Origin of the sequence: Brevibacillus composti, assembly GCF_016406105.1 — a bacterium.
GTDB classification, from domain to species: domain Bacteria; phylum Bacillota; class Bacilli; order Brevibacillales; family Brevibacillaceae; genus Brevibacillus; species Brevibacillus composti.
Genome location: NZ_CP066308.1, coordinates 1,337,501 through 1,559,473, shown reverse-complemented (window position 1 = coordinate 1,559,473; position 221,973 = coordinate 1,337,501). Strand labels below are relative to the sequence as shown.

General features: G+C 53.6%; 250 protein-coding genes, 21 tRNA genes, 1 rRNA gene, 4 pseudogenes and 4 riboswitches (2 of these 280 only partly in view). Of the genes and pseudogenes, 64 read left to right on the top strand and 212 right to left on the bottom strand.

Annotation, left to right across the window (positions count from 1 at the left end; translation table 11 throughout):
* Together JD108_RS08185 and dapD are read right to left on the bottom strand one after the other, a co-directional pair.
* On the bottom strand, window positions 1–590 hold the 5' portion of the coding sequence (locus JD108_RS08185; RefSeq protein WP_198829343.1) for an aspartate aminotransferase family protein. Its footprint begins 622 nt before the window's first position; 590 of the gene's 1,212 nt are visible here — the first part of the coding sequence; it begins with the start codon at window positions 588–590; its stop codon lies beyond the left edge, outside the window.
* 13 nt (window positions 591–603) lie between these two features.
* Window positions 604–1,314, bottom strand: coding sequence for a 2,3,4,5-tetrahydropyridine-2,6-dicarboxylate N-acetyltransferase (gene dapD, locus JD108_RS08180; protein ID WP_198829342.1), 711 nt, complete (start codon window positions 1,312–1,314; stop codon window positions 604–606).
* 87 nt (window positions 1,315–1,401) lie between these two features.
* Window positions 1,402–1,587: riboswitch (Lysine riboswitch) on the bottom strand.
* 204 nt (window positions 1,588–1,791) lie between these two features.
* Here dapD and JD108_RS08175 point away from each other — a divergent pair.
* Entirely contained in the window at window positions 1,792–2,325 is a 534-nt protein-coding gene (locus tag JD108_RS08175) for a GNAT family N-acetyltransferase (protein ID WP_198829341.1), read from the top strand.
* Here the strand turns inward: JD108_RS08175 and JD108_RS08170 are convergent.
* From JD108_RS08170 to JD108_RS08155, 4 genes are all read right to left on the bottom strand, one after another.
* A complete protein-coding gene (locus JD108_RS08170; RefSeq protein WP_198830038.1) occupies window positions 2,309–3,148 on the bottom strand; it encodes an EcsC family protein in 840 nt (279 codons plus the stop codon). The two genes, JD108_RS08175 and JD108_RS08170, sit on opposite strands and share 17 nt — an antisense overlap.
* A 20-nt stretch (window positions 3,149–3,168) precedes the next feature.
* Entirely contained in the window at window positions 3,169–3,372 is a 204-nt protein-coding gene (locus JD108_RS08165; RefSeq protein WP_198829340.1) for a hypothetical protein, read from the bottom strand.
* Between the two features lie 70 nt (window positions 3,373–3,442).
* A complete protein-coding gene (locus JD108_RS08160) occupies window positions 3,443–5,482 on the bottom strand; it encodes a hypothetical protein (protein WP_198829339.1) in 2,040 nt (679 codons plus the stop codon).
* 126 nt (window positions 5,483–5,608) lie between these two features.
* On the bottom strand, window positions 5,609–6,034 hold the full coding sequence (locus JD108_RS08155; protein WP_198829338.1) for a DUF1284 domain-containing protein: 426 nt from the start codon (window positions 6,032–6,034) through the stop codon (window positions 5,609–5,611).
* Between the two features lie 216 nt (window positions 6,035–6,250).
* Here JD108_RS08155 and JD108_RS08150 point away from each other — a divergent pair, with 216 nt between their 5' ends.
* On the top strand, window positions 6,251–7,021 hold the full coding sequence (locus JD108_RS08150) for a class I SAM-dependent methyltransferase (RefSeq protein ID WP_198829337.1): 771 nt from the start codon (window positions 6,251–6,253) through the stop codon (window positions 7,019–7,021).
* Window positions 7,022–7,101: 80 nt separating this feature from the next.
* Here JD108_RS08150 and JD108_RS08145 read toward each other — a convergent pair whose 3' ends face one another.
* From JD108_RS08145 to JD108_RS08135, 3 genes are read right to left on the bottom strand one after another with little or no spacing between them, the layout of a single operon-like run.
* The gene (locus JD108_RS08145; protein WP_198829336.1) at window positions 7,102–8,616 is read right to left on the bottom strand and encodes a permuted SH3 domain-containing protein; all 1,515 of its coding nucleotides are present in this window, start codon (window positions 8,614–8,616) and stop codon (window positions 7,102–7,104) included.
* A gap of 21 nt (window positions 8,617–8,637) precedes the next feature.
* Entirely contained in the window at window positions 8,638–10,083 is a 1,446-nt protein-coding gene (locus tag JD108_RS08140; protein ID WP_198829335.1) for an ABC transporter permease, read from the bottom strand.
* Window positions 10,084–10,105: 22 nt separating this feature from the next.
* The gene (locus JD108_RS08135) at window positions 10,106–10,807 is read right to left on the bottom strand and encodes an ABC transporter ATP-binding protein (RefSeq protein ID WP_198829334.1); all 702 of its coding nucleotides are present in this window, start codon (window positions 10,805–10,807) and stop codon (window positions 10,106–10,108) included.
* A gap of 231 nt (window positions 10,808–11,038) precedes the next feature.
* On the opposite strand from JD108_RS08135, the gene JD108_RS08130 reads away from it, so the two are divergent.
* Together JD108_RS08130 and pdxK are read left to right on the top strand one after the other, a co-directional pair.
* Window positions 11,039–11,215, top strand: a complete 177-nt coding sequence (locus tag JD108_RS08130; RefSeq protein ID WP_198829333.1) for a hypothetical protein — start codon at window positions 11,039–11,041, stop codon at window positions 11,213–11,215.
* A 231-nt stretch (window positions 11,216–11,446) separates the two neighbouring features.
* On the top strand, window positions 11,447–12,259 hold the full coding sequence (gene pdxK / locus JD108_RS08125) for a pyridoxine/pyridoxal/pyridoxamine kinase (RefSeq protein ID WP_198829332.1): 813 nt from the start codon (window positions 11,447–11,449) through the stop codon (window positions 12,257–12,259).
* 84 nt (window positions 12,260–12,343) lie between these two features.
* On the opposite strand, the gene rarD is transcribed toward pdxK, so the two are convergent.
* A complete protein-coding gene (gene rarD, locus JD108_RS08120; protein WP_198829331.1) occupies window positions 12,344–13,264 on the bottom strand; it encodes an EamA family transporter RarD in 921 nt (306 codons plus the stop codon).
* 208 nt (window positions 13,265–13,472) lie between these two features.
* Between rarD and JD108_RS08115 the strand changes: the two genes are divergently transcribed.
* A complete protein-coding gene (locus JD108_RS08115; RefSeq protein WP_198829330.1) occupies window positions 13,473–14,384 on the top strand; it encodes an EamA family transporter in 912 nt (303 codons plus the stop codon).
* Window positions 14,385–14,598: 214 nt separating this feature from the next.
* Here the strand turns inward: JD108_RS08115 and JD108_RS08110 are convergent.
* From JD108_RS08110 to JD108_RS08095, 4 genes are all read right to left on the bottom strand, one after another.
* Window positions 14,599–14,672: transfer RNA gene (locus JD108_RS08110), tRNA-Gly, on the bottom strand.
* A 35-nt stretch (window positions 14,673–14,707) separates the two neighbouring features.
* Window positions 14,708–14,784, bottom strand: a tRNA-Pro gene (locus JD108_RS08105).
* Between the two features lie 28 nt (window positions 14,785–14,812).
* Window positions 14,813–14,899 (bottom strand) — tRNA-Leu (locus JD108_RS08100).
* A gap of 11 nt (window positions 14,900–14,910) precedes the next feature.
* A tRNA-Ser gene (locus JD108_RS08095) sits at window positions 14,911–15,003 on the bottom strand.
* A gap of 240 nt (window positions 15,004–15,243) precedes the next feature.
* On the opposite strand from JD108_RS08095, the gene JD108_RS08090 reads away from it, so the two are divergent.
* On the top strand, window positions 15,244–15,447 hold the full coding sequence (locus tag JD108_RS08090; RefSeq protein ID WP_198829329.1) for a hypothetical protein: 204 nt from the start codon (window positions 15,244–15,246) through the stop codon (window positions 15,445–15,447).
* Between the two features lie 69 nt (window positions 15,448–15,516).
* On the opposite strand, the gene thiM is transcribed toward JD108_RS08090, so the two are convergent.
* From thiM to JD108_RS08060, 6 genes are all read right to left on the bottom strand, one after another.
* Window positions 15,517–16,335 (bottom strand): hydroxyethylthiazole kinase, encoded by an 819-nt coding sequence (gene thiM / locus JD108_RS08085; RefSeq protein WP_198829328.1) that lies wholly within the window; start codon window positions 16,333–16,335, stop codon window positions 15,517–15,519.
* Between the two features lie 155 nt (window positions 16,336–16,490).
* Complete coding sequence (locus JD108_RS08080; protein WP_198829327.1) at window positions 16,491–17,150, bottom strand: YitT family protein; 660 nt, start codon at window positions 17,148–17,150, stop codon at window positions 16,491–16,493.
* Window positions 17,151–17,538: 388 nt separating this feature from the next.
* The gene (locus tag JD108_RS08075; protein ID WP_323958419.1) at window positions 17,539–18,546 is read right to left on the bottom strand and encodes an ABC transporter ATP-binding protein; all 1,008 of its coding nucleotides are present in this window, start codon (window positions 18,544–18,546) and stop codon (window positions 17,539–17,541) included.
* 20 nt (window positions 18,547–18,566) lie between these two features.
* Window positions 18,567–19,592 (bottom strand): oligopeptide ABC transporter permease, encoded by a 1,026-nt coding sequence (gene opp3C / locus JD108_RS08070; protein WP_228728418.1) that lies wholly within the window; start codon window positions 19,590–19,592, stop codon window positions 18,567–18,569.
* A gap of 41 nt (window positions 19,593–19,633) precedes the next feature.
* A complete protein-coding gene (locus tag JD108_RS08065) occupies window positions 19,634–20,566 on the bottom strand; it encodes an ABC transporter permease (protein ID WP_198829324.1) in 933 nt (310 codons plus the stop codon).
* Window positions 20,567–20,714: 148 nt separating this feature from the next.
* Window positions 20,715–22,385 (bottom strand): peptide ABC transporter substrate-binding protein, encoded by a 1,671-nt coding sequence (locus tag JD108_RS08060; RefSeq protein WP_198829323.1) that lies wholly within the window; start codon window positions 22,383–22,385, stop codon window positions 20,715–20,717.
* Between the two features lie 197 nt (window positions 22,386–22,582).
* On the opposite strand from JD108_RS08060, the gene JD108_RS08055 reads away from it, so the two are divergent.
* Window positions 22,583–23,002: a DUF3899 domain-containing protein gene (locus JD108_RS08055; RefSeq protein ID WP_198829322.1), complete on the top strand. Its 420-nt coding sequence runs from the start codon at window positions 22,583–22,585 to the stop codon at window positions 23,000–23,002.
* 28 nt (window positions 23,003–23,030) lie between these two features.
* Here JD108_RS08055 and JD108_RS08050 read toward each other — a convergent pair whose 3' ends face one another.
* On the bottom strand, window positions 23,031–23,417 hold the full coding sequence (locus JD108_RS08050) for a DUF6173 family protein (RefSeq protein WP_228728352.1): 387 nt from the start codon (window positions 23,415–23,417) through the stop codon (window positions 23,031–23,033).
* 218 nt (window positions 23,418–23,635) lie between these two features.
* Here JD108_RS08050 and JD108_RS08045 point away from each other — a divergent pair, with 218 nt between their 5' ends.
* The 3 genes and pseudogenes from JD108_RS08045 to JD108_RS08035 form a co-directional block, all read left to right on the top strand.
* Entirely contained in the window at window positions 23,636–23,842 is a 207-nt protein-coding gene (locus JD108_RS08045; RefSeq protein ID WP_198829321.1) for a hypothetical protein, read from the top strand.
* Window positions 23,826–24,173 (top strand): VOC family protein, encoded by a 348-nt coding sequence (locus tag JD108_RS22670; RefSeq protein WP_323958412.1) that lies wholly within the window; start codon window positions 23,826–23,828, stop codon window positions 24,171–24,173. Before JD108_RS08045 ends, JD108_RS22670 begins: the two co-directional genes overlap by 17 nt.
* 48 nt (window positions 24,174–24,221) lie before the next feature.
* Window positions 24,222–24,743: pseudogene (locus JD108_RS08035) on the top strand (LysR family transcriptional regulator); the annotation flags it as partial.
* A 168-nt stretch (window positions 24,744–24,911) separates the two neighbouring features.
* On the opposite strand, the pseudogene JD108_RS08030 reads toward JD108_RS08035, so the two are convergent.
* Window positions 24,912–25,049 (bottom strand): annotated as a pseudogene (locus JD108_RS08030) (thioredoxin family protein); the annotation flags it as partial.
* A 210-nt stretch (window positions 25,050–25,259) separates the two neighbouring features.
* Window positions 25,260–25,372: riboswitch (TPP riboswitch) on the top strand.
* 158 nt (window positions 25,373–25,530) lie between these two features.
* Between JD108_RS08030 and thiC the strand changes: the two are divergent.
* On the top strand, window positions 25,531–27,327 hold the full coding sequence (gene thiC, locus JD108_RS08025) for a phosphomethylpyrimidine synthase ThiC (protein ID WP_323958411.1): 1,797 nt from the start codon (window positions 25,531–25,533) through the stop codon (window positions 27,325–27,327).
* A complete protein-coding gene (locus JD108_RS08020; protein WP_198829320.1) occupies window positions 27,324–27,503 on the top strand; it encodes a hypothetical protein in 180 nt (59 codons plus the stop codon). Before thiC ends, JD108_RS08020 begins: the two co-directional genes overlap by 4 nt.
* Before the next feature lie 432 nt (window positions 27,504–27,935).
* Here JD108_RS08020 and JD108_RS22665 read toward each other — a convergent pair whose 3' ends face one another.
* Window positions 27,936–28,208, bottom strand: a complete 273-nt coding sequence (locus JD108_RS22665; protein ID WP_323958410.1) for a DNA alkylation repair protein — start codon at window positions 28,206–28,208, stop codon at window positions 27,936–27,938.
* A 150-nt stretch (window positions 28,209–28,358) separates the two neighbouring features.
* Here JD108_RS22665 and JD108_RS08010 point away from each other — a divergent pair, with 150 nt between their 5' ends.
* Window positions 28,359–29,252 (top strand): Rossmann-fold NAD(P)-binding domain-containing protein, encoded by an 894-nt coding sequence (locus JD108_RS08010; RefSeq protein ID WP_198829319.1) that lies wholly within the window; start codon window positions 28,359–28,361, stop codon window positions 29,250–29,252.
* Between the two features lie 106 nt (window positions 29,253–29,358).
* On the opposite strand, the gene queE is transcribed toward JD108_RS08010, so the two are convergent.
* The 3 genes from queE to queC are packed head-to-tail and all read right to left on the bottom strand — an operon-like array spanning window position 29,359 to window position 31,254.
* Window positions 29,359–30,087, bottom strand: a complete 729-nt coding sequence (gene queE, locus JD108_RS08005) for a 7-carboxy-7-deazaguanine synthase QueE (RefSeq protein WP_198829318.1) — start codon at window positions 30,085–30,087, stop codon at window positions 29,359–29,361.
* Window positions 30,077–30,523 carry a 6-carboxytetrahydropterin synthase QueD gene (queD, locus tag JD108_RS08000; RefSeq protein ID WP_198829317.1) on the bottom strand — a complete coding sequence of 149 codons (447 nt, stop codon included), beginning with the start codon at window positions 30,521–30,523 and terminating at the stop codon, window positions 30,077–30,079. Before queD ends, queE begins: the two co-directional genes overlap by 11 nt.
* Entirely contained in the window at window positions 30,520–31,254 is a 735-nt protein-coding gene (gene queC, locus JD108_RS07995) for a 7-cyano-7-deazaguanine synthase QueC (protein ID WP_198829316.1), read from the bottom strand. Before queC ends, queD begins: the two co-directional genes overlap by 4 nt.
* Before the next feature lie 108 nt (window positions 31,255–31,362).
* Window positions 31,363–31,407: riboswitch (PreQ1 riboswitch) on the bottom strand.
* A 199-nt stretch (window positions 31,408–31,606) separates the two neighbouring features.
* On the opposite strand from queC, the gene JD108_RS07990 reads away from it, so the two are divergent.
* The gene (locus JD108_RS07990; protein WP_198829315.1) at window positions 31,607–31,942 is read left to right on the top strand and encodes a hypothetical protein; all 336 of its coding nucleotides are present in this window, start codon (window positions 31,607–31,609) and stop codon (window positions 31,940–31,942) included.
* A gap of 106 nt (window positions 31,943–32,048) precedes the next feature.
* The gene (locus tag JD108_RS07985; protein ID WP_198829314.1) at window positions 32,049–32,567 is read left to right on the top strand and encodes a DUF3231 family protein; all 519 of its coding nucleotides are present in this window, start codon (window positions 32,049–32,051) and stop codon (window positions 32,565–32,567) included.
* Window positions 32,568–32,700: 133 nt separating this feature from the next.
* On the opposite strand, the gene JD108_RS22805 is transcribed toward JD108_RS07985, so the two are convergent.
* From JD108_RS22805 to JD108_RS07945, 8 genes and pseudogenes are all read right to left on the bottom strand, one after another.
* Window positions 32,701–32,865 carry an S-layer homology domain-containing protein gene (locus JD108_RS22805; protein ID WP_407649426.1) on the bottom strand — a complete coding sequence of 55 codons (165 nt, stop codon included), beginning with the start codon at window positions 32,863–32,865 and terminating at the stop codon, window positions 32,701–32,703.
* A 150-nt stretch (window positions 32,866–33,015) separates the two neighbouring features.
* Window positions 33,016–34,125, bottom strand: a complete 1,110-nt coding sequence (locus JD108_RS07975; RefSeq protein WP_198829313.1) for a tartrate dehydrogenase — start codon at window positions 34,123–34,125, stop codon at window positions 33,016–33,018.
* Between the two features lie 20 nt (window positions 34,126–34,145).
* Window positions 34,146–34,802 (bottom strand): ABC transporter permease, encoded by a 657-nt coding sequence (locus tag JD108_RS07970; RefSeq protein WP_198829312.1) that lies wholly within the window; start codon window positions 34,800–34,802, stop codon window positions 34,146–34,148.
* Entirely contained in the window at window positions 34,799–35,710 is a 912-nt protein-coding gene (locus JD108_RS07965; protein ID WP_198829311.1) for an osmoprotectant ABC transporter substrate-binding protein, read from the bottom strand. The genes JD108_RS07970 and JD108_RS07965 overlap by 4 nt, the downstream gene beginning before the upstream one ends.
* A 17-nt stretch (window positions 35,711–35,727) precedes the next feature.
* Complete coding sequence (locus tag JD108_RS07960) at window positions 35,728–36,366, bottom strand: ABC transporter permease (RefSeq protein ID WP_198829310.1); 639 nt, start codon at window positions 36,364–36,366, stop codon at window positions 35,728–35,730.
* 86 nt (window positions 36,367–36,452) lie between these two features.
* Window positions 36,453–37,178: pseudogene (locus JD108_RS07955) on the bottom strand (ABC transporter ATP-binding protein); the annotation flags it as partial.
* Window positions 37,179–37,194: 16 nt separating this feature from the next.
* Window positions 37,195–38,643 carry an NAD-dependent succinate-semialdehyde dehydrogenase gene (locus JD108_RS07950; protein ID WP_323958409.1) on the bottom strand — a complete coding sequence of 483 codons (1,449 nt, stop codon included), beginning with the start codon at window positions 38,641–38,643 and terminating at the stop codon, window positions 37,195–37,197.
* A 13-nt stretch (window positions 38,644–38,656) separates the two neighbouring features.
* Window positions 38,657–39,739, bottom strand: coding sequence for an aromatic ring-hydroxylating oxygenase subunit alpha (locus JD108_RS07945; protein WP_198829309.1), 1,083 nt, complete (start codon window positions 39,737–39,739; stop codon window positions 38,657–38,659).
* Window positions 39,740–39,981: 242 nt separating this feature from the next.
* On the opposite strand from JD108_RS07945, the gene JD108_RS07940 reads away from it, so the two are divergent.
* Complete coding sequence (locus tag JD108_RS07940) at window positions 39,982–41,355, top strand: sigma-54 interaction domain-containing protein (protein WP_198829308.1); 1,374 nt, start codon at window positions 39,982–39,984, stop codon at window positions 41,353–41,355.
* 10 nt (window positions 41,356–41,365) lie between these two features.
* On the opposite strand, the gene JD108_RS07935 is transcribed toward JD108_RS07940, so the two are convergent.
* Window positions 41,366–43,216: an ABC transporter substrate-binding protein gene (locus JD108_RS07935; RefSeq protein ID WP_198829307.1), complete on the bottom strand. Its 1,851-nt coding sequence runs from the start codon at window positions 43,214–43,216 to the stop codon at window positions 41,366–41,368.
* Window positions 43,217–43,353: 137 nt separating this feature from the next.
* Here JD108_RS07935 and JD108_RS07930 point away from each other — a divergent pair, with 137 nt between their 5' ends.
* Entirely contained in the window at window positions 43,354–43,839 is a 486-nt protein-coding gene (locus JD108_RS07930) for an MFS transporter (RefSeq protein ID WP_198829306.1), read from the top strand.
* A gap of 11 nt (window positions 43,840–43,850) precedes the next feature.
* Here JD108_RS07930 and JD108_RS07925 read toward each other — a convergent pair whose 3' ends face one another.
* Genes JD108_RS07925 through JD108_RS07910 form a run of 4 tightly spaced genes read right to left on the bottom strand, consistent with a single transcriptional unit; the run spans window position 43,851 to window position 49,550 of the window.
* Entirely contained in the window at window positions 43,851–44,813 is a 963-nt protein-coding gene (locus tag JD108_RS07925) for a hypothetical protein (RefSeq protein ID WP_198829305.1), read from the bottom strand.
* Complete coding sequence (locus JD108_RS07920) at window positions 44,813–45,535, bottom strand: AAA family ATPase (protein ID WP_198829304.1); 723 nt, start codon at window positions 45,533–45,535, stop codon at window positions 44,813–44,815. Before JD108_RS07920 ends, JD108_RS07925 begins: the two co-directional genes overlap by 1 nt.
* Before the next feature lie 28 nt (window positions 45,536–45,563).
* Window positions 45,564–47,114 (bottom strand): DUF2357 domain-containing protein, encoded by a 1,551-nt coding sequence (locus tag JD108_RS07915; RefSeq protein WP_198829303.1) that lies wholly within the window; start codon window positions 47,112–47,114, stop codon window positions 45,564–45,566.
* A gap of 57 nt (window positions 47,115–47,171) precedes the next feature.
* Window positions 47,172–49,550, bottom strand: coding sequence for an McrB family protein (locus JD108_RS07910; protein WP_198829302.1), 2,379 nt, complete (start codon window positions 49,548–49,550; stop codon window positions 47,172–47,174).
* Window positions 49,551–50,207: 657 nt separating this feature from the next.
* Here JD108_RS07910 and JD108_RS22565 point away from each other — a divergent pair.
* Window positions 50,208–50,333, top strand: a complete 126-nt coding sequence (locus tag JD108_RS22565; protein WP_267459322.1) for a hypothetical protein — start codon at window positions 50,208–50,210, stop codon at window positions 50,331–50,333.
* A 24-nt stretch (window positions 50,334–50,357) separates the two neighbouring features.
* On the opposite strand, the gene nadR is transcribed toward JD108_RS22565, so the two are convergent.
* The 6 genes from nadR to JD108_RS07880 form a co-directional block, all read right to left on the bottom strand.
* A complete protein-coding gene (gene nadR / locus JD108_RS07905; RefSeq protein WP_198829301.1) occupies window positions 50,358–51,404 on the bottom strand; it encodes a multifunctional transcriptional regulator/nicotinamide-nucleotide adenylyltransferase/ribosylnicotinamide kinase NadR in 1,047 nt (348 codons plus the stop codon).
* Window positions 51,401–52,090 carry a nicotinamide riboside transporter PnuC gene (gene pnuC / locus JD108_RS07900; RefSeq protein WP_198829300.1) on the bottom strand — a complete coding sequence of 230 codons (690 nt, stop codon included), beginning with the start codon at window positions 52,088–52,090 and terminating at the stop codon, window positions 51,401–51,403. The genes nadR and pnuC overlap by 4 nt, the downstream gene beginning before the upstream one ends.
* Window positions 52,091–52,178: 88 nt before the next feature.
* Window positions 52,179–53,081: an NUDIX hydrolase gene (locus JD108_RS07895; RefSeq protein ID WP_198829299.1), complete on the bottom strand. Its 903-nt coding sequence runs from the start codon at window positions 53,079–53,081 to the stop codon at window positions 52,179–52,181.
* A 184-nt stretch (window positions 53,082–53,265) separates the two neighbouring features.
* Window positions 53,266–54,969, bottom strand: a complete 1,704-nt coding sequence (locus tag JD108_RS07890) for an acyl-CoA dehydrogenase family protein (protein ID WP_198829298.1) — start codon at window positions 54,967–54,969, stop codon at window positions 53,266–53,268.
* On the bottom strand, window positions 54,970–56,475 hold the full coding sequence (locus JD108_RS07885; protein WP_198829297.1) for a class I adenylate-forming enzyme family protein: 1,506 nt from the start codon (window positions 56,473–56,475) through the stop codon (window positions 54,970–54,972).
* Window positions 56,472–56,855, bottom strand: a complete 384-nt coding sequence (locus tag JD108_RS07880) for a MerR family transcriptional regulator (RefSeq protein WP_228728350.1) — start codon at window positions 56,853–56,855, stop codon at window positions 56,472–56,474. Before JD108_RS07880 ends, JD108_RS07885 begins: the two co-directional genes overlap by 4 nt.
* Window positions 56,856–56,989: 134 nt before the next feature.
* Between JD108_RS07880 and JD108_RS07875 the strand changes: the two are divergent.
* A pseudogene (locus tag JD108_RS07875) lies at window positions 56,990–57,229 on the top strand (manganese catalase family protein); the annotation flags it as partial.
* A 23-nt stretch (window positions 57,230–57,252) separates the two neighbouring features.
* Here the strand turns inward: JD108_RS07875 and JD108_RS07870 are convergent.
* Genes JD108_RS07870 through JD108_RS07855 form a run of 4 tightly spaced genes read right to left on the bottom strand, consistent with a single transcriptional unit; the run spans window position 57,253 to window position 60,558 of the window.
* Complete coding sequence (locus JD108_RS07870; RefSeq protein WP_198829294.1) at window positions 57,253–57,537, bottom strand: hypothetical protein; 285 nt, start codon at window positions 57,535–57,537, stop codon at window positions 57,253–57,255.
* Between the two features lie 2 nt (window positions 57,538–57,539).
* The gene (locus JD108_RS07865; RefSeq protein ID WP_198829293.1) at window positions 57,540–58,790 is read right to left on the bottom strand and encodes a FecCD family ABC transporter permease; all 1,251 of its coding nucleotides are present in this window, start codon (window positions 58,788–58,790) and stop codon (window positions 57,540–57,542) included.
* Between the two features lie 36 nt (window positions 58,791–58,826).
* Entirely contained in the window at window positions 58,827–59,762 is a 936-nt protein-coding gene (locus JD108_RS07860) for an iron-hydroxamate ABC transporter substrate-binding protein (RefSeq protein ID WP_198829292.1), read from the bottom strand.
* Window positions 59,713–60,558: an ABC transporter ATP-binding protein gene (locus tag JD108_RS07855; protein ID WP_198829291.1), complete on the bottom strand. Its 846-nt coding sequence runs from the start codon at window positions 60,556–60,558 to the stop codon at window positions 59,713–59,715. The genes JD108_RS07860 and JD108_RS07855 overlap by 50 nt, the downstream gene beginning before the upstream one ends.
* A 187-nt stretch (window positions 60,559–60,745) precedes the next feature.
* On the opposite strand from JD108_RS07855, the gene JD108_RS07850 reads away from it, so the two are divergent.
* On the top strand, window positions 60,746–61,807 hold the full coding sequence (locus JD108_RS07850) for an NAD(P)/FAD-dependent oxidoreductase (RefSeq protein ID WP_198829290.1): 1,062 nt from the start codon (window positions 60,746–60,748) through the stop codon (window positions 61,805–61,807).
* 66 nt (window positions 61,808–61,873) lie between these two features.
* Here JD108_RS07850 and JD108_RS07845 read toward each other — a convergent pair whose 3' ends face one another.
* The 15 genes from JD108_RS07845 to JD108_RS07775 all read right to left on the bottom strand — a co-directional run bounded on the left by JD108_RS07845 (window position 61,874) and on the right by JD108_RS07775 (window position 72,626).
* Complete coding sequence (locus tag JD108_RS07845; protein ID WP_198829289.1) at window positions 61,874–62,872, bottom strand: WG repeat-containing protein; 999 nt, start codon at window positions 62,870–62,872, stop codon at window positions 61,874–61,876.
* Window positions 62,866–63,282 (bottom strand): Ig-like domain-containing protein, encoded by a 417-nt coding sequence (locus JD108_RS07840; RefSeq protein WP_198829288.1) that lies wholly within the window; start codon window positions 63,280–63,282, stop codon window positions 62,866–62,868. The genes JD108_RS07845 and JD108_RS07840 overlap by 7 nt, the downstream gene beginning before the upstream one ends.
* A gap of 83 nt (window positions 63,283–63,365) precedes the next feature.
* Entirely contained in the window at window positions 63,366–64,052 is a 687-nt protein-coding gene (locus tag JD108_RS07835) for a hypothetical protein (RefSeq protein ID WP_198829287.1), read from the bottom strand.
* A 30-nt stretch (window positions 64,053–64,082) separates the two neighbouring features.
* Window positions 64,083–65,087, bottom strand: coding sequence for a hypothetical protein (locus JD108_RS07830; RefSeq protein WP_198829286.1), 1,005 nt, complete (start codon window positions 65,085–65,087; stop codon window positions 64,083–64,085).
* A gap of 107 nt (window positions 65,088–65,194) precedes the next feature.
* Window positions 65,195–65,785 (bottom strand): TcaA NTF2-like domain-containing protein, encoded by a 591-nt coding sequence (locus JD108_RS07825; RefSeq protein WP_198829285.1) that lies wholly within the window; start codon window positions 65,783–65,785, stop codon window positions 65,195–65,197.
* 22 nt (window positions 65,786–65,807) lie between these two features.
* The gene (locus tag JD108_RS07820; protein WP_323958418.1) at window positions 65,808–66,467 is read right to left on the bottom strand and encodes a VgrG-related protein; all 660 of its coding nucleotides are present in this window, start codon (window positions 66,465–66,467) and stop codon (window positions 65,808–65,810) included.
* Window positions 66,468–66,489: 22 nt separating this feature from the next.
* Window positions 66,490–67,110 carry a vWA domain-containing protein gene (locus JD108_RS07815; protein ID WP_198829283.1) on the bottom strand — a complete coding sequence of 207 codons (621 nt, stop codon included), beginning with the start codon at window positions 67,108–67,110 and terminating at the stop codon, window positions 66,490–66,492.
* A 69-nt stretch (window positions 67,111–67,179) separates the two neighbouring features.
* Window positions 67,180–67,812 carry a pilus assembly protein TadG-related protein gene (locus JD108_RS07810; protein ID WP_198829282.1) on the bottom strand — a complete coding sequence of 211 codons (633 nt, stop codon included), beginning with the start codon at window positions 67,810–67,812 and terminating at the stop codon, window positions 67,180–67,182.
* On the bottom strand, window positions 67,813–68,214 hold the full coding sequence (locus JD108_RS07805; RefSeq protein WP_198829281.1) for a TadE family protein: 402 nt from the start codon (window positions 68,212–68,214) through the stop codon (window positions 67,813–67,815). It abuts the gene before it with no gap.
* Window positions 68,215–68,342: 128 nt separating this feature from the next.
* Window positions 68,343–68,948: an ATPase, T2SS/T4P/T4SS family gene (locus JD108_RS07800; RefSeq protein WP_456062005.1), complete on the bottom strand. Its 606-nt coding sequence runs from the start codon at window positions 68,946–68,948 to the stop codon at window positions 68,343–68,345.
* Window positions 68,949–68,960: 12 nt separating this feature from the next.
* Window positions 68,961–70,121, bottom strand: a complete 1,161-nt coding sequence (locus JD108_RS07795) for a CpaE/TadZ family protein (protein WP_198829280.1) — start codon at window positions 70,119–70,121, stop codon at window positions 68,961–68,963.
* Window positions 70,118–70,870, bottom strand: coding sequence for an SAF domain-containing protein (locus JD108_RS07790; RefSeq protein WP_198829279.1), 753 nt, complete (start codon window positions 70,868–70,870; stop codon window positions 70,118–70,120). The genes JD108_RS07795 and JD108_RS07790 overlap by 4 nt, the downstream gene beginning before the upstream one ends.
* 75 nt (window positions 70,871–70,945) lie before the next feature.
* Window positions 70,946–71,404, bottom strand: a complete 459-nt coding sequence (locus JD108_RS07785) for a prepilin peptidase (RefSeq protein WP_228728349.1) — start codon at window positions 71,402–71,404, stop codon at window positions 70,946–70,948.
* Window positions 71,405–71,505: 101 nt separating this feature from the next.
* Entirely contained in the window at window positions 71,506–72,309 is an 804-nt protein-coding gene (locus JD108_RS07780) for a hypothetical protein (protein ID WP_198829278.1), read from the bottom strand.
* Window positions 72,276–72,626, bottom strand: coding sequence for a hypothetical protein (locus JD108_RS07775; RefSeq protein WP_198829277.1), 351 nt, complete (start codon window positions 72,624–72,626; stop codon window positions 72,276–72,278). Before JD108_RS07775 ends, JD108_RS07780 begins: the two co-directional genes overlap by 34 nt.
* 169 nt (window positions 72,627–72,795) lie before the next feature.
* Between JD108_RS07775 and JD108_RS07770 the strand changes: the two genes are divergently transcribed.
* On the top strand, window positions 72,796–73,641 hold the full coding sequence (locus JD108_RS07770; protein ID WP_198829276.1) for a hypothetical protein: 846 nt from the start codon (window positions 72,796–72,798) through the stop codon (window positions 73,639–73,641).
* A gap of 90 nt (window positions 73,642–73,731) precedes the next feature.
* Here the strand turns inward: JD108_RS07770 and JD108_RS07765 are convergent, their stop codons facing one another.
* The 3 genes from JD108_RS07765 to JD108_RS07755 all read right to left on the bottom strand — a co-directional run bounded on the left by JD108_RS07765 (window position 73,732) and on the right by JD108_RS07755 (window position 76,193).
* Window positions 73,732–74,472: an amino acid ABC transporter ATP-binding protein gene (locus JD108_RS07765; RefSeq protein WP_323958408.1), complete on the bottom strand. Its 741-nt coding sequence runs from the start codon at window positions 74,470–74,472 to the stop codon at window positions 73,732–73,734.
* Between the two features lie 20 nt (window positions 74,473–74,492).
* Window positions 74,493–75,233: an amino acid ABC transporter permease gene (locus JD108_RS07760; RefSeq protein ID WP_198829275.1), complete on the bottom strand. Its 741-nt coding sequence runs from the start codon at window positions 75,231–75,233 to the stop codon at window positions 74,493–74,495.
* A 126-nt stretch (window positions 75,234–75,359) separates the two neighbouring features.
* Entirely contained in the window at window positions 75,360–76,193 is an 834-nt protein-coding gene (locus tag JD108_RS07755; protein WP_198829274.1) for a transporter substrate-binding domain-containing protein, read from the bottom strand.
* Between the two features lie 120 nt (window positions 76,194–76,313).
* Window positions 76,314–76,500: riboswitch (Lysine riboswitch) on the bottom strand.
* A 130-nt stretch (window positions 76,501–76,630) separates the two neighbouring features.
* Between JD108_RS07755 and JD108_RS07750 the strand changes: the two genes are divergently transcribed.
* Together JD108_RS07750 and JD108_RS07745 are read left to right on the top strand one after the other, a co-directional pair.
* Complete coding sequence (locus tag JD108_RS07750) at window positions 76,631–76,834, top strand: hypothetical protein (RefSeq protein ID WP_198829273.1); 204 nt, start codon at window positions 76,631–76,633, stop codon at window positions 76,832–76,834.
* A complete protein-coding gene (locus tag JD108_RS07745; RefSeq protein ID WP_198829272.1) occupies window positions 76,834–77,127 on the top strand; it encodes a hypothetical protein in 294 nt (97 codons plus the stop codon). The genes JD108_RS07750 and JD108_RS07745 overlap by 1 nt, the downstream gene beginning before the upstream one ends.
* Window positions 77,128–77,230: 103 nt before the next feature.
* Here JD108_RS07745 and JD108_RS07740 read toward each other — a convergent pair whose 3' ends face one another.
* Window positions 77,231–78,196, bottom strand: a complete 966-nt coding sequence (locus tag JD108_RS07740) for a helix-turn-helix transcriptional regulator (protein ID WP_228728348.1) — start codon at window positions 78,194–78,196, stop codon at window positions 77,231–77,233.
* A 100-nt stretch (window positions 78,197–78,296) separates the two neighbouring features.
* Here JD108_RS07740 and JD108_RS07735 point away from each other — a divergent pair, with 100 nt between their 5' ends.
* Window positions 78,297–79,277, top strand: coding sequence for a quinone oxidoreductase family protein (locus JD108_RS07735; RefSeq protein WP_198829271.1), 981 nt, complete (start codon window positions 78,297–78,299; stop codon window positions 79,275–79,277).
* A gap of 92 nt (window positions 79,278–79,369) precedes the next feature.
* On the opposite strand, the gene gltS is transcribed toward JD108_RS07735, so the two are convergent.
* Window positions 79,370–80,557 (bottom strand): sodium/glutamate symporter, encoded by a 1,188-nt coding sequence (gene gltS, locus JD108_RS07730; protein ID WP_198829270.1) that lies wholly within the window; start codon window positions 80,555–80,557, stop codon window positions 79,370–79,372.
* The gene (hutG, locus tag JD108_RS07725) at window positions 80,541–81,527 is read right to left on the bottom strand and encodes a formimidoylglutamase (protein ID WP_198829269.1); all 987 of its coding nucleotides are present in this window, start codon (window positions 81,525–81,527) and stop codon (window positions 80,541–80,543) included. The genes gltS and hutG overlap by 17 nt, the downstream gene beginning before the upstream one ends.
* 120 nt (window positions 81,528–81,647) lie before the next feature.
* On the opposite strand from hutG, the gene JD108_RS07720 reads away from it, so the two are divergent.
* The 4 genes from JD108_RS07720 (at window position 81,648) to JD108_RS07705 (ending at window position 85,326) form a co-directional block, all read left to right on the top strand.
* Window positions 81,648–82,559, top strand: coding sequence for a LysR family transcriptional regulator (locus JD108_RS07720; RefSeq protein ID WP_198829268.1), 912 nt, complete (start codon window positions 81,648–81,650; stop codon window positions 82,557–82,559).
* Between the two features lie 77 nt (window positions 82,560–82,636).
* Entirely contained in the window at window positions 82,637–82,996 is a 360-nt protein-coding gene (locus tag JD108_RS07715) for a DUF2935 domain-containing protein (protein ID WP_198829267.1), read from the top strand.
* A 621-nt stretch (window positions 82,997–83,617) separates the two neighbouring features.
* A complete protein-coding gene (locus JD108_RS07710) occupies window positions 83,618–84,067 on the top strand; it encodes a MarR family winged helix-turn-helix transcriptional regulator (RefSeq protein ID WP_198829266.1) in 450 nt (149 codons plus the stop codon).
* Between the two features lie 65 nt (window positions 84,068–84,132).
* On the top strand, window positions 84,133–85,326 hold the full coding sequence (locus JD108_RS07705; protein ID WP_407649425.1) for an MFS transporter: 1,194 nt from the start codon (window positions 84,133–84,135) through the stop codon (window positions 85,324–85,326).
* 78 nt (window positions 85,327–85,404) lie between these two features.
* Here JD108_RS07705 and JD108_RS07700 read toward each other — a convergent pair whose 3' ends face one another.
* From JD108_RS07700 to JD108_RS07690, 3 genes are all read right to left on the bottom strand, one after another.
* Window positions 85,405–86,070 (bottom strand): hypothetical protein, encoded by a 666-nt coding sequence (locus JD108_RS07700; RefSeq protein ID WP_198829264.1) that lies wholly within the window; start codon window positions 86,068–86,070, stop codon window positions 85,405–85,407.
* 79 nt (window positions 86,071–86,149) lie between these two features.
* Complete coding sequence (locus JD108_RS07695) at window positions 86,150–87,271, bottom strand: hypothetical protein (RefSeq protein WP_198829263.1); 1,122 nt, start codon at window positions 87,269–87,271, stop codon at window positions 86,150–86,152.
* Entirely contained in the window at window positions 87,255–87,803 is a 549-nt protein-coding gene (locus tag JD108_RS07690) for an RNA polymerase sigma factor (protein WP_198829262.1), read from the bottom strand. The genes JD108_RS07695 and JD108_RS07690 overlap by 17 nt, the downstream gene beginning before the upstream one ends.
* Before the next feature lie 248 nt (window positions 87,804–88,051).
* Between JD108_RS07690 and JD108_RS07685 the strand changes: the two genes are divergently transcribed.
* The 3 genes from JD108_RS07685 (at window position 88,052) to JD108_RS07675 (ending at window position 90,542) form a co-directional block, all read left to right on the top strand.
* Window positions 88,052–88,411, top strand: coding sequence for a hypothetical protein (locus JD108_RS07685; RefSeq protein WP_198829261.1), 360 nt, complete (start codon window positions 88,052–88,054; stop codon window positions 88,409–88,411).
* Between the two features lie 895 nt (window positions 88,412–89,306).
* Complete coding sequence (locus tag JD108_RS07680) at window positions 89,307–90,098, top strand: DUF2935 domain-containing protein (RefSeq protein WP_198829260.1); 792 nt, start codon at window positions 89,307–89,309, stop codon at window positions 90,096–90,098.
* 120 nt (window positions 90,099–90,218) lie between these two features.
* Window positions 90,219–90,542: a YnfA family protein gene (locus JD108_RS07675; RefSeq protein WP_198829259.1), complete on the top strand. Its 324-nt coding sequence runs from the start codon at window positions 90,219–90,221 to the stop codon at window positions 90,540–90,542.
* Window positions 90,543–91,524: 982 nt separating this feature from the next.
* On the opposite strand, the gene JD108_RS07670 is transcribed toward JD108_RS07675, so the two are convergent.
* From JD108_RS07670 to JD108_RS07655, 4 genes are all read right to left on the bottom strand, one after another.
* Window positions 91,525–91,950 carry an SMI1/KNR4 family protein gene (locus tag JD108_RS07670; protein WP_198830029.1) on the bottom strand — a complete coding sequence of 142 codons (426 nt, stop codon included), beginning with the start codon at window positions 91,948–91,950 and terminating at the stop codon, window positions 91,525–91,527.
* 567 nt (window positions 91,951–92,517) lie between these two features.
* Window positions 92,518–92,769 (bottom strand): hypothetical protein, encoded by a 252-nt coding sequence (locus JD108_RS07665; RefSeq protein ID WP_198829258.1) that lies wholly within the window; start codon window positions 92,767–92,769, stop codon window positions 92,518–92,520.
* Between the two features lie 2 nt (window positions 92,770–92,771).
* Window positions 92,772–95,087 carry a hypothetical protein gene (locus JD108_RS22295; RefSeq protein WP_228728347.1) on the bottom strand — a complete coding sequence of 772 codons (2,316 nt, stop codon included), beginning with the start codon at window positions 95,085–95,087 and terminating at the stop codon, window positions 92,772–92,774.
* A 687-nt stretch (window positions 95,088–95,774) separates the two neighbouring features.
* On the bottom strand, window positions 95,775–95,999 hold the full coding sequence (locus JD108_RS07655) for a helix-turn-helix domain-containing protein (protein WP_198829257.1): 225 nt from the start codon (window positions 95,997–95,999) through the stop codon (window positions 95,775–95,777).
* 266 nt (window positions 96,000–96,265) lie between these two features.
* On the opposite strand from JD108_RS07655, the gene JD108_RS07650 reads away from it, so the two are divergent.
* The 4 genes from JD108_RS07650 to JD108_RS07635 all read left to right on the top strand — a co-directional run bounded on the left by JD108_RS07650 (window position 96,266) and on the right by JD108_RS07635 (window position 99,782).
* Window positions 96,266–97,693 carry an FtsK/SpoIIIE domain-containing protein gene (locus JD108_RS07650; RefSeq protein WP_198829256.1) on the top strand — a complete coding sequence of 476 codons (1,428 nt, stop codon included), beginning with the start codon at window positions 96,266–96,268 and terminating at the stop codon, window positions 97,691–97,693.
* The gene (locus tag JD108_RS07645) at window positions 97,680–98,270 is read left to right on the top strand and encodes a replication-relaxation family protein (protein ID WP_198829255.1); all 591 of its coding nucleotides are present in this window, start codon (window positions 97,680–97,682) and stop codon (window positions 98,268–98,270) included. The genes JD108_RS07650 and JD108_RS07645 overlap by 14 nt, the downstream gene beginning before the upstream one ends.
* A 72-nt stretch (window positions 98,271–98,342) precedes the next feature.
* Complete coding sequence (locus tag JD108_RS07640; RefSeq protein ID WP_198829254.1) at window positions 98,343–98,516, top strand: hypothetical protein; 174 nt, start codon at window positions 98,343–98,345, stop codon at window positions 98,514–98,516.
* A gap of 228 nt (window positions 98,517–98,744) precedes the next feature.
* Window positions 98,745–99,782: a tyrosine-type recombinase/integrase gene (locus JD108_RS07635; RefSeq protein WP_198829253.1), complete on the top strand. Its 1,038-nt coding sequence runs from the start codon at window positions 98,745–98,747 to the stop codon at window positions 99,780–99,782.
* Between the two features lie 45 nt (window positions 99,783–99,827).
* On the opposite strand, the gene JD108_RS22660 is transcribed toward JD108_RS07635, so the two are convergent.
* From JD108_RS22660 to JD108_RS07475, 33 genes are all read right to left on the bottom strand, one after another.
* Window positions 99,828–100,106: a hypothetical protein gene (locus tag JD108_RS22660; protein WP_323958407.1), complete on the bottom strand. Its 279-nt coding sequence runs from the start codon at window positions 100,104–100,106 to the stop codon at window positions 99,828–99,830.
* Window positions 100,107–100,289: 183 nt separating this feature from the next.
* Window positions 100,290–100,574, bottom strand: coding sequence for a hypothetical protein (locus tag JD108_RS07625; protein WP_198829252.1), 285 nt, complete (start codon window positions 100,572–100,574; stop codon window positions 100,290–100,292).
* 3 nt (window positions 100,575–100,577) lie between these two features.
* Window positions 100,578–101,291 carry a glycoside hydrolase family 73 protein gene (locus JD108_RS07620; protein ID WP_198829251.1) on the bottom strand — a complete coding sequence of 238 codons (714 nt, stop codon included), beginning with the start codon at window positions 101,289–101,291 and terminating at the stop codon, window positions 100,578–100,580.
* Complete coding sequence (locus JD108_RS07615) at window positions 101,278–101,637, bottom strand: hypothetical protein (RefSeq protein ID WP_198829250.1); 360 nt, start codon at window positions 101,635–101,637, stop codon at window positions 101,278–101,280. Before JD108_RS07615 ends, JD108_RS07620 begins: the two co-directional genes overlap by 14 nt.
* Before the next feature lies 1 nt (window position 101,638).
* Window positions 101,639–101,848 carry a hypothetical protein gene (locus JD108_RS07610; RefSeq protein WP_228728346.1) on the bottom strand — a complete coding sequence of 70 codons (210 nt, stop codon included), beginning with the start codon at window positions 101,846–101,848 and terminating at the stop codon, window positions 101,639–101,641.
* A 169-nt stretch (window positions 101,849–102,017) separates the two neighbouring features.
* The gene (locus JD108_RS07605) at window positions 102,018–102,155 is read right to left on the bottom strand and encodes an XkdX family protein (RefSeq protein ID WP_198829248.1); all 138 of its coding nucleotides are present in this window, start codon (window positions 102,153–102,155) and stop codon (window positions 102,018–102,020) included.
* 24 nt (window positions 102,156–102,179) lie between these two features.
* A complete protein-coding gene (locus JD108_RS07600) occupies window positions 102,180–102,341 on the bottom strand; it encodes a hypothetical protein (RefSeq protein ID WP_198829247.1) in 162 nt (53 codons plus the stop codon).
* Entirely contained in the window at window positions 102,341–104,464 is a 2,124-nt protein-coding gene (locus tag JD108_RS07595; RefSeq protein ID WP_198829246.1) for a DNRLRE domain-containing protein, read from the bottom strand. Before JD108_RS07595 ends, JD108_RS07600 begins: the two co-directional genes overlap by 1 nt.
* 55 nt (window positions 104,465–104,519) lie before the next feature.
* The gene (locus JD108_RS22800; protein WP_407649406.1) at window positions 104,520–104,786 is read right to left on the bottom strand and encodes a ubiquitination-like system serine protease family protein; all 267 of its coding nucleotides are present in this window, start codon (window positions 104,784–104,786) and stop codon (window positions 104,520–104,522) included.
* 4 nt (window positions 104,787–104,790) lie between these two features.
* Window positions 104,791–105,462 (bottom strand): phage tail-collar fiber domain-containing protein, encoded by a 672-nt coding sequence (locus JD108_RS07590; protein WP_198829245.1) that lies wholly within the window; start codon window positions 105,460–105,462, stop codon window positions 104,791–104,793.
* Window positions 105,463–105,479: 17 nt separating this feature from the next.
* Window positions 105,480–106,043, bottom strand: a complete 564-nt coding sequence (locus tag JD108_RS07585) for a phage tail protein I (RefSeq protein WP_198829244.1) — start codon at window positions 106,041–106,043, stop codon at window positions 105,480–105,482.
* Window positions 106,036–107,145: a baseplate assembly protein gene (locus tag JD108_RS07580; RefSeq protein ID WP_198829243.1), complete on the bottom strand. Its 1,110-nt coding sequence runs from the start codon at window positions 107,143–107,145 to the stop codon at window positions 106,036–106,038. The genes JD108_RS07585 and JD108_RS07580 overlap by 8 nt, the downstream gene beginning before the upstream one ends.
* On the bottom strand, window positions 107,132–107,449 hold the full coding sequence (locus tag JD108_RS07575) for a GPW/gp25 family protein (protein ID WP_198829242.1): 318 nt from the start codon (window positions 107,447–107,449) through the stop codon (window positions 107,132–107,134). The genes JD108_RS07580 and JD108_RS07575 overlap by 14 nt, the downstream gene beginning before the upstream one ends.
* Before the next feature lie 5 nt (window positions 107,450–107,454).
* On the bottom strand, window positions 107,455–107,862 hold the full coding sequence (locus JD108_RS07570) for a phage tail protein (RefSeq protein ID WP_198829241.1): 408 nt from the start codon (window positions 107,860–107,862) through the stop codon (window positions 107,455–107,457).
* Between the two features lie 5 nt (window positions 107,863–107,867).
* Entirely contained in the window at window positions 107,868–108,401 is a 534-nt protein-coding gene (locus JD108_RS07565; protein WP_198829240.1) for a phage baseplate assembly protein V, read from the bottom strand.
* Window positions 108,401–109,411, bottom strand: coding sequence for a phage late control D family protein (locus tag JD108_RS07560; RefSeq protein WP_198829239.1), 1,011 nt, complete (start codon window positions 109,409–109,411; stop codon window positions 108,401–108,403). The genes JD108_RS07565 and JD108_RS07560 overlap by 1 nt, the downstream gene beginning before the upstream one ends.
* Window positions 109,408–109,623: a tail protein X gene (locus JD108_RS07555; RefSeq protein WP_198829238.1), complete on the bottom strand. Its 216-nt coding sequence runs from the start codon at window positions 109,621–109,623 to the stop codon at window positions 109,408–109,410. Before JD108_RS07555 ends, JD108_RS07560 begins: the two co-directional genes overlap by 4 nt.
* Entirely contained in the window at window positions 109,620–111,782 is a 2,163-nt protein-coding gene (locus JD108_RS07550) for a phage tail tape measure protein (protein ID WP_198829237.1), read from the bottom strand. Before JD108_RS07550 ends, JD108_RS07555 begins: the two co-directional genes overlap by 4 nt.
* A gap of 148 nt (window positions 111,783–111,930) precedes the next feature.
* Window positions 111,931–112,233, bottom strand: coding sequence for a phage tail assembly protein (locus tag JD108_RS07545; protein WP_198829236.1), 303 nt, complete (start codon window positions 112,231–112,233; stop codon window positions 111,931–111,933).
* Window positions 112,234–112,245: 12 nt separating this feature from the next.
* Window positions 112,246–112,767, bottom strand: a complete 522-nt coding sequence (locus tag JD108_RS07540; protein WP_198829235.1) for a phage major tail tube protein — start codon at window positions 112,765–112,767, stop codon at window positions 112,246–112,248.
* Window positions 112,768–112,782: 15 nt separating this feature from the next.
* Entirely contained in the window at window positions 112,783–114,243 is a 1,461-nt protein-coding gene (locus tag JD108_RS07535) for a phage tail sheath family protein (RefSeq protein WP_198829234.1), read from the bottom strand.
* Window positions 114,243–114,530, bottom strand: a complete 288-nt coding sequence (locus JD108_RS07530) for a hypothetical protein (protein WP_198829233.1) — start codon at window positions 114,528–114,530, stop codon at window positions 114,243–114,245. Before JD108_RS07530 ends, JD108_RS07535 begins: the two co-directional genes overlap by 1 nt.
* Window positions 114,517–114,996, bottom strand: a complete 480-nt coding sequence (locus JD108_RS07525; RefSeq protein WP_198829232.1) for a hypothetical protein — start codon at window positions 114,994–114,996, stop codon at window positions 114,517–114,519. Before JD108_RS07525 ends, JD108_RS07530 begins: the two co-directional genes overlap by 14 nt.
* The gene (locus JD108_RS07520; protein ID WP_198829231.1) at window positions 114,993–115,580 is read right to left on the bottom strand and encodes a phage tail protein; all 588 of its coding nucleotides are present in this window, start codon (window positions 115,578–115,580) and stop codon (window positions 114,993–114,995) included. The genes JD108_RS07525 and JD108_RS07520 overlap by 4 nt, the downstream gene beginning before the upstream one ends.
* Window positions 115,577–115,909 (bottom strand): hypothetical protein, encoded by a 333-nt coding sequence (locus JD108_RS07515; protein ID WP_198829230.1) that lies wholly within the window; start codon window positions 115,907–115,909, stop codon window positions 115,577–115,579. Before JD108_RS07515 ends, JD108_RS07520 begins: the two co-directional genes overlap by 4 nt.
* Window positions 115,910–115,911: 2 nt before the next feature.
* Window positions 115,912–116,187 carry a hypothetical protein gene (locus JD108_RS07510; RefSeq protein ID WP_198829229.1) on the bottom strand — a complete coding sequence of 92 codons (276 nt, stop codon included), beginning with the start codon at window positions 116,185–116,187 and terminating at the stop codon, window positions 115,912–115,914.
* Window positions 116,188–116,205: 18 nt separating this feature from the next.
* Window positions 116,206–117,261 (bottom strand): major capsid protein, encoded by a 1,056-nt coding sequence (locus JD108_RS07505; RefSeq protein WP_198829228.1) that lies wholly within the window; start codon window positions 117,259–117,261, stop codon window positions 116,206–116,208.
* 14 nt (window positions 117,262–117,275) lie between these two features.
* Window positions 117,276–117,650 carry a head decoration protein gene (locus JD108_RS07500; RefSeq protein WP_198829227.1) on the bottom strand — a complete coding sequence of 125 codons (375 nt, stop codon included), beginning with the start codon at window positions 117,648–117,650 and terminating at the stop codon, window positions 117,276–117,278.
* Window positions 117,651–117,652: 2 nt separating this feature from the next.
* Window positions 117,653–118,765, bottom strand: coding sequence for a head maturation protease, ClpP-related (locus JD108_RS07495; RefSeq protein ID WP_198829226.1), 1,113 nt, complete (start codon window positions 118,763–118,765; stop codon window positions 117,653–117,655).
* Window positions 118,758–120,344 carry a phage portal protein gene (locus tag JD108_RS07490; RefSeq protein WP_198829225.1) on the bottom strand — a complete coding sequence of 529 codons (1,587 nt, stop codon included), beginning with the start codon at window positions 120,342–120,344 and terminating at the stop codon, window positions 118,758–118,760. Before JD108_RS07490 ends, JD108_RS07495 begins: the two co-directional genes overlap by 8 nt.
* An 18-nt stretch (window positions 120,345–120,362) precedes the next feature.
* A complete protein-coding gene (locus JD108_RS07485) occupies window positions 120,363–120,599 on the bottom strand; it encodes a DUF6148 family protein (RefSeq protein ID WP_228728345.1) in 237 nt (78 codons plus the stop codon).
* A gap of 49 nt (window positions 120,600–120,648) precedes the next feature.
* On the bottom strand, window positions 120,649–122,493 hold the full coding sequence (locus tag JD108_RS07480) for a phage terminase large subunit family protein (RefSeq protein ID WP_198829223.1): 1,845 nt from the start codon (window positions 122,491–122,493) through the stop codon (window positions 120,649–120,651).
* Complete coding sequence (locus JD108_RS07475) at window positions 122,474–122,971, bottom strand: hypothetical protein (RefSeq protein ID WP_198829222.1); 498 nt, start codon at window positions 122,969–122,971, stop codon at window positions 122,474–122,476. The genes JD108_RS07480 and JD108_RS07475 overlap by 20 nt, the downstream gene beginning before the upstream one ends.
* 363 nt (window positions 122,972–123,334) lie before the next feature.
* Between JD108_RS07475 and JD108_RS07470 the strand changes: the two genes are divergently transcribed.
* The gene (locus JD108_RS07470) at window positions 123,335–123,562 is read left to right on the top strand and encodes a hypothetical protein (protein WP_198829221.1); all 228 of its coding nucleotides are present in this window, start codon (window positions 123,335–123,337) and stop codon (window positions 123,560–123,562) included.
* A 255-nt stretch (window positions 123,563–123,817) separates the two neighbouring features.
* On the opposite strand, the gene JD108_RS07465 is transcribed toward JD108_RS07470, so the two are convergent.
* From JD108_RS07465 to JD108_RS07380, 18 genes are all read right to left on the bottom strand, one after another.
* Window positions 123,818–124,357, bottom strand: coding sequence for an HTH domain-containing protein (locus JD108_RS07465; RefSeq protein ID WP_198829220.1), 540 nt, complete (start codon window positions 124,355–124,357; stop codon window positions 123,818–123,820).
* 34 nt (window positions 124,358–124,391) lie between these two features.
* Entirely contained in the window at window positions 124,392–125,090 is a 699-nt protein-coding gene (locus tag JD108_RS07460) for a hypothetical protein (RefSeq protein ID WP_198829219.1), read from the bottom strand.
* Between the two features lie 25 nt (window positions 125,091–125,115).
* Entirely contained in the window at window positions 125,116–125,358 is a 243-nt protein-coding gene (locus JD108_RS07455; RefSeq protein ID WP_198829218.1) for a hypothetical protein, read from the bottom strand.
* Between the two features lie 83 nt (window positions 125,359–125,441).
* On the bottom strand, window positions 125,442–126,047 hold the full coding sequence (locus JD108_RS07450; protein WP_198829217.1) for a hypothetical protein: 606 nt from the start codon (window positions 126,045–126,047) through the stop codon (window positions 125,442–125,444).
* Window positions 126,048–126,053: 6 nt separating this feature from the next.
* On the bottom strand, window positions 126,054–126,569 hold the full coding sequence (locus JD108_RS07445; protein WP_198829216.1) for a sigma-70 family RNA polymerase sigma factor: 516 nt from the start codon (window positions 126,567–126,569) through the stop codon (window positions 126,054–126,056).
* Entirely contained in the window at window positions 126,566–126,787 is a 222-nt protein-coding gene (locus tag JD108_RS07440) for a hypothetical protein (RefSeq protein WP_198829215.1), read from the bottom strand. The genes JD108_RS07445 and JD108_RS07440 overlap by 4 nt, the downstream gene beginning before the upstream one ends.
* 3 nt (window positions 126,788–126,790) lie before the next feature.
* Window positions 126,791–127,189: a RusA family crossover junction endodeoxyribonuclease gene (locus JD108_RS07435; protein WP_198829214.1), complete on the bottom strand. Its 399-nt coding sequence runs from the start codon at window positions 127,187–127,189 to the stop codon at window positions 126,791–126,793.
* Window positions 127,179–127,451 carry a hypothetical protein gene (locus JD108_RS07430; protein WP_198829213.1) on the bottom strand — a complete coding sequence of 91 codons (273 nt, stop codon included), beginning with the start codon at window positions 127,449–127,451 and terminating at the stop codon, window positions 127,179–127,181. The genes JD108_RS07435 and JD108_RS07430 overlap by 11 nt, the downstream gene beginning before the upstream one ends.
* Before the next feature lie 280 nt (window positions 127,452–127,731).
* Window positions 127,732–130,035: an AAA family ATPase gene (locus JD108_RS07425; RefSeq protein WP_228728344.1), complete on the bottom strand. Its 2,304-nt coding sequence runs from the start codon at window positions 130,033–130,035 to the stop codon at window positions 127,732–127,734.
* Window positions 130,036–130,116: 81 nt separating this feature from the next.
* The gene (locus JD108_RS07420; protein ID WP_198829212.1) at window positions 130,117–130,311 is read right to left on the bottom strand and encodes a hypothetical protein; all 195 of its coding nucleotides are present in this window, start codon (window positions 130,309–130,311) and stop codon (window positions 130,117–130,119) included.
* A gap of 172 nt (window positions 130,312–130,483) precedes the next feature.
* Window positions 130,484–132,067 (bottom strand): DEAD/DEAH box helicase, encoded by a 1,584-nt coding sequence (locus JD108_RS07415; protein WP_198828728.1) that lies wholly within the window; start codon window positions 132,065–132,067, stop codon window positions 130,484–130,486.
* A gap of 9 nt (window positions 132,068–132,076) precedes the next feature.
* A complete protein-coding gene (locus JD108_RS07410) occupies window positions 132,077–132,628 on the bottom strand; it encodes a hypothetical protein (protein ID WP_198828727.1) in 552 nt (183 codons plus the stop codon).
* Window positions 132,629–132,646: 18 nt separating this feature from the next.
* Complete coding sequence (locus JD108_RS07405) at window positions 132,647–133,723, bottom strand: ATP-binding protein (RefSeq protein WP_198829211.1); 1,077 nt, start codon at window positions 133,721–133,723, stop codon at window positions 132,647–132,649.
* Window positions 133,724–133,725: 2 nt separating this feature from the next.
* Complete coding sequence (locus JD108_RS07400; RefSeq protein WP_198829210.1) at window positions 133,726–135,060, bottom strand: AAA family ATPase; 1,335 nt, start codon at window positions 135,058–135,060, stop codon at window positions 133,726–133,728.
* A gap of 2 nt (window positions 135,061–135,062) precedes the next feature.
* Window positions 135,063–135,314: a hypothetical protein gene (locus JD108_RS07395; protein WP_198829209.1), complete on the bottom strand. Its 252-nt coding sequence runs from the start codon at window positions 135,312–135,314 to the stop codon at window positions 135,063–135,065.
* A gap of 16 nt (window positions 135,315–135,330) precedes the next feature.
* The gene (locus tag JD108_RS07390; protein ID WP_198828723.1) at window positions 135,331–135,687 is read right to left on the bottom strand and encodes a replication terminator protein; all 357 of its coding nucleotides are present in this window, start codon (window positions 135,685–135,687) and stop codon (window positions 135,331–135,333) included.
* A 348-nt stretch (window positions 135,688–136,035) separates the two neighbouring features.
* Entirely contained in the window at window positions 136,036–136,308 is a 273-nt protein-coding gene (locus tag JD108_RS07385) for a hypothetical protein (protein WP_198828722.1), read from the bottom strand.
* Complete coding sequence (locus JD108_RS07380; RefSeq protein ID WP_198830238.1) at window positions 136,305–136,472, bottom strand: hypothetical protein; 168 nt, start codon at window positions 136,470–136,472, stop codon at window positions 136,305–136,307. The genes JD108_RS07385 and JD108_RS07380 overlap by 4 nt, the downstream gene beginning before the upstream one ends.
* Before the next feature lie 94 nt (window positions 136,473–136,566).
* Here JD108_RS07380 and JD108_RS07375 point away from each other — a divergent pair, with 94 nt between their 5' ends.
* Window positions 136,567–136,842 carry a hypothetical protein gene (locus JD108_RS07375; RefSeq protein ID WP_198828721.1) on the top strand — a complete coding sequence of 92 codons (276 nt, stop codon included), beginning with the start codon at window positions 136,567–136,569 and terminating at the stop codon, window positions 136,840–136,842.
* On the opposite strand, the gene JD108_RS07370 is transcribed toward JD108_RS07375, so the two are convergent.
* The 5 genes from JD108_RS07370 to JD108_RS07350 form a co-directional block, all read right to left on the bottom strand.
* Window positions 136,832–137,170 carry a hypothetical protein gene (locus JD108_RS07370; RefSeq protein ID WP_198828720.1) on the bottom strand — a complete coding sequence of 113 codons (339 nt, stop codon included), beginning with the start codon at window positions 137,168–137,170 and terminating at the stop codon, window positions 136,832–136,834. The genes JD108_RS07375 and JD108_RS07370 overlap by 11 nt on opposite strands.
* Before the next feature lie 6 nt (window positions 137,171–137,176).
* Window positions 137,177–137,392: a hypothetical protein gene (locus tag JD108_RS07365; RefSeq protein ID WP_198829208.1), complete on the bottom strand. Its 216-nt coding sequence runs from the start codon at window positions 137,390–137,392 to the stop codon at window positions 137,177–137,179.
* Between the two features lie 73 nt (window positions 137,393–137,465).
* Window positions 137,466–138,227: a phage antirepressor KilAC domain-containing protein gene (locus JD108_RS07360; RefSeq protein WP_198829207.1), complete on the bottom strand. Its 762-nt coding sequence runs from the start codon at window positions 138,225–138,227 to the stop codon at window positions 137,466–137,468.
* 6 nt (window positions 138,228–138,233) lie between these two features.
* Window positions 138,234–138,437 (bottom strand): helix-turn-helix domain-containing protein, encoded by a 204-nt coding sequence (locus JD108_RS07355; RefSeq protein WP_198829206.1) that lies wholly within the window; start codon window positions 138,435–138,437, stop codon window positions 138,234–138,236.
* Between the two features lie 196 nt (window positions 138,438–138,633).
* Window positions 138,634–138,861 carry a helix-turn-helix transcriptional regulator gene (locus JD108_RS07350; RefSeq protein WP_198830026.1) on the bottom strand — a complete coding sequence of 76 codons (228 nt, stop codon included), beginning with the start codon at window positions 138,859–138,861 and terminating at the stop codon, window positions 138,634–138,636.
* Between the two features lie 133 nt (window positions 138,862–138,994).
* Between JD108_RS07350 and JD108_RS07345 the strand changes: the two genes are divergently transcribed.
* From JD108_RS07345 to JD108_RS07335, 3 genes are read left to right on the top strand one after another with little or no spacing between them, the layout of a single operon-like run.
* On the top strand, window positions 138,995–139,396 hold the full coding sequence (locus tag JD108_RS07345; protein WP_198829205.1) for a helix-turn-helix domain-containing protein: 402 nt from the start codon (window positions 138,995–138,997) through the stop codon (window positions 139,394–139,396).
* Window positions 139,359–140,531, top strand: a complete 1,173-nt coding sequence (locus JD108_RS07340) for an ImmA/IrrE family metallo-endopeptidase (RefSeq protein WP_228728343.1) — start codon at window positions 139,359–139,361, stop codon at window positions 140,529–140,531. The genes JD108_RS07345 and JD108_RS07340 overlap by 38 nt, the downstream gene beginning before the upstream one ends.
* Window positions 140,532–140,584: 53 nt before the next feature.
* Entirely contained in the window at window positions 140,585–141,718 is a 1,134-nt protein-coding gene (locus tag JD108_RS07335; RefSeq protein ID WP_198829204.1) for a site-specific integrase, read from the top strand.
* 125 nt (window positions 141,719–141,843) lie between these two features.
* Here the strand turns inward: JD108_RS07335 and JD108_RS07330 are convergent.
* The 3 genes from JD108_RS07330 to JD108_RS07320 all read right to left on the bottom strand — a co-directional run bounded on the left by JD108_RS07330 (window position 141,844) and on the right by JD108_RS07320 (window position 142,784).
* A tRNA-Val gene (locus JD108_RS07330) sits at window positions 141,844–141,919 on the bottom strand.
* A gap of 40 nt (window positions 141,920–141,959) precedes the next feature.
* Window positions 141,960–142,036 (bottom strand) — tRNA-Ile (locus JD108_RS07325).
* A gap of 181 nt (window positions 142,037–142,217) precedes the next feature.
* Window positions 142,218–142,784, bottom strand: a complete 567-nt coding sequence (locus JD108_RS07320) for a phosphatidylglycerophosphatase A family protein (protein ID WP_198829203.1) — start codon at window positions 142,782–142,784, stop codon at window positions 142,218–142,220.
* A gap of 236 nt (window positions 142,785–143,020) precedes the next feature.
* Here JD108_RS07320 and JD108_RS07315 point away from each other — a divergent pair, with 236 nt between their 5' ends.
* A complete protein-coding gene (locus tag JD108_RS07315) occupies window positions 143,021–143,725 on the top strand; it encodes an alpha/beta hydrolase (protein ID WP_198829202.1) in 705 nt (234 codons plus the stop codon).
* Between the two features lie 2 nt (window positions 143,726–143,727).
* Here JD108_RS07315 and JD108_RS07310 read toward each other — a convergent pair whose 3' ends face one another.
* Complete coding sequence (locus tag JD108_RS07310) at window positions 143,728–143,886, bottom strand: hypothetical protein (protein ID WP_003386616.1); 159 nt, start codon at window positions 143,884–143,886, stop codon at window positions 143,728–143,730.
* Window positions 143,887–144,047: 161 nt separating this feature from the next.
* On the opposite strand from JD108_RS07310, the gene JD108_RS07305 reads away from it, so the two are divergent.
* The 3 genes from JD108_RS07305 to JD108_RS07295 all read left to right on the top strand — a co-directional run bounded on the left by JD108_RS07305 (window position 144,048) and on the right by JD108_RS07295 (window position 145,570).
* Complete coding sequence (locus tag JD108_RS07305) at window positions 144,048–144,557, top strand: 2'-5' RNA ligase family protein (protein ID WP_198829201.1); 510 nt, start codon at window positions 144,048–144,050, stop codon at window positions 144,555–144,557.
* 90 nt (window positions 144,558–144,647) lie between these two features.
* The gene (locus tag JD108_RS07300) at window positions 144,648–145,154 is read left to right on the top strand and encodes a GNAT family N-acetyltransferase (protein WP_198829200.1); all 507 of its coding nucleotides are present in this window, start codon (window positions 144,648–144,650) and stop codon (window positions 145,152–145,154) included.
* A gap of 212 nt (window positions 145,155–145,366) precedes the next feature.
* Window positions 145,367–145,570 carry a hypothetical protein gene (locus JD108_RS07295; RefSeq protein WP_198829199.1) on the top strand — a complete coding sequence of 68 codons (204 nt, stop codon included), beginning with the start codon at window positions 145,367–145,369 and terminating at the stop codon, window positions 145,568–145,570.
* A gap of 91 nt (window positions 145,571–145,661) precedes the next feature.
* Here the strand turns inward: JD108_RS07295 and JD108_RS07290 are convergent, their stop codons facing one another.
* A complete protein-coding gene (locus tag JD108_RS07290; protein WP_198829198.1) occupies window positions 145,662–146,522 on the bottom strand; it encodes a PHP domain-containing protein in 861 nt (286 codons plus the stop codon).
* A gap of 105 nt (window positions 146,523–146,627) precedes the next feature.
* Here JD108_RS07290 and JD108_RS07285 point away from each other — a divergent pair, with 105 nt between their 5' ends.
* A complete protein-coding gene (locus tag JD108_RS07285; RefSeq protein ID WP_198829197.1) occupies window positions 146,628–147,008 on the top strand; it encodes a hypothetical protein in 381 nt (126 codons plus the stop codon).
* Here the strand turns inward: JD108_RS07285 and JD108_RS07280 are convergent.
* Together JD108_RS07280 and JD108_RS07275 are read right to left on the bottom strand one after the other, a co-directional pair.
* Entirely contained in the window at window positions 146,957–147,886 is a 930-nt protein-coding gene (locus JD108_RS07280; RefSeq protein ID WP_198829196.1) for an MBL fold metallo-hydrolase, read from the bottom strand. The genes JD108_RS07285 and JD108_RS07280 overlap by 52 nt on opposite strands.
* A 31-nt stretch (window positions 147,887–147,917) precedes the next feature.
* Window positions 147,918–148,553 carry a YitT family protein gene (locus JD108_RS07275; RefSeq protein ID WP_198829195.1) on the bottom strand — a complete coding sequence of 212 codons (636 nt, stop codon included), beginning with the start codon at window positions 148,551–148,553 and terminating at the stop codon, window positions 147,918–147,920.
* 263 nt (window positions 148,554–148,816) lie between these two features.
* Between JD108_RS07275 and JD108_RS07270 the strand changes: the two genes are divergently transcribed.
* Window positions 148,817–150,181: a hemolysin family protein gene (locus JD108_RS07270; RefSeq protein WP_198829194.1), complete on the top strand. Its 1,365-nt coding sequence runs from the start codon at window positions 148,817–148,819 to the stop codon at window positions 150,179–150,181.
* Between the two features lie 130 nt (window positions 150,182–150,311).
* Window positions 150,312–152,783, top strand: a complete 2,472-nt coding sequence (locus tag JD108_RS07265) for an ATP-dependent helicase (protein WP_198829193.1) — start codon at window positions 150,312–150,314, stop codon at window positions 152,781–152,783.
* A 146-nt stretch (window positions 152,784–152,929) separates the two neighbouring features.
* On the opposite strand, the gene fabI is transcribed toward JD108_RS07265, so the two are convergent.
* From fabI to JD108_RS07250, 3 genes are all read right to left on the bottom strand, one after another.
* Window positions 152,930–153,703: an enoyl-ACP reductase FabI gene (gene fabI / locus JD108_RS07260; RefSeq protein WP_198829192.1), complete on the bottom strand. Its 774-nt coding sequence runs from the start codon at window positions 153,701–153,703 to the stop codon at window positions 152,930–152,932.
* 112 nt (window positions 153,704–153,815) lie between these two features.
* Entirely contained in the window at window positions 153,816–153,986 is a 171-nt protein-coding gene (locus JD108_RS07255; RefSeq protein WP_198829191.1) for a hypothetical protein, read from the bottom strand.
* 80 nt (window positions 153,987–154,066) lie between these two features.
* A complete protein-coding gene (locus JD108_RS07250) occupies window positions 154,067–154,801 on the bottom strand; it encodes a ZIP family metal transporter (protein ID WP_198829190.1) in 735 nt (244 codons plus the stop codon).
* A gap of 211 nt (window positions 154,802–155,012) precedes the next feature.
* On the opposite strand from JD108_RS07250, the gene JD108_RS07245 reads away from it, so the two are divergent.
* Window positions 155,013–155,630 carry a MerR family transcriptional regulator gene (locus JD108_RS07245; RefSeq protein ID WP_198829189.1) on the top strand — a complete coding sequence of 206 codons (618 nt, stop codon included), beginning with the start codon at window positions 155,013–155,015 and terminating at the stop codon, window positions 155,628–155,630.
* 102 nt (window positions 155,631–155,732) lie between these two features.
* Here JD108_RS07245 and JD108_RS07240 read toward each other — a convergent pair whose 3' ends face one another.
* A complete protein-coding gene (locus JD108_RS07240; protein ID WP_198829188.1) occupies window positions 155,733–156,401 on the bottom strand; it encodes a TerC family protein in 669 nt (222 codons plus the stop codon).
* Window positions 156,402–156,531: 130 nt separating this feature from the next.
* Here JD108_RS07240 and JD108_RS07235 point away from each other — a divergent pair, with 130 nt between their 5' ends.
* The 5 genes from JD108_RS07235 (at window position 156,532) to JD108_RS07215 (ending at window position 160,297) form a co-directional block, all read left to right on the top strand.
* Complete coding sequence (locus tag JD108_RS07235) at window positions 156,532–157,053, top strand: ADP-heptose synthase (RefSeq protein ID WP_198829187.1); 522 nt, start codon at window positions 156,532–156,534, stop codon at window positions 157,051–157,053.
* A gap of 163 nt (window positions 157,054–157,216) precedes the next feature.
* Window positions 157,217–158,641, top strand: a complete 1,425-nt coding sequence (gene pdxR / locus JD108_RS07230; protein ID WP_198829186.1) for a MocR-like pyridoxine biosynthesis transcription factor PdxR — start codon at window positions 157,217–157,219, stop codon at window positions 158,639–158,641.
* A complete protein-coding gene (locus JD108_RS07225; protein WP_198829185.1) occupies window positions 158,638–159,378 on the top strand; it encodes an AzlC family ABC transporter permease in 741 nt (246 codons plus the stop codon). Before pdxR ends, JD108_RS07225 begins: the two co-directional genes overlap by 4 nt.
* Window positions 159,375–159,695, top strand: coding sequence for an AzlD domain-containing protein (locus tag JD108_RS07220; RefSeq protein WP_198829184.1), 321 nt, complete (start codon window positions 159,375–159,377; stop codon window positions 159,693–159,695). Before JD108_RS07225 ends, JD108_RS07220 begins: the two co-directional genes overlap by 4 nt.
* A gap of 125 nt (window positions 159,696–159,820) precedes the next feature.
* A complete protein-coding gene (locus JD108_RS07215; protein ID WP_198829183.1) occupies window positions 159,821–160,297 on the top strand; it encodes a chemotaxis protein CheW in 477 nt (158 codons plus the stop codon).
* 137 nt (window positions 160,298–160,434) lie between these two features.
* Here JD108_RS07215 and JD108_RS07210 read toward each other — a convergent pair whose 3' ends face one another.
* The 11 genes from JD108_RS07210 to JD108_RS07160 form a co-directional block, all read right to left on the bottom strand.
* Window positions 160,435–161,103, bottom strand: coding sequence for a hypothetical protein (locus tag JD108_RS07210; RefSeq protein WP_198829182.1), 669 nt, complete (start codon window positions 161,101–161,103; stop codon window positions 160,435–160,437).
* A gap of 89 nt (window positions 161,104–161,192) precedes the next feature.
* Window positions 161,193–161,771, bottom strand: a complete 579-nt coding sequence (gene thpR, locus JD108_RS07205) for an RNA 2',3'-cyclic phosphodiesterase (protein ID WP_198830024.1) — start codon at window positions 161,769–161,771, stop codon at window positions 161,193–161,195.
* Window positions 161,772–161,841: 70 nt separating this feature from the next.
* A complete protein-coding gene (locus JD108_RS07200; protein WP_198829181.1) occupies window positions 161,842–162,327 on the bottom strand; it encodes a hypothetical protein in 486 nt (161 codons plus the stop codon).
* Between the two features lie 116 nt (window positions 162,328–162,443).
* The gene (locus tag JD108_RS07195; protein WP_198829180.1) at window positions 162,444–163,514 is read right to left on the bottom strand and encodes a hypothetical protein; all 1,071 of its coding nucleotides are present in this window, start codon (window positions 163,512–163,514) and stop codon (window positions 162,444–162,446) included.
* Window positions 163,504–164,349 (bottom strand): 5'/3'-nucleotidase SurE, encoded by an 846-nt coding sequence (surE, locus tag JD108_RS07190; RefSeq protein WP_198829179.1) that lies wholly within the window; start codon window positions 164,347–164,349, stop codon window positions 163,504–163,506. The genes JD108_RS07195 and surE overlap by 11 nt, the downstream gene beginning before the upstream one ends.
* 206 nt (window positions 164,350–164,555) lie before the next feature.
* On the bottom strand, window positions 164,556–164,984 hold the full coding sequence (locus JD108_RS07185; protein ID WP_228728342.1) for a DUF533 domain-containing protein: 429 nt from the start codon (window positions 164,982–164,984) through the stop codon (window positions 164,556–164,558).
* A 251-nt stretch (window positions 164,985–165,235) separates the two neighbouring features.
* Window positions 165,236–166,033 carry an ABC transporter ATP-binding protein gene (locus tag JD108_RS07180; RefSeq protein WP_198829178.1) on the bottom strand — a complete coding sequence of 266 codons (798 nt, stop codon included), beginning with the start codon at window positions 166,031–166,033 and terminating at the stop codon, window positions 165,236–165,238.
* A complete protein-coding gene (locus JD108_RS07175; protein ID WP_198829177.1) occupies window positions 166,026–166,958 on the bottom strand; it encodes an ABC transporter permease in 933 nt (310 codons plus the stop codon). The genes JD108_RS07180 and JD108_RS07175 overlap by 8 nt, the downstream gene beginning before the upstream one ends.
* Window positions 166,959–166,979: 21 nt before the next feature.
* Window positions 166,980–168,032, bottom strand: coding sequence for an ABC transporter substrate-binding protein (locus tag JD108_RS07170; RefSeq protein WP_407649405.1), 1,053 nt, complete (start codon window positions 168,030–168,032; stop codon window positions 166,980–166,982).
* 168 nt (window positions 168,033–168,200) lie between these two features.
* Entirely contained in the window at window positions 168,201–169,220 is a 1,020-nt protein-coding gene (locus JD108_RS07165; protein WP_198829176.1) for an ABC transporter substrate-binding protein, read from the bottom strand.
* Between the two features lie 89 nt (window positions 169,221–169,309).
* Window positions 169,310–170,638, bottom strand: a complete 1,329-nt coding sequence (locus JD108_RS07160) for a hemolysin family protein (RefSeq protein ID WP_198829175.1) — start codon at window positions 170,636–170,638, stop codon at window positions 169,310–169,312.
* A gap of 187 nt (window positions 170,639–170,825) precedes the next feature.
* On the opposite strand from JD108_RS07160, the gene JD108_RS07155 reads away from it, so the two are divergent.
* Genes JD108_RS07155 through JD108_RS07145 form a run of 3 tightly spaced genes read left to right on the top strand, consistent with a single transcriptional unit; the run spans window position 170,826 to window position 174,541 of the window.
* Window positions 170,826–172,526, top strand: a complete 1,701-nt coding sequence (locus tag JD108_RS07155; RefSeq protein ID WP_198829174.1) for a DNA repair helicase XPB — start codon at window positions 170,826–170,828, stop codon at window positions 172,524–172,526.
* Between the two features lie 52 nt (window positions 172,527–172,578).
* On the top strand, window positions 172,579–173,142 hold the full coding sequence (locus JD108_RS07150; protein ID WP_198829173.1) for an RNA polymerase sigma factor: 564 nt from the start codon (window positions 172,579–172,581) through the stop codon (window positions 173,140–173,142).
* Window positions 173,129–174,541 (top strand): hypothetical protein, encoded by a 1,413-nt coding sequence (locus JD108_RS07145; protein WP_198829172.1) that lies wholly within the window; start codon window positions 173,129–173,131, stop codon window positions 174,539–174,541. The genes JD108_RS07150 and JD108_RS07145 overlap by 14 nt, the downstream gene beginning before the upstream one ends.
* A 76-nt stretch (window positions 174,542–174,617) precedes the next feature.
* Here JD108_RS07145 and JD108_RS07140 read toward each other — a convergent pair whose 3' ends face one another.
* Both JD108_RS07140 and JD108_RS07135 read right to left on the bottom strand, forming a co-directional pair.
* Complete coding sequence (locus JD108_RS07140; RefSeq protein ID WP_198830021.1) at window positions 174,618–175,601, bottom strand: ABC transporter permease; 984 nt, start codon at window positions 175,599–175,601, stop codon at window positions 174,618–174,620.
* A 2-nt stretch (window positions 175,602–175,603) separates the two neighbouring features.
* On the bottom strand, window positions 175,604–176,539 hold the full coding sequence (locus JD108_RS07135) for an ABC transporter ATP-binding protein (RefSeq protein ID WP_228728341.1): 936 nt from the start codon (window positions 176,537–176,539) through the stop codon (window positions 175,604–175,606).
* A 130-nt stretch (window positions 176,540–176,669) separates the two neighbouring features.
* On the opposite strand from JD108_RS07135, the gene JD108_RS07130 reads away from it, so the two are divergent.
* Window positions 176,670–177,464: an SGNH/GDSL hydrolase family protein gene (locus JD108_RS07130; RefSeq protein WP_198829170.1), complete on the top strand. Its 795-nt coding sequence runs from the start codon at window positions 176,670–176,672 to the stop codon at window positions 177,462–177,464.
* Between the two features lie 41 nt (window positions 177,465–177,505).
* Here the strand turns inward: JD108_RS07130 and JD108_RS07125 are convergent, their stop codons facing one another.
* The 8 genes from JD108_RS07125 to JD108_RS07090 all read right to left on the bottom strand — a co-directional run bounded on the left by JD108_RS07125 (window position 177,506) and on the right by JD108_RS07090 (window position 185,361).
* Window positions 177,506–178,735 (bottom strand): MDR family MFS transporter, encoded by a 1,230-nt coding sequence (locus JD108_RS07125; protein WP_198829169.1) that lies wholly within the window; start codon window positions 178,733–178,735, stop codon window positions 177,506–177,508.
* A gap of 267 nt (window positions 178,736–179,002) precedes the next feature.
* Window positions 179,003–179,857 carry a YtnP family quorum-quenching lactonase gene (locus JD108_RS07120; protein ID WP_198829168.1) on the bottom strand — a complete coding sequence of 285 codons (855 nt, stop codon included), beginning with the start codon at window positions 179,855–179,857 and terminating at the stop codon, window positions 179,003–179,005.
* 174 nt (window positions 179,858–180,031) lie between these two features.
* On the bottom strand, window positions 180,032–180,328 hold the full coding sequence (locus JD108_RS07115; RefSeq protein WP_198830020.1) for a hypothetical protein: 297 nt from the start codon (window positions 180,326–180,328) through the stop codon (window positions 180,032–180,034).
* 134 nt (window positions 180,329–180,462) lie between these two features.
* Window positions 180,463–182,466 (bottom strand): oxidoreductase, encoded by a 2,004-nt coding sequence (locus JD108_RS07110; protein WP_198829167.1) that lies wholly within the window; start codon window positions 182,464–182,466, stop codon window positions 180,463–180,465.
* 114 nt (window positions 182,467–182,580) lie between these two features.
* Complete coding sequence (locus JD108_RS07105) at window positions 182,581–183,042, bottom strand: hypothetical protein (protein WP_198829166.1); 462 nt, start codon at window positions 183,040–183,042, stop codon at window positions 182,581–182,583.
* 83 nt (window positions 183,043–183,125) lie between these two features.
* Entirely contained in the window at window positions 183,126–183,440 is a 315-nt protein-coding gene (locus JD108_RS07100) for a hypothetical protein (RefSeq protein WP_198829165.1), read from the bottom strand.
* A gap of 152 nt (window positions 183,441–183,592) precedes the next feature.
* Window positions 183,593–185,002: an LCP family protein gene (locus tag JD108_RS07095; RefSeq protein ID WP_198829164.1), complete on the bottom strand. Its 1,410-nt coding sequence runs from the start codon at window positions 185,000–185,002 to the stop codon at window positions 183,593–183,595.
* 221 nt (window positions 185,003–185,223) lie between these two features.
* On the bottom strand, window positions 185,224–185,361 hold the full coding sequence (locus JD108_RS07090; protein ID WP_198829163.1) for a hypothetical protein: 138 nt from the start codon (window positions 185,359–185,361) through the stop codon (window positions 185,224–185,226).
* A 151-nt stretch (window positions 185,362–185,512) separates the two neighbouring features.
* On the opposite strand from JD108_RS07090, the gene JD108_RS07085 reads away from it, so the two are divergent.
* A complete protein-coding gene (locus tag JD108_RS07085) occupies window positions 185,513–186,736 on the top strand; it encodes an MFS transporter (RefSeq protein ID WP_198829162.1) in 1,224 nt (407 codons plus the stop codon).
* Between the two features lie 155 nt (window positions 186,737–186,891).
* Here the strand turns inward: JD108_RS07085 and JD108_RS07080 are convergent, their stop codons facing one another.
* The 6 genes from JD108_RS07080 to JD108_RS07055 form a co-directional block, all read right to left on the bottom strand.
* Complete coding sequence (locus tag JD108_RS07080) at window positions 186,892–188,952, bottom strand: YecA family protein (RefSeq protein ID WP_198829161.1); 2,061 nt, start codon at window positions 188,950–188,952, stop codon at window positions 186,892–186,894.
* An 82-nt stretch (window positions 188,953–189,034) separates the two neighbouring features.
* Complete coding sequence (locus JD108_RS07075) at window positions 189,035–189,307, bottom strand: hypothetical protein (protein WP_198829160.1); 273 nt, start codon at window positions 189,305–189,307, stop codon at window positions 189,035–189,037.
* Window positions 189,304–190,392: a hypothetical protein gene (locus JD108_RS07070; protein WP_198829159.1), complete on the bottom strand. Its 1,089-nt coding sequence runs from the start codon at window positions 190,390–190,392 to the stop codon at window positions 189,304–189,306. The genes JD108_RS07075 and JD108_RS07070 overlap by 4 nt, the downstream gene beginning before the upstream one ends.
* Window positions 190,393–190,513: 121 nt before the next feature.
* Window positions 190,514–191,461, bottom strand: a complete 948-nt coding sequence (locus JD108_RS07065; protein ID WP_198829158.1) for a 3'-5' exoribonuclease YhaM family protein — start codon at window positions 191,459–191,461, stop codon at window positions 190,514–190,516.
* Window positions 191,462–191,476: 15 nt separating this feature from the next.
* Complete coding sequence (locus JD108_RS07060) at window positions 191,477–192,001, bottom strand: YkvA family protein (RefSeq protein WP_228728340.1); 525 nt, start codon at window positions 191,999–192,001, stop codon at window positions 191,477–191,479.
* On the bottom strand, window positions 191,998–192,621 hold the full coding sequence (locus JD108_RS07055) for a DedA family protein (protein ID WP_198829157.1): 624 nt from the start codon (window positions 192,619–192,621) through the stop codon (window positions 191,998–192,000). The genes JD108_RS07060 and JD108_RS07055 overlap by 4 nt, the downstream gene beginning before the upstream one ends.
* 208 nt (window positions 192,622–192,829) lie before the next feature.
* Between JD108_RS07055 and JD108_RS07050 the strand changes: the two genes are divergently transcribed.
* Complete coding sequence (locus JD108_RS07050) at window positions 192,830–193,348, top strand: DUF2062 domain-containing protein (RefSeq protein WP_198829156.1); 519 nt, start codon at window positions 192,830–192,832, stop codon at window positions 193,346–193,348.
* A gap of 66 nt (window positions 193,349–193,414) precedes the next feature.
* On the opposite strand, the gene JD108_RS07045 is transcribed toward JD108_RS07050, so the two are convergent.
* Together JD108_RS07045 and nadE are read right to left on the bottom strand one after the other, a co-directional pair.
* Entirely contained in the window at window positions 193,415–193,639 is a 225-nt protein-coding gene (locus tag JD108_RS07045; protein WP_198829155.1) for a hypothetical protein, read from the bottom strand.
* A gap of 73 nt (window positions 193,640–193,712) precedes the next feature.
* The gene (gene nadE, locus JD108_RS07040) at window positions 193,713–194,465 is read right to left on the bottom strand and encodes an NAD(+) synthase (protein ID WP_198829154.1); all 753 of its coding nucleotides are present in this window, start codon (window positions 194,463–194,465) and stop codon (window positions 193,713–193,715) included.
* 127 nt (window positions 194,466–194,592) lie between these two features.
* Between nadE and map the strand changes: the two genes are divergently transcribed.
* The gene (gene map / locus JD108_RS07035) at window positions 194,593–195,339 is read left to right on the top strand and encodes a type I methionyl aminopeptidase (protein ID WP_198829153.1); all 747 of its coding nucleotides are present in this window, start codon (window positions 194,593–194,595) and stop codon (window positions 195,337–195,339) included.
* Between the two features lie 59 nt (window positions 195,340–195,398).
* Here map and JD108_RS07030 read toward each other — a convergent pair whose 3' ends face one another.
* Window positions 195,399–195,569, bottom strand: a complete 171-nt coding sequence (locus JD108_RS07030) for a hypothetical protein (protein ID WP_198829152.1) — start codon at window positions 195,567–195,569, stop codon at window positions 195,399–195,401.
* Between the two features lie 69 nt (window positions 195,570–195,638).
* Window positions 195,639–195,986 (bottom strand): PspC domain-containing protein, encoded by a 348-nt coding sequence (locus JD108_RS07025; RefSeq protein ID WP_198829151.1) that lies wholly within the window; start codon window positions 195,984–195,986, stop codon window positions 195,639–195,641.
* Window positions 195,987–196,110: 124 nt separating this feature from the next.
* Here JD108_RS07025 and JD108_RS07020 point away from each other — a divergent pair, with 124 nt between their 5' ends.
* The gene (locus JD108_RS07020) at window positions 196,111–196,419 is read left to right on the top strand and encodes a hypothetical protein (protein ID WP_228728339.1); all 309 of its coding nucleotides are present in this window, start codon (window positions 196,111–196,113) and stop codon (window positions 196,417–196,419) included.
* Here the strand turns inward: JD108_RS07020 and JD108_RS07015 are convergent.
* From JD108_RS07015 to JD108_RS06985, 7 genes are all read right to left on the bottom strand, one after another.
* Window positions 196,412–196,843: a DUF2935 domain-containing protein gene (locus tag JD108_RS07015; RefSeq protein WP_198829150.1), complete on the bottom strand. Its 432-nt coding sequence runs from the start codon at window positions 196,841–196,843 to the stop codon at window positions 196,412–196,414. The genes JD108_RS07020 and JD108_RS07015 overlap by 8 nt on opposite strands.
* 138 nt (window positions 196,844–196,981) lie before the next feature.
* Window positions 196,982–197,611: a flavin reductase family protein gene (locus JD108_RS07010; protein WP_198829149.1), complete on the bottom strand. Its 630-nt coding sequence runs from the start codon at window positions 197,609–197,611 to the stop codon at window positions 196,982–196,984.
* Between the two features lie 19 nt (window positions 197,612–197,630).
* Window positions 197,631–198,794 (bottom strand): homogentisate 1,2-dioxygenase, encoded by a 1,164-nt coding sequence (locus JD108_RS07005; RefSeq protein WP_198829148.1) that lies wholly within the window; start codon window positions 198,792–198,794, stop codon window positions 197,631–197,633.
* A 12-nt stretch (window positions 198,795–198,806) separates the two neighbouring features.
* A complete protein-coding gene (locus tag JD108_RS07000) occupies window positions 198,807–199,736 on the bottom strand; it encodes a fumarylacetoacetate hydrolase family protein (protein WP_198829147.1) in 930 nt (309 codons plus the stop codon).
* A 275-nt stretch (window positions 199,737–200,011) separates the two neighbouring features.
* Complete coding sequence (locus tag JD108_RS06995) at window positions 200,012–200,938, bottom strand: RluA family pseudouridine synthase (protein WP_198829146.1); 927 nt, start codon at window positions 200,936–200,938, stop codon at window positions 200,012–200,014.
* 170 nt (window positions 200,939–201,108) lie between these two features.
* Window positions 201,109–201,630: a thiol peroxidase gene (gene tpx / locus JD108_RS06990; protein ID WP_198829145.1), complete on the bottom strand. Its 522-nt coding sequence runs from the start codon at window positions 201,628–201,630 to the stop codon at window positions 201,109–201,111.
* Between the two features lie 101 nt (window positions 201,631–201,731).
* A complete protein-coding gene (locus tag JD108_RS06985; RefSeq protein ID WP_198829144.1) occupies window positions 201,732–202,262 on the bottom strand; it encodes a hypothetical protein in 531 nt (176 codons plus the stop codon).
* 261 nt (window positions 202,263–202,523) lie between these two features.
* Here JD108_RS06985 and pyc point away from each other — a divergent pair, with 261 nt between their 5' ends.
* On the top strand, window positions 202,524–205,970 hold the full coding sequence (pyc, locus tag JD108_RS06980; RefSeq protein ID WP_198829143.1) for a pyruvate carboxylase: 3,447 nt from the start codon (window positions 202,524–202,526) through the stop codon (window positions 205,968–205,970).
* A 42-nt stretch (window positions 205,971–206,012) separates the two neighbouring features.
* Window positions 206,013–207,257: a flagellar cap protein FliD N-terminal domain-containing protein gene (locus tag JD108_RS06975; protein ID WP_198829142.1), complete on the top strand. Its 1,245-nt coding sequence runs from the start codon at window positions 206,013–206,015 to the stop codon at window positions 207,255–207,257.
* Window positions 207,258–207,447: 190 nt separating this feature from the next.
* Here the strand turns inward: JD108_RS06975 and ytfJ are convergent, their stop codons facing one another.
* The 14 genes from ytfJ to JD108_RS06905 all read right to left on the bottom strand — a co-directional run bounded on the left by ytfJ (window position 207,448) and on the right by JD108_RS06905 (window position 217,213).
* On the bottom strand, window positions 207,448–207,906 hold the full coding sequence (gene ytfJ, locus JD108_RS06970; protein WP_198829141.1) for a GerW family sporulation protein: 459 nt from the start codon (window positions 207,904–207,906) through the stop codon (window positions 207,448–207,450).
* 100 nt (window positions 207,907–208,006) lie between these two features.
* Entirely contained in the window at window positions 208,007–208,672 is a 666-nt protein-coding gene (locus tag JD108_RS06965) for a DUF2953 domain-containing protein (RefSeq protein WP_228728338.1), read from the bottom strand.
* Between the two features lie 72 nt (window positions 208,673–208,744).
* Entirely contained in the window at window positions 208,745–209,710 is a 966-nt protein-coding gene (locus tag JD108_RS06960; protein ID WP_228728337.1) for an S-layer homology domain-containing protein, read from the bottom strand.
* Window positions 209,711–209,841: 131 nt separating this feature from the next.
* The gene (locus JD108_RS06955; protein ID WP_198829138.1) at window positions 209,842–210,501 is read right to left on the bottom strand and encodes a L,D-transpeptidase family protein; all 660 of its coding nucleotides are present in this window, start codon (window positions 210,499–210,501) and stop codon (window positions 209,842–209,844) included.
* A 48-nt stretch (window positions 210,502–210,549) separates the two neighbouring features.
* Window positions 210,550–211,161, bottom strand: a complete 612-nt coding sequence (gene sleB / locus JD108_RS06950; RefSeq protein ID WP_198830017.1) for a spore cortex-lytic enzyme — start codon at window positions 211,159–211,161, stop codon at window positions 210,550–210,552.
* Window positions 211,162–211,281: 120 nt separating this feature from the next.
* A complete protein-coding gene (gene spoVAE, locus JD108_RS06945) occupies window positions 211,282–211,632 on the bottom strand; it encodes a stage V sporulation protein AE (RefSeq protein ID WP_198829137.1) in 351 nt (116 codons plus the stop codon).
* A gap of 1 nt (window position 211,633) precedes the next feature.
* Window positions 211,634–212,653 (bottom strand): stage V sporulation protein AD, encoded by a 1,020-nt coding sequence (spoVAD, locus tag JD108_RS06940; RefSeq protein WP_198829136.1) that lies wholly within the window; start codon window positions 212,651–212,653, stop codon window positions 211,634–211,636.
* A gap of 3 nt (window positions 212,654–212,656) precedes the next feature.
* The gene (gene spoVAC / locus JD108_RS06935; RefSeq protein WP_198829135.1) at window positions 212,657–213,130 is read right to left on the bottom strand and encodes a stage V sporulation protein AC; all 474 of its coding nucleotides are present in this window, start codon (window positions 213,128–213,130) and stop codon (window positions 212,657–212,659) included.
* 16 nt (window positions 213,131–213,146) lie between these two features.
* Complete coding sequence (locus JD108_RS06930; protein WP_198829134.1) at window positions 213,147–214,007, bottom strand: DUF421 domain-containing protein; 861 nt, start codon at window positions 214,005–214,007, stop codon at window positions 213,147–213,149.
* A 64-nt stretch (window positions 214,008–214,071) separates the two neighbouring features.
* Window positions 214,072–214,278, bottom strand: a complete 207-nt coding sequence (locus JD108_RS06925; RefSeq protein WP_198829133.1) for a DUF1657 domain-containing protein — start codon at window positions 214,276–214,278, stop codon at window positions 214,072–214,074.
* A gap of 147 nt (window positions 214,279–214,425) precedes the next feature.
* The gene (locus tag JD108_RS06920; RefSeq protein ID WP_198829132.1) at window positions 214,426–214,626 is read right to left on the bottom strand and encodes an alpha/beta-type small acid-soluble spore protein; all 201 of its coding nucleotides are present in this window, start codon (window positions 214,624–214,626) and stop codon (window positions 214,426–214,428) included.
* A gap of 97 nt (window positions 214,627–214,723) precedes the next feature.
* Window positions 214,724–215,860 carry an MGDG synthase family glycosyltransferase gene (locus JD108_RS06915; protein WP_228728335.1) on the bottom strand — a complete coding sequence of 379 codons (1,137 nt, stop codon included), beginning with the start codon at window positions 215,858–215,860 and terminating at the stop codon, window positions 214,724–214,726.
* On the bottom strand, window positions 215,857–216,444 hold the full coding sequence (locus JD108_RS06910; protein ID WP_198830015.1) for a YkoP family protein: 588 nt from the start codon (window positions 216,442–216,444) through the stop codon (window positions 215,857–215,859). The genes JD108_RS06915 and JD108_RS06910 overlap by 4 nt, the downstream gene beginning before the upstream one ends.
* Before the next feature lie 112 nt (window positions 216,445–216,556).
* Complete coding sequence (locus JD108_RS06905) at window positions 216,557–217,213, bottom strand: TerC family protein (RefSeq protein ID WP_198829131.1); 657 nt, start codon at window positions 217,211–217,213, stop codon at window positions 216,557–216,559.
* A 215-nt stretch (window positions 217,214–217,428) separates the two neighbouring features.
* Here JD108_RS06905 and JD108_RS06900 point away from each other — a divergent pair, with 215 nt between their 5' ends.
* Window positions 217,429–218,565, top strand: a complete 1,137-nt coding sequence (locus JD108_RS06900) for a sensor histidine kinase (protein WP_198829130.1) — start codon at window positions 217,429–217,431, stop codon at window positions 218,563–218,565.
* Between the two features lie 474 nt (window positions 218,566–219,039).
* Here JD108_RS06900 and JD108_RS06895 read toward each other — a convergent pair.
* The 16 genes from JD108_RS06895 to JD108_RS06820 form a co-directional block, all read right to left on the bottom strand.
* Window positions 219,040–219,113 (bottom strand) — tRNA-Gly (locus tag JD108_RS06895).
* 10 nt (window positions 219,114–219,123) lie between these two features.
* Window positions 219,124–219,211: transfer RNA gene (locus JD108_RS06890), tRNA-Leu, on the bottom strand.
* 7 nt (window positions 219,212–219,218) lie between these two features.
* Window positions 219,219–219,295, bottom strand: a tRNA-Pro gene (locus tag JD108_RS06885).
* Between the two features lie 59 nt (window positions 219,296–219,354).
* Window positions 219,355–219,431, bottom strand: a tRNA-Arg gene (locus tag JD108_RS06880).
* A 160-nt stretch (window positions 219,432–219,591) separates the two neighbouring features.
* Window positions 219,592–219,667 (bottom strand) — tRNA-Gly (locus JD108_RS06875).
* A 70-nt stretch (window positions 219,668–219,737) separates the two neighbouring features.
* Window positions 219,738–219,824, bottom strand: a tRNA-Leu gene (locus tag JD108_RS06870).
* 19 nt (window positions 219,825–219,843) lie between these two features.
* Window positions 219,844–219,919, bottom strand: a tRNA-Lys gene (locus JD108_RS06865).
* 7 nt (window positions 219,920–219,926) lie between these two features.
* A tRNA-Tyr gene (locus tag JD108_RS06860) sits at window positions 219,927–220,011 on the bottom strand.
* A gap of 10 nt (window positions 220,012–220,021) precedes the next feature.
* A tRNA-Thr gene (locus JD108_RS06855) sits at window positions 220,022–220,097 on the bottom strand.
* Window positions 220,098–220,115: 18 nt separating this feature from the next.
* Window positions 220,116–220,192 (bottom strand) — tRNA-Asp (locus JD108_RS06850).
* A 32-nt stretch (window positions 220,193–220,224) separates the two neighbouring features.
* Window positions 220,225–220,301: transfer RNA gene (locus tag JD108_RS06845), tRNA-Met, on the bottom strand.
* 218 nt (window positions 220,302–220,519) lie between these two features.
* Window positions 220,520–220,595: transfer RNA gene (locus tag JD108_RS06840), tRNA-Val, on the bottom strand.
* A gap of 73 nt (window positions 220,596–220,668) precedes the next feature.
* Window positions 220,669–220,745: transfer RNA gene (locus tag JD108_RS06835), tRNA-Glu, on the bottom strand.
* Between the two features lie 8 nt (window positions 220,746–220,753).
* A tRNA-Thr gene (locus tag JD108_RS06830) sits at window positions 220,754–220,829 on the bottom strand.
* Between the two features lie 8 nt (window positions 220,830–220,837).
* A tRNA-Asn gene (locus JD108_RS06825) sits at window positions 220,838–220,913 on the bottom strand.
* 81 nt (window positions 220,914–220,994) lie between these two features.
* Window positions 220,995–221,973, bottom strand: a 23S ribosomal RNA gene (locus tag JD108_RS06820) (it continues 2,078 nt past the right edge of the window).

The following is a 221,973-nucleotide window of genomic DNA, read 5'->3' as shown; positions in this document are numbered from 1 at the left end:
GGCACGACACCGCCCGAGCCAAGTACCGGCTCCAGCAGAACCGCGGCAGGTCTCTGCTCTTCGCAGACTTTCCGCAGCTCTTCCAGATCGCCCGCATCCAGCTCGTACACGGGAAAAGCCGGCTGCGGAAAGTCCTGATAGACATGAGGCTGCCGGGTTAGGCGCAAAGCTCCCAGCGTGCGTCCGTGAAAGCTGTTCTTGAGAACGACGATACCGGCTCGTCCAGCGCCTTCGGCTGCCGTCCACTTATGAATCAGCTTGATCGCCGCCTCTGTCGCTTCCGCTCCGGAATTGGTGAAAAATACCTTTCCCGGAATCGTCTGCTCGATCAGCCGCTGCGCCAACCGGATGGCCGGAGGGTTCAGAAAGACGTTGGAGATGTGCAAAAAGCTCTCTCCCTGCTCCCGGAGCGCCCGGAGAATACTCGGGTGTGAGTGGCCGAGAGCGTTGACGGCCAGCCCCGTAAACAGGTCCAGATACCTTTTTCCATGGGTATCGTACAAGTAATTGCCTTCTCCCTTCGCGATTGCGATCGGGAGCCGTTTATAGGTGGAGACGATATATTGTTCATCCAGCAAACGCCAGTCCATGCCCATCTCTCCCTTAGAGTTGTCGCAACTCCTGCTTGATCTCCGTCTTGGAGCGTGTCTTCTCGTCGATTTGCTTGATTACGCGGGCAGGCGTCCCGGCGACGACCACATTTGGCGGCACATCCTCGATGACGACGGCGCCCGCGGCCACCACAGAGCCTTTTCCGACGCGGATGCCCTCCAGCACGACGGCGTTGGCGCCGACGACGACATCGTCTTCGATCACAACAGGCAAGGCGGATGGCGGTTCAATTACGCCGGCGATAACTGCGCCGGCACCGATGTGGCAATTCTTCCCGATGGTTCCGCGGCCGCCTACGACCGCGTTCATGTCGATCATGGTGCCTTCGCCGATCACAGCTCCGATATTGATCGTCGCGCCCATCATGATCACGGCGTTGTTTCCGATGCTGACGTGCTCGCGAATGATGGCGCCCGGCTCGATCCGCGCCTGAATCTGCTTGGTGTCGAGCAGCGGAATGGCCGAATTCCGGCGGTCGCTCTCCACGACGTAATCGGCGATTTTGTCGGCATGCTGCTCCAGCACCGGCTGAATTTCCTTCCACTCTCCGAAGACGACCCCCGCGCCGCCGCTGATAAAAGCCTTGGCGTTCGGCCCGAAGTCAAGATGGTCCACGTCCCCTTTGAGGTAGACCTTTACCGGGGTCTTCTTTTCGCTTTTCTGGATAAACGAAATAATTTCTTGGGCATTCATCTGGTTCATAGCAGTTCTCCTCCAAGTTGAAAAATGAATGAAAAAAAGCAATGAGCGCTGACGCTATACTCATTGCTTTTTGATACCTGACAAGCAATCGTAAATAGCGCTCCATGAGAGACGAAAGCTCCCATGACAGGATGATCATTGTTCATGAGCCACCCCAATCCTGACGCCAAGGGAAAAACGCCAGAACTTCGGCGCCTTGGCCTTTCCTCCTTTTCCGTTTCCCCGACGTTGGCAAAAAGGAGTACTGATCCGCAGCGCGCCTCTATTTAGAAGGCAATATGCAGTTTGTTCGTTTTTTCTGTTTGTACTGTATCAGATTCCATCGCCCGTGACAACACCGGAATCTCCTTTGCCTGCACTTTTTTGCGCATCCTCTATTTGACAGCCTCCCCCTTTTCACCGCAAACGAATCATGCTACACTATCCATCCATTTGGAATACATCCATCCGATTGATGGAAACTGGAGGGATCCTGTGATGAATGAGCCGTTGTTTTCCCTACGTCCGCTGCGGGTGAGCGATGCGCCTCAACTGCTCGCCCTGCGGCTTGAGAACCAGGCGTTTTTGCAGCCGTATGAGCCGATCCGGTCCGCTTCCTTCTTCACGCTCCAGGAGCAGGTCCGGCAGCTGGAGGAGGCGGAACAACACGTGGAAGCCGGCACCGGCTACGCCTTTGGAATCTTTGCGGAGTCTGGCCAAAAGCTGATCGGCCGGGTAAACCTGGCCAATGTGGTTCGCGGCGCCTGGCAAAACTGCACGCTGGGGTATTTTCTCGACCGGCGTTGGAATGGCAAAGGCATCATGACCCGTGCTGTCGGAGAGGTCGTCCGCTTCGCTTTTTCCGAGGCGGGTCTTCACCGCATCCAGGCTGCCGTCATGCCGCATAACGCCGCTTCGATCAAAGTTCTCCAGCATAACCGCTTCCGGCAGGAAGGTCTGTCCCTGCGTTATCTGCAAATCAACGGGAAATGGGAGGATCATCTGATTTTCGCGCTCACTGCGGATGAGTAGGCGAGGCAGGCGGCGGATGCGTCTCGTCACGGAGGCGCTGCAGGATTCTGCGCTTTTGATAGAGCATCATGCCCGCCTCCGCCACATCGCGGATCGACGATCGATTCAGGTAGGCGCCAAAGATCATCCCGGCGATGGGCACCAGCTGGAACAGCTTTTTCCAGCCGAAGTTCTCAGTATACGTAATCACCACTTCGCGCCAGCCCTGCAGCTGCGAGAGGACAGCCCGCTGTGCCGCAGGCTCGTCAAATTGCGACAGTTCCTCCAGAATCGCCCGTTTCCCGACGATGTCGGAGGAAGCGAACTGCAGACATTTGACGATAAACAGTCTCTCCCGCTTTTCATCCGGGCGAAACCCGTAGCAGAGAGCCATCTCCTGCAGGACCTTGAGCGATGTCCCGAGCAAGAGCGGGATGTCGATCGCGAGGGTAAACAGCCCGCCAAATCCGGTGGTCGCGCCCTGCACGGCTGCAAAGTTGCTCCGGGAATCGCGCAATTCGGCGGCCACTTGATTCATTTGCATGACCGAATAGGGGCTGACGGCACTCGCCCCCTCCGCGCCGCTTTGCACTTCCGGAAACGCTTTGCGGAAGCGCGAAGCCACATCCTCCTCGCGCACCAGGTACTTGCCGCCCGACTCCAGAAAGGCAGTCAGCTCATCGACGGCGGTGCCCAATTTTTCCTTCACGATGCCGGGGGTGAGCCGATCCAGAAAAACGAAGGGAAGCCTCCCCAGCTTTTCCCAAAACCACAAATCTTTCTGATCCGACTCCCATTTCTCGATCTCCGTCAGCATCCGGGAGAGCGTCTCTCGATCTTCCATGCCCATTTAAGGTTCCACCCCTACTCGCTCGAGTTTCTTTTTTTCTGTTTGAGGAGACAGTGGGTTCGCAAGCGCTCTTTCGCATAGGCCTCCAAGGCGGAAAGGGAGTCGAAACCCGAAAAGTCCTCCACTTCCAATACGATGCCCAGTTTGAGATGTTTCACTTTTCCATCTTCCAACCGGTACCCGAGCCTGGCGAGCAGGCTCCACTCCTGTTCTGTCACGGTGATTCCCTCCTACTTGCCTGAAGCATTCCTCTTCTCGTCAGAAAAAAAGTTCTTGCCGAAGCAAGAACTAGGGAAGGACGATGTTCACGGTGAACGTCTGCACATTATCTTTAGTTTGGATCACTTTTCGCTTGCCTTTGCGGTAGTTTTCCAAGGCGCAGGACTGATAGCTCAGTTTGTTTGTCACCTTGACCGTGTAGGTGCCCGGCTTCGATCCGGCCTGTTCGATAATGGAGCGCAGCGCTATCGCTTCCTCGCCCTCATCCCGGCCGCCATCCTCGCCTCGCCGCGTCGGGGCAATCATGCCGATGGTTTCTGTTCCGTTGTAGAGTACCTCGACTCTGTTCTCGGAGGCGATCAATCCGCCGTTGTATTCCACGCGCTCCCCTACACGCGTCGTATCCGTCTCCCAGACCAGATCCGGGAAAGTGATGGTGCGCAGGTCGGACTTGCTGTTTTTCACCAGCTTCCGCCGCTGGAAGCCTTTCATGACGGCATGGGTAGCGGAGAGCTCGAGGGTCTCATACGCCTCCCAATCCCGCTCTGATTGGATGGTGACCGTCATGCCATTCGTCAGCGTCTTCCCCCTCCCCTTCAGCGTCATCTGTGCCGATGGCGGGACGACGCCCGATTCCAGACGGTCACAAGACGTATCCGACGGGATCGGACGCGAATCCTCGATAATCTGCACCGTGGCGCACCAGGATTCTCCCGGCGAATTTTTGCTGTAGTACATCACCTGATGTCGGCCCCGGCCGTATTTGGACAGCTCGAGGGCGGTATGATCCCAGTTCAGCTTGGCCGCATCCGCCACGACGTTATTCACGACCCAGACTCCTGGCCCCTCCTCGCTATCTTCGTCCTGCTGCTTGAGATAATCGGCGGCTGTGGCCAGCCAGATTTCGTGAATCGGGTGCTGGTACACCTTGATCGTGCTGGCAGTCGGGGACAAATTCACCCGCTCCACCTGCAGGGAAGACTTGTCATTGTTGCGCATCAGGATGTCCATATCCACGTTGCCGTCGGTTCGCGCGCATGCATGGACACTCCCGGGGACCTGGATCTGCACAGAAGTGGAGGCGGAATGGTCGGCAGCCTCGGGCGTATATTGGACGGCGAGCGTCACGCCCGCCAGATGTTCAGGGATCGCGACTTCGAACTGTCTGGACTCGGTCAGCGTTTGACCCGTCCCGTTCACCCACCAGCGCCCCGGCACCTCGGCGAACAGCTTTACCGTGCTCGGCGCTTTTTCCGCCGTAATCTTTTGGCCCGGGGAGAGCTTTTGACCCGATGCATCCTCACCCTGGTACAAATCGACGAACCCGATATGCAGCGTCGCGTGCCACTGCCAGAGATTCACGTCCTCCGGCGTAAACACCAGCTCGTATACGCCTTGGACCAGCCCGCCCGTTTGGAAGGTCTGATTTTTCCCGGTCAAAAGTTCGCGGCCGTTTTCCTTAAACGAGAGTTTCCACGTGCCCGGCACCGAAGCATAGTAGCTGCGGGAGCCAGACTTGCCGTAGATGTGGTCCGTAGCACCTGCGGCCAGCTGGACCTTATCAGCCGGGTTGCCGATAAAAATCAGGGGATACACTTCGCTCTCTACGCGGAAGCTCACATTGACGCTGCTCGATCTGCCGCTGCCATCTCTCACCACAAAGGTCAGGAGATGATTCCCGGGCGACAGCTGGCTGTCCGGTATCGTAAAGCGCGGTACCTGCCATCGAAGCTGCTGGGTATCACCATGTGTCTCCCTGGCGAATTCGGGCAGTTCCCGCTGATCCAGAAAGACTTGCATGCTGTTTTGATTGGGGCTTTGCGGACGCGCCTGATAGGTGGTCTGCACAATGTCGATATCGAGCGGGGTCTTGGGCGGCAAAATGAATTCGTTGTGCTTCACCCAGTTCAACCCGTCGGTTCCCACTCCTGCTACCTGATAGTCGTTAAAGATGATCATTTCATGAACGGGGGTTGTCTGCGGCCTCGCAGCCTGGCTATGTTGTTTTGCTGGTTCACCCGCACCCTGTACAGGAGTGACCATCGGGCCGGGAAAAACGCTGCCTGCGATCAGGCTGAGCAGCAGCGCAAAGATCATCTTCTTTTTCACAATCTGTCCTCTCACTTTCCTTCACGTTCCGCTATGCGCATCTCGCTGTTCTCGGTATCTGTTTATTCGACAAAATCCGAATCATTCCTTTGCGGGCTGCAAAAGGAAAAAGAATCCAAACGGATGCTACGTTGTCCCTTCCCGCAGAGCGGCGATCCCTTCCTGGCATACGCCGTACGAGTACCAGGAGCAGCCCTCGCAGAGGCGGGCCAGATCATCGGGATGGACCCGTTCTTTTGTCCACCGGATCAGCTCCGATTTGAGATACACTTCACCTGCCGCGATCCCGAGCTGCTGGATTACGTTTTGATCCAACTGCTGGACATGCGCTTCCGAATCGGAGGAAGCCTCGCAGCGATTTTCTCCCTTATTGGGACAAAACTGGCAGGTGTCATCCAGACCTTGCACGACACGAATCGAAAAATCCTGCCCAACGTCCCGTATTTTCTCCACGACTTCACTCATCTTCGCGACAAACGCCGGGCTGTAGCCCATTCCGCGAAAGCCGTGCACGCACAGCAAGTGATGTCCGCGCAGCGTTATCGGTTCCATCCGCCAAACCTCCTGTCTCCCGCTTTCAACCGTTCCGATTTGCCCGGGATCTCGCCCCGGAAAGCTGTGATCTTACGCTGATTGTATCACAAGATCGGTTTTCCCCATTTGGACAATCCTTTTTTACCCATAGGAAAAACCTATCGATAATCTTATCTAAATAGATTTGACATATAGGCTTTTCATCTGCTACAAACATACCAAGGAGGGATTCCGATGAGCATGTCAAACGCTTGGAATTCGCAATTGTACGACAACAAGATGAGCTTTGTCTCCGCCTTTGGGAAAGGCGTGCTGGAGTGGCTTCAGCCTGCACCTGGCGAGAAAATCCTCGATCTGGGGTGCGGAACTGGCGATCTGGCGCAAGAGATGGCGGCCGCCGGTGCCTATCCGACAGGGATCGACCATTCCGCAGAGATGATCGCCACAGCCAAAAAGAAATACCCGCACCTGCCGTTTTTGGTTGCAGACGCCCATACCTTTCGCACTGCTGAAGAATATGACGCGGTCTTTTCCAATGCCGCCCTGCACTGGATGAAGCAGCCGGAAGACGCGATCGAAAGCATCTGGCTGGCGCTTCGCCCCGGCGGACGCTTCGTCGCCGAGTTTGGCGGAGCAGGCAATGTGGAGCAGGTCGTCCATGCCCTGCGCGTCGTGCTGGCGTCCCGGGGAATCGATGCGGATCAGCGCATGCCGTGGTACTTTCCCAGCATCGGCGCCTATGCCACTTTGCTGGAGCGGCAAGGCTTCACCGTGACGATGGCCCACCTGTTTGAGAGGCCGACTCCCCTGGGGGATGGCGAAGCCGGTCTGAATCATTGGCTGCAGAGCTTTTGCGGTCCTTTCTTTGCCGGGATGCCGTCCTCTCAGATCAAAAGCGCCTGCCTGGAGATCGCCGAAGTGCTCCGCCCGCAGTTGTTTCAAGACGGCACCTGGGTCATTGACTACAAGCGGATCCGCGTCGCCGCCCTCAAGCCAGCTCGCTAGCCTGTGCAGACAAAAGATCGCCCGGCTGCCTTCCTCGGAGGGCGGACCGGGCGATCTGCATATCAATCGTTCTCTGGAAATCAGAAGTTGAGGACGACCTCTTCCCCAGCGCTCAGCCCGCTGACGATCTCCACGTACTCCGAGCCTTCGATTCCCACTGCGACTTCTTTGGGCATCGGCTCCCCGGTGTTCGGGTCTTTGACCATGACCGTCCCTTTTCCTTCTTCTACGATCTCGACAGCCTGGAGGGGCAAGCGGAGGACATTCTCTTTTTTATCGACGTAAATGTCGCAATCTCCCGTCATGCCGTGCTTCATTTCGCTGGTATCCGAGAGCTCGATCTTGACCGCGAAGCGAACCGTCTTGTCTTCCTTGGTCCCTTCTTTCGGCACTTCTACCACTTTTCCCTCAAACGGCTTGTTGCCAAACGCCGTCACGTACACCTCCGCGTGCTGACCCAGCTTAATCGACGGAATGTCCATTTCATCCACGGCGGCGACGAAATAGACGGCGCTGGTATCCATGATGATCGCGGCCGGTTTTCCGGAGTCAGGCGTCTCCCCTGCCGTCACATTCAGCTTGGTGATCACGCCGCTGATCGGTGCCGTCACCTGTCTCTTGGCAAGATCGCGCCGCTTCTGCTCCATGGTAAGCTGGGATTCGCGCAGGATGAGTTCTTTTTCCTTCAATTCCAGATCGACGGAGGACATGTCCATTTTCGCGATCAGCTGCCCTGCTTGGATCTCATCGCCATTTTCGATCTCCACTTTTCCTACTTTTCCGTGGGTTCCCGCATAAAGATCGATGTCGTCCGGATTTTCAAACGGCGTCGCGATCTGGCTCGCGAACAGGATTCCGCGCGGATCGGTATACTGCACCTCTCCCAGATCTCCGACGTAGATGGCTCCCGGTTTTTTTACCAGCACTTCTACATCGTGTACGCCGCCGACGCCTTTTTCCTTGGCGCCGGTCAAATCGATTTTGGTAATCGTGCCGTCGATATACGACAGGGAGGCGGAGAGAAAGACTTTTACCTGCTGGCCCAGCTTGAATCGTTCCGCTTCATACGCGGTGAACTTCCCTGTAATTTTGAGATAGTCGGTGTTGACCATTTTGGCGACGATCGTCTCCGGCGTGACCTGATCGCCTTCTTTGATCAGCACCTCTTTGATTTTGCCGCCCTTTTCTGCGGTGATCCTGTCCTTTTTGTTACGGATCTCAGCGAGCTCCTTCTCGGCCCTGATGATGCTCAGCTCCTGCTTTTGCAGCTCCAGCGCGGCGTCCGACCCGTCGATGGAGAAAAGCGGATCGCCTTTGGACACGCGCTGCCCTTCTGTGACGAATACTTTTTCTACCTTGCCGCTGAGCTCCGGCTTCACTTCTTCCCGCGCTTTGGCCTCTACGGTCCCGGCGGAAAAGATCGCCTTGCTCACTTCTCCCATCTCCACCGCAACTGTCGGCAGCGGCGGCGGCTGATCCTGCGGCATCTCTCCCGACGTTTCGCCGCTCTTCAACTTCGTATAGCCAAAAACGCTTCCTCCGCCAAGCAGTACCAGGGCGGCCGCTATGATGATCCATTTCTTCTTTTTTGTCATCTTTCGTAACCCCACATTTCCTTAGTCAGATCGTATCGCTTGCAGTGCACTCAAACGGGATGCGCGAATCGCCGGGAAGATCCCCGCGAGCAGCCCGATCACAAAGGCAAACCCGATGGCGAACAGCGCGAGCCATGTCGGAATCACAGCGAGATTGGACATCTCTCCGCCGCCGCCGCCCATCATAAATCCGTCCATCATCCCGCCTGCTTTGCCGAAGTAGTTCACCAGCGACACGGCGCCCCAAGCGAGCCCCAGCCCGGTCAGGCCGCCGATCAAGCCGATAAATCCGGACTCCATCAGGAAGAGCCAGCGAATATTGTAGACGGTGGCCCCGATGACCTTCATAATCCCGATCTCTTTGGTCCGCTCCAGAATGGACATGATCATCGTATTGACGATCCCGATCGACGCGACCAAGAGCGAGATGGCAGCGATCCCGCCGAGAATGAGCTGGATCACGAAGAAAAATTTGTTGATCTGCTCCAGTTCGCGAGCGGGGGACCAGACCTCAAAGCCCTTCTTTTTCAGGTCGGCCACGACGCTCTCTACCATTTCCCGCGACTCTACCTTGACGGTAAGCTCATCAAAGACGAATTCGTCCTGCTCCCGGTCGCGGGTCCGTCTGGAACTGCCTTCGCCAGACTGGTCTCCCCGATCCCGGTTCAGCCAGTCATTCATCTCTTTGATCAGACTGAGCGGCGCATAGGCGACATTTCCATAGCGCCAGTTATCCGACTTTTCCAGCTGGCCGACCACGCGGACCCGGACGTCCTTTTTCTCCAGCTTCAGTTCGTCGTCGATCATGTATTCGCGGGTCAGGACAATGGTCGCGGCCTTGCCGACGATGTCAAACGGAGCCGGTCCTTCCTCTCCGCCACCGCCCCTGCCCATCCGGGGCGGGGGGAAATTCTCCGGCGGGGAGTTGCCCGCATTTCTCATCCGCGCCTCCCGCTTTTCTTTTTCCACGTCTCTCATCTCGCGCGGAACGTAGTAGGAGACGACGATCTCCTGGGGAGAACCGGACAGGTACTCGCCTTTTTCAATCTCGTTTTTGCGGTAAGCGGCAGACTCCTTGACATCGACACCCACCAGCTCGACGTAGCCTTCCCGCCTGCCGACTTTCAGCTTCGTCCCGCCATGCAAGCGCTTGATCGGCATGACCGCCTCTACGCCGGGAATGGCTTTCAGCTCTTGAATCGCCGCCATGTTCAGCTTCTTCCGCTCGTCTTCCGGAATCATCCGGTCCTCTTCCTGAATGTAAAAGGCTGGCTGCACGTCCAGCTCCATCAGATTCCCGAAGTTCTCCAAACTTTTCACGGCATTTTCCTTCAGTCCCAAACTGAGCGCAATCATCGACACGATCGCCGCTGTCCCGATCATCACCCCTACAGAGGTGAGCGCGGTCCGAAGCTTCATGCGCCACAGGTTCCTCCACACAATCCGAAAAGAGTCCAATAATTTCACGTCTGTTTCACCTCATACCCTGTCACGCCGGTCTCGTCCGCCTCTGCACTACTCGTCCGTCCTGCAGATAGATCACCCGGTCGGATTGCTCGGCTACTTCCTGCTCATGCGTAACGATAATAAATGTGGTATTGCTCTCCCGATTCATCCGCCGCATCAGATCGAGGATTTCCTGCTCCGTTTTGCTGTCGAGGTTGCCCGTCGGCTCGTCAGCGAGCACGATGCTGGGATTGTTGACCAGCGCCCTGGCAATACTGACACGCTGCTGCTGTCCGCCGCTCAGCTCGTTCGGCCGGTGATCCAGGCGTCCTTCCAGCCCCATGCGCTCCAGGATTTCGGCTGCCCGCGCTCGTCTCTTTTTCCGGCTTTCCCCGGCAAAAATCAGCGGAAGCTCCACATTTTCCAGCGCGGTAAGCCCTGGCAGGAGATTGTAGGACTGAAAGATAAAGCCCATGCATCTGCGTCGAAACAAACAAAGCTCATTTTCGCCAAACCGCGAAATCTCTTCGCCGCTCACGAAAATTTTCCCCTCATCGGGCTTCGTCAGTCCCGCGAGCAGGTTCAGCAGGGTAGACTTCCCCGAACCTGAAGACCCGCACAGCGCTACAAACTCTCCTTTTTTGATGTGGAGGTTAATATCATAGAGGACAGGGACCTTGATCTTCCCCGTCGTGTAGCTGTGGTTGACGTTTTCTACCGTCAATTCTCCCTCTCCGTTGGCCATCTCTCTCGTACACCCCATTTTTCTTTTGACATTTTTGGAAGAATCATTTCATTGTATATAGACGAAAAAGCAGGAAAAACGTAACAGTTGCTTTTTTAAAAGTTTGGGACCAAGACGTTCACAGCTTGGCAACAGGTTCTTCATCAATCCGTAATATTCCGTTAGCCAAATCATGCCAGTCCCTTGATACAATGGAGATGTGTAAAGAAAACACGAGAGGGCAGAGTGCAGATGAATATCTATCGCTTTTTATTTGAAACAGCTACACGTCAATGGGTGGAAGTCATCAAGGCAGGGAGCATGTTTGAAGCAGCCAAAGAAGCAAGAAAGCTGGCCCGTACGAGGTCGAAAGCCATGTCCACTCCGATCCGTTTCTCTTTTCATCACATTGCTTCCGGATATAAATAACGAAGACATTCGATTCGAGAGCCGTATGCGCTCTGATTGCCAACCACCATTCCTTGCGGGAGCTGGTGGTTTTTTCATGCTTCACCCGCTTATTGACACCTGTCTTTTTTTCCTCTTCAATAAAGATAGGAAAAGTCGGCTTCGCCACTTTGGACCAAGCCGCCTTTGCACTTATTTTCATATTTCATTTCACCGCAAACGGACCGTTTGCGATACAGAGGGGATAGCGCCATGACCATGAAAAAAGCATTGACCATCGCAGGATCTGATACCAGCGGCGGGGCTGGCATTCAGGCAGACCTGAAAACGTTTCAGGAGCTTGGGGTATTCGGGATGACCGCCTTGACCGTCATCGTCGCACAAGACCCGCATAACTCCTGGTTCCATGAAGTGTTTCCGATTGAACTGAATACGCTGGAAAAACAGCTGGAGACGGTTCTCTCCGGAATCGGAGTGGATGCCGTCAAGACCGGGATGCTGGGGACGACGGAGCTGATCGAGCTGGCCGCCAAAAAAATCGATCAGTACCAGCTGAAAAACGTGGTAGTCGACCCGGTGCTGGTCTGCAAGGGAGCCGACGAAGTGCTCCATCCAGAGAACGCGGACAGTCTGCGCGAGGTGCTGGTGCCGCGTGCGACCGTCGTGACGCCGAACCTGTTCGAAGCCGGACAGCTTAGCCAGATGGGAGCGCTGAAGACGGTTGAGGACATGAAGGAAGCGGCCAAGCGGATCCACGACAAAGGGGCGAAATACGTCCTGGTTAAAGGCGGCGGCAAGCTGGCTCATGAAAAAGCCGTCGACGTCCTCTACGATGGTGAAACCTTTGACATCCTGGAAGCGGAGCGTTTTGACACGACCTTCACGCATGGCGCGGGATGCACCTATTCCGCCGCCATCTGCGCCGAGCTGGCCAAAGGACAGTCCGTCCGCGACGCTGTTTACGTAGCCAAGGAATTTATTACGGAAGCGATCCGCCACTCCTTCCAGCTGAATGAGTATGTGGGGCCGACCCATCACGGCGCTTATCGCCAACTGAAAAAATAGCTGAGAGCACAAAACAACACCCACCCTCTGCATGGAGAAGGTGGGTGTTGTTTTGCCTCGCCCCTGTACCGGTTGTGCCGGGGACTAGGCTTTCTTTTTCAAAGCCAAATTCGGCTGCGGCGCATGCGGCTGCTGTACCTGCGGCGTCTGCTTGCGCAACGAACTGATGGAAAAGACAAGCAACGCACTCCAGATGAAGCCAAAGCTCAGCCAATGGGTCGACGTGAATGGCTCGTGAAACAGAAAAACGGCGAGCAACAGCGAAATCGTCGGGGACAAGTATTGAATAAAACCCACGGTCGAGAGCGGCAAACGCTTGGCCGCCCGGGCAAACCAGTAGAGCGGCAGCGCGGTCGCCACGCCTGCGGAAGCCAGCAACGCCATTTGCCAGCCTTTTAGGAGGGTGACGGTCTCCTGCCCGTTCACTTGAAGCGTAAGCAAATAGACGAGCGCAATCGGCGCGATGAACAGCGTCTCCCAGGCGAGACTCATCATCGACTCCAGCTGCACCTTCTTTTTCGCCAAACCGTACAAAGCAAAGGTGAGCGCGAGCGAGATCGCCACCCACGGGACCTTCCCATAGTTGATCGTCATGACCGTGACTCCGACGGCGGCCAGTCCGATCGCGATCCACTGTCCTGCCCGGAGCCGTTCTTTTAAAAAGAGGACGCCGAACAACACGCTCAAGAGCGGATTGATGTAATAGCCCAGGCTGGACTCCAGCACATGATCGTTGTTGACCGCCCAGATGAAGATCAGCCAGTTGCCGCTGATGATCAGCGAACTGATAAACAGCGTGGCCCAGGTCTTTTTCCCCGATACCGATTTGCGCAAATTCCGCAGCTTTCCGGTGATCTGAAGGATGGCGACTACAAACACCGCCGACCAGAAGACGCGATGCGCGAGTATCTCCCAGGCACCCATTTTCTCGAATACCTTCCAATAGATCGGCAGCAGTCCCCACATCAGGTAGGCCGCTGCCGCGTACAAGACCCCTTGTTTCATATCGTATGTCCCTCGCTTGCCGTACGTCTTTTCACATCCGAATCTGTGACTCTCCCCAGTGTAAACGATAGGGGGCGCTCCCATCTATCTATTTACGCGATGCATAAGCACAACAAAGGCATCCAAAATCTCCAATTGTAACTCTTTTCATTCCATAGTACAATTGTTCCGTTCGAAAATGTTTAGTCAGAAGAAAGGAAGTTCAATCATGTCATACTGGAGATACGTGCTTGTCATTCTTGCGGGAGCTGTGAGCTACGGGGTTCTCTCTGTTTTTATGAAAGCAGCCTTTCGTGCTGGCTTTACCCCTGTTGAATTAAGTGCGAGTCAGTTAATCTTTGGCGGTCTGCTCATGTCAGTCATCGCCTTTTTTATATCCAAGGAGCGCTTTCGCTGGCGCTATCTGTACCTCTTGCTGCCGGTCAGCCTGATGATGGCCTCTACCAGCTTTTTCTACCATCAGGCGGTGAGCCGCCTCTCCGCTTCTCTCGCCATCGTCCTGCTGTTCCAGTTTACCTGGATCGGCGTCCTGATCGAATCGATCGCGGATCGCAAATGGCCCACGCGCGGGCAGTGGCGCTCTCTAGTGCTACTGGGAATCGGCACGCTCATGGCCAGCGGACTGAATCTGGGCAGCTTGGAGTCGGTCAGCATCTACGGCTTGGCGGCGGGACTTCTCTCGGGAGCGACTTTTGCCGGGGTTATTTTTTTGAGCGGTCGCCTCGTCCCAGACATGAATCCCTATCTGCGGAGCGCCGTCTCGATCAGCTTGGCCGCCGTCCTGTTGTCGTTCGTATATCCTCCGTCCTTTCTGGTGAACGGCAGACTGTGGGACGGTCTTCTCCCTTATGCGCTCTTGGTCGGCTGCTTCGGTTCGGTAATCCCGATCCTCTGCCTCGCCATCGGCGTGCCGCGTCTGGGCAACGGACTTTCGACGATCCTCAGCGCTGCCGAGCTGCCGACTGTGGTCCTGCTCTCCAGCTTTGTCCTGCATGAGCAAGTGACGGGCGCACAGTGGGCCGGCGTCGCTCTCATCCTGCTGGCGATCACCCTGCCGCAGCTCGGTCAAAGACCTGCTCGCCGTCCTGCTCGCCACATCCTGAGTCGCAGCAGGAGCTGAATGCGCAGCTTTTCCGGGAACTACATGTCGCAATTTGAGGCGCGCCAAACGGTGGTGATCATCGTTTGGCGCGCTTTTTTTGCGGGAAGGGTCTTTTTTCGCCGGCGGGAACACCAAAAAACCCAGCACCTGCCTCTTCGGCAAATACTGGGCTTGCATCCGTTTTGTGTGGCACGGCGTCAAAAGCGTGCCGGCTGCATGGAGGTTCGGTAAATGGAGCGGGTGATGGGAATCGAACCCACGCGACCAGCTTGGAAGGCTGGAGTTCTACCATTGAACTACACCCGCATGCAGCGGTCGATTTTCCCCGAGGAAAATCTTGATGGTCGGGAAGACAGGATTTGAACCTGCGACCTCTTGGTCCCGAACCAAGCGCTCTACCAAGCTGAGCCACTTCCCGATTTCATAGCGATTGAAAAAATGAAAAATGGTGCGGTCGAGAGGACTTGAACCTCCACGGTGTTGCCACCACTAGAACCTGAATCTAGCGCGTCTGCCAATTCCGCCACGACCGCATTGCATATTCTGGCGGATGGAGTGGGATTTGAACCCACGAGACGAGTCATCCCCGTCTACACGATTTCCAATCGTGCTCCTTCGGCCACTCGGACATCCATCCAATTCGAGAGCATTTCTATCAGCAATGCCCGCCAACAAAATAGATTCTAACATAGCAGCCGATCATTTTCAAGAGGAATTCTTTGAAAAAATTCCATTCCGTTTCCGTCCGCTCCCCTCCGGCGTTCTACGAGGAAACAGGGGAAACAACTAACATTTTTTCTCTGTTTTGTCACATTTCCCCTGATTTTTTCCTCCATAATCTGTTACTCTATTCTCTGGTCAAGGAGGAATGATTTCATTGGAAATACACATACGGACGAACGTGGACGCAGCTGCCCGCCTGCTTTCCGAAATATCCATTCACGGGATCGCGCATTACGCTGTTCGACCGGTCGACAGAGAACAGGTGGAAATCGTTTTTCTGTCTCTTTCGGAACACCAGAAAAAGCTGCTCGCCTATTCGCTCAAGAAGTACCGCTATATTGCCACGATGATCGGGTAATGCACAGCTCTTCACCTTACGCCGCCATACTGCTCCTTCTCACCTTCCTGCTATGATTCCGCAAATTCTTTACTTCATCACCGCGACAACGCCATCACGAAGCAGATCTTCCGCTCTCACTGCCGCCAATTGATTCAACAGTTCCACCTGAAAGCTTCCGGGACCCCGTTGTGCCGTTTTTTGCGCTGCCAATTGGGCGGCGACACCGTAGCTGATCAGTGCGGAGGCTCCGGCCAGCAAGACGTCTTTCTCCACCGCCAAGAATGCGCCGATGAGCGAAGACAACAAACAGCCCGTACCGGTCACGCTGGTCAAAAGCGGATGGCCGTTTTTGATCAGGCAGGTGTGCTGCCCATCGGTGATGATGTCTTCTTTTCCGGTGATGACGACGTGGGTCGCCCATTGCCTTGCCGCTTTTTGAGCGAGCGCCGCCTTGTCTTGGCTGTGCTCGTCTACGCCTGCATCGACACCCTTGATCTCCCAGTCTTCGCCGACCACATGCGCGATTTCGGCCGCATTCCCGCGCAGGAGCGTCACCCTGACCTCGCGGAGAATCCGTCTGGCCGTCTCTGTTCGGTACGGTGTCGCTCCGGCCCCGACCGGATCAAAGACCACGGGCACCTGATGGGCATTCGCCGAGCGACCGGCCACGATCATGGCCTCCACTTCCGCCGGATTCAACGTGCCGATATTCAGCACCAGTGCCCCCGCGATCTTGGCCATGTCCGCCACTTCTTCCTGGGCGTACGCCATGACCGGGGAGGCTCCCAGAGCCAACAGTCCATTGGCGGTGAAATTGGTGACCACCACATTGGTGATGTTATGGACGAGCGGCCGCTGCTCCCTTACCCGCTCCAGCAGACCAGATGCTTGCTGCAAATCAACCATGCTTGCTTCACTCCTGCTTCTTCTAGTGATTTATGATAGAACACCTAACGCCGAAAAAAATGACTGCGGAAAAAGCACAGAAAAACCGCAAGCCCTGTATCGACTCGCGGTTATTCCGGTGAGCGGAAGCATTCCGGCATCCTCCTGCTCCCTGCTCATGACGCGGAACCGACACTTTGCACATGTCCATCCACTGCGTCTTCCTCTGTCAGCGGCGCTTTGCCCACTGTCCAGGTAATGATCCGGCTGGCAATCACGACGGCCAGGACGGTATAAAACACTTCGCCCACAGGCAGGTACAAAAACGAGAGGGCCAGCACCATGCAGTCCAAAAGCAAGAAGATCGTCCCGATCGACAGGCCCGTGTACTTGCTCAAGAGAACCGACATGATGTCGTCGCCGCCTGTGGCAGCTCCGTACCGCAGGACGATCCCTGTCGCCAATCCGGTCAAGAGGCCGGACAGCACGGATGCCGCAATCATGTAGTTGCCCAAATCTATGACGATCGGTGAAAAACGTTCAAATAACTCGTAAAACCCGGAAAACGCGACCGAAGCGATCATCGTATTCCAGATGAACCGGCGCCCTTTGATCAGCCACGCCATGATAAACAGCGGGATGTCGAGAGCCAGCATGGTCGCCGCCGGCGGCAGGTTGAATCCGTATTTGGCCAAAAGCGCCAGACCGACAAATCCGCCTTCCGACAAATGGTTTTGAAAATTGATATGGTAGTACGCAAACGCTAACAGACAAGCTCCAAACAAAATCAAACTAAGCTCAGCAAACTGTTTTCGTAACGGCTTTGCTCTCCTCATCTTCAATTCCTCGCAATGTCATCGGTTTTGGCCTGGACGACCAACCGACCACGGAGGAACCTCTGACATACAGACAGCGTTCCATGTTTATTTCCTCACTTTCGCAGCTGGTTAAGTCGTCCTCGCGACGATCGACAAGCTGCGACGCTATGTGTAGGAGAGATCATAACGTTTCCATACGCTCCTATACGGAACCATTGGTATCCTGATCCTTTCCTTCTGAGTTGCCTTTATTCTACCACAAAAAATGGAACTTCTCGAACGCGGCTATCCCCGATAGCTCCGCGAAATCAGCCGTATTTTTGATTTTTGGCCAATGGCTCTGGGGGTTGATCAGGAAATTGCAGCGAAACGACGGGGTTTTCTCCGCTTTGCTCGCTTTTTCCGCTCAAAAGCGGAGCGCACTCCTCACGTTCTCTGCCCGTTTGTCCTGAAGCCAGCAGGATACTTGATGATCAGGAGCCAAGCTCGTCACCTCAGGGGAAAAATGATGACACACCTTCATCACGTACGGACAGCGCGGGGCAAAGGAGCATCCCCCTGCCAGCCTGGTCGCATCGGGAGGCGAACCCGGTATGGGCACCAGCGGCTCGGAACGGTCCGCATCGAGCCGGGGCATGGATGCGAGCAGGCCTTTGGTGTAGGGGTGCTGCGGATTGGCGAAGATCTCCCGAACGGGACCGATTTCCACGATTTCCCCCGTATACATGACGGCTACGCGCTGCGCCATATGGGCCACCACCCCGAGATCATGCGTGATCAGAATGATGGCCGTGCCTGTCTTTTGCTGAAGATCGCGCATCAGATCGAGGATCTGCGCCTGGATGGTGACGTCGAGCGCTGTCGTCGGCTCGTCGGCGATCAGCACTTTGGGCCGGCAGGCGAGCGCGAGCGCGATGACGACGCGCTGCCGCATCCCGCCGGAGAATTGGTGCGGATAGGCGTCGATCCGCTCCGCTGCTTGCGGGATGCCGACCATCTCCAGCATTTGCACCGCCTTTTGCTTCGCTTCCGCTCTCGTCAGCTTTTCGTGTCTGGCCAGTCCCTCCATGATTTGACGGCCGATTTTCATCGTCGGATTAAGCGAGGTCATCGGGTCTTGAAACACCATGGAAATCTCCTTTCCCCGCAGCCTTTGCAGCTGGCGCGGGGAATAGGAGAGCACATTTTCCTTCCCGTAGCGAATTGCTCCGTCCGTAATTTTTGCCGTCTGGGACGGCAGCAAGCGCAGCACGCTTTTGGCCGTCACCGATTTGCCCGAGCCGGATTCGCCGACGATGGCCAGCGTCTCCCCTTTTTCCAACTGAAAACTGACTCCCCGCACGGCATTGACCACCCGGTTCTGGGAGTGAAATGAGACGTGCAGGTTCTCCACAGTCAGGATCGGATCGTTTATCATGGTCTCCTGTTCGCCTCCTATTTCTTCATCCGCGGGTCCAGCGCATCTCTCAGTCCGTCCGCCAGCAGATTAAAGCTGATCATCAGCGCGCTGATGATGACGCCGGGAAAGACCAGCTTGTAGGTAAAATACCGCATCGACACGTAGCCGTCCTGGATCAATACGCCCAGCGAGGCCAGCGGCGGCTGCAAGCCCAGTCCGATAAAGCTGAGGAATGCTTCGAAAAAGATCGCGGTCGGGATCGTAAACATCAGCGTCACCAGGATCGGTCCGACCGCATTAGGCAGCAGATGCTTCACAATCAAGCGGCGGTTGGAAGCCCCCAATGCCCGTGCAGCCAGCACGAATTCCTGCGCCTTGATCTGCAGCATCTGCCCCCGAACCACCCGGGCCATCCCGACCCAGCCGGTAATAATCATCGCCAGCACAATCGAGAATATCCCCTGGTCCAGGATCAGGATAAACAGGATGATCACGATCAGATTGGGGATGCCGACCAAGACCTCGATGATTCGCTGCATCGCATTGTCGATCTTTCCCCCGTAAAAAGCGGAAATCCCTCCGTACACCACGCCGATCAAAAGATCGAGAAAGGCCGCCAACAGCGCAATGCCAAGCGAAATTTGCGTCCCTTTCCATACGCGGGTCCACAGATCGCGGCCGAATTCATCCGTTCCAAACCAGAAATGCTCCGTGATTCCCCTTGCCTCGTATTGATCGACGCCGCGGGCGTCCCTGCCGTCGAAACCGAGCCATTCCAGGCCGGCAATCTTTGGCGGGAGATTGGAGTGGAGCAGATTTTGCTCGTCATAGGTGCGTCCCGACAGTTGCGGACCGACCAGCGCGAGAGCCGAGATCACGAGGATGATGCACATCGCCAGCAGCGTCCCTCTGTTTTTTAACAGGCGCCACCAGGCATCCTTCCAGACGGAGACGGCATCCCCCGTCACCTGCTCCTGCAGGCGGACATCGACCGGCTCATGCACGAAAAGGTCATCCGTCACCTCTGCAAGCGGGTGGACAGATGCGGGAGGCTGCGGCATGCGGGCCAGCTGCGGGAGTTGGTTCTTTTCCAGCTCGGCGCTCATTTTGTCCCCCCTCCTCTCACGCTGATGCGCGGGTCCAGAAGGCCGTACAGGATGTCAACCAAAAACACCATCAGGATAAAGAGCACGCTGTAAAACAAGGTGATGCCCATGATGACACTGTAGTCATTGACGAGAATGGACAGGGTAAATTGCTCGCCCAGTCCGGGGACAGAGAAAATCTTTTCGATCACCAGAGTGCCCGTCATGATGTTGATAGCCAGCGGCCCCAGCATGGTCACTACCGGGATCAGCGCATTGCGCAGCACGTGCTTGACGACCACCCCCGACTCCGTGAGCCCTTTGGCCCGGGCAGTCATGACGTAATCCTGACTGATCACATCCAGCATCTCCGTGCGGATGAATCGGGCGACAGTGGCAATCACGGTCACAGACAGAGCCAGCGTCGGCAGGATGGTGTACTCATACCCCTTCCACAGCGCGGGCGGCAACAGCCCCCACTTCAAGCCCAGGTAGTATTGCAAGAGTGCCGCAAAGACAAAGGAGGGAATCGACATCCCCAAGACGGCCAGCGTGACCGAGGTGTAATCCCAGACACTGTTGTGGCGGAGGGCCGAGATGATGCCCAAAACCATCCCGATGACCGTTCCCACCACCAAGGCCTGAAAGCCGATCAGCGCGGACGGGCCAATCCGCTCAAAGATCACCTCGGTTACGCTGCGCCCCATGTATTTAAACGACATGCCCAGGTCGCCCTGGAGCAGATTGGTCAAATATTTGACGTACTGGATCGCAACAGGCTGGTCCAGCCCGTATTTGGCCCGCATGTTTTCGAGCTGCTGCTCATTTAGGCGGTCGGCATTGGTAAAGGGGGTACCCGGGAGCGTCTTCATCAAAAAGAAGGTCGCCGTCGCGATCACAAACAGGGTGACCAGCATGTATCCAATCCGCTTCAACAAATAAGCCCCCATGTGTTCACCTCGTCTTTCTATCTGGTTGTCCCTTTCTCAATCGATTGGACACAATCAAAAGTTCCCGCTTTCCCGGGGAGATAGGGGAAAAGAGGATGAGCAAGCGCCATCCTCTTTTTCCAGAAGATCGATCGTTTCCAAAGAGAGGTTACGGACTGACGATATCCACCCACTGGTAGTTGTACTTCGGCGCGGTCGGCAGGACGACGTAATCCTTCACGGTCGGCCGCTGCAAAATCGCCAGACCTTCCTGATAGAGCGGCGCGATGGCGACATCCTCTACCAAGAGCATCTTCTCCAGCTCCAGCATGATCTGGAAGCGCTTGGAGAGGTCTGTCTCCGTCTTCGCTTGTTTGACCATCTCATCGTATTTCGGATTGGAGTATTTCATCCGGTTGGCAGAGCCGCCCGTCACCCACATGTCGAGGTAGGTCATCGGGTCCGAGTAGTCAGGTCCCCAGCTGGAGATCGAGATATCGTAGGTGATTGCCTTTTCCAGCTCCAGGCGCTGGCTCGTCGGGACGGACTTCAGTTCCATCGTAAAGCCGGGCAGATTCTTTTCCAGCTGATTCTTGAGGAACTCGCCCACTTTTTTCTGCTGATCGGTGTCGGCCAGGTTCAGCGCTACCTTTACCTCGCTGACGCCTACTTCCTGCAGCCCTTTCTTCCACAGTTCCTGGGCTTGCTCTACCGTGCCTTTGTTGATCTCTCCGTTCAGCTCCCGGTAGTCTTTGCCTTCCGGCGAGAAGAAGAAGCCGCCTGGCACCACTCCGTACAGAGGCGTAGCGCCGTCATTGAGGATCACGTTGGTCAACCCTTCCTTATCCCAGGCCATGTTGATCGCGCGGCGGATGTTGGCATTGGCGAGCGCGGGATGCGTGTGGTTAAACCGGAGGAAGCGGATGGACGGGTCCTTGATCGTCGTGAACCCTTCCTTGTCGCGGTACTGATCCACAAAAGAGGAGTTGAGGGAGACCCTGTCCAGCTGTCCGGATTCATACAGGGTCAGCGCCGTCGCCACATCTTTCACGACATAGACATCGATTTGATCCACTTTGATTTTATCCGTCTCCCAGTAGTGAGGGTTCTTTTCAAAGGTCCAGCCTTGCTCATGCTTCCAGTCTGTCAGCATGAAGGGGCCGTTGTAGAGCGTCGTATTGTACTCCAGCCCGAACTTGTCTTTCTGGCTTTCCACGAACTCCTTTTTCTGCGGGAAGAAGGTCGGGAAAGAAAGCAGCTGGTTCAACAGCGGATTGGGGTACTCCAGCTTTACCTCCAGCGTCCGCTCATCCAGTGCCTTTACCCCCAGCTCCTCCGGCTTTTTTTCGCCTTTCTGGATTTGGGGAGCATGGAGAATCGCCGCTGTCTCAAACATGAAGCTGTAATGGCCCGCTTCCTCGTAGACCCGCTTCCAGGCGTATTCGAAATCATGGGCGGTGACCGGGTCGCCGTTGCTCCATTTGGCATTCGAGCGGATCGTAAAGGTGTGAACCAGGCTGTCGGGACTGACGTCATGCTTTTCCGCCATCGCCAGGTACGGCTGGCTGTTGGGGTCTCTGCGGTACAAGCCCTCCATGCTGTTGTTCAGCACGGCAAAAGAAGCGCTGTCGTGCGCGTGCGCGGTGTCCAGCGTCGGCACCTCATCCGTCTCGTAGATGCGCAAAACCTTTTTCGCCGCAGGCTGTTGCGAAGGCTGTTCTGCGGTGCCTGGCGTCTGGGTATTGGTATTGCTCTGTTCCGAGTTAAAATTGCAGCCGCTCACAGTAAAGGCCAGTAAAAATGCGAGAACAAGCGAAACGCTCTTTTTTATGTGGATCATGTTTGCCTCCTCCCCCACCTTTCAAATTTGTCGTACTTTGCCAGCTATTCCATTTTTGTTACGATATACTAACAACAAAATACTATTATTCTGAATTGTCAGTCAAGTTTAATTTCAAAAAAATGCTGTTTTCTTTGGAATTTTATTTCTTTATTCTTTGACAAGATTCGAGTTTTTTCGGGAAAGGAGTGGGGTCTATGCGTAGCCAACCTCTTCGCAGCACTTTTCACATGCTCTCCAGCCTCGCCGGACCGCCCCTGTTTGCCACGCTGTATGCACTCTTTTTCGCGAATCAGCCTACGTGGCAGGGATGGGTAGACGGCCTTTCCTACGGGTCTTTGCTGGTCCTGATGGCTTGGGGCGTCCTGTTTGTGATTCACGGGGGGTTTTTTACGGCTTTTTGGCTGAGCTGCAAGCGTTTTTTCGCATCGTGGCGGCGGCAGGAAGATTTCCTGCGGCAAGTCGAAGGAACTGCTGATCCCTATATGGGGGCCGGGGACGAAAAACAGGAAAAAGCCGTGTACCAGGCGGAACCTGTTTCACACGGCTTGCTTTTATGGGCAGGTGTCGGCTATTTTTTGCTGAGCTTTCTCTGTTCACTCTCGGTCTCTCTGTAGACAAACGAGAAAGCCGGATCCGGCTCTATCATTCCGACTTGGAGAGAAACCCGATCGGCTTCTTGGGCTCAATCGGATTGACCCGCTTGACGGCCATGAGGAGAAAGCTGATTTGGGAGACATGCTGAATCAACTCCACTAACGATCCATTTTCCAGCGTTCCGTAAAAACGGATCAGACTCGGGTCGCAATAGCCCAAATGGGTGACGTGGAAGGTGATCGACTGGCCAAAGCTCACCAGGCGCATGGCCACTTGATGCTCTTCGTCCAGATTCCTGTCAAACTCGTTGATCATCGTGATCAGCCGCTGGCAAAATTGACTCGCCCGTTCGGCATCCATGCCTTCGTATGGCAAAGACAGATCCGATTCCTGATTCACGACCTGCGGCAACGGCCTGGATAGGTGGTTCATCATCGCTCGCGCCCCCCTCTCATTTGTACAGCAGCAGCTCTTGCTTCTATCCTATCATTTCTATGAAGCTCCTGGAAAGGCGGGATTTTACCCAACCAGGAGAGTTTTCAGGCAACTCTTTTTCATGCAATCCGTATAGCTGAATGAGCAAGACAGCAAATGGATCTGGAGGGGTGGCAGTGGGACTCTTTCGTCGATTTTTTTCTCGATACTCATGTCTGGTGTACATCGCAGTTGGCGATGAAGCCTATGCGCGGATCTCGGGCAAGCTGCACAACCACGGCGTTCGCTACCGGACCAAATCTCCCCTGGGAAATGTGTGGAACAACGCTTCCCACACCTTTCCTCCTCGCTCTGAAATGTTTACCTATGAATTCTATGTCATGCCGGAGGATGAGCATAAAGCCTTGCATGCCATTCACAGCTAAGACTTGCGCCACGACCTTCATCGCCCTTTTGCCGCCTGCCCCACGCCCTGTAACCGGTGCAAACAGCAGGAAATGTAAAAACGAAGCAGAACATGAAGAGTTAAGCATCGTAACAACCGGTCCCGACGAGGTCCCCGGAATCAACGGCGGCATATCGCTCGGACCGAAGGATTATCCCCATGGGATCAGAATCACGATCGAAGTCGATTCGATCGATGAGGTGATCGCCCGGGCCGTCGGGCAGGGTGCCCAGATCGTTCGGGAAAAGATTAGTTCGATGACTTCTACTTGGCCTATCTGGCTGATCCTGTCGGATTGGGGATCGGTTTGATTCAGCAAAAAAAGTAGGGTCATTGCTAGATTTTGTTTGCCTAATTGCATGGAAAGGGAGGGGCGCTGGTTGGAACTCAAGCAACTGGAGTATTTTTTAGCCCTCGCACAAGAACTGCACTTTACCAAAGCGGCCGAAAAAGTGGGGATCTCCCAGCCCTCTCTGCGTCAGCAAATCCGCATCTTGGAAGCCGAGATCGGCATGCCGCTTTTCGATCGGATCGGCAAAAAAACGGCGTTAACTGAGGCGGGACACATTCTGCGCAGCCATTCACAGCGCGTATTTCACGAGTTAGCCCAAGCCCGGGCCGCCATCCGCGAACTGCAAGGCATCCAAAGAGGGAGGCTGTCGATCGGTTCCCTGCTGACCGTCTCCCATTACCTCTTGCCTCCCGCAATTTTCTCTTTTCACGAGCAATATCCCGGCGTAGAGCTATCCGTGCTGGCTATGCGGACGGGCGACATTCGCGCCGCTCTGTTGGAAAATCAACTGGATATGGGCATTGTTTTCCTGCCCATGCTCGACGAAGAGCTGGAAAGTCACCCTTTGGCAACAGAGGAGCTGGTCCTCGCATTTCTCGGGAATAAAGAGGTTGCTGCGATTCCCTTCTCCGCTCCGATCAGAAGAGAGATCGCCTACGGCTTTGCGCACATCTTCCATGCTCGCACCAAAGTTGATGTGGTAAACGGCACCATTCAACACCAGCGCCGGCACGGATTGGACGCCGATGCGTTCCGCCTCCTCAATCTTGTCCGGCTGATCGGCGAAATGAATCACTTCTACCTCCGTTTTCGAGCGGTCCAGATACTGCAAGAGGGCTTGCTGGGCATCTACGCAAACGGTGCATCCCGCGTGATAAAACGTTGCTTTTGTCATGGTATTCTGTCCTCCTCTCGTATTTGATACAGGGGCCCCGTATCTATTACGTTAGCGGTTTGGAAAGATCGGTTCAATTTCAAATCCACTATCATTAGCATTGGGTTTTCCTATGATCCTGACATATTAACGCGGTTCGCTGCTGGAAATCCTTGCACAAATCACTTGAAACCTCTCCACATTAGGGGTATGATGGTCTCGTAATCACCAACACATACGCACGGGAGCTTGGAGATGACCAGGCTGAGAGGACGGCTACTCTGTCGTCGACCGTTGAACCTGAACTGGGTAATGCCAGCGGAGGAATTGTCTATATGACTCGAAAGGACGTTGTCTGTTTTTTCTGGATCTTTGTCCTTTTCGCTCTCGCGTCTGGCGTCGCAGGTCTTCCTGCGGCGTTTCCTTTCGTCATTGGACGCGTTTTCTTCCGCCTCCCTCAGGGTTCATGCCACGTGCAAACCATGACAAGGAGGTTTTTTTCATGTCCATGCCACAAACTTCTCCCCTGGAACTGAACACTGTCCAGCCATTCCCCGGCAGCCGCAAAGTATACGAGGTCGGCAGCCGCCCCGACATCCGCGTCCCGATGCGGGAGATTCAGCTGGAGCCGACGCGAGGTGTGTCCGGCGAAACACCCAATCCGCCCGTCCGCGTCTATGACACCAGCGGCCCCTATACTTCGGACGGCTACAAGGCCGACATCCAAAACGGCTTGCCCGCCCTGCGCGAAAAATGGATCGCCGAGCGGGCGGATACGGAGAGGTACACGGGACGGCCCGTACAACCTGCCGATGACGGCTACCGGTCTGAGGAACAGCGCGAGGCCACCCCCGTCTTCCCCCGCGCTGGCCGCATGCCGCTTCGAGCCAAACCGGGGAAAAATGTTACCCAGCTCCACTACGCACGGCGCGGCATTATCACCCCGGAGATGGAGTTCGTCGCGATCCGCGAAGGGGTGTCGGCAAAGTTCGTCCGGGACGAGATCGCCAGCGGACGCGCCATTCTCCCGGCAAACATCAATCATCCGGAGTCGGAGCCGATGATCATCGGCCGCCATTTTCACGTCAAGGTAAACGCCAATATCGGCACTTCTGCGGTCACCTCGTCGATCGCGGAAGAGGTGGAAAAGATGATGTGGGCCACCCGCTGGGGCGCCGACACGATCATGGATCTATCGACGGGCAAGCATATTCATACCACCCGGGAATGGATCATTCGCAACAGCCCAGTCCCGATTGGCACGGTCCCGATCTACCAAGCGCTGGAGAAAGTGAATGGCAAAGCCGAAGAGCTGACGTGGGAGATCTACCGCGACACGCTGATCGAGCAAGCCGAGCAAGGCGTGGACTACTTTACGATTCACGCGGGCGTGCTGCTCCGCTACATTCCGCTGACGGCCCAGCGCGTCACCGGCATCGTCTCCCGCGGCGGCTCGATTCTGGCATCATGGTGCCTGGCTCACCATCAGGAGAACTTTCTATACACCCACTTCGAAGAAATTTGTGAAATTCTCAAGGCCTACGACATCTCCATCTCGCTGGGGGACGGTTTGCGACCCGGCTCGATTGCGGACGCCAATGACGAGGCGCAGTTTGCGGAGCTCGAGACCTTGGGCGAGCTGACGAAAATCGCCTGGAAGCACGATGTGCAAGTGATGATCGAAGGACCGGGACATGTCCCGATGCATCAGATCAAGGAGAACATGGAGAAGCAGCTGGAGCTCTGCCATGAGGCGCCGTTTTACACGCTGGGACCGCTCACCACAGACATCGCTCCTGGCTACGACCACATCACGTCCGCCATCGGAGCAGCCATGATCGGCTGGTTTGGCACCGCCATGCTTTGCTATGTGACACCCAAGGAGCACCTCGGTCTTCCCAACAAGGAAGACGTGCGCAACGGGCTGATCGCCTACAAAATAGCCGCACACGCCGCCGACCTCGCCAAGGGGCATCCGCGCGCCAAGCTGCGGGACGATGCGCTGTCCAAGGCGCGATTTGAATTTCGCTGGATGGACCAGTTCAACCTCTCCCTCGACCCCGAGCGCGCCCGCGAGTATCACGACGAGACGCTGCCCGCCGAGGGTGCCAAATCGGCCCATTTCTGCTCGATGTGCGGCCCCAAGTTTTGCAGCATGAGAATTACGCAGGACATCCGGGCGTATGCGCAGGAGAATCCGGGAGCGTTGGAGGCTGTGCGGGAAGCGGGAATGCGGGAAAAGGCCAGGGAATTCCGCGAACAGGGCGGACAATTGTACAGAGGAACAGAGCGCGAATGAAGCAGCACCAGGATCCCATCCTGCTGCGCAGGGAAATGATTCGCCTCGAGTCGGCACTGGCAAAGCTTCGCGAGCAGCTCTCGGAGATCCAGAAGCATTGTTCCCACGAGTTCGAGGAGACGCCGCTCTCCCGGACCTGCCAAAAATGCCTCTGGACGGAAAGTCTCTACTACTAGCTGCCAATGGATGGCTGTGTAAAGGACGGCTGCCTATGAGATCCCTGCATCCTGCTCCATAAAGTCTGGGCCCGGCAATCGATCCTCTTTTAACTTCCCCCTCCCCCTCCATCTTCGGCAGGGGGAGTTTTTTTGGCACAAAAAAAAGAGACAGCCGTCTGCACAGTATGGCTGTCTTCGATACCCCAAAACAATTTGTGAGAGGAATTGCATTCCTTATTCTATATATCGGCCGGCGGTTGTCGCTATGAGATGGCCAAATTATGGTAAAGCTCACGCGGCCGACTAAGTCCGCGACTCTATACGCCTCCTCATCTAAGGCTGCCACATAAGTCCCAACACACATGACAAATTGGCTCATCGTATAACGCACCCGATTCCGTTCCCCATGGATGGCTTCCTCTACTCGCTTCAAAAGACGACAGTTCTCAGTCAGATCCAATCGGTCATCGGGCGTAATGGACAAGTAGTTGGCGTCATTTTCGGCTGGACACACAGGCCGGCCAAATACATCGCATCGTGATTCCCTGTATCAAAAAGGGCCAAGGCTAACGGCTGATCCTTCTTGACGTCCCTTGCCGGCTTTTTCAAATCGCCCACTTTCACTCCGTACAGCGGCTCCTTTGCACCATGCCGCAAAAGCGTTTTCTTCGTCTGTTCTGTCCCAAGTTCTTCCAACCTGTTCATAACCTCTGCGACTGTCATCAAACCACCTCCCTGTCCATTTTTCTAAGTGTATCATGCCAGTTGGCCATATATTTGAGCCGAGCAGCTTGAAAAATCAGAATCGTTCCATTATGATGAAAGACAACTTTAGTAAAAATATTTTTATCGAAAAGCGGAGAGGGGTTTCCTATGAAAAAGGCATTCGTGCTTGGCGGCACTCTATTTTTTGGCAAAAGACTGGTCCAGCATCTGCTCGACAGGGGCTGGGAGGTTACCATTGCGACACGGGGAATAGCTGCTGATCCTTTTGGCGAGCACATTCAACGGCTGATTCTGGATCGGGAAAACAAAGAGACACTTCTATCCGCTCTTGGTCATACAGACACCTACTGGGATTGCGTATTTGACCAGACCTGTTATTCCCCGCTGGAAATACGGGATGTGCTGGATGTCCTCCATGGCCGGATCGGGCACTACGTGCTTACTTCCACCATGGCCGTCTATGAGTTCGGGGTGCGCAAACAGGAAAGCGAGTATGACCCCCTCGGCTATCCCATCCACTACCGCGGCCGACGGGAGTACCCCGGACTTGAAGGGTACCGGGAAGCCAAAAGACAGGCAGAGGCTGTACTGTTCCAATCGGGAATACCGGGAACGGCGATCCGGTTTCCTCTGGTAATCGGTCCGGATGATTATACCGGCCGGTTTCAATTTCATGTCGATCGCGTCAAAACAGGAGTGCCGATCGGCATCACACGTGCCGAGGACCGGATCGGCTTTATCGACTCTGACGACGCCGCCCGTTTTCTCCTCTTTGCCGCCGAGAATAAGCTCATAGGTTCCTTCAACGCCGGTTCACCCGGAGACATCTCGTTTGCAGAACTGCTGGAGCGGATTGGCTCCCAAGCAAAAATGGACGCGCAGATCACGGCACCGGCCGACCCCGCAATCCGCTCTCCATATGATGTCGGCGGCTCTCTTTCTTTGGATGTGAGCAAAGCCTGTTCTGCAGGTTTTCAGTTCCGCCAGCTGGACGATCTCTTGAATGAGCTGATTATGCATGATCTCTTGCAATCCGAGTAAGCATGAATGCCGCTGCTTGCCTCTTCATGAAAGTTCCCCCTTACCCCCCTGAGAAAAAAGAGGAGGAGTAAGGGGGAGAAGAGGAAGCGCAGCCCGATATCCTCGGTCATACTCCGCGTTTGTTTCCCCAAATCCAGGTATGCAATTGCGGCAAAACTCTCACGTTTTTCAATGAAGGAGAGGCGATAACGGCCTCTACCAGCCATTCGTAGCGCTTCAGCAAATGCCCCAGCAAAATGTGCGGATTCCCTTCCCGCAAGTCGTCATTGCCCGGCTGCAAAAAGAAAGGAACCTCCGGGTACCGCTGGTGCACCTCTTCGGCATAGCGCAGATCGCGTTCGTCAAATACCACCACTTTCAGGCTGAAGCTGCGGGCATGGGCCGACAGCTTGTGGATAATATCGTCCAGCTTTTCCCAGTCGGTGGTCATTCCGGAGCTCGGCGGCTTGGGCGACAGTGTCAGCTGGTCGATCTGCAAAAACCAGTCCTGCCAGCGGCTTCCTTGTGTCTCCAGCGCCACCTCCATGCCCTGCTCATGCAAGAGCTGGATCAGCTCATCCAAGGCGGGGAGCAGCCCCGGATTGCCGCCGGATATGGTCACATGGGAAAAGGCCGCTCCGCCTGTCTGCAGCAGCTCGGCTGCGATTTCTTCTGCGGTCAGCATGCGGATATCGTCTTTTCCGCTGCCGTCCCAGGTAAATGCCGAGTCGCACCAGGAGCAGGCATAATCGCAGCCCGCCGTCCGCACGAACATCGTTTTCTGCCCGATGACCATGCCTTCCCCTTGTATCGTCGGCCCAAAGATCTCCATTACCGGGATGCGTTTAGCGCTCATGGGAACCTCCCGCAAACGGTCGGTACAGCACATAGCTGGTCGGCGTCTCCCGCACGAAAACCTGCACGCATACCGGCTTGTTCTCTGTCTGGTCCAAATAGGCCTGGATCAAGTCGCAGATGGTCCGGGCGACGATCTCTGTCGTCGGAAAGCGGTCGGCGTCTTCGTTGTCAAAGAACTCCGCATGCTCATTGAGCAAACTGTGGTCAAACCGGTCGTGAATGATTTTTTTCAGCGCGGAAAAATCAGCCAAAAACCCCGTCTCATCCAGTTGATTTCCGGCAATCGTCACATTGACGAAATAGGTATGTCCGTGGACGCGGCTGCATTTGCCCGCCCGTTCGCTGGGAACGTAGTGAGCCGCCGCGAATTGCAGGTCTTTGTTCAGCTCGTAGCGGAACGGGTGGGCGACAGAGGGGTAGATTTGCTGCATCATGCCAGCATCCCCCCTTTGATGCCGGACAGATACTCTTCCAGACCTGTTTTCCGCAAACGGCAGGCCGGGCACTCGCCGCAGCCGTCCGCCACGATGCCGTTATAGCAAGTGAGGGTATGCTGGCGGACATAATCCAAGACCCCCAGCTCATCGGCCAGCTTCCAGGTGTCCGCTTTGGTCAGCCACATCAGGGGCGTGTCGATGACGAACGGATGATCCATCGCGAGATTCAGCGTCACGTTCAGCGACTTGATAAACACATCCCGGCAATCCGGGTATCCGCTGAAATCCGTTTCGCACACGCCTGTCACGATCCGCCGGGCACCGACTTGTTTGGCCAGGACAGCGGCGAAAGAGAGAAACAGCAGATTGCGCCCATCGACGAAGGTAGTCGGCAGCTCGCCTTGCTTCTCTTCGATCGCGATCTCGTCCCGGGTCAGGGCGTTGGGGGCGAGCTGGCCGAGCAGCGACATATCTAGCACATGGTGCCTGATGTTCTGCTCCCGGGCGATGCGGGCCGCCACTTCTACCTCCAGCTTGTGACGCTGTCCATAGTCAAACGTGACGGCTTCCACTTCACGGAAGTGCTTCATCGCCCAAAAAAGGCAGGTGGTGCTGTCTTGGCCGCCACTGAAGACGACGATGGCCTTTTCGCTGCTGGCAGCGTTCTGGTGTTTGGCTGCGTTCCCGCTGGCAACGTTCTCGAAGCCATTTTCCTGTTGCTGAATCATCTCATGCTCTCCTCTCTTATCTCCTGACGCGCAAACGCCAGGCAGAGAGGTTCCTTCCCCACACCTATACTTAGCGGAACATGAAAAAAACGATATCTAAGGAGATACCGTTCCTTAGTTTTTTATAGAGGGTGTAGCTAGAACCTCTCCCGAAGCCAGTAGCCCGGCGTAGCCGCGAGGGCTGTCTGCCGGATGACTTCAGATTTTGTATTCGAATAGCAGTAGTATACCATACACTTCGCCACGGCTGGGGGCAAATTTGTGAAAAGGTCTGATCATTTTCAGCATGTATTTGCAGCAGAAAGGACAAAGTAATCATGGCAAACCCACATGAAAGGGGCGATGAGAAGCCATGACCAAAAAAGAGTATGTGATGGGCATTATCGACACTCTTCAGCAGCAGCAGGACCTTTTGCCGCAAAATCTGCAGCAGCTCTTGCGGGAGACAAAAGAGACCCTGCAAAGCATCCCTGCCGAGACGTTTTTTAAGCACTCCAATCACGTTGTTTCCGAACCAGCCAGGCAAAAGGCTTTTGATCCGGATTCCCCCCTTTTCCGGTTGAGCGAAGGCTATTGGGAGCTCAGAAGACTGGCCGAGAGGAACCGGGAATCCCATCCGGATTTTCTCCAAGCCGTCAACCAGCTTGATGGTTTGCTGGGGGCATCCGAGGGGTATTTCCCTGAATAAATTAGAGCGCTCCCGTGAAAAGTAAGAACGCAATACAATCGCAAGATAAGAGTTGGAGACATGCCTAATGGACATAACGACTTTGTTAAATACTGGGAGGACAATCATGGGAATTCTTAGCGGCACTCCAGAAAAAGAACCAATGCACTACGGAGAAGTATTTGGCGTGTGGAGCTACCTCTCTACCACCAAAGGCTTGGTGGCGGCCTACCAAACCTTTATCAATCATACAGGTGACAGGGATCTCCGCGGATTTTTGGAAGATGTTGTACGCAGCATGAAGCAGGAAAGCGAGCAAGTGGAAAACCTCTTGAAAATCAATGGTGTAGGGCTGCCGCCTTCGCCTCCGGAGCGTCCAACCGCCTCCCTGGAGAGCATCCCGGTCGGTGCCCGCTTTAACGATGCGGAAATCGCCGCAGGGGTTGGCCGTGACATCGCTGCAGGACTGACTGCATGTAGCCAGGTGATCAGCCAATGCATTCGCGAGGACATTGCGATGATGTTTGGCCAGTTCCACATGACAAAAGCTCAATTCGGTGCAAGACTGCTGCGGATCAATAAGGAAAAAGGCTGGCTCGTGCCTCCTCCGCTGCATGTCAGCACGCCGGAGCCAGTTCACGCCTGATAAAAAACTGCGAACCAGCCTCTTTGTCATCAAGGGGTTGGTTCTTTTCTGTCGCCCGCAAAAAAAGCCCCCATGAGCATTTTCTTGCGACAGGGGGCATGCCGATACAGATTTGCTTACCATCAGATTCCTCTTAGTAATTCAGGAGGATGGAGAGAACTTTAGCCGCAGCAGCGCGGGTGGTGACTCCGGAGGGATCAAAAAGGTCGTTGCCAACGCCGCCCAAGATACCACCAGCATTCAGCTGATAGACAAAATCTTTGGCGTAGCCGGCGATGGAAGCCTCATCCGCAAACAGGATCGAAGCCTTCTGCCGGTTGTGAGGCCACTGCCATAGAGGACATCGTCATCAAGCAAAGAAGGGCAAACCAGGGAATCAAGAAAGCTTTCTTCCTCATTTTTATCCTCCTGACGTGGTTTTTCCACTGAAAATCTAGCCGACTCTCTCCTAATGGTTGGATGAGGCTGTAGTGGGGAAGCTCTTCCCTATTATCTCCGTCATCTTCAAGACAACTTCATCCCCTGCCTCTGAAGTGGAGGCGGTTCCCCCCAAATCCGGTGTAAGCGCCTTTTGTTCTTTTAACACTTGCTCGGTTGCCTCGAGAACGACATGCGCCCATTCTTCATACCCCAAAAATTCGAGCATTTGACTGGCCGACCAGATCGCGGCAAGCGGATTGGCGATGCCTTGCCCGGCAATATCCGGGGCCGATCCGTGAATGGGTTCAAACATGGAGGGGTAGATTCTCTCCGGATTGATGTTGGCTCCGGCCGCCAGTCCCAGTCCCCCCGCCAATGCTGCCCCCAGATCGGTCAAGATATCTCCGAACAAATTAGACGTGACCACGATCTGGAACCGTTTCGGCTGGTTGATCATGTACATGCTCGCTGCATCGACGAGGTACGAATAGGTCTGAACATCCGGATACTCTTTCCCGATCTCCTCAAACACTTGATCCCAAAACACCATGGAGTAGTTCAAGGCATTGCCTTTGCTCACGCTGGTTAAGGTTTTTCCCGTCTTTCGCGCGGTTTCATATGCGTAGCGGATGATTCTCTCTGTACCTTTTCTGGAGAAAACGCCGGTTTGCAAAACCACTTCCTCCGGTTTCCCTTTGAATAGCCAGTCTCCGGCTCCCGCGTATTCTCCTTCGCTGTTTTCGCGGATGAACAGCATGTCGATGTCTTCTCGCCTGACATCTCTCAGCGGACATGGCGCTCCTTGCAATAGCTTGATCGGCCGCAGGTTTACGTATTGATCAAACCGCTTGCGGATTTTGAGCAGCAGGTCCCAGAGCGAAACATGATCGGGTACGCCCGGATACCCTACGGCCCCCAAATAAATCGCATCAAACGACTGCAATTGTTCCATGCCGTCATCGGCCATCATTTTGCCATGCCGGACATAGTACTCGCATCCCCAGGGAAAGAAATCAAATTGAAACTGGAGGCGCTCATCCCATTCGGCAATTTTTTGCAAGACTTTTACCCCTTCGCGGATCACTTCAGGCCCGATCCCGTCGCCCGGTATGACTGCGATCTTATGGATGTTTTTCACTGCGATTCGCTCCTGTTTTCTTAATGGTTTCTCGCTTTGTACAGATGAACGCCGGATCTCTTTTCCGCCCACTTCAGGAGGAAATCCACGCTGACCGCCAGGATGGCGGCGGGGATCGAACCGGCGAGAATTCTCACGTCATCCGTGGATAATATCCCTCGGAAAATTACCGCGCCCAGGCCCCCTGCCCCAACGAAGGTAGCAATGGTGGCGACACCGATGGACACGACCGTGGCGATCCGAAATCCTGCCATCATGACGGGCATAGCTAAGGGAATCTTCACTTTCAGCAGCAATTGAAGCGGGGTCATCCCCATGCCCTTGCCCGCTTCGATGAGATGCCGGTCCACATTTTGCAGTCCTGTGTACGTGTTTTGGACGATCGGCAGAAACGAGTAACAGACCAGAGCCAGGATCGCGGTCGTGTATCCCAACCCGAAAAAGATCATGATCATCAACAGCAACGCAAGTGACGGAATTGTCTGAATAATATTGATGGACGTTTGAATGATCAAGGCCAGTTTCTCGTTCTTCGTCATCCAGATCGCCAGCGGCACGCCGATGAGAATCGCGATGATTACTCCGGATACACTCATAAACAGATGCTCTGACGTCGATACGAGGATCATTTCCCACTCGTTCCTGAACAATTCGAAAACATCCAGTAGCGTGCTCATTTTAGCAATCCTTTCTCTTTCAGAAAGTTTTTCGCGATCTCCTCGGGCTTTTCTTTCTTAATGTCGGCCAGGTAGTTGAGATGGGTCATCGTTTGCGTGTCGATCTGTCCCACCAATTTGTTGATCGCGTCCTTCAGCTCAGGATGGGCTTGTAACACGTCATTTCTTGCGACGGGAGCTGCCTGGTACGGCGGGAAGAATTTCTGGTCATCTTCCAGTGTTTTCAACTGATACTCTTGCAGGCGGGCATCCGTGGAATAGGCGAGCACGATGTCCACGTCTTTATTGCTGACCGCCTTGTAGACCAGTCCGATCTCCATCGGCGATGTTTTCCCGAATTCGATGCCGTATGCCTTTTTAAAAGCCGGGTAACCGTCATGTGTCCGCTCCAGCCAGGCGTTATCCGTTCCCAGATGCAGGTTTTTGGCATGCGGCGCCACATCTGACACTTTTTCCAGCTTCAATTGATCCGCCAGATCTTGCCGAACCGTAAACACATAGGTGTTCTCAAATCCGTAGGATGGGAAAAAGGTCTGATCGTATTTTTCTTGCATGCCTTTCTGTACCATCTCCAGGGCGGCCTGAGGATCTTTTGGCGGATCGTCTATTTTTAGGCTGCTGGACAGGTCTGTCCCCACGTAGCGGACGGCGGAAATTTGAATTTCATTGCTCTCCATCGCTTTCAGCACGACCGGGGTAGAGGTGAGGCCGTCTACAATCTCCGGTTTCAATTGCGTGTCTTGCTCAATCATCAGTTTGAGCATGTGTGCGAGAATCAAGTGTTCCGATGTGGACCATGACCCAATTTTGACGGTATCCGTGGGACCGGAGGCTGCTTTCTGGGAACAGCCCGAAACCATGCTCACAATCAATAGAAAAACGGCCAGAGGTAACCATTTGCTTTTCATCGTAATCCCCCTCTTTTCTATTTTCGCAGCCCTTTTGGAGTGCAAATATTCTGAACCTTACGAGTGCCAATATCCGCTGCGGCAGCCAATAAAGCTGCTGCAAGCGCGCCTGTCAGGAGCATGCCATCATTGGAAATGGTGAGGCCGGTGAACACGAAATACCCTAAACCGCCTCCGCCAATCAGCGAGGCGAGCGTGGCCCATCCGATCGTATAGATCGTTGCCGTGCGGAATCCCCCCATAATCACGGAAATGGCCAGCGGGATTTCCACTTTTCGCAAAATTTGCAGGTCCGTCATGCCCATCCCTCTCGCCGCTTCCTTCATGGCGGGATTTACTTCTCTGATCCCGGTGTAGGTGTTTTGCAGAATCGGCAGGATCGCGTACAAAAAGAGCGCGACAATGGCTGGAAACGTTCCAATTCCAATCAGCGGAATCATGAACCCGAGCAGTGCCATACTGGGAATGGTCTGTACGACATTCACCACGCCGATTACGTACTGGCTCAGTTTTTCCGCCCTTGTCAAAAGAATGCCAAGCGGCACGGAAACGATAAAGCCCGCCACCACTGCAATCAAGGAAATATACACATGCTCCCAGATGATCCGCACAATATCGGGATACCGCTCGACCACAAACGCAAGAAACTCATTCATTTGGAACCCCCGCCTTGCGACACTCCCGGCTGCAGAGGAGCACCTCCGTGGATGGGGTGCGAGACGTTAAATTCTTTCAAATGTTTTTGCAGGCGTTTGGGTCCAATGAAGTCAATCACAAAGTCATCTGCCGGCTGCTGCAACAGGTTTCTTGGCGTATCCAGCTGTACGATGCTCCCGTCCCTCATCAGACAGATGCGGTCGGCGATTTTGAGCGCCTCATCCATGTCATGCGTGACAAAGATAATCGTTTTCCGGATCGTCTTCTGCAGCCGAACAAACTCATCCTGCAGTTGCTCCCGCGAGATGGGGTCAAGCGCGCTGAAGGGTTCATCCATGAGGATGATCGGCGGATCGGCCGCCATGGCGCGAATGACGCCCACCCGCTGCTGTTGTCCTCCGCTCAATTCGGAAGGATACCGGTTCTTGTATGTTTTGGGATCCAACCCAACCATATCGAGCAATTCATCCACTTTCTTCTCATAGACGCGGCTATCCATGTTTTTCAGTTTCGGAACCAGCGCAACATTTTGACCAATGGTCATATGCGGAAACAATGCAATTTGCTGAATGACGTATCCGATGTTTCGGCGAAGCTGAACAGGGTCTTTTTTGGAGATATCCTCCCCGTTGATCTCGATGATCCCGGAAGAAGGCTCCACCAGCCGATTGATCATTTTCATGGTCGTCGTCTTTCCGCATCCGCTCGGCCCAATCAGGACGAACAATTCGCCTTCATTGATTTGAAGATCCAGTCCTTTAATGATTTGGACATCATTGATGGTCTTTCGCACGTTATGAAAAGAAATCAATGCTTCCACCTCTCCTTCAGATTCCGACTGAGACATATTTGGTCTCCAAGTATGGTTCGATTCCTTCACTCCCCCCTTCCCGTCCGATTCCGCTTTCTTTCATCCCTCCGAATGGGGCCTGGGCGGTCGAAGGCAATGCATCGTTCCAACCGATGATGCCATACTCCAATGCCTCCATGACCTTGGTCCCGCGCTTCATGCTTTCGGTGTAAAAATAAGCGGCAAGACCATACGGAGAAGCATTCGCGAGCGCAATCGCCTCTTCGTCCCGCTGAAAGGTTTGAATCGGCGCGACGGGACCAAATGTCTCTTCGTACATTATTAGCATATCAGAGTTTACGTTGGTTAAAACGGTCGGTTGGTAAAAGCAAGCGCGTTCATTGACGATGTGGCCCCTCCCGCCAATAACTGCTTTCGCCCCTTTCTCCAGCGCATCCTGCACATGGCGATCGATTTTCTCATAGCCATCCCGGTCAATAATCGGTCCGACATGCGTATGTTCGTCCAGCCCATCGCCGACCTTCAATTGACTGACGGCTTCCGCAAATGCCTGGACGAAGCGGTCGTATACCTTCTCATGGACATAGATCCGGTTCATGCAAATGCATGTTTGCCCCGCATTGCGAAATTTCGATGAGATCGCTCCCTGCACCGCCTTCTCCACATCGGCGTCTTCAAATACGATCATGGGCGCATGGCCGCCAAGTTCCATCGATACTTTCTTCACCTGATCGGCGCTTTTTCGGATCAAGTGCTTCCCTACGGCAGTAGATCCTGTAAAGGTAATTTTGCGGACCAGGGGATTGCTCATAAAGGCATCGCCAATTTCGGCCGGATCGCCGGTAACCAGATTGACCACTCCGTGGGGAATGCCGGCTTGCTCACAATACTCCATCAAGCGAATCGCGGTAAGCGGCGTCTGTTCCGCTGGTTTCACAATAATCGTGCATCCGGCCGCCAGAGCGGGACCCAGTTTTCTGGTGACCATGGCCGCCGGAAAGTTCCACGGTGTGATGGCAGCCACGACACCGACCGGTTGTTTCAGAACGAGGATTCGCTGGGAAGCATCTCTGCCCGGAACCGTTCGGCCGTAAATGCGTTTCGCTTCTTCCGCGTACCATTCCAGAAAAGAGGCCGCATACTGCACTTCCCCTCTCGACTCGCGAAGCGGCTTCCCCATTTCCAAGGTCATGATTCGCGCCAATTCTTCTTTGTTTTCCAACATGATGTTGGCGACTCTTTGGAGATAGCCGGCTCGCTCCTGGGCAGACAAGCGGGACCAACTGGAGAAAGCCTGATGGGCTGCGTCTATCGCCATTTCCGCTTCGCGCCTGCCCGCTTTGGGAACCGTGGCGATCGTCTCCCCATTGAATGGATTTACGACCTCCATATACGCCAGCTCACTGCCGGTCCATTGTCCGTTGATGTAATTTAACTTGTGGGGCATCGTATGGATATTTGACATGGTTGGCACCCCTTTACTCTTCGATTCCCAGTGCTTCGCGAACCATTTGATGGAACTGCAGGACGCCATTTTCGGTTGGCGACAAGTACCCGTAAGCAAAGGCTTTCGATTTAAACCCGATTTGCGCCAGCTCCACCAGTTCAATATCCTCTTCGCGCACCTGCTCCATAAACTGAAGCAGATCCTGATCCTCTTTCGTCAGGTTTTCATCGCGGAAGAAAACATCATAGATGCCCAGCGTGGTTTCGTGATCGATCGGAACCATCCTGATGACCGTCATATTTCCGGAACCGGGATAGACCGTCACCGCCATGTTTGGCCACAGCCAGTAAAAGCGGCCGCCCTGGAATTCCGCTTTATTCAACTCAATGCTGCCCAGTGTTTTTTCCGGTTTGACCATCGTGCCTTGGACGGAGTAATTCTCACAGGCAATCACTTTGTACTGGCTCATGTCGAGCGTGGCGGTGAAGGAGGGATGGGCAATCGGACAATGATCGCATTCCAGGTAATTGTCCATGAAGGCCTTCCAGTTGGTTTTGATCACCCGGCTTTTGCTCCATACCTTTTTCAATTCACCGAGAAAAGTTAAATCCTGAAGCGAATCGAAGAAATCTCCATAACTCTCGGACAGAGGACGAGCGTGATCATCCAGGTTCACAAAGATCATGGAAGCCTGAATTTCCAGGCGGACGGAGCGAAGGCAGGCTTCTCCCTCACAGAAAGGAGCGGCCGTTTTAAAGTTGGGCGCTCGATGCAAGGAACCGTCCAAATTGAAGGTCCAGCCGTGATAGCCGCATTGCAGTATCTTCTTGTTTCCTTCCGCTTGTTTTTCCAGCTTGGTGGCACGGTGGGGGCACACATTGTAGAACGCGCGGATTTGTTCATCCTTGCCATAGACCACCACCAGAGGTTCTCCGGCAACTTCACAGGTGAAGAAATCCCCTGTTTTTTGCAATTGGCTGACGTGACCTACGTATTGCCAGCTTTTTGCAAAAATCTTTTCCTGCTCTATGGCCAGGATGCTCGGATCGGCATACAAACGATAGGGAATCGTCTTTACACGATTTACTTCAAGATTTTTTTCTTGCACAGACATGGTGATTTTCCCCTCTCTTTTCGGTATTGTGGTGGTGTAATGTTGAAACCGGTTACAATTTTCTTATTAAGCAAGAACAATGCCAATCCATAAGAATAACGCTATGACAGGGATCACGCTTCTTTTTGCGCCTTTTTGCCGCTTTTTTTATGGCGATTTCCGAGTTACAATGGACTCATCATAGTCAGAATTGACTCATTATTCAAAAATCGTGCATCTTAGAATGATTGGGGGAAGCGGACATGAGAAACCTGATCGAGATGAATAAAACGGGGATCAGCACAGAGACGCTGATGAAAATTTTGGACCATTCCTCGGATGAAATCTTCGTGCTAGACAAAAACAGGCGGATTATCTATGTAAACAATGTTTCGGAGAGGCATTATGGATTAAAGCCAAGCGATATCATCGGCAAGTACAATGAGGATTTGGTCTCAAAAGGGTACTGGGGCCCGTCCATCATTCCGATCGTCATGAAGGAAAAAGTGCCTGTAACGATCAGACAAACCACCTGCATCGGTGCCGAATTGATTACCACTGCCATCCCCATTTTGAACAATGAGAATGAAATTGAGCTGATTGTGACCACTTCCCACGAGCAGAACTTCATCAACCTGTATATTTCCGCGGAAGAAAAAAATGGTGAAGCAAAAGAGACTCACTCCATCAGCGAAAACATCATCACCAATAACGAGAAAATGGAAAACCTGATCAAGTACTGCAAAAAGGTAGCCCAGGTCGATACGACCATCTTGATTCAGGGAGAATCCGGCACGGGAAAAAGCGTGCTGGCCAGTTACATCCACAAGCTCAGTCACAGGAAAAACGCCCCTTTCCTCGCCATCAATTGCGCAGCGATACCGGAGGAACTGTTGGAATCGGAGCTGTTCGGATACTCGCAGGGTGCCTTTACGGGTGCGAACCGCGGGGGAAAAATAGGCTTGCTGGAAGCGGCCGATCAGGGGACGATCTTTTTGGATGAAATCGGGGAAATTTCGCCGAAAATCCAGGCGAAGCTCCTGCAGGTGATTCAGGAGCGGCAATTCCTGCCTGTGGGGGGCACGGAGGTAAAAACCGTGGATATTCGCATCATTGCCGCGACCAATCAAAATCTCTTGCAAATGGTGGAAAACAAGCAATTTCGGGAAGACCTCTATTATCGGCTTAACGTCATTGAATTGAAATTGCCGCCGCTGCGGGAGAGAAAAGAAGACATTGTTCCGCTCATCTATTATTTTCTCAACAAATGCAATCAAAAATACCAAACCAGCCACATCATCTCTCAGGAAGCATTGGATATTCTCGCGGGCTACAGCTGGCCCGGCAACGTTCGCCAGCTGGAAAATGTGATAGAACGTCTGGTCGTAACCTGCGATGGCGTCATCCAAGCATCAGACTTGCCCGACATCATCCTGCAAAATACCAAGCCCAAGCTGCCCCATTCCTCCCCCGTATCACTCGATCTGGCCGTGCAAGAGTACGAAAAAGAGCTCGTGGTCAACTCGTACAAGAAACACAAAAGCTCGCGAAAAGTAGCGGCCGATCTGAACATCAGCCAAACGAAGGCCTCGCGGCTGATTCGAAAATATTGCCAGGATCTTGATCAGGATTTGTAGCGATTGGCAGTTAACCAAAGTCTGCGGGATCGCGATACCACAATTTCGCAAAATCCACCCAGCCGCGGGGATTGACCTTTACTCCATGCAAGGATGGCGGGGAAAACGCCCTTACGTTTTTATGGGCCAAAACGATAAAGGCGTATTCCCCTCTCAATCTCTGCTCGATATCTTGAAAGCCACTGTCGCGAACCGATTCCCGAGGTTCTGCCAAAAGCTCCTCGATTCTTCGATCCACTTCTTCCGTAAGACCCGCTGACAAATGCTGACGGATAAAACTGCGACGGCCCTGATAGTATTCCAGCAGCTTGATGACCCCCTCGCTTACCACCGCTTCAAACAAGATCAGATCGGCTTCTCTGACGGTCTCCTCCTGCAGCATTTCTTTCCAGGAAACGATATGCACCTCCACATGGATACCGTATGCTTGATACGCCTGTTGCAGCCAATAGGCATCTGTCGCATGACGGGGATAGGTGTATAGCCGAATGGTTTCTCCGCAGTAACCTGATTGGCGGAGCAATTCCTCCGCTGTCTGGGCATCGGCAGACACCGGTTTGTCTGGAACCAATTCCCCATCGGTCTTGTCCGCAGTCCAGTCCGCCCCTCTCTCCATCCATTGCAAGCGCTGAGCCGGAAATAGACTGGGCTCGCCTGTCTCCTCCACCAATCGCTGACGATCGATCAAACGATCCAGCGCTTTTCGAAAAGAAAACGACTGCAGTGGGCCTGTTTTACGCAAATTGACGGTATACAGGCTGGTCCCGAAGCAATGGGCTTCCGCCTCTCTGTCATCCGCTCCAGTCGACAACCGGGCCTCGCCTGTTTGCACTGTCAGTACACTTCCTCTTCGCCCCAAAGCCGCCATGGTTTCATTCATCTCTGGCACGTTCATTATTTCGATGCGATCCAGAAAAGCCCGTCCGTGCACATAGTGGTCGAACGCTTCCAGCACACAGATACCCGGCTCATTTCTCACTGCCTGGTATGGACCGCTGCCAACCGGCAGTGGCGGCCCTCCAGCTCTTTCCTGTTCGTAGAGGTCTTGCGGAACAATGGCGGCAGGCGGATAACTGAGATAAATCAATAACAGGTGATTCGGCTTACGCAGTGAAATTTTCACCGCATATCTGGACAAAACGGCAATTTCTTCGATGTGGGCCGCAAGCCAATGCTGCGCAAGCCGGTCTTGCCGCAAGCGATTCAGGCTGTAGGCCACATCATCGGCCACCAGTTCCCTGCCATGGTGAAAACGAACCCCCTTGCGCAAATAAAAAATCCACCTGGTCGCATCCAGATTGGACTCCCAGCAGTGGGCGATCCCGGGAACGATGCTCTTTTTCTCATCATCCCAGACAACCAGCGTATCAAAGATCTGCGAAACCATGTGCAGGTCAAAAGCGTATATCGCCTCTGCGGGATCAAGCGTATTGATTGGACGGAAGATCGGCAGCCTCAGTGTATCGACGTGCTGCTCCCGCTCGGTGACCGCCTCGTAGCCGAAATAGCCGGAGAACCAGTGAAACAGATTTTCCCTTGCACGGGTCCCTGCTCCATACTCCTGGACCAGCCGAATTGCCTCTTCCGCTCGGCCGGATCGGACCAATCTCTCCGCCTGCTGCCCGAGGAATGACTCCTTGCCGACCAACAGCGAAAGCCCGGACGTGTGTCCTCTGCCGCGGCCCGGCCTGAATCGGATCCAACCCTTCTGGTCCATTTTGGTGAGAATCAGTTTGACGTTTCGCGGCGTGCAATATAATGTTTCGGAGAGTTCCGCCATCGTTACCGGCAGGAGCTCTCTTTCCGTTGCCTCCGGATACGCCTGCAACAGGGAAAGATAGTCATATGCCAAACGGTCCACGCTGATCCCTCCATCGGATATAGGCGATAAAAGTGGAAATTCTTTTGCTTCGGACTTCGATTTTTCCTCGTGCACAGGAAAAGTAGAATACAGTCAACACCATCCAAAAAGCCGATGCAACAAAGGAGGAATTTCCCGTGCAAGCGACGACCATGACGGCAGCGAAGCCCGTTTCGCTGCGGAAAAGCAAGCCGTTTTTGATTTTACTGGCGAGCGCACTGTTTCTGAATATCGGGAACAAAGTGTACGAAATTGTCCTGCCCTTGATAATGTATGAGATCACCCACCACTCCTCTGTGGCCATGACCACGATGCGGACGGCGGAACTGCTGCCGAATCTGCTGTTTGCTGTGTTCATCGGCGTGTTCGTGATTGGCTTCGCCTTTTCGATCTACGTCACGTCGGTCTATACCTTCCGCCACGAACAGACACCCGCACATCTGATGGGCAGAATCAGCGGCATTACGGGCTGTTTGTTCCGTCTGGGCATGCCGCTGACGATGTATGTGTCAGGGTGGATGATGCTATGGTGGGGCACTTCCTCGATCTTTATCAGCGCCGTGGTATGGAATGTGATCCTTCTGCTTCTCTTCGTGAAAACAAGCGCATGGAAATTGCCATAATTGGCAATCGATTATGGCGAAGGCGGATAAAAGCGGCGCAGATCAATGATCTGGTCCGATTTGTTCATGACCAATTCGGAGGCTTTGCCCAGCAGCTGATACCTGTCGATGCCGAGGCGGGTCAAGATCGTCGTCGGTATGCTGAGCAGCCCGCCATCGAGAAAGGCGACCAAGGCTCCGGCACCGATCGCGATGCCGGACTTCATGCTGCGCTCCAGGGCGTCCACAAGCGCCAGTTCAAAGGTCTTTCTGCCCATCAGCACGTGCCTGCCTTCGCTCACGGTAATCACGAGAAATGGCAGGCCGGGCAGCAACGCGTCGGCCAATTGCTCCAGGGGGGTCTCGATGTGCGTGACGGCAGCCGTCAGGTCCTGGGTAATCTGAGCATTGTTCATGCCTGAAGAGAGGATCTGATCGACAATGGGATCCGTGCTGTCCAGCACCTCATCCGTGGACATGACCTGGATATCCGGGTATTTCTCGATGGCTTCTTTTATGTAGCTGAGCGAATCCGTCGCCTTCAGCTGAATCTCCTGGGCGACGGAACCGTCCGCATTGAAAATCTGCAAATCCCAGCCCGCCTGCGTCGGGTCGGCCGCCAATTGGGCCGCTTGGCCATCTTCCAGCTGAATCTCTCCGACGGTCTCCCCGCTGTTTAGTCGATCCCGGACCAGCACTTCAAAATACTTTCCCTTCCAGGCGGTGAGCAATCCTTCCAGTTGCTCACCGTCATACCCCGCCACCTCGTCCAGATCGCGATGAGGAAAAGCGAGGGAAAACGCCTCTTCCATCTGGGGAGTCAGCTCCTGGACACCTGATTCGTATACATGGGGAGCCAGCGCCAAGCTGGCCAGCACCGCGTCCAGAAGCGGTTTTTCCCTTTCCTTCAAAAAGCGGACATACAGTTCTTTTACACGTTCCACGACCTGGCCGTTCGCCGCGGCATTTGTGATGGGGACCAATTTGTCATCCATTATGCAATCCCCCCCTGGAGATAAAAAAGCCCGACCATCAGCAGCAAAAGAAACGCAAAACCGGCGATCGCAAGCCAGTCCCTTTTTTTCCGTGCGGCTGACCAACTCCGCTCCTGCTCTTCCACCCGTTCGGCAAGCGTCTGGAGCGTCTGCTGCATGACCGCCGTCCTCTCGTCCAGAGCGGCGTGCTCTTCTTGCAAAGCCGCCGTCCGGCGGTCTGCCTGGGCGATCATCTCCAGCGCCTTTTTTTCTTTCTCGTCCATCAGCGCGGACAGCTCCCGGAGGCGGCTCTCCCACTGCTGCTGCACCGCATCCATCTTCTGCTGCCACTGCAGGCGGCTCGCCTGGACCTCTGCTTTGACTTGATCCACTTCTCCCTGCAACGCTTTTTCCCGTTGCTCCAGATCCTGCTGCAGCCGTTCAAAATCTTTTTGCAGGACTGCCTTGGCCTGCTCCAAATGCCGGACGATGAGCGTCATGTCCCGGTAGGTCTGGCGGATGTCCTGATACAGAGCTTTCGTCTTTTCGTAATGATGCTTTGTGTTTGCCTGGATCGATTCGGCATCGGTCAAGCCTTGCTTCCACTTTTTATAGCCGGACAGGTCGCGCTCCATCGCTTCCACCTTTTGATGCATGCCGAGCAGAACCTGTCCGTATATTTCGCTGTATTCCTCCACCTTCGCAGAGACGTCCTTCCCCGTCAGTTGATTCCAGAATCCCAACGCGCGCCACTCGCTTTCCCCTGTTCATCTATTCGTCTGGCAAAGTAGAATTTCCGTTCAAAATCTGCTTCAACGCCTTGATAAGTTGCCCCGTATGTCCGTGCATCAGCGGGATCGCCCCGATACCCGTCTGACCCGTCTGATCGGAGGGGTCGGCGAAAAACTCCAGCGGTTCGTCTTCATCAGACGGGAACAGGACCCAGGCGCTTTTCGTGCCGATGATGGCATCCTTGTAGGTGTGCATTTTATCGAGGTCTTCTTTTTTCACGTAGCGGCTTGCGCCTTCCTCCGGCGCACTTTGCCCGTACTTGAATTTAGCATCGAAGTGATGCCACCTCCCCCGCCTGCGGAGGCTGATATCCGGCCGATACTTCTGGGAGTACGATCCGATCCTGCTGTTTTTTTGCTTCAGAAACGTCTTGTTGAAATACAGCTCCAGACTCTCTTTGCCGAGCGGAAACGTCACTCTCAAGCCATCTTTGAGGATGTGCATGCCGTCCTCGTTTCGTTCCCGCCGAAAGCGGATAGGCTGGCTTCCGGTCAATTCCATGACGGACTCCATCACGGCAAAAAAGCACCAGTATTCAAAGAGAGTGGCGATATTCCGCCCTTCCAGCAGCTCGATTATGTCCTCATCCGGCAGCGGAAAACGGGCGCCAAGCAGGCTGTGCTGGTAAAAGGAGTACCACTGGCGATAGCCGTGCTTGTTCTGCAACACCGTAGAGGCAGCCGGCAGCTGCGCAAGCTCGCCGATCTCCCTCAGCCAAGCGGTATCCAGCAGTTCCTCCAATATTTGCTGCATCTCGCTATTGTCCCTCTGAATGTGAAGATGGCCGAAAAACGTCTTCTTGGCGAGCCGCTGATTCATCTGAATCGTGATCTCCAGCAATTCCTGCAGGATATGCTTGATCATCCGGTTCTCCGGCGTATCGAGACTGATCCTCCGCTCTTCCTGCCGGATCACTTCGGGGAAGTAGCGCTGCCCTCCGGTGGTGAGATGTGCCGCCAGAGAGGTGGCTTCCAGTCTGTGTCCCCGGGGCAGCCTCCTCCAGGTCTCCGGGTGCGCGGATAGATACTCCACCGCGGACAGATCGATCCGCTTGGCGAGCCAGACCGGTTTGATGACGCGCTCGCTCTCCAGACGCTGATGCGGCTCGCGGCTGATCAGCTCCCACCAGTCTGAGAGAGGCGCCCCCTCCCATTCATGCAGCAAGGCTTGCCGCAGGCTGTTCCAGCGGTGATAAAATACAGCCTCCTTCTCCGCGGCGCCGCGCACTTTTACTTGGACCGGCGCCGTTGCCTGAAAGGGGAGTGTCGCCATGACGCGGCTGATGCTCTTCAGCATCGCTTCGAACTGTTCGGAGCTGATCTTCCGGCTGTAGACGCGGTATCTCTTGCCGCAAAACGAAGTTTCCCCGACGTAATTGCCGAAATTGATCACGTAATACTGCGTGTGCAAACGCTGGAGAATCGCGCCGTAGTTTTTTTGCAAAGCGAGATGCTCGGCTTCCGTCGGGGGGGCGGATGAAATGAACCACGTAATCGGTATTTTCCTCCAACAGGCCGTCCACCGCCGCATCGGCGCCTTTTTTGTACAGAATGTGCTCCATCCTCTCCTGCCTCCTCGCCTTATCCGCTAGGAAATGAAGCTGCAATAGCCGGTTTTGAGGAGCCGCCTGTACATGCTGTAGATCTTCTTTCCGCTCAGCGGATAGCGGTACTGCTCATCAAAGGCCAAGATGTCCTGATCGAGCTGCGTCAATTGCTCCAGCTCGACGTGTTCGCCAATGGCATAGCGGAGCAGCTTGAGCATGAGGCCTTCCAACTGCTTGCGGTTGCCGTGCAGCTTGGGCAGAATCTTCTGGACGATCTGGCTGTCCAATGCCTCATCCAGCGTGCAATACTCGCGATAGTGGGTGATATGCAGGTAATTCATCACTTCATCCACGACCCGATACCCGAAGGAGTACCCCTCTTCCTCCAGGAGCTGATGCAGGCCCAGCAGTCGGAAATACGCTTCCTCGAGCGCCTCCTTAAACTCCGGTTGCCTGTATTCCTTGGTGTACAGCGCCTGGTGAAACTCCCCCTCCAGCGTAAACCAGTCGATCTTTTCTTCCGGCGTGTAGGCGGACTGAAAGCGAGCCGCAGTCTCCTCCTCCGCCCAATAGCGGTGCAAATCCACGTCATTGCACTCGATGACATTGGCCCGATCAAGCACCTTGGGGCTGAACATATAGGTGGTCTCGTCCATATTGACGGTGCCGATGATGTACAGATTGGCAGGGATTTCGATCCGCGGCGGGATCGCATAGACCTGATGATCGGCGTCCACGTAGAGCAACTCTTCCGGCTGATTATGCAGATGGATGGACTCCTGAACGAGCTCCCCGTCCGCTCCGACTCGCCGGCTTTCGATGCAGCTGAGAAAATCGGAGAAATAGTACTCCACCTTGGCCAGATTCATCTCGTCCAGGATGACGAAGAACGGGAGCTCCGGATTTTGCCCGGCGCGCAGCATCAGCTTTAGGAGCGGGGTCGCCTCGTAGGCTTCCGTCAGCGGATTGTAGGTGCCCAAAAGTCCCCGATGATCCAGCCAGTCCGGCCGCACACTGAGAAAGGCCCGATTCTCCTCGGGAGCGGCATCTGCTGCTTTGCGGCGCGGCTTCTTCTCCGGCCCCTGCTTGAGATAGTCCGCGAACAGCTGGGCGATCTTGGTCTTGCCGGTGCCCGACATGCCGGACAGGATGACGAATGGCTTGGCCTGCAGCGAGGTGAGGAAGCGGGTGATCATCTCCCGGGAAAAATGAAATTGTCTGCTTTGCAAAAATCGTTGGAAATCATCGATGACGCTATGGACCGGAGTGCTTTGCAGCTCGCCAAACAGGCTGCGCCATTTTTGCTCGCCGTTTGGCACCTGCCTGACCACTTCCTTCTGAATCGTGCCCAGCCGCTGCTGGTAGACTGTCGTCAGGGTGGGGGTGGAAAAGACATTTTCGTCAAACTGGACATCATGCGTGATGATCCACTCGACTTTTCGCCGATTGGGGTATCCCCCTCGCTCCGGCTTGTATTCGTACTCGCCGGTGATCCGGCCGATCCCCACCAGTTGCTTCCAGCCGCGGTTGGCGATGACGATATCTCCCACGCGCAGCTCGCGGGAAAAGGCCCAGAGCGTGTTCACGGTGCGGGTCGGCTCCTGCTCGGGCTCAAACACTTTTTTATAAGCGGCCATCAGCTCTTCCTTCGTCGGATAGCTGCGCAAGTCGCCGAGCTCATCCCAGCCGACGAAGACTTCGCTGTGCTGCAGCGCATCCGGCCAGTTGCCGGCGTTTTCACCCGGGGCGATCTTCCATACCCGGCGGGTGCCAGATGGGGTAGAGGCGGACGGAGTGAGACTGAGGAGCGGCAAGGAGAGCATGATCTCCTTTTTCAGCACGCCTTTGAGGAGCGCGATAAATATCGCACTGCTGAGCACATCCTGCTTCTCCTCCACGATCGATGCCGTCGCCAGATCATAGGTGAGGAACCGGAATTGGTCGCTCGGCAAGAGCTCGCCTTTCCACGGCTTCCAGACGGCTTCATAATCCTGCAGCCACTGTTTCATCTGCTGCAGGAAATGCTTGTCCCCTTTTTTTGAATCCAGGTCGCTGTATAGCTGCACCTGCGTGCTGGCCTCCGTGTAATCGTACAAGGCTACCTGCATGGCGCGATAGAGCAGCTCCGACTTGCCGGAGTAGATGCGAAACGCATATCCCCCCGCCTGATCCTCCAGCGAGGGAATGAATTTATTTTGCATGCAATGAACGGTTAGCCGCATCGTCTGGGTGGTCGTGTCATGATGGAAAATCTCCACGTGAAGCGGGATCGAGCCGAGGTAATCCTTTTCGGAATCGATTTGCGCCTCGCCTGGTGTCACACGGCAGCGCCATTCGTCTGAAAAGGAGATGTCGATCGGCTGATATGCATGGTGCAGCAATTCTCGAAAGATTTTTTGGGTGAGTTCGTACTTTTTCATCGGCGGAGTGCCCCTCTTTTCGATAGCCGTCATTCGGATCGCATCCGGACCAGTGACAGCCACTTCTCCTCGCAAATTCTAGTAGTTTTTGCCTAGTACGTCTAGTATACCATCGCCTCCCGGCGGCGAAAGTCCCTTTCTGCCCGCATCATCCATCGCAGCGCGCCCTCCCGGAAAGACGCGATTCTTTGCATTCCGCCTCTTTTGACGTATGATGAAGAGGATTGCATCTCTTTTTACCATGTTCCAAGGAAGGAATCAAAATGGCTCCTCTCGTCACAAAATCGGCCCAGAGGTATTTATTTGCCATCATCGTGGCTTGTCTCTGTTTGTTCCCGGCCACTCCTCCCGGCCATGAGATCCCTCATCCGGATCACGCAGGCAGTTATTTGTCTGCTTATTCGGGAGCTTTTCACTTTGTCAGCCATCGCCCGCCGATTTCCATCAAATTTTTGGATCTTAGGCTGCAGATCGTCTATATGCCGGACCTCGATCGCGAACTCCCTGATACGCTGGGAGTCAGGTCCGCCGCTTTTCTGCTCGTCGTTCAGCTACTGCTGACCCTGCTTTTGCTCATGCCCTTGAAGTACGGGTCGATCTTCGTAAACACCCTTCTCGACGGAAAGACAACCATTCCGGAGAGGAGATATGCGGAACATGAAAAAAGACGAGCAAGTATCCAAACTGATCGACCGCACGGTAAAGGATTTGAAGATTTTTTTCCTGTTCATCGTGCTCGTGGTCGTTGGGCTTTTGGCAGCCAAATATTACTTTGATCTGTAGAACCATGAAAAGATCCTCCCCTGGTTAGTGGGGAGGATCTTTTTCAATCATCTCGTTCACATGGGCAATTGCTTGCTCCAAGCGCTGCTGATAGTTTCCTGAAATCGTGTGAAAGGTGACGCCGAACTCTTGCAATAGCTCCTTCAGCAGGGCGTTATTTTTCTCCCGCACCTGCTGGTCGCCAAAGGAGCGCGTGCCGTCATTCACCCATTTGACATCCGGCTCCAAAAATAGCCACAGGTCGTACTGCTGCAAGCGTGCCACCTCATCCAGCACGGGCTGCCGCTTATCCAGGTAGAGAATGGAAAAGTACTGGGTGACGATGGCCTCTGTGTCGATGAAGAGCACCTTGTTGGCTTTTGCCAGCTGCACTTTCTCGTGGTATTTATGCTCAAAGGCGATCTCCGGGTAATCCTCGGCCAGCGTGATATCCTCACAGTTTCCCAGCCGCTCGTAGTAGGTGCGTCCCCACTCTTCGACATAGGTGGTGTTGTACAGATTGGCGAGATTGCGCACCAGCGTAGATTTTCCGCAGCTTTCCGTGCCGACGACCACTACCTTTTTGGCAAAATAGGGCTTCACGATTTCCGGCAGCATATGCCAGTGTTTCATCACGCCTTCTGTGCGCAGCATCGTGCCTGAGATCGGATACGTCTCCCTGTTTGCATCGATGACGATGTGCTTTGCCTCCGGGTACAGATTGCGAAAAATCTCGGTGTATGCGTGCTCGGAGCTGAAGACCGTGTCTATCGGTTTGCCAATCGCGGCTTTGATCCCTTCGGCCCCCCGCTCCCAATCGCTGATGTGGCCGGTCTGCTGTTCGTAGACGGCATGGACGTGCACATGCGGCATATCCTTGGTCAGCTGCGACCACCAGCGCAGCCGGACGCGAGGCGGGATGTGCGCAATTTTGCTGCCGGCGCATATTTTTTTCTCATGCTCCTCGTCATAGGAAACGATCACATGTAATTCTTCTACCATCGTGGATGCCCGGATCATGGCATACACATGCCCCATATGCGGACACGGAAGGAACTTCCCTCCGAACATCCCGACTTTGCCTGCTGTCATAAGTTATACGCCTCCTGTGCCTTGCTGAGTTTGGTCCAGTTGTAGTAGCCGTAGATGGAGTTCACAAGGAAGGCGGACCACATGACGATCATGTTGAAGTCATTTCCTCCCTGTGTGAGCAGAGTGACGACCCAGAGAGAGATAGAGAGCACATTGACCGCGATCCACAGCGCCCACTGCTCCGCGTAGCGCTTCAGCATGAGAATCTGCGCGATGATGGAAAGCACGACCGCTGCCGAATCCAGGCGCACAGCCTGCCCGCCGATGTAGTGCAGAAGCTCGGCGTAGAGGACGATGCCGACCGCCGCGATGATGATGAGGTACACCCAGCCCCGCTTGGTCAGCCGTTTCACCGACACATCTTCCCCTTTGACACTTTGCTGGGTGCGGTTTTTCGACCACATGTACAGCCCGATGAACTGGACGGGCAAGTAAAACAGGCCGTTCAGCATCGCTTCTCCGTAGAGCGAATAGCTGTAGGAGATATACGCGTACGTAGCTGTCTGGACGATGCCGAAGTAGTAGTTGGCGATTTTTCCTTTGGCCACGAGTACGACACAGAGCATTCCTGACAGAGACGAGATCAGTCCCAGCAGAGAATCTTGGAAAGCATAGAACAGGTAAATGTTAATGATCGTAAACAGGAGCAGCCAAACTTTTTCAAAACGGGTCCAGTCGCGAAACATTTCGAACACCTCTCCCTCGGTCTGTCTTTTTTTTTGGCGGCGGCATGATCCGTCCGCATGGATGAACGGCGGCCTCCGCTCGCTTCCATTATTGCTCGTGATTCCAGTTGGGATTGTATTTGTACAGTTTGGACGGTCGGTGGCCGGCATTTCTCCGGATGTGGTTGGTCTCCAGCACCTTGTCGGCGATTTTGCGGCGAAAAGCGGCGGCCAAGAGTTCCTTCCCGAGAATCACCTCAAAGACTTGCTGCAAATCGGAAAGAGTGAACAATTCCGGCAGCAGATGAAACGCGATATCGGTGTACTCCACTTTGTTGCGCAGCCTTTCCAATGCGTACAGGATCATCTTGGCGTGATCAAAAGCCAGGTTGGACGAATCGATGATCTCATGCACCTCTTTGGAATGGCTGTTCTCCACGGTCTTGGTCAGCTTGATCGTGGCGGTGGCGGAATCGGTCTCATTCCAGAGGCGCAGCTCCACCCATTTTTCGATCATGAAGCCTTTGTCCGTCACCGTGGTCTTTTTCTGCGTCCACTGATCCTGCACGTGAAACCACTGCGCGTCGTCCGCGTCTTCGCCGGGCCGCACCTGGTAGAGCTCGCTGTTGATCAGCGCCATATAGCTGCAGCTGATGACGCGGGTGCGGGGATCGCGGCCGATGTCTCCCCAGGTATAGAGCTGCTCCAGGTAGACATGGCTGACATTCGTTTCTTTTTGCAGGACGCGGATCGCCGCTTCGTCGATGCTCTCGTCGGCGGAGACAAATCCGCCGGGCAGTGCCCACTGCCCCTGAAAGGGATGCTGCTTTCGCTTAATCAGCAGAATTTTCAATGCTTTGTCTGACCGCTTGCGGTAGTTCTCCGTCTCCTCGTCCACGACGGTAAACAGGAGCATGTCGACGGAGACAGAGGGCCGAATATACTGGTTCACATCGTACTCTTCGAGAAACTGCTGTTCCGCGAGGGTCCGCTTCGATGGTTGGGTGGTCATGTTATTACTCCTCTGTTATTATCATTATGTTAATAACAAACTGTTATTATGATCTTACTGTAAGGGTTTTCCTTTGTCAATCATGGGATTGCATTTTGGGCAGACGCTCCCCTTCTCTGTCGGGCTAAAAGAAAAAGAGACCCGCCGCCCGCCGGTTGGCAAAGCAGCAGATCTCTTAGATCATCTACGAAATCTTCTCGAAATAGGCCACGGTCTTCATCGGTTCGCCCATTTTCCGCAGGCCCCATGTCTGTTCCAGATAAATCTCGGCGAGCAGCGCATATTTCCCCCCGTACCGCTCCGCCCACTCGATGGCTACCACGCTTTCGTACAGCCAAGCCATCCGCTGCGCCAGCCCTTTCGCCTCATAGGTCTGCAGCGCTTCGTCATAGCCGGCGAAATCATTCAGCTGCGCGGCGAGCTCATCCAGTTTGCTCGTCACCAGCTGTTTCATCGCTCCCTCCGCGAGAGGCAGAAGCCGCCTTTGCATCTCCCCTACGAACAAGCGATGGGCGGCAATTTTGTGGACGAGCCGCACCAGCTCCAGTCCCAGGATATTGGCCGTGCCTTCCCAGACAGTCAATACCTGAGCGTCCCGCAGCAACCGGGGAGTGACGAAATCCTCAATATAGCCGTTGCCCCCGTGCATCTCGATCGCTTCGTGGGCAAAGTGGATCGCCTGCTCCGCCGTCTCCTTTTTCATGATGGCGATGTACAGACGGTGGAGGATCACTTCCCGCTCGGAAGCCGTCCCCTCTGTCACCTTCTCATACAGCTTGATCAGGTCAAACATTGCGGCCAGCTCGACATGCAGCTTGGCGGTCAGCTTGCCGAGCGTGTCTCGCACCATGGGGAATTCCGTCAGCCGTTTGCCAAACGCTTCCCGGCGCGAAGCGTACTCCCTGGCTTCGGTCAAGGCCCGGCGCATAATGCCTACGGAGGCGACCGCATTGCAGATGCGGGACAGATTGAGCGCTTCCATCATGTAGATAAAGCCTCTGGCCGGATCGCCGACGACATAGGCGAGCGCTCCGTCGAACTCGACCTCTCCCGACGGCACAGCCCGAACCCCCAGCTTATCTTTCAGGCGACGGATGCGCAGGCCGTTGGGACGGCCGTCCTCCAAGCGCCACGGGACCGCGAACAGGGTCAGTCCACGCGACCCGGCGGGTGCCCCTTCGATCCGGGCGAGCACCATCGCGACGCCGCATCTCCCCGCGTTGGAAGCGAAATATTTCTCTCCGTACAAGCGGTAGGCGTCGCTTGCGTCCTCCGCTTTGATCGCCTTCACGAGATTGGCCCCGACGTCCGAGCCTCCCTGCCGCTCGGTCAAAAATGTCGCCCCCTCATAGAGCGGCACCTCTCCGGTCGAGCAGACATGCGGCAACAACCGCTCCTTCAGACGGTCATCGGCATAGTGATCCAGTAAATAAGCAGTCGCCATCGTCAGCGTAACCGGACAGTAAAACCCCGGTTCGGCCTGGGAGAGCAGATATCCCTGCGCGAAGCTGTAGGTGTAATTCCCTTTGCGGCCGAGCGCCGGGATTTCCTTGTGCACATAGCCCACGATCCCGGTATCGTACGACTGTTTGGCGGTTTGGCGGTAGCCCTCGTTTACCCAGACCTCGGATACTTCCTCGCCGTAGCGGTCGTAACGCTGCAAGACGGGCTGCCCGTCCCGGTCATTATGCCGGGCCCGCTCGTCGATTTCATTGGCGCACAGCTCGCCAAATGCCTCCAGCTGCTCCGTGGCATAGGCCAGGAAAGGCTCGTCGAGATGTTCTTTGAGCAAGAGCTGCAGCGTGTCGTCGCCCGTAAAAAAATTGCGGCGCTTGGCTGCTTTTGTATTCTCGTTTAATTGCGGAGCAATATCTTGCAGTACCTTCATCTATTCTCCTCCTCCTGCGCGAAGCGGTTGTTTGAGAATTTTTCCCGAGGCGTTTCGCGGAAGCGCTTCCATTTGTTCGAACAGGCGCGGTACTTTGTATTTGGCCAGACGCTCCGCCAAAAAATCGCGCAGCCTCTCTTCCGCGACAGGCTCGGTGGCGGCAAAGACGGCTTTTACGGTTTCCCCCCACTCCGGATGCGGCACGCCTATGACCGCCACTTCGCGGATGCCGGGATACTGGAGCATCACTTCTTCGATCTCCTTGGGGTAAATATTGACGCCGCCCGTGATGATGACGTCCTTTTTCCGATCCACGACCCAGATGTAGCCGTCCTCGTCGAATTTGGCCAGATCGCCCGTCCGCAGCCACTCCCCCCAAAACGCCTCTTGGGTCGCTTCTTCATTTTTGTAGTATCCGATCATATTGCCTTCGCCGCGCAGCACGATCTCCCCCACTTCCCCGGGGGCGACATCCTCTCCGGCGTCATTGACAATCCGCAGCTCTGTCGAAAGAGCCGCCCGCTTGCCGATGCTCCCCGCCTTCTTTTCATGCTCATGCCCCAGGAGCAAGGTGCCGCTCGGTCCCGCTTCCGTCAAGCCGTAGACGCAGACGAGATTGTCCGTGCGAAAAGCTGCTTGGACGGCCTTCACTTCTTTGGCCGTAAGCGGCGCGCCGCCGTAGACCCACCACTTCATCGAAGAGAGGTCGGTATCGTGAATCCGCGGATGATTGGCGGTCAGCAGATAAGCGACGGGGGCGCCGAAGAAATGGGTCGTCTTTTCCCGTTCCACGGCATCGAGCAGCAGATCCGGGGTAAAGGTAGGGGTGAGCACCAGCGTAGAGCCCACAAAGATGCCCGCCATCAGGAACAAATGAAGCGGGGCGGAGTGGCTGAGCGGCATCATCAGCAGAATGCGGCTCTCCGGTTTCACCTCCATCTCCACACAGATCATCTGCGCGACGGTCAAAATACTGCGGTAGCTGAACAGGACGCCTTTGGGCTTCCCTGTCGTGCCCGACGTGTAGAGGAGCGTCGATTCGTCATCTTCTTTCAGCTGGCAAGGGATGTCGGGATCGTCTCCGTATGCCAGCAAGGTCTCAAAGCTCTGCCAGCCATCGGCAGCTTCTCCCGTCTTGATGCGGAGCAAATTCGGTGCATGCAGCCCCTCTACGGCGGCGAACAGGAGGTGATGGGCGAGAATGGCCTTTGCATCCGAGTGACCCAGGATGTACGCGATCTCGGCTTGCGTCAGCTTAGCGTTGACCGGCACGATGACGGCGCCGATTCGTTGCACCGCGAAATAGGCGATGACAAACTCAGGGACGTTTGGCATAAACAGCACGACTTTATCGCCAGGCCCGATGCCTTCCGCCTGCAGGGCATGGCCGAACTTGTTGACCAGGCGGTTCAGCTCCCGATACGTCAGGCGGGCGCCTGGGCTTACCACCGCCTCTTGGCTTGGATATTTGCGCGCATTGCGTTCCAGTAGAAGCGAGCTGTTCATTTTCCTTCCCCCTTTATATTGTTTAATTTTTCTGAAAACAGCACCATCAAATGCTCCATTTCTTTTTTCATTTCCTGCAGTTCTGAGATTTTGTCATCGATTTCCTTTACCCGCTGCTGGCCGTAGGCAATGGTCCGTTCCAGTTGTTTTTTTCCGGTGCGGTCTTGATCAAAGAGCAGCACCATTTCTTTGATTTCTTCCAGGGAAAAGCCAAAGCGTTTCCCCCGGAAGATCAGCTTGAGCTTGGCGATCTCCGCTTTGGAATAAAGCCGCTGGTTGTTTGCGTCACGCTGAGGCCGGAGAAGACCGATCTCTTCATAATAGCGAATCGTTCGGGTCGACACCGCGAACATGTCCGCCGCTTCTCTGATGGTCTTCACGTTCATCACCTCATGGCTATCGTTGTGATTTATGGGTAGTATAGCATTTACGTTAACGTAAAGGGCAAGAGGGTATAAGTCGGCTGGATAGAAGCATCTTAAAAGGAAACAAACTATCCCATTAGGAGTGACAACTCAATCCCGTCGTACCTGATCAGCCGGATCCGCAAGCTGCCCGCGTCATGCAAGAGATTCTGGGCGGACGCGGGAAAGCCACCCAATACCGCGACTTGATCAAAGGCGTGTTTATCGAAGAGCTGAGCCACGTGGAGCTGGTGCAGCACACGATCAACCAGCTGTTGACGGGTTCCACCGAAGCTCCGCAGGACGATGAGAGCGCCCCGCTTACCAATGCCGTCAACAGCGCCAACCCGCAATTGCGACTGGCGTAATACGCTCAGATAAACGCGCTCCCTCTGGCCAGATACTGGGTAAAATAGCGGAATGTGAAGGGTTCGCCGCACAGCTTTTGCACTTTTTCCTGCCAGCTCAGTCTCTCCGATGGCTGCATGAAGGTCTGACGCAGCTCTTCGAATACCCGCTGATTGCCGTACAGGCCGCTTACGCCAAAGGCATGCCGGAGCATATCCCTGATCCCGTCCGCAAACAAATAGCTGTGCGTATACACGGGATAGGCCAGGAAAATCGCTTCCGCCGCGGGGCTCGCCCCGCTCCCCCGCACCCTCACCTTCTGGACAACAGGTAGAGAAAATAGGGTGCGCCAATCAGCGCAACGATGATGCCGGCAGGCAGTCCCCCTGTATCGACGGCATTTCGCCCGATGGTATCTGCGAGCAACAACAGCCAGCCCCCCAGCAGAATCGCGACGGGCATACATCGTTGATGGCGCGGTCCCACCAACGATTTCGCCATATGCGGTGCCATCAGACCGATAAAAGCGATTCCTCCGGTGACGGACACCGCAGAAGCAGCCAGGGCGACGGCAGCCAGAAGCAGGTGCCTGCGCTCTTTGTGGATCGCAACCCCCAGACCGATCACGACGGTTTCGCTGAGTGCCAGGAGGTTTAGGCGCTGCGCTTTGTACAACGAAAAGGGAATGAGTATCAGAAGCCAAGGCAGGAGCGCCGCGACAAACGGCCAATCCGTCCCCACCACCGCCCTGACGATATGCGGAACCATCAGCCCGAGAAAGGCCATGTTTCCGACGAGGGCCACAGCAGCACCTGCCAGCATGATGATGACTGCAAACAGAACCGATTTGATTCGCCGGGTCTTTTGCCCCAGACCAACCGCCACCTCTTCGCTCAGGCTCAGAATGGTCAGCTGCCGGGAGAGAAGCAGCGCGATCGCGAGACCCAGGAGTATGAACGGGGCGATAACTTGAAGCTGACTCCACGTCGTGCCGATCAACCCCCCCGCTGTCCACATTGCCACTTCTTTGGGAATGTGAAAGTAGATGCCGACGCCTTGGGCGATTGCTAGGAGAAAGGCGGAGACTGCGGCTCCGGCCAGTACGATGCGCAGCGGAGCAAAACCGCCCCTCTTCATGGCGCTGATCCCGAAGACCAGAAGCGTCCCTGCGGCCGCTCCCAGAAAGCAAGCCAGGGTAATCGAAAAATAGCCCGCTGCCGGAAACAGGGCGAGCGTCAGCGCCAGCCCCGCATTGGCACCCGCCGTCAGTCCCAAAAGGCCCGGGTCGGCCAGAGGATTTCGCGTGATCCCCTGCATGATCGCACCGGAGACGGCCAGCGCCGTGCCGACAAATACAGCGGCGACCTCCCGGGGCAAGCGGATCTCGCGGATGACCAAGACGGCTTCGCTGGCATCCTGCGTCGTGAGGGCCAGCCATACATCGCGAAGCCCCGTGTCCGCAGCCCCGAAAACGATGGCGGCGAAAAACATTCCCACCCAGACGAGGAGCGCCAGCAGCAATTTATACCCATAAGGAATACAAAAACCTTTTTCTCTCATCATCGTCTCTCATCTTTCCTGATTCTTCCTGCAGCCGTTTTAGTTGTTGAGAAACCGCTCTGCAAAGACCTTCAGCTGCAGCTCAAGGGTGAGCGGATCGTTGAAATAAAACTCTTTCGCATTTACCTCTATGACGCGGTGATTCTTTACCGCCGGGATATTCTTGTATGTCTCTGTCTCCTGGAAGGAATTATCCGTATCGGCGTTTTTGCTTAAAATCACATAATCGCCGGCATAATCGCGGAGGACTTCCAAAGACAAGGCGTACCACCCGTCTTTCAGCGCCATTTCCTTTACCTTTTCCGGCATGGCCAAACCCATCTCCTGGTAGAGAATCTCGGTGCCGCGCCCCCAGTTGTTGCCGTAGACGTACAACTGCTTCTCCCAGTTTTCGATCACGGATACCGTCGTCTCTTCCCCGATTTTGGCTTTGATCTCTTTGCCGACAGCCTGCGCCCGCTGCTTGAAGTCCGCGATCCAGGCCTTCGCTTCCTCTTCCCGGTTAAGCAGTTTGCCAATCTCCAGATGTTGCGTCAGGTAATCCACTTTCCCATAGGTGTATGTAACGGTTGGGGCAATTTTCTTTAACTTCTCCACGTTTTTGATGTTGGACAGGCCGATGATCAAGTCAGGGTCCAGTTCGATGATCTTTTCCAGATCTTCATCCGTCACCTCTGCGACGCCCGCCAATTTTTCTGCAAAGTTCGGATTCTTCTTGGACCAGGAATCGACGCCGACCAGATTGACGTTCAGGGCCATGACATTCCCGGCAAAGGAAGACAGGACGATGACCCGTTTCGGATTCGCGGGAACCTCAACCGGGCCGTTTTCGGACTGGTACGTAATCGTTTGCTTGTCATCTGCCTGGGCGGTCGCCTCTGCCGGCTGAGCAGTGTCCGTCTGTGCAGTTCCGGCTCCACACGCGCTAAGCGTGAACAGGCACAGCATCGCGAGGAGCATCCAGATTTTTTTCATGGCGATTCTCTCCTTTTGCCAAATGATAGGTGATGCAGATCGGCTTCAGTGTGCGGGGGTCCAGCCCGATTTCCGCGTCGATCTGGAATACCCGGAGCAGCACGTCATGCTGCATGATCTCGTCCGGGCTCCCGGCTTTGACGATCTCCCCCTCCCGCATCGCGATGATGCAGTCGGCAAAGCGGGCCGCCTGATTCAGGTCATGGAGCACCATCACGATCGTCCGCTCCTGTTCCCGGTTCAGCTTTTGCAAAAGCTCCAAGACCTCCAGCTGATGCGCCATGTCCAGATAAGTCGTCGGTTCATCCAGAAAGATGATATCCGTCTCTTGGGCGAGGGCCATGGCGATCCAGACGCGTTGGCGTTGACCGCCTGACAGTGAATCGACCGGACGATAGCGATACGCTTTTGTCCCTGTCACTTCCAGAGCCCAGTCGATGACTTCATAATCGGTTTTGGTCAAGCGGCCAAAGCCATTTTGATAGGGAAAGCGGCCGTACGATACCAGCTCCCCAACGGTTAACCCCTGCGCGCTTTCGGGAGTTTGCGGAAGAATCGCCAAGGTTTTGGCGAGCTCTTTGGTGTCTACATGGGAGATGCTTTTGCCGTCGATCAGGATGCTTCCGGACTGGTGCGGGATCAGGCGGGTTATCGCTTTGAGCAGCGTCGATTTCCCGCAGCCGTTTGCGCCGATGATGGCGGTGATTTTTTTATCCGGGATCGACACGCTGATCTTTTTCACAATCGTTCGTTCACCGTAACCAATCGTGACATCCTCCGTGTACAGGCGAACCATTCCAAAACCTCCAATCGCAAGAAATAGTGATAATGATTATCAGTATTAACAATCTATACTCTAAAATGATTGAGAATGATTGTCAATTACTAATTTTTTGGATTGCGAAAACGGAGGGGAAGTTATATATTGGGAAGTAAATGATAATGAGAATCAATAACGATTGTTTTTCGGGGAGTGACACGACATGAAGCAGCGCGATCTCTACGACGTGACCGTGATCGGAGGAGGGCCCGCGGGCCTGTACTCCGCTTTTTATAGCGGGCTGCGGGAAATGAAGACAAAGCTGATCGAATTTCAGCCGTACTTAGGCGGGAAAATTCACGTGTATCCGGAGAAAATGATTTGGGATGTGGGCGGACAGACGCCGATCACGGGGGCAAACTTGATCAAGCAGCTAGTGAAACAGGGGCTCACCTTTCAGCCTACCGTGGTGCTGAATGAAAAAATCGAGGCGATCTCACGGGATGCGGAAGGCATCTTTGTCTTGCGGGCAGCCTCCGGGCGAAAGCATTACTCCAAAACCGTCATTGTCGCGATTGGGAGCGGCATTCTGACGCCGCAAAAGCTGGAAATCGAAGGAGCGGAGCGGTTTGAAGTAGCCAATCTGCATTACACCGTCAAATCTTTGGCTTACTTCAAAGGGAAAACCGTGGTCATTTCGGGGGGAGGCAATTCGGCCATCGATTGGGCGAACGAGCTGGAGCCGATTGCCAAAAAAGTGTATGTCACCTACCGAAAAGCAGCTTTCTCCGGACATGAAGCGCAGGTAACGCAGCTGTTGAATAGTTCGGCGGTGTGCTGCTTCCATACGACCATCACCAAACTCGTGGCGGGGGAAGACCGAAATCTCATCGAACATGTCGAGCTGACGAATCATCGAACCGGAGAGGTGACGTCTTTGCCTGTGGATGAGGTGGTGATCAATCACGGGTATGAGCGGGATACGTCATTGCTGGAAAATAGCGAGCTGGACATTGCTTTGGCAGATTCGCACTATATTGCGGGCAATGCGACCAGCGAATCGTCCGTAGCGGGCCTCTATGCTGCCGGTGATATCCTGCAGTACGACGGCAAGCTCAATCTGATCGCGGGGGCTTTTCAGGATGCGGCTAACGCCGTCAACAAGGCGAAGCAATATATCGAGCCTGCCGCAAGCAAAGCCGCGATGGTCTCGTCCCATCATGAAATTTTTAAAGAGCGGAACCGCGAGCTGGTCTCCCAAATGCTGCGCGCCCCGCATGATTAACCCTGTCAGGAGCACGAAAGGAGGGGCAAGCGGTCCAGTCCGCTACTCCCCTCCCCTTGGGCGGCATTAATTTTCGCGAAAATCTCCGTTCAGATCAATCGTGCCCATTTTTCCGTCTTTCTTCACGGTGGCTTTCCCCCCGGAAAATGCGCCTGCATATGAGAATTCGATCGGGATGACCACCTGTCCGCTCGAGTTGATATAGCCGAATTGTCCATCCTTTTTGACGACGGCCAATCCCTCCGAGAATCTCGTCGCATGATCGAACTGGTAAGGGATGACCAGTTCCTCTCCCCCCGTTCGCTTATACCCCCACTTTCCTCCGCTGGAGACCGGCACGAGCCCGCTGCCTGGCTGCTCCTTCTGGGAAGGCTGGCTTTTCGCCGCGGAGGGCTTTGGCGACACAGGAGCGGGCGCAGGAGCCGAGACGGCGTTTGTTTGGGCCGCCGGCTTTGCAGGCTGGGCGGCTATTTTGCGCGGCGGCTCACTGTGGGTGCGTGTTGCCTGCGGCTTTGGCGGCTGCTTTTTTGACGGCTCCGGCTGCTTCAAGGCGGGAGCGGGTTGTACGATTGTTGGTCCCTCATTCGCATTGGCTTGCCCTGCATTTGCCGCCGACTGGGCTTGAGCTTCTGTTGGAGCGGGCGCAGCCGTTTCTGCTGTCGCTGGGGTGTTTGCGTCTGCTGCTGGTGGAGTGGCGGCGGCAAGCTGGGCGGATGAGACCGCTTGGGACAAAGCGGTGAGAAACCCTTCCGCCATGCCCGCCGCTGACGAAGCCCGATTTTCTTCGGCGACTTGGGGAGCGCCTGCTGCATCTCCCGCGGCGAGATCTGCCGCCGGTGCGGAAGTGGCGGCGGTGACAGCAGAGAAGGCTGTCACTTCTTGCTTTTCCGCTGTGCTCCGTGGCATCGTCTCGGCTGGAGCGGAACCTGCCTCGGCGAGCGGTGATTCTCCTCCGCTTCCCCCTTCCGCTGTTTGGGCAGAGGGAGATGGCGGCGTTTCACTCTGGTCCTGCTTTTTCGGAGAAATGTACTGGCTGGCTCCGTAGATCGTCCCGGAGATCACCATAACCGCATAACCGCGGCCAGTGCGGCGCCTGCTATCTTTCCGACATTTCCCCCCGGAACCGCTGTCTTTTTCTTGCTTGCGGCCGTCTCTTTCTTGTCGATCGACACGACCAGTTCCGCCTTATGCCGCTCATACTCCGCCATGATGATCATGCTGCCTGCTTCTACGGCCGTAATCGTCCCCTCTTCGTTCACCTTTCCGATGGTCGTGTGCTGCGACCGCCACTTGACTTTATGCGTAATTTCTTCATTTCTTCCATCCGTCAGCACCGCAAACACTTTGATCTTCGAAGTCTGACCCGCTTCCAGATAGAGCAAAGCCGGCTCGATGCGAATATACATGATGTTCAGATCGCCGTCTTTGGGGTTCTCCGCATTCGGAAAAAGCGGCTTGATGGGCTGCAATGACATGATTACACCTCCCGCGAAGTGAATTGGCTACCCGGGGAAAAAAAAGGCGAACCACCGCTGGAGATGGGTCGCCTTTGCCTTGGCTAGTCCTCGCCAACCGCCTTCAACTCTTCCGCTGTCGCCTCTTTCAAATTTTTCGCGACAATCCGCTTCACCATGGCATGGGCTTCCTCATCCATGCCAGGAAAGCGAATGTGATACTCGCGTATGAGGAGCGTCGCCTCCCCTCGGGCAGGCTTGTCGCCAAACTCACTCAACTCCTCCGGGTGATCAAAGATCAGCTTGATTTTCTCGTACAGCTTCATGTCGGGATGATCCGAAACCGTCATCCGGGGAAATGGAGAAGTCTCGTCTACGGTAAACAACACCTGCTGGTCCAACCCTTCAAACCCTTGCGGATAGAACTCCATCGTTCCTTTTACCTCGATCTCGCCAACGAAATCGATATTCGCTTCATCCACGAAAAATTCGGCATCGGTAGTCGGAACGATCTCAGCCTTGGCGACCTCCATGCCGGCCACTTTATCCCCGACTTTGATCCCCCGCGGATCGAAGGGGGGAGCTGCCTCGCTCGCCGGTTGTTCCGCGGCCGCAGATGGCGGCTGCTCCTGCGGGCTGGGCTGGGGTGCCGAAGCATTTGAGACGGGCTGCTCTTGAGCTGGCGTCTCCTTTTTATTGGCTTTGGTCTCCGCACATCCCGAGAGCGTGGCCGTGCTGGCGAGCAAAAGCAATGACAGTGCAGCAATCGTGGTTCGACTCATATGATTCAATGGTCATACCCTCCCTGTTTCATCCCCTGATTACTTCTCATACACAAAGAATTTGATTTCAGGAACCCTGCTTTTTCCAAAAGATTGTGAGAGCGTGGTGTAATTGTAGTTTTTCGCACCGGCATTTTTGACGACTACACTTCCGGCCACATCGTTTGGATTAAACTTCTCGCCTTTGGCGTAAGGAATGACCGGCGCAATATGCCCGTGGTAGCCTTTGGTATTTTTCCAGGAAGCTACCGTCGGCATCCCTTGGTTTGCCAGCCGCTGCGCCTCTTCCGCCGTAACCTCGCGCCATCCCTGCTTCTTCGCCTGAGCCGTTTGGAACCAGCCATACAGATCGTTCGCCAGCTTTTGCGGCATGTCAGCTCCCATTTCCTTCATCACATCCCGGGTGAAAATATTGCAGTATGTATACTTATCCGGAAGATAGCTTTTGGTTACATCAAACTTCGGCATATCCAGCACCTTTTGATAGGCTTCCTTGCTTCGATGCGCCGGTATTTTCTCCTCTTTTTTGGGAGGCGTCTCTGTATCCGGTTTTTTTGGCTCCGGCTTTGGCGGTTCCGGATCAGGCTGCTGCGGCTTGGGCGGTACGGGCTTGGGCGGCTCTGGTTGCGTTGGCCCTGGCTTCGGTGGCGCCGGTTTCCTCGGCTCCGGGGTTGACGGCGATTTCGCTGGAGGCGTGGAAGAATCGCCCCCACCTGATTGATTGCCGCCGTTCTGGATTCCCTGGCCAGAGATACCGGTTGGGTTGATGCCTTGTGTGTTGATGCCTTGCGTGTTAATCCCCTGCGCGTTAATCCCCTGTTTGTTGATGCCTTGTGTGTTGATCCCCTGCGCGTTGATGCCTTGCTTGTTGATTCCATCCGCATGGATGCCTTGTGCGTTTATTCCCGTTGCATTTATCCCTGTTGTATTGATCCCTTGGGCATTTATCAGTTCAAATGGCGAGGTGAACGCAGTCAGCAGGGCCGCAATCGCCAACGCTCCCGTCCCCCTCTTCGCTCCCGCTTGAAGACGTCGGTTTCTCACAAAATATCTCTCCTTTTTTGTACCAAAGGATTCCGCTTCTTTAGGGCCTCCAAATACAACATGGGAAAAGGCACCGGCCGTCCATGGCAGCAGGCTGGCTGCCGCCTCTACTCAAGCGATTGATCGGCCTTGATCTCTTTGATGTACAACTGATCGTCTTTCGACAGCACGGTATACACCTTTTTGATCTCTTTCGTTTTCAGATCGTTTCCTTTTGTGATCTCCAGTTTGGTTACCACTTCCACCAGATACTCGTTTGGCTGATCGGATTCCTTGATTTCGCCGATGCGCGAGTCTACTAGCTTCACGCTGATCCCCTTTTTGCCCGCCTCTTCGATAAGTGTCTGTTGTTCCTGATAGACCGGGCTGTCGGGAAGCAGGAAATCCTGGACGTAGGAAAAATCTTGTTGATTGATCGCGCCAACGATTAGCTCTTCATACCCCGACACAATATTTTCAACGTGAAACGTGTCCGCTTTGGCATCTCCTGCAACGTCGGGCGCGTCAACCGCTTGAGGTTCTTCCGCCGTTTGCTGCGCCGCTTGTTCACCCGCTTGCGGGGAAGCCGCCTGAACATGATCAGTTGGGGCGGGGCTGGACGGAGAAGTGGCATTTGCCGTGTGGGACGATGTGCTCTCTTTCGCTCCACAACCCGTGACGAGCAGCGAAATGCTCAAGAGAAAAACGATTTTTTTCATAGAATTCTGCCCCCTTCTTTTCCTATAGGCCTTTGAAAACATAGTCTGGGCCGTACAGCATTTTCAAAGCCGCCTCCGGTTCCCTGATGTTTAGCCTTTCCCATACGCCTAGCTGTACGTCAGATGAGTTGCCGGAAAAATACTTCATATACTTTCCATAAATGCCGTGTTTTTTCGCCTTTGGCGACAGGATTTGTTTTTTTCCGCTGTCCACTACTTTGCCGCTTTCCTTGTAGACTGCCCGAATGATCTCCTCGTCCGTCGCTGTGGAGAGGTCAAGCGTCTTGAGCGCTTCTTTGAATATCCTGGTGCCGCCTGCTCCCCCGTGTTGAACAGCTCTCGACCACAAAACATCCTGGAGCGCCGCACTCCGCTTGCTCACATCAAAACCGAGATCCTGCTTCAGCGCCCGATCCACTACATCATAATATTTTTCCTTTGTATAGAGATGCTGCAATTCCAAAAATCGGTCCGGATCCTGCTCGGCAATTTCCTTGAATTTTTGGTCGAAATGAGCGCCTATTTTTTTCCCGTCGGCATTGAATCCGGATAGTAGTTTGTTATAGATATCTTTGTCTTTCCCTTCCAACCAGCGAAAGAAATGGTCGATCACCCGGTCTCTGGAGTTGAATTGATAGGCACCGTACGACTTCCCGCCGATATCTCCCTTTCCCGTCGAAATCGTGCCGGGATTGCCGTTGGATTCATAGGCGGCAGAGAGCGAACCCAGTTTTTTCCCCGATTTCCCCTGATCCTTCGAAGCGGGCGCCCAAATGTCCGTAGACGCGCAGCGAAACGTTGGCGCCTTCGGGCAAGCTGGCCGCGAATTCCTTGATCGCTTCTTTGGCGAGCTCCATTTTCGTGTGCTCCCCGATTTTTCCGCTCATGCTCCCGCTTGCATCGAGGATGATTTCCACATGAAAGTTCTCTTTGAATTGCAGACGGGCATCCTCCACATCCGGGCTTCCGTAAGAGGCGATTCGCCATCGGTCCACAACCATTTGCGGGCTTAGGTAGTCTTCGGCAAACAGGCTGGTCAGTCTGGCCCAATACGCTTGGATTTGGCTCTCATCTGCGTCGTCTTCCAGATCGGGGAGCCGATCCAGTTCTTGTTCGATGCGGCTGCGCTGAGGGTCATCCTCCAAATAAAAATGCGTTCCTGCAAATAGCCCTGGCTCTAAGGCGATCAAATCCGGAGTGGACTGCGGAAGGGGCGGCACCGCAGGAGGTATCCCGCTGCCGGAAGCCAGATGGGAGCAGCCGCTGATCAGTAGAGCGAAGAGACTATGTATCAGGACAAGCAACGTATTTTGAGTGATGCGCATCTTCCCCATCGCCTCCTTGTGCCAAAAACGATTGCGCCGGTCCCATTCACCGGTTTTTCCTGCCAGCGATCAAAGCGCCCGCAAGAAGCCAATTTTTCTGCTTTCGCCCGTCTGTACGATCGTATCCGTATACGCGGGAAAAAAATCGAGGCCCAGCTTATTCACCTTGTATCGGACCGATGCCTCCACCTCAATGCGATCATCCCCGTTGAAAATCGTGACGTTCTCCAGCGTGGCCTGGTTTGCACTCAATATGCGGGCCACCACAGCGGGGATCTCTGCCTTCGCTCTGGCCAATCTCTCGAGGACAAAGCTCATCAGCATCGGCCTTCCCGCCAGTTGCTCGCTGAATACCTGATCGATTGCGGTATAGCGGACCTCACTCTTGGCCCACTCCGGGTTGGCCGCCCGCAGCGAGTGCTCCCTCTCGGCGACATCCGGACTGATCGGCGGCATAAAATTGACTGCCGCCCACGCGTCATAGGCGATGATCGCTTGCTCCATCGCGTCATAGACGTTCTTGATCGCTCCCATGCTCGCCTGCTGTGCGCTATTCATGGCTTTGTCCTTCCCGACGAAGACGGTAGAAAAATTAAACACGGCGGTAAACATGATCAGCAGCATAAAGGTGAAGATCGTCAGAGAAAAAACCAGCATATTTCCGCGTTCCTCTTTTATGAGCGGAATGATCCTGTCTCTCATCTAGCGAATCACCCGCCCCGCCATTTCGCGGTGAAAGGTGATCACGCGGTCTTCCGGCGCCATGTTGTCGCGCATCAAGCTGGGGATGAAGATGAGATCAACCGCTACTTTCACTTCGGCGGTAAAATAGTTGCCGTTCGAAATAAAACCGGATACGTAGCCGATTCCCCCGCCAGCGGCGGCCACTACTGTCTCTGCCGCCGCCAGCGCTTCGCCGGAGTCCCTCGTGATCGCATAGACTTTGGCCGCTTCGTTGGCCGCGGATTGGGCAGTGATTACGGCGTAGACACCGATCAAAAACTGCCAGCAGACCATCAGGATCAGAAAGACGAGAGGCAGCACAGCCAGAAATTCTATCGTCATCGATCCTTTTTCATCGCGAATCGTTTGCTTTAATGGCATCGTGTACATCCCTCCCTTTCCCCCTCCAGTTCCATGAACGGTTGGTACTACCGCTTTTTCCCATCCCCGCGTTAATAAGGCAGATTACTGCCATGGTAATCTGCCATTGAAGTGGTTGATTGTCGGGGTTACTGTGTCACTTTTTGTTTGTATAAATCGTTAATGGTCTGGATCGCTTCTTTGTACGTTTTGTTATTTAATTTTTGAAGCAGGCTGCCGTCCTTGAGCCGGGCGTCCACCATCGGAGAGCTTTCATCGATCCGCCGCCCCAGCGGTGCGACGATCCGGTCTACGATGTGGCGCAGATGCTCCTCATCGCGAAATTTCAACCCGGTTAATTCCAGGCGCCCCTTTTTCTCGATGTAAACTTCCTTGTGCCCGTTGATGGAAATTTCCGTGATCTCCGCGTCTGCCAAAAGCGGCTCCAAGGGCCCCAGTCCCACGGATTCGTTGATCAGGCGGGTGAGCAACAGCTCTTTTTCGCTGCGCGGAATGACTACCTTTTCTTCGGACATGTACTGCGAGACGATCCGCTCGATCGCTTGCCGCAATTCTGCCGCATTGAGGCTGGTCAGCCTCTCCAGATTCTTCTCCCGCAAAAGTCTCGCTTTATAATGGTCAGCCAGCTGGTCGATATAGGGGTTGTGGTGAACGGGAGCGGCTTCCGCAACAACCGCACGAGCCGCTCTGTCCCTGAGTCTGTTCGCTTCATGCTTGCGCGTAAACAAGCCCATCGCTCATCCCTCCTATGTCAGTTTGCTTCGTACCCAATTGCGGATATCTTTGGCGACAGGACCCAGTTTCTTTTCATTGGCTGTCTTTTGCAGGGGGACGCCCTGGTTGACAGCAGCTTGAACGCCCGCCTGATCCAGGCAAATCTCGGCGGTAATCGGCGCTGGCAGCAAGCCCTTCAGATCGGCCACCTTCAATTCGTTGTGCTTGCTGACCATGTTTACCACGATCTCAAGCCTTCCTGCCGTATCGATGCCCAGCTGTTTGAACAGATTCTCCACCTGCCGGTAGCTCTGCACAGACGGTGTATCCAGATTCATCACGTAGTAGATCAGATCGGACTCTTCCAGCGCTGTATAGGTGAGCTCATCCATATGGGTCGGCAGGTCGATCATGACATAGTCGTAGCTGCGCCTGCTCGCGCGTATCAGGCGGCTGATAAACTCTTCGGTCATCTGCTCCGCCGTCTCCGCATCGCGCGGGCTCAGCATCACCTCCAGCTTGGAGTGGATCTCCCGCTGCGTCACATTGCGGATATGGTTTTCATTCATCTCATGGAGAACAGGCATGAGATCAGCCAGCGACCGATTGGTGTCGAGCGACAGAAAGGTTTCCACCCCGCCAAATTGCAGGTTCAGATCGATCAACAGGACGCGGTTTGCCGATTCCAGCTTCAGTGCCTGGGCATAGGCGGTCGACAGCAGAGTCCGTCCGCTTCCGCCTTTGCCGCTGTAAAAGGAGTACACCTTGCCCCGCCCGCGGGCGAAAGGCTGACCCGCGACGGCGGCGTCCAGCTTGCGCTCTCGCTGATGAATCAGCTCGGCAATTTTCTCCATGCGGTCATTCAGCAGATTCAGTTCGTCCGGCAAGAGGATGTACTCCACGGCCCCCGCACTGACGACGTCCCGCAGCAAAGCGAAATCCTGCTTCTCCGTCAAAAAGATGATGATCGATTGTGGCAGTTCGTTTTGTATGTACTGAATCAACTCGACGCCGGAGCCGTCTTCCGGCTGCACCAGCAGCACGGCGTCCGGCCCGATCCGGTCGATTTCCAGCTTGACTTCAGGCGATGTGGTGAACTGCACGTCCCCGTATGGAACCAGCGTTTCCCTCAGCAGATCCTTTACCGAATCATAGTCGACGACGACGAGTATTTTGGCCGTATCTATGCTCATGGCTGCGTCGCCTCCGGCTGGGGTATCGCAAGGGGCTGCTGGTTTTGCTGTCCCATCAAGGCTCGGTTGGCCGGATCGCTGATCGTCGCCCCCGGCTCTCTGGGCCTCGTGCGGAAGGGCTCCGGTATCGCCGGGGCTCCTTTGCCCACATTGGCTTTTAAGATGCGCATGGTAGATACATAGTGCTGCTGATGGATGAAGGCGGTCACCTTGTCAAAGGGCAGCTCCAGCGCGGCCCCTTTGAATTCCGTGTCGGTCTTGGAGACCATGGCCACAGGCACATCTACCATGAACACCTCTGTCACGGGCTGATCATTCACCTCGTACGAGACGATGATATCGACGCGATCCAACGCTTCCAGCTGCTGATCGAAAATAATGCGATCGGAGGCGTACACGGTGACCAGGCGATTGTTCTCCTCGCGCAGCTGTGCAGTAGGCTTGATCATGTTTTTGGTGATGATGTCCCCCTCCGACAAAGGAACCACCGTGACCTGGCCCTGCAGCGCTGCCTTGTCCGTAATGTAGGAATTGTCTACGAACTTTTTGGGGATTTGCCTCGCTTTGACCTGCTCGGGAGAAATCGGGGAGCGGGAGGCGATATCGGTGTTGGCTACATAAATGTCTACCATTTGTCCAAGCTGTTCGTTCATTTCATTGATTTTGTTGATGACGAGGAAACCGGCTGCCAACGCAAGCAAAAAAGACAGGGATAGAAAGATAATGGCTCTTCGTTTGGACTCCCGCATCAGACAGATACCTCTCCTTGTTCCAAATGTTTTGTCGACGGTTGCTTCTAACGCGGCGGATGCCTGGCGTGCGGCCTAGCCAAGTGACAGAAGGAGCAAAACCATGGTCCCCCCGGAAATAAACGGCGCCATCGGCAGCTCCAGCGGCCCCCTCCTCTTCCGCGACCATTTTCCTGCCGCCCAGATCGGGATCGCGACGAGACAGGCGAGGAGATACGTAAACATGAGTGCGTAGATTCCCGCCTGCCATCCAACGGCTGCTCCGACCAGTGCGAGGAGCTTGATGTCCCCTCCGCCCAGCTGTCCTTTGCTGAGCACGGCCATGAGCAAGCTGATTCCTCCAAGCAGGAGCATGCCAAAGAAGTAGGTGAACCACTGCTGGGGGTGCAAAAAGAGATGGACGGCTAAAAAATAGGCGATGCCCGGCAAGGTAAGCCAGTTATAGATCAAACCTCGGCGCAGGTCGGTGATGGAGGCAATCACCAAGATCAAACAGACCGGCATCACGATGAGCGTCAGCTCCAGAGAGATCACTTCCTCCTTCTTTTGTAGCTCTACTTATTACCTAAACGGGTCTTTCTGGAAAAATGTTGCTTACTTTGCAAATTTTATTTTTCGGAAAATGGGACCAAGGTTCAGGTCGGCACTCTTGCGTCCAGCAAATTGCTGATATGGATCGGGGCAAAGATTGCCTGAACATACGGAATATGGACGGGAAGCGTCTGATTCTCCAGATCGAAGATGATGTCGCTGCCGGGCAGATCCGTCGTGATCCCTTTGCGGACGACCCAGGCCTGCTTTTCCTCTGTCTTCGCAGCCAAAATCTGTTGCCACAATTCCAGCAGGTGGCCTGTCTTATGCACTTTCAGCTTGCCGTCCGTATGCGTATAGACCTGCTTGAACAATGGCTTTGCAGGCGGCTTGTGCAGCCGCCGGTGTCTTTTCACATGCGTGAATGGCCCTACTTCAGCGACGAGGCTCCATGGCGTACACCTGCTTTTAAAATACTGGGTATGGAGCAGGAACTTCTCATACGTGAGAGGCGCATCTTGCTTTCCTGCCCAGTCGGCTAATGCATCCATGAGATACAGGAGCTCTGCTTTGTTGCTCTTCATGGCATCAAACGGGATGGGAATGAGTTTGTGATCCGGTAAGAGAAGATTTCGAACGCGGTAGAGATTTTGAATGGATGTATAGGCGGGGTCATAGAAGTACAGGCTGATCTCTGCTTGTTCGGCAATTCCTTTGAAAAACACCAGCTCTTCTGACAGGGAGTAGGATTGCAAGGGCAATGCTGAAGGGAGAAGGCTTCGTTTCGTCTGCTGGATGTATTCGCGAAGAGGCAGGCCTCCTCGCAAAAGGGTTGGCTTGATTTTGACCTCGGCGGACATGAAAGGAATGGACCTCATGCCGTATAACTCTTCCAATACAATAACCATGCGAGTTTAGCTCCTCTTCCACTCACGAGAATTTGGTCGTAGGCTGTCGCATAAGCTGTCTGTTTCCCCTTTGACTTGGCGCTATGGGCAGGATTTGCACATACACCACTTTTTACCACAAAGCTATCAGCAATCCGGCTCTTCGTAAACAGCCCCTTGCAAAAACCGTTCCCAAGACTTGGTTTCTCTTTTGCGCGATAGGCTAAACGGCTTATCTTTGCTTCCATCGTCGCGAAAGCGGCAGAAACGAGCAGGAGAATAGCCTCCTTTTCCTCCTGTTCCTTTTTGCCTAAACAAAATTTGCTCCATGTTAACAACGGTGGTAATCGCCAACCCGTTCCGCCCAGAGCCCTCTTTCCTCCCGATCCCCCCATCCGGACAAGACGTGATCTGCGCAAAGCGCATGCGAAACTTTTTGCCGCGTGGATAGTATTACCAATAGAAATCATCGACTTTTTCGACAGATCCGCGAAAGGAGCTGCGCTTATGGCCGCAAAGGAAACCGCCCGCGTACGCGATGAGATCCAGCGTTACCAACGTTTTTTGGAAAAGCCGGATTTGTTTAACCACACGGCGCTGCTGAACGGGCAAACCTACTACAATGTCCAGTACTGGCGATGGGGCAAAAAGGAGGCGACCGGTTACCTGATCCTCCGCGAAGACGGAAGCGTTCCTCCGCGCGCAGAAGCTCTTCCCGTCCTTCGCCTGTTTATGTCCCACAACAACGCAGCGACCAATTTCACCAAGGATTTCGCCGTGGATAAAGAGAAGCCTGTCTGGATGTATCAGGAGAAGCGCGATTACCTGCAAGCGCTGCTTCCCTCCTGTGAGTCGATGATGGACGAGGAGATGCGCCGCGATGTGGCGGAGATGATCGGCATGTGCGAAGAGATGGTGAGCAGCGTGGAGCAGCTGCGGGCCATATACGAGCGGGGCATGAGCTACCACCAACAAATGCTCGCCCGCTTCTTCGTCATCCCGGAGGATGAGATCCTGATGCGAAATGCCCTGCTCGAATCGGACTACATCCTCTACCGTCGATTGCGAAGACAGCTCGACCTGCAGGAGGCGGTAGATCGGATCTACGATTTTTTCCAGTCGGCGATGCGGAAACTCCCCCGGGAGGAGAAACAGATCGCCAAAAAACTGCTGGATCTCCTGCGGGACTACAGACGCGGAGAGATCCGGCGCATCATGCGGCAATCCGTGCAGGACATGGAGTTAGGGGGTGCCCCCTATCGCGACGAGGAGGAGATGAGGCAAGCGCTCACCGCCTGTAATGAAGAGATATTTCGAAAGCAGCTGTACCCGCTCTTGCGCAATCCCGCGTAGAGAGCGGCGGACAGCAAAAAGACCAGCCGCCTTCCCGCAGGAAAACAACTGGTCCATGGTCTTTCAAAACGATGCCGCTTCCACCCGGGATCAGGAACTCTTCAAGGTCCGTTTTAAAAACTCCCGCGTGCGCTCTTGTTTGGGATGATTGAAAATCTGATCGGGGCTGCCTTCCTCCGCAATGACGCCTTTGTCCATAAAGACCACCCGATCCGAGACTTCCTTGGCAAATTCCATCTCATGCGTCACGATCAACATCGTCAGACCCGACTCCGCCAGCTCCTTCATCACTTTCAGCACTTCCCCGACCATCTCGGGATCGAGGGCAGACGTCGGTTCATCAAACAGCATCACATCCGGCTCCATGGAAAGAGCGCGGGCGATTGCCACCCGCTGCTTTTGCCCGCCCGACAGCTGCTTGGGTTTGGCGTGAATGTACTTGTCCATCCCCACGACCTTCAGGTACTTCATCGCGACTTTCTCCGCTTCTTCCCTGGTGCGCTTCAATACTTTGACCTGTCCGACCACGCAATTGCCCAGCACGTTGTGGTTGTGAAACAGGTTAAATTGCTGGAAGACCATCCCGAGATGACGGCGGTAGGTGAAAATATCATGCTTGTCATCCAGGATATTCTCACCTTTGTAGATGATCTCGCCGCCGCTCGGTTTTTCCAGCAGATTGATGCAGCGAAGCAGCGTGGATTTGCCCGAACCGGAGGAACCGATGATGGTCACGACTTCTCCTTTTTTCACGGTGAAATCGATGTCTTTCAACACTTCATGCGATCCGTAGGATTTATGGATGTGCTTCACTTCAATGATATTTTCCATGCGCTCTCCCCCTTCTCCGTTTATTGCTTCCCTTCAAGCGGCACGTGACTGTCCGTCATTTGGTAATGGTCCGGCCCGTCCAGCTTTTTCTCGAAGTAGCGCAAGATTCTCGTGACGATCAGGGTCATGATAAAGTACATCACACACGCGACAAAAAAGGATTCGAAATAGCGGAAATTATTGCCGGCGATCGATTTCGTGGTGAAATACAATTCGGTTACCGAGATGACGTTCAGTACCGAGGTATCTTTGATATTAATCACAAACTGATTGCCGGTGGCCGGCAAGATATTGCGGACCACTTGCGGCAAGACGACATTCCACATCGTTTGGAAGTGGTTCATCCCGATGGCATGAGCCGCTTCAAATTGCCCTTTTTCAATGGAGATAATCCCGCCGCGCACGATCTCGGCCATGTACGCACCCGTGTTGATCGAGACGACGAAGATCGCGGCCAAAAAGCGGTCCATATCCATGCCGAAGGCGAGCGCGGACCCGTAATAGATAACCATCGCCTGCACGATCATCGGCGTTCCCCGGAAAAATTCGATATACGCCGACAGGATGGCGTTCACGACGGTAAGCAGCACCTTTTTGCCGCCGCCCTCGGGCACCGGAATGGTGCGGATCACTCCGATCAGCAAGCCGATGAGCGCCCCGAGCACCGTGCCGGTTAAGGCGATTACCAACGTCCAGCCCGCCCCGCGCAGGAACATGGGCCAGTTTTCGGTAATGATTTTGACAATCCATTCAAAGCTCATCTTTTTCCCCCATTCCACATTGCGTCCAAGCTGCTTGGCAAGCTCACCGGCACCAGGCGGCGAGCTGTCCGCAGCCGTTCATCATAAAACCGACTGCATGGCGATGCAGCCGGTTTCGCAACATGATTATTTTGCTGCTGGTTGATTTTTGATCGCGGCATCCATGATGCTGGTACGCTCTTCTTCGGAAATGCCTGCGAGAATTTCGTTGATTTTCGCCGTAAGCTCGCTGCCTTTCTGAAGGCCTACAGCGATGGCGGTATCATCTTCCGAAGTCGTAAAGCCGTCTGTAAACTCGACCATGGCGAAGTTCGGATTGGCTGCGGATGCGCTGACTGCTTCTGGACGCTCGGAGACATAGCCGTCAATAATGCCGGATTCCAGCGCCACTCTCATCGCCGGGAAGTTGTCCATCGCCGGCTCCTGCACGACCCCTTCAATCTGGTTGATCACGGAGTAGTGGAAGGTGTTCAATTGAGCGGTTACCTTCGCGCCTTTGAAATCCTGGATCGACTTCGCGCCTTCGTATTTGCCGCCTTTTTTCACAACCATCACTAAATTCGATTTATAGTAATTGTCCGAGAAATCGATCGTCTGTTTCCGCTCGGCGGTTGGGGACATCCCCGCGACGATGGCGTCGATCTTGCCGGAAGTCAGCGCCGGCACCAGGCCATCCCACTCCGTTTTCACGATCACCAGTTTTTTGCCGAGACCGTCGGCCAGCTTTTTCGCGATTTCCACATCGTAGCCGCCTGCATATTCGGCGTTGCCGTCGATTTTCACCGCACCGTTGGAATCATCCATTTGCGTCCAGTTAAAAGGCGCATACCCGGCTTCCATGCCTACGCGAAAGACGCCTTCGTCCGAAGATGCCGCCGGTGTGCTGTTGCTGGTCCCGCATCCTGCGACGAAAAGAATGGCCGAGAGACAGAGTGCGAGAAATGGTGAATGTTTTTTCATGTTCGAATACTCCTTTTTCTAGTGTGATTGTTGGCAGGGCTTTTTCCAAATAAAAAACGACCTGAGATAGCCTCAGGTCGCACTATATACATAGTTGCCCAACATACCTCTCTCATCCCCAGTCGAGATAGCACAACTCAATAAATCGGGTCATTTATTGAGACAGTCCTGCAGCTCTTAACTGCAGACCCAGCAAGCAATACGTGAGAATCGTATTACGAGCTTCGGCGACATTTCCTTCTCCTTGGCTTCACCGTCTTCTCCAACTCCACCAAGGACTGTTAAATATCGCACCTCTACCTCACTGTGTTAAGTGAGGTCGTATTCAATTATGCTTTGAGTTTACAATGGTCTGTTTATTTTGTCAACCTGTGTGGGTCGAAAGTGTGAAACCCGCTGGAACTTCAGACGTACATGTAGAAAAAGGGGGCGTGGAGATGGCAGCTGTTTTCGGGATTCTTTTCTACATCTTTTGGTTTGTGATCACGGGGTATATCGCGTTAAAACCGCGGTCTGCCTGGGAGATACTGGGCAAGTGGCAAGCCCGGCGTTACCCTTCCCGGCACTATTTCATGATGATGCGACTGTTTGCAGTTTTTGCTTTTTTCGGACCGCTGATCTGGTTTTTGACGCAGTTGTAATGGTCAGCATCGTATTCCTACTGTCGACGGGCTTCTCCCTTCTCTTTGCCTTCTTAGCCATCATGTCTGGAAATGGGCGATACCTGATTGCGAGCGCGTGCTTGTACTTTCCGCTCGCCTGGTATTTGAACGCTACTCCCCGCTTTGAAGGGGCCTTGCTGCTCTATCTTTTTCATCTATTGATCGCTTATTCTCTCTACCGAGGCCCCAAACTGCTATGGCTGGCTTGGGTCTCTTTTGTGGCTCTTCTCGCCGTTCCTGCTTGGCTGGTGATCTCCGTCTTGTTTCATTGAAGAGGGACACCGTGCACCCGTATTCCATCCCGCCTCATCGCTGCCGCTATCACTGCTTTTGGCGGCAGTCTGCCTTTTCCCCGCTATTTTTGTCATCCCCCTGTCATGCATGGTCTGTCTGGCCGGTCACCGTGTAATGCTGGAGAAGTTCTTGAGACCATGAGCGTATGCGGCTCACCATCTCCTCGGGCTCGATTACTCTCGCTACGGTACCCAGCTGGAAAAAATAACGGGAAACGAATTCGATCTCCGCCCGATCAATGACTGTATCAATAGAACCCTGGCCTTGATCGTTGGTGATGAGATAAGGCTCCAGCCATGGCTGGCTTCGGCATTGACGAAGTCCCTCCTCGGTCAGTTCCACGTATAGCCTGATGGGCGCTTTTGGTTCTTGTTCGGTATGGCTGAGCAACCAATCGTTCAGTGTCAGATCGGGTGAATAGGTCCGCTCCAACCTGATCAGTTTCACAATCCGATCCGTGCGGAATAATCGAACCATCTCACGGGCTAAATCGAAGGCAGGCATATACCAGAAGCCATCATAGGCGTAAATGCCGATAGGGGCGACTTCTCTTCGGGAATGACCCGCTTTTGACATGTATTCGATTTGCACGACCTGTCTCTCTATGGCGGCTTCGATGATTTCTTTCAGGCAGTGAGAGGGTACACTTCTCTTTTTGTTCCATATCGATAAAACGGCATCAAGACGATCGATCTTTTTCCTGGTATCCAGAGGCAGGTTTGCGTAAAGCTTTCGGGAGACCGAGGCAATGTCAACGTCAAAAGGCAGCGAATGGTAGTATTTCAGCGATTGGAATGCGAAGAAGATGGCGAACGCTTCGTTCTCGCTGAAGAGAATGGGCGGCAATACCCGATTGTTCAATACGCGGTAGCCCCCACTGCGACCGGGTTCTGTATACAGCGGGACACCCATCTCGCCCAGTTCTGCCAGGTAGCGATGGGCTGTCCGCAGGGAAATATGGAATTCGCTGGCCACATCCTGCGCGGTAAATTGACGTCTTGCATTTACATACGAAATGAGGTCGAACAGCAGTTTCGCCTTGGACACAATGATTCGCTCCTCTTCCGAAAACATGCCAACTATTGACATGATATTGTGATAAGTTGGACGTTGCAAGCAGAAAACTTGTTTGTTGGAGGAGGTAGCCATGAATCAGCGGACAAATTACATGCGGGCTGCGGTGCTTCACAGATTTGGCGGCCCGGAAGAACTGACGTATCGGGAGGTCGACGTGCCTGAGATCGGACCCGAGGATGTATTGATTCGAGTCGCCTATGCCGGTGTTGGAGAATGGGATGCATTCGAACGGCAAGGCGGATACGCGGAAATGCTAAACATGAACCCAGCTTTTCCTTACATTCTCGGCTCCGAAGGGTCAGGTACCGTCATCGCGCGGGGGGAAAAGGTGTCTCATGTTGACCTGGGAGATCGGGTCTATGCGCCCGCTTTTCTGAATCCGAAGGGCGGCTTCTATGCGGAATACGCAGCCATCCCTGCCAAGTACGCGTCCCGGATTCCGGAGGGATTACCCATGCAGGAGGCGGCGGTTATCTCTGGCGTCGGAATTACCGCATTGCGCGGGCTGGAGGATGTTTTGGCCTTGCAGCAAGGGGAATCGATCATGATCTTCGGCGCCAGCGGAGGCGTTGGCCACATGGCCGTGCAACTGGCGAAATGTATGGGCGCGCGTGTATTCGCTGTCGCTTCAGGTGAAGACGGCGTGGCCATGGTGAAGCGGCTGGGCTGCGAAGCAGTTGTGAACGGCAGAGAGGGAGATTTGGCTTCGAAGGTATTTGCGTTCGCACCAGAAGGATTCGATGCGGCTCTGTTCACCGCCGGCGGAGAAATCGCGGACGCCGTGGTTAATGGTGTGCGCAAGGGCGGCCGAATCGCCTATCCTTACGGGATACACCCGGCGCTCCGGGTGAGCGAAAACATCAGAACCACAGGATATCACGGCGAGCCTGATCCTGAGATTATCGCCAGACTTCACCGCTACATAGCCGCAAATCAGCTAACCGCGCACATTAGCCATACCTTTGCACTGAAGGATGCGCATGAGGCGCATGCCGTTCTCAACCGGCATTATTTGGGGAAAATATGTCTGCAAGTCAATCCCGAAGGCTGATGGTTAGGAAGGAACCCCGGTCTGATCGGATCGGGGCTAACAAAAATCCCCTCCGGCCAGAATCGTTCCGGCCGAAAGGGATTTTTCCTGCTTTATTTAAACAGATTAATCGTCGTAATAATAATCGGCATGCCGAACACGTCAATCAGGAACGCACCTACGATCGGAACGACCAGATACGCTTTTCGCGAAGGCCCAAACCGGGCGGTCACGGCAGCCATATTCGCCATCGCGTTTGGCGTAGCGCCGAGTCCATGTCCGGTAAAGCCTGCGACCATGACAGCCGCATCGTAGTTTTTGCCGAGCAGGCGGAACAGCACGAGTGCCCCGAACAGGACGATAAAGACAACTTGTACAAACACGATCACCAGCATAGGCAGCGCGAGGTCCGCCACTTCCCACAGCTTGATGCTCATCAGCGCCATGGACAGGAAAATGCCAAGCGTCACGTCGCCAATGAGGTTGATGCTCTTCATATCAATGGCTTCCGGCTTGATTTTATCGGTGAGGTTGCGCACGATTACCGCTACAAACATGGCTCCGACATAGCCCGGAAGCACAAAGCCGGTTGCATCCGAGAACAGCTCGCCCAGATAGGTTCCCAAAGCCATACAGAAAGTAATGAGAAGGACTTGGATAAAGAAGGTGTTCGTCGTAATCGGCTGGGTGTTTTCTTCGAGCGTCACGGTCGTCTCGTCCGTTTCCGTCGGCTTGAGATCGTATTTGGTCACCAGGTATTTCACCGTCGGTCCGCCGACCAATCCCCCCGCCACGAGACCAAAGGTAGCCGCCGCGATCCCGATCGCGAGTGCGGACTGGATGCCCATCTCCTCCAGCGTTTGTCCAAATGCGCCTGCCGCTCCGTGCCCGCCTTCCATGGAAACGGCGCCAGCCATCATCCCAATCAACGGATGGATGCCAAATGCCGAGGCCAGGGACACGCCGATCACGTTCTGCGCCAGAGCCAATACGCCACAGGCAATCCAGTAGATGACGAGCAGTTTGCCCCCCAATTTGATCAGTTTAAAGCTCGCCCCGAGCCCCACGGTTGTGAAGAACGTCAGCATGAACAAACTTTGCAGCGAGGTATCCAGCTTGATTTCCATGATCCCCGTCGCTTTTAGCGTCGTCGCCACGATGGCAAACAGAAGCCCGCCTACCACAGGTGCCGGAATGCAAAACTTTTGCAGGAAACCCGCTTTTTTGACCAGGTAGGTCCCCAGTACGAGCAGAGCGACTGCGAGAAAAATCGTGTTGACTTGATTAAGTGCTAGTGTCATAGATGTCTCCCCCTAGAAGTGTCATGATGGCTTCGTTTGTCAGATAAGCACCTAATTTTACGGTTCGGCCGTTCTCATCGAGGACCGGATTTACTTCGCAAATGTCAAAAGAAAGCGTTTTCTCATGAGCGGCAACTGTGCGGATCAAGCTGCGGACCACCATCGGGCTAAGCCCAAACGGAGAGGGCGCGCTGACTCCCGGCGCAAAGGCCGCATTGAGCACATCCGTGCAAAGGGTAAGCATGACATGATCATGCTGGCTGATGAAATCGCTTACGGCCGTCAGGATGTCTGCCATTCGCTCATTCGTCATCTCTTCTTCGTAGATGTAGCGGGCACCGAGTTCGTCCGCTTTGTCAAACAGCTCCTGCGTATTGCCGAAACGCTGGATGCCGAGCACGAAATACCGGCTATGCTTGTCATTCTCCAGGATCTGCCGGAACATCGTCCCCGATGATGGCTGCTGTTCGTAGGAGCGCAGATCAAAATGCGCGTCAATATTGATTACGCCTAGAGAAGCATCTGCCCCGATGTGTTTCCGTACCCCCAGATAATGGCCATACAGCGTCTCATGTCCGCCGCCCAGGATGACAGGCTTCGCCGATTTGGACAAGATCGCCGAGACAGCCTCCCCCAATTCGACCTGGGCCTCCTCCAGCTTTTCGCCCTCGCAGCGAATATTCCCCACATCCACCAGACGATCCCCTTCCCCTCGTTTCCAAGGAAGGCTTGCAAGCGCTTGCCGGATAGCGTTTGGAGCCTGGGCTGCGCCGATGCGGCCTTGATTGCGCCGAACCCCTTCGTCACATTCAAAACCGATGATGGCACAAGTGCTGCCCTCGGCAGCCTGCCATGCCTGGAGGTCCACCTGCTCCACGATTTGGTGATAACGAAAGCTGCTTCTTCTCTCGGTATGATCTGTCCGGCCGGTCCATACGTCAGCTGAAATATTTGTTGGCAAATGATTCATCCTTTCTGAACCTTCTGAAGTAGTTTTGTTTTTTGATTATATAATGGCAAACTTATTATTTCTAATATATAATTTTAATAAATTGATAGTTTCAAGCTATAAATTGAAAGGAAGATTGCTTTGGACATCAAGCAACTGCATTATTTCGTCACGGTGTGCGAGCAGCTGAGCTACTCCAAGGCCGCGCAAAAACTGCACATCTCGCAGCCATCGCTCAGCAACGCGATTAAAAATCTGGAGCAAGAAGTCGGCTCGCCGCTCCTGGAAAGAAATACAAGAAAGATGGAATTGACGGACGCTGGGAAAATTTTATACCAGAAATCGATCCTGCTCCTCTCCCAAATGAATATGCTGAAAAAAGAGATGGAAGAAGTAAAGCTGACCGGCAGCGGGGATCTCATCATCGGCATCATCGAGTCGGTGAAGCATTGGATCCCCAAGGTCATCCGCACGTATCAAGACCGCTTTCCATCCATCCACATCAAGCTGATCGAAGTGCTGAGCGGAAAAGATGTAAAGGAATCCCTTCGCAAGTATCATACCCATTTGTTGATCACCAATCAGTCTATCGCGGAAGAGGATATTGAAGCCTATCCTTTATACGAGGAAAGACTGGTGCTCGTGGTGCACAGAGATCACCCGCTGGCACGGCAGGATACCGTTCACCTGCACGAGCTGGAGGGGGAACCGTTTATCATCAGTACGGAAGGGTTTCAGACGAGAGAAGATATTTTGTCGGCCTTTGCCCTGGAAGAGCTGACGCCGGCGATTCAATTTGAGATCGAACGCTTTGAGACAGCGTTGACACTGGTCAGGGAGAATTTGGGGATCACGATTATTCCGGAGAATTATTTGTCCGGGCTTGAGGATGCCTCCCTTGTACGGAAGACGATCGATTCTCCGGCATTGGCCCGGACCGTCTATTTGGCGTATCTGAAAAATCGCTATTTGGCTCCGGCGGTTCAGGCTTTTTTGGAGGATGTGCGGGCTTGTTTTGAGTATCCCGCAAAAAGTGCAGCGCTGCGCGACTGATTGAGGCAACAACCGCCCCCCGATACACACTTTTGGGCTGCCGCACATAATTTGGGTGTATCGAGGGAGGGACTTATATGAGAGAGGATGCGCACCATCCTATTTTGTTTGAACATAGATTTTGGCTCCAGATCCTGGGGGATCATGCCCGGTTTATTCACCAGTCGCTGGCGCCAAAGGAGAGCCGAGAAATTGAGCTGGCAAACGATTTTATCCAGTCATTTGATCGTTTGCTGGCTGAGTCCCGCCGGAATCTGTCCGGTGAAGAGAGTCGCTGCCTTACAGAGCAGGCAAATCAGCGATGGAACTCGCGGGATATCTGCGCACCGATGGCTGATCATATGTCGCGGGAAGAGTGTTATTACTTGATGAAGCTGTCCGAGGTGACGGATGTGAATGTGCCCGATTGTTATCCTACGCGGCCGAGGGTTGAGTAAAAAGAGGGCGTCGTTCGTAACAATCTGAGCCATTTGCTCAGTTTTTGGGGGAATGGTTTGCTGTCCATATCTCGATTGCAGACCGTTGCATATGATGCAGGGACATCGAACCAAAGGAGTGATAACAGGGTGTACAAGGATAAAAGGGACTATCATTTTAAGAAGGCATCCGAATATCAAATGTTGGCAAAATTTTACGAGCATCAGGACCCGGAGAAGCATATTTACTATTACAAAAAGCATTTTTACCATGAAATGAAATTTGTTCAATATTCCGAGATGATGAAACGTTCGCATGAGAGCTGCTAAGTAGCCGTGGCTTTCTTTACTCCCTACGCGGTGGGGAGTTTTTTTTGTTTTCTCGTAATGAAAGAGTTGCAATCATTTCCCCGGTTTCTTGTCAGTAACGCGAGGAGAGCTCCGATTTGTCATTTGACAATAAAAAAATTCCGTTGTACAGTTAGTTAAGTTAACTAAACTAAACCTTTTTCTTCAGAACCCTGTACTTTTCAGATCGTGCGCCACTCCCGGCGCAGGTCGCGGGGCTGCATGGCAGCGCACGGCCACATGCGGCGCATTAGCTTCCAAAATCAGGGAAATACGTTTTTTAGGAGGACGGCCATGCTTTCGGAGTACCGGAAAATTGTCAACGCGTTACATGACGAGTTTCAGGAATACTTGCTGAACTACAGCAAAAGGGCAAAAAAACTGGATGAATACAACCTCACCGTTCAACAAGAAAATATGCTGCTTTTCATTATGCGGAATCAGCGAACTACCGTAAACGAGATCGCGGCGAACTTTTCCATTACGAAAAGCGCCGTCAGCCAAGTGCTCTCCCATCTGGAATCCAAAGGGTTTATCCGTCGGGAAAGCAATCCGAACGACCGGCGGGAATCCTTTATCCTCCTGGGGCCGGAAGGAAAAAAATATGCGGAGTTGATCGAGGAGACGGACGAGGCTTTTGTGAAAAAGTACTTCTCCCAGGTGGAGATGGAGGAACTGGAGCAAATGCTGCGCACGATGAAAAAAATCAATCAGGTGATTCATGAGTCGAACGATGCCCAGTAATGGCAGCCCGGCATATTGAACTACTTATACAGAGATAACGATTACTTGGAGAGGTAGCGGAAAAAATCATGCGTATCGTCAGCAAAGACAAGCTGTCTTTAGGATTAGTCTTGTTTAATTTATTTATCGCCTACGTCGGGATTGGTCTTGTCGTTCCGGTCATGCCATCCTTTGCGAAAGAAATGGGTATGGGTGGGGACACTGTCGGCTTTTTGATTTCCGCCTTTGCTTTTGCACAGCTGTTATCATCGCCGCTAACCGGTGTTTGGGTGGACACCGTCGGCAGAAAGAAGATGATTGTATCGGGACTATTCCTTTTTTCGTTTTCGGAGCTATTATTCGGTTTCGGGAATCAGGTTTGGGTCCTGTTTTTGTCCAGAATCTTGGGCGGGATTAGCGATGCGCTCATCATGCCGGCCGTGATCACCTATTTAGCCGATCGGACTTCTATCGAAAACAGAGCGAAGGTATTGGGCTATCAAGCGGCTGCCATCAGCGGCGGATTCATTATTGGTCCTGGTTTGGGCGGATTTATCGCCGAACTCGGCATACGCGCCCCCTTCTTTTTCGCTGCGGGATTGGCCTTTGCCGCGGCCGCCGTATCGTTGTTTGTTTTGGAAGAATCGCTGTCGAAAGAACAACTGGAGAAACATAGAGCTGAAAAAAGGAGCGCCCATTTTATTCGGGAGATCGAAAAGTCGATCCGCTCTGTCTATTTTGTGCCGTTTCTGATCGTCTTTGTGCTCTCCTTCGGCTTAGCCGCGTATGAAATGATGTTCAGCCTTTTTATCGATTCGAAGTTCGGTTTCACGGCCAAAGATATTGCCATCATTATCACCGTGGGTTCCATTTTCGGAGTGGTGGTCCAAATTACGCTCTTCGAGAAGCTGGTGGACAAATTCGGTGAGAAAACATTGATTCTCATCACGCTCATGACGGCTGCTGTTTTCATTCTCGCTACCGTATTCGTCAGCAGCTATTGGGGCATCATGGCCGTCACGTGCATCGTATTTTTTGCGTGCGACATCCTCCGTCCTGCCGTGACCACGTTTCTCTCGAAAATGGCAGGAGAGAACCAAGGATTTGTTGCCGGGATGAACTCCACCTATACCAGTCTCGGGATCATTGTCGGCCCGGCTGTGGGCGGCATTCTTTTTGACCTGAATATCCATCTTCCGTATACGTTCGCGGCTCTGGTATTGTGTGCGGCTTTCGTGATGTTTCGGGGATGGAGGGGGAATGCTCGGATGGAGAATTGAGTAAAACCCGTCTCATCTTTTCGGAGACGGGTTGTTTGATATTGCGCTCTACTTGCGGACAGATGCAGATTGCGAATTTCAGTTGGCAGATGCTTGCTTAAAATGCATAAACATGGCGGGCTGCCCACTCGCGTCGATGTTCATGGTGATCACGTCAAGCGAAGTGTTTTCTTCCTGTATTTTTGCTTTGTAGGAGATGGCAGCAACAATGGTAGAGCTGTTGCCATAGCTGATAAAATTTACTCCCTCGAGGGCGTAGTTCGCCGCTTTTTCTCCCAGGAGCTTCTTCATGAGTTCATCGGAAGCAGCAGTAGCCGCTTTCATGTAAGGCTCTTTCACCGAACTGGAGCCACCCCCATTTCTAACTTCCTCCGGGAACGAAGGGCGGTCTTTTAGTACGGAAAAAGCACGAATCTCCCCTGTATTCTCTGTAATGATGACACGTGCGTGCGGGTAGGTAAGTCCTTGGGATTTCGTCATGTCCACGTGATAGTCCGATCGAACCGATGACTTTTGGAGAGTTACTTTTCTTTGGGACCAATCCTTCATTTCCGGCAAAATGGTTTCCAGTGTTTCAAGCGCTTGTTTTGCTTTCGGGTTTAGTTCAGCGTTTTCGATAACCTGCGGTTTTTCTTTTTTGGTTTGGGATGAATGGGTCGATTTTTCTTTTACCTGCTCTGCTGCCCAAGCTGGCGTTCCTGCAAGCATGCAAAACGCTGCCAAAGTGATAACCGTTTTCTTCATGTTCATTTCCTCCTCTATGTTGAGCAATGTCAGATGCTCTTGTTCATTAGTAGCAATTTTTAATAAAAGGTTACAATTTTCACTCATTATTTCCATTTTTCTCAGGCATGGCTCGCCTTTCGAAATCAACGGCATACCAAGAATCATACGAAATAGGTTTTTTCACTTTTTCAAACGAGAGAAACTCCCCCCCGCTGTCCACCAGGAGCGTTGCATAAAAGGCTGACTCAGGATCACCGGGTACCGGCTTCTTAAAATTAACGGTGTACTTTCGAATGGTTCCATTCATCTGCAGATCATACGACTTTTCTGGCCAAACAGAAACGATGCTGTAGGCGGAGGCATCCACGCCGAGAATCTTTTCGAGATACTCCTTGGCCCGCACTTTTGCTGTTTCCGTAGAAATATCCGGGAGGCTTCCATTCTCTTTCTCTGGAAGTTGCAAGAAGTTGACCTCTCCTTGCTCATTGAATTCCACCTTCGCAACCGTATGGACTTGTCCTTCTGGAGCTGTTTTCAAGAGAGAAGCGCGGATGGATGCGGCCTCCTGGTTGTCATCATCGTCGTCACTCTCGATACCGTTGACCTCTTTCAGGATCGGAAAACTGTTTTGCAGATCCACCCATGATTTCTGCATAGCCGGAGAAAGGATATCTTGTTCTGCTAGCCACGTCCCTTTTTTCTGTATTTGCTCAGGGACATTCCCCTCCGCTTCCACGGATGTTTGGATGTTAGAGGTCGCTGTCTCTTCAGTTGGCGTGCTTGTCTTGTCAACTGTCGCTCTATCCGTTTCCACAGTTGTAATCTGCATGGCAGCCGCTTGCGGATTTTGTCTGTCCTGCTCCTGAGCGGGGGGAACCTGTTGTGGAGGCGTGGCTGCTGTCACAGATTCTTTGGGTGGCTCCGGTAAATGGATGGCGGTCTTCTGGGGCCCTGATTCATCTACTTGGACGGACGCAGCCATTTCGGTTTTTAACTCTTTTGCTGGCCCATGCTGCGAAATCACGCCCCATACAAGAAGCAGCGCCGCAGCAATAACCGCAACTTGATTGAGCACCATGATCTTCTGCCGTTTATTTGCCTGTTTTCTGATCACATCCAGACCTGCATTCCTCGCTGTTTCAACGAAAGCCTCGTTCGGTTCGAAATCCGGCGAAAGTTTGATGGTTTCACGCAACTCTTTTTCATTTTGCCAATACATTCTTCCACTCTCCCCTCGCATCTGGTTCCAATACGTTTTGCAGCTTTTTGATCGCCCTGTGAAAGTCCACCTTCACTTTGATTTCCGTGCAGGAGAGAATTTCCGCTGTTTCCTTGACGCTGTACTCCTCAATGAGTCGTAAGATGATCACCGTCCGATACTGCGGCTTTAGTTTTTGCAATCCCGCAAGGATTTGTTTATAGCTCTCTTTGGTTTCCAATTCCGGTTCTGGCAGTCCGTCTTCGGCAGGCATGTTTCTGAGGATGACGTCGGTAAAAAAAGACGATAGCCGTTTCTTTCGCGCCCACTCTCTGGAAAGGTTTTTCGCGATCGCGATCATCCAGGTTTTCAAATGGGCACGTCCTTCAAATTTAGATAGAGAGGCAGCGACTCGGATAAACGTCTCCTGAGTCAGATCCTCCGCATCCCCCCTGTTGCCTGTAAAACAGTACAGAAAATGGTACACATCCTTGTGATACGCCTGGTAAATCTGGTTAAACTGCTGTTCGGCTGCCGATGTATTGTAAAACAACTTATCACACTCCTGCTCCCATCACGTCTAGATCACTCTCTTGCTCCCATGCAAACAATTAGATGAGATTTGTGGGAAAAGGTTACAGTATCTCGGAAAATTTTTCATATTGATGGATGTAAAAGGAGTTGCCGCCAAGACTACTACCGATTCCTGGCAGGCAACTCCCGAAATATTGTGTGAAATCATATTTCGATCGATTAAGATAAGCTCAATGAGTTCACAATAGTGGGGGGATTGCCATGTTCATGATTAAATTTGCAGCTTTTTTCAACTTCGCTTTTGGTGTATTTCATCTCTTCTTTTGGCGCCTGCTCCATTGGAAAGAACAGCTGAATCGTGTGTCCCTAGTGAATAGAGCTGTTGTCCAAACTCTCAATCTATGTCTGGCATTCATGTTTTTCCTCGTGGCTTACCTCGGCTTTTTTAATACGGCTGAGATCCAATCAACCAAAATCGGTCAGACCTTGTATGTTGGCATGGCATTCTTTTGGTTTCTTCGTACCATCGCACAAGTCTACTTTTATCCTCTAAAAGAGCGAGTGCACCAAATTCTTCTGATTCTTTTTATCATCGGTATTTTCGTTCATATTCTCCCCTTTCTTTAATTTCTCTTTTGTTACCTGGTTTTTATGATTATAATCTCCACGTACTGGATAACCGCGATGCCGTACGCACGCTCTGTGGTGCTTTTTGTCTTTTCTTCGTGATCGTTGTGTTGAATGGACATCCCGAGCCCTCTCATGCTCCATTACCGGCGAATAGTGTTATCATTTACTCGACTCTCGTTTAAAAAAGGATGATATTGGATGCGACTCCCTTATTTTATCGGGCTTATTCTTTACATACTGGTTTTGATTCCAGTGCTGGCTGTTATCGCAGCCAAACCTTCACCTTCCGGATTCCTGATCGGTGCTGCGATCGTAAAATCACTCGCATTTTTCTTATTCATACTAATCACGATCATTTTCTTCTCATACTGTTATCTAGTGAAAGCTTACTCGAAAGGCCGCCTCCCGTTTCTTACGGCGATACTTGTATCCATTGTGGCACTTACTTCATTCATTCTTTGGGATCAGTATTTTTGTGATTCCTGTTATCCGGTTTTTCATGTCGGCCCACATGAAACCCCTGTATCTGAGCGGAAATGAGTCACCGCAAAACAACTAATTGAGATTTTGATGATTAAGCTAGGATTACTTCATCAGGTTAAAAGGAGGAATGCTGGTGCCTGTCTATCCTGTTTTGAAAGTCGAGTATAAAGATACATGTTATTATGTAAACGACGTTATATTTCCGTGGTAGCTATTGTAGCTATTTTAATAAAATTGGCTTGTTTTCTTTAGTCTTTTTTGGGCAAGCGCCCATTCCGTTGCAATGGGCAAACGCATAGGTATATATCAAGTTCGAATAACAGGAGCTCGCCTTTATTCTGGAGTCTTAAAACTTAGTTCTGCCTGCTGATAGTGTCTTTCCCCCAATACACTCATTTGGAGGTACCGTATGGCAGATGAATTTGTTGAAAGGTCACTAGGCGAAATTCGTTTTTGGTCGCGTATCATGAAGGAACACTCACTCTTTCTGAAATTGGGTTTTACCTGTGAAGACACGAAATTAATCCAGGAAGCGGACTGTTTTTACCACATCTTTGAAGATATTGAAAATAGGGCACTCTCCTTCACTCCAGATGCAGATCCCCGCGTGATCTATGAATTTAACAATCAGGTTCACACGGCCGCTTGTCAGATTTGGGCATTCAAGCGAAATGTACTTGGATTAATCATTCAGTGTAAAATCCTCGGCAGCAACTTCCCATTGTTGGTGGATCATGTAAGTCGCGAGGCTGCTTATTTTATGAATCGATTGAAACAATTGAATACAGGAACCCTTGATCCATTGCCGGATGCCGTCATCAATGAAAATGTGTTCTTCCTGAAAATTATGGCAGACCATGCAAAGTTCATTAATCACTTGCTGGATCCTTCCGAGAGAAAGCTAGTTGAGCAAGCGAGAGATTTTAGCCATGATTTTGATCAACTCCTCTTTCAAGCCATCGATCTTGACTCCATGCGACCGCAATCGCTGACTCAGCCCCTCCTCGATCAATTTGTCGATCAGAATCGTGTTTCAGTACGCCAACTGCGTGATTTTAAGAAAACTGCGCGCGAGCTCATTGAAGCATGCCGGATTAAGAGTATCATCCCGCCATTACTTGCTGACCACGTCTTTAGAGAAGCTTCCCATTTCCTTGAAATCCTCGATGCCTTTGATGCTGCCCTGTCACATTCAAAGTAACTCGAGCTCTCCCCCTTTACAGGGGTTTTTTTTATGCTCCGTCATCACATCGCGTGGTTGGTTCCATTCCTTTCTCGCTACCTTTTGTAGTAGACTTGCAGAAAAAGGAGTGGATTTTACATGCTCGCCATTTTTCTTTTCATTCTTGCCGGCCTTGCTGAAATCGGCGGAGGATACCTAGTCTGGCTGTGGCTTCGAGAATCAAAACCACTCTGGTATGGCATCGTCGGAGGCATTGTTCTGGTATCGTACGGAATCATCGCTACCCTCCAGAGCTTTCCGTCATTTGGGAGAGTGTACGCTGCTTATGGCGGCGTTTTTATTGTTCTGGCTGTACTGTGGGGATGGTGGATTGATAAGAAGACCCCCGACATGTATGACTGGATTGGAGCATGCATATGCGTTATGGGTGTCTCCGTAATGTTATGGGCCCCTCGTCAGTAGCGAGGGGCTCCATTATTACCGTTGCGTTCATGAATCTTTCTTTGTGCCGTAACTTATCTGCATAAGATTTGTTGGACCCGAATTACACATACAACTATAGCTTTTCATCATTTGAGAAATTGGTCAGGACGTATCACGAGAATGTGGACTTTGCTTCTGTTGAATTAACGAAGATGAATCACACAGGAAGCACGATAGAAATTGTTGTTCGTTATAAGCATAAGAAAACAAATCAGGCTTCCTTTCTTACATACCTTCTTAATTATGGGGTTCATGGCTTAACCGATAAATCGGATTTCAGCCTTTCATCTAAGGTATCGGACTGAGCATTTTGTAAAAAAGCCTATTGGACACTCCCGACATCAATACACACGGTGCGGCGGACGGGAGGATTGAAGGTGCCAGCCTGATTATCCAGTTGTACTTTGAATCTGCGGAAAAACTAATTGGGATTTTGAAGAGCAACCGATCGAGGTGTTTGGAACGGATCGTTTCGAACACTTCCGAATGTCCGGTAGATTTGTTCTAGTCATTGCAATTCAAGGTTGTGTATGAATAGTAGCTTCACTCTTCACGTGGTAGTCCCCACTCAAAGAAAAAAACCTTGAAAGGCACGAAGCAAATCAAGGTTTAGAGTCTTCGCTATATATTAGTCTCATACATTCTTACATATTCTGTTTCTAATCTCAGGAAACTGCCTACCTCCGTAAGAACCCCTTCCGTTTCAAGAAGAATGATACTGCTCCGCGCTGAGCTCGCACCCACGCCCCGCAGTACATTTCCAGCCTGCTTGAGCGCATTCGCAACATTACTCCGAACGGCATTCCCCGCTTGTCTCGCAGCTGCCTGGACAGTGTGCCCCGCATGACTCGCTTTTGTCCCCGGATTGGCAACCGCCCGGGCCACTGGCGTCTGTTTTACCCACTTCGCCGCCCGACCAAGTACTTGCGTTCCTTGGCTGGCTATGCCTTTGAGCGCCTAACTACAAGTTGTCAATTCCTTCCTGAAACATATCAAGTAAATAGTCATCAAATGTATCATAACGAACGGAGGGTCCTTTCCTGCCCCTATCCCAACTAAACACCCTATCATCATTAAAATCAGCAGAAAACATACAGCGAACAAACTCTCCTGATTCCTCAATTACAATGAGCTTTAAATCCAATCCCAATTTTCTCCATCTTTCAGTAGCTTTTACGACAGAAGCCCCAAGATTCCCTTGAACTCCTAAGACCTCCACCCCACAGATTCCACCTGAGCCATAGTTTTTTATAAAGTCTCGATAACTTTGAGGAAATCTTAAACCAAGTATTTCTTCAGCATTACGAATATCCTCGTCGGATACTTTTCCGAAAAAATCCTTTTCTTCACCATACTCTTCGATCATATTTAATATTTTTTCATTCATGTTATCCTCCATTTAACTACTCCTCATTCGCACGCAAGTAATAGCTTCCATAAAAGAAACGAAAAAACGATCTATTCGACGCCAGGCGCACAGGTAGGTCAAAAATATCCCGACGCTAGTGGGTCAAATTAATTCCGGCGTTGACAACGAGGTGGTTAATTATTTGATTAGCATTCACACACACCTGTCCTTCCCGTTATGAAAACTCTCAGTTGATTCCTGACAATCTTTATGGTCGCTATATCCTTCTAAAACGATGAGATATATCTCTTTCATCCTATCCATCGCTGTATGTACATACATACGTACATTGTTGCAATCATATTTGAAAAAACTGCAAGAAAACGAAGAAAACAAATAACAGGTCTTTTATGGTGGCATCTGACCATAATTGACCTGTTATGTGTAACGTTATTGCGTTAAATAGGCGTACTTTTTCCGGACATTCTGTACGTACATCTAAATTCGTGAATACTTCCTACGGGTAGCACAAAGGCTATGTTGGTAATGATGAGGGAATGAGGTTCACCCGGCACTGGGTAACCCCTATCCAACTAAAGGGTTTTATTAAGACTCGAATGTCGTTCTTTCCGGAAACTTTCCATCTTCTCTAACTAGGCAAACTGACAATCTCTGTGCCGCTCTGTCAAAATAGAACTTCGATGGAATACTTGGGTCGGGTATACTTTCTAACTCTGAAAATTTTCTGGTTAACTTATTTAATTCGATTTTTCCCATCACATTCTCATTTGGTCCAAATTTGTAGATAACAGATTCATCGTTTTCAAATTCTTTAAGTAACAGTACATACGAAGCCAAAATTACTCCTCCTCTGGCGGATGCCATGGACGCCCAGAATCTACCGTTCTGTCGTGAGCGGTCCTGTAATCCGTCTTAAAAATGCCTTCAAATTTTGATTCAAAGAGTTCATGATTCAATAAGTCGATATCATTCCGCTTGTATGTCCCTTTTTGAAGCCTATCCCATGCTTGAGCAATTTCGTAATCTGCTTCAAAACGTCCAACACCATGCTCCTTGATGTGCTCTTTGAAAAATAGATGTTCTTTTATCCTTTGTACCCTATGTTCAGCCATTCCTGTATTTTTGGCAATAGCCTGAACATCAACATTTGACTTCCTGAAGGACTCATACATTTCTTCTGCATTATCTAATCGTCTTAAGTATTCATCGACAGAGAGTTCTCTACCACCTGTTTGAACTTTACTCGTCCCCGCAGTCCTGAGCAGAACCCCAATATTATCTCCAGCCTGCGCCTGAGACAATACCCGCGGCGATACCGCGCCGGGCTTCACCTGCTCCGCGCTGTTGGATACAGCCGCCTGCACCGTATGATTCAGCGGAGCCGGATTTGTCTTGCTCCCCAGCGAAGCGCCTGTAACCAACACAGCCCCGATCGTTGCGGCAATTACGGCTTTCCGGTAATCTACTTTTTGCCCGCGCATTTTGTCATCCGCCACGCTGGCCGCAAAGCCTTCAGCTGCGCCCGCAGCTTTGCTCCGCATCACGGTTGTGGCCAGAGCACGGGACACCGCGCCGCCAAGCTTGTTCACCTGCTGTCCGACCTGGCGGCTTATGGCCACCACCGACCTTACCGGCGCAGAACGGACGACGGCTTGCACAGCGGAGCTGATTTTGCTTCCGGCCCTTTGCGTCACGGTCCGCACGGTGCTTGCTGCTCGACTCGCCAGCGAACCTCCGCTTTTTCCGGCTTGGCGGACGAGATTGGCCATTCCCTGGACGGGTTTGCTGCTTCTCACAGCATTGCTTGCGGTGCGCACGTAACGGCCCGCCCCACGAGCCGCTGCCGAGAGGGCCTGCCCCAGGCGCGTCTGTGTTGCTCTAGCTACCGCGGCGCGAACGGCTCCGCCCGCTTGCTGCATCCGCGAGGTAACGGCTCTATAGGCACTCCCTATTCGCTGTGCTATGCTCGTACCCACGCCCCGAAGTGATTTTCCAGCCTGCTTGAGCGCATTCGCAACATTACTGCGAACGGCATTGCCCGCTTGTCTCACAGTTGCCTGGACAGCGCGGGCCGCATTACCGGCTTTTGTCCCCAGATTGGCAACCGCCCGGGCCACTGGCGTCTGTTTTACCCACTTCGCCGCCCGGCCAAGTACTTGTGCTCCGTGGCGGGCCACGCCTTTGAGCGTCTGGGTTCCCCGACTGACCAAATTTGATCCCTTGCTGATCAGACCCGTGATGGGCTTCATCCGCGCTACGGCTGTCGCTGCCCGGCCAATCAGCGCTCCCGCTCCCATCCCGGCCAGCGACAGTGCGCCGCCAATCGCCATCTCACGCAGAAGCTCTTGGCCTTTCAGTCCAAACGCATAGCCGATCCCGCCGGAGATGGCCTCCCCCGCCAAAATCGCCACGCCAAAAGGAAGCAGCGGCGGGAAAAAGGCTCCCGCTACCGTAAGAGCTACGCCCGCCGTCGTGACCAGGGCGAACTCCCAGTTGTTCTTCGTCCACTCTATTGCCTTTCCTGCCGCACCGGCAACCGCTTTGGCGGCAGTCTTTACCGTATCGACGGCAGCGTCAAAAGCATATTTCAGCCCGCTTTTTACTTTATCCGCTGTATTGTTCCACAGGTTCCACCCGGTATCGAGCGCTTTTCCCGCTCCCCCGATAATCCAATTGACGAAGCCCACCTTCGTTTCCTTTGCCCCAGAGGCATCGCCGCCCTCTCTGCGAAGATCCGCGCCCGGATGACTCCCGTCGTGTCCCGGTCCTCTCGCGTCATAGCCAGGACCTTTAAAGTCGGCTCCCGGGTCGTTGACGTCAAATCCGGGGCCTCTCGCATCAAAACCCGATCCACGCAGATCGACCGCGTCTCCTTCTACGTTACCGCCTTCCCCACGGTAATCGGCTCCATCAGGGCTTCCCGGGTCTATTGGCACCCTCCCGTCCCACTGCGCCTCCACATACTTTGCATAAAGCACCTGGAAGCTATGAAGATCGTACGGAGCGACGCCTGCCCCGCCGCCCCCTGCTATATGATCACGCTCATCGGCACGCAGCATGTTGGGGTTTGGTTTATCCGCCGCAAACGCGGCAAATGGCACACACATCAGCAGAACCAGCATGATCAGCACGTAGTGCTTTCGAAGAATGACCATGGGTCTCCCTCCTTTTTACAAACCATCCGCTATCCCTGAAAATAAAGGTACTTACCATTATATGGTAGTCTATGAAAGAAAAGAGGGATATCCTCCGAAAGTCCAAAAGCCTGTTAGGAAAAAAACACCATTTCCCGGGCCGTCGGACCTTGGAGGCAGGCAAAAAAATCCCTCCGGCAAAAACCTCTGCCTAAAGGGATTTACGATGATTGACCACCCGATCATGCTTGACTAACTCTTGACCAGAGGGGTATTTATCCAGGGATGCCCTCTTCGTCACCGATAAAACAAAAAAACCCCTGATTTCTCAAGGGTTTTGGCTTATGTATTATGGTGATCCGGACTGGGTTCGAACCAGCGACCCCCACCCTGTCAATTTGATCGATTACAGTTCCGTTGGATAATGATAGCGCACAAACCGCATTCTACTGCGGTTTTTCTTAATTTAAGACGAATTAAGTTCACCTGTATTACTTTAGTGCGTTGTCAAATCCGTTGTCAATGTTGTCAACGAACCTGCAGGGATAGCCAGTCATCATTTCCGCCAGTACCAATTTGCATCGATCCGGTAAATCTGTCTTGAATGGGTCAATCTCCACTTCTTTTCCATCGATTAGCATGTAATGTGCCACGATCCTAATGGGTGGCCGTTTGGGCCTTCTTGTACTTTTCAAAGTAAACATCCTCCTACATCGACCAAAAATCATCCTGTTTTACATCAGGATCAATTTTTCTTATCGCTTTTAGTATCCGCTGAGCAGTTCTCATGGTCGGGAGATACTCATCATCCGTAGCTAGTCGCGAAATAGTATTATTGTTTACTCCTGAATCCTTACTCAGTTTCTGCTGTGTGATTCCTCTGTGATCAAGCCATTTTCCTAACTTTGACCTCTTCTTCCCAAGTCCAAACATTTTAATCACCTCATCCACAGGTTGGACAAGGATTCAGAATATTAAACTTGTCTTCGAATAAAAATTCGAATTTTGTACAACCCCTGCCCAATACGCTTTACTACCGCAATAGCTAATGCAGTAGCGACCGGAGTATCTACATCGGTAGGGTTATTGCGTTATCCAAGCTTTGGGCATTGATGTCTGGGCAAAACGAAAGTTTGTTAAGAGCGCAGCGATGAGGGCGGAGCCCGGAGCGGAGCGAGGCCTAAAGGGGGCAGAATTGTATGAATGTTTTGAGGTTGTTTGACGATTACTTGCAGGATCTCGCCAGAAACCTGCTGATTGACCTGCTTGGTGGATCAATCCTGGGCGGCCTGCCGACGTACCGTCTGGCAGACGGACTCTATCTGCTTATCAAAACCATCACCTTGGCATACGGTGCGGCCTACACGGCGTTAAAAGCTCCTGGGTGGATAAGTGACAAGGCCAAGGTCAAAGAGATGCTTGTGCGGGCTTTTATTGAGGCTGGAGTCTACGTGGAGAAGCAAAGGAAGGATTGGGGCGATGGCAAGATGAAGCCGTACCGCGTTTTTCCGACCATCGAGCGCGTAGCGATCGCCGCCAACTGCACGACCATTAACCTCCGCCTGCCGATCGGGATGGAGCCGGATCTGATCGAGCGCAAAGCGTGGGTGTTCCAGCGGGTGTTTGGGCCGACGGCTGAATTGGTAAATGACCGGGCCGGACGATTCCGCCTGCTGATACCCAAAACTCTACCAGCAAAGATCCCGTACAGTCTGGAGACAGCGCAGGCGGCTCTGCAACGCACTGGAGGCTTTGCCCTATATATTGGAGAGGCATACAACGGCAGCGTGGCTGTAGACCTCAAGCAAGCGCCACACGTCGGCCTGGTTGGCGTTACCGGCTGGGGCAAGTCAACAGCACTTCGAGTGATCCTCAACACTTGGCTGCAAGTGTACGGCCCCGACCGACTCCGGCTGTTTTTGGCCGACCTAAAAATGACGGAGTTCGGTCTTTATCGGGGTGTGCCGCACGTAGAGGGCGCGATCGCCGTTCGGCGGGCGGAGGTGGTTGCGATGCTTGCGGAGGTGCACGAGGTGCTATTGTACCGGCAAGAGATGTTCCATCAGGCGGGAGCGGTGGATCTGGACGAATATGAGGAGCTGACCGGCGAGCGCCTCCCGTACGTCGCCGTTTGTATCGACGAGGTTGCGAGCCTGGAGGGAGAGAGCGCGGCGCACGACATCCTGGAAGAGATCGGGCAGCTCGGCCGGAGTTTTGGAATCTTTCTCATCCTCTCCCAGCAGCGTGTGGACCGCGAAGTGATGGATGGTAAACTCAAGAACAACCTCAACGTGCGTATCGCCTACCGTATGTCAGATGACATGAACAGCAAGATGTTTCTAGGTACGGCAGCGGCGTCCGGCATAGACACCAAGGGCCGTTGCTACGTCAAGCAGGCAACGGATACGGTCGAGGTACAGACTCCATGGCTATCTCCCAAAGAGGCCCGAGCACAGGTGGAGGATATCAAGCGGCGCTACGCTGGGGTAGCGAAGGCGCCTTTGCTTCCGCCGATAAACCCGAACATTCCGCAGCCTGTTGAGCTCAACGACGAAGAAAGCGCGGATCTCCGCGAGCTGCTGACCGCACTTATGCAGGAGGAGGTACCGCCGCATGCGAGCGCGTGACAAAGCGATCCTGCGAGACCTGGAGCGCTTCCGCTGCCTCTCCCGGGATGACATCATCCGTCTGCATTTTGTCGGCCTGCGAAATCCAGTAAACGAGGCAAACCGGGTCTTGCGGCGCCTGCGGGACCGAGGGGAGGTGGAGGTGATCACCAGCCAGGCACCGTATGTCTACGCGCTCAAGCCCAGCCCAATCAAACGAGACTCTCAAAAGATCCCGCACTACCTTGAGATCGTCTCCGTCTACCATCAGATGGCGCAGCTGCGTGCGCCAGACATTTTTATTCCGGAGCCCAAATACGGGAAAGGCCTTCCGGAGCCGGACGCCTTTGCGATCTGGGGAAAGCCGATGTACCTGGAGGTTCAGCGCAACCAGTTTACTCCGGCCGTTTGGGCGGATAAGTTTGCTAGATACCGCACATTGTACCACCGGGGCGATTGGACCCGTGAGCTGTGGCAAAACAAGCAGGCACCGGCATTCCCTTGGCTGATTATTTTGACCGACAACAGGATAGCCGTTCCTGATGGGTTGCCATTCAGAGTGTTTCAGATACGAGGGATAAGGGAGCTGATCAAGTAAAAAGTGTTGCAAAGCACTTATAATAAACATATAATAAACATATAATAAACATGCAAAAGGTAGGTGTCTAATATGGTTAGGAAAACATTCACCACAACCATCGATGAAGACATACAAGCAAAATTCAAAGAAGCATGTACTTCCAACGGCGAAAAAATGAATGATATTCTTGAGGCTTTCATGAAGGGGTATATTCAGGGAGAATTCATCGTGGAAAAAGAGTTAAAAGTAAAGCCAAGAACATAAAAAGTTTGTCAGCATGCGTTTTTCTCACAACACTCCTATAAGTGGGTGTTGTTATTTTTCCATTTTATACAGAACGCATATTCTCAGAACGTATGCTCCTAAATACAAAAAAGCCGTTCCGGTCCTGGCAGACAGAGAAACGGCTTTTGCGGCACCAGGCAGCGCCTGATGACAACATAATACCATATCGGGCGCTGACCTGGAATACACATTCCAGGGAGGATTGCCATGCAAAACGTACTGAGCATCGTCAAAGCCAACGTCAACGACCTGTATCTCCGGGAGTATCTGCTCTACCTGAAATCGGACAAGGGAGCGCGGCCGAAAACCCTCATCGGGTATGAGGCCGATCTGCGCCGGTTCATGAATCACTTTTCCACCCGGGACGTATTGGAATTGCGTCAGCAGGATATCCGCGAGTACAAATTCAGTCTGGTTGATGCCGGGCTGGCGCCGCGTACGGTTAACAGAGCCATTTCCGTCATCCGTTCTTTCTACGAGTATTTCGTCGATCATGACGATTACGCGATTGCCAAAAACCCGGCCAAGCATATCCAAGGTATGAAGGTGCCGAAGACGGTACCGATCACGCTGGGGGAGCAGCAAGCGAAAACATTGCTGGATGGGATTATGTTGACGGGTCGGTATGCCGTTAGAGACTACGCCATATTCGCCACTTTCTTGTTCACCGGTGTCCGGGTGAGCGAGCTGATCGCTCTGAAAACATATGACGTCAACTTCGAAGAGGGATACATCCATGTGCGGGACGGAAAAGGTGGTAAGGACCGGGTGATCCCGATGATTCCACAGTTGGCCAACGCGCTGCAGCTCTATCTGCAAAACGGGATCGTGTATGAGGAGATTCAGAAAAAGAAGAGGAAGAGTCGACACGAAATCAACCGGTACCGATGCGGGCGGAAGTACTTTGTCACGGATGAGGACGACCAGACGCTGTTCCTTACCAAATACGGTAAGCCATACAGCGAGAAGGGGATCGACTGGCTGTTCAAGTCATATGCCAAGAAGCTCGGCATCTACAAGGACGGGCTCAGCCTCCATGCGCTGCGGCGTAGCTGCCTGACGTTCCTGCACAAGCAGGGAGTGGACCTGTTCGTCTTGAGAGAGATCAGCGGCCACGCTCGTGTCCAGACGCTGGAGCACTACCTGGCGATCGACACGAGCAAGGTCATGGACGCCATGAAAAGGCACCCGCTCCACAGCCATCAGCTTGATCATGGACTAGTGGAGATGGTACGGAGCAGATAAAAACAAAACAAAGCCCTCCACCGGCTTCCCGGCAGAGGGCTTCTCTTATGGTCTAGGTATCCCGGCCGCATCCCGCAGTGCATTGGCAGCGTAGTGCGCAGCATCTTGGACCTTTTTATCCGCACTTGCCATCCAAAGTGATCCCAAAACACTGATCACTTTCTCGGCCGCTTCTTTATCAACAGAGTTATTTACAGGCTTATCCACATTTTTCATACTCGTATCCCACCACCCTTCGTCGCCGAACGACTCATTGAAATCCACCGTATGACCTGCAAGAGTCTGGCCGTTTTTGTACTGGTAAATATTTGCCGCCTTGGACAAATTGCCTCGGCTCCAGGCGTATGTCTGCCAAAAATGCTGACATGCCCCAACAGACGCCATAGCCTCTACCACGTTGTAGGAGCCGTAAACTCCAACATGGTAGCCCGGTATCTCCTTCGCCGCTGCACGGAGATATGCCTCAATCGCTGCGTAATCTGCTGGCTGGCGGGAGGGCCGCTGTCGTCATTTTAACGTCTTGATGATGTCCATTTTTTTGAGGAAACCATTCAGATAGTTGGCCCCCCTGGAAGCCAGAATACCGGCTGCAGCGGTGGCAAAGTAGGCACCGACCCCAGACAGGTTGAATAACTGCAGATTGAACGAGAAGGCCAGAGCTACACCGACAACAATCGAGGTGGCAAAGGTTGCCTTGTCCTTAATCTTATCCGGAAACAAAACTTTCAAAATCTCCGTCACGCCCTCTGTCAGCAGCGCGACCAAAATCCATGTAGTGATCGTTTCGGTCATTGTCTATTCCTCCTTTGTGGCCCTGTCCAGCAGCACAAACACCAGCCAAGGCATGTCTTCCAAGACGCTTTGCGGGTTTTCGCGCAGGCGTTTTTTCCAGTCCTCAGCATTCTGGAGTATGAACCCGTCTTTGTCATCACGTGTTCTGGCCAGATTATCAATCGATCTCTCCGCCAACTCCAATTGCCACTCTTCAAGTGCTTTCATAACTGCTTCCTCTGCCTCCTTTGCGATCTGTTCTGCGTTTTTGGGTAGCTTGTCAAAACGAGTCAGATTGTACTGATTGACGATCCGCATAATGTTGTTTGCGTACTGCGGATCAGTGGCATATCCGGCGCGCTGTAAGGCTTCTGCATAGGAGCGTGGGTCTGTAGCTTTCAACACTCCGGCATTAACATACCGGGGCTTTTTAAGCAATGAAAGGTGATCATCAATCGCTTCACCATAGTTGTAGTAGGCACGAAACTTCGCCTTGACTCGGGTTTTCACACCGTTGTAATACTCGTTTGTCCAGATCGTCACACTCCCGGCCGGGCCCACTCCCTTGATGTTTCCCAGGTTGTAAGATTCTCGGCCAGTGTCGATGTCTTTTGGTGTTTTCAAGTCCCAACCGCACTCCTGGATGAGCTGAGCGATTACACCAGAGGGGCAAGGATACTTACCCACAACGTATGTGGATAACAGCTTGATAACTTTTTCCTGTTTAGACTCGGGCATCGTAATCCTCCCCCTTCTGTTGTTCCTTCCTGGAGAAGTTTTTCGCTGTTTTTTCTACGTAATAGCCGCCCAAAACCGTAGTAACCGGGATAATAGCTTGTCCGACCAGAGATACATCGTTCATCGTAAGCGATCCCTTCACCAGTTTGTATGCAAACGGAACCAGGAAAAGGATGTAGCTGCCGACAATCAAAACGGACATGGTATCCGTGATCGACAGCCCATCCAAATCATTCCAAAAACCAACTAGCTTCTCGCTTTTTCTGATCGATCTGAACGTAAGGACTAGCAATACCAGGATGGCTATAGCAGCCAGCGCGATGCCGATCTGACTGTAGGAAACCATCTCACTCGCCCCCCTCCAGTCGATTGAGCCGCTTGTGCGCTTGTTTGGCCGACTCCTCCACACGAGTGACGCGCTCAGCGAGATCATCGATCCGTTTTCCCTGGGCTTTCTGTTCCAGACGTATATCGTCCACGCCCCGCTTGATGTATTCCACGTCAACGCGCAGGTTCGTGTCTGCACTGGCTTGCTGGGCAATATCCTGTCGTATCATTCTTGAGCGCCCCAGCCAGCCAAGAGCGATCCCGCTAAGAGCTGCGACAACCGAAATAATTGGCATCAATACTGAAAAATCCACTTCTCTCACCAGCCTTTTTGAGAAATGCAGGGGGAGCCGCAGCTCCCCATGAAAAAACGCCCTCTCTAAACTGAGAAAAGGCGTTTTATCGAGGTGTTGCCAGGATGTTCTCTTTTTCTTCCTGGGTGATGTATCCTTTGGCTACGGCCGTTTCCAGCTGCTGCTCTGTCACTGTGCCGTTAATCCAGCACATCAAAAAGTAGTTGAACAGTCTGCTTGCCATAAAGCATCTCTCCTTTTAGTAATTTTATAGTCCAAGCAGGAAATTGATGGTTTCCTGCATGACCGCGTTTTGTTCTTTAAGTGTTTGAGTTTCGGCATCCAACTGAGCAATTTTCACCTCTTTTTCAGCAAGTATGCGCTCCTCTTCGCGTATCTGTGAGATGGGCTTAGGATTTTGGATTTTCATCAGTCAAATGCACCCCCAAAACCGTTGATGATCACCGGCTCTGTCGCGGTTCCTTTCATGATCTTAACGCGGATATTGATGCCCCAGTCTGTTGCTGTTTTTGTGGTGTTTTGGAAGACATACCCGCGCCCCGCAGAGACCGGTCCTGTGATGTCCTCCCACGTTGGTGCGGCATCGAAAGCGTTGTTGCAAGCCTCGACTAGCAGGGTGGCTCCTGTCGGAATCACCCCATCAAGGGTAAACAAAACTCGGTTGGCCTTCGCGTCGGTTAGGAACGGTTCATCAAGTTCAAAGACGATCCGGTCGTCCGTCCGCGTGAATGTGTAGGTGCGTTCTGAAAACTGACCGGCGCTATCGGTCGCGCGGACTTTCAGCGTGTGCTGCGCAAGCGACGTGCGGAGCCATTTATCAGTCGGGATTGTCACCGTATACTCCTGACCGGCCACACCCGAGAACGTCCGCAGCACTTCTCCGTCCAGATACTCCGTGATCGTGAATGATTGTCCCTCAGGATCGCTCACGGAATACGTCAGGCTTGGCGGATCGCTTATAACGCCCAGGTCCGTGTCGGTTCCGGAGATGGTCGGCGGCCGGTTCCAGATGACGCGGAAGTTCCGCGTAACCTCTGCGCTCTTACCGCCCTGGTCGTCCTCTGCCCATACCTTGAGGAAGTGGTCCACGTTCTCGGCCAGATCGGAGCCAACCACATCCGTGGTTCCGTCATACAGTCGCTTCCCGCTGTATGTCAGAGTCCGAGCAAAAGAAATAGGCGTGCTCCCATCGGATACGCCTGACCCTGCATTTCGGATTGGTCCATTATTGATCTGGTACTTGATAACGACGTTGTCGTTGACATCTTGATCCGCAGCCGTCCCCTGAATCGGCAGCGCATTACCTTCCGCTAATGTCTGATTATCGGTAGGACTCGTCAGCGTGAGTGTTGGCGGATTATTGGTTTTTGGTTGAACTTCAAACAACGCTAGCATTAGCATATTAGACTGCGAGAATGTGGAGGTTGTATCACTTGCCGAATAAGTTGTCTTATCGTACATGTATTTCGCCCACGAGCTAACCGTTGTCCCTGTGGTACTGTCATATGAGTCATATTGTTCATTGGCACTCAGAGGCGGCGTCCATGATCCCGATGTAGGAACAGCAGTCATGCCGATCATCAACGCCTTACTAGCGGACAATGAGCCTCCTGTCGCGGAAAATTGAGTAGTATTGCCAGATGACCAGCTGTTGAACAACTGTGAAACGGATTTAACATTCGATAAGCGCAAGCATTGACTGTACCAAGTTGTATTTCCTCCTGTTGTGTTAAACGTAGGAGAGTCGTTTCCTCCGCTTGCTATTTTTGTGAAGTAAGCCGCGCATACAAATCCATTCCAAGACTGCCCAAGTTTTACCCACCCTGGACTTGATGTCGTGACATTTCCGTTTACTGCGTTAATAACTTGGATTATATAAGTGTCTCCAGGATTTGCTGTCTGTATTGTTGCTGTAAATGTGTTGCTCGGCGTGCCTTTACCTGAAGCGAAATTCGATTCTATAACAACCTGCTTTTTCCCTGTTGATGGGATTGTGTAGTCGATTATGAGTTGTGGTTGGCTAATTGTGTTAGTGTTGTCTTTCGCCTCGAATGTTCTGAATGAGTTTTTTGACGTACTTTCAACATCATCTTTAATCAAAAAACCGTAGTTTGGGATCGTGCCATTTACCCATGCTTGGACGATGTTCTTCACATCGATGTATTTTCCGCCTGTATTTGTCCCAAGCGTAGCTGTTGCCTTGTAAGAAGAGTTGTATGATGGTTGATTACCCCAGTTTGCGGTGATCTCATTCCAATCTGCTGATAGCGGATAAAGTGCAAGAGTAGTATCTGTAAACGGCCCTTGTGATTGATTTAGATACAGAGTCGCATTGTTGATTATCACATTATTCGGAATCTGCCCCAAATCAAAATACACCATAGACCTGTAAATATCCCCTGCTCCACCACCACCATGGCTACCCACATAGAGATATGACTCTAATCCTGCTTGTGGGTAGGAAGGATTGGCCTGAAAAACATAAGCGTCCTTTATTGATGTTACGTTTTTCCATAATGTAACGCTTGGCATATTCCTCCCCCTTCCTTCTCAAAATGGCCGTTATTGGCAGGTTTCCTCATTTTCCCTACACCTCCACATCAGGTAAATCTACCGTCTGCCCGGCAAGTGAATGGGTGCAATCACTTAAAAATTCAATTTGTCCATCCCGGACAAAACTATGGCATCGATCAGGAGGGTCCGGATGACGGCCGATTGTCACCAGATATGACGGAGAGATCGTTGGGCGTTCAAAGTCGCCATTGAAAAACCACCGGGAGTCAAATCCGTGGTGCATTTGGCATCCTGGACAGAAGAAAACCTTCAAACCGTCGCTGAACTGCCCTATCTTCACAGGATTACACCTCCAGCCTACTCTGCGCCTCGTTGTAGTAGCCGTGCGTCAGAACGATTGCGTCAATCGTCACCAGGTCCTCAGTAAACAGGTTGTTTGTAAAGCTGTCCGGGAAGGTAGACTTGATCAACTGAACTTCGTTTCGAAGGCTCGATATGGCTGCATCGAATTCAGCGCGGGTGATGTGGATGTTCGAGTCGTTTACATGCTCATTGAATGTGGTGACGGTCACTGCCGCCTGGCTGTCGATTACAGCAGTCACATCTGATGCGGTCCCGACTACGGTGATGAACTGCACAATCTCCTCCACCACATCAGTCCCATTTGGCGGCGGGAGGTAGTCAGCCAATGCGCCGGCATTGGCCACGGCGTAGAGGATCTCCCCGATGTCCGGATCGTTGGCAAAAAGACCGATCTCCCGAACATAGATCCCCTCTGTCAATTCCTGATTGGAGACCATGGCCTTCACCTGCGTCTGGCCAGCCCCGAGATTTTTCAGCTCCAATATCGGCAAACTCATAGTCTCGTTAACCAGCTCTGTCATTGTCGTGAGTGAGCCGGATGGATAACCGTCGCCGATAGCGATCCGGGTAAACTGCAGTCTTGCACCCATCTGTGCTTTTGTTTGGAGCTGCAGTCCTTTTTCCGTAAGAACAGCGCCATTGTATTGCCCCACAGGGTGTGCCCTCCTTTTTACGTTGCTGGCTTAATGGTGAGTATTTTTAACGATGTCACAACGCTGCCGACGTAGAGCTCCATCCGGTTATCACGGCGGACTGTGATCGTCTCCAGGCGGCTGCGCTTGTTTTTTACGGCGTTTACGGCACGGATGAGATCGATTAGCTTTTTATCACTTGTCACCCGGTCTGTGGTCGTGATTCTGAAACGATAAGGCTGTCCGCCATATTCGAACCATTCCGTTACCTGGGATTCATCAAAGGCAGCCGAAACAACCTGATCGACTGCCCAGGGTGTTCCCTTCCGGCGCTTGAATTCATCCGATTGGCGTACGAGCTCTCGTTTCTTCTCCAACGGGAATGAGGCATCGTAAAAATCCACATTCTTTTGCCACGCGAGCAAATCAATCAGAGGCTCCGGCAGCTTGTCAAGGTTTGCCCAGAGCATGATCTCATCGACGGCCGCGGCGATCTCCTGAAGCTCTGGAGAGAGTGCGGCGGCCATGGCGGCGATATCCGGATCACTTTTAAGGCTTTCAGGTAGGATATCCAGCAACGAAAAAGTCCTGAGATCAGTCATCTTCCAGACCTCCGTACATAACCGTCACCGCATTTTCCACGGCAACCTGATAGTCTTCGATCTTTTGGTAGGTCGGAAGCGTAACGACTACCCGCTTCGCTCCCGCTGCTTTCATCTTGGCCACCAGCTCGGAAGGATCGATGTCTCGCCCAAGTTTGGATTTTTGCCATGTTTTGTAATCTTCAACAGCCTGCTCCACAGCTGTTTTGATGCTGGATTCCAAGCTGGCCATGGACGATGGAATCCAGTAGCTAACGGTAAGGTCATAGTTGACTTGTTCTGGAGCTAGCACCTGCACCTTGTCGGTCAGTGGCCTTACTTTTCGTTCGCTACATGCTGCCAGTACCAAATCAAGCATTTCCTGATCCGGAAGTTGTCCACCCTGCAGCAGAGGGCGTATCTCCACAACGCCGTCAGACGGGTTCCGAACGGCTACGTCCACGATCAACTGGCTGGCCGATCGAGCGAAAAATTGATATGCCCCCTCTGGCCCTGCGACAGAAAAGCTCTCTGGCGCGATCCTGATCCGCTCCGCATACGGATCATCCGCTTCTGTATCTGCGCCGCCTTCGCTCGTGGTAATGTTTTCGATTCGGGCCACCCACTGGATCGGATCGACCAGCTGGTTGATCTCACCCGGCTGGTACCCATTCCCGATTTCCCCAGGGACGGTGCATTCCGCCTCGATGTCCACGTAGAGTTGATTTGTGGGAAACGTCACGTCTGCTTTGGTCGCGAAAAAAATGCCGTCTCCCGCTGTCCCCCGGGTTCCGACTTTTATCGTTTGTGACTTGTTTGTAGATAAGTGGAATCGTATCGTCGTTTTGGCATACTGCTCTTTGAGCCGCGGCGTGATACCTGCGCCGATATGATCAAGGAAGGCATCCTGGGCATAAGCCAGTAGATTTTGCTTGCCGCTATAGTCGATCACACTGCGCTGCTGGGCAATCATCGCGACAATTGCTTTCAGGAAAAGAATCCGCGGATCAGCCGGGGAAAGCTTCTTGCCGATCGCCGCTTCGTAACGACCAATCACTTCCCGTTCGATCTGTTCCACGGATTTTTCTGCAAACGTGATGTCTGGCAAATCAAATCGCGCCATCTGCAATCCTCACTTTCACTTTGGGTTTCAGTTGGCCGTTTAGGGGATCCCCGTCAAAGGTTATACTGACAACCTCTACCCGGGGCTCCCAAGTGCGTATCGCTGTCATGACCCTTTGAATGATCTGTGCTTGGACGACATTGATAGGGGCATCCACATCAGGATTCCAGGCAAAGTCCCTTGCAAGGGGGCAGGTAAATGCGATGGTCGCCAGGATGGTCCTGACATTTTGCAGAATTTCCTCTGTGCCCGTCGCCGCGAAGTTGATGGTGGCCGCTTCACCAGTAACTTCATGTACGCTCATTTTTTCTACCCTCCCTGCGTCGGATATTCTTTCAGCGAAAGATCCACAATGGCTGCGAGCAATCGCCCTTGGCCGTCATGCGTTTTGTGCTGTTCACGGAACGACTCCAGCAGCCACATATTCTGGGACACTGGTCTTCCGCCGACGATCAGATATGCAATGGCACCGATATCCCGCATCTTCCGGAGCTTTTCCAGCTCGATTTCAGGATTTACACCGAGCTGGATGTCCAGACGTATCGAAAAGCTGATCTCCTCCTGTCCGGGGCCGTGAAACTCTGGCAGAGGTTTCTGTAGATTAATCTCATGAGTTGACCATCTACCCGACCCGCTCCTTGCAAAATCATTAAAAGTCAGGATCTTATTGCTGGATACCTCAAACACGATTTCGCCGAAAGTGCCTATCTGCCCCATTCCGATCAGCTCCCTTCTGCCGGCGTTTCCGGAGCCATCGGTACTTGCGTGTTCACAGTGCCGGACACGTCGATACTGCCGTCTACAATCAGCTTGTTTGGTGCCACGAGTTTGATCTCGTCGTCCGTTATGATTTTCACCTTGCCTTTGATGTCAACCCGGATTTCTTGCTTTGCGATTAACTTGATTGGGCCCTTCACATCCAGGGCAAGCGTGTGCGCATTGGCGTCATACTCGATCTTTGTCCCGTCTTTAAACTGCAAATGCCGTTTCGCAGCGTCTGTCACCGGCGGGGTGTCTGCATCGGAATATACCGATCCTAGAATGATACCGTCCGCGTTTCCGGCCGGGTTGAACAAACACCAAACTTGCTCCCCGGGTTCTGGCATCCAGTAGTCCTTTGTCCCAAATGAGCCGCGCACAAGGATAGGAAGTTCCGGGGAGACGCTCTTTCCTTGATCCTCAAAAGCCACCCGAGCAGCACATTTGGTCGGATTGATCGAGGAAACGACCCCTATTCGGATCAACTTGCTGATCATCAATACCCCTCCAAACATCTACGCAGCTCCAGACCGGTCTCATACCTGCCCTGCTGTGTGTGCATCGCTCGAGTTACGATATACTTCCCATCAAATGCGCCGAAACCGGACAAACTCAACGTGATACCGGCGACAAACCGTGTGTCCCCGGGCAAACTTAGTGATACATTCATAGCGTCCTTGTTCGCTTCCCGGAGCTTCTTTTTCGCCAAGCGCTCCGCCTCTTTTACGGACGCCACCCGCTGGTTGACGTATAGCGTCCTGCCTGTCTTCGGCGCGTTAGGTGGCGTATAGGTGTAGACGATGTTTCTCCGTCCCTTTGGGCTGTGATATTCCACTCGGCAAGAGCGGTAAGCGCCTTGGGTGGAGGATCTTCCGCGGAAACTACTCACGTCAACTGGCTGCAGGATCGCGATCGGAGCGTTGGCTTCATACTTGGCTTCGTCGACGATCACCAGCTGGGTACCGGTTACCTTCATGCACAACCCCGCTTCGCTGCACAATCGCATCAAAAAAGACAGGTCCGTCTCCCCTGTCTGCTCCACTCGGTCATATTCCGGATCGTCATCCACGTCATACATCAATTTCAGCTTTGCCTTACTTGCCTTGTCGGCGGCAATCACAGACAGCTTCGTCTTTTCCCACGCCTGGTGTTTCTCCTCGCCGCGCAAGGAGGATGATTCTGGTACGGATATACCCTTGATCGAGACCGCGCACGGCGGAAGACTGGCTTCAACTTCATCGATCTCAAACTGGCCGATATTAAGGGTGTTCGTGATCCCGTACTTCTCCCAGTCCTGTCTATAGACGACTCCTGTCAAGACTGCCCCCTTCTCGGGGAACCAAGGGCCAATCCATTTTCGCTCTGCATCTTCAAGTGTGATTTGCAGATCATCGGCTTGGCCACTCAGATTATCGGTATAGGACCATCCCAAGAGATGCGGCTGCAGGTCGGCTGTGATGTCCTTGCTGTTATACTTGACCTGCAACCAGGCTTTTCGTGCATTCATGTTGTATCACCGCGCTTCCAAGGAGGCAGGTCAGATGGTACTGTAGCCGCTGGTGCGTCAGGAATGTTCAACTGGAGGTTGGCCGGGAAGATAACGATCTCCCGATATCGCGGATTTGCATCGATTAGAGCGGTCATGTAGTATTCGCTCCCAAGCGTTTTCTTCGCGATGCCGTCCCACATATCCCCTTGAACCGTTACATACGTCCTCAAATGAATGCCAACCTCCTTTCCTGGCGAACAAGAGCTTTGTACTGCTGCTCAAACGAGCGCTTATCTTCCTGGAGTAAATCCTTTACCCCGGTTACATCATTTGCCTGGATTGTTGGGGAGTAGATGACCTGAATAGGCGCACCCGCCGAGGGACTCCGGAGGCTTAGGTAGTCCCGGTTTTCCCTGGCGGTCAGCACGCGCTCACCTCGATGCAGCTCTGCGAGATAACCGTTGTTCGGAACATAGGAAATGCCGGCCGCATGGGATCCGTCAATATCAAGGTTCCGCCTTTGTTTTGCTTCGCCCATCTTCCGTACCTGGACCGAATAATCAAGAGCCATCTCCTGCAGGAGAGCTACATTTGAACCTGTCAACTCGTTCCACTTTTGGATCAAAGGGTTGAGTACACCGACAACTTTATTCACGCCAGAGGCGAACGTGTTGTAAAGGCTCACCCACAAGTCAGAAGCAAACTGTTTAATCTGGTCCCAGTTCTGATACAACTTTATGCCGGCTGCCGCCAGCATACCGATCGGTCCAAGGAGCGCCAATATTCGCTCAGGAGATTCCCGAAATAAAGCAAATAGCTGATTTAATTTCTTCCTGACAGTATCGTTGGTTTGATAGAGGTAGATCAACGCTCCAATCAGAGTAGAAACCGCGATCACAATAAGGCCAATTGGGTTTCCAGCCATGGCCATGTTAAGCGCCAGCGTAGCTATCTTGACCATATTGATGACACCTGTGATCGACAGAAAAGCTAACCGTGCACTACCCAACGCAATTGCAATCTGGGTAAGTGTCTTTACCAACTCTGGATTTGCCTTCGCCCATTCTGCCACTTTAATAGCGACATTGCCGATCTTTGTAAAGGCTTCGTTCACCATGGGTAAGAGTGCGCTTCCGAGTGTTACTCCTACCTCCGCTGCTTTGTTCCTGAGAATTTGGAGCTGCGCAGAGGTAGTCTGGGCGCGCGCTTCAAACTCCCTTCCCATTGACCCCGTCAATTTTGGATCATTCAACAAAGAAAGCTGCCGGCGATATTCTCCCACCGCTCCGGAAAGTGCAGCAATATCATCTCCATACTCTTTTCCAAAAAGCAAAGTGGTGACTTCTGTCTGCCGCTCTTTTGGCAACTTATTGATGAGATCCAGCACTTTCAGGATCGTTCCCTGGGCGTCCTTGACCATCCCTTTGTTAACCTGTTCAGACGTCAGCCCAAGCATCTCTAGCCCCTTTTGGAATCGCTTCGGCTGCTGGTTGGCGATTGCTAGCTCACGAATCAGGGCATTCGTTGCGGTCGCGGCCACTTCCTCTGACTTCCCAAGAGACAAGAAGGTGGAAGCAAGGGCTGCTCCTTGTTGCGCATTCATGTTTACTTGCTTTAAAACCCCGCCCGTACGCAGTAAAACACCAATGATATCTTTCCCTTTGGCCACGGCGTTGTCGTCCAACCAGTTGATTGCATCGCCGAGTTGACCGAGTTTCTCGATCGGTATGCCCATTACGTTGGAGATTTTTCCCATGTAGTCGGCAATCTCGTCGGCCGGCATTTCAAACGCAGTCGCCATTTTTGCTGTATTCCTGGTGAACTCAAGGATTTTCTCGTTTGGTATTCCCATCCGCAAACCGGCTTCGACCATTTTTGCCAACTCGTTTGTCGCTATAGGGATCTCTCTGCCGAGTTTCTGGATCTGATCTCGCATATTGAAGTAGACTTGTGTCAGCTTGCCATTTTCATCGCGCGCGCCCTGGGCCTGCTTGGCTACGCCGAGCATGGCGTCCTCGAAGTCCATGGCTTGCTTGGCAGCCAGAAGAAACGGTGACGTAGCCACTCCAACTGTTGCGAATTTTCCTGCAAGCTCGTGCTGTTGCGCTTGAACTTCATTGTACCTACTTTGCATGCTTACGAGCTGTTTTTGCTTGGCTATGACGGCATCGAGTTGTTTCGTCAGCTTTTGATGGGCAGCCGCATACTGTTGGGCCGTTACAGCTCCCCTCTTGTATTCCTGTTCCAACTTTTTCAGTTGGTCCTTGGTGTTTTTTGCAGTGTTGCTCAACTCTTTGATACGACCTGACGCAGCCGAGAAAGAGGACTGGAACGATGACAAGAGTTTTCCCGCTATAGCAAAACTAACCTCATGTAGTTTTCGAGCCATTACGAACTCACCTTCCTTTCTCTCTCTTCGCCAAGCTCAATTGCCGCATCAAAGAACTTGTAAAATTGCCATAAAGGTAGCTCAAGCCACTCGAACATAGAAGTGTAGGTAGCTTGAGCCATGCTTAAAGCTTGTTTGCGAAACTGGTTTAACCGATCTCGGCTGTCAAAACCGTAGAGTACAAAAAATGGGACACCTTCGTCGTAACCAAGAGGAAATCCGCTGCATCGAGGGACAGGATATCATCAACGATCAACCCTGACATTTTGGCAGCGGCAACTGCAAAACCGTATTGGCTGAATATAGGGTTCGGGTTAGTCAAATCGCCGGAAAGACGCACTTGCCGCTCAATATCAACCACATCTTTCCCGGTAAACCCTTCCATGTTGAGGTTAATAACCTCGATCTTCTGCCCGTCCTTCTCAATCGGTTTGTTCAATTTGATCTCCATGCTCTACGCCCCTTATACACCCAGGATTTTTCGTGTTTCTTTCAAGTAATCCACGCCATCGATGACGCATACATAGTTCAATTTGTCGATCTCAATCTTCGTTTTTCCGTCGTACTGTACTTTCAGGTACAGTGCCTCGATCTCGGTTGTTCCGTCTGACGTGGCATTTTTACCCAGTCTGCCGAGCTCGTTGTTGGTCGGCGGCCCTTGAACCACAATACGGACGCCGACCTGTTTGTACTTGCCATTTGCTGCATCGTACACCTGAACTACGCCGCGCATGTCCAGACGATGGCTTTGCGGCGCGGCGAGTTTGATCTGTTCCTCTGTGATAGTCCGCCACGTCATGCTTAATTTCGCGCTTTGATATTGTCCGACTGTTGGCGACTCATACTCTCCGGCGATCCCCGCCCCGCTGACAGTCTCTGTCAAACTTTGAAGAGGCGGCAGCGTTACGTCTGCCACTCCCAGCAAAGTGTTAGTCCCATCTCGATACACGCGTAAGTCCGTTATTCTTTCCGGAATCTTATTCATACCTTCTCACCTCCGTTATGCTGCGAATAGCGACTGCAGGTAGTTGACGTCGTATTCGAGAATGAAATCAATTTGTCTGCCTGGTACAGGCGAGGCTTGATACACATGGAATCGAACGATACCATCCAACAGATCAGTTAACGGGTTCTCGTCATCACGGAACTCGATGCGCCCACCCAAGAGCGCTCCTCTGGCAACAAGGCCATTAAGCCAAATGTTAAGACTATCGACAACGGTATCGATCATCTTTCGGTTAGTCGGGTCGTCTACGAATTGCCAGTACGTCAGGATAATCGTATTCCCGATCCAGTTGTTCATCCGACGGTTTGGGATAAATGAGTCTTTAACATCCGTTATGGCCGGATATGCTGACGTCCGGTTCCCCCATAGTCTCCACCCGCCGATCCAGTTGAGGGCTGTTACAATACCCTCCCCGTTCAGATATGATGCCTGATCTTGCCCCAGAGAGACTTCCTTCCCGCTGGCCGTCACGGCTCCATTCGCCTGCAGGGCCTTGTTCGACGGGCTGACATAGGGAATATCATCGTTTGCTGCGTCGGTCAGGCATGTCGCGCCGGCAAATTGCGTGGAAAGATGATATTCTTTGTCACCCAGAGAGACTTTTGGCCAGCATGCGACCATGTGTGGGTCGCTGTAATTGTTATTGTTCTTCCATGCCGGGACTTCCGTGTATAGATCGGCACCGGTATCCGATGAGTCAATGTCTGTGACAGCAAGCGCGTTAAAAACTCCGTTGATTTTCTTCGCTTTCGCTTCCATCACGGCAGCAACTACCGGATCTTGACTCCATCCAGGGGCCAAAATTTGCCCGGGAACCAAGCGGTACATCGGAAATACTTTGTTGATAAGCTCCAGGCCGGTATAATCACCGGTTGTACCATCGACACCCCCGATGATGTCATTTCCCGTCACCGCTTCCGGATTCAGCTTGTCATAGGAGACGATCAGGCTGGTCTGGGATGTACCAATTGCGCCATTGGCAACGGCGGTGATAACCACCTTGCCGCTCTTATCGTATGCGGCCACGTAGTCGGTTCCTTTCACCAGTTCTGCGCCTTCTGCAGTCAGTTTTACAATTAACGTGTCGATGAGAACTCCATCGTCATCGATCGTAGAGACTTTATTGGCATGTGGTACAGACTGATTTGCGACTGGTGTTTTGTGTGTTTCCGGGTCGAGCACGTTAACGAATACAACGGGTGCCACGTTGAACTTGGAAAAGTGGGAGTCAATGAACTCACACAACGTGTACTTTTCCCAGTCATCCGCATAGCCGAGTGCCTTGACAGCTTCCGGGTAGGTGTAAACCAGAACCGGTTTGTTCACATTGTCGAGGGTCTCCGCCAAGTGGAGAGGCGCTGTTCCAAACACCACCGGCAAGCCTGCGCTGGCTTCTACCGGAGACACAACCGAGGTAGGAGCTTCGTTAATACTTACACCGTGTTGATATGGCACTATCTCACACCTCCGTTAAAGTGTTTCTGGACTTCCGCATAAAAAACGCTCTCAGCTGATCCTGCGGTCGCTACCGCTTGAATGGTTGCTGAGAGCTGATTTACAGGAACAAACAGTTGTCGTAAGGCCGGGCACTCTTCAAAGTATTTATCCAAGTGCTTGGGCAGTCCGTTTCGGTACACGGTATGCTGCCGCAACAAGCCTCCCGGAAGTGTGGGGCCGCAGTAGATTAGCGGTGTTTCTTGTTTCGACACAATTTCTTTTGTTGTTTTTTTACCAGAAGACATCGCTTTGATACCCTCCTTCTTCATCAGTCATTGGCATAGCCACTTTTGCTGTTTGAATCCCGATCCATACAGGGAATGGCTGTTCCTCCGGTATCTCCGTGACAAAAGGTTTTTCAATCCTGAAATGATTGTCACCAAACAGCGGATTTTTAAGAAGTTCGGTCTTGATCCGGGTCGTGACATTCAGGATATCGCGCCATCCTTCTCGCTCATCTTCCGAGAAAGTCCCTGTAATAATGCGCACCGTTGCCAGGTTGCTTTCATCATCTTCTTCCTCATCAATAAACCGGACTATCACCCAAGGAACGTCTGAGTTTCCCGGTTCCGATGCACTTTTTTTCGGGACCGTCTCGGCCCAAACATTCGGGGCTCTTTGAATGTCCGGATCGGTTGTTTCCAGGCGGATATGCTGGACGATCTCCTTGATTCGTTCGACCAGTTGGTCAATCATGATCACTGGGGTCATCTATAACCCTCCAATAGACGCTCAATTTCGTGATTCAACCTGGCGCCCAACTGTTCGCTTGCTCGTTTCTCGACCGCTTCAGAGACACTTCGGCTGCCCAGCATTTGAGGGATGGCTGGACCGTAAAGATGCTCAACCGGATACTTGGCTTTACTCGTACGTCGAAATACCCCAACATGGCCGCTCTTCACTCTGGCCACAAACGCCCCTGGAATAGGACCGCCCTCTCCCCTTCGTACCCGCGCAACCAGGGCAGAAGACTTTCCTTTTCTCCACCTGGCCTTCGCTGCCTTGGCCGGATTCGGCTTACTGGGGGAAATCCTGAACTTGGTAAGAGGCAAGGCATATCCGCGGGAAACCACCATTGCAGCCAAATCTGTTGGGGTAGCCCGGTATAGCTTCATTGTTTTCAGGACTTCGCCGTGTTTGATGTAGTAATTTTCCCGTGCTGACCGGGCCGCCGCAGTCATGGCGGACTGGGCTGCCCGGTTGATTGCCGCAACTGCAGCCTTCTGGGTGGCGCCCGGGATGTGGCTGAGTGCTGCCTCGGCCTTGGCCAACTGCTCTGCCGACAATTCAATCATGGCTGATACACCTCCATGGTGATTGCCAAGATTCCCATTTGCTCGGAACAGTCTGTTACCAGATACAGCTGACCGTCAACTCTGATCTTATCTTCTATGTTTGGCCTTGGCCCAAAGTCAACAGACCGTACGTAAAGGACGATTCGCTTTTTGTATACTCCATCGGCACTGTAGTAGAGCTCTGATGGTTGACGAGGCCGTTCTTCTGTCAGATCCTCATCGATTACCACAGTAATGTCTTTACCGTCGACATTACGGATATCGCCAAACTCTGACGGATTGAGGAAGGTGGAGATGTCCGTTTCAAGGAAATCTCGAAACGCTGTCATGCTTACTTCCCTTTCCCTTTGGCTGGCTTGATCAGATCATCCGCATTAATGTCCATTGAGCTTTCGACAAGATCATCATCGTCTTCCGGTTCTGCTGCCTTTTCAGGACGTTTTCCCTTCTTTGGTAAGTGGTACTGTTCAATGCTGCCATTCGACTTTTCGATCAAAAGGGTCCCTTCCTCTTCGGAGAGACCCTCGATCAATTGGCCGCCTAGTTGTCCAGGACCATAAACAACACCGTTATGCCGCACACGATAACGTTTCACCAAGACATCCATGGATGTTTATCCCCTTTCTTACTTCACTTTCAAAACAAACCAGGAATCCACGTCTTCCGGCTTCGGCAGCGGACGAGACGCCAGGCGGATCATCTTCTGATCGTTGTTCACGTCCGTCCAGACCTTCGGGATCCGCGTTCCCTCATAGGTGTGGAACTCACCGTCGCTTTGCTCGACCTGAGTGACCGCACCGTACAGGCGGGATCCAAGGCCGCGGCGACCCATGATCAGATGATCAGCTGGCATCATGGGTTGCTCGACACCGTTTTCATCCAAAAACCACTCATCGTAGGTGTACAGCTCAAGTCCCAGGCTGGTCAGCGTACCGATGTACGTCAGGCCATCCATCTGAACACTTGGCTGAATGGTGCCGATCGTCAGGTTTCGGATGTCAAGCAGCTTCTGGACCGCTGCATCGTTAATAAACAAGTCCGCCACGTTGCTTGCCATGATAACGATGTTCGGATTAACGCCCGAGTTTTGAATGATCTCTTGGCGAATGCGTTTGAGGTCATCATATTTTTTGCTGGTGGATTGATCCCACGCGGTGGTGCCGGACAGCGTCTCTTTGTTCGTGAATTCGTAGTCGATCTCATCTTCCACGAAGTCAGTGCCACCGACTTTATCGACCCAACCCTTGATCGTAACGCGGCCGTTGATCAGGATCTCACGGCAAAACCACTCTTCGGTCCGAGTGATCATGTTGGAAAGATCTGTGATGTCCTTCGCCAGCAACTCGAGCGCGCGCTGTTCAGGTGTACGTGTGCTGTAGATGTTTTCTCCCATCATGCGCTTGTTGATGTCGTTCTTTGTGAGCACGCGCTGAGGTGCAATGTACGGCGTTTCGTAGGTGTCCGTACGGAAACCTTGACGGCCGACAATAATGCCGCCGCGATTACGGGACACGAACGGGGCCATTACCCGTTTGCCCTTCTTTGTTTCGACGTCTACTTTTTCCGTGACAAAGGTCTCTACGGTAGGGAAGAAGGTATCACGGAAGAATGTGCGAGCAGGCTTCATCTGCTCGATCGCCTGCATCATGGTACGAGTGTCATAGATATTGATAGTGTTCAATGGAATCAACCTCCTTAGTAGGAAATATTGTCGCTCAGGAAGATGCCGCGCTCCCGAAGCGTCGTCTCATGCTGGGCAGCCGTATCGCTACCGCCAAAGATCAGCGCCTTGCGGTTAAATTGCCCGCTGATGTACGCCTCTGCCACGACGTTGCCTGCCGTGGTGTCCACGTCATTCACCAGGATGCAGTCGGCTGTTTGGCTGCCGTCGGCATTTGCGCTGTTTACCTTTACCGCCAAACCGTCAGCAGTGACGATACCCAGTACCGTTCCACGGGCGACAACGCCTTGACCGGACTTCAAAGTTACCGCCTTAACCTGTTGAGGTACATCGATACCCGCAATCAGATTGTCTGGCGTGAAATTTCCTGTGTTTGTGTTCAATTGCATGATTAATTCACTCCTTTATTCAAGAAATTTGCCAACATGTTAACCACGTTTTTCACTTCTTCTTTCTTGTCGCCGCCGGTTGTGTCAGCAGGTTGGCCATCAACACCATCGACACCAGAATCGGCATTATCGGCCTCGGCATCGTTCAAATAGCGGCGACCTTTTGCGGCATCGTTTTTCAATGCCTCAAATGCCAACTCGTGTGCATTCATCGGCTGCTCAAACTTTGCTTTGTTGACCAGTTCAGGGGCAATGGTGTTGCTGATCTCTTCGATCGCCTTGATACGCTCCCGCTCGGCCTTCGCCCCTGCTTCCTTCGCTGAATTTTCAATTTGGGCGACCAAATCAGGGTAAGCTTGTTTCAATTCATCGATCGTTTTCAAAGTGATATCCTCCTTTTTGGATTGTTGCTTTTGGCCTTTATAGGCTGTATTTAAAAAACCAGCTTGTGGGCTGGTTTTGGGTAACGCGCTGGGCAGATTTTTGAACTGGGACAGATCATGGTGGATACTGTTTACCACCAGCAGGTGACCATTTACGGCGGCCTGTACTTCCGATGAAGTGATGATTTCATCGATGAATCCATTGTCCAACGCCTCCTGTGCCGTCATCCATGTCTCATCACGCATCATCTGCGCGATGGTGTCTCGCTCCAGCGAGGTTCGGTTCAAGTACGAACTAATGATGGATTCCTTTACAGTCTCCAAAGTGTCCATGAATTTCTCGAAATCAGCGGAATTGTAGTAACCCCACAGCGCAAGCAGAGGGTCATGAATCATGAACAGCGCATTGGATGGCATCTTCACCGTATCGCCGGCCATCGCTACGATGGTGGCTGAACTCGCTGCGATCCCGTCGATGATTACCGTGATATTGGCAGGGTTCATCCTCAATTGGGTAAAAATCGCATGCGCTGCAAACACGTCCCCGCCAACTGAATTGATCCGCACAGTAATGTTCGACTTGGTCCCGAGTGCGCGAAGGTCTTCGGCAAACTGCTTGGGAGTCACGGTATCCCCTTCATCCCACCACGGCTTTTGCGAAGCGATGTTTCCGTACAGGAGCAACTCTGCTTCCGTATCGGAAATGTTTTTGAATTCCCAAAACCTACTCACTCTTGACGCCTCCTTCCGGCAATAGGCCTGCATTTTTCATTAACTGATTTTCTCGCTGCAGCTGTTCGATGTTGCGGTCGAAATCTCCACCTGTCAGCTCGATCGTCTCTCTTTCCCTGGTAGAGAAGCCGTTTTCGACCCGCATCTTGGCCGCCTGCACTTCCTTCGTCGGGTCGATCTGGCCCGGGGCCGGTCCGTGCCACTCTGCGCGGCTCCATGCTTTCGCCATGAGAGGGTCGTTGAAGTAACCGGGAGCATTAACTCTCCCCCTGGCGATTGCCTCCGACAGCCACATCTCATAGATAGGCTGGCAGAAATCGTTCGCAAACCAGGTTCGCCGCATCTTGAAAGCCTTCCATGCTTCCAGCAGAGCCGCCCGGCTGGCTGAATAGCTGGACGTGAAGCTTTTCAGGAGCAACTCATACGGGATCTCCAGAGCCGCACCGATCTGCCTGGCCAGTGCAGTCACAAAAACATCGAAAGTGGAAGCCGGCCGTTTCGGATCTGCGGTCTCAATCTCAAATCCGGGTGGTAACACGTTAATCGTCCCAGATCCGAGCTCCAGAGAATTCGGATCGAAATCAACCTTTTCGCTGTCTTGTACAGCTTCCGCAATAGGGAAGTCAGAAAAGGAATTCTGTCCCTCTTTCACAAAGACTGTGAAAAAGCTTAGGATAATGGCTGCGGTCAACTCTGCTTCGGTGTATTGGCTGATTTGCTTGATAGACTGTATCACAGGAGCCAAAAACGGCACGCCGCGGTATTGCTCACAGCGCTCGGTCTCCATGATCTGCAAGATGTTTGGCTGCCCCGTCCGCTTGCCGAATGCTTCTACCCTCACCCACTCCGTTTCCGTCATGGGCGCGGTCGGGTCATGCAGGTACTTGTTGGCGATCCAATAGGCAACAACAGCCCCTGATTGGTCAATCTCAACACCGTTAATGATCCGATTCCCGTTCTTTTCATTTCTTCCGATCACGGAACTGATGGTCGGATACCCTGTAGTTCCCCAGGGGGTACAAACCCGATCACCTTCAAACAAATGGAGGCGAAGAGCATATGGGAAATACGGCTTGGGATCTCCCTGCTTGATTGCCACCCATCCATCACCATTCAACAGGGCGGACATAAACAGGACGGACTGCAGCTCATAGAAATTGTTCATGCGCAGTGCATCGCAAAACCTACTTTCCGCCCACAACGCAAATTCACGCTCGGTTTTCCGTTCCCACTCATCGGCCTGCTCACGGGTTAGCCCCAGCAGTTCGTGGTCAATCCGAGATTTGAGCTTCAATCCCGCGCCGATAACGTTGGTCCTTGGCGTCACGATAGCTGATCGCCCCAGCGCGCCGCTCATGAACAGATCACGAGACCGCTGCCTCAGTGTGTCCAGGTTCAAATCGATATCAGACTGCGGACTTTTCGATCTCGCACGCCACCCTTTTAACGCCTTTTTTGTCGTAGATGCACCGGACTCTGAGTAACCAGTGTTGAGGACATCGAGAGCGCGGCGTGCAGCTTGACGTTTAAACGCCCCGTGAGGATTGAAATAGGCAATAAATCTGTCGACGGTATTCAAATGATCACCTCCCTCGCCTTAAAGATCGCGAATGACAATTCGCCGAGCCCTGGCGGATCGATTTCCGGCCGCTTGATTCTCCAGCTGCTGCACTTGCCTCTCCAATTCGCTGATGGCCTTCCGGATTTCGGACAGGTCAGCCCTGCGAAGGGTTCTCGTCCCGATTCGGTACTCCTGGCCGCTCAGGACCGCCAGCTCCGCTTGGTAATAGGCCTGCAGGCGCTCTTTTGCCATATCCAATCTCGTATTCGCCATCAGGAATCACCGCATTTCCTCAGTTTTTCATGAAAAAACCGCCCGATTTTTAATCCAAGGCGGCTCGTTTTACTGCTCCATATCGCTTTTTCGACCCGTTTTGCTTGGGTTTTACAGACTTTTCCGATCTTGTAGAGACCTCTTTCAGACGCTTTTCCAAGGCTTCAAAGTTCGGATTCAGCAGCCGCAGTGCCGCCATTCCGTATACCCGTAGGTCCAACGGCTCGTTTCGCCTGTCCTTTGCGACATTTTCCCAGACCATCACCACTTGCCCGCCCTTTTTACGGAACACTTGCCGCTCTGATACAAGGCCGGCGAAGTAAACCTGATCATATCCGCGGCCGTCCTCCTTCGGGAAATGGAAATATCGAGCCCCAGGCTCGCTGATTTGCAGCCTTTGCATAATAGCGGTTTTTCCAGCATCCACTCCGAGCAAGATAAGGGGGAGCCGGTACTTATTGTTCCGGGAGACCTTATGGACAAGTGGAATGCCGTCGCCGCCCTCACCTTTGATCGGGAATACCCTCTCCTGCAGATTTTGTACGCAATACTTGTAGACCTCGTCGGTAAAGTGTCCGCCGGAGTCAACGCAGGTGCAAGCTACTACCATTCCTGTTCCATCTGCAAAATGCCAGGTTTGTTTTCGCTTGTCATCGAGCATTTGCCACGTTCTTTTATCATCGGGCTTGCCCCAGATGATGCCCTTTTCAATCCCCCACGCCTCTTCGTCCTTTCCCCAGCCGACCACCTCGTACTCCAGGCGGTCGTTCTGTGTATCGACAGCCATCGTCAGTATCAATACGCCCGGCGGAAGTTCCGCATCGTAATCCTCCCGGCGCTTGAGGAGATCGTCTTGATCGAGAGTGTCACCCGTGTAATCCTCCCAGGTCTCGCTCAGGAGGGTGTTCACGAATACCTGCATCTGCTTGGGATTACCATTTTTCAGCTCCTCATTGGCTACCTGAAAGATCTCGATCATTTCTGCCCAGCGCGTCCAGGGGGAGGCGAGCGCGTTCATGTGGAAGCCTTTTACCTTCCGCTCCGGGTGCTCGTGAACCCATTTTCCCTTCCCCGCGATTTGCTGCTTTTTCCACTCGATCTCCGGGGAGTCAAACCCGCAATGCATGCATCTCATGGAGACCGATTCGAACATGACCCGGCTCCACTCCAGCGGCTGGTATTCGCCGCATTGCGGACATGGCAGCTGCCATGTCCCCATCGAGGAGGTTTTCTTATACAGCTGCTCGATCCTTGACTGATCTTTGATCGTTGGCGTTGAAGCGATTACGATCTTCCGATTTGCAAAGGTAGCAGTCCGCCGCTTTGCGAGATCCAGGGCATCCCCTTCAGAAGTCGCCTCGAAACGGTCCAGCTCGTCCACTAACAGGATGCGGATGGGGCGGCTGGCCAGCGATGCTGGCGAGTTACTCCCCACCAACGTAATATGCCCCCCTGGGAAGCTTTTGTGAAGGATCGTATTTCCAGAAACCTTTGCCTTCGCATCGGCGATTTTGTCTCTCAAAACCGGCGTATCCCGCACCATTGTGCTGAGCCGGTCTTTCGAAAATGCCTTTGACATGTCCAGCGTTGGCATCACCAGCATCATGGGGGACGGATCTTGATCGATGTAGTAACCGATGACGTTTTCCTGTGTGAGGGTTTTCCCCAGTTGGGAACCCATCATGAAAACGACCTCTTGCACCTCGGGGTCGCTGATCGCGTCCATCATTTCGCGTTGGTAAGGAGCTCGTTCGCTTCGGTATTTCCCTGGCTCTGCTGATGATTCAGGTGACAAATACCGGTAACGGTCTGCCCATTCGGTAATCGTCAACTCAGGGGGAGGAGAAACAAACTGAGCGATAGCCTGGTATAGCTTACGAAGTTTCTGGCTCATTTTCCTCACCTGTCTGTCTCTGCGAGAAGCCTGCATAGTGGTCAGATAACTCCTGCAGTGCTTCATTGATCTCTTTTTTGAGCAGGCCGACAATGACCGGCAATTCCGTTTCGTACTGCACGAGTGGGGAAACCTTGGCCGGGATTGTCAGGCAACGCGCCTTGAACAGGCCCACCATCTTCTCCAGTACCTTTTCAACCTCACTTACCTGGATCAGCAGCTGCTCTTTTTCGGCCAGATCCATCTCCGCGATCTTCCGTTTTGCCCTCTCATGTAGGGCCTTCTCCTTGTTGTAATCGATCTTCTGGCCGCCATCCTCGTGCATATTCTCGACGTACCTGATATATCGTTGAATGTTTTCCGGGAGGTGGAACTTGCCGCGGCTTTCCTGGATCAGGATTCCGTCCTTGGTCAATTGCTGGATCCACCTTGTCGAAACTCCCAGAATTTCCGCCATATCACTGGTACTTACCACCACAACTGTCCACCTCCCTTCATAGCGAAGTAATCTTCATCCCGGATTCGCGATTTCGTAAAAATTTTAACCGGGCATTAGATGTAGGCCCTATGTTTACCATTTCCAAAAATCGCGAATGCGAAGTATCAAAAAAAATTTATAGCTAGCGAAATTTCGGGGCTCTGCCGACCCGCAAGAAAGCCGCCTGCCAGAAGGACCCGCGGCTCCCTCGTCCTCGTCGTCTTGCTCTTGCCCTCTCCTCGAACCAAGACTCACTGCCCATGCTGGTGACGCAACATGGGGATCACCTCCTTGACTATCTGTTTTGGAAAAGGAAAATATCTACCTCATGTCGAATGTTGGAAGAAAAAGGAGGTGATTAGCATGTCTGATGACGTCAAAGTAAAACCTAGTCCTATCCAACGTAATAAACTTGATGTAGCAACTGAATTAACGACCCTGTATTATTCGGCTTACAGTATGGGAGATGCCGAAGAAATTCAAGAAACTTTTGCAAAATTCTACGCTATCGCTCAGTATCTTGAAACCAAAAGAGGAAATGATCTCCAAAGTCTAGTACCAGAAGAGATCATTAAAAAAATTGGGAGATAGCGACCCCACTTTTTTCGGCAGGGGCCTCCGCCACGAGACAATCCTTAACCGCTGTGGTCACGGCACAGGGAGTGGTGCAACGTCCAGGCATTTGCCCCTGCCTGTCGGTTGTACGCCTGCACACTTGGGGAGGATTGTCGTAAACAAAAAGCCATCCGTTTGTTAGGATGGCCGCTTTGTATATTTTTCCTACGATATCAGATTACCACGGGCCGGTTGAAAAGAAAATGAACTCTTTTTGAAACAAAATTGAAGTCAGTAGAGCTCAACCCCATCAACGCCAAATATCAGTACTGACAAGGTTTTTGTAGCATTTTTTACATCGTTGTAGACGGTTCTCGGCTCAATTTTGTGAAATTCGGCTAGCTCCTCGACTGTTCGTTTTTCCTCTGCGATGTACAGCTCGTGGATGATCTGATATCGTCTCATGTCTTCTGTCTGCCCTGACGTTTCGCACATCATCTTGTAAACTTTCATCATCCTCTGGATGAACTGAACCATCGCCAGCGTCCGTTGTTTGCTGCGCTTGATAGACTCAATCGCCAGCTCATCAGTGTAAAGGTCCTCGATGGCTTCAGCACTCTCCAACGCTGACAGTTTTTCCTTCACGCCCTCGCTGTGTTTTACAAACGAACGATAATGCTTCAACAGCAGTTTTGTATTACGCAGCCGCCAGTCCTTTTTCGCTTTCTGCTGTTTTTGCTTCTCCTTCTCCTGAAAGTCCATCGCTGCCTCCACAGCAATACGTGTAATATCTTCCAACATTTTCGGGCTCAATAATTGTCTGTGTGCCATTCCGTTCACCCCTCACTGCGCACGGCTACATGGTTTATTTTAATGGGCTTTTCACTCGTTCCTGATGCGGCTTATGGTTCTCTATCCACAGCCTGTCCGCCTTAAAGAAATTTCCGAAGTCGTCTTGATTCGGGAATCCATCTGAAGAAGCATCCCGTCGTGCATGTTTGGTATTGCAAGCCGGGCAAGGAACGCAGACCTGCGTCTTTTTGATGAATACCTTGTTCCGTTTGCAGCATTGAACATTTTTGCAGTACACATAGGTCTGATAATGCAGTTCCCCATTTATTTCTTTGATGCCGGTGTATTTAGGCTGTTCCTTTTGTTCAGCTGATTTAACCACTGCAGGATCCACAACTTGCTCGACCGGGGGTTCCTTCACTGCCGTTTTAGGCTCATCAATTCGGAGTCCCAGCAGCGGCCCCAACTTCTCGCCAAGATTTTGAGTAAGGGTTCGGTCACCGTTCACATATGGCAGCTGCCGCTTTGGGAGCTCGATACTCTTTTTTTCTTCTCGTGGCTGGCTGGTCTTTTCAAATGCTCGTGGAATCTGTATGTTTGGCTCGAAAACATGCTGTGTAGAAACAGGTTTCTGCTCCCCGATACCTGGGATCTCTACACCGAAAAACCCGTACAGTCCATGGATGACATTCAGCAGCTGCAGGTTATTAGGCTTGGCAATTTCCAGCTCGGCCTTTTTGATGCCTTCTGAAATGTACAATTTTACGCTCATGGTTTTTTCCTCCTGTAATGAAGTGTTAAGTCGTCACGTTCGGCTGCATTATTTCGTAATACGCTCTTTCAACCTCGACCAATTGGAACCACATTTTGTATCGTCCTTTGGCAATGGGATGCCGCTCAGAGAACTCTGTCGTTACGAAATAGACGTTTCCGCGCTCTTCAACAATCGGGTAATAGATGCCTGGTCTACAAAAGCGGCTCGTTTTATTTCCTCGCATAAATCCCTCTGTATGGCACAGTAACAGCTTTAATCGATCCATCTTTAACCTCCCCTTTTTCATAATTACCGGTTTGTATCCAGGAGCAGCGGATCCCGGTTGCTCCCCCAATGCCATCTGGTCATTCACAACAACTTTTTCAGCAGCTTGCGAATCAATTCATAGGTTTGATCTTTATTGGACTCTTCGTCCTCTTTTTGGATATACTGACAATTAGGCGTTTGGATTTCTTTTGGCAGTTGGATGAGCAGTTCTCTGATCTCATTCAGCTGTTTTTTTGTTTCTGCTTGATCGGCAGCTATTTCATTCAGCTTGGTCATAATCTGTTCCATGGAAATCCCACTTGGAACAACGGGGGCTTTCACTGTCTTACTGGCCCCGCTGTCGCTCGTAATCCCCCAGGCATCTTTCATACGTTTCAAAGTTGTCCAGCTTGAAATTCCATACTCCCTTCGGATATGCGCATCGATCATGCCTTGCTTGACCAGTTTGAGGTAGACTTCCTTGGTCAGATCTGTTTTCGTTAACCTTTTTTCTCGTTGCTCGTTTTTTGTCTTCGAGACAGCCGTCATCTGCTTTACATCCCCCTTCTTGTATTTTTCCAGCTCTTCATGGGTCAACTGGTAAGTGATAACTTCACCAGGCTGCATGTCCACTTCGTTACTTGGAAAACGAATGTCACCGCGCCGACTGGTTCGTCCAAAAAATCTCGCTTTGGTAACCATGGACATTGTAAATCAGCACATAGCTGCTGTAGCTTTTCTCATGTTTAGCAATTTTCTCGAAACACTAACTTGGCTCATCCCCAACTTACGCCCGATCTCCTTCTGGGTGTACCCCTGTAAGGCTAGCATCGTAATGGCTGGCTCCTGACGAATCAATTCGGAGAACAGCCATTTTGCTTCAACCTCTTCTTCCACCGAATCGTAGTTTGCCAGCAATTCGGCGAGGGATCCGTCTTCATCTTCACCGGTCCAGTCCATTGAAAAGACATCCCCTGTTCTTTTTACGGCTTTTTGCGTGCGAATCATTTTCTTGAGCTCGTTTTCGATCCAATATGCTGCGTAAGTGGTGAATTGATAGCCCAAGGACGGATCAAATTTCTTTGCCGCTTTAACAAGCCCGATGCATCCGATTTGGTAAAGATCGTCGTAATCATACCCCTCAGGCGGATAGTATTTTTTCAGGATAAAATGAACGAAAGACAAATTGTCTTGAACTAAAGCATCAACATCTTTTTGCACTATGTTCATCTCGCCTTCCCCCTCTCGTACACATCTTCAAGCCAATTGACCAGCATTAGCATTTGGTTTATGGCCAACCGGTGATTCTGATATTTTTGGCATAGCTTGCCACTTGAATCGACCACCCATAACCAAAACTGCTCGTTATGCATCCCGTACTTAGCAGCAGCCTGATTTGCCTGGTTGATCCAGTCGACTACGTCCGCATAAAACGCCTTGTAATCCATAAGCTAAACCTCTTCGATCCGGATATAGATTCCCGGAAGCCTGGCCCAAAACTTTTCCGCGATCAAGCTGACCACCAGGGCGTCATCCTTCCAGAACTTCAAATCCGTCATGCAGTCAAACAGCAACTTCTGGCTGTTATCGATGTCTGGGCGAGTCGCCTTATACTCCCCATCCTGGCGCTTGCCTGAGATCGGAAAACACCATTTCACAATTAACCTGACAGGCCTGGTATACGCCTTCTCTGGAACGTGCTGCCCAAGGTGTGCCATCAGCTTTGTTCTGGCTGCCTTCAACTCTGCCGGTTCGTAGAATACCGGCTTGCCGTGCACGACCGTAACCTGTTTTTGCTGATGCGTGATTGTCGGCACTTTTTTCATCGGCATGAAGAATTCAGTCGTCATTTCGTTCACCTTCGAGCATCTCTTCCCAATCGTTGATCGTGCCGCGCAAGTAACTTGGCGCTTCGTCGCTGGAGAACAGTTCCTTTCGATCAAGAACAAACTTGACTTGGTACACGTCCTCACCGGATTTGTTACGAAACTTTATCCCAAACTGCAACTTTCCAGCTTTGTCATAGCAGCGCATGAATGAATTTCCAAATTCGATTGTTTCGCCTTTTTCTTCTTCCCAGTATTTGTTTGCATAGATTTTCTCTTTTGACATTTTTCTCTCCCTTTCTCACGCGGAAGTCAGTGATGTCAGAAGGGGTTGCCGCAAACCTGCGGCGGCAACCTTCTTCCTGACTTATCAGTCATCATAAACATGAATTAATTCAGTAATTTAATTACTACGGGCGCGCGATATATTTATATATATAAGGCGTGATTCTGATTTTTCGGCGGCGGCAACCATAAAATGATGGTGTTCGCCGCCGAAGTTTTAGTTAGCGGCGGCGGCGGTTATCATGATTCTTGCCGTATATTGCTTCATGGCGGCGGCGGAATTAATCATGATCTGCGCCATCGTCTTTTACGATCAAACCATCTTGCAAAGCATATCCGTACTTTTTGATCCAGTCTCTCACAGTCCGCTCAGACACCTCTTTGCCAGATTTTCCAAACCATTCGACAACATCTTTTACTGTCGGTGGTTCCCCGAAATTACAATTGTTCACCGCGTCTTCAAACTGCTCGGCTTTGCTCCGGCGTTCCTTTTGGGCTGACGATTTTCGCTTTTCTGCTGCCTTCTTCCACGCCGGGGCTTCCCCTTCCGGCTCGATGTCCTTCAGGCTGCCCACCTCGTCCACCTTATGGATCGGATACTGGAACCACATATTGATGGGCTCGAATTTCGGGTACTCTCGCAATGTGCCCTCTACGCGCCATGCTGTCCGGATGCGAACGCTCTTCACGGCCTGCTTGATGCTTTCCTGCGCTGCATTCAAATGTGCCGGTATTGCCCGTTTAGCGTGGTCTTCCATCGCCCTGGCGCTCAACAAATCATCTTGGGATACATGTTCATCCAAATAGTCTGGATTGAATTTTTCAAAGAGTTGCTGGTACGCCGCGCAAACGGCCTTGTTTTCCTCCTGCTTGAGCAGATCCTCCGTAACATCTAACTCCACAAGGTCGATGAGCGCGTCTGGGTCGCGGGCAAATACGCCGCTGCCGCTTGCGCGGTCCATGGACTTTTTGCCCCCTTGGGCACCTTTTGAATGGTGGTGGCAGTAGATGACGCTGGCTCCCAGCTCTGTCGCGATCTTGTCAAACTGGTTGGTAAAGTGCGCCATCTGGTCCGCGCTGTTCTCATCACCAGTCAAGACCTTATAGATTGGGTCGATGATGACGGCGATATAGCCTTTTTTGGCCGCGCGCCGGATCAGCTTCGGCGCCAGCTTGTCCATCGGGACTGATTTCCCGCGCAAATTCCAGATGTCAATCTTATCAATGTTCCTTGGCTCCAGTCCCAGTGCTTGATAGACACTTTTGAAGCGATCAAGCGCACTCGCGCTATCCAACTCCAGATTCACGTAGAGGACTCGCCCCTGCGTGCACTTCCAGCCCAACCATCGCTCTCCCTCGGCAATGGCTATGGAAAGCTCAATCAAGGCAAAAGACTTGCCGGCCTTCGACGGCCCAGCCATCAGCATTTTATGGCCTTGCCGGAGCACACCCTCAATTAACGGCGGAGCCAATGACGGCATGTTATCCCAATAGTTCGCCAAGCTCTCTGGATCTGGCAGATCGTCGTTGATGCCCTCGATCCATTCGTGCCATTCGGCCCAGCTCGCTTTCCCGATGTTGGTGTCGACGATGAATTGCTTTTTCCCGTTCCTCTCGACGCCCGGCATTCGCGACAGCCTGGATGGATTGCGATTTTGGTTGTCGATATTCAGCCCATTCTTTTTGCAGACGTTATACAGGTAGTCCACCCGTTTGCGGTACTCGTCGTAGTTGGCTGCTTCCACTCGCACGATGGCGTGGAGACTCTTCCCGCCGCTGTATACGAGGACAGCTATTGGCAGCTCCAGCTCGCGCATGATCGCATGCTGCTTTTCAATGTCCATGGTATCGGACTCGACCAAGGCGTACCGGAATTCGGTCACGTTTTCGTTTTTGACGCCTTTGCCATCCAGCGGGTTGAACCGGATCCACGCACCGGCTGCTGGATTATAGTCACCGAGCACTGCTCCGATGTCACCTTCGCACATATGTAGCAGTTCAATCAGCTCGCCGGCAGTTCGGTCCCACGCCCCTTTGGTGGGTAGGTACTTACCGTCATCGTCTTGCCACGATTCCGTAACGTAGCCGACATTTTCAGATGCCTCGAAGAGCGTCTGCAGGTATGTGGTCAATTGCTGCACTGGGTTCCAAACGGCTGGCTCGTGGATCTCCTTGCCCTCGATCCAGTTCTTATCGACCACCACGTAATCGCCAGCTATCTCGTCATCCCATCCGAGTTCCCGGCCATCTCGATCAGAACGTGGCACCCAGCCGTTGTCCTTGGCCATCTGCGTGATCGTTGCCCCCGTAACAGGTGTGCCAGCCCCTTCGAACGTCGTCCACTTTTTGAAGCACTCACCGGGATGGTACCGGGCCGGATCACGTTTGCTCCAGTTATCCCAGTCAGCTGCGGTATAGCCCTCGTATTTGAGGGCCATGCCTACACTAAGCCACTCCTGGTATGTCAATTGAGCTGGGTCGATATAGGCCAGCAGTGCAATAAGATCGAGTTTGTGCTCCATGGTTTTACCCCACTGAAAGACTTTTTCGTCTTTTTCTCCTGTTATTAGCTTGAGTCTTTGCATCTGTCCACCTGCAGTTAGATGGTTCATAATTTCCGTCGTTATTGATTCGATCAATACTTAGTGAATCAGAATATCCGTGTTTTAATGCCCAATCACGAAATTTCGAGAAATCCAACCAATCATCACAAACTTTAATACCCCTGCCACCGTAATTCTCATAAGAGTGACTGTTTGGGTTGTTACACCGTTTGAGCATTCCAGACCAAATTTCATAAAGTCGAGAATTTCTGCCACCGTGTTTGGTATTTGCTCCATTTTTTCTGTTTTCTTCTTCAAGGCAACCACAGCTTCTGATTAAATTATTTCTTAGGTGGTCGCCTCTCACTGTCGTTGTTTTTCCGCAATCACATTTACATAACCATGCTGGGTGTTTTCCGATATTTCCTGAGCGACTTAATACTGTCAATCTGCCGATTCTTTGATTCGTTAAATCAATAATTCGCATCCGTCACACCTCTGGCCGGTATTCTTTGGGGTTAATATCATTTGGAATACGCCATCCATTGGCTGCAATTCTATCGATCAGTCGTTTGGCAGATTCAAATGACCAAGTACCGACATGATTGAATCCTCGCTGTTCCAAAAATCGAATTTGCTTAGGAGTAGTTAATCCTTCTTGTCTACGTTTCTCCAGACGTTCAAGTAAGAGTGATGCTTTTCCGGCGTTGTCAATTTCATCCGGATAAATCCCCATCTTTTCTAATGCTTTCAACTGACTATCACTTGGCGGAGACATCTGCCAACCGAATACTGGCACGTAACTGGCAAGATCCTCCGCCTGGATGCTCATCTCAAATTGCAAGGGATCTACAAGCTGCCGTTTTCGTTTCTTCATTTCGGCGAGCTGCTTTGCCAGCGCTTCCTCGCGCTGCGCGACCACATCTTCGGTTGCCTGCTTCTCTACCGCCTCCAGATCCAGTGGGATGCCCGCCTGCTCGATCTGCTTGGTCATGGCCTTCGCAATCTCTTCGTTCTCGGCGATAAGGTGGGCAGGGTGGCAGAGTTCATGTCGCTCGGTATGCCACAAGAAATCCAGCAACAACAGCTCAGTTTTTCCAGGATGGAGCCGGGTACCTCGCCCGACCATTTGACTGTAAAGACTACGGACTTTCGTCGGCCGCAAGACAACTACGCAATCCACGCTGGGACAATCCCAGCCTTCTGTAAGCAGCATGGAATTGCACAGGACGTTGTATCTGTCCTTATCGAAGTCATCCAAAATCATTGCTCGGTCCTGTGATTCGCCATTGACTTCGGCGGCGCGGAAGCCAATGTTATTCAAAATATTCGTGAATTTTTGACTGGTCCTAACCAACGGGAGGAACACGACGATTTTCCTGTCTTGGGCAACGCGCCACATTTCGGCAGCGATCGATTCCAGGTACGGGTCCAAAGCTGTCCCCAGATCGCTGTTTTTAAAGTCACCGGCCTGTTGTCCGACCGCTGACAAATCCAGCTGCAATGGGATGGTCAATGCCTTGATCGGGCTGAGGTATCCTTCTTTGATTGCTCTCGGCAACGTGTACTCAAAAGCCAAGCTTTCAAAATATGATCCGAGATTTCGCATATCTCCCCGGTCTGGCGTAGCCGTCACGCCTAATACGTTAGCCGAATCAAAATATTGCAGCACCCGTTGATAGCTGTCGGAAAGACAATGATGGGCCTCGTCGATGATGATCGTATCAAAGAAGTTCCGGTCAAATTGCTCCAGTCGTTTTTCGCGCATCATGGTTTGTACGCTTCCAACGACAACGCGATACCAGCTGCCGACTGATGTTTGTTCAGCTTTTTCCCTCGCACACTTCAATCCAGTTGACTTCTCCAGTTTATCGGCTGCTTGGTCCAGCAACTCTCCGCGGTGGGCTAGGACGAGCACACGCTCGCCCAGCCTTACGCGGTCTTCGATAACCTTCGAGAATACGATCGTCTTGCCGCATCCGGTTGGGAGGACCAAGAGCGTCTTTTTCACGCCGTTTCTCCATTCCGTTTGAATTGCTTCCCGCGCCTTTTGTTGGTATGGTCTGAGTTCCATAGTCCCCTCCTAAAACTGGCCCGGCGTAAACCCGCCGTTTTGCTGGCTGGTCGGGAACGGTGTTTGATATTGGATTTGTTGCGGCTGTTGTTGAAACTGAGATGGCTGCTGGTATTGCTGTTGTTGCTTTCCAAAAACTTCATCATAAGGATAGAAGGACTTGACCTGGTTATTGGTTCGCTCCACGCCATCCTTGCCTTTAAATCTGTTGATCTCCAACTTCAACCGACCTTTTGCACCCACAACCGCGTTCCAGTTCATACGCAACGGCTCACCCTTCTTCTTTTGACCGATCCCTGTAAAGAAGTTGGAGAGCAGCCCTTCTGTCTTGGTGTGCAAGAAAAGGTTATGGAAAACGATCACATCGCCGTGTTGAGGGGAGTGAATGGTCAACTCCAGTTTTGCTTGGTTGCACGGCGGCATTTTCTCGCTCCCATTGAAACGCCCGCGCTCGAACTTCGTGACCGTAAAATTGTAGTCACCTTCTGGCAGTACGATAAACTCTCCGCCGTCCTTTTGAATTTCGTCGTCCCAATTCAGTTCTCTATCCATTTGATTCATGTGTATTTCCTCCCGTTGTTAAAATGGCAAGTCATTTCTGATGGCTTTAATCATTTCGAAAACTTGTGGCCATGCTCCGACCAACACACCTTCGACGAAGCCAGGATCGTAATTGGCGATTGGTGTATCCATCGGATAGTAACCTCTCTTGCTTACCACGATTTGAATTTCATTTTCGGACACCTGATGTTGGACCATCAGATCGCGCAATGAGGCTGGAATGTCGGTTGGGATATGCGGTTTCAATGCTTCTTCGGCAGAAGGTTGTTGTTCCTGTGGCAGCTGTTGCTCGTCGGTCATCTTTCCCCATGCTTCCTGTACCGGCGGAGTTGCTACAGGAGGCGTTTGGACAGGTTGCGCGTTTGTAGGACCCTCAAAAATGTGGGCGATATGGGCATAGTCCAGCGGGAATTCATCCGGCAATCCGTGACGATTTTTCGCGTCCCAGGCCGGGTGATGCGTGGCGTAGACCGTCCTGACGCCGCCTTGTCCCTTATGCTTCCTACCCTTGTCATCCGTCGCGACGGAGAATGTTTTATAGTTGATGAACAAGACCATGTCTGCCCATTCTTTGACCAGGGCAGCAGTGCGCGAACCCGTTTTCTTGCCCAATTTCAACTGGTAGCGATCATAGGCCCCCATCTCGTCGGGCTGCTCAAACTTAACGATTTGCGAGTGCGCGTTGAGGACGACATTTATTCCGGCTTCGATCACGTCGCTTAGCAGATTTAAAAAACGACCAAACTCTTCCTCTGCGTAAATGTATCCCTTGCCGTATCCGAAGTCCTCGATACCTCGCTTCTGGTGAGCCGCGCATACACTTTCGTTACAAAGCAGTTCCGCCCAGTCGATCGTATCGATGACGAGTGTCCCGAACTGCCCGGCTTGTTGCTTCACCCACTGGACCTGTTGCTTGAGCATTTCCCAACTCGTCGGCTTTGGCAGGCGATCAACGTCCATTTCCGTCGTCGACCCTTCCGTGTCAATAAAAATGGGCCGCGGGAACCGGGCGGCCAGAGAGGACTTGCCAATCCCCTCTGGGCCATAGAGCACAACCTTTTTAGCCTTCTGGACTTTCCCTCTGATGACTTGCATTGTTAAAACTCACCTGCTTTCCACGTTGTTTTCGACCCGGTGCCCCATGTTGGTCCGGGATCGATTTCGCCTGGCGGCTGCTGTAATTGCACGCCCTCCTGACCGACAACGTAACCGTCCTCAATGATGATGGAGCATTCTTCGCCTGTGCTGACGCGCGTGGCGATCGCCTGCAGTCCCTCCTGCTCTAACCATGCACCGAACTCCCGAAGTGTCTCCAAATCCATCTGCTCCAGCTTGTCCAACAGAATAAATCCGCAGTTTGGTTTCAGTCGCCGCACGATTGCCGTCGCCACTCGGAGCTGTTCGGAACCGCTCATGTTATCCCAGCGCTGACCGTTGTAGACCAGCTCGCCATCTTCGACCGACAGGCCAGGCAGCGGCAGATTCGCGTTCGTCAACAATTCCGTCTTCTGGCGGCGAATGGCTGTAATTTCGGCCGTCAATGCTTCGTATTGCACGCGGTAGTCGTTGGCATCCGCTTCAGCCTTGTCCTTGTCCAGATTTGCCCGGACCTTACGGTTGATCTCGTCGATCTGACGGATGTTCGCCTCCAACTCAGCGGTTGATTCGTCGATCAGGTCGAGCGTGTCTTTCTGGGCAATCTCCAAGTCTTCCCCCAGTTGCGCATATTTTGTTTCAGCTTCGGCCAGCAACGCTTTTAATCTCCTGACTTCTTCTCCTTGATTTGCGTATGCCACCTGAATCTGCGCCAGCCGCTGCCGCTTGCGCTGGTTCTCGCCGTTCCGGGCGAGGATTTCTTGCTGCTGACGGATCAACTCCGATGCTGAAATTGGCTCTTTTGGAGCATCCGGAAAGTATGGTTGTTCTTTGGCGAATTTGGCCTTCTGGTCGGCAATCTGCCCAATCGCATGACGTCGGTTGTACAACTCCTGTTCTTGACGCTCCAATTCATGTAGACGATCACCTACGCCAATGATACGTAGCAGAATGGCCGTTTTTTCCTTGGCGCTCGCGTTCATAAACTTGGGCAAATCGATCGCCAGTTCTTCCACGAAGCTGTCAAGCAACTGTTGGCCACCCTTTTGGCCGTTCGGGTCGATGATTTTCAAGTCGCTGTTTTTCCCTTTACGCTCAACGATCAGGCCGTTGGACAAGACGATATGGAGATAGGGCGGTACTGCTGATCCCTCGCGAGCGGGCTGGGAAGGGCGGTACTTATTTCCGCCCAAGCCCCATGCAATCGCGTCCAGTACGCTCGTTTTCCCTTGGCTATTCTTCCCGCCGACAATCGTCAGGCCGTTCGCGGTCGGCTCCATTTTGACCGCTTTGACGCGCTTGACGTTTTCAATTTCCAGTTTATTGATCTTTATCATATTTACCTCCATGCTCCAACTGTGCTATGATGGAGCAAACTATAGTATTGTGCGAACCCAGCGCGGCAACGCTGGGTTTTATATTTGAAGTAATTTCCCGCCCAGCAAGCGAAGTTGAAACTGACGACCAACGCATCTGGTGTTGGTCGTTTGAGCAAGTGAACCGTTTGCGAAGCGTACTCCTGGCCGCTAACAGAATTGAAAATTTTTGCATTTCCAAGACCAATCAAATACTGCAGAGCTTCTTTCAACATGGGTTAGCCTCCCCGATTATTTGAATTGCACAACTTTGTTCCCGCGATCATCAGCTACATCGCCTTCATCTGTGATGTAGGTTTGACCGACTACGCCAGATTTCAGTTCTGCAGCTTCAACCTTCCCTTGTCTGTCGCGACCCATGATGATTTTCGTTTGCACACCTTTTGCAGGTGCAAGGGATGCCTTGGCGTTGATGTCAACCATAGCCAGTTCGCGGTTTTCATCAGCTTTGAGTGTGACTGTCAAAGTGATGGTACGTGCCTTCTTTGGATCCGTATTGGGATCCGCGATGTTCTCCAGCACTCGCTGTGCTTCAATGTTGAATTTCTCTGCAAGAGCACCGTTTGCAAACTCGTCCAATTTGAACACTGTTTCTCCTCCCTTCTTCGTTTGTCACGAGGCCGCCAGCAGCCCAACCTCTCTGCCAGCCGTTGCAGCTCCATCGGCTGCGCCACGCTTTGACCTCGCATATGTAGACCTGTCTCATCAGGCAGGGGCGGTCATCTCCCTGCGACCAGCGGGGCATTGCCGCCGGTTTCGACTATGTGATTATGTGATCCGCATCGGCTCAACAGCACCGATAGCGTTTTTGAAGCATGCACTACAACAGTAGATCTCTCCGCCGATCTTCCAGATTGCTTGGCCGCATAAATCCCGTTTCCACAATCATCACAATAGTCCAACGGCCTGTCCGCCTCGTCGAAGATGATCGAATCCTTAAAGGCTCCCACTTTGCACGACCTCCTTGCTCGCTGTTTGCCAAGCAGGTATAATCGGAGTGATAACATTTGAAACAGCTTTTGCTGGATGGCCGTCCTGCCTGACGGCCATTTTGCGTTTGGCCTCTTCGATCTCCAGCTCGATCTCCTCGATCTGTGCCATGATCCACCAGTCCCAGGTGCCGTCCTCTTGATGCTGCTCCTTTATTTGCCGATAGATCAGTTTCAGTTCCTCAATCCGCCGCTCCGCGGCTTGGAAATCGTATTTCATTCCTTGATTCCTCCCATCTTCTTTTTGTTTTCCAAGAGCCTGTCGCTGTAGGCTGCCACAGCCTGGTGCGTCCCCGGGAGCCCCGATGCCGTCATCCGGCGGATCTCCCAGGCAAAGGTTTTTTCAAGAATCTCCTGCTGTCGTTGGTTCATCAGCTTGTCCATACCTCTCATCTCCTTTGTGTAGGATTTTCCACCTTTCCGTCGAATTTGGAAGTTGTCCAGACTTACCAAATCATTACAGGAAGGAGGTGAAACCTTGTACAAGAATCCTTTAATCGCACCATCATTGACAGATGAAACCACACTGGATGATGCTGGAATAGAGGTATACACTCACGACTGCCATAACCTACCCATATGTATGTCTTATGGCAGCCACTACATCGCCTGTCTTGCTGGTGCTTACGCTGGGAACAGATGCAGTCGCGGTGAGAAAATGAATATTCGGATTCTGAATGACATGAATCCAAATGCAACTTATAAACCAGAAAAACCATCCCGAGAAACAGTTGAGGCTTATATCAAAGGGTGAATTTCGAATTTAGGATCGCGTTTTTTGCTGTGTCCAGTATTGAGATTGCATCTTGAACCGTAAGTCCCTCATCATATAAACGACTTGCGAATTCTTGTGCAATCTCATTTTTTTTGCTCCGAATCGCTTTCTCTAAAAGAATCCCTTTTGATGATGTTGCAGGGCATATCTTTTGTACTTGAAGCATTTGTCCAAGATTTTGAAACCCAACTTGATCAACAAAGGCTTGCCAGTTGTTCAAATCATCTAGCACGCCTCCTCTTTGAAGAACTGATAAATTCTTAATTCGTTCCAGCACGTCGGCCAGATCAGCATGAACCTTTTCCATCCCCACTCACCTCCCCTCAAATTGCCGCAGGATCGAATCCCGCTCCTTACGAAGCTGCTCAATGCGTGCCGCGAAGATTTCCTTGTTCTCGTCTGTCAGGTGCTTGTTGACAATTAACTCCCGCGCCAAACGGGTATGTTCCTGCGCGATCTCCACCAGCCAGTCGCCGTATTCATCAGAGTTAACTGCAAGCCAGATGGCCCGTTTGCTGAAAGTGTTCATTACTAACTACCGTCCTTCCACCTTGTAATTTGGTGCCTCTTGTTCCCGGATCCAGCGGCCCCATGTGCCTTCGCTATGCGACTGATTTCGCCATTAACAACCGGAAAGTTTCTTTCCCCTTCGGTGTAATCAGCGTCTGAACATCAGCTTTACCATTGCGTTCCCACTCTTTCAGATTGAACAGCTCCGGTACGTGCTGAGCGTATGGCTTGAGCTTCCCTTTTTGGTCACGGTACACGTAGCCCTTCTCAAGCAGCCAGGCAATGAAATCTCGTTCTTTGACCTTGAGCTCTTTCGCAGTATCACGGAAATTCGTGAGTAGATTGCGATCAACCAACGCGTCGAAGTATTCCGCTTTTGGCTTCATAGCCTCGATCTGCTCGTTTTGTTTTCGGACTAGCGCGAGCGTTGCTCGGAACGTCATTTTGGTCTGCTCGTCGGCATGCGGCAAGTATGTATCGATGAATAAGTCATCGTTGGCAACGTAACCGCCGGTTTTTCGGATGGTCGGTAACACTTCTCCAGTTACCCATCGTTTGAACGCTTTTGCTTTATCCTGAATCCCAAGATTTTTCCCTTGTTTCGCAGCGCCAAAGATCAGACTATATAGTCCTGATTCGTTGATGAATTTCTTTTGCTGCGACCTCCCCAGTGAATCGGTGACTCCGTATGTTGCGGAGTCATCTTCGTCTACATGGTTTGAGATGGCATCGTGTGGTTTTGCAAACGAAAGTGCTTCTGCCGCTTCTGTAGCACCGAACCACTCTACACCATCGACAATAATTACTGGTAGTTCACCAAACATTTGATGATTGAATATTTGAGGCTTGTCCATCTTCATTTACTCCCTTCGTTCGTTTTGTTGCAGCCAGTTCATGAACGACTCCCTGTTCACCCGTTTGTTCCGACCGAGGCGGATCAGCGGGAAAGACTTGAGGTTCATCAGCTCATAGGCACGCCGTTCTGAAATGTGTAGAAACTGGGCGATGTGCTTGGCTGTGAGGATTGCCGGGAGATCATTACTACACCGAATCTCTGTATCCATACTTAAATTCCTCCTTCCGTTTGAGCGAGCTATACTAGATTGCTAACCTCCTCTTAAAACGTCAATATTATTGATCAAAATCTCATAAAGAGTCACTTAAATTGACGTTAAGTTCAAAAAAATAGGGTTCTTTAAATAAACCTATTGCGTCAATTTTATTGACGGTGTATACTATCAATAGTTGCTGGAGATAAGTTTATTTGTTTCCTGCAAATTCCACTTCAACGTTTGCCAAATCAGGAAACAGATTCTCAGCGGATGTCCCAAAGTACCTAGCAAGTTTGAAGAGCAATTTTGCATCGGGGTTTGCACGACCATTTTCGATGTGCCTAATGTGACTTTCCGTAACACCTACAGCTATAGCGACGTCTCTTTGGGTTTTGTTGTAGTGCTTTCGATAGCTTGTGAAAGTTGAACGTTTCACCGTACATACTGGGGAATTCACACCATTCACCGTCCTTTCATTGACGTTTATTTAATTGACGTATTCACATATTATCACGTCAATTAAATTGGCGCAAGCCTCTTTTATATTTTCTTTTTGGAGTTGTTTATTCATGGACGATAATCAAAAAAAGTTAATGGGACAAAGAATTAAATCACTTCGCGAAAAACACGGAATGTCGCAAGACGAGCTAGCAAATAGGTTGGGTATGAACAGAACGAACGTCTCCAATTATGAATCAGGGCGGACAGTACCACCAGGAAATATCATAAAAGAGTTAGCTGATCTGCTAAAAACAAACGCTGATTACCTACTTGGTCGGTCTGAAACCTCAGATTCTTTAAGTATTTACGATACAGATTCAGAAGATCTCGACGATGATATCAGAACCATACAAAGGGCAGCTAAGAAAATGTCGCACAAGGACCGTAAAAGAATGATGGAAATTATTAAACTTACTTTTGAGGATGCCTTCGATGACGATGACGATGATGACGAAGAAGAGGATATCTAAGCCGAATTATAAAAGAGCACAGAATGCTGCGTATGAACTATTAAAAATTAGCAACACCCGTGAATTGCCCGTGAAGGTGAAAAAACTCGCTAAACACTTCCCTAATCTAAAAATAAAAACATACTCTTGGTTTGCAAAGAAACACGGCATGACTTTATCAGAGGTATGCGAGTTTGCGAATAGTGATGAAGGATGTTGTTGGTACATCAAATCAAAGAACAGATACGTTATTTTGTATAACGATATGGTGGAAAACGCTGGTAGGATTCGTTGGACAGTCGCCCATGAACTCGGGCATTACATTCTTGGGCACAACGAAAGTAATAACAAAACCATCATTGCGAGGAGTTCTCTTACTGATGAAGAGTACGACATCTTTGAAAAAGAGGCAAATTGCTTCGCGCGTACCCTATTGGCTCCTCCGAATGTATTAGCATCGCTGGATTTTATTAATCCGTACTTCATTTCGGAATTATGCCTGTTATCATACGAGGCCTCATGCAATGTTTATAAATTTATTTCTGAAGGCATTAATAGGGGGATAAGGTATTCATCGAATCACCCAATTGTTACAGCTTTCTCAAATTACATATACAGAGAAAAAAATAAAAAGAATTGCCTTAAATGCAATGGCACTTTCGTGAGCAAAGACGCAATATACTGTCCGATTTGCGGTGACGATCAAATCATTAAAGGGATAGGTGAAATCATGAAATATTCAGGTATCGAAATTGATGAAATTCACAGAGCAATTGAATGCCCAAAATGCCAAAATGAAAATGTAATTGGTGATTACTGCCAGATATGTGGGAGCTATTTAGTTAACAAGTGTACAGGCTTCAGCGATAATGGCCGGTTCAACAGATATCAAGGGCCGTGGCACATTGATTTCGAAGACAGTTGCGGTAAATATCTTGATGGGGATGCTAGGTTTTGTACGCAGTGTGGATCTACCTCAACGTTCTACGAAGCTGGATTACTGAAAAGTTGGGAGACACTGAAGATTGAACAGGTGCATTGTGAAATGGCAGATGAAGCAGCTGCCGCTGGCGCTGAATTCGATCCATTCGCAGATCCTTTCGATGGTAGTAATAAAAAACCGCTTAACATCAGTGATGAAGATTTGCCGTTTTGATTTTTTATTTATCTCCAAAACGAACATACATTCCTATACGGAGGGATTCTTCAATGAAAGGACATTTTAGAAAACGAGGTAGCACCTGGTCGTTCGCTATCTCCTTAGGGACGGACTCAGAGACTGGAAAACGAAAACAAATCACACGATCAGGATTCAAAACCAAAAAGGAGGCTGAAATCGCTTGCGCTGAAATGATCACGAAGTACGAGAGTGGGGAGCTGGTGATCTCCAAGAAACAGACTTTGACCAGTTACCTAGAGTTTTGGTTGGAGAATTATGCGAAGACGAAGCTCCGGCAATCCACATACACCAACCACGAGGTTGCCGTCAGGAGCCGGATCATCCCTGTGCTCGGCCATCATGAGTTGGACAAGCTGTCCCCACTGCATGTCACCAAGTATTTGACAGAGCTCCAAAAAGAGGATCTCTCCGCTGATTACATTAAGTACCTGCATGCAGTGCTCAAAAAGGCGCTAAATCAAGCAGTAAAATGGCAGTTGATCCCGAAAAACATTATGGACCACGTTGATCCTCCCCGTCTTGCCCAGAAAGAGATCGTCACCTGGACTGCAGAGCAAGCAAATGAGTTCTTGTCTCATGCCAAGGAGGATAAATACTATATCGGATTCGTCCTGGCGATTTACACCGGCATGCGGCGTGGTGAAATTCTTGGCCTGCGATGGAAGGATATCGACTTCGAGCAGGCACGAATCAGCGTGCAGCAGACCCTTTATCGTCCTGCGAATTCGGGAATCATCTTCCAGGAGCCGAAAACGAAAAGTGCGAAAAGGAGAATTGCCATACCGCCATTTGTTGTAAAAGAGCTAAAAGCACACTTGTCTAAGCAAAACACTCTCCGAGATCAGTATGGCCCAGGTTACGAAGACCACGATCTCGTGGTTTGCTACGACGACGGCCGACCTCAAGACCCACGTAACCTACTCCGACACTACGAGCGAATAATCAAAAGGAGCGGCCTGCCTTACATCCGTTTTCATGATCTGCGGCATACGCATGCCACCATGCTCCTGCAGCTTGGCGAGCACCCGAAGGTTGTGTCCGAGCGTTTGGGGCACAGTCGGGTTGGAATCACGATGGATGTATACAGCCATGTGCTGCCCGACATGCAAAAAGACGCAGCTGACAACTTCGAAAAAATGATGAAGCAGAAACGTCCAAAATGACTTTAGTCGAATAAAGGTTGTCAAAATGTTGTCAAGCGACAACGTGGAGGCACTATGTTGTCAGGGTGGAAGGTCGAAGACATAAGAAAAACCCTTGATTACCAAGGGTTTCAGCATTCGTTATATGGTGATCCGGACTGGGTTCGAACCAGCGACCCCCACCCTGTCAAGATGGTGCTCTCCCAACTGAGCTACCGGATCATGGGATATAGATTGTTGTGATGTCACCATTGGCGTTCAATGGTGGGCCCTGTAGGACTCGAACCTACGACCAATCGGTTATGAGCCGACCGCTCTGACCAACTGAGCTAAGGGCCCGAATCGTACCGGACGTCGATCACAAGATTTAATATACAGGATTTCTTTTCCGATTTCAAGAGCAAAAACAAAATTTCTAGTAAAAAATTTTACCACCATCATAATTCCCCTTTTTCTGCCCCCAAAAACAACGGAGCATCCCGAAAAGGGATGCCCTTCAACCTCATTCCCAAACACAGCCTCACCCAGCCTCATCCACAGCCTTGTCTTCCACCCGGATCCCTTCCGCCTCCAGCTCGGCTTGCTCCTGCTCATCCCGCAGGCGGTGGGCCATCCGGCTGGAAGCATTGGCGGCGACGCTGGCCACCAGGTCGTCCAAAAACGTATGCACACGCCCCCCGGATGTCTTCGTATCCAACCGCTTGATGACCCCGATCTTATGTTTATCCAGATGGCCAAATGTCGTCACCGCGATGCTCCCGTACCCGAACACCGAACCGAGCGCCAGCGTCTCGTCGCAGCCGAACAAGCCCTCATCCGTCGCGATAATCGACTGCAGCGGCTCGGACAAAAGCCCCTTCTCCGCCAGCGTATCCAGCTCCACGCCGACGAGAATGGCATGCTGCATCTCCCTTTTCTCCAGGACAGCCTTGACGCTCTCAATGCACGGTTCCATGGTCAGGTCAGGATGATACGGCGCTTGCATCATATAGACAATCTCAGCAATATCCTCTACACGCACGCCGCGCTCTTCCAATCGGTCCAGCGCCGCTTTTCTGACTTCGCTGCTGTGTACTTGCTTCTTCATCTAAGACAACCCCTTCCACCAGCTAAGTGAAGATCGTTCATTTTACCATAGTATCACAAGGTGGCGAAATTGCGACAATCTTCAGGTACCATACCCCCAGCCAAAGTGTGGCAAGGCTCGCCCGCCTCCCCCATGCACTCCCGAACCAAACGCCGCTCTCCAAGCCTCCGCCCCCTCTCCACAGCCCCCATCATCCTGTATAATAGAACCAACATCCCAAAGGAGGACTTGACACAGTGGCCCTTGATGAACTGATCCTCACCAGCAAACACCTGGGGACAGAGGAGCGTCTCCCTGTCTACCTGCCGGAGCGCTACTCGCCTCTCTACTCCTACCCGGTCCTGTACGTCCAGGACGGCGAAGATTACCTGTCGATGGGACGGCTGGCGACCCTGCTCGAAGAGATGCACCGGGAAAAAGAAATCCCCGACCTGATCGCGGTGTTTCTCCCCGTAGACAAAGCCCGCCGCTATGATCGCTACCATCCGGACGGCGCGGAGCACCAGGCGTACCGGCGCTTTCTCGCCGAAGAAGTCGTCGGTGCTATAGACGGACGCTATTCCACCCATCCCCTCGGCACGGCGCGGACGCTCATCGGGGAGTCGCTGGGCGGCGTCGTCTCTCTGTTTACCGCTCTCTCCTACCCGCACACCTTTGGCCAGGTGGCTTCGCAGTCGGCCGCGATGGACGCGAGCCTCAACGAGCGGGTGCGAGAGACTTCCCTGAACGTGCCGCTTCACGTCTATCTGGAGGTGGGCACAGACGAGACGGCTGTCCCCACCCAGCGCGGCTCTCTCAACCTCGTGCAGTCCAACGAAGTGCTGCGAGACATTCTGCAAACAAAAACAGTCACCCTGGCCTATGAGACCTTTGCGGGTGACCATGCTTGGGGCTTTTGGCAAGCAAACCTCAGGCGCATTCTTCTTGCCCTTTTCGGGTAAACTTACCTTGTCTGTTCTTCCTGAGGACCTTCCTCTTTTCCCGGGGAGACGAGCGCCTCGTCGAATTCGGTTTTGCGAATCGCGGTGATGAGGGAAAAGGTAAGGAGGGACAGCAGAAGAAGAACAAGAAAAATAAAGATGATCATCATGGCTGTTTTCACGTTCGAATATCGCACCTCCCTGTTCCTTAACAGTCTGTCCCCAGCGGGCAGGAATATACAGGCCGGCGCATAACATTACACAAATGGAGAATTTTCTGTTAAAATAACGTTATTCGTTTTTGCGAAAAGACCATGATCTTGAAGATAGAGGAGGGATTCGCTTGAAGTACAGTATCGTCGTTTTTCCGTCCAGCAAAGTGCAGGAAGTGGCCAATTCATACCGTAAACGCTACGATCCGGCGTACTCGTTGATTCCGCCGTATATCCGCCTGAAAGAGGCGTTTGAACTTGATGAATCCCAGCTCCCTCATCTAATCAGTCATTTGGAGCTGGTCGCCAACTCGACAGACAGCTTTACTGCGCACTTCCACCGCGTGTCGTCTTTCCATCCGACGACCAATGTGATCTATCTCGCCATCCAGAACAAGGAACCGTTCGAGGAGCTCCACAAAAAGATCGTGGAAAAGGTGGTCCAGGAAAAAGAGACCTATGCGTTCGTGCCGCATCTCACGATTGGACGCGACCTCTCCAACGACGAGCTGCGCGACATCACCGGACAGCTCAGCATGGTGAAGTTTGATCTGACCTCCGACATTGACCGTTTCCATCTTGTGTACGAACTGGAAGACGGTATGTGGAGCGTCCATCAGACCTTCCTGCTGAAAAAGTAAGAGCGGAAGATATGAACCCACACCCTTCCTCCTCTATGGAAGGGTCTTTTCCTTTTCTTCTACCCCGTACACGCGAAAGGAAGAGTACCGATGAACAAACTCAATTCAGAACAGACAGAGAAGCCCGCAGCCCCGAGCAGCTCGCTCTACACGCTCCAACGAGTAGAGACGGAGCAGCAGCTTCGCGATGCCCTCTCCGTCCGCCGCGCCGTTTTTATCGTCGAGCAGCAGGTCCCGGAAGCGATCGAGATTGACGAGCACGACCGCATCGGCTCCGGCACGGCTCATTTTGTCGCCTACCGCGAGGGACAGCCGGTCGGGGCGAGCCGCCTCCGTCCGTACGCTCCCGGCACCGGCAAAGTGGAACGGGTCGCCGTCGCGAGCAGCGAGCGGGGCACAGGCCTGGGCCGCCTCCTGATGCAAGTGCTGGAGGAGAGCGCGCAAAAACTGGGCTACCAAAAGCTGAAGCTGAATGCTCAGACCCACGCCCAGCGCTTCTATGAAAAGCTCGGCTACCACCCCGTCGGTCCCCTGTTTGAAGAAGCCGGGATCGAGCATGTCTCGATGGAAAAGAGTTTGACCGATACGAGCAACTAAACGAAAAAAAACAGGCATACACGTCAAAAACCCCTGCGAGGCCAGCCTTTTTCGAGGTTAGCCTCTGCAGGGGTTTATCATTGCCAAAAAGGCGGCAAATGAAACCAATCCATTTTATTCGCGTACTACCAAATACATACATTCCTTAGTATTTCCCTGGCAACGAGATGTTAGCTTCCGCGCGCAGTCAGTACCAGAAATGGAGGATATCCATGAAAAAGATCGTATGGACCCTGCTCCTTCTCCTGTTGATCGCGATCGTCGTCTGCTTTGCCACCGACAGGTTTATGCTGGCGTACGGGCTGATTTTTTTCCTGATGACCATCCTGACCGCCATCGGCCATGTTTACAGCATCGACAACCAGATCTATCTCGACAAAAAGCGCCGCGAAGCGGATGACTCCAAGAGGTGGTAGGTGCGGTCGCGCCTTTTTGTCTGCGCCACTACGTGTGAAGCAGCTTCCGCTCGCCGGGCTGTACAGGCTCGCTAACCGGGCCTGTGCACCCTCACTTCCCCGCCTGCGCACGCTCTCTCGCCAGCCTGCGCAGCTCCTCCACCGCGTCATAGCCCGCTGTATGGGAGCCGAGCATCGCATGAAAAGGCTCCTCTCCCCGCCAGCCGTGAAAGTCCGATCCGCCTGTCATGACCAGCCCGTGCTCCTCCGCCCAGCGCTGATAGCGGGCCCGCTCCTCCGGGGAGTTGTCGGGATGCCACACCTCGATTCCGTCCAGCCCGTAGGCGATCAGCTCCTGCACCAGCTCATCATCGTCGTACAAGCCCGGATGTGCAAGGACAGCCACTCCGCCCGCTTCCTTGATCAGCGTGATCGCTTCCTGCGGGGTGATGCGCGGGGGATTGACGTAGGCCTTGCCCTCTTTGCCGAGGTAGACCGCAAAGGCCTCATCGATCGACCCCACTACGCCCAGCTCGATCATCTCTTCGGCGATATGCGGCCGGCCGATATTTTTGTCGTCTCCTGTCTTTCTCCGGTAGACGGCTTCCAAGGTGATCGGGATGCCCAGCTCCTGCAGGCGGGCGATCAGGAGCTGGTTCCGCTCATGCCGCGTCTCGCGCAGGCCGTACAGCTTCTTCTGAAAAGCCTCATCCTCATCCGGGACGAAGTAGCCCAGCACGTGGATGTCCTGACCGCGCGCCACCGAACTGACCTCCACCCCCGGGATCACTTCGATCTCTTCACCTGTCTGTGCAGCCGCTTCGCGAGCCTCGGCGATGCCCGCAACCGTATCGTGATCCGTGATCGCGACCGCTGCCAGGCCCGCCTCCAGCGCCAGACGCACGTTTTCTTTGGGGTCGCAGGTGCCGTCCGACGCCCGCGTATGCGTATGCAGGTCCGCCCGTTTGTTCATAAAAGTTTTCTCTCCTTCTTTATCCTTGTCTGTCATTCTGAATCGGATTCCCTCTTCATATGATTAGGCAACACGCATTTACAACGTCAGCCAAGGAGGATGTCCATGCGGTTAAAGAGCAAAAACCTGACTGGTGTCGTCCAGCCGCTTGCCTACGTCGACAAGATGCTGCGGCAGCAAGGCTTTTCCCCGTCAGGCGGAGATACGCCCAGCTACCACCTCGTCATCTACGACTCCGCCACCAGCAGTTCCTATTTTCTCCGAATCCCCGCTACTATTACCGGCAAACCGACCGACACCGGTGAGTTGACCGTCAGATTGGGCCGCCCCTATCTCGAAGCGAAAATGTATCTCCATACACCCGGCGAAGAATTCTTGGCCATTCCCAAGGAAATCCGCGAAGCAGCCGAACACAAGCTGGCGGAGATCGGCGACTACCTCTCGCGTCCTACTTCCGCCAAAGGCAGTTTTCCCCACAGCCATTGATTGTTTGCGAAGCGATACCCGATTCTCTTTTCTTTTACAAGTCCGACGAAATAGCCCATGAGCGCCGTACGGTAGAGCACGTAGCTCGTCGCGTTCTCAATGGAAATTTGTAAACGCTCACAGAGGAGAGCCAGCGTCTCTTCCAGCGTCTTCTCTTCTGCCAGCAGACCTTCGATGATCCCGTACAGCCGGCGATGACAGTGTATGTTTGCCGTAAGTACAGCTTCCGGGGAGGTGGTGTACGGTCCGTGACCCGGCAGAAAGCCGCGGTACGGGGATTCCAGCAGTCTGACCAGACTGAGCAGCGTCTCGTGGGCATCCACGAGAAACGGCAGCTTGTGTTTTTTTAACGTCTCTTCGCCAAAAAAGCTGTCGGCGGCAAAACAGATCCCCTCCACCACGAGCCCCACCTGATTCCAACTATGTCCAGGAAGGGAGATGACCTCCAGCAGAACACCGTCGATTTCCACCTGACCCTCTGTCGGCAGCAGATGATCCACACGGGAAGCCTCCGCGAGCAAAAACTTGTTGCGCAGCTCATCCAGCGGCTGGGCCCCCATGCCGAGATAGAGGGGCTCCAGCAGCGGGTAGCGGATGACGGCTTCCTCCAGCGGCGGGGCGTACACCTGAGCTTCCGGCCAGCAAGAGAGGAGATAGGCATTGCCGCCAAAATGGTCGGCATGGGCGTGAGTCTGTACGATTGCGCTTAGCGGCTGGGCGATTTGGTCCAGCCCTTTTTTTATCTTTTTCGCGGTCTGTGTGTCGAGCCCGGAGTCGATCAGAATCGCTCCCGACTGTCCCCGCACCAGGCCGATATTGACGCTTCCGGGAAAATAGCCGACCTGTTCGGTGATCATTTCCAATATATGCTGTGCCATCGCGTTCCCTCGATTCTTTCCCTGTTTTTTCTTAGTTTCTCCATCTCTGTCCCGCTTCCCTGCTGAGCGGGCCAATCACGACATACGGAGGTGATTGCCGCCAGTAGTTGTAGACGAAGTGGGTTGAGACCGCGACAGCGACGATGGTAAACAGAGAAAAAACAGCGCGCTCCCAGCCGATGACGGGAAGCGAGGCCCAGACGATGAAGCCGTCGATGATGAAGATATAGAGCGCGACGGGAATCGGCGTCCTGCGGGCCAAAAACTGAGCGAGCATATCTGTGCCGCCGGTATTGGTCTGAAAAGCCAGCAGCAAGCCTGTTCCCACCCCGATCATAAGGCCGCCGACAACCGCTGACGTCGGCAGTGTCCAGAGATTCCAGGCGCGCATCGGGGCGAACAGATCGATGATACATGTCTCGATCAGCATTCCGTGAAAGCTGCGGTAAAACAGGTAGCGGTCATAGACGAAGACCAGCGCAAAAAGCGGGAGGCTGCAGATGATCATGAACAGCCCGGGCGGCCACTGGAAAAGGTATTTTGCCAGAAGGCCAATGCCGATCATTCCCCCATCCATCAATAGATGCGGGATGAGAAACAGATTAATCCCGACACCGATGAACATCCCTCCCGCCAGGACCGCCGCTGCTTTTTGAAGCCACATCATGCAAGTCTCTCCTCCCGGGGACAGGGTTACTCTGATTAACTGTATGTTCCCGCCTTTGGGAGTATGTGTTTCGTTGTCCAAAACTGCCGGATCGATTCGGATGGTTTTGACTCTTTGCTTTTGTTATTGGTATACTACTTTATAATCAGGCATACGAATGTTTCCTATGCCGGATTCGTACATTGGATAGTAACAGGAATCACGAGAATAACAAATGGAGGTGAATCTCCTCCTTTCTGTGTCGCGAAAGGGTGGAGACTTTCTTGGATAGTCCGATAGGTCCGATAGGGGAGATACTCCTGAATCTGCTGCTCGTTGTCTTTCTGGTATTGCTCAACGGATTTTTCGTGGCAGCAGAATTCTCGCTGGTGAAAGTACGCCAAACCCGACTGGCCCAACTGGTGAGTGACGGTAACAAAAGTGCGGTTTACGCACAGAAAGTGACAAAGCAGTTGGATGCCTACCTGTCCGCTTGCCAGCTCGGCATTACGCTGGCTTCGCTCGGTCTGGGCTGGGTTGGTGAGCCGGCCATTTCCCGATTCATCGAACCCGTAATGATGTCCTTTGGCTTGCCGCCTATGCTGGTTACCCCGGTCTCGCTGGCAATCGCCTTTGGCATCATCACCTTCATGCACATCGTATTTGGAGAATTGGCCCCCAAATCGCTGGCAATTCAAAGAGCGGAAGCCACCTCGCTGTGGACGGCTGCGCCGCTGATGTTTTTTTACAAGCTCAGCTATCCGCTGATCTGGATGCTGAACGGGACGGCCCTTTTTCTCATCCGCCGTCTGGGGATCGAGCCCGCGACCGAGACCGAACTGGCTCATACCGAAGAAGAGATTCGCCTACTGGTCAATCAGAGCCACAAGAGCGGTCACATCGATCAGACGGAGCTCGCGCTGGTGGATAACGTCTTCGAGTTTTCGGAGCGCCTCGCCAGGGAGATCATGATCCCCCGCATCGACATGGTATGTCTCTACGACGACAATACCTTTGAAGAAAATTTGGCCATTATGCGGGAATCCCGTCACTCGCGCTTTCCCGTGGCTCATGAGGACAAAGACCGGCTTATCGGGTTTGTCCACATCTCCGACTTCTACTTGTCAGCGCTGACAAAAGGGAAAGCCGATCTCAAAGACTTCCTCCGCCCGCTGCTCACCGTGCCGGAGTCGATGGAAATCAGCCATGTGCTGCGCCTGATGCAGAAGCGCCGCTCACAGATGGCTATCGTCATCGACGAGTACGGCGGCACAGCCGGACTGATCACGATGGAAGATATTCTCGAAGAGATCGTCGGAGACATTCAGGACGAATTCGACGAGCACGAGCGGCCAGACATCGAAAGCGCCAATAATGAACTGTCGGTTTCCGGGAAAACCCTGCTGACGGAATTGAGCGATTATATATCGGTAGTGATTCATTCAGATGAAGTCGATACCATTGCCGGCTGGCTGTACAGTCAGTTAAATGAAGAAGTCGCCGAAGGCAAGTCTGTCCAATACCAAAACTACTTGTTCACAATCTCTGAACTGGAGAACCACCGGATTACCCGGGTCGGCATCTCCTATCTGGGTGACGAAGAGCTGGCTGACAATGAAGACAACTACCTGCTCCACGCCCAGTCCTGAATCCAGATAAGCGAAAAAGCAGAGTGTCCCCTGCACAACACAGGGGGCACTTCTTCTTTCCCAGTCATGGCGGGTCGTCTGCAACAATCGGGCGCTCCTGCCTCACCCTCTACGATGCTGAGGTGTCACGATGAAATTCGCACAGCTAGACCAAGCCATCATCCGGTTAACCCCCGATACATACCAGCATATTGCCGCCTGGAGGTGGGCCGCCCGGCAGGACCGGGTGCGCTGTCCGCATTGCCTGGCTCCCCTTCGCCTGCATGCGGGGATCAGCTTTGACCCCTGTTTCGTCCACCCGGAGGGGAGCGCCTGCGAGTGGCAGGAGCTTCACATCCCTCCCGAAGAATGGCTGGGTGCCCAGGCAGATCCGCTGATTCGCCAGGCTTTTTTGTCTTCCGCCGAGACGGGGGCGGCGGCGGTGGAAACGGCAGCAGCGCTAGAAACCGCAGCAACGCTGGAAACGACAGCAGCGCCAGAAATGGCAGCAGCGATTGAGACGAAAGCAGCGATCGAGATGCCGGCATCCGCTCTGCCTGCTGCCGCCGAGGAAGATGAGAGTATCTCCCTCGGCTCCTTCCGCCTGCCGAAAAAACGGAGCATCCATACCGCTGAGGCGGGCGGCCGATCCGCTGCGGAGCCGCCCAAGCCGCCGCTCTTCCGCAAAAGGCTGAAGCCGAAAAAGGCTACCCCCCATCTCGCGGAGAAGCGCGATGAACCGCTCCACCCCCAGCAGCGGGAGGCCGTGCTTGCGACGGACGGACCTTTGTTGATCCTCGCTGGTGCCGGCAGCGGCAAGACCCGGGTCATGACAGCCCGCACCTCCCATCTGATCCGCGAGCACGGCCTCTCTCCGCGGCAGATCATGGTGGTTACCTTTACGACCAAGGCTGCCGAGGAAATTAAGCAGCGGCTCGCAAGGCAGCTGCCGGCCGGACAAGCCCGCGAGCTGGTGACGGGCACGTTTCACAGCATTTTTTACCGGATGTTGCTCTTTCATCAGCCCGACCGCTGGGACCAGCAGCGCCTCTTGAAAAAGGACTGGCAAAAATGGCGGCTCCTGCGGGAGTCCGGCGCGATGGCACAGTCCGATCTCGGCTCGCGAAAAGAGAGCGAGGTGCTGGACGCGCTGGCTGTCATCAGCCGCTGGAAAAACGAATACCTGCTGCCGGATGCCGCTGCCTTGCGCGAACCCGCTGATGACAGCGAACGTTTGGCCCAGCAGCTGTACCCGCTTTACGAGGAAGCCAAATCACGGGCCGGCTGGTTTGACTTTGACGACATGCTGATCGGCTGCTACGAGCTGTTGCGGCAGAATGAAGAGGTCCTGCGCCGCTATCAGGAGCGGATCACCCATGTGATGATCGACGAGTTTCAGGATATCAACCGCATCCAGTATGAGACCGTGAAGCTGCTCGCCGCCCCGCAGAACAATCTCTGCGTCATCGGCGACGACGACCAGTCCATCTACGGCTTTCGCGGCAGCGATCCGCAATACATACTCGGCTTTACCCAAGATTTCCCGGAGGCTCGAACCATTACCCTCGAGGTTAATTACCGCTCCCGCTCCTCCATCGTCGGACTCGGTTTTTCGCTGATCGGCCACAACCGTTCGCGCTGGCAAAAAGAGTGCCTCTCCTACCATGCCGAAGAGGGGGACACCTATCTGTTCGAACCGGACGACGAGGAAGAGCAGGCGGCCCGCATCGTCGATGAGATTCGGCATCGCCTCGGGGAGGGCACTCCGCCCGGCGAATGCGCCATTCTCTACCGCACCCACGAGTCTGCCCGGCCGATTCTGGAGCAGCTGAGCGAAGCGGGCATCCCCTTTCACTATTCGCAGGAGGAGGATTCCTTTTACCAGCGGCAGACGGTCCGCTGGGTGCTCTCCTACCTGCGCCTGGCGCTCGATCCCGACGATCACGCGTCGCTGAAGGAGATCCTGCCCACGCTCTATATTTCCCAGGAGATGTGGAATGCCGTCCGCAGTCAGGCGATCATAGAGGATGTCCCGATCCTGCACGTGCTTCCCAAGCTGCCGCAGTGGAAAGCGTTTCAGCGCAAACAGCTCCAGACGGCAGCGGATGTGCTCACGGCTGCCGCCTCCTGCCCCCCCGCGCAGGCACTCGAGCTGATCTACGAAGACTGCCGCCTGCGCGACTACCTGAAAAAGCGGGCAAAAGAGCGGGATGACAGCAGAGACAGCAGCGCGGACGAATTGCAGCAGCTGCTCTCAGCCGCCAAACGCCATGAGACGGTGGCCGGCTTTCTCCAGTACATCGATCAGATGGCCAGACAGGAAAAGGAGTGGCGCCATCAGCAGCCACTCCCGGGAGAAGGGGTACAGGTCCTCAGTATTCACCGGGCAAAAGGCCTGGAGTTTGATCACGTCTTTCTGCCCGATCTGGTGGAGGGCTCCCTCCCGCATGAGTACGCGCTGGATGCCCTGCGCAAAGGCAATCAAGCCGCGCTGGAGGAAGAGCGGCGCCTCTTATACGTCGCGATCACCAGAGCCAGACATTCCCTCTGTGTCGGCATCCCCCGCGAGCGCTTCGGACGACGGACCCGGCACTCCCGCTTCATCTCCGAAATGGGCAGATAGGCGATCCACGCCGCCGCCCATATAAATTAGCCATTCTTCCATATTGGTGATAATCGGAAACATGACAAAGGCTCCCTTCCGCATTTTTTCTAGCATGCGGCGTCAGGGAGCCTTTTATTCGCCAAAAGAAACTGCTCTCTTCTCTCTTATTTGCCCATGATGCTGTAGCCCGCATCGACGTGGATGATTTCTCCCGTAATGCCGCGGGACAGATGGCTCATCAGGAACAGCGCGGTGTCGCCCACCTCGGATTGATCGATCGTACGGCGGAGCGGCGCTCTCTCCTCGATTTCCTTCAGGACGCTGTTGAAATTGCGGATCCCTTTGGCCGCCAGTGTGCGGATCGGTCCGGCCGAGATCGCATTGACGCGGATATTTTCCTTGCCCAGATCGCTGGCCAGATAGCGAACGGATGCATCCAGCGCCGCTTTGGCTACGCCCATCACATTGTAGTTCGGCACGACGCGCTCGCCGCCGAGGTAGGTCATCGTCACGATGCTGGCGCCTTCGGTCATCAGCGGACGGGCTGCCCGTGCCACTGCCACCAGAGAGTAGGCGCTGATATCCTGCGCCAGTGCGTAGCCGTCGCGGGAGGTGTTGACGAACTCCCCTTCCAGCTCCTCGGTCTTCGCAAAGGCGATGCAGTGCGCGAGTCCATGGATGACTCCGACTTTTTCCTTGATTTCGGCAAACGCCGCTTCGACTTCCTCATCCTTGGTCACGTCACAGTTGATCAGGAGGGATTCGCGCTCCAGCTCTTCTGTCAATTTGGCTACGTTATCGCGGAGCCGCTCACCCTGATACGTGAAAATCAGATTGGCTCCCGCCTTGCTCAGCGACTGGGCGATCCCCCACGCGATGCTTCGATGGTTGGCCACACCCATGATGACGATATTTTTCCCTTCCAACAAGTTAACCATTATGTATCGGCCCCTTCACACGTATTTCCCTGCCATTATAACCGATCTTGTCCGCGGTTACGAGAACATTCACGGGGAAAACTTGCAAAAGGGCCGAGCCGTTTGCCCGCCTTTACTCTCCTTGCTGCATCGCTTCCGCCAGATCATCGACCGGGGCGGTCGCCGGCGTGTCTGCGAAAGCCCAGGCCTCCTCCACCGGATTGAGCGGTGTGCCCGTTGCCGGGAATTCCGCCCCCAATTCTGTCAGATACTCCTGCTTTTCATTCGCATTTGTCTGATCCATGTAAATCGCTCCTTTCCAACCCTGATGATCGCATCTTCATGCAAAAAGGATGTTATTAGGCTTGCTAGCGGAAAGTCCGTTTATGCATGAAGATGGGGACCATGGTGGAAGAGAGACAGGAACAGCAGATAGGCGGCCATGCCGGCCAGAAACCAGAGACCCAGCCCTTCCTTTCGCTCACGCAGCAAATAGGGGATCAAATGCGTCGCCGCGACGTAGAGAAATACGCCTGTCGTCAGCGCCATCAAGACCGGGAACCACTCCTTGCGCAAAAACGGCTCCGCCAGTTGAAAGCTGAAGGCGCCTGCTAGCGTGGCAAGCCCGAGACCCGTAGCTCCCCATAACGCTTTTACTCGCGAGCGCGTCACCGCGAGCAGCAGGGAAGCGACCACCACCCCATCCGGCACTTTGTGCAAAAGCATCGCCAGCAGCACGGACCAGCCCAGCTGCCGGTCCAGCCAGAAGCTGGCCACCAGCGAGAGGCCCTCGACATAAGCATGGAGCAGGAAGCCGGATAAGACGCCGATTACGCTGGCCGCTCCGGTCCCGCTCCCCGTATCCCCCGGATGACTGAGCCAATCCAGCAAAAACAGCAGCGAAAAGCCCACCAGGACAAACGGCATCACCCGTCCGCCGCCCTCCTGCAACGTATGGGGCAGCATCTCCGTCAGCGTAATGGCCAGAAGCAGGCCCGCTCCGACGCTGATCATCGCAAACAGCGATTTTTCCGACCACGCCCGTACACATAACAAAAGCCCGCCAATGCTGCTTGCCACTGCGGCCATCAGCAGGACGAGCGGTATGAATGGCTGCATCCGACCGCCTTCCCTCCTACCGGGTGTATTCCTTCCATTCTACGCGCCTGTCCCCGTCAATATGTGTATCGACAAAGTACGGAAGCCTGTCCGAAATTACCCGAAATAGCACTAGTTTTTAGAACCTTTGTCGAGAATCTCTTGCCGGGAAAAATTGGTGCTATAATGGGACAACCGGGAATATCTGACGGGGAAAAAAGGAGTGATTCGAATGGATGTACAAGTTTGGATGGCTTCCAAAGAAGTGGCAGATCGACTGGATGTTCATGTGCGAACACTGAGAAATTGGCTGGAGATGTTCGTTCCGGTTCAGGAGAGGCTGAAAAATCCGCAGGGTCACTACCTGATCAGCGAGACTGGGTTTTCCCTCTTGCGCGAGGTCAAGGAAAGAAAAGAGGAAGGCAAGCAGTCGCTGCGTGAAATCCAGCGTCAGCTGATCGAGGAGGGCCGCCTTCCCGCATCCATCTTGACCGAGAGCGAAGTCGCTGCCGCCGATGAACAAGCGCTGGCGGTTTCCGGGCAGGGTGCCGCCTCACCGCAAGAGATGCAGGTGGCCATCACGGAGGCGATCGTACAATTTCAACAAGAGCTGGCCCAGCTCTCCCATATGAGCCAGATGCAGTCGACGCTGCTGCAAAAGCTGGCCGATATCGAAGAAATGCAGGAGTCGCTGCGTCTGGAAATGCGCCGCGTCACGTTTGAGATGGATTTGATGCAGCAGCGCTTGACTAGGAGAAAAGAGCGCTTCGAGCGCCACCAGTCCCGCTGGTCGCTCAATCCGTTCCGCTGGTTTACGCGCTCAGGCCGCGATCTGACAGCAGGGCAATAGATGTCCTGCTTTTTTTTATGTTTCGAACAAACACGGGGTGTCTCATGAAGCGCGCCTCCACACCGTTTTTTCCTTTTGATAAAGAACTGTTCTGCCCATTAATTAGGCCAGTTTTGCGTTCCGCTTGCGCTGCAGGTACCCGAGCAGCAATACTGCCGCGACGATCGCGATCTTGGCCACTGCCTCGACATAGTCCCGGCCGGCCATCCAGGGGGCGATCGCTTTCTCTTCGAAAATCATTTTGGCTGCCGCCCAGGCGAGGACGCCCGAGCCTAAGTAAACCAGCCAGGGGAATCGCTCCATCGCCTTCAGGATTAACTGGCTTCCAAATACCATGATCGGAATGCTGATCAAAAGCCCCAGAATAATCAGCATCAAATCTCCGCCGGCCGCGCCTGCGATCGCCAGCACATTATCCAATCCCATCATGATATCGGCGATGACGATCGTCCTTACCGCCTGCACCAGATTGTCACTCGCGTGGATCTCGCCCTCGTTCTCATCCTCCAAAAGCAGCTTGTAGCTGATCCAGATGAGAATGAGGCCGCCGACCAGGTAGAGGTACGGGATTTGAAGCAGGTATACCGCCAGCGCTGTGGCGATGATCCGGACGATGATCGCGAGGCCCGTCGCCCAGAAAATGGCTTTCTTCCGATGGGCCGGCGTCAATTTTCGACATGCGATGGCGATGACCACCGCATTATCTCCGCTCAGAACAATATTGATCGTGATGATTAGCAACAACGCTGAAAAAAACTCCGGATCAAACAATTCCTGCGCCCCCTGTCAGTTCCTAGTGTTCCTCGTTCATCCATGAAAAAAACAATCATTATCCTATGCCTGTCCGGGGTTGTTGTCAACCTGTTATTTCAGTATGATGGTAGCAGGGAGGGTTGTCGAAATGTCGAAACAATTCGTTATCGAAGCGATCATGTTGGCCATCTACGGGGAATTGATGGCACCTTCGCAACCTGTCGAATATTTTATCCCTTCATCGACGATCTATGAATTGGATGAATTTTACCATAGCCCCGAACCGATTATGCCCGACCCGGATGACGATATGCATGTCCGCAAGGTGATGCGCGAAATGAGCCAGTTTTTTGCCGATCCTTTTAATCGCAAACGCCTGGAAAAAGGATTGATCGCCCCCTGGTCCTGCATTCCGTTTACCTTTCCCGGCGGCGTCACCATCCAGGTGGTCAAGGTAGAGGATACGGCCTTTTGGGGAGAGCTGTTCGACCCGGTAGAAACACAGATTTTACTGACCGGTATGCATTTTGACATCCCCGTGATCACCGATCAGCCAGACTACCAGGATCGGATTTTGGAGTATGTCGTGCCTGTCCAGTTCTATGATATCGATGACTTTGAGTTTGCATTGGAACAAGGCATCTCCTTAAAAGAGCTGCGTGAACCATAAAGCGGAAAAGCGACTCAGATGCCAAGGGAAAAGAAGCAGCACAGACCGGCGGGGAACTCCTCACCGGTCTGTGGCTTTTTATCGGCAGAAAATTGGCTCTTTTATTTCGATTTGTTTGAGCGTATAGTAGGGTCAACAGTAAGATAAAAAAAGAGGCGACATCATGGGACGCAAAGCGATTTATACGCGCGTATACAACCAATTGCGATACGAAATATTAAGCGGCGAAATAGCAATTGGCTCCCCTTTGCCCCCGGAGAGAAAACTGGCCGAGCAGTTGGGCGTGAGCCGCAATACCATCGTCCGTGCCTATTCCGAGCTGGAAGCGGAGGGCTTTATCGTCAGCAGGATGGGCAGCGGCCGCTACGTCGAAGCCTTGCATCCCGCTCCTTCGCATGCCCAGACGCATTGGGGAAAGCAGGCTTCGGGCAAGCTGGCCGCGGCTCCCTCCCATATGGCCGAACTTCTTTCCGTTACGGATACCTATCCAAACACGATCAACTTTGCGCATGGGGACGGCGGCAAGCACACGCTGGAATCCTCCTGCTTTTCCGATTACGTCAAAAGTACGGCGGAGCAGCTTCACTCCTACTACTTTACTTCGGTACAGGGGCTGCCTGAGCTGAGAGAGCGGCTGGTCGCCTGGATGGACATGGAGCCCATCTCCTCGCCCGAACAGGTAGTGATAACCAGCGGCTCCCAAGAGGGACTCTATCTGATCACCTCGCTCTTGGCCCGGCCCGGCGATCTGGTCGTGACGGAGATGCCCACCTATTTTGGGTCGCTCCAGCTGTTTCAATCGCTCGGTGTCCAGATCATTCCCGTTCCGATGGATGCAAACGGCATGCGCATCGATGTGTTGGAGGGGATCCTCGCACGCTATCGGCCGCGCTTTCTCTACACGGTCCCGACGTACCATAATCCGACCGGCTGGACGATGTCGCTGGACAGGCGCAAAAAACTGCTCGCCCTCAGTGAGCGCTATCAGCTGCCGATCGTCGAAGACGACGCGTACCGCCACCTCCATCTGGACGCGGAGCCGCCCCCTTCGCTGAAATCGATGGACCGGACGGGGAATGTGATTTACCTGAACACCTTTTCCAAGCTGCTCTTTCCCGGCCTGCGGGTCGGCTGGGTAGCGGCCAATCGCTCCTTTGCCCGGCTCCTGACGAGGATGAAGGAGCTGTCCATTACGACCAATACACTGGGCCAGCTCGCTCTCGCCGCTTATCTGCGGGATGATGCGCTGCGGCCTCATCTGCAGGAGGTACGCAAGCAATATGCCGAGCAAGCCGCCATCATGGCCGGTCATCTGGATCGATTCCGCCCGCTGGGAATCCGCTACGAACGTCCTGCCGGCGGCTTTTACTTCTGGGTCTCCCTCCCAGAGGAGATCAATCCGCGCCAGTTGATGACTGAATGTCTGCAGCAAGGCGTCTCCTTTACCTGCGGGGATATGTTCCTTTTGCGTGAGGCCGAGCAGCCCTATATCCGCCTGTGCTTTACGCATGAGCGCACCGACCAGATCGACCGCGGGATGAAGATCATCGACCATGTTTTGCAATCGCGAAAGGAGCTACTTTCATGAAAAACGAAACACCCCACTCTTCCTGGAAGCAAGGGCTGCTGGACGCGCTTCCTCTGATCGCCAGCTACGTGCTGTTTGGCGCCATTTTCGGCATGATGGCTGGGCAGGCGGGGCTCTCTTCCTGGGAAAGCGTCGCCATGTCCCTGCTGGTCTACTCCGGTGCGGCACAGTTTGCCGCCAGCTCCATGATCGCCGAGCAAGCGGGCATCTGGGCCATCATATTGACTACCTGCCTGTTGAATCTGCGCCATTTCCTGATGGCCTTGTCGATATCGCCGCATTATCAGCAGTTTTCCCGTTCTCAGGTGAATGCGCTGGCCTTCTTTTTGACAGACGAACAATACGCTGTCACCTTGAACCGTTTTCGCCATCATCAAAGTGATCTTCCCTATATCGTGAGCGTCAGCGTGAGCCTGTACGCAGGCTGGTGCGCCGGGACCTGGATCGGAACCGCCGCAGGGAGCTGGATTCCCGATCCCGCGGCGCTCGGACTGGGCTTCAGCTTTACGGCCATGTTTCTGGCGCTCGCCTATTATCAGTTGTCTTCCCTCATCCGTATTTTGACCTTTTTGCTCTGCGGGGCCCTCGCTGTGGGATTGTCATTTGTCGTCCCCACCGGCCTGCCCGTCCTGATCGCCGGCTGCCTGGCTTTTGCCATCGGTTACGCGCTGCCCGCCAAGGACGCGGAGGAAGAGCAGGGAGAGAAAGAAGACACCAGAGGAGTTGAATCGGCATGACCATCCCTACGCTGCTGCTATTCGCGATCATGGCGGCGCTCACCTATTTTTCGCGGCGGGCCTTTCTCCGTCTGCCCAGCAAGCATTTTTCGCCCCGCCTGCGAAACGGGCTCAGTTTTATTCCCTTGGGAATATTTGCGTCGCTGGTCTTCCCTTCTCTTTTCGTCCAGTCCGGCACCTTTGTCATTCAGCCGCTGTTTCTGGCAGCCAGCTTGATCTGCCTCCTCGTGATGGCCCTCAGCAAAAATATTTTCCTCAGCTTCGGCGTGAGTCTGGGGGTCGTGGTCGCGTCATCTCTGGGCCTTTTTCCCTGGTAGTCCTGTCGATATGGGACGGAAGCTTTTCTGCCGCTCCACTTTTGAGAAAATTTCCCTCCCTCTCTGGTTTGGCCGTGGTACAATAAGGGAATAGATTGCAAAAGGATCTTGGGAGGGACCACGTAATGGAAACGGTGAAACAACGCGGAGATACGGATTGGAATTCAGAAGAAAATACAGTCCATTCGATTCTCTTTCAAATGGGTAATGAGTATTACGGCTTGCCGATCTCGTTGGTGAAGGAAATTATCAAACCTTTGCCGGTCACCCGTTTTCCCAAATCTCCCCCATATGTCGAAGGCGTCATCGATTTGCGCGGGCGCATCCTGCCGATTATCAACCTCAGAATCATGTTCGGCCTGGAGCCGCTGCCGCTTACGGAGGAAAGCCGTTTTGTCGACCTGCAAATGGAAGGGCTGAATATTGGGATCGTCGTCGAGGCTGTCTCCGAGGTCATGCATATCCCATCCTCGCTGATCGAGCCCGCTCCGCCGATTGTAGCCGGTGTCGATGGCAAATTCCTCAGCGGGATTGCCCGGATGCAGGACAAGCTCGTAATGCTGCTGGACGTAGACGAGATTTTCTCCCAATGGAAGAAATAACAGACAACCCCAAAACAAAAAAACAGGCGGATCCTTCTGCCTGTTTTTCTTTTGGCTGCGTGCACGCTCGTTCTTTTTCCCGGTCGACTTCCCGGCAGCTGCCCATCGCCGACTGTACTGTTCGCGCTGCATTCCCCTTATTTCTGACCGCCGCTCGCCAGATAGGTGTAATTGACCCACATCATTTCCTCGATGCCCAGTATTTCCTTGAACAGATCGACGGAATCGTAGAGGAGAGATGCGCCTGTCTCCTCGTCGACATCCGTCAACAGCTGCAAATCAAACAGCGAACGGAGCTGCTGCACCTGCTTGTGGCCGACGATCCGCGCGAAGCAAGGCGGACAGACGCGGCTGATGCCTTTGCTCACCTCCCGCCTGTACTCCTCTGAGCGTATGACTCTGTTCAGAATCTCTTCATAGGTATTCCGAACATCCTCGCTTTCCATAATGGCTTGGTGCAGATCCACTTCAGGGTACCGGCGACAAAACTCGCTCTCGGCCATGTCCGCGTCCAGCGAGTAGCTGATCGTCGCCGAAGAGACCTCGTAGCCAGCATCAAAGAGCCGGTATCCCCAGCCGTCGTCCTCCGCGTCATGAAACCAGAGCAGCGGAACACATTGGCGGGATAAGTGCAGGATAAACTGCAAGGTTTGGGCTGTCTCCAGCCACTCATCACGCAAAAAAAAGGCATTCCAGTCCCGGTTGATGTTCCGGTGAAAATACGGCTGCCGCGATTTTGGCAGAGCGATCAATACCTTCGGTTCGTATTTTCGCGGATACAACATCCCGGTTGTGAACTCACCCATCCGATTCCCACCGCCCTCCGGCAGGCTCTCCCTGGTATCACACGGTGTGAGCCATGGTTCTCTCTACCAGTTTATTCACCGGATGGCGATTACTTGCCGTGATCTTTCGCAAATCGGCTCGTGTGGATGACCGTATGCACAGCCCCTTCCGGCTTCAGCTCCGACCGATACAGATGAAAGCTGTTCACCCTCCAGCTGGGCGGCTCTGCCCGCAAAAAGCGTTCGTTCCAATCGGCCGCAGGCACGCCGCCAGGCCCCGTCTTCGGCCCCCGCGCCAGGGTGATATGTGGGCTGTATTTCTTTTTGTCATAGGAAAGCCCATGATGGAGGTCAAAGCGTTTGCCGAGCAGCAGATGAAGCTGCTTCAGCGGGTCGATCTCCCCGCGCAGGCCCAGCCAGAGCACGCGCGGACGCTCCGGGTGGGGGAATGCGCCGAATCCGCCGATTTGCAGAGAAAACGGCGCGATGATTTCGCTTACGATATCCATGTCCGTACACAGGGCGGGGACCAGCTCTTCATGGACCTCCCCCAGAAAATGAAGGGTGAGATGCAAATTATGCAGCGATTGCCAGCGTTCCGCGCGAATTTCCCCGCGCACTTTCTTTTGCACGTCGGCGATGTAATCGGCCGCTTCCTCTGGTATGTCCAGAGCCACAAAAAGACGCATCCGCTTCAAGTCCCTCCCTCATTCCAGTTTTCGACCAAAAAAAGGCTCGCCCGTCAGGACGGGGAGCCCTCTAGGCGGCCAGCATCTTTCCGGTTATGATACCCAGAACGCCGCGCACGTATTCATTCATTCTGCTCGCTCCTGGCTTCGTCTGGAAGGTGATCGTCAGCTCCAGATGGTCCGTAAGTCCTGCAGGCTGGTCACTCCAGCATAATTCCCCTTCGCCGTAGAGGATCTCTTCGATGCGCAGCTTTTTGAAGTCGATATCGCTCTGCGGTTCACAGGTCAGGGAGAATTTCATCGTGACCAAAACCGATTCACACCGCATCTTCTCCTGGTCGAGGTTCAGCTTTCCTTTGACCGCGATGACCCCTGCGTCGGCCCAGAGCGCGTACTCCAGCGTCGCCTGGAAATGCGGGTGAACATGCAGGTCCAATGCGGGAAAACGGTTGTCTACTGTAAGTGAATAGGTCTCTGCCAGCTTGTCTATCTCTCCCTGAAAAAGACGGGCACAGTCGGAGATGGCCTCAACAATCTCTGGATGCACGGAATTCATCCTCCTCACCCTTCCATGGTAAATCTCTCTCTACCTCTTCGCACTGCTGCTTCCCCTTTCCTTTGTTGAAAGGTGACTACTTTTCTCCTTTTTCGGCGAGAGCAGCTGTACAGAAGTTAACGAGGACTATCATACGGATTCACCGTCTCCGGAAAACGCGGCCCGTATAGCCGGCCGTACAGCCCCGCGAGACGCTGTCCGCTCTCTTCATCCAGCTCAATATGGTAGAGCGTGCCTCCCTCCAGGCGAGTCAGCGGATAGGCTCCATGAAGGAGCGGCTCCGCTGATTCGGTGGAGAGGAATTCCGGCAAGGTGAAAAGAAAGCGGGAAAACGGGTTGGCCTCTTCTTCCGCCATGTGCACAACCTCAAACAGATCGAACATGGCAGGTGTCACGATCAGTCGGAGCAGCCCGTCCTTTTCCGCCGCCCATATCGTAAAGGACGTCTCTCTCACCTCGCTGCGGGCATGGCGGCGCATCACCCACACGGCCTGGTGAATGGTGCTCATCAGGAGATGCTGCGCCTCCTCCTCTCCGTGTTTTTCCTTCAGTCTGTCGAAGTCGACCAGATAGGCCGTCCCCGCTTCCCCGAGCGTGCGGTCTGAGAGAAAGGAGAGCGGGACGCTCTGTGCTTCGGCGACCTCCTGCACCTCGGCCTCCTCGGGGAGAGCGTCCGCCCGATCGTAATAGAGGGCCTCGATCATGCCGTGCCCCTGTCTCTTCTCTTCGGCGCTAAAGCTGATCCCTTCGGTGTAGATATGGGTCAGCTGCCCCTCTTCGTAGGCCAGGTAGTGGAGCAGGACCTCCTCCTGCTCCAGCATGCGCAAGGCCATGTAGCGCTCCTCTGCACGCTTGATGTCAAAGGAGAGCGGAAAGCCCAGCGGATGGAGCGGATCGGAAAGCGTCCAGATCACCGCCAGGAATTTGCTGCGGTACGTCTTGCATTCCACGGAAACAGCGTCACGGGTGGCGTCCGTAAAGGCATCGATGCTCTCAAAAACGAGAAACAATTCGACGTCGCCCGCTGCCCCTAGCCGGGCAAAATAGGGCAGTCCCTCTGTCTCAGCCAATTGATACAGGTCCCGGTACCGATCCGGGTCCAGCACCTCTCCCTGGGTTTGGGATGTCGGCGATGCCCGGTCAGGATCGGGAGCCAGTTGTGGCCAAAAATCGTCTTCATTCTTCATTTTGCCTATCTCCGTTCGGTTTGCCGCCCGTCTGACTGTTCGATTGACCGTTCCATTGTTTGACTAGCGGCCATTCCAGCATTTTTTCCAGCAGAACACGGTCTGTCGCGTCGATATGTACCGGAGTGACCGAGATGTACCCCCGCTGCACCAAGTAGTAGTCTTCCTCCGGTGCCGGGTTGCTCCGGTCCGGATATTCCCGGGTGAGCCAGTATCCCCCCGCTTCCAGATTGTACTTGTCTTCATAATGGTTCATCGCCAGTGCAGCAGGCACCACGCCGCGTATTTTCTCCTTTGGCAGATGCGGGATATTGATGTTCCAGAAAACCTCCGGCACCAGCTTCTCTCCCCGCGCCTGATCGCAAAACATCTGGAGCAGCGGCCGGATGATCTCGACGACGTCCCCGTAGTTCTCCTGATCGAACCAGTTGTCATAGGAGAGAGCCACGCCCGGAATGCCGAGAATGACCGCCTCTCTGGCCCCGCTGCAGGTACCGGAGTAGTAGATGTCTCTGCCGAGGTTCGTCCCTACATTAATCCCGGAAAAGACAATATCCGGCTTTGTTTCTTCGTCAAACAGCAAGTGGTAGGCTCCTTTGACGCAGTCGGCCGGATTTCCTTCCACGGCCCAGGCCTTTACCGGCAAATCGTAAAACGGGTGGGGCGATGGAGCGAGCGCACTGCGAAACGTGACGCCGTGTCCGACGCCGCTCTTTTCACTGGCGGGTGCCACGACATAGATCTCCACCTCGGGCAAACCGAGCAACGCTTCCGCCAATTTGCGAATGCCGAGCGCCTCAATTCCGTCATCATTGGTAATCAAAATACGCAACATGGTATATCCTCCCTCTACGTGACGCTGCTATCCCCATCTGTCAGGCGAGCCGCATCCGGAATTTTGGCAAGGTCTTCCCTTATTGTATCAAAAATCAGGGCGGGAGGGCTGCATCCGCGAAGGATAACAGAAAAACCCGCTGATCGCCAAACTTTCTGAAATGAAAAAAGCGTGCCCCAACTGAATGTCAGTTTGCACGCTTGCTGTTATTCTTCATCGATAATCAGCTTCCAGCGATCCCGCCAGGCGATGCCTTCTAAAATCCATTCTTCCACTTGATGCAGCTTGTCTTCGGATATGCCCAGCAAACCGGAAATCCGGCGAATCTCCTTCGTTTCCGCTGAAGACAGCTTCTGGTCGATCAGCGCGATCTTGAACAATTGACGGAGCAAGGTCAACTTCTCCGCATGGGAGAGATCGACCATGTCCGCGATGATCGTCTCCGGCTGCTTGGGGTAGTCCATGTCGTCCATCAGGATCTGCCGCTCCCGCAAGGTAAAATGCTCGGAGTTGACCAGCTCGTGAATGCGGTCCACTTCTTTCATCCCGATATAGCCATCCGCATGACCGACGCAAATCATCAGTCGTATGGAGGCAAACAGGATATGTTTATCTTTTTCCGTTTTGGTTAACAATTCTATATCCTCCCTCGAAAACCCAAGGCGCAATTCTTGCGGTTCATCCATTTTTCTAATTATACGATGAAACACGAAAGCGGTTTCATACAAAAATGTGACAAATTTCTACGCACGCCCGATTCCACACCTGAAACGTATGGAAAAAGCCTCCCCGATATGTCGGGAAGGCTTCGGCCAGTTGAATGGCCTGCGGACGCCGCGTCGTCTGAGACATAGGCGGCGTGCCGCTTGCCAGGCCATGTGGTTTCCTACGTCAGCAAATACCTGTCCTCGCTGAAGGACTCTCCCCCGCGGGCCTGTTCGAAGGCTCGCAGGAGATCTTGCGGTTTCATCGTCTTTTTCTTCTCCTCGGGGATATCCAGGATGATGCCGCCGTCATGCAGCATCAGCAAGCGATTCCCCATGTTGAGCGCTTGTTCCATATTGTGCGTGACCATGATCGTGGTCAAGCGGTACTGCTCGACGACCTTCCGGGTCAGATCGACGATCAACTGAGCCCGCTTCGGGTCGAGGGCAGCCGTATGCTCGTCAAGCAAGAGGATTTTCGGTTCGGTAAAGGTAGCCATGAGCAGGCTGAGCGCCTGGCGCTGCCCTCCCGAGAGGAAACCGACCTTCGTCTTCAGCCGGTTTTCCAGCCCCTGATCCAGCTGTTTGAGCTGCTCGCGGAACAACTCCCGCTTCCGGTTGTTCACCCCGAAAGAGAGGGTCCGCGGCTTGCCGCGCGAGTAGGCGATCGCCAGATTCTCTTCGATCGTCATATTGGGGGCCGTGCCCGCCATCGGGTCTTGGAAGACGCGTCCGACGAATGTAGCGCGCTTGTGCTCACCCAGTTTCGTCACATCTTTTCCATCGATCATCACAGTGCCCGTGTCGGGGATCAAGCCGCCGGAAATCACGTTCATCAGCGTCGACTTTCCTGCGCCATTGCTGCCGATGACTGTGATAAATTCACCGGGTGCGACGTTTAGATTAATTTCCCGCAAGGCAATTTTCTCGTTGACGGTCCCTTGGTTGAAAACCTTGCGCACGCCTTCAATCTTAAGCATCGCCATTCCCTCCTTTGGCTGCCCAAAGCGACTGCTTTTTCCAGAAGCCTTTGGCGATCGTCGGCAGCGTCAGTGCCACGATGACGATCAGTGCCGTGATCAGCTTCATGTCGGACGGATTCAGACCCGCCTGCAGGGCAAGCGCGATCACCAGGCGGTAGACGACGGAGCCGAGGATTACGGCCAGGGTAGCGCGGAAGATGGATGAGCTGCCAAACAGTACTTCCCCGACAATGACGGAGGCCAGACCGATCACAATCATCCCGATCCCCATACCGACGTCGGCAAAGCCCTGGTATTGGGCCACCCACGCCCCGGACAAGGCGACCATCGCATTGGACAGAGACAGCGCGATGATGGTAGTCGTATCCGTATTGGCGCCAAAGCTGCGGATCATCTTGGAATTGTCTCCCGTCGCTCTGATGTCCAACCCCAGATCCGTTTGCAAGAACCAGTCAATGATCGTCTTCAGCAGGTAAATCCCGACGATAAAGACGATGGCGATGCCTGTCAGCAGCACAAAACCGCCGACGGCCAGGTTGGGAATGCCCAGATCCTTGACAAAGGTATACAGGGTGTCTTCACGCAAAAGCGGCAGGTTCGCTTTTCCCATGATGCGAAGATTGATGGAATACAGAGCGATCATGGTCAAAATACCGGCCAAGAGGCCGTTGATTTTCCCTTTTGTATGCAAGATTCCCGTAAACGCCCCCGCAACGGCTCCGACCAAAAAGGCCAGCAGGGTGGCGAGAAATGGGTTCATGCCATCGATGATCAATTTGGCTGCCAATGCGCCGCCAAGTGCAAAGCTGCCATCCACGGTCAGGTCAGGGAAGTTCAAGATGCGAAAGGTCAAGTAAACGCCCAGGGCCATGATGGCAAAGAGTAGGCCCTGTTCGATTGCTCCGTGTAATGCCAGGTTCATAGTATCCTCCTGTTACTGCAATTATTGCTCAAACACTTCGCCGGCGCGGTCGAGCATGGCTTGCGGAATCGTCACGCCCATTTTCTCGGCTGCCTTTTTATTGATGACCAGCTTCATGTCAGCTTGTGTCTCAACAGGCATATCGGCAGGTTTTGCTTCACCCTTGAGAATTTTCGCCGCCATGTCGGCCGTTTGTTCGCCCAGCTTGGTGTAGTCGATGCCGTAAGTAGCGATGGCGCCGCTCTTTACAGAGTTCTCTTCACCGGCGATGACAGGAATCTTCTGCGATTCAGCCACACCCAGAACGGCGGAAATGGAAGAAACGACCAGGTTGTCTGTCGGGACATAGAAGGCGTCAACCTTGCCAACCATCGACTCAGCTGCCTGCTTCACTTCGGTCGGGCTGGTTACCGCTGCTTCGTGGATCGCAAGGCCCAGTTTATCCGAAACGGCTTTGGCCGCATCCACCTGCACCTTGGAGTTCACTTCGCCGGAGCTGTAGATGATGCCTACGGTTTTGGCTTCCGGCTTCAGTTCCTTCACCAGCTTCAATTGCTCTTCTACAGGGTTCATGTCAGAAGTACCGGTTACGTTTCCTTCCGGCTTCTCCATGGACTTGACCAATCCTGCTTCGACCGGATCGGTTACTGCCGTAAAGAGGATCGGGATATCGGAGGTGGTTTGCGCTGCCGCTTGAGCGGTTGGCGTCGCGATGGCCAGAATCATATCCACTTTGTCCGAATTGAATTTTTGCGCGATTTGAATGGCTGTATCCATGTTGCCTTGTGCCGATTGTTTATCATAAACGACTTGTTTGCCTTCTTCAAATCCATTTTTCGCCAATTGGGAGATAAAGCCGTCACGCGCAGCATCGAGTGCCGGATGCTCCACGATTTGCACAACCCCGATTTTCAACTGCTTGGTTTCCTGTGCAGGTGCCGGAGTTTCAGCAGCCGGTGCTGGCTGGGCAGAATTGTTTGCCGGGGCACTTTGCTGCCCACATGCTGCAACGGACAAAAGCAGCAAAGGACACAGAATTTTCTGCACTAGGTGCATAGATTTTCGTTTTTTCATAATGAATCTTGGCCCCCTATAGTTTATAAATTTTTTTAATTTTATCACGATTAAAACAGTAAGGAAAGCAGTATTCTGCACGTTGCAAACGAAATCGGCGATTCTTTTCCCAAAAACCAAGATTCTTTTGGAAAAAAGGAAAAAGAGAGCATTTCGCTCTCTCTTTTTTTATTGGAACGTTTCTTTTGCTTGAGATTTGAGCGCTTCCGGAATCGCAAGGCCAAAAGTGGCCGCTGCCTTTTCGTTGATGTACAAATCAGCTTGCTTGGAGACCTCGACAGGCGTATCGGCTACAGTCTGTCCCTTCAGGATGCGGCTGGCCATTTCGCCAGTCTGTTTCCCCATCTGGTAGTAGTCGATTCCATAGGTCGCTACGGCTCCGCGCTTCACTGTGTCCGTGTCAGATGCAAAGACGGGAATTTTGCTCTGCTCCGCTACGCCCAAAACCGCTTCAAAAGAGGAGACAACGGTATTGTCGATCGGGATGAACAGCGCATCCGCCTTGCCTACCAAGCCCTGAGCGGCAATCTGCACTTCGGAGAGCTGGGAGATGCCCGCTTTGACGATTTCCACGCCGGCTTTCTTTCCTGCTTCCTCCAGGTCTTTCACCTGAACCTCGGAGTTGACCTCCGAAGTGGTGTAGATCACGCCCAGCTTTTTCAGCTCCGGCATGAAGGATTTGACCAGCTCCAGCTGCTGCTCCATGGACACTTTGTCGGAGGTGCCCGTCACATTTTTATCTGGCTTATCGAGTGCGCTGACCAGTTGCGCAGACAGCGGATCGGTCACCGCGCTGAACACGACAGGCTGGTCGGAAATCGATTTGGCTGCCGCTTGTGCGGACGGCGTCGCGATGGCGATGACGAGATCTTTCGCATCAGATGCGTATTTTTGCGCGATGGAAACGGTATTATTCATGTCACCGTGGGCGTTTTGATAATCCAGCTCCACGTTTTTGCCCTCTTCAAATCCGGATTCCTTCAGGCCGTCGATAATCCCCTGACGGATCGCATCCAGTGCCGGGTGCTCCACGAATTGGGTCAGCCCGAGCTTCACTGTTTTCGCTTCAGCCGCAGCGGGCACAGTGCCTGCGCCTGCGTCTGCCTTCGGTTGCTCCGGTTGGCTGCCGCAGCCCGTCAATCCGGCTGCCAGAGCTGCCGTAAGTAAAAAAGTAACTGCTATTCTCATCTCAACTTCCTCCTCTAGTCTCAGCTACGCTAAACTTGAGTCCCATTATAACATATTTCCTGTGGTTGAAAAGAGGTTCTTTTTCGCCGTTACACAGGCTCCATCTGCTTGTCTTTCTCCTCTTCCCTCGCGCTTTTTCTCACCAGCACCCGCGTAATCCGGTAGTGGTTCACCTCATTTACGACGAACTCGTACCCGCCCTCTCTCACGATGTCCCCCACTCGCGGCGTATGGTCGATCCTCGTGTAGATCCATCCGGCCAGGGTGTCCACTTCGGCGTCTTCCAGGTCGATGTCCAGATAATCGTTCACTTCCTCCAGCAGCACGCGCCCGTCAAAGAAGATGAGGTCGTCCTTCTTCTCCACTTCCGGCCGTTCGTCATCGAATTCGTCCTGTATGTCGCCGACGATTTCTTCCATAATATCTTCCAGCGTCACGAGGCCCGCTGTCCCCCCGTACTCGTCGATGATGATCGCCAGCTGTACGCGCTGCTTTTGCAGCATGGTGAGCAGACGGCTGATGGAGATCGTCTCCGGCACCGTCAGGATCGGCCGCATGATCGCTTCCAGACTGTCGCTTTCCCCCTCCAAGAGGCTGGTCAGCAAATCCTTGATGTGCAAGCTGCCGACGACGTGGTCCTTGTCCCCGTCCACGACCGGAAAGCGGGTATAGCGGCCATGCTGCACCAGCTTGATATTTTCCGCAAAGGAGTCCCGCAGATTGAGCACCACCATGTCAGTCCGCGGCACCATGATTTCTCTCGCCATCGTCTCTGAGAAATCGAAGATATTGTCCACGAGCATCAGCTCGGTTTGATCGATCAGGCCGCTCTTGTGGCTTTCATTGACCAGGATGCGGATCTCCTCTTCGGTATGCGCCTCCTGATGCGGCTCGACGTGAATGCCCGCCATGCTCAGCATTTTAGAGGCCGACCAGTTGAGAAAATTGATAAACGGATACATCACCTTGTAAAAAAGTTGAATCGGACGGGAAACATGCATGGCGACCCACTCTGTTTTTTGAATCGCCAGCGATTTGGGAGCCAGCTCGCCCAGGACGATATGCAGGAAGGTAATAATGGAAAAGGCAATGATAAAGGAAATGCTGCCGACCAGCGGTTCATTCAGTCCGAAGTATCGAAAGACAGGATGGAGCAGATGGGCGATCGCCGGTTCGCCCAGCCAGCCCAGACCAAGCGAAGCCAGGGTGATTCCGAGTTGACAGGCGGAGAGATAGGCATCCAGATTGTCCAGCACCTTCTCCACATTGCCTGCCCGTCTGTTGCCCTCTGACACCAATTGGGTGATGCGCGATTCCCGCACCTTGACAACGGCAAATTCGGTGGCGACGAAAAAGCCGTTGAGAAGGACGAGTACTGCGATCAGGAACAGGTTTAATACACTGCCCCACAAGTCCATGCCATCGCTCCCCCCTCGTCAGGTTTCTCCGGGTTAGTGTAACCCAGACCGCCCCAAAAGTTGCCCCTCGCCTAGAATGAGCGCACAGTGGTTCCATTTTCCACCGGGAATCGCCGTTTTTCTTTCTTTCTCTGGATGTGTTAACATACTTGTAGGAACGAACATACAATCGGTGAGGTGAAGTTGTTTGTCGTACCGTCCCGATTTGCCGATGATCGTGCAAAGCGATCGGACGATCCTGCTGGAGGCCCAGCATCCGCAATTTGAAGAGGCCCGGCAGGCTATCGCTGCTTTTGCGGAATTGATCAAAAGTCCCGAGTACATTCACACCTACCGGATCACGCCCCTCTCCCTGTGGAATGCAGCGGCTTCCGGAATGAAGCCGGAGCAGGTAACCGGGTTGCTCGGGGCGTATAGTAAATACGGAGTCCCGCCGACGATCGTGCGCGACATCCACGAGACGATCGGACGCTATGGCCTGCTTCGCCTGATCCAATCGGAAGGACAGCTTCGGCTGGTGAGCAGCGACCCTCTCCTGCTCCGGGAGTTGACAAGCTACAAGAGCGTCTCCGCCCTGCTGGATGCAGGTGAAGATTCGCTAGCACCCGGCACAGAGACTGCGGCCGTCCCCGTCAAGGCTTACGCCCGCGGTCTGATCAAGCAGGAATTGATCCGCCTGGGTTACCCTGTGCAGGATCTGGCGGGCTATCACGAAGGCGAGGACTGCCCTGTCTCCCTGCGGGCAACCACGTCTTCCGGCCGCCCTCTTCAGCTGCGCGCCTATCAGCAGGAGGCCATCGATGCCTTTTACGCAGCAGGAACGGTCATGGGCGGAAGCGGCGTGCTGGTGCTTCCCTGCGGAGCGGGCAAGACCGTGATCGGGCTGGGCGTCCTGTGTCAGCTGCAAAAGGCCACGCTGATCCTGACGACCAACACGACGTCCGTCCGGCAGTGGATTGCCGAGTTGCGGGACAAGACGGATCTCGATCCGTCATGCATCGGGGAGTACAGCGGCGAGCGAAAAGAAGTCAGACCGGTCACCGTGGCCACTTACCAGATCCTCACTTACCATCCCGACGCCGATAGCGAGTTCCCGCATATGGCTCTGTTTTCCGAGCGGGACTGGGGACTGATCATCTACGACGAGGTTCACCTGTTGCCCGCCCCCGTCTTTCGCGTGACGTCGGGAATCCAGGCGACGCGCCGCCTGGGACTGACTGCTACCCTCGTTAGGGAAGACGGACGGCAGGAAGATGTGTTTACCCTGATCGGCCCCAAGCGGTACGAAATGCCGTGGAAGGTCCTCGAGGAGCAGGGCTGGATCGCCGAAGCCACCTGCAAGGAAATCCGCCTGCCCTTTGAAGGCAAATGGCGGGAAGCATACGCCCTCGCCGGCGCCAGGCAAAAATACCGGATCGCCGCCGAAAATCCGCGCAAGCTGGCTGTGGTCCAGAAGCTGCTGGAGCGGCATGAGCACGACCAGGTCCTGATCATCGGACAGTACGTGGAGCAGCTGGAGCATATGGCGAAGCTCCTGGACATTCCCGTCATCACCGGAAAAGTGCCGGAAAGAGAGCGGGAGCTGTTGTACCAGCGCTTCAAGGCGGGCGAAATCAACCGCCTCATCGTCTCCAAGGTGGCCAATTTTGCGGTAGACCTGCCGGATGCCAATGTCGCGATTCAAATTTCGGGCACATTTGGCTCTCGCCAGGAGGAGGCACAGCGGCTGGGCCGCATTTTGCGCCCAAAGCAAAAGGAAAACGCCGCCCACTTTTACACACTGGTCACCCGGGATACGCGGGAACAGGATTTTGCTATGAATCGGCAGCTGTTTCTGATAGAACAAGGATATAAATACGAAGTGATAGAAATAGAATCGCTGGACTGAAACGTTTACGCAAAAGCCAGCGTCACATAGAGGGAAGGAGGCCGGAGATTCGATGCAATCCGACCTTGAAATGATTCAGCGGATTCTCCAGGGCGACACCGAGGGGTACAGGGAGTTGATCCAGCGGTACCAGCATATGATTTTCGTGTTTATCTACAAAATGGTAAACAACCGCACCGATGCGGAAGACTTGACGCAAGAGGTCTTCGTCAAAGCGTACGAGAAGCTGTCCACCTTCCGGGGAGACAGTCAGTTTTCCTCATGGCTTCATACGCTTGCTCGCAACAAGACCATCGATTTTATCCGCCGGCGCAAATTTCACGACTCCGATGAACAACTGGCCTACGTTCCTTCCCAGGTGCGCAGCGAATCTCCGCAGGAGTCTCTGATGACCAAGGAAACCCGGCGCGAAATTGAGGCGGCCTTTTCCCTGCTGTCCGAATCGTATCGGGAAGTGATTGTGCTCCGCTGCACACATGAGTATCCCTTTGAAAAAATTGCCGCTCTGCTCGGCATTGCCGAGTCGACGGCCCGCGTCCGATATTTGCGCGCTCGCCAGGAACTAGCCAAACTGCTTTCACGCAAGGAAGGGGGGCTCGTACATGAACTGCCATGAATTTAGACACGCATGGGATGACATCACAGATCCAGAGATGCTTTCACACATTGAAACCTGTGAAGAATGCATGGTCTGGATCGAGGCGCAATTGGCGATCGGCGAGGAGGTGCAGTTCTTGAAAGAGATTCCTCAACCGTCTGCGCAGCTGGAAGACAAAATTATGCAAGCCATCTACCAGACGGCTGGCCAGGGGATGACTCCTCAGGCAGCTGCCGCGCCTGCCCTCACCGAGGTCACGCAGGCAAAGCCGCGCCGCTTTATCTTTACAAAACCCGTGATGACATGGGCCAGCGCCGCAGCCATACTGCTGTTCGCCGGTGTACTGGGCTATCAGCAATTGCAGCAGGACAATCAGGAAGTCGCTGTTGAACATGGGAGCCTAGCCATGGAAGGAATCGCTTCGGCACCCGCTTCCGCCGTTCAGCAGGCAACTGCCCTGGATAACCCCAATGAGTCCATGTCCAACCAGGCGATTGCAGAGACAGCGCCCGCTGCGGGAAGCGCCGACAGCACGCTGAGTTCGGCTGCGGAACCGGGGGCAGAAATAGCAGGATCTCACGAAACTGCCGCCAAGGACAGTGGCACGGAACAGAATCAAGCCGCACAGGAAGCCGGCCAAGCATTTTCGATCGCTATGGCGCCGAAAGTGCCGGCAGCGGCAGAGTCTGAGACATCTGCAGCCGCCGAACCGAAACGCCCGATAATCGCCGCGCGAAACGCTAATGGCAAGCCGGCAACGGAACAGCCAAAAGCTGCAGCGCCGGGGCCGACCCCCGCGCTCTCGAATGAGGCGCACTCGATCGCGGCCTTGCCGCCGGGCGATCAGCAGGAGACTTCGCTCGCTGATCAGCGGATGAACAGTCTCGCGGCTGAGGAACATCAGACTGTCGAGCAGTCGCCGGCACTTGTCGGACCGCCCGTCATGACCATGGCCAAACCGGAGATTACCCTGTCTAGCTTTACCGACGTCGTCACGGCCGCACATGCTTCCGACATGCCCGTCCCGGAAGCGGGCAAGCTCCCTGAAGGGTTTGCGCTGCACGCCATCACGGCGCAGTACGAATCGCAGACGAGTCAAAAGGTCGTGCGACTGACGACAGAATACAAGCGAAACCGCGACTGGATCAAAGTGGAAGTGGTGCGCAACGAACACGGAAAACGCAGCCTGTCGATACCGGGTACGTTTACGGCCACACAGCTCTTTACCGTGCAGTCGGAGCAAGCGATCGGCGTTACGTTCGACAAGCAAGCCAGCGCTGACAGCGAAGCTGCGGCAGACCACGCCGTCCACTTCAATGCCGATCCGGAGAATCAATCGCTCTATGTGGTGATCACCGCAAGCGGCATCTCCTTAGAACAACTGGTCGAAGCATCCAAACAAGTAAGCTGGCACTAGCCCATAAAAAAACGAGCCGGACGGAACATGGCATCGATGTCCGCGGCTCGTTTTCTATTGTTTATGCGCTTTTGCGTCATGACGTGACGTCGCGCCGGATAAACCAGACGTAGGCGACGATCAGGGAAGCGATCACCCAGACGCTCAAGACGGCCAGCGAAAACGGAAGGGTCATCCCTTTGATCGGGGGCAGTGTCCCTGCGAGATAGTCCGTCAGCTGCAGATTGACCACGAACAGGTACTTGGAGCTCTCCCAGGATGACGCCATCTGCGTCAAAATGGAGCCGCTGATCAACGCAGCCATCATGATCCCCATGCCTGCTGCCGCGCTCCGCACCAGGACCGAGACCATAAACGTAATCGTGCCGACGACGACTGAAACGAACCAGCCCAGCCCGTACTGCATCAGGAGGTATTTCCACTGCGGCAGCATAAAGACTCCCGCCGTATTCAACTCGCCTCCCTCCACCTCAAAGCCGGTCAACACCGGCATGTCCCACCCCGCATAGCCGAAGACCACTCCTGACATCAAATAGGCGAGGAGCAGCGTCATCAGGACGGTAAGCGACGTGAACAGGAGCAAGGTGATATATTTGCTGGTCAGCACTTTCCACCGCCGGATCGGCCTGGTGAGAAGCAGCTTGATCGTCCCTTCGCTGTATTCGGCTGAGACGAGATCCACCGCCAGCACGACGATGATCATCGGCAGAAACAGGGAAACAGCCTGATCCATAAAACCGCGGGCAAACGTCGGCGCGCCCGGAGCCATCGGGTTGATGTCGTGATCCAGGTAGTATTGCTGCTGCTGCACGCGAATTTTCAAAAACTCCCGCCATTCTTCCGGCAGCCGGCTGGAGGCAAGGCGGTTCTGCGTATCGACGATCTGCTGCTGCAGGAGAGCTCGCCAATCGCTGGTCCCCATCTGTTCCTGCGCCGTCTGGACAGCGCGGTACTGCGCATAGGTAAAGATCGGGATCAGGATGGCCAAAATCAGCACGACGACCAGAAACCGGCGGCGGCGCAGCAGCTTGACGGTTTCGTTTTCTACCAGGGCCAGCATGCTCATGGTCTCGGTTCACCTCCATCGGCTGTCAGGGAGAGGAAGAGATCCTCCAGCGTGACCGTTTTGGAAGCGATGCCCACGACAGGAACTCCCCCTTTGACTAGCGCCAGATTGGCCTCGCTGATCCGGGCCGTATCCATCTTGCATTTGAGCCTGTTTTCCGGGTATATGCTGACCTCATCCGTATAGGGCAGCGACTGCAGCAGACGGGCAGCCTTCTCCACTGCTTCCGGGGCTACGCTCCACTCCACCTGATCGGCGAACTGGGCCATCAGGTCTTTGACGAGGCCGACCGAGATCACTTCTCCCCTGTTGATAATGGCGACCCGATCGCACATCATCTCAATTTCGCTCAACAGATGGCTGGAGATGAAGACGGCGAGCCCCTCTTCTTCGGCCAGCTTGCGGATAAATTGGCGCAGCTCGCGTATACCTGCCGGATCCAGGCCGTTGGTCGGCTCGTCGAGGATCAGCAGCTTGGGCCGGTGCAGCAGCGCCTGCGCGATCCCCAGCCGCTGCCGCATGCCGAGCGAGTACGTTTTCACCTTGTCGTCAATCGCGCGCTGAAGATCGACAAACCGCACAATCTCCTCGATGCGCTCAGGACCGATGCCGCCGCTCATCCTCGCGAAATGCTCCAGATTTTCCCGTCCCGTCATAAACTTGTACATCTCCGGATTCTCCACGATGCAGCCCACTTGGGCGATTGCTTCCGGAAACTGATCGCGCAGCGATATGCCGCCGATCCGAATATCTCCGGCATCCGCGGAAGCCAGCCCCACCAGCATGCGGATGGTGGTTGTCTTTCCGGCACCATTGGGCCCGAGAAAACCGAATACCTCACCGGCGAATACGTCGAAGGTGATATCACGGATAATAGGCTTGCCGCCTATCTTTTTTTGCAATCCTTTTACAGACAGGACCGTCTCCGTCACCAAACCGTCCTCCTCGCCTCCTTGACCGCCCCGATTTGGGCGCAGGAGGTCATTTTGTGTTACACTAACCCTATATGTACAATGCTGATTATACCATGAAGAACCAGCCAATACAGAATGGGAGGTACCCATGCGAAGCTCCGGAACAAGGCTATGGCGCCTCTTTGGACTCCTCTCTCTGGCTTCATTTATCCTGTTTGCCGCAGGATTTGTGTTTGCCCTCGACCCGCGTCAGTTGGCTCCCGAAGGGGCCGCTGTCCGTCCGCAGCCATCCGCCAAACAGCCAGGTGTCCTGCCGACGACGGAAGGCATCCGGCAAATCGTCGCTCTCGGCGATTCCTTGACGCGCGGGGTGGGAGACGCGGATGGTCAGGGATATCTCGGGAGAGTCCGCCAAGCCCTGGAAAAAAAGACGGGACAATCGATTACACTGGCGAACCTGGCCATCAACGGACAGGAATCGCCCTCGCTGGCCGCCCAAATCACCCAGACCCAGGTGAAGCAGCTCTTGGCCGAAGCCGACCTGGTCTTCTTCACCATCGGCGGCAACGATCTCTTCAAGCAGTCGGGCGAATTGGCCGACATCGATGAAAAAAAATTGACCGAAGCCACAGAGCGGCTGGCGGTCAATTTCGAGCAAATCCTGAAGCATATTCGTGAGCAAAACCCGGAGGCCCCGATCTTTTACGCCTCTCTGTACAATCCCTTTGGCGACACAGAAGCGGCCCCGGATACGATCCAGCCTGTTCTCGATTGGAACAGTGCGGCAGCCTCCATCGCTGCCAAGTACCCTCGCGTCCTTGTCGTTCCGACCTATGATCTGTTCGCGGGCAAGGAGCAGACTTACTTGTACACGGACCATTTTCATCCGAACAGCGCCGGGTATGAACGGATCGCCGAACGCATGCTGCAGGCGCTGGAGTAGGGACATGATTCGCTCTGCGCGATTCGCCGCCACGGTCTGCTCTACACGACCCGGGCCTCATTGATCGATTTTCCCGTCTCCTTTGAGTAGACACGCTGCCCCGCCCATTGAAAGGCCGTGCTGATCAGCGAACAGGCAGCGACGGCGTAAAAGAGCGGCGCTCCCCCGTAGGATGCCAGAAAAATGCCGCCCACCCAGGGACCGATAAACTGCCCGAGATTGCTAAAGCTTTTGGCGCCGTAGTAGGTGCCCCGCATGTGCTCGGGTGCCATGCGGTCGATCAGCACATCAGAGGCGGTAAAGGTGAGAATCTCACCAAAGGTAAAGACGATCATGGCGATGATGAACATCGTCCAGGAACCGGCGATGGCATAGCCCACATCGCCCAGCGCATACATGACGTTCCCTACCGCAATGCTGGTGAGGGGCGTCCTTTTTTCTGCCCAGCGGGTCAGCGGCATTTGCATCAAGATGACGACGACGGCATTGACGCTCATCAGGATGGCAAACAGCTTCGTCCCGTCGACGACGGACATCTCCGCGTATTTTGCCAGCGTGGTGGACATCTGGGAGTACCCGATCGCACCCAGCACTCCGGCCACCATGTAGAGCCGGAAAGCCTTGTCTTTGACGACCACCTCAAAAGCCCGCTGAAAGCTGACCGCTTCCTTTTTCTGCCCCTCGATCTTTTTGACTCCGAAATAGTTCAGCATCATTTGCAAGCTGATCACGTACAGAAAATAACAGCCTGCCGTCACCAGAAAGGGCAGGACTGCCGAGGTCAAGGCGAGCATGGCGCCGATAATCGGACCGACGGCGACGCCCACATTGATCGCGGTATAGCGGAGGCCGAATACGCGGAAACGCTTTTCCGGCGGAGTCAGGTCCGCCATCAAGGCTTGCGAGACCGGCTCATAGAAGGAGCGGCACAATCCCCCCAGCATATTGAGCAGCAAAAACAAGAGCGGGCTTTTCCCAATGGCAAAGCCGACGAAAACAAACATCCAGACATAGAGCGCACCCAGCATGACGCGGCGCCTGCCGATTTTGTCCGACAGGGTCCCCCCGAAGAATCCCCCCACTGTCCCCGCGAGAGCCCCCGCGCCGATCGTAAGCCCGATCATGCCTAAATCCATATCTGTCTGTTTGGACAGGTACAGAAACAAAAAAGGCATGCTCATCGAACTGGCAGCCCGAACAAACACGGTCCCCACGACAAGGGACCACACGATCGGATGAAACTCATGCAATAACGCCCTGACCCTGCTCATCTCTTTCTCTCCTCTAAGTGTTCTGCTATTTCGGATAACCAGAACAGTTCCGTAAGTTTTTTTTATTGTAGTGATCGCCTTTGCATTCGTCAATCGAAGCAGACCGTTTTACTGATGCAACTTTTCGATGGAGAGAACCAGATTTTCGATAACACCGAGCCGGGTTGGCAGGCGGGTCTGACGAGAGGGTACACAAAAAACCGGAGCGCTCCCCCGGTTTTTGGTTCTGGACATGCCTTACGTTCCATTCCTTATTCCTCGAATATCCTATTCCGCGAATTCGACAGGCACAGACTGGATCAGCTCATTTTGCTCGTTCCACTTGACGGCACGGTAGATCGCATCGTGGTAAAAGGTGAACCACGCACCGTCTCTGATCCCCGGCTTGATCCACTCTTCCTTGGCGTAGATGGAGTCCATCGGGTAGTCATCATAAGCCAGCACCCACAGGGAGTTCTGATGGGCATGGGTCGGCATCAGATCGGCCATATGCAGCGCCAGTTCACCGCCGCTTTCCATCCGCACGATTGCGTGCCCCTGGCTGTGGCCGCCGGTATGGTGCATGGAGAGTCCCGGCAAAATCGCAAGCTCGCTGCCAAATGTATGTACCTGGTCCTGAATCGGCCGCCAGTTCTCTTCCCAGTATGTGTTGCGCGAGCGGATGTTGGGCTCTCTCATCTCCGCCCACTCCTGCTCCTGCACGTAGATGACAGCGCGGGAAAAAACGGAGGAAGGACGCCCTTCTATGATCGCCACCAGCCCGTTGGCGTGGTCGTAATGCATATGCGTCATCAAAACGATGTCGATATCGTCGGCCGTCAAACCGAGCGATTGCAAGGATTCAAGCACCTGCGACTCTTCCTGCAGGCCAAAATTGCGCTTTTGCTTTTCCGTCAGGCGGTCATTGCCGATCCCGGATTCGATCAGGATGCGCTTTCCCCCGGCCCGGAGCAGGATCGGATCTGCCCGCAGCGGAATCTGATTATGTTCATTATTCGGGTAGCGCTTGCTCCACAGCGGCTTCGGCACGACCCCAAACATCGCGCCGCCGTCCAGCTGCGTCAGTCCGCCCCGCAACCACGTCAACGAAAACTCCCCTATGTTCAGCTCTGTCAGCTTCATCCGCAACCGCTCCTTTGCCTCTCTATTTTTAGCCACTCATCTATCGCGTTCACTAGGTACAAACTATCTATTGCTGTCGACTAAGGAAACCTGAAAGCATGAAAAAAGGGGCCCATCGGTTCTCAAAACTTTATCAACGCTTATTCGTTCAAAAAAGCACCCGATTCGGGTGCTCTACTGTTTAACCGTTACGTTGACCGTACGGGTCGCAGGGGACATTTCCAGAGAAATTTCACTGGAGATCGCCTGGACGGCAAGATCCGAATCAAAGCGCCGATGACTGAGCACAAGTTGCGCCACTTTTTCGGTTTCATGGTAAATGCTGATGAGCGTCTGCAACGGATTGGCGCTGCCTCCCGCGATTACCTTGAACTCGGGAGCTATGGCAAACGTCCACCCCTCTACCTTTACGACCCGGCCAGTAGAGTATAAAAAATGACGTTTCCCCAATAAGATGCCATTGTGATTCATCAAGGAGACAGCCCCCAATCAAAAGATTTTTTATTCGCTGCATCTACAGCTATTGTGCAAAAAATACCGGGTAAATGGTAGTCCTTCGACAAAACATCCGAAAAGCTGACAATCTTTCCGTACTGCTGCTCTGCTCAGATGGTTCTGCCGATTCGGGCCCCTTCGAAGATCGCTCGCTTCGCATCCAGCTCCCCTGCCTCTCTGGCCCCGCCGATCAGATGGACCGGCAGTTTCTCCCGCAAGGCGTCGTAGAGGCGGTTGTTCGGCGTGCTCCCTGCTGCGATCACGACCGTATCGGCGGGCAGCAGCCGTTCCTCGCCGGCATGAACAAAACGCACGCCTTCTGTCGTAATTTCACGATACTCGATTTCCGTGAACATTTCTACTCCATTTCGCTTGAGATTGGCCAGTGTTGCCCATCTGGTCGTTTTTCCCAAGCCGGTTCCCACCTGTTTTCCCCGTCTCAGCATCGAGATCCGCCGTCTGCTGGACTTCACGCTCTCCAGCTCCTTGGGCCCCAAAATGCGGTATTCCATCAGATATTTTGCCGTCTCCGGGGAAAGCTGGAGATTCTCGCTCAGCAGATGGGAGAGGTCACAAGCGATCCCGCCCGCGCCGATCATCACCACACGGCTCCCTACGCTTACTTCTCTTTCAAAAATCTGCGGATAGCTGACCACATGCGGCAGGTCGATGCCGGGAAGCTCCGGCTTTCTCGGGATGACCCCCGTCGCCAGAACCGCTTCGTCAAAGCCCTCTGCCAAGAGATCGCCCGCTCGCACGTCGACGCCGAGGCGGATTTCCACTCCGAGCCTATCCAGCTGCGTCCGGTAATAACGCAATGTTTCGGCAAATTCCTGCTTGCCCGGCACCTGAACGGCGTAGGTGAGCTGTCCGCCCAGCTGTGTCCGCTTTTCCATCAGCACGACCTGGTGGCCCCTCTCGGCCAGCACCCGCGCAGCCTCCAATCCCGCCGGACCGCCGCCCACGACGGCCACCTTTTTCTTCACGGCAGCCGGAACAAGCCTCCACTCCTCTTCCCTGCCGACGACCGGGTTGACCAGGCAAGACGCTGTCTTTCCGTCGAAGATATGATCCAGGCAGGCCTGGTTGCAAGCGATGCAGGTGTTTACCTCGGCGAATCTTCCCTCCATGCTCTTTTTCACGATCTCGGGATCGGCCAGGAGCGGCCGTGCCATGGAGATCATGTCGGCATGCTGATCCCGGAGGATTTCCTCCGCATGCCGGACGTCGTTAATGCGGTTGCTGGCGATGACCGGAATCGAGACGGCCTCCCTCACTTGTCTGGCTACCCAGACATAGGCTCCACGCGGCACCATCATCGCAATCGTCGGGACTTTGGATTCGTGCCAGCCGATCCCGACATTGAGCGCATCGGCTCCAGCCTCCTGAATCATCCGGGCAAAGCGGAGCGTCTCCTCCATCGTCGTGCTGTCCGGCACCAAATCCAAACCGGACATGCGAAAGATGATGGGAAAGCCGTCTCCCACTGCCTGGCGCACCCGCCTGGTCACCTCGACGCCAAACCGGGCTCTGCGCGCAAAATCGCCGCCCCACTCATCCGTCCGGTGATTGGTGACGGGAGAGAGAAACTGGTTGATCAGGTAGCCCTCCGACCCCATGATTTCGACTGCGTCAAAGCCCGCCTTCTTGGCCCGCAAGGCAGCATCCGCAAATGCCTGGATCGTCCGCTCGATCTCCTCCGGCTCCAGCGCACGCGGCTTCGTCCGATTGATCGGCGCTTGCAGCGGCGAGGGTGCGACCGGATCGAGCCCAGTTGTTTCCTTGTAGGCATAGCGCCCCGCATGGAACAGCTGCAAGGCAATTTTCCCCCCGGCCGCATGAACGGCACGCGGGATCGGACGCAGCTTCTCGATATGCTCATCTGCGTACGCATTGCAATACGCTTCTCCCATGCCGCCCTCCGGGAGCACGGCGATCCCCCCGGTGACGATCAGCCCTACTTTTCCCCGGGCCCGCTCAGCGTAAAAAGAAGCGAGCCGCTCTACTCCTCCCTCCAGCCTCTCTAATCCGACATGCATCGACCCCATCATGATTCGATTTTCGAGTGTCAGGCTTCCGATCTGAATCGGCTCCCATACTTGTTTCAATGCCAAAACAGCCCACCTCGCCCCTCCGAATGAATGCTCATTCATTTTTTCTGTAAAAACTATTCTCCACGCTCCTTTCGTTTTCCTGCTCTTTCGTAATTCCTCTCACTCGTCCCTCCGCTACAACAGGAGCAGCCGGCTCAGATCACTCGCAGCCTGTTTGATGATTATTTCCGCTTCCCGTCCGGCCTCTTCCCCTCCGTCGATATCCAGCATGAAGTGATAGTCGAGGACAATGCTGGACTCCGCGAGCTGACCGGGGGCGAGGAATCGCTTCTTCTCTTGGAGCGAGATCTCCGCGACAATCTCCTTCGCCCGCTCCCAGCGGCTCAGCATCTCGTCGGTGAGTGACGCTTCGGCGTACTCCAGCTCGATTTCCACCTCATAGGTACGTCCTGCCTCGATTTCAAAAAGAAAGACGGACGCGACAGGCTGTTCCGCTCCGACAGGGGCAATGATCAATTTCACTTCCCTCGTCTCCTCGTCTTCCAGCAAAGAATGCTCCGAACGCAGGATGACGTCGCTCACGGCAGCGTGATCCGCGATATGTTGATCCCATAATTGAATCATAGTCTGCAGCATCTGACACACTCCTCTGATTTCAGCACGCTCTGTGCCTCTCTACAGGAAGTATATCATGAGCAGCGAGACAAAAAGAAACCCCTTCAGGAGGAAGGGGTGGGTGTATTGTTGAGCTCTTTTTGACTGACGAATTCGGAGAGCCAGGCACGCCGGACTTCCTTGTTCGGGCAGAAAGCGAGGACATAACTCTCGCCGCCCATGTACTTTTCCTTGATCCAGTCTTTATGCTTGCGAAAGAATGCCTGCTGAAAATCTATGGGCATCTGCTGATATTCTTCAAGGGCTGAAGGGTTCTGGAGAAAATAATCTTCATCGTACACAGTTTCATCGTTGTGTTGTCGGCTAATCAGGTATACAAACGCGATCACCAGAAACAGGTTGACCAGAAAAATCGTCATCCGAATCCCTCCCTATCCGCTTATTTATCTGACTAATCTGCTTTATCAGTATATTAACATTTTACCATGCTTTTGCGGATTTTAAACCTTTTTGCATGATTCTTTCGAAAAAAAAACGAGCATCCCGGCGACTGGATGCTCGTCTGTGTGGATTATGAGGTCGTTTTCTCGCCTTCCGGAGCTGGCGGCACTGTTTCCGGAGTCGGCGCCGGCTCCGGCTGGATGATGTCCGGCGGCGGTGCCGGGCTCGTTCCGGGAACCGGGCTGGTTGACGGCGCTGGAGACTGCGAAGGATTCTGCGGAGTCGCGATATCAGGCGGCGGCGCATCTGCACCTACCGCATCCTCTGCCGGCGGCGTCACGTTCTCCGGTTGGGACGGCTCTTCTTTTTTCGGTTGTTTTGCCGGTGCGGAAGCGGCCGAGGCGCTGCTCTTTTTCGCGCTGGACGGCTTTCTCGCAGCGACAGAGTCATCTCCCCCGGCGAGAATCGGCGAGTCATTTAATTTCGCGACTACAGATCCGGAAAGTCCCATCTCCGTCTGAAGCGCGCTGCGGATCGCATTCAGGTTCTCTTTTGGCAGGTAGGTGTAGCCGCCTTGCCAGTAAGCGCCATTATCCAGCGTCTGCAGCGATGAGGAATTCAAGCCTTTGAAATCGTAGGCAAGTCCTTTGATCTGTTCTTTGGACAAATCCGTATGTATGTGCTTGGCGCCTACGTCCAGTATCGCGAATACCTTGGTGAGGCCCTCCAGCGATCCGGCCTTGTCGATCACGGCCTGAATCACTTCCTGCTGCCTGCGGTTGCGGTCAAAGTCACTGGAGTAGTACTTGGTGCCGCGGTTGTCATGGCGGTGGCGAACGTAGCCGAGCGCCTGCTCCCCGTTCAGCAGCTGCAGGCCGGGGCTGAGATTGATGTGCGTGTCGTCCGTCGGGTCATCGTAGACGAGCTTGCGGTCTACATTTACCTCGATGCCGCCCAATTCGTCGATGACCGCTTTGAACCCTTCAAAATCGACGGCAACATAATGATCAATCGGAATTCCGAGCAGCTCGGTCAATGTCTTTTTCGTGAGCGAGATGCCGTTTTCCGTGGGAACCTGATTCTTTCTCTCCGCCTGGCGCCGTTCGGCTTCCCCGTTGGCGTATACGGAGTTGATCTTGTGATAGTCGCGATAGCCTGGAATCTTCACTCGGGTGTCGCGCGGCAGGGAAACCATCGTCACCTTTTTGGTGGTCGGATTCGCCACTGCGACAATCATGACGTCTGTGTTCATCGAGCCGGTCTCCGGCCGCGTATCGCTTCCCAGGATAACCAGCGAGAGCGGTTTATCGTTATGGTATTTCGGATCGAGATTCTCCGATCCGGGGGTTGCATATCCATCCTGCGGCGAGGTGACCGTATTCAAGGCATTTTCGATTTTCCAGTAGACGGCACCCGCAACTCCTCCGGCGAGGAGCAGGAAAAATACAGAAAAAAACATCAGCCATCTGCGGACCTTGCGGCGGCGGACCGGCTTCTTTTTATGGGTAATCGCACGCGTTTTTCCGACCATATCCGGCATATGCATCAGTCTCCTTGTCAGCGAAACGCTTGGGTATCGGTTGCAAGTGTTTCTATAAATAAGAAAAGTGCTTTTCGACAGGAAGCACTAAGTTTTTCATACATTGGGTAAATACTGACTATGGTATTGTATCATAATCGTCGGTTGTTTTGTAGAAAAATGTTCCGCCAATGCGAAACTCCTCCATCTTTGTCGATGGAGGAGCTGGCGGCGGCAATGCCTTATTGTTTTCCCTGCGGAGCCTGGCTGAAGCCCTGAACCGGCCCTTGGGGCTCTTTCTGCGTAGAGCGGTGGGCGTCTCCGCCGTGACGGACGCGTCCATCCTGTTTGCCGTTTGCATCCTTTGACGTTTGTTCCATCCTGTCTCCCTCCTCTCGCGCTCCCGCATAGTGTGCGCGAGGCGGCAGCTTTCCATCCCTTATTTATCCTTGTCATATGTTGCGTCTTAAGTAATGACGATTTTGCGAAACAGTGTTACAGTAAAAAACAAAAAAATACGGAGATGAAAGTATGAGCGCTCAAACCAGCAGTGTGCATCCCCGTCCGGCCATGACAGCTGCGCCGACGGTCTACCGCATGCTGTTTGCCATTAGCCTGGTGCACTTGCTGAACGATAGCATCCAGGCGGTGATCCCTGCCCTGCTGCCGATATTGGAGAGCAACCTCGCCCTGACATACACACAGGTGGGTGTTATTTTATTGGTCGTCAATCTCACCTCGTCGGTGCTGCAGCCTGTCGTCGGCTACGTATCCGACCGCAAGTCCCGCCCCCTGATGCCGCCGATCGCCCTGTTGATCTCCGGCTTGGGGATGTTCGCGCTTGCCCTGGCTGACCATTATTACATCGTTCTGCTCGCTGTCGCCTGCGTGGGAATCGGCTCCGCCGTCTTCCATCCGGAGGCCTCTCGCATCGCCCACCATGCGTCCGGTCCGAGGCGCGGATTGGGACAATCGATCTTTCAGGTGGGCGGCAATGCCGGTCAGGCCTTGGCTCCTCTGATGACCATCCTGATCTTCCAGCCCTTGGGCCAGCCGGGGGCGATGTGGTTCCTCGTACCCGCCGCCGCGGCCAGTGCCGTCTTGCTCTACGTGGCGCTCTGGTACCGCGGACAGCAGCGTACCAAGAAAACCGTGCAGGAGGCCATCTCTCACAGCTACAAACAGAAGCGCATGCTGGCGCTCGGTCTCCTCGTCGTGATCGTCAGCGTCCGCTCCTGGCTGAATGCGGGCTACCAAAGCTTTTACCAATTTTTCCTGATGGATGTGCGCAGCATGGAATACGCCAGCGCCCAGCTTTGCGTGTTTGGCTTTTTGCTCGCAGGCGCGATTGGCACCTTCCTCGGCGGTCCGATCGCCGACCGCTTCGGCAAGCGCAACCTGCTGGTATTCTCCACGCTGGGTTCGCTCCCGCTGACGCTCCTCACTCCTTACGTGAGCGGTGTCTGGACGTATCCGCTGCTCTTCGCGAGTGGGTTGATCATGCTGTCCAGCTTTTCCGTGACCGTCGTCTACGCGCAGGAGCTGCTGCCCGGCCGCATCGGCACCGTTTCGGGACTGATCATCGGGCTTGCCTTTGGCATGGGCGGCATGGGGGCACTGGTGCTCGGCTATCTGGCCGATTTGCAGAACATCACCTTTGTCATCACGCTCTGCTCCCTGATGCCGCTGATCGGAGCCCTGGGCTTCCTGTTGCCGAGCGACAAGGAGATCAACCGCTGGAATCAGACGGCCTAGCCGTCCAGCATCCTTATCTTACGCAGGAATTGCAGACCATGAATCGGCACAAGCAAAAGGCGCAGGTGATCTCCTGCGCCTTTTCTCTGCGGCAATACAAAACCCCGAAGCATCAGCCTCGGGGCTTTCTTTTTTTGCAGGTTGCCCGATTCCGTCTACACGGTCACGCGCTGCGGCAGTCCCATCAACTGACCCACGACAGGCGGGTATAGCTCCGGGGTGCTAAGCAAGCTCCATGTCCCGTCCGCAGACTGGCCGAACAATCCGGAAATCAGCCAGTCCGGCGCAAGCGGCAGCGTGCCATCGGTCGGAAGCGTCACCAGGATTCTGTCGCCTTGGCGGTTTTTAGCGTACCAGCCGCCGTTTGTTTGCTCATCCAGCACCCATGTCTGCTCCGCCACCGTCTGCAGCGGGGATGCGGCGGAAAACAACCGCTGATGCGCCTCTTTTTCCAGCAGATTGCGTCCGCGGTAGGCTTCCGGAAGCGTATCCTTCAGCTCTGCAAGCAGCGGCTGCATCACGCTGGCCAGCGAGGTTCCATGCTGCTTGTCCAGCCATTTGAAAAAGGCGGTGAGCACGGACAGCAAATTGGCTGCCAGTGTTTTCGTCGCGGCATCCACACGGGAAAAGATGTCGTGGACCAGGAAGTAGGCGAGATCTTCCGGGCGCAGCTGCTCCCAGGTAAAGCCCGGGCCAAAAGCACTTCGGACAAACGAGCGGAAGTTGTTCATCACTTCGTCGTACTTTTTCACGGTCGCCTCCGATTTGCCCTCGGTCATCTCCTGGACAAAGCGGTTAATCTCGGCGAGCAGCTCAGGCTGAACCGTGTAAACACTCTCCGGCAGACCCTCGATCAGCGGGCGGGCCAAGAGGTTCGTGACGTACAGATCTGTCTTGGCCACAGCCAGGCGAGATTTCAGCACTTCGACGCGGATGAAACGGGCGACGCCTTGTCCCAGCTTGCTGTCCTGCTCCAGTTGATCCAGCAGATTGCCCAGTTTCTGGAGCAGTTCCGCATTGTCGGAAGCCGCCACCAGCAGGGGAGCCAGTCCTTGCAGCTCGTCATTGGCGGAGACCAGCCATTTTTCCGTGAAATAGGTTTGCACCGCCCACTGCAGCACTTTTGGCGGCAGGGTCGGCTGGCTTGTAATGAATAACGTCCCTTTTGTCAGCTTGGCGCCGGTTGAGGTGAGGACCGAGATGGCCTCCTCCGCAGACGCTTGCGGCAGTTGCAACAAGGCGGCCAGCTCTTCCAGCTGTGCGGCATACCCTTCGAGCCAGACCGTGTTGTCCTGCACCAGGAGTTCGGCCTGGACCTCATACAGCTCCAGCAGCGCATCCTTCAGCGCCGGGAACAGATGCTCTTCCTTGCGGGGAGCGTACACCCAGATTTCCTTGGCCCCATCCCGCTTTTTCAGCTCCAGCATCCGGTTCGACTCGATACTCCGGGTCAGCCTGGCCATATCCGGTACCTGGTACACGCGGCGGAGCAGGCTGTCTGCTCTCCGCGGCACCTCCGCCTGACCAAACTGGGTAATGAAGCGGTACAGCTCCGTGGTGTAGGTCCGCTTGGCAGGATCATCTGCCGCCTCGGCCATCTCCGGATGGGCATCCATCCATTCCAGCAGCGCCGGTTTGACGTGAGGCTGCATAATGATGCTGCCTGTGAACAGCTGATCGCGCAATCCCAGCGACAGCAGGCGGCCGACCAGCAATTGGCCCGGCTGCACCTGCAGGGTATTCGTCCGAATCACGTAGCGCTGCTCACCGCGAAGGGGATGCCGGACCGTCAGGACGTCACGCTCCACCTCGGTAATTTCGTAGATGTCGAGGTGGAGACGGGAAAACGCCCGGCGCAGATCCGGTTCCATCCGGCGGCCGTGCTGCTTGAGATAGCTCTCCAGCGGCGTGTCCCCGTTCGTCTTGAGGTCGAGCACCAGCCAGTTGAAGAAGTGTGCGGTCCATTCCGGATTCATGATGGTTCCCTCGGCGAGGCCCACTTCTCTCGCAAAACGGGTCCGCAGCTCGTCTACCGCTTCGCTGCTCAAAAGACTGCTGACGAAGTGGTTCAAGCGCTCCACCCAGTGTGCGTACTCCTTCTGGAGTTTCTGTTCATGGCGGCTGCGAAGCTCCGTGATCGGGGTCACGACTCCGCAGCATTTTTTGTATTTTTTCCCGCTACCGCAGGGACATAGTTCGTTTCTTCCTACAGACATAAGGGGTTTGAATCTCCTTTCTATCCCGCCGCGGCATGCGCGGGGATTCTCGCTCAATCCCCCTATAAATACCGCATCTTTTTCAGGTGTTCATTTGTTCTCGTTTGGTATCATGAGAGATGCCTGTGGTCTCGGCAGTCTCCCACTCGAGGATAAAGCGCTCCAGCTTGCGAATCAGCCGGCTGATGCGTTCTTGTTCCCTCATGCATTCGGAGATTGCCGAGAGCTGATTGGCGGCAAACAGCTCCACCACTTCCACTTCCATCTCCTGTAGGCGCATCCGATAACTCGTAATGACTTCGCGCAGCAAGTCAAACCGAACTTCCAACCGGATTTTGGCCTCCAGATTGCTCATTGCTGCTGACTTGCCGTCAACACTTGTTCGATGCCAAGTGCGAGCTGTTCATTTTTATGTTTCTCTTTCATCAGGAGTTCTATAGCTTGCATATTGCTTTTTTGGAAGTGAGAAACAACTTCCTGCGACATTTCCGCATTGCGGGCTTGCAGTCTGTCCAAAGCGAGACGAAGCATCTCCTGAACTTCCTGAATGGTCGATTGTGTTTGAACGGAATTCATCGGCACTTCCTCCTCAAAATGTAGTTGTTCGTGATGTTCATGCTGCAATTCAGTCGCCTCTGGCGATTCTGATGATTCATCCGCTTTCGCGTCTGCCGGAAAGCCCGGGGTGTGCAGCTCGGTTAACCCGGGTGCGCTCACAGGGGCTTCAGCAGGGGCCGCTTCCAGCCTGGCCTCTTCGATCTCCCACTCCACCTGCCCGCCGTCCTCGCCAGGCAAAAGATCCTCCTCCGCCTCTTGCTCCTCTTCGGCACAGATGTCGTCTTCACGGACGATGATGTGAAGACGCTCTCCTTCCAGCCGAAACCGGTCGTCCAACGGGGGCAAAAATACAGCGCCGGGCGGGATTTTCGCCTCCTGCTCGAGAAAATGTCCGAGCGATCGGGACGAGATCTGGGCAATCCCATTGCTTCTGCAAAACTGATAAACCTGATCATTGGCGACCGTCCAATCGGCCAAAAACCAGCGGACATCTCCCTGGAATTGTACGAAGCGGAGATCGCGGTCCAGTTGCAGCAAGCGAGTAATCTGGTTCCATCCAAATTGCGTTTGGCGGCGAAGCTCAGCCACTATTTGTTCCAACGTTTTGGGCGTTTGGGTATCGCGCAAATAGCGAAATGCCAGGTCAAACAGTTGATGAGGCTGGTACGTTACTTCCACAATCGCGTCGGTTCGCCCAACCCGCACAGGTGACTGTTTCATCTGCAATACCTTGGTCAGCAGGGCTTCTGCCTCCATATCCAGATGGGCAATCAGTCCGCTCTCTTCCAATCGGCTGCAAATTTCCTCGCGCGGAAGGGAACGTTCGCCTGACCGAAACACCTTTTTGATCATACTCGACAGGGTATAGGTTGGCCGTTTCATATACTTTCTCCTTCATGTTCGTCTGGCAAAATCAAGCGCCAAACAAATGGGAATCACAAAGATATTCGACGCGAATAAAAAAAATCCTACTACGGATTCGCTCGAATGTCACGCAATCCCCTCAGAAGCCGCGCCAGATTTTTCGTTTGACGACAGCGGAATACGCCCACTCCTCTTCCTCTCCCATGTCGGTCAAGGTCTGGCCGAGGGCGTTCATCTTGCTGTCGATCATGTCCAAATAGTGAAAAAGGATCGCCGTCGGCGTCTTGCCCGAGACCGCGCTGCCCCAGCCGTTCTCCACCTCGCCGTGGTGGCTGAGGATGCAGTGCTTGAGATGAAGCACCTCCGCGTCTCCCAGCGGAATGCCGTGCTTGCGGCAGATGCCGCTCACCATCTCGACGCCCATCACCAGATGGCCGATCAATTGGCCCGGCGTCGTGTATTCGGGAGCGATCGGATCGGACAGCTCGTACAGCTTGCCGATGTCGTGCAGGATGCAAGTGGCCACCAGCACATCCCGGTCCACCTGGGGATAGAGCGGGAGCAGCCGCTCCGCCGCCGCGAGCAGGGAGACGATATGCTCCAGCAAGCCGTGGTAGTATTGATGATGCATCCGCACGCCAGCCGGATAGGAGCGGAGGCGTTCACCCGTCTCCGGATCCCGCAGCGCCTCTGTCACTATCGTTTTCAGCGTCGGGCTCTTCAGGCTGTCTACCGCTTTGGTCAGCTTTTCCCACAGCTCCTCAGGCGGGACGGGAGAGACCGGGACCAGCGACTCCATCGATACTTCATCAGCGGCTGTGGCAAGCCGGATCCGCTGGATGACGAGCTGCTTTTTACCTCGATAGGTCTGCACGACCGCGTCGATTTTTACGATGGACTTGACCTGGATCGCTTCTTTCAGCTCAGGCCCTACGTCCCACAGCTTGGCTGCGATCGTGCCCGAGCGGTCTCCCAGTTCCAGATTGAGGTACTCGCTCTGATTGCTGGCCACGCCCGCTTCTTTGCTTTTTACCAGGCAGTACGCGACTACCCTCTCTCCCTCTTGATAGTCCAGCAGATATTTCATCACAAAGCCTCTCCTTTATTTTTTACGAAACAGCGCCTGTTCGATTTTTTTCACCAGCTTTTTCCCCAGAAGTTCGTCTGCCGAGCGGATGACGCGCGTAATCACGCGAAGCAAGTCTTCTTCTCCGTTCCAGTGCTCTCGGACGATGCTCTCCTCGACGTCGACGAGGATCTTGCGCAGGGCATAGACCGCAAACACGACGTCATCGATCAGGCCGAAACCGCCCGTAAGCACCTCCGGGATGAAATCGATCGGCGAGATAAAATAGGCGACGGCCGCACCGGCAATCGCTTTTGCCTGCATGCCGACCCGCTTGTCGACCAGCAGTCTGGCCAACAGGACAAACAGGTCCGGCGCGAGCAAGATGTATTTCGCCACCGCTTCATTGCCGCTGTGTTCGCGGATGAAGGCCTCGATTTTGGCCCGAAGTTTATCGTAAAATCGTTGATGCTGCTCTGGCAGCTCGATCGGCACCAGCTCACGCGGCTTTTGGACCGCGGGCAAATTTTCGCCTGATGGCGGTGATTGATTCTCGTTCAAGGACGATTCCTCCTCTGATTCAGCTTGGATCTGCGCGTGCGCCAAAAAGACCAGGCCGCAATGGCCGCAAGCAAGACCAAAAAGAAGATCGCCAGGTTTCTGGAGATCAGGCCAAACAATTCGTCCCAGCGCTCTCCCAGCTGCCAGCCCAGGGTCACGAACAAAATGCTCCAAAACAGCCCGCCGGAGTAAGTATAAAGCATAAAGGTGGGAAACGGGAGGCGGGTAATCCCCGCAAAATAGGCCGTGAACTGTCGAACTCCCGGGATAAAATACCCCAGCGGCAGCGCCCATTTGCCCACTCGGTTAAACCAGTCCTCCGTCTTCTGATAGAGCGTATAGCCCAAGCCGAATCGGCGGCCGTACCGCTCGATAAAGGAAAAGCCCAGAGTCCTGCCGATCCAGTAAGCCGTCGTCATCGCTGAGATGGAACCGAGAAAGCAGACGAGAAAGGTGGGGAAAAGCTCCAGCTTTCCGGTAGAGACGAGGAAACCGGAGAAGACCAGCAGCGTCTCCTCAGGCAAGGGCATGCCCAATATCCCTAAAAAAAACAAGCCAAACAAAGCGCCATACCCATATTGAGAAATGTAGTTGCCAAGCGAAGCCGCGATTTCTTCCATATACTTCACCACGTTTCAACCAGATGAGTCACTCCCTCATTATGCCAAAAATATAGCAGTCACACAAACAAGCTCCGCCAGGAATTGTCCTATTTTTTCCAATAATCGCGAAAATTGACGAAAAACATTTTTCCAAACGTGGCTTTCCCCACCCCTATTCGCTATAATGGATGGAGTGAGTTGACTGGTAAACGAGGGACAAGCCGGAATGTGGAAAAAAATCTACCGAAAACTGAAGTACGAGTACTACAAGCTGATCCGGATGAAAGGAGCCCCTTCCTTTGTGGCTCGCGGCTTTTCCGTCGGCATTTTTGTAGAGTTTATCACCTTGCCGACGTTTGGCCTGGCCTTTCTCCTGTTGTTCCCCCTGGTCAAATTGTTTCGCTGCAGCCTGCCCGCCGGCTTGATCGGCTTCGTTATTGGCAAGCTCGTTCTCCCTGTATTTATGGTACTGAACTATAAATTGGGCTATTCCATCGTCGGAAAACCCCTGCAGGAACATCTGGAGCACAATAACGAATCGGTGCAAGGCTGGTTGATCTGGATGAAGGAAAAGGGGCTGGCTTACTTCACGGGAAGCGCCGTGATGGGGCTGATCGTCGCCATCGGCAGTTACTTCCTGGTCTACACCGCCCTGCAATGGTATCGCCGCAAGCGGGCGCGGCGCACACCTGCCCGCGACGCTGCTGCCGCAAAATCGGAGCTGGCGAGGAAATCTCAGCCGTAACGTAACGAAAAGACCGGTACTGACATATCCGTCAGACCGGTCTTTTTTGTTGCCTGATGCCGTACATTATCCGAAAAAGCCCTTTTCGCGCAGGTGGCTCATCAATTCCGCGACAGTCATTGTCTCTTCCTGAAGCAAACGGAGCGTCTCTTCTACCTGCTCAGGATTGAGCCCGTTGGCAGCCAGACTTTCTTTGACCAAGACGATGTTTGGACGGCGGAAATGTGCTTGCAGGGTGCGAAGCACGCGGCCTTCCAGTGTTGTTTTGAGCATCAATTCGGTGGTGGACATCTATTTTCCCCTCTTTCCTCGGAAGATTTTCGCGTACCTTTCATTATCGTACAAACCTGTCCAAGAATCAACGTCAGATCCCCGGCATCAATTTCCGCTTGTGTTCGGAGATTTTGTGAAGGTACTCGATGCGCTCTCGCACCTCGGGGCGGGTCTGGCCGGTGATCAACAGCCGATCCAGATCTTCGTAGGTGAAGCCCATTTCCTGTTCGTCCGTCTGTCCTTCCCAGAGGTCGGCCGAAGGAGCTTTGGTGATGATGGACTCCGGTACTCCCAGTTCGCGGGCGAGAATGCGCATTTCATGCTTGGTCAGGCTGGCCACGGGGTTAAAATCAGCCAATCCGTCGCCCCCCTTGGTCATATAGCCGACATAAATCTCGCTGCGGTTGCACGTGTCAGCCACCAGGTAGCCTTTTTGATTGGCGATGCCGTAGAGGGTCGTCATCCGCAGACGAGCCTTGGTATTCCCCTTTGTTTTCTCATCCAGCGGCTGGACCGCTTCGATCGCGGGCAGCAGGGCGTCATAGGCCGGCCCGATATCCACTGTAACCAGCTGCAATTGGATGGCTTCCGCCAATTTACGGGAATCTTCCTCGTGGACGGGCAAGGAATAGGCTGGCATCCATACGCCGATGACCCTCTCGCTGCCCAGTGCCCGCACGCAGAGCGCCGCGGTTACCGCACTGTCGATCCCGCCGGAGATGCCGACCACGACTCCGCCCAGGCCAGGTCCGTCTACCTGTTGGCGAATAAAGGCCACCCTTTTCTCCAGATCCTCTTTTACCTGAGCCTGGTACTGCACCAAATGCTCTTCAAACCTGTCCATGTCAAGAAACCCCCATCATCAGCATTTCATTCCCATCCTATCATGTGCAACCTAAGTGTGGCAATCGGCGGCAAACAGGTCTACACTATAGGATAGAGCAAAGACTTACCCAAGAAGGAGCGTTCGGATGATCATCATCAAGAGTCCAGAAGAAATTGAACAAATGAGAGCGGCAGGAGAAATTCTCGCTGCCTGCCACCGTGAGCTGGCCACGCTGATCCAACCGGGGATTACGACCTGGGAAATCGATCAATTTGTCGAGGAATTCCTGAAAAAACATAAAGTCACCCCCGAGCAGAAAGGATACTCCGGCTATCCCTATGCCACATGCGCATCCGTCAACGACGTGATCTGCCATGGTTTTCCCAAAAAAGAACCGCTCAAGAATGGCGATATCGTCACCATCGACATGGTCGTCAACCGCAACGGCTGGCTCGCCGATTCGGCCTGGTCCTACGCTGTCGGCAACATCTCGGAGGAAGCCAGACGGCTTTTGGAGGTTACGGAAAAATCCCTCTACTTAGGGATAGAACAGGCTGTCGTTGGCAATCGGATCGGCGATATTTCCCACGCGATCCAAAGCTACGCACAGGAGCAAGGCTACTCGGTGGTTCGCGATTTTACCGGCCACGGCATCGGACAGAAAATGCATGAGGAGCCGTATGTGCCCCATTACGGTCCCCCGGGACGCGGCCCCCGCCTCAAGGAAGGCATGGTTATCACGATCGAGCCGATGCTGAATGTGGGCACCTATCACGTGCAGATTGACGAAGACGGCTGGACCGCGCGGACGCGCGACGGCAAGCTGTCCGCGCAATACGAGCACACGATCGCGATCACCGCTGACGGCCCCCTGATTTTGACAAAGCAATAGCGCAAGTGGTTTTTTTGAATAGGAAAAAGTGGCCCTTATGCAGGAGCCACTTTTTTTGTTTATGCGCGAACTTTATTGGCGGACGCGCTGGTGAACTCCTCCAGCTTTTTCACGTCGTCCTCGAGCTCGCGAATATCTTCCTCGATCAGCTTCTTCAGATGCTGCTTTTCCCGCAGGACCTTGCGGGTCTGCTCCAGACGCTTGTTCATGTCAAACACGCCGAGATGCACTGCCTTTCCCTCCCTATGTAAGTGCTGGCTTCCACCTTACATCTTATGCAGGGGGGAGAAAAAGTTGCGCTAAACCCCTCGCCACTTGGCTAATTCCGCGCGCAGCCGCTGCACCTCCTGCAGCAGCGCCCGCTTTTCCAGCCGGTCGATTTCACTGTCCAGATCAGAACCGTAGCTGTTTCCGAAAAGCGGATCATGCGGCGGGTAGCTGTCCGGGCTATGCGTCCAGACAGGCTCCTTGGGCATGATGATGCCCAGCAGGAGATAGATCAGAAGCGGTACACCCGTAAACAGCGTCAGGATCACCACTCCGATCCGAACCAGTGTCGAATCGATGCCGAGAAAGTGAGCAACACCTCCACAAACGCCAAACAGTCGCTTGTCGTAGCGAGATCGATATAAACGCCTTTCCATCATGACATTCCTTCCTCTCTGTATCCGTTTCCTTATAGCTCTAGGATACCGGAACAGTGGGCCGGCCAAAACTGGCCGCAGAGGGATTTGTCCTCCGTCCCGGGACGGAGGGGAGCGTCGGCCCGGTATGAAAAAGGACGGCCTGGTCTACTCTACAAGGGAGGTGATCCTGATGCCCTTTTTACTCGTGCTTCTCGCTGTATCGCTGGCCGGGTGCGCAGCCGATCAAGAGAAAGCAGACCCGCTGCGTACAAACGCGATCCTGCAGAGCGACCGAACCATGTACTATCAACAAAACGTCCTGCTCCCCCCAGGGACGGAGCCCAACGCCACGCCCTATGGAACACCGACTAACTTCGGGACGGCCGGCGAATACGGACGGACGATCCGGCCGGATGCGGTTTCATCCTACCCCGGGTGGGAGCCGGTTAAATAATGCCTTGCGACAGAAGCGCCTTGGTAATGCCGATAAAGTATTCGGACTCGCGTCTGATGTGATTCAGCACGGAAGCGGCGACCGGATTGTTCCGGAAAGGCGCGCTGGTCGAACCCATTTGGTTCAGCAGCTGGATAAACTGTTCGCTCTGCTGCATCGCGAAGACAACCAGTTCCCTGATTTGCCGGAGCATGTCTTCGTTTACCCGGTCGCCGGAACGGACGACCGCTTCCACGTAACGGACAAACAGGCCCTGCGTCTGGGCAAATGACTGCTCCCAGGCTCTCAGCGCCTCGACGAACGGCGCCTCCAGATTGGGGGCGAGCTCGCGCAGGACGACCGTATGCTCCATCTCCTGCTGTTTCCAGAACTCCCCTTCGTCCAGCACTCTTAGCGGCATCTTATCATCGTAGTAAAATTGCACCCAAAAACTCCTCCTCTACATATCTCTCTTCCCCGATGGGGCCACCACAGTTTATGTAAAAAGGGCGGGTCTGGGTGCATGGCTGGTTGAAAAATGATGCCAAAACGGAGCTGTGGGCAAGAAGAAGCACCGCCCCTTTTACGGACGGTCTTTTCTGTCAGGGGAATATACAGGCCGCGGCCGATCAAACGGCTCTGCCACCCTGGCGTAGGAATGTCCCGCCAGCCGGCTGACGGGCGCGAAAGCGGCGATGTCGATCCTGCCGTCCTGGTAGAGGCTGTCGTCTACGTGGACATGGACGACTTCGCCGATCACCAGATCGGATGTGACCGGATCGCCAAGCGTGACGATCTGATGCAGCCTGCACTCAAAATGGATGCGGGAGGCTGCCAGCCTGGGCGTACGGATGGACGCGCTGGGCATCGTCGATAGCTGAAGCGCCTCTACTTCGCTGATCTCCGGCGGATAATCGGCAGAGGTCTCATTGACGGCGTCCACGTTATACGCATCCACCATATTGACCACAAACTCTCCACTCTCCAGAATATTGCGGGCCGTGTCTTTCATTACGCTGCCCGGTTTGCGCATCACCGCGATCGATACCATCATCGGCTCGATGCTGGCTACATTGAAGTAGCTGAACGGGGCTGCATTCAGGACGCCTTCATGCCCGAGCGACGTCACCCAGGCGATCGGCCGCGGAACGATGCAGCCAATCAACAGCTTGTATTTTTCCTGTCGTTCGATCGCGCTGATTGCGATTTCCACGTCTGCTTCCTCCTTCTCTTTACGTCGTTGCGGGCGGAAGCCAGCTGGCCATGTAATCGGGATCCTCGATCGCCAGTGCCTGTCTGGTCACCTGCAAGGGGCGGAACGTATCCAGCATGACCGCCAGCTCCTTCGTCTCCTTTTTGCCGATGCTCGCCTCCACTTTGCCCGGGTGGGGACCGTGGGGGATGCCCATCGGGTGGAGCGTGATGGACCCTTCGTAGATGCCTTTTCGGCTCATGAAGTTGCCATCTACATAGTAGAGTACCTCGTCACTTTCTACATTGCTATGAAAATAAGGAGCGGGGATCGCTTCCGGGTGGTAGTCGTAGAGTCGTGGCACAAATGAGCAGACGACAAAATTCTGACCGGCAAAGGTTTGATGAACCGGCGGCGGCTGATGGATCCGGCCGGTAATCGGTTCGAAATCGTGGATGCTCAGCGCGTACGGATACAGATACCCGTCCCAGCCGACCACATCAAACGGATGAAAGTCGAACTGATAGCTGTACAGCACTTCCTGCCGCTTCACCCTCACTTCAAAGTCTCCGGCCTCGACATGGGTCACAAGCTGCTCCGGGACGCGAATATCTCGTTCACAATACGGGGAATGTTCCAGCAATTGCCCGTACTCGTTGCGATAGCGCTTGGGCGGCACGATTTCATTTTGCGATTCGATGACGAGGAAGCGGCTGGGCGTCTTGGTCTCGATCCGGTACGTGGTGCCGATCGGGATGACCAGATAATCGCCGGGGTAGTAGGGAATCGTTCCGAAGATCGTTTGCAGCTCGCCCTCTCCCTGATGGACAAAGAGCAGTTCATCTCCGTCCGCATTTCGGTAAAAATAGTTCATCTGCTCTGTCGGGACACAGACGCCCATCAAGACATCGCTGTTGCCCAAAAGATACGTTCTGCCCGATACGGGATCTCCTCCTGCCGGAGCCTCGAACGTCTTGAAATGCTGATGCTTTAGGTCCGCCTGCTCCACAAATTGCGGCCGGACATCGGCCACTTTGCGCGTCGAGCGGACCTGTGTCGGCGGGTGGTGATGGTAGAGGATCGACTGGATGCCCGAAAAGCCCTTGGTCCCCATCACCTGCTCCCGATACAGCTCGCCGCTTGGTTTTCGAAATACCGTATGCCGCTTTTGGGGGATCTCCCCCATTCGGTGGTAAAAAGCCATTCGCTCTTCCTCCTATTCGCTGATGATATTTTGCAAGACGCCCAGCCGCTCCACTTCCAGCTCCACCACGTCGCCTGGCTCAAGCCAACGATGCCGCTCGGTGCCCAGCTCCAGAATACAGCCGGTCCCGACCGTGCCCGAACCGATGACATCGCCCGGATAGAGCGGGCAGTCGGCGGATGCCCGGGCGATCATCTGGGCAAAGGTGTAATGGATGTCCTGCAAAGAGCCCCGCGACAGCTCGATGCCATTGACGCGTGCGACCATCGCAAGCGGGTAGCGGGCGCCCTCCGCACCGGGGATCTCGATATCGGCGAGTTCGTCCGGGGTGACCATCCAGGGCCCCATCGAAGTGGCGAAGTCTTTGCCCTTGGCGGGGCCGAGCCCTACTTTTACTTCCTCGCGCTGCAGATCGCGGGCGCTCCAGTCGTTCAGGATGCAATAGCCGGCGATGTACGCATCCGCCTGCTCGACCGGAATGTCCACCCCTTCCCTGCCGATGATGCAGGCAATCTCCAGCTCGTAGTCGAGCCATTGCGCAGCTTTCGGCTTTTTCACGGACGCCTTATGCCCGAGAAAAGCGGCCGGATTGGAAAAGTAAAAGACGGGAAAATGATACCACTCCGGGACCATCGGAAGTCCGCGCCGGGCCCGGGCTGTTTTGACATGCGCTTCGAATGCGTAGAAATCGCGAAAGCTGCGCGGTCGCGGCACGGGAGAGCCCAGCGTGACTTCGGCCAGCGGATATGACTCTTCCCCGTCCGCTTCCCGTGCGGAGAGCTGCTGCAGCGGCTCCTGCCAGCGCTCCCATTGATCCAGGAGCTCCTGTATGTCCGCAGATGCTCCCTCTATAGCGGAGGCGATATCCACGACCCGCTCGCGGCGCAGGATTCCCGCCCGCCAGGGTCCCTGCTCAGCCGTGCGATAGGAAACGATCTTCATCGGTTCCACCTCATTTCGCAAAAAGGTATGGAGGCTGAAATAGCCCCGTGACGATACAAAAGGCCCAGCATACGCACAGCGGAAGAAAGAAGCGCGAAAACAGCTTTTCCTGCTTTCGGCAGCCCCCTTGCTTTCCTCTTGAACGTACGCTGGGCCCTGTCTGCTCCCCGAAGAAGACCTTGTGGGCCTTCCCCCGCAGACAACCAGCTCATGCCGTATATTCTTCTCAGTACCTCTATCATAGCGAAAACGCTTACAAGATGCCAGAGGGCAAATCACAAAGATTCACCCAAATACGCCTGTGCCCCAGCCGGGAAAAACTGCCGCACCAGCCTCATCATGTCATCGGGCAGCGGCTCCCTCCACTCCAGCTGCTCGCCTGTCCGCGGATGTACAAAACGGAGTCGTGCAGCGTGAAGCGCTTGCCGTCCGATCCAGGTGCGCCCTCCCCCGTATAAATCGTCTCCAGCCAGCGGGCATCCGCGATGGCTGAGATGGACCCTGATCTGGTGCGTCCGGCCCGTCTCCAGCTTCAGCTCCACCAGCGTCATTCCTCTTCCCCGCTCTCGCACCGCAAAATGGGTGACCGCGCGCTGCCCGTCCGGCCGCACCTCGCGAGCGATGATCGAATCATCCCGAAGGCCGATCGGCTCATCGATCACTCCCTCTGTCTCGTCCCAGACACCCTCGGTGATGGCCAGATAGAAGCGGTGCAGCTCCCCTTCCTTTTGCAGTCTGCTGAACTGTTCGTGCGCCCACTGATTTTTCGCGACGATCATCAGGCCCGATGTGTCTTTGTCGAGCCGATTCACCGGACGAAATCGCCGCTGCTCTCCCCGCTGCTGCCAATAATACGCCACGCCATTGGCCAGCGTATGGCCTGTGTGATTGCCTGTCGGATGGACGACCAAGCCCGCTGGCTTGGCGATCACGAGAATATCCTCGTCCTCGTGGCGAATTGCCAAATCCATCGGCTCCGGGGCCAGCATCTCTTCTTCCGCCGGCACGAGGACGCGGACGACATCTCCTGCCTCCAGCTGCTCCGTCACGTATACCGGGATGCCGTTGCGGCTGATTTCTCCCTGGTACTTGGCCCTCACCAGCAGCCGGCGGGATACTCCGTAATCTCTCTGCAGCACATCCCTGATCGTCATGCCTGCGTGCCGTTTCTCCGCCTTTATTCTCAAAAGCTCTTCCAGCATGAATGTTTGCACCTTCTGTCGTGTATATCTGCTGATAGTATAGCAAAAACGAGTCTTTGCGTCCTGAAAGCAGGGAAATGAAGTCAATGGTTGGAAGCACCTTGGCACGAAAAAAACCCCCTTCACCGGGAAGGGGGCTTCGATTTGACAGTGGACGAATCAAGAAAATCTTACTTCGCTGCTTTGGCAGCCTCAATGGCCGCTTCGTAGTTCGGATGCTCGCCGACAGCCGGCACGTATTCTGCGTAAACCACCTTGTCGTTGGCGTCTACGACGAATACGGCGCGGGAGAGAAGACGCAGCTCCTTGATCACGACGCCATAGGCCAGGCCAAAGGAAAGCTCGCGGTGATCGGAGAGGGTTTGCACCTTGTCGATACCGGCAGCGCCGCACCAGCGGGACTGGGCAAACGGCAGGTCGACGGAGATGGTCAGGATGGTCACGCCGTCCAGTTTGGCCGCTTCTTCGTTAAAACGGCGGGTTTGCGCATCGCACACGCCTGTATCCAGGGAAGGCACAACCGAGATCAGTCGAACGGTTCCTTTGGAATCATCCAGTGTCACCGGAGTCAGGTTATTTGCCAATACGGTGAAGTTTGGAGCTGTATCTCCTACCTTGATCTCAGGTCCGAGCAGAGTTACCGGGTTGCCTTTAAATGTAACAACGCCTTGACGTTCTACTGCAGCTGTCATCAATTCTTCCTCCTAACAATTTGGATGTAAGTAAATATGTACGTTCTCATCATACCTTATTTTTCTATGATTTTCACTATGGAAACAGGGAATATTGCATTTCATCCGAAAACCTTCCCCTCATGCTGATTCTGCTCCTGTTTCCAGATGCTTTTGATCTCATGCTCATATTCCCAACCGCTGCGCCGGTTCAGGTTGTGACAGCGCATCAGCCCGTGATACAAGGCAAACAAAAAACTGACTTTCTTCAGTACATAGCAGGTGGGTTTTGCCGAAGGCAGCACTGTATTTATGATCTCAATCCGGTAGGAGCCCATCTCCCGGGACTTGCGCGTGGGCATGAGATACCCCATCTGTTTCAGCACAAATCCGTAATCAAACTGGCCGTTATCATCGAAGTCGATCGTCTCCTCCGACGTCGCCAGCCACTTGAGCAAGGTCTCCAGATCGAGCTGCTCGAAGCATGCCGGTTTGGGCAGCGCCAGGACAGAACCGTCCTCATTCACGAAATAAATATGATCCCGATAGTGAAAGATCAGCTCATCCTCGGGCATGCTTTCGCGAAACATCCAATGGGAAACGGGAATCAGCATTCGCCATATGTCAGCAGGGGTCTTATGCAGGAAATCCATGGCAGTCATCCCCTCCTTTCCCTACCATTTTGGGCAAACGGAGGATTCGCTATTCAATCGAATAAATATGCAATTTCCTGGATAAGCCCTGATCAAAACGCTCTTTTCTTCTCATTCTCTAGGCCATGAGAAGTAAATATTCATAACCGCCCTAATATTTTTTCGGAAAAAGGGTGTTTCTGTAACTGCAATTTTGTATATTTACTGTATATATATTATTTTTGCGTAATTCAGATTTGAGCGATGAATAGGGGGAGAACCATGAGAAAAAGAAAGATTAACCGCTTGTTGGTAGCAAACCGCGGCGAAATCGCCATTCGGATTTTCCGCGCCGCAACCGAGCTGGGCATTCGCACGGTCGCGATTTATTCCGAGCAGGACAACGTCTCCATCCACCGTTTCAAAGCAGACGAGTCTTATCTCGTCGGCGCTGGAAAAGGGCCGATCGAAGCTTATCTCGACATTGAGAGCATCATCGAAATCGCCAAGCGCAACGATATCGATGCCATCCACCCGGGCTACGGCTTTCTCGCGGAAAACGCTGAATTTGCCCAGCGCTGTCAGGAAGAGGGTATTCTCTTTATCGGCCCCTCCTCCACATTGATCGATAAATTCGGAGACAAGGTAGAAGCCCGCCGCATGGCGGTAGAAGCAGGGATTCCCGTCATTCCCGGAACGCCCGAGCCGATCGATTCCCTCCAGGAGGCGCTTCTGTTTGCGAAAGAATACGGCTATCCGATCATCATCAAGGGAGTATCGGGCGGCGGAGGTCGCGGCATGCGGATCGTTCGCAGCCAGGATGAACTGCAGGACGCGCTGGACCGCGCCCGCTCCGAGGCACGCTCCGCCTTTGGCAATGCCAAGGTGTACCTGGAGCGGTACCTGGAGAATCCGAAGCATATTGAAGTGCAGATCCTGGGTGACACGCACGGGAATATTGTGCATCTGTTCGAGAGGGATTGCTCCGTGCAGCGCCGCCATCAAAAAGTAGTGGAAGTCGCACCCAGCCTCTCTCTCGATGATGAGCTGCGCGAAGCGATTTGTCAGTCTGCCCTCAAACTCATGAAGGAATCGGGGTATTCCAACGCCGGTACCGTCGAATTTTTGCTCACGCCCGATCGGCAGTTCTACTTTATTGAAGTGAACCCGCGCATCCAGGTAGAGCATACGATCACGGAGCTGATCACCGGGATCGACATCGTCCAGGCCCAGATACGAATCGCCGAAGGGCATCGCCTGTCTGATCCGGAGATCGGCATCTCCTCGCAGGATGACGTCAAGATGAGCGGCTACGCCATCCAGTGCCGTGTGACGACAGAGGATCCGGAGAACAATTTCCTGCCGGACGCAGGCAGACTGCTGGCCTGGCGCTCGGGCGGCGGCTTCGGTGTCCGTCTGGACGGCGGCAACGGCTATCCGGGCGCGATCATCACGCCGTATTACGACTCTCTGCTGGTCAAAATCTCTACCTATGGCGCATCGTTTGACCAGGCCGCCCGCAAAATGCTGAGAACCTTGCGCGAATTCCGCATTCGCGGCGTGAAGACCAATCTGCCGTTCCTGGAAAACGTCGTCACCCACCCTGATTTTCTCAGCGGCAATTACGACACGTCGTTTATCGACACCAAGCAGGAGCTGTTTATATTCCCGGGACGCCAAGACCGCGGCACAAAGCTGTTGAGCTACATCGGCAACACCATCGTCAACGGCTATCCTGGCCTGGAAAAAGTGGACAAAAAACCGCATTTCGATACGCCGCGGATTCCGCGCACGCCGTTTGCCCAGCCGTATCCGGAGGGAACCAAACAAATTCTCGAGCGCGAAGGCGCAGACGGTCTGATCAAGTGGATTCAGTCCCAGGATCGCGTCCTTTTAACCGACACGACCTTCCGCGACGCTCATCAATCGCTGTTCGCCACGCGCGTCCGCACCTACGACCTGGCAGCCGTAGCGGAAGCGACCGGCAAGCTGGGGGCGGGCCTCTTCTCCCTGGAGATGTGGGGCGGTGCCACCTTTGACACGTCGATGCGCTTTTTGCGGGAATCTCCCTGGGAGCGCCTGCAAATCCTGCGCGAGCGCATCCCCAACATTTTGTTCCAGATGCTGCTGCGGGGAGCAAACGCTGTCGGCTATACCAACTACCCGGACAATGTCATTCACGCTTTTGTCAAAGCGTCTGCGGAAAACGGCATCGATGTCTTCCGCATCTTCGACAGCCTCAACTGGCTGCCGGGCATGCAAACCGCGATTGAAGCCGTGCGCAATTCCGGCAAAGTGGCTGAGGCGGCCATCTGCTACACGGGCGATATTCTCGATCCGAGCAAAACCAAATACACGCTTTCCTATTATGTACAGCTGGCCAAAGAGCTGGAGAAAGCCGGCGCGCATATCCTCGCGATCAAAGACATGGCGGGCCTGCTCAAGCCGTATGCAGCCTATGAGCTGGTGCGTGCGCTCAAACAGGAGATCGGCATCCCGATTCACCTGCACACGCATGATACGTCCGGCAACGGCGGAGCGATGCTGCTCAAGGCGATTGAGGCGGGCGTCGACATCGTCGATGCGTGCGTCAGCTCCATGTCCGGCCTGACCTCCCAGCCCAGCCTGAACGGCTTGATCGCTGCCCTCGCCCATACGGAGCGGGACACCGGACTTGCCGAAGAGCCCTTCAACAAGCTGTCCGACTACTGGGAAGATATCCGCCCGTACTACCAGGGCTTCGAAAGCGGGATGAAGTCCAGCAATACGGAGGTCTACATCCATGAGATGCCGGGCGGCCAGTATACCAATCTGGAGCAGCAGGCCAAGGCTGTCGGTCTGGAAGGCCGCTGGGATGAAGTGAAGCACATGTACGCCGTCGTCAACCGGATGTTTGGGGACATCGTGAAGGTGACGCCTTCCTCCAAGGTCGTCGGCGATATGGCGCTGTTCATGGTGCAAAACGGACTGACCGAAGAAAACATCTGGGAAAAAGGGCAGCGGCTCGACTTTCCGGACTCCGTCATTCAGTTCTTCCAGGGCTATCTCGGACAGCCGCCGGGCGGTTTCCCCAAAGAGCTGCAGGCGCTCGTCCTGAAGGGGCGCGACGCCTTTACCACGCGGCCGGGCGAGCTGCTGGCTCCCGTCGATTTCGACAAGGTCGCCCTGGAGCTCACCGAGAAAATCGGGCGGGAAGCAAGCGAACTGGATGTGCTCTCTTACATCATGTACCCGCAGGTATTCCTCCAGTACGAGCAGAGCATCAAGGATTACGGGGACCTGTCTGTGCTCAACACGCCTACCTTCTTCTACGGACTGCGTCCGGGCGAAGAGACTGCGATCACGATTGAGCGAGGCAAGACCTTGATCATCAAGCTGGTCGCTGTGGGCGAGCTGCATCCGGACGGCCGCCGGATCATGTACTTTGAATTGAATGGCCAGCCGCGCGAGATCTTCATCCGCGATCAGGCAGCCAAGGTCTCCGAACTGGCACGGCGCAAGGCTGACCCGCAGGAGCCTGGCCATCTCGGCGCTTCCATGCCGGGCAAGGTGCTGAAGGTGCTGGTCTCGGTCGGAGACAAGGTGCGCAAAGGAGAGCATCTCCTCGTCAGCGAAGCGATGAAAATGGAGACGACGATTCAGGCGCCCATCGACGGCAAAGTGACGGCGGTCTATGTCAAAGCGGGGGATGCGATCGAAACGGGTGACTTGCTCCTGGAAATGGAGTAAAATACCCTCATACTGAAAGAAAATCCCAGATGACAGGAGGAGATGGGAGTGCGCCTCGCAGCGGTTCATCAGATTCCGTACAGCCAGCGGGTCGGTCCGTATCATTTTCAAATGATCCAGGCCAAGCTAAGCGGGCCGGTACAGCCGATCACGGGATACAATCTGCAGCCGTTCTACACGCGCCATCAGCAATGGATGACCGATTTGGCTGACTCCCTCTCCCATCTGTACCGCTATACAGCCGAACTGAATCAGGCGGCGGGCAAGTTCGATGCGTCCCGTCCGCAGAGTGTGTTGTACGCTCGCCTCGCCCTCAGCTCCCGCCCGGATACGCTTCAGGCCAAGGCAGGAGCCAAAGCGAAACCGGGCCGCCATCAGGTGGAAGTAGCCCGTCTGGCCAGCCCGCAGGTAACGATCGGGATGTCGGCCGAAAACAGTGGCCCCTCGCCCGTGTCAGCAGGTCTCCATTCGTTCACCCTGACGGCCCAGGGACAGGAGAAGCTCCTCACCGTGCTGGTGAGCAGCGCCGATACGCATGAACAGGCATTGAGGCGGATCGCCGGTGCGATTCAGCAAAGCGATTCGGGCGTGACCAGCGTGATCGAGTACCAGGGAGCAGCGAGCCGCCTCGTCCTCCGTTCCCTCCGGAGCGGTTCGGACCAGGGCTTCGCGCTGGCAGATCGCGACGGCAGTCTGGTGCGTGCCCTTGGATTGGACCGAATCGCTCGCGTGGCGGAGGATGCGGCGTTTGCCGTCGACGGGATGTGGTCCAGCTCGCCTGGGAATCAGGTGGAGCTGATGGAACAGGTCACCGCGACCTTGCTGCAGCCCGGCAAGGTTGTCCTACAGATCGAACCGGATCTGGATGGCATCGTGGCAGCTGCCCGTGATTGGGTCGATCGCTTCAATCGGCTGCACCGCTTTCTGGAAGGTCGGCCGCAGATGCTGATGGGCTATCTGTCCGAAACCTTGCAGGACATCTCCCTTGAGGCTCGGGCGAAGTTGGGCGATTTTGGCCTTCGGGCAACCGCCGACCGCTCACTGGAACTGGACGAGGAATGGCTCCGCCATGCGCTGGAGCGCGATTATCCCCATTTTGTGGAAAAGGCGTCTGATCTGTCCCGGCTCATCATCGAAATGACGGGAGCCTGGCGCTCGACTCCGCCCAGCCAGCTAACTGGTTTAACGGAGGAAAAACCGTACGGGAGCCCTTCGCCTTCGTTTTTGCCGCGGCAGTTTTTCAAGCAGGCGGTCTATACCGGCCTGCTTGTCAATCAGCTGTGGTAAGGAAATGCTGCGCGCGGCCATGACACGCGGGAGACTGTGTTTTCGTACGGAGTCGCGCGGCTGTTACACGAGGTGTAGCGACGCGGCAGGCAGACAAAAAACAGGTATGCCCCTTGTGGACGTACCTGTTTTTTTATTCCACCCATCTATGCCGAATGCAATTGCCTCAAGACTTGGCGTGCGGAACTTCTCAGCTGCGCTGGATCAGTTCTTCCAGATCATGCTCATCCACATTGGTCACCAGCGTGGTGGAGGAGACGGTCGGCTCTTCCTTTTTCCCGAACATCCCTTGCATTTTCTCCACAAATTGCGGTACGGTGTCCAAAATGCGGTCGTACAAATGCGTGGAGTTTTCCAGCGGAATCGAACGGATGCCCTGTTTGCCCACGACCAGGAACGCGACAGGCGTTATGGAGACACCGCCGCCGCTACCACCGCCAAACGGATGGCCGATTACACCCGGATGATCCTTTTCAAACTGGAACTCGCTTCCCCCCGCCGCAAAGCCAAACCCCACCTTGGAGATGGGCAAAATTACGCTGCCGTCCGGCGTTTCCACCGGATCGCCGATAATCGTATTGACATCCACCATTTGCTTGATGTTTTCCATAGCGGTTCTCATTAAACCCTGAATGGGATGGTCTGCCATTGTTCTGTTCCTCCTTCACCTGGGTGAAATGGCTGTTTGCTTGGTTGCTTTAGCATTAGTTATCCTGCCCCAAACCGCTACCGGACATGTACACGCCCGCCTAGGCTCCTGAAGGAGTGGTTTTCCATTGAGGTTTCGGCTTTTGGCGCAGTCTGACCAGCAAACGTATTCCGGTCAGCAGCGCATGGCCCAGCCGAAAATGAAGAATGATGCGAGCCTGTGTGCGGATGACCATCTGGTTCCACACAGGCTGAACGCTAAGCCGCGGCATGCTGCGCAGCGAGATGGCATGGGAAAACAAAGAGACGATGATGCTTTTTACCCCCCAGATGACACCCAGTATCGCCCCCGTTTCCGCAGCATCCCCCGCCCCCAGCACGGTGTGCCACTCTAACCGTTGGCAGCGCACCTGTTTGAGAAATTTCTGGATGATCGGTTGAAAGTCGTGAAAACGTTTCAGCAGTTTTTGATAGTTTTTCTTCCATTTTTGCAGTTGTTTTTGGTCCACGCCTTTTACGCGTTCATCCCTCTTCGTCTGTTGATCGACCGTCTCGACTTTAGCCCGCAGTTCTGGACCCTTGTCTGTTTTTTGCAGGGTCATCACCGGCAGCTCGAATTTTCGCCGGATAATGCGAAACCAGGCTGAGACTTCCATCACCAGATGATCGTTATCGCCTACCCTGCCGTAATAGACGGATATCCGCACCGGGGTCATGACAATGAAAACCATGATCAGAAAAATAGCAAAAAGTATCCACCAGCCCAACAAAAAATCCCATCCTTTCCGCCCTTAGTGTGAGCGAAAGGATGGGAAAATATGTTGGCTGAAGCGATTACATCAATCGAGCACGTAAACCGTGACGCCTTTTTTGATGCCATGCTGCAGCGCTTCTGCTCGGGAAGCGAAGAAAAGGTCCACTTTCTCCGCTTTGACTGCACTGCCGATGTCCGCCGCAATGGCATAGCCATACCCTTCGATAAACAGATGGCTGCCCAGCGGAATTACCTCGGGATCGACCGCGACAATGCCGACGCGAAGCGGTAGCTCCAGATACGACAAGGCCTCTGCCTTGTTTTCCGGATGGGTGTAGGCAGTCGTTTCCACCGTCAGTTTCTGGTTGAAGGAAAGGCCTGCGGGGGTCCTCTGCTCGTCTGTCTTTTTAAGTAAATGCAAGGCGGTATAGGTAGCAGCCTCTGCACGCGTGATGGCATGCTCCGGCTGGAGTTGACCGTTTTCATACGGACTGACCACCTGGTTTTGCAATGCATAGGCAAAGCTGCGCTGATAAGGCTTTTCGATGCTGCTGCCATCCGGGTAGGTCTGCAGGGTCTGGATCGCTGTCGACCACGGCAGGGCATTCACTTTGCCGCTGTCCCCTTTGGCGCGGATCAGCATCGTGACCATCTCTTCCCGCTGAACAGGCTGATTCGGGTGAAAATAAAGCTTTCCCTCCACCCACTCTCCGTCGATGATGCCCAGCCGGTACGCTGTCAAGGCGTAAGGAGCCAGCCAGTCATCCGAATGGACGTCGGCAAAAGGGGAGCTGCCTGTGCTCGGCTGCAGCTTTTTCGCTTTGACAAACATGGTGATCAGCTCTGCTTTGGTGACCTGGTCATCAGGCCGAAAAGCGGGGGAACTGCTGATTGCTTCTGCTATGTACAATTCTTGAATTTCTTTTTCTGCCCAGTGTCCGGCTACATCTGTGAATGTTGCAGGTTCTCGCATCGTCTCTGCCTCCGCCACCGGCGCGCCTGTCATCATGACGGCAGCCAGCGAGGCTAGAATCAGCATCTTTTTCATCATCAACCTCCTGTAGGAATAGCTGGAAATCTCTTGTACTATTCTAATGGAAAATATTCAGAAAACAACCCTCAATCCTTGGAAATCCCATAAAAAGGGCGTCCTCGCTGCAAATTGAAAGCACAGCCGGACGCCTATTCTACAATCCCCAAATAAAGCATGTCTTCTAGACCGATCTGCCCTGTCACCGGGAGCCCTTCGCTTTTTTGAAACCGATAGACCGCCCGCTCCGTCTGCTTGTCAAATTGGCCATTCACCCGGCCGTGGTAATAGCCGGCTGCCTTCAGCCGATTTTGCACCAGTTTGACCAGTGCGCCTCGTGACCCGGGGACCAAAATCCGATACGTGAGTCGCTCATGTCCCATGATCGGGCCGTCGATGATGACCTTGGTCCCTACCTTCACCTGCGGATACAGTTTCTCGATATCCCGATTTTTCATGCGAAAGCAGCCGTGGCTGACGTAGCGGCCAATAAACTCCGGCCGGTTGGTGCCGTGAATGCCGTACGTCCCCCACTCTACATTGATCCCGAGCCAGCGCGAGCCAAATCCGCCGCCCCAGTTGAGCGCTTTTTGATTGATCTGAAAGGAGCCCACGGGGGAAGGCGTATCGACGGCGCCGGGGGCGATCTTGTAGCTGGCGAGCTCTTCACCTGCTTCTGTTTTCAGATACAGTTTGTTTTGCCATAGGTTGATATACACGTAGACAGGCTCATCCCTTTGCTCCGCATGCACCGCGGACAGCGGGAGGATGAGCATAAGAATCATTGACAGAACAGATACTAATGCTTTCATCGTTGGCAATCGCTCCGTTTGCTGTCACTGGCTTCCCATCGTGTTTCGTTATTTGGCGAAAATATGCTTGCCGATCTTTTTGATCTGCGGCCTGGACCAAATCCATTTGGACGTGGCCGTGTGCGGATTAAAGTAGTACAAGGCGTTGCCGGTTGGGTCCCAGCCCCGCACCGCTTCATAGGCCGCACGGTAGGCGGTCTTACCTGGCGTCAGCCAGAACTGGCCGTCATCCACTGCCGTAAATGCGTAGGGTTGAAAGATGACCCCTGCGATGCTATTGGGAAAATCGCTGGAACGCAAACGGTTCATCGCGACTGCTGCCACGGCTACCTGCCCGACGTAAGGCTCCCCTCTCGCCTCCGAATAGACCAGTTGGGCCAGCAACTGCATTTCGGAGCGGTTCACCGAAACCCTTTTGAGCGTGCGCCATGTATGCTTCCCTGCCACCCCGTCTGCCGGCATTCCGTACTTTGCCTGGAATTTGCGGACGGCTTGTTTTGTTTTCGTCCCATAGATGCCATCCAAAGGAGCCTGGTACATTCCGAGTACCTGCAGGCGATATTGCAAATCCCATACGTCGCCGCCCTGGCTGCCCGGCTTGAGCAAGGGAGCCGCGGAAGCCGGAGCCGCCAGCAGGCTTGCGACCAGAAGCAGCAACATCAAGGTAATTCCTCTTTTTTGTGAAAACAAGCTGAATCCCCTCCTTCAAACACCCATTTTATCGAGTGAGGAAGAGCGGTTCAATTCGAGTTTTTTGGCATGTCTGCCAGCACGTTCCTGTTACCCTTTCGGCCGGAACAGTACCGCCGCAAAAAAGCCAAACACGATGGCGGACGATATCCCCGCGCTGGTCACTTCAAAAATCCCTGTAATCACGCCGACCAAGCCATGCTGCTCTGCTTCCGCCATAGCCCCGTGCACCAGCGCATTGCCAAAGCTGGTGATGGGTACCGTGGCACCTGCTCCGGCGAAATGGATGAGCGGATCATATAGGCCCAAACCATCCAGCACGGCTCCGGCTACCACCATCGAAGACATCGTGTGAGCGGGGGTTAACTTGACGACGTCGAGGAGAAACTGACCGATCAGGCAAATCGTTCCCCCCACCAAAAAAGCCCAAAGAAACGTCATGTTATCCCTCCTCTGCAGGCGGTGCTTCGATCGCGACCGCGTGCGCAATGCAGGGAATGCTCTCCCCTTGCTGATAGGAGATCGGCGACAGCAGGGCTCCCGTTGCAATCACCAGGATCCGCTTCCACTCGCCGGCCCTCATCCTGCGGAAGAGATGTCCGTATGTAACCGTTGCCACGCATCCGCAGCCGCTGCCCCCTGACCAGACCGCCGGGTGATCGCCGTAGACCAGCTTTCCGCAGTCGATGTACCGCTCGAGCGGAATGGCGACCTGATGCTGGGGCAACAGCTCCGAGAGGATCGCATGGCCCACTTTCCCCAAATCTCCGGTAACCACCAGATCATAATGATCGTGCGGAAGCTGCAAATCGCGGAAATGCGTCTCGATGGTGGAAAGCGCCGCGGGCGCCATGGCCGCCCCCATGTTAAAGGGATCGCTCAGCCCCATATCGACGATTTTGCCGATTGTCGCGGCCGTAATTTGCAGTCCGCTGCCCTGTTTGCCGATCACCGCCGCACCCGCTCCCGTCACCGTCCACTGAGCAGTCGGCGGCTTTTGTCCCCCGTACTCGGTGGGATAGCGGTACTGCTTTTCGGCTGCCCCGTTGTGGCTGCCTGTCGCCGCGATGACGTAATCGCTGGCGCCGCTTTCTACCAGCAATGCCCCCAGAGCTAGTCCCTCCATCGCCGTCGAACAGGCCCCGAACAGGCCCAGATACGGGATGCCCAGTGTCCGTGCCGAGAAGCTGGAAGTGATGATCTGGTTCATCAGATCTCCCGCCAATAAGACGTGGATCTGTTCCCGCTGCAGCCCGGCTTTCTCCAGAGCCTTGTCGCAGGCTTCCTCCAGCAGCACCTTCTCGGCCTTTTCCCAGCTGTCTTGCCCGATCATCAAATCCCCATGGGTAATGTCAAAATCTTCACCCAGCGGTCCCTTCGCCTCAAACGGGCCGCCGATGGCAGAGGAGGCCAGAATGACCGGTTTGGAAGGAAACACCCATGATTGATAACCTTGCCGCATGGTTTAGCCTCCCATCTTGAACAGTGTTTTCACGATCCCTACCACAAAGGCGGCAAACACGCCAAAGACGATCACAGAGCCTGCCAGCTTGAACATGTTTCCGCCTACGCCGAGGACAAAACCTTCGCTGCGATGCTCAATCGCGGCCGACGTGATCGAATTGGCGAATCCCGTCACGGGCACACTGGTGCCCGCCCCTGCCCATTGGGCGATTCTGTCGTACACGCCCAGCCCGGTCAGGAGAGCGGAAAGGAAGATTAAGACGGCGACGGTAGGGGCTGCTGCAGTCTTTTCCGTAAAGTCAAAATAACGAATAAACATCTCTTGAATCCCTTGTCCGATCAAACAAATCACGCCTCCCACCAAAAAAGCCCGGACAAAATTGCGCAGCAGCGGGCGGGGCGGCTCGTGGCGTTTGGCCAGTTGTTGATACTGCTGCTGTGCCAGGGTCAGCTTCTTCTTTTTTTGATCTGCCATCACCCTGCCTCCTTTCTTATTTCGTCAAGAGCGGCATCACTTGGTTTAACACTTTTTGCAGCAGTTCCGCATCTCGCTGGTACATCCGCTTTTGCTGCTCATTTTTGGTAGAGAGCGAAAACAGCTCGAGATCGGCCTGGCATTTTTTTAACTGCGCCCAGGTTAATTTCAAAGCCTGCGGCTCGGCCACCTTCAGCTTGTCGTCGTACAAATCGAGGTAGAGTTGACCTGCCCTGTCCACCTGTCCAAAATAGACATTCTCCAAGGCGACGCCCGCTTTTTCCAGCTCCATCCGCACCCATTGGCGATTCAGCCCGAGCGTCGAAAGCGGCTCATCCATAATGACGCCATCCAGAATCACAGCCTGCGGTTCTTCCGCAGGAGCTACATGGAGATTCAGATGCTGCGGTGTCACGGTCTGGTGCTGGGACTTCAGCAGCACGCTCAGTTCCCCATTGGTCTCCATGCAGGCGAATTCCACGTCAGCCAGGCGAAAGACATTCTTGATGCGCAGCTGCTCCAACAAGTCTTCATTGGTCAAGCGCTCTTTTTTTAAGTTGTCTTCCAATATCTTGCCGTCTTTGATCAATACAGTCGATTTCCCCTGGAAGAAGTCCCGCAGGGTCTTGCTCTTCAACGCCAGCCAATCGAAGGCGTACGGCACCAGGGCAAACACCGCCATGGCGATCAGGCTGTGGTATACCGGGCCGTCCATCTCTGTCGCCATATAGGCGGCGATCGAACCGATCGTGATCCCGACGATGTATTCAATGTACGTCAACTGCTTGATCTGTCTTTTGCCAATCATCTTGGTCAGGATAAACAGATAAGCGACTGCCCCTAATGAGCGTAAGGCGATATGCAACCAATCGGGCAATTGAGAACCCTCCTGCTGATGTACTGAAAAAGGGAGAGAGAAGCCCTCTCTCCGTGACTCCTTTTTAGAAACCCTTGTACTGCGGCTCTTCATTTTCCAACTCGGTTACGCGCTGCTGCAAGTTGGTCACAATCGCCTGGGTTTGCTTAGCGGCGTCCGCATACAGTTGCTTGGCCTGCTTGTTTTGCGTGTTCAGGGCAAATGTTTCCAGATTGGCTTGGGCGCCCTTCAAGCTGGCGAGTGTTTGTTTGACTTGTGATGCAACGGTCATGTTCTTCACCTCCTAGCACCTATAGAATCACCCAAGCACAGTTATTTAATCCCGCGCTTATCAAAAAACGTCTGTATATTTTTTACAGCTGGCAACAAAAAAGGAAAGACACCGTTTCGGGTGTCTTTCCACATCCAACCTATTCGGTTATCCGCGACCAGCCAGTTGTTGCTCAGCGAAAGAAACGAGACGCTTGGTGATTTCTCCCCCAACAGAACCGTTTTGACGGGAAGTGGTGTCGGCACCCAGTTGTACACCGAACTCTGCAGCAATTTCATATTTCAATTGGTCCAGAGCTTGGTTGGCTTGAGGTACCAGAAGGTTGTTACGGGAACCGCTGTTTGGCATTTGTAATCACCTCCTCGTTGGTTGTAAGTTTAATATGTCTGAAGCTCCAGCCTTTCATTCATCGCGACTTCCCTGTTTTCACTGGCAATTTATAGTCTTATAGCTGGAGCAGATATCTGGCGATTCTCTCCGAGGCATCCGGTTTTCCTAGCTGGCTCATCCTCCCGATGATCTCCTCCCGCTCTTCGGCTGACGTCCGCAGCCTGCCCACCAACTCTCCGACCTGATCAGCTTGTCCCGCAAACAGAGCGGCTTGCTGCTGCACGAGAAACGAGACATTCCGCTGCTCCTGACCGGGCAGCGGCTGGTACAGAATGAGCGGCGTGCGGAGAGCGAGCGCCTCTGCACAGCTGATGCCACCGGGCTTGGTAATGAAGAGATCCGCTGCGGCCATCCACTCCCAGATCGCCGGCTCATAGCCGCGAATGACCAATGCGTGACCCGTCCGGTTCGGCAGCTCGGGGACCAATCGGGACAGCCGCTCCCGCAGCGCTTGATTCCGTCCCGTGACGACGACGATCTGGAGAGGGTCTGTTTCCGCGACCAGTCCTCGCAGCACCTGCTCCATCGCCCCGTATCCACCTTCGCCTCCGCAAAGTAAAACAGTAAATAGCTGCGGCTGCAGCCCCAGCTTCTGTTTCCACTGCACTTTTTCATATTCGGTGAAAGTCTGAAACTTTCGGCGGATGGGGATGCCCGCTTCCAGAATGGATACATGCTCCAGTCCGGCGTGCACGCGTATCTGTTCGGCCAACTGCGGGTGGGCGACGGCGTAGAGATCCGCCCCAGGATGAACCCAAAAATGATGGAAGCAATAATCCGTCGGGATCCCTACTAACGAAAACGGTTTGGATGCTTTCCGCTTCGCTTCCGCAAGTGCGGCGAAACAATAGGCATGCGTCGCGACGACGATATCGGGCCTCTCCTGTTCAATCAGACGGGTGACCAGCCTGCGGGACAGCCAGATGCCCAGCGGTTTTTTCAGGGCTGCCGCCCACTTGTGGTCGCGCTCATGCAGGCGTTGCCAGATGGAGGGACGGTAGCGGAGGATATTCAGATAAAAAAAACGGGATACTTCCCGCAGCATGGGGCTGGCTGTCTGCAATCCCATCACGATCTTGACCTCTGTATCCGGTTGTATCTCCCGCAAGGCATCGGCCAGAGCTTCGGCCGCCATCCGGTGTCCGCTGCCCGCCCATTCCTCGGTTACGAGCAAGATCCTCTTGCGGTTCACCGGGTATCACCCGCCGATTCCGGCTGTGCTGGCAGGTACCTTCGCAGCAGTTCCTCCTTCGACATGTAGACGCGCTTCAACGGCATTTCATGGTTCAACGTTTTCATTCGGCCTTTTCCGTCGGGATGAATCATCCGCAGCATCAGCTTCAGATACCAGCGCTTGTATCGAAAAAACAAGCCCATGGGCACATCGGAAATGGAAAAGCCTAAGGGCTCCACTCCTTTGTTCAGCATGGTCGTGCCCACGATGCCTTTGATTTTATCGCGCTCTTCCATCCGATTCAGATAAGCGGCCAGCTGCGGCAAGGAATGGAGGATTTGCTGACGGAGCAGGAGAGCGACTCGCAGATCATCGCGCAATCCCCGGCAGAGCGTCGCAAAGTAGTAATTATGAATATGGAGCTTCAGGATCAGATCGCCCTTGTCGATTACACGGTTATCGGATGTGAATAGCGGCTCTCCGCGGTAACGCATTCGGACGATGCGGAAAATATTATTGCCCTTCTCGATATACCTGAGCCTGGTGCAGCGTTGATAGATGTTGTCCCATATCCCCCACAATATCAAGAGGTCCGTGTTCATCTTCACAATCGGTTCCTTTCCTGCATGTGTTGTCCTTTTACTTGTAGTATGCCCCAACCTGTTCACGGGAAACACGACGGTCCTGGGCGGAAGTCGATTTTCTCTCCTCTGCCTACTCCATCGCCCTGCGATAGCGGCCCCATCCCACCACGCCGACAGCGGCCAAAAAGGGTATCCACGAATGGTTCCACAACAGGGGATTTAGTACTTTCCACACATACGGGTCCTCCAAAATCATCTCGGCTGCGGTATAGACCAGGACGCCCCCGCCCAGCAGTGCCAGGCTGGGAAAGCGATTCAACAAACGGGCCACGAAAGCGCTGCCCCACATCAACAAAGGAATGCTGAGCCCCAGGCCGATGATGATCAGCAGCCAGTCGCCGTCTGCCGCCCCCCCCACCGCGAGCACATTGTCCAGACTCATGACGAAGTCGGCCAGGATAATCGTCTTGATCGCCTGCCCGATATTGCCGTGCGGAGAGACTTCGGTCGTTTCCTCCGGTTCTCCGTACATCAGTTTCCAGGCGATCCACAGCAAGAGCAAGCCGCCGATTGCTTTGACCAGCGGGATTTCCAGCATCCAGGCCGTCAAGCCGGTCAGAAGGATACGCAGCAGAATCGCTCCGAGCGATCCGATATAAATCGCCCTTTTTCGCTCTTTGGGCGGCAAGCCGCGGCAAGCCATTCCGATGACGACCGCATTGTCCCCGCTCAGCACGAGATCTATGAGAAAGATTTGCAGAAATCCAATCCAAAATTGCCCGTCCATCGCTCCCCCTGTTCCCCTCATCCGTTTGTCCTTCTTACTCTATGCGGGTGCTTGTTCACACATGAACCTTTTTCTATTCGAAAAAGGACGAGAAACTGCAGATTTTGTTGAAAGAAAATTGCCAATAAAAGAAAATTCGACCCTGAATATAGGAGATATATACCTTGTTTTTCATGCCTTGCTTCCGTACGATAATCAATGGGGTGGGATAAGGTATGGTGGAAACTGTCTCTCTAAACCTTCAAAAGCAAATTGTTTCGCAAAAGATTTTGGACATGGTTCCCATGATCACGACACTGTGGCTGCAGGAAATCGCTTTGAGCATGGAAACGCAATTGACGATTCCTCGCGATTTTGCTGAAAAGCGTACAGTCCTCCTCGCCCGCTATTTAGTGGAAAATGTCGAGGAAGACATGCAGAACTGGTCGCTTGATATGGGAGAATGGCTTCGGGCGCAAGAGTACCCCTTTTCGTCCATTTTGCGGGCCTATCAGCTGTATCGAAATGTGTTCTGGCGCGTGATCCGCCCTGAGATGAACAGATGGTCAGTCACTCCGGAACAGATGCTCTATTTGGAAGCGCAGCTGGGCAAGGCTATGGATGAAAGTGTTTTTTGGGCTGTTTACCATTTTGAACAAATGATGAATAGAGAATTGGTGCAAAAGGAAGAAACGATCTCGTTTCTACACAATGACAAATTGACCATGCTGGGGAAAATCGCCGCCAACATGGCCCATGAGCTTCGCAATCCCTTGTGCGCCATCGAGGGTTTTTTGAAACTGATCGCGGAATCTACTCGCAACCAGGACAAGCTCCAATCGTATATTCAAGTGGTCATGCATGAATTTGAAAACCTTCACCGGCAAATTACCGGATTTCTCAGCTTTTCGAAAAAACCCATCCTCGACGAGATTTATAAAACCGTCGATCTGGAGCATCTTTTGCTCGAGGTGGAGTTGTTGATCACACCGCGGCTTCTTGCGGAAAACATCTATTTTGAAAAGGACATCCGCCCCTGCCTGTTTAACTGCTACGAGGAAGGCTTTAAGCAGGTCGTGGTCAATCTATTGACGAATGCCATTGACGCTGTGCAGGGAAGACCGGAGAAAATGATTCGCATTACCTCTTTCTGCGACGAGAGCACGGTCACCCTGACGGTGGAAAACAACGGAGAAATGATTCCGGCCGACATCGTAGAAAGCCTCTTTCAGCCCTTTTTCACGACCAAACAAAACGGTACCGGGATTGGACTGTCGATTTGCAAGAACATTATCGAGAAGCATAATGGTACGATTTCCTGCGAATCCTCACAAAATTCGACCCGATTTATCGTCACCTTGCCTTTGGTCTAGCATGCGGCAGCTACTTGCTCTATGGGATAACCTGGCTTCGCCAACCTTTTGGCGAAGCCTTTGTTTAAATAGACAGGGAGCCTCGAGTTTGCTCGCTCTGTTCACATTTACCCGGTGTACGGTCTTCTCGAATCCAATAAAAAATGCCCTCTGATCAGCCAGAGGGCGAGGCAAGAGATCCGTTTACCCGCAGGGTAAGCGATCTAGTCCTTACTCTACACAAAAACATATGTTTCTACTACCTATATCTTTGCAGCTTTTTTCGACAATCCGGCGGAAAACCGGAATCTTGTCGATCTATGCCGTTGATTTAGGGCTATAGTCCCACCCATCATTCGACGCCAACTGCGGACCTTCGGACATCAGGAGGGCAACAGAGGACGGGAAGCCTATCGCAGCAAGGGCTGATCGGATGAGGGCTGTTGATGAAAAACCAAAAAAGCAGATACCCGCAGGTATCTGCTTTTTTATAGATGGAGCGGGTGATGGGAATCGAACCCACGCGACCAGCTTGGAAGGCTGGAGTTCTACCATTGAACTACACCCGCAAATTTTAGATGGTACCGAGGACCGGGCTTGAACCGGTACGGGAGATACTCCCGACAGATTTTAAGTCTGTTGCGTCTGCCAATTCCGCCACCCCGGCAAAATCGTGGTCGGGAAGACAGGATTCGAACCTGCGACCCCTTGGTCCCAAGCCAAGTACTCTACCAAGCTGAGCTACTTCCCGATATCCAATTGTAAGAAATCAAACCCTTCTCATCTTGTGCCGTCAGGTTTGATAAAAAATGGCGTGCCCTGAGAGATTCGAACTCCCGACCTTTTGATTCGTAGTCAAACGCTCTATCCAGCTGAGCTAAGGGCACGTATATAAAGGAAATGGAGCGGACGACGGGTCTCGCTTCCACTGGCGAAACGACGTCGCTCTGCTTCTATGCGCTGCCAGATCTGAGGCACCCGAGCGTTTCTCCCTTGGTTTCCGCCGAGGGTGAACCCGGTACGGGTGAGAGACCAGCAAAGCATCTATGGAGCGGACGACGGGTCTCGAACCCGCGACCTTCGCCTTGGCAAGGCGACGCTCTACCAATTGAGCTACGTCCGCATTCATTAGAGTTTCCCCGAAAAGCACTCAACGCATGCCGCTAAGTCCGCTTTTCTCTTTCGGGAAAATATGGTGCGGTCGAGAGGACTTGAACCTCCACGGTGTTGCCACCACTAGAACCTGAATCTAGCGCGTCTGCCAATTCCGCCACGACCGCATATGGTGTTGATAAAAACTGGTGAGCCATGAAGGACTCGAACCTTCGACCCTCTGATTAAAAGTCAGATGCTCTACCAACTGAGCTAATGGCTCATACAACTGGTGGGGAGAGACGGATTCGAACCGCCGAACCCAGAGGGAGCAGATTTACAGTCTGCCGCGTTTAGCCACTTCGCTATCTCCCCAGTTATATGGTGGTGCCGGCGATAGGACTTGAACCCACAACCCCCTGATTACAAGTCAGGTGCTCTACCAATTGAGCTACACCGGCAATTTTTTTGATCAAAAATGGCGGAGCTGACGGGACTCGAACCCGCGACCTCCGGTGTGACAGACCGGCGTGAACTCCAACTTCACCACAGCTCCATTTTTGGGTTGAATAGTAGTACAAGTAGATTTGGTTGCGGGAGCAGGATTTGAACCTGCGACCTTCGGGTTATGAGCCCGACGAGCTGCCAGACTGCTCCATCCCGCGACGATTATGATGGATGAGTATCAGCATTGCCACAGAACGTGGCGCTTGACCATCCTTGTAAATGGTGGAGGCTGACGGGATCGCTTCCACTTGCGACACTGCGTCGAATCATCTTCGCAAGCGAGCAAGATCTGAAGTGCCCGAGCAATGCTCCTCGTTCTTCATCGAGGGTGAACCGGTACGGGAGATCCCGTTTCCGATCGCCGCGAATAAGAACATGGTGGAGGCTGACGGGATCGAACCGCCGACCCTCTGCTTGTAAGGCAGATGCTCTCCCAGCTGAGCTAAGCCTCCAGATGCCCCTCAAGGGTCCCCGCAAAGTACTCGGTGATGCTACAAAGCATTCACTTCACTTTGCGGGGTAGTATGGTGACCCGTAGGGGATTCGAACCCCTGTATGACAGCGTGAAAGGCTGCTGTGTTAAACCGCTTCACCAACGGGCCATCTTACATGGTGCTCCCGACAGGAATCGAACCTGCGACCTCTTCCTTACCATGGAAACGCTCTACCTACTGAGCTACAGGAGCAAGTGATATGGCTCCTCGGGAGGGACTCGAACCCCCGACCGATCGGTTAACAGCCGATTGCTCTACCAACTGAGCTACCGAGGAACAATATGTACGGAACGAAAAACAGCAAGTGCTCTTCGCGCCTTCAAAACTGGATCTGCATGCTTTGCTAAGCGATTGGTTGTGGATAAGTCCTCGACCGATTAGTATTCGTCAGCTCCACGCGTTGCCGCGCTTCCACACCGAACCTATCAACCTCATCGTCTATGAGGGGTCTTACCAGCTTAACGCTGTGGGAAGTCTCATCTTGGAGGGGGCTTCACGCTTAGATGCTTTCAGCGCTTATCCCTTCCGCACATAGCTACCCAGCTGTGCCACTGGCGTGACAACTGGTGCACCAGCGGTGCGTCCATCCCGGTCCTCTCGTACTAAGGACAGCTCTCCTCAAACTTCCTACGCCCGCGACAGATAGGGACCGAACTGTCTCACGACGTTCTGAACCCAGCTCGCGTACCGCTTTAATGGGCGAACAGCCCAACCCTTGGGACCTACTTCAGCCCCAGGATGCGATGAGCCGACATCGAGGTGCCAAACCTCCCCGTCGATGTGGACTCTTGGGGGAGATAAGCCTGTTATCCCCAGGGTAGCTTTTATCCGTTGAGCGATGGCCCTTCCATGCGGAACCACCGGATCACTAAGCCCGACTTTCGTCCCTGCTCGACTTGTAGGTCTCGCAGTCAAGCTCCCTTCTGCCTTTACACTCTACGAATGATTTCCGACCATTCTGAGGGAACCTTTGGGCGCCTCCGTTACCTTTTAGGAGGCGACCGCCCCAGTCAAACTGCCCACCTGGCATGGTCCTCTCGCCCGATCAGGGCGACGAGTTAGAAACTCCGTACATCAAGGGTGGTATCCCACCGACAGCTCCACAGAGGCTGGCGCCCCTGCTTCTCAGCTTCCCACCTATCCTGTACATGATGCACAAAGTTCCAATACCAGGCTACAGTAAAGCTCCATGGGGTCTTTCCGTCTTGTCGCGGGTAACCTGCATCTTCACAGGTATTATGATTTCACCGGGTCTCTTGCCGAGACAGCGCCCAAGTCGTTACGCCTTTCGTGCGGGTCGGAACTTACCCGACAAGGAATTTCGCTACCTTAGGAC

Excerpts from the sequence above, each read along its gene's own strand:
- JD108_RS07650 (WP_198829256.1), top strand. The coding sequence starts at position 96,266 with ATGAATGTTTTGAGGTTGTTTGACGATTACTTGCAGGATCTCGCCAGA.
- queD (WP_198829317.1), bottom strand. The coding sequence starts at position 30,523 with ATGATGCAGCAAATCTACCCCTCTGTCGCCCACCCGTTCCGCTACGAG.
- nadE (WP_198829154.1), bottom strand. The coding sequence starts at position 194,465 with ATGGACAGGTTTGAAGAGCATTTGGTGCAGTACCAGGCTCAGGTAAAA.
- JD108_RS07540 (WP_198829235.1), bottom strand. The coding sequence starts at position 112,767 with ATGAATAAGATTCCGGAAAGAATAACGGACTTACGCGTGTATCGAGAT.
- JD108_RS07675 (WP_198829259.1), top strand. The coding sequence starts at position 90,219 with ATGCTCGCCATTTTTCTTTTCATTCTTGCCGGCCTTGCTGAAATCGGC.
- JD108_RS08010 (WP_198829319.1), top strand. The coding sequence starts at position 28,359 with ATGAAAAAGGCATTCGTGCTTGGCGGCACTCTATTTTTTGGCAAAAGA.
- JD108_RS07960 (WP_198829310.1), bottom strand. The coding sequence starts at position 36,366 with ATGAATGAGTTTCTTGCGTTTGTGGTCGAGCGGTATCCCGATATTGTG.
- JD108_RS07340 (WP_228728343.1), top strand. The coding sequence starts at position 139,359 with ATGACGATGACGATGATGACGAAGAAGAGGATATCTAAGCCGAATTAT.
- JD108_RS06955 (WP_198829138.1), bottom strand. The coding sequence starts at position 210,501 with ATGAAAGCATTAGTATCTGTTCTGTCAATGATTCTTATGCTCATCCTC.
- JD108_RS08130 (WP_198829333.1), top strand. The coding sequence starts at position 11,039 with ATGAATATCTATCGCTTTTTATTTGAAACAGCTACACGTCAATGGGTG.
- JD108_RS07735 (WP_198829271.1), top strand. The coding sequence starts at position 78,297 with ATGAATCAGCGGACAAATTACATGCGGGCTGCGGTGCTTCACAGATTT.
- JD108_RS07445 (WP_198829216.1), bottom strand. The coding sequence starts at position 126,569 with ATGAACATAGTGCAAAAAGATGTTGATGCTTTAGTTCAAGACAATTTG.
- JD108_RS07235 (WP_198829187.1), top strand. The coding sequence starts at position 156,532 with ATGTCGAAACAATTCGTTATCGAAGCGATCATGTTGGCCATCTACGGG.
- spoVAC (WP_198829135.1), bottom strand. The coding sequence starts at position 213,130 with ATGGCAGATCAAAAAAAGAAGAAGCTGACCCTGGCACAGCAGCAGTAT.
- JD108_RS07510 (WP_198829229.1), bottom strand. The coding sequence starts at position 116,187 with ATGGATGTCTTGGTGAAACGTTATCGTGTGCGGCATAACGGTGTTGTT.
- JD108_RS07700 (WP_198829264.1), bottom strand. The coding sequence starts at position 86,070 with ATGAAGAAAACGGTTATCACTTTGGCAGCGTTTTGCATGCTTGCAGGA.
- JD108_RS07515 (WP_198829230.1), bottom strand. The coding sequence starts at position 115,909 with ATGACAGCGTTTCGAGATTTCCTTGAAACGGACATCTCCACCTTCCTC.
- pnuC (WP_198829300.1), bottom strand. The coding sequence starts at position 52,090 with ATGTTTCGCGACTGGACCCGTTTTGAAAAAGTTTGGCTGCTCCTGTTT.
- JD108_RS22665 (WP_323958410.1), bottom strand. The coding sequence starts at position 28,208 with ATGACAGTCGCAGAGGTTATGAACAGGTTGGAAGAACTTGGGACAGAA.
- thpR (WP_198830024.1), bottom strand. The coding sequence starts at position 161,771 with ATGCGTCTTTTTGTGGCTCTGGACATACCAGAGGAAGCGGCCGATTAC.
- JD108_RS07545 (WP_198829236.1), bottom strand. The coding sequence starts at position 112,233 with ATGGAGATCAAATTGAACAAACCGATTGAGAAGGACGGGCAGAAGATC.
- JD108_RS07265 (WP_198829193.1), top strand. The coding sequence starts at position 150,312 with ATGAAATTCGCACAGCTAGACCAAGCCATCATCCGGTTAACCCCCGAT.
- JD108_RS07570 (WP_198829241.1), bottom strand. The coding sequence starts at position 107,862 with ATGGGGCAGATAGGCACTTTCGGCGAAATCGTGTTTGAGGTATCCAGC.
- JD108_RS07005 (WP_198829148.1), bottom strand. The coding sequence starts at position 198,794 with ATGGCTTTTTACCACCGAATGGGGGAGATCCCCCAAAAGCGGCATACG.
- JD108_RS07365 (WP_198829208.1), bottom strand. The coding sequence starts at position 137,392 with ATGAACACTTTCAGCAAACGGGCCATCTGGCTTGCAGTTAACTCTGAT.
- JD108_RS06900 (WP_198829130.1), top strand. The coding sequence starts at position 217,429 with ATGGTGGAAACTGTCTCTCTAAACCTTCAAAAGCAAATTGTTTCGCAA.
- JD108_RS07565 (WP_198829240.1), bottom strand. The coding sequence starts at position 108,401 with ATGATCAGCAAGTTGATCCGAATAGGGGTCGTTTCCTCGATCAATCCG.
- JD108_RS07455 (WP_198829218.1), bottom strand. The coding sequence starts at position 125,358 with ATGGATCGATTAAAGCTGTTACTGTGCCATACAGAGGGATTTATGCGA.
- JD108_RS07965 (WP_198829311.1), bottom strand. The coding sequence starts at position 35,710 with ATGAAAAGCAAATGGTTACCTCTGGCCGTTTTTCTATTGATTGTGAGC.
- JD108_RS07800 (WP_456062005.1), bottom strand. The coding sequence starts at position 68,948 with ATGGGCTTGTTTACGCGCAAGCATGAAGCGAACAGACTCAGGGACAGA.
- JD108_RS08020 (WP_198829320.1), top strand. The coding sequence starts at position 27,324 with ATGAAGCAGCACCAGGATCCCATCCTGCTGCGCAGGGAAATGATTCGC.
- JD108_RS08055 (WP_198829322.1), top strand. The coding sequence starts at position 22,583 with ATGCGTAGCCAACCTCTTCGCAGCACTTTTCACATGCTCTCCAGCCTC.
- JD108_RS07580 (WP_198829243.1), bottom strand. The coding sequence starts at position 107,145 with ATGGCGCGATTTGATTTGCCAGACATCACGTTTGCAGAAAAATCCGTG.
- JD108_RS07295 (WP_198829199.1), top strand. The coding sequence starts at position 145,367 with ATGAAAAAGATCGTATGGACCCTGCTCCTTCTCCTGTTGATCGCGATC.
- JD108_RS07945 (WP_198829309.1), bottom strand. The coding sequence starts at position 39,739 with ATGTCTGTGCAAGAAAAAAATCTTGAAGTAAATCGTGTAAAGACGATT.
- JD108_RS07285 (WP_198829197.1), top strand. The coding sequence starts at position 146,628 with ATGCGGTTAAAGAGCAAAAACCTGACTGGTGTCGTCCAGCCGCTTGCC.
- JD108_RS07425 (WP_228728344.1), bottom strand. The coding sequence starts at position 130,035 with ATGCAAAGACTCAAGCTAATAACAGGAGAAAAAGACGAAAAAGTCTTT.
- JD108_RS07225 (WP_198829185.1), top strand. The coding sequence starts at position 158,638 with ATGAAAAACGAAACACCCCACTCTTCCTGGAAGCAAGGGCTGCTGGAC.
- JD108_RS07370 (WP_198828720.1), bottom strand. The coding sequence starts at position 137,170 with ATGGAAAAGGTTCATGCTGATCTGGCCGACGTGCTGGAACGAATTAAG.
- JD108_RS08115 (WP_198829330.1), top strand. The coding sequence starts at position 13,473 with ATGTCATACTGGAGATACGTGCTTGTCATTCTTGCGGGAGCTGTGAGC.
- JD108_RS07655 (WP_198829257.1), bottom strand. The coding sequence starts at position 95,999 with ATGTTTGGACTTGGGAAGAAGAGGTCAAAGTTAGGAAAATGGCTTGAT.
- JD108_RS07115 (WP_198830020.1), bottom strand. The coding sequence starts at position 180,328 with ATGAATCACAATGGCATCTTATTGGGGAAACGTCATTTTTTATACTCT.
- JD108_RS07280 (WP_198829196.1), bottom strand. The coding sequence starts at position 147,886 with ATGGCACAGCATATATTGGAAATGATCACCGAACAGGTCGGCTATTTT.
- JD108_RS07480 (WP_198829223.1), bottom strand. The coding sequence starts at position 122,493 with ATGAGCCAGAAACTTCGTAAGCTATACCAGGCTATCGCTCAGTTTGTT.
- JD108_RS08135 (WP_198829334.1), bottom strand. The coding sequence starts at position 10,807 with ATGGCCAACGGAGAGGGAGAATTGACGGTAGAAAACGTCAACCACAGC.
- JD108_RS07025 (WP_198829151.1), bottom strand. The coding sequence starts at position 195,986 with ATGATGGAAAGGCGTTTATATCGATCTCGCTACGACAAGCGACTGTTT.
- JD108_RS07620 (WP_198829251.1), bottom strand. The coding sequence starts at position 101,291 with ATGCCCGAGTCTAAACAGGAAAAAGTTATCAAGCTGTTATCCACATAC.
- JD108_RS07575 (WP_198829242.1), bottom strand. The coding sequence starts at position 107,449 with ATGAGCGTACATGAAGTTACTGGTGAAGCGGCCACCATCAACTTCGCG.
- JD108_RS07585 (WP_198829244.1), bottom strand. The coding sequence starts at position 106,043 with ATGACTGATCTCAGGACTTTTTCGTTGCTGGATATCCTACCTGAAAGC.
- pdxR (WP_198829186.1), top strand. The coding sequence starts at position 157,217 with ATGGGACGCAAAGCGATTTATACGCGCGTATACAACCAATTGCGATAC.
- JD108_RS07355 (WP_198829206.1), bottom strand. The coding sequence starts at position 138,437 with ATGGATACAGAGATTCGGTGTAGTAATGATCTCCCGGCAATCCTCACA.
- dapD (WP_198829342.1), bottom strand. The coding sequence starts at position 1,314 with ATGAACCAGATGAATGCCCAAGAAATTATTTCGTTTATCCAGAAAAGC.
- JD108_RS07595 (WP_198829246.1), bottom strand. The coding sequence starts at position 104,464 with ATGCCAAGCGTTACATTATGGAAAAACGTAACATCAATAAAGGACGCT.
- JD108_RS07640 (WP_198829254.1), top strand. The coding sequence starts at position 98,343 with ATGGTTAGGAAAACATTCACCACAACCATCGATGAAGACATACAAGCA.
- JD108_RS07760 (WP_198829275.1), bottom strand. The coding sequence starts at position 75,233 with ATGAGCTTTGAATGGATTGTCAAAATCATTACCGAAAACTGGCCCATG.
- JD108_RS07200 (WP_198829181.1), bottom strand. The coding sequence starts at position 162,327 with ATGAATTCCGTGCATCCAGAGATTGTTGAGGCCATCTCCGACTGTGCC.
- JD108_RS22565 (WP_267459322.1), top strand. The coding sequence starts at position 50,208 with ATGAAAAAAGACGAGCAAGTATCCAAACTGATCGACCGCACGGTAAAG.
- JD108_RS07435 (WP_198829214.1), bottom strand. The coding sequence starts at position 127,189 with ATGACGACTGAATTCTTCATGCCGATGAAAAAAGTGCCGACAATCACG.
- JD108_RS07335 (WP_198829204.1), top strand. The coding sequence starts at position 140,585 with ATGAAAGGACATTTTAGAAAACGAGGTAGCACCTGGTCGTTCGCTATC.
- JD108_RS07170 (WP_407649405.1), bottom strand. The coding sequence starts at position 168,032 with ATGAAAAAACGAAAATCTATGCACCTAGTGCAGAAAATTCTGTGTCCT.
- JD108_RS07755 (WP_198829274.1), bottom strand. The coding sequence starts at position 76,193 with ATGAAAAAACATTCACCATTTCTCGCACTCTGTCTCTCGGCCATTCTT.
- pdxK (WP_198829332.1), top strand. The coding sequence starts at position 11,447 with ATGACCATGAAAAAAGCATTGACCATCGCAGGATCTGATACCAGCGGC.
- JD108_RS07320 (WP_198829203.1), bottom strand. The coding sequence starts at position 142,784 with ATGAAGAAGCAAGTACACAGCAGCGAAGTCAGAAAAGCGGCGCTGGAC.
- tpx (WP_198829145.1), bottom strand. The coding sequence starts at position 201,630 with ATGACAGCTGCAGTAGAACGTCAAGGCGTTGTTACATTTAAAGGCAAC.
- JD108_RS08170 (WP_198830038.1), bottom strand. The coding sequence starts at position 3,148 with ATGGAAGATCGAGAGACGCTCTCCCGGATGCTGACGGAGATCGAGAAA.
- JD108_RS07080 (WP_198829161.1), bottom strand. The coding sequence starts at position 188,952 with ATGTCTGTAGGAAGAAACGAACTATGTCCCTGCGGTAGCGGGAAAAAA.
- JD108_RS07615 (WP_198829250.1), bottom strand. The coding sequence starts at position 101,637 with ATGGTTTCCTACAGTCAGATCGGCATCGCGCTGGCTGCTATAGCCATC.
- JD108_RS07710 (WP_198829266.1), top strand. The coding sequence starts at position 83,618 with ATGCTTTCGGAGTACCGGAAAATTGTCAACGCGTTACATGACGAGTTT.
- JD108_RS07950 (WP_323958409.1), bottom strand. The coding sequence starts at position 38,643 with ATGTCAAATATCCATACGATGCCCCACAAGTTAAATTACATCAACGGA.
- JD108_RS22670 (WP_323958412.1), top strand. The coding sequence starts at position 23,826 with ATGCCATTCACAGCTAAGACTTGCGCCACGACCTTCATCGCCCTTTTG.
- JD108_RS06920 (WP_198829132.1), bottom strand. The coding sequence starts at position 214,626 with ATGCCAAACAGCGGTTCCCGTAACAACCTTCTGGTACCTCAAGCCAAC.
- JD108_RS07255 (WP_198829191.1), bottom strand. The coding sequence starts at position 153,986 with ATGGATCAGACAAATGCGAATGAAAAGCAGGAGTATCTGACAGAATTG.
- JD108_RS07440 (WP_198829215.1), bottom strand. The coding sequence starts at position 126,787 with ATGGATTACAAGGCGTTTTATGCGGACGTAGTCGACTGGATCAACCAG.
- JD108_RS07605 (WP_198829248.1), bottom strand. The coding sequence starts at position 102,155 with ATGGCAAGCAGACTGTTCAACTACTTTTTGATGTGCTGGATTAACGGC.
- JD108_RS07120 (WP_198829168.1), bottom strand. The coding sequence starts at position 179,857 with ATGAAGCTGACAGAGCTGAACATAGGGGAGTTTTCGTTGACGTGGTTG.
- JD108_RS07915 (WP_198829303.1), bottom strand. The coding sequence starts at position 47,114 with ATGCGGCGGTGGACGGCCTGTTGGAGGAAAATACCGATTACGTGGTTC.
- JD108_RS07530 (WP_198829233.1), bottom strand. The coding sequence starts at position 114,530 with ATGTCTTCTGGTAAAAAAACAACAAAAGAAATTGTGTCGAAACAAGAA.
- JD108_RS07765 (WP_323958408.1), bottom strand. The coding sequence starts at position 74,472 with ATGGAAAATATCATTGAAGTGAAGCACATCCATAAATCCTACGGATCG.
- queC (WP_198829316.1), bottom strand. The coding sequence starts at position 31,254 with ATGATTCAGCAACAGGAAAATGGCTTCGAGAACGTTGCCAGCGGGAAC.
- JD108_RS07525 (WP_198829232.1), bottom strand. The coding sequence starts at position 114,996 with ATGACCCCAGTGATCATGATTGACCAACTGGTCGAACGAATCAAGGAG.
- JD108_RS07175 (WP_198829177.1), bottom strand. The coding sequence starts at position 166,958 with ATGAACCTGGCATTACACGGAGCAATCGAACAGGGCCTACTCTTTGCC.
- JD108_RS07970 (WP_198829312.1), bottom strand. The coding sequence starts at position 34,802 with ATGAGCACGCTACTGGATGTTTTCGAATTGTTCAGGAACGAGTGGGAA.
- thiC (WP_323958411.1), top strand. The coding sequence starts at position 25,531 with ATGTCCATGCCACAAACTTCTCCCCTGGAACTGAACACTGTCCAGCCA.
- ytfJ (WP_198829141.1), bottom strand. The coding sequence starts at position 207,906 with ATGGCAGACCATCCCATTCAGGGTTTAATGAGAACCGCTATGGAAAAC.
- JD108_RS07840 (WP_198829288.1), bottom strand. The coding sequence starts at position 63,282 with ATGTCATTGCAGCCCATCAAGCCGCTTTTTCCGAATGCGGAGAACCCC.
- JD108_RS07850 (WP_198829290.1), top strand. The coding sequence starts at position 60,746 with ATGAAGCAGCGCGATCTCTACGACGTGACCGTGATCGGAGGAGGGCCC.
- JD108_RS07600 (WP_198829247.1), bottom strand. The coding sequence starts at position 102,341 with ATGAAAATCCAAAATCCTAAGCCCATCTCACAGATACGCGAAGAGGAG.
- JD108_RS07465 (WP_198829220.1), bottom strand. The coding sequence starts at position 124,357 with ATGGCACACAGACAATTATTGAGCCCGAAAATGTTGGAAGATATTACA.
- map (WP_198829153.1), top strand. The coding sequence starts at position 194,593 with ATGATCATCATCAAGAGTCCAGAAGAAATTGAACAAATGAGAGCGGCA.
- JD108_RS07815 (WP_198829283.1), bottom strand. The coding sequence starts at position 67,110 with ATGCGCATCACTCAAAATACGTTGCTTGTCCTGATACATAGTCTCTTC.
- JD108_RS07195 (WP_198829180.1), bottom strand. The coding sequence starts at position 163,514 with ATGAAGAATGAAGACGATTTTTGGCCACAACTGGCTCCCGATCCTGAC.
- JD108_RS07810 (WP_198829282.1), bottom strand. The coding sequence starts at position 67,812 with ATGAGAGACAGGATCATTCCGCTCATAAAAGAGGAACGCGGAAATATG.
- JD108_RS07750 (WP_198829273.1), top strand. The coding sequence starts at position 76,631 with ATGGCAGCTGTTTTCGGGATTCTTTTCTACATCTTTTGGTTTGTGATC.
- JD108_RS07300 (WP_198829200.1), top strand. The coding sequence starts at position 144,648 with ATGAACAAACTCAATTCAGAACAGACAGAGAAGCCCGCAGCCCCGAGC.
- surE (WP_198829179.1), bottom strand. The coding sequence starts at position 164,349 with ATGTTGCGTATTTTGATTACCAATGATGACGGAATTGAGGCGCTCGGC.
- JD108_RS07150 (WP_198829173.1), top strand. The coding sequence starts at position 172,579 with ATGCAATCCGACCTTGAAATGATTCAGCGGATTCTCCAGGGCGACACC.
- JD108_RS07925 (WP_198829305.1), bottom strand. The coding sequence starts at position 44,813 with ATGGATGACAAATTGGTCCCCATCACAAATGCCGCGGCGAACGGCCAG.
- JD108_RS07050 (WP_198829156.1), top strand. The coding sequence starts at position 192,830 with ATGTGGAAAAAAATCTACCGAAAACTGAAGTACGAGTACTACAAGCTG.
- JD108_RS07560 (WP_198829239.1), bottom strand. The coding sequence starts at position 109,411 with ATGAATGCACGAAAAGCCTGGTTGCAGGTCAAGTATAACAGCAAGGAC.
- JD108_RS07095 (WP_198829164.1), bottom strand. The coding sequence starts at position 185,002 with ATGCCGGATATGGTCGGAAAAACGCGTGCGATTACCCATAAAAAGAAG.
- JD108_RS07070 (WP_198829159.1), bottom strand. The coding sequence starts at position 190,392 with ATGAAACGGCCAACCTATACCCTGTCGAGTATGATCAAAAAGGTGTTT.
- JD108_RS07145 (WP_198829172.1), top strand. The coding sequence starts at position 173,129 with ATGAACTGCCATGAATTTAGACACGCATGGGATGACATCACAGATCCA.
- JD108_RS07125 (WP_198829169.1), bottom strand. The coding sequence starts at position 178,735 with ATGAGCAGGGTCAGGGCGTTATTGCATGAGTTTCATCCGATCGTGTGG.
- JD108_RS07910 (WP_198829302.1), bottom strand. The coding sequence starts at position 49,550 with ATGAAAAAGTACGAACTCACCCAAAAAATCTTTCGAGAATTGCTGCAC.
- JD108_RS08150 (WP_198829337.1), top strand. The coding sequence starts at position 6,251 with ATGAGCATGTCAAACGCTTGGAATTCGCAATTGTACGACAACAAGATG.
- JD108_RS07845 (WP_198829289.1), bottom strand. The coding sequence starts at position 62,872 with ATGGTGATCTCCGGGACGATCTACGGAGCCAGCCAGTACATTTCTCCG.
- JD108_RS07415 (WP_198828728.1), bottom strand. The coding sequence starts at position 132,067 with ATGGAACTCAGACCATACCAACAAAAGGCGCGGGAAGCAATTCAAACG.
- JD108_RS07895 (WP_198829299.1), bottom strand. The coding sequence starts at position 53,081 with ATGACCACCCAACCATCGAAGCGGACCCTCGCGGAACAGCAGTTTCTC.
- spoVAD (WP_198829136.1), bottom strand. The coding sequence starts at position 212,653 with ATGCGGCAAGGTTATCAATCATGGGTGTTTCCTTCCAAACCGGTCATT.
- JD108_RS07065 (WP_198829158.1), bottom strand. The coding sequence starts at position 191,461 with ATGAAATATCTGCTGGACTATCAAGAGGGAGAGAGGGTAGTCGCGTAC.
- JD108_RS07140 (WP_198830021.1), bottom strand. The coding sequence starts at position 175,601 with ATGCTGGCCCTGGTAGAAAACGAAACCGTCAAGCTGCTGCGCCGCCGC.
- JD108_RS07795 (WP_198829280.1), bottom strand. The coding sequence starts at position 70,121 with ATGAGCATAGATACGGCCAAAATACTCGTCGTCGTCGACTATGATTCG.
- JD108_RS07940 (WP_198829308.1), top strand. The coding sequence starts at position 39,982 with ATGAGAAACCTGATCGAGATGAATAAAACGGGGATCAGCACAGAGACG.
- JD108_RS07345 (WP_198829205.1), top strand. The coding sequence starts at position 138,995 with ATGGACGATAATCAAAAAAAGTTAATGGGACAAAGAATTAAATCACTT.
- JD108_RS07000 (WP_198829147.1), bottom strand. The coding sequence starts at position 199,736 with ATGAAGATCGTTTCCTATCGCACGGCTGAGCAGGGACCCTGGCGGGCG.
- JD108_RS06975 (WP_198829142.1), top strand. The coding sequence starts at position 206,013 with ATGGGAGTGCGCCTCGCAGCGGTTCATCAGATTCCGTACAGCCAGCGG.
- JD108_RS08175 (WP_198829341.1), top strand. The coding sequence starts at position 1,792 with ATGAATGAGCCGTTGTTTTCCCTACGTCCGCTGCGGGTGAGCGATGCG.
- JD108_RS06905 (WP_198829131.1), bottom strand. The coding sequence starts at position 217,213 with ATGGACGGGCAATTTTGGATTGGATTTCTGCAAATCTTTCTCATAGAT.
- JD108_RS07745 (WP_198829272.1), top strand. The coding sequence starts at position 76,834 with ATGGTCAGCATCGTATTCCTACTGTCGACGGGCTTCTCCCTTCTCTTT.
- JD108_RS07405 (WP_198829211.1), bottom strand. The coding sequence starts at position 133,723 with ATGCAAGTCATCAGAGGGAAAGTCCAGAAGGCTAAAAAGGTTGTGCTC.
- JD108_RS07885 (WP_198829297.1), bottom strand. The coding sequence starts at position 56,475 with ATGAACAGCTCGCTTCTACTGGAACGCAATGCGCGCAAATATCCAAGC.
- hutG (WP_198829269.1), bottom strand. The coding sequence starts at position 81,527 with ATGAATCATTTGCCAACAAATATTTCAGCTGACGTATGGACCGGCCGG.
- JD108_RS07165 (WP_198829176.1), bottom strand. The coding sequence starts at position 169,220 with ATGAGAATAGCAGTTACTTTTTTACTTACGGCAGCTCTGGCAGCCGGA.
- JD108_RS07520 (WP_198829231.1), bottom strand. The coding sequence starts at position 115,580 with ATGATTGAATTGTCGGCAGAGCAGTTGGCCAAGGCCGAGGCAGCACTC.
- JD108_RS07500 (WP_198829227.1), bottom strand. The coding sequence starts at position 117,650 with ATGCAATTGAACACAAACACAGGAAATTTCACGCCAGACAATCTGATT.
- JD108_RS07090 (WP_198829163.1), bottom strand. The coding sequence starts at position 185,361 with ATGGAACAAACGTCAAAGGATGCAAACGGCAAACAGGATGGACGCGTC.
- JD108_RS08155 (WP_198829338.1), bottom strand. The coding sequence starts at position 6,034 with ATGGAACCGATAACGCTGCGCGGACATCACTTGCTGTGCGTGCACGGC.
- JD108_RS07100 (WP_198829165.1), bottom strand. The coding sequence starts at position 183,440 with ATGACGATTTTTCTGGTCAACCTGTTTCTGGTGATCGCGTTTGTATAC.
- JD108_RS07825 (WP_198829285.1), bottom strand. The coding sequence starts at position 65,785 with ATGAAAAAAATCGTTTTTCTCTTGAGCATTTCGCTGCTCGTCACGGGT.
- JD108_RS07470 (WP_198829221.1), top strand. The coding sequence starts at position 123,335 with ATGTCTGATGACGTCAAAGTAAAACCTAGTCCTATCCAACGTAATAAA.
- JD108_RS07180 (WP_198829178.1), bottom strand. The coding sequence starts at position 166,033 with ATGCTTAAGATTGAAGGCGTGCGCAAGGTTTTCAACCAAGGGACCGTC.
- JD108_RS07865 (WP_198829293.1), bottom strand. The coding sequence starts at position 58,790 with ATGATGAGAGAAAAAGGTTTTTGTATTCCTTATGGGTATAAATTGCTG.
- JD108_RS07290 (WP_198829198.1), bottom strand. The coding sequence starts at position 146,522 with ATGAACAAACGGGCGGACCTGCATACGCATACGCGGGCGTCGGACGGC.
- sleB (WP_198830017.1), bottom strand. The coding sequence starts at position 211,161 with ATGTTGCTGCTTCTGGTCGCAAGCCTGCTGGCGGCTCCGGCTTCCGCG.
- JD108_RS07645 (WP_198829255.1), top strand. The coding sequence starts at position 97,680 with ATGCGAGCGCGTGACAAAGCGATCCTGCGAGACCTGGAGCGCTTCCGC.
- JD108_RS08145 (WP_198829336.1), bottom strand. The coding sequence starts at position 8,616 with ATGACAAAAAAGAAGAAATGGATCATCATAGCGGCCGCCCTGGTACTG.
- gltS (WP_198829270.1), bottom strand. The coding sequence starts at position 80,557 with ATGACACTAGCACTTAATCAAGTCAACACGATTTTTCTCGCAGTCGCT.
- JD108_RS07250 (WP_198829190.1), bottom strand. The coding sequence starts at position 154,801 with ATGCAGCCATTCATACCGCTCGTCCTGCTGATGGCCGCAGTGGCAAGC.
- JD108_RS07400 (WP_198829210.1), bottom strand. The coding sequence starts at position 135,060 with ATGATAAAGATCAATAAACTGGAAATTGAAAACGTCAAGCGCGTCAAA.
- JD108_RS06985 (WP_198829144.1), bottom strand. The coding sequence starts at position 202,262 with ATGGATTTCCTGCATAAGACCCCTGCTGACATATGGCGAATGCTGATT.
- JD108_RS06995 (WP_198829146.1), bottom strand. The coding sequence starts at position 200,938 with ATGCTGGAAGAGCTTTTGAGAATAAAGGCGGAGAAACGGCACGCAGGC.
- JD108_RS06910 (WP_198830015.1), bottom strand. The coding sequence starts at position 216,444 with ATGAACACGGACCTCTTGATATTGTGGGGGATATGGGACAACATCTAT.
- JD108_RS07485 (WP_228728345.1), bottom strand. The coding sequence starts at position 120,599 with ATGGCGAATACGAGATTGGATATGGCAAAAGAGCGCCTGCAGGCCTAT.
- pyc (WP_198829143.1), top strand. The coding sequence starts at position 202,524 with ATGAGAAAAAGAAAGATTAACCGCTTGTTGGTAGCAAACCGCGGCGAA.
- JD108_RS07890 (WP_198829298.1), bottom strand. The coding sequence starts at position 54,969 with ATGAAGGTACTGCAAGATATTGCTCCGCAATTAAACGAGAATACAAAA.
- JD108_RS07680 (WP_198829260.1), top strand. The coding sequence starts at position 89,307 with ATGGCAGATGAATTTGTTGAAAGGTCACTAGGCGAAATTCGTTTTTGG.
- JD108_RS07855 (WP_198829291.1), bottom strand. The coding sequence starts at position 60,558 with ATGGTTCGCCTGTACACGGAGGATGTCACGATTGGTTACGGTGAACGA.
- JD108_RS07215 (WP_198829183.1), top strand. The coding sequence starts at position 159,821 with ATGGAAACGGTGAAACAACGCGGAGATACGGATTGGAATTCAGAAGAA.
- JD108_RS07380 (WP_198830238.1), bottom strand. The coding sequence starts at position 136,472 with ATGGACAAGCTGATGAACCAACGACAGCAGGAGATTCTTGAAAAAACC.
- JD108_RS07085 (WP_198829162.1), top strand. The coding sequence starts at position 185,513 with ATGAGCGCTCAAACCAGCAGTGTGCATCCCCGTCCGGCCATGACAGCT.
- JD108_RS07790 (WP_198829279.1), bottom strand. The coding sequence starts at position 70,870 with ATGCGGGAGTCCAAACGAAGAGCCATTATCTTTCTATCCCTGTCTTTT.
- JD108_RS07860 (WP_198829292.1), bottom strand. The coding sequence starts at position 59,762 with ATGAAAAAAATCTGGATGCTCCTCGCGATGCTGTGCCTGTTCACGCTT.
- JD108_RS07695 (WP_198829263.1), bottom strand. The coding sequence starts at position 87,271 with ATGTATTGGCAAAATGAAAAAGAGTTGCGTGAAACCATCAAACTTTCG.
- JD108_RS07245 (WP_198829189.1), top strand. The coding sequence starts at position 155,013 with ATGGATGTACAAGTTTGGATGGCTTCCAAAGAAGTGGCAGATCGACTG.
- opp3C (WP_228728418.1), bottom strand. The coding sequence starts at position 19,592 with ATGCCGCAGCCTCCCGCATCTGTCCACCCGCTTGCAGAGGTGACGGAT.
- queE (WP_198829318.1), bottom strand. The coding sequence starts at position 30,087 with ATGAGCGCTAAACGCATCCCGGTAATGGAGATCTTTGGGCCGACGATA.
- JD108_RS07450 (WP_198829217.1), bottom strand. The coding sequence starts at position 126,047 with ATGTCCATGGTTACCAAAGCGAGATTTTTTGGACGAACCAGTCGGCGC.
- JD108_RS07805 (WP_198829281.1), bottom strand. The coding sequence starts at position 68,214 with ATGCCATTAAAGCAAACGATTCGCGATGAAAAAGGATCGATGACGATA.
- JD108_RS07985 (WP_198829314.1), top strand. The coding sequence starts at position 32,049 with ATGGGAATTCTTAGCGGCACTCCAGAAAAAGAACCAATGCACTACGGA.
- JD108_RS06925 (WP_198829133.1), bottom strand. The coding sequence starts at position 214,278 with ATGACCGTTGCATCACAAGTCAAACAAACACTCGCCAGCTTGAAGGGC.
- JD108_RS06960 (WP_228728337.1), bottom strand. The coding sequence starts at position 209,710 with ATGATGAAAAAGATGCTGATTCTAGCCTCGCTGGCTGCCGTCATGATG.
- JD108_RS07635 (WP_198829253.1), top strand. The coding sequence starts at position 98,745 with ATGCAAAACGTACTGAGCATCGTCAAAGCCAACGTCAACGACCTGTAT.
- JD108_RS07770 (WP_198829276.1), top strand. The coding sequence starts at position 72,796 with ATGGCCGCAAAGGAAACCGCCCGCGTACGCGATGAGATCCAGCGTTAC.
- JD108_RS07550 (WP_198829237.1), bottom strand. The coding sequence starts at position 111,782 with ATGGCTCGAAAACTACATGAGGTTAGTTTTGCTATAGCGGGAAAACTC.
- JD108_RS07160 (WP_198829175.1), bottom strand. The coding sequence starts at position 170,638 with ATGGACTTGTGGGGCAGTGTATTAAACCTGTTCCTGATCGCAGTACTC.
- JD108_RS07075 (WP_198829160.1), bottom strand. The coding sequence starts at position 189,307 with ATGAGCAATCTGGAGGCCAAAATCCGGTTGGAAGTTCGGTTTGACTTG.
- JD108_RS07430 (WP_198829213.1), bottom strand. The coding sequence starts at position 127,451 with ATGTCAAAAGAGAAAATCTATGCAAACAAATACTGGGAAGAAGAAAAA.
- thiM (WP_198829328.1), bottom strand. The coding sequence starts at position 16,335 with ATGGTTGATTTGCAGCAAGCATCTGGTCTGCTGGAGCGGGTAAGGGAG.
- JD108_RS07360 (WP_198829207.1), bottom strand. The coding sequence starts at position 138,227 with ATGGACAAGCCTCAAATATTCAATCATCAAATGTTTGGTGAACTACCA.
- nadR (WP_198829301.1), bottom strand. The coding sequence starts at position 51,404 with ATGACAGCAGGCAAAGTCGGGATGTTCGGAGGGAAGTTCCTTCCGTGT.
- JD108_RS08080 (WP_198829327.1), bottom strand. The coding sequence starts at position 17,150 with ATGAGGAGAGCAAAGCCGTTACGAAAACAGTTTGCTGAGCTTAGTTTG.
- fabI (WP_198829192.1), bottom strand. The coding sequence starts at position 153,703 with ATGGTTAACTTGTTGGAAGGGAAAAATATCGTCATCATGGGTGTGGCC.
- JD108_RS07625 (WP_198829252.1), bottom strand. The coding sequence starts at position 100,574 with ATGACCGAAACGATCACTACATGGATTTTGGTCGCGCTGCTGACAGAG.
- JD108_RS07460 (WP_198829219.1), bottom strand. The coding sequence starts at position 125,090 with ATGAGCGTAAAATTGTACATTTCAGAAGGCATCAAAAAGGCCGAGCTG.
- JD108_RS07780 (WP_198829278.1), bottom strand. The coding sequence starts at position 72,309 with ATGGTTATTGTATTGGAAGAGTTATACGGCATGAGGTCCATTCCTTTC.
- JD108_RS07045 (WP_198829155.1), bottom strand. The coding sequence starts at position 193,639 with ATGTCCACCACCGAATTGATGCTCAAAACAACACTGGAAGGCCGCGTG.
- JD108_RS07130 (WP_198829170.1), top strand. The coding sequence starts at position 176,670 with ATGCGAAGCTCCGGAACAAGGCTATGGCGCCTCTTTGGACTCCTCTCT.
- JD108_RS07670 (WP_198830029.1), bottom strand. The coding sequence starts at position 91,950 with ATGAATGAAAAAATATTAAATATGATCGAAGAGTATGGTGAAGAAAAG.
- JD108_RS07105 (WP_198829166.1), bottom strand. The coding sequence starts at position 183,042 with ATGCTGCAGACTATGATTCAATTATGGGATCAACATATCGCGGATCAC.
- JD108_RS08050 (WP_228728352.1), bottom strand. The coding sequence starts at position 23,417 with ATGATGAACCACCTATCCAGGCCGTTGCCGCAGGTCGTGAATCAGGAA.
- JD108_RS07275 (WP_198829195.1), bottom strand. The coding sequence starts at position 148,553 with ATGATGTGGCTTCAAAAAGCAGCGGCGGTCCTGGCGGGAGGGATGTTC.
- JD108_RS07395 (WP_198829209.1), bottom strand. The coding sequence starts at position 135,314 with ATGTTGAAAGAAGCTCTGCAGTATTTGATTGGTCTTGGAAATGCAAAA.
- JD108_RS07715 (WP_198829267.1), top strand. The coding sequence starts at position 82,637 with ATGAGAGAGGATGCGCACCATCCTATTTTGTTTGAACATAGATTTTGG.
- spoVAE (WP_198829137.1), bottom strand. The coding sequence starts at position 211,632 with ATGACGTTTCTTTGGGCTTTTTTGGTGGGGGGAACGATTTGCCTGATC.
- JD108_RS07685 (WP_198829261.1), top strand. The coding sequence starts at position 88,052 with ATGATTAAATTTGCAGCTTTTTTCAACTTCGCTTTTGGTGTATTTCAT.
- JD108_RS07610 (WP_228728346.1), bottom strand. The coding sequence starts at position 101,848 with ATGATACGACAGGATATTGCCCAGCAAGCCAGTGCAGACACGAACCTG.
- JD108_RS07020 (WP_228728339.1), top strand. The coding sequence starts at position 196,111 with ATGAAAAAGGACGGCCTGGTCTACTCTACAAGGGAGGTGATCCTGATG.
- JD108_RS07990 (WP_198829315.1), top strand. The coding sequence starts at position 31,607 with ATGACCAAAAAAGAGTATGTGATGGGCATTATCGACACTCTTCAGCAG.
- JD108_RS07055 (WP_198829157.1), bottom strand. The coding sequence starts at position 192,621 with ATGGAAGAAATCGCGGCTTCGCTTGGCAACTACATTTCTCAATATGGG.
- JD108_RS08065 (WP_198829324.1), bottom strand. The coding sequence starts at position 20,566 with ATGGGGGCTTATTTGTTGAAGCGGATTGGATACATGCTGGTCACCCTG.
- JD108_RS07220 (WP_198829184.1), top strand. The coding sequence starts at position 159,375 with ATGACCATCCCTACGCTGCTGCTATTCGCGATCATGGCGGCGCTCACC.
- rarD (WP_198829331.1), bottom strand. The coding sequence starts at position 13,264 with ATGAAACAAGGGGTCTTGTACGCGGCAGCGGCCTACCTGATGTGGGGA.
- JD108_RS07410 (WP_198828727.1), bottom strand. The coding sequence starts at position 132,628 with ATGAATCAAATGGATAGAGAACTGAATTGGGACGACGAAATTCAAAAG.
- JD108_RS08060 (WP_198829323.1), bottom strand. The coding sequence starts at position 22,385 with ATGATCCACATAAAAAAGAGCGTTTCGCTTGTTCTCGCATTTTTACTG.
- JD108_RS07210 (WP_198829182.1), bottom strand. The coding sequence starts at position 161,103 with ATGGGTGAGTTCACAACCGGGATGTTGTATCCGCGAAAATACGAACCG.
- JD108_RS22295 (WP_228728347.1), bottom strand. The coding sequence starts at position 95,087 with ATGGTCATTCTTCGAAAGCACTACGTGCTGATCATGCTGGTTCTGCTG.
- JD108_RS07385 (WP_198828722.1), bottom strand. The coding sequence starts at position 136,308 with ATGAAATACGATTTCCAAGCCGCGGAGCGGCGGATTGAGGAACTGAAA.